200 protein-coding genes, 6 tRNA genes and 5 pseudogenes (2 of these 211 running past the window's edge) are annotated in these 230686 nt (G+C 66.2%); 76 read left to right on the top strand and 135 right to left on the bottom strand.

Annotated elements, in window-relative coordinates:
- The 4 genes from G6N33_RS20960 to G6N33_RS20945 all read left to right on the top strand — a co-directional run.
- Positions 1 to 1386: the 3' portion of an AMP-binding protein gene (locus G6N33_RS20960; protein ID WP_081662020.1), read on the top strand. 354 nt of this gene lie to the left of the window's left edge; only the last 1386 of its 1740 coding nucleotides appear in the window; its start codon lies beyond the left edge, outside the window; its stop codon occupies positions 1384 to 1386.
- 86 nt (positions 1387 to 1472) lie between these two features.
- Positions 1473 to 2531 carry an NAD(P)H-dependent amine dehydrogenase family protein gene (locus G6N33_RS20955; RefSeq protein ID WP_044507033.1) on the top strand — a complete coding sequence of 353 codons (1059 nt, stop codon included), beginning with the start codon at positions 1473 to 1475 and terminating at the stop codon, positions 2529 to 2531.
- Between the two features lie 200 nt (positions 2532 to 2731).
- Entirely contained in the window at positions 2732 to 3160 is a 429-nt protein-coding gene (locus tag G6N33_RS20950) for an MmpS family transport accessory protein (RefSeq protein WP_081662325.1), read from the top strand.
- The gene (locus G6N33_RS20945; protein ID WP_044507035.1) at positions 3157 to 6066 is read left to right on the top strand and encodes an MMPL/RND family transporter; all 2910 of its coding nucleotides are present in this window, start codon (positions 3157 to 3159) and stop codon (positions 6064 to 6066) included. The genes G6N33_RS20950 and G6N33_RS20945 overlap by 4 nt, the downstream gene beginning before the upstream one ends.
- Here the strand turns inward: G6N33_RS20945 and G6N33_RS20940 are convergent.
- The 10 genes and pseudogenes from G6N33_RS20940 to G6N33_RS20895 all read right to left on the bottom strand — a co-directional run bounded on the left by G6N33_RS20940 (position 6063) and on the right by G6N33_RS20895 (position 17021).
- Positions 6063 to 6896 carry a DegV family protein gene (locus tag G6N33_RS20940; RefSeq protein ID WP_044507037.1) on the bottom strand — a complete coding sequence of 278 codons (834 nt, stop codon included), beginning with the start codon at positions 6894 to 6896 and terminating at the stop codon, positions 6063 to 6065. The two genes, G6N33_RS20945 and G6N33_RS20940, sit on opposite strands and share 4 nt — an antisense overlap.
- 250 nt (positions 6897 to 7146) lie before the next feature.
- A pseudogene (gene octT, locus G6N33_RS20935) lies at positions 7147 to 7854 on the bottom strand (diglucosylglycerate octanoyltransferase); the annotation flags it as partial.
- A complete protein-coding gene (gene gpgP, locus G6N33_RS20930) occupies positions 7844 to 8518 on the bottom strand; it encodes a glucosyl-3-phosphoglycerate phosphatase (RefSeq protein WP_101528157.1) in 675 nt (224 codons plus the stop codon). The pseudogene octT and the gene gpgP, both read right to left, overlap by 11 nt.
- Positions 8515 to 8898, bottom strand: a complete 384-nt coding sequence (rsfS, locus tag G6N33_RS20925; RefSeq protein ID WP_044507043.1) for a ribosome silencing factor — start codon at positions 8896 to 8898, stop codon at positions 8515 to 8517. The genes gpgP and rsfS overlap by 4 nt, the downstream gene beginning before the upstream one ends.
- Positions 8895 to 9533 carry a nicotinate-nucleotide adenylyltransferase gene (nadD, locus tag G6N33_RS20920; protein WP_231382658.1) on the bottom strand — a complete coding sequence of 213 codons (639 nt, stop codon included), beginning with the start codon at positions 9531 to 9533 and terminating at the stop codon, positions 8895 to 8897. Before nadD ends, rsfS begins: the two co-directional genes overlap by 4 nt.
- A gap of 200 nt (positions 9534 to 9733) precedes the next feature.
- Positions 9734 to 11179, bottom strand: a complete 1446-nt coding sequence (locus G6N33_RS20915) for a vWA domain-containing protein (protein WP_044507047.1) — start codon at positions 11177 to 11179, stop codon at positions 9734 to 9736.
- The gene (locus tag G6N33_RS20910) at positions 11179 to 12054 is read right to left on the bottom strand and encodes an AAA family ATPase (protein WP_044507049.1); all 876 of its coding nucleotides are present in this window, start codon (positions 12052 to 12054) and stop codon (positions 11179 to 11181) included. The genes G6N33_RS20915 and G6N33_RS20910 overlap by 1 nt, the downstream gene beginning before the upstream one ends.
- 35 nt (positions 12055 to 12089) lie before the next feature.
- Entirely contained in the window at positions 12090 to 13349 is a 1260-nt protein-coding gene (locus G6N33_RS20905) for a glutamate-5-semialdehyde dehydrogenase (RefSeq protein ID WP_044507051.1), read from the bottom strand.
- A gap of 58 nt (positions 13350 to 13407) precedes the next feature.
- Positions 13408 to 14811 (bottom strand): mechanosensitive ion channel family protein, encoded by a 1404-nt coding sequence (locus tag G6N33_RS20900; protein WP_044507052.1) that lies wholly within the window; start codon positions 14809 to 14811, stop codon positions 13408 to 13410.
- Positions 14811 to 17021 (bottom strand): adenylate/guanylate cyclase domain-containing protein, encoded by a 2211-nt coding sequence (locus G6N33_RS20895; RefSeq protein WP_044507054.1) that lies wholly within the window; start codon positions 17019 to 17021, stop codon positions 14811 to 14813. The genes G6N33_RS20900 and G6N33_RS20895 overlap by 1 nt, the downstream gene beginning before the upstream one ends.
- A 124-nt stretch (positions 17022 to 17145) precedes the next feature.
- On the opposite strand from G6N33_RS20895, the gene G6N33_RS20890 reads away from it, so the two are divergent.
- On the top strand, positions 17146 to 18024 hold the full coding sequence (locus tag G6N33_RS20890) for a ribokinase (RefSeq protein ID WP_044507056.1): 879 nt from the start codon (positions 17146 to 17148) through the stop codon (positions 18022 to 18024).
- Positions 18025 to 18270: 246 nt separating this feature from the next.
- A complete protein-coding gene (locus G6N33_RS20885) occupies positions 18271 to 18678 on the top strand; it encodes a hypothetical protein (RefSeq protein ID WP_044507058.1) in 408 nt (135 codons plus the stop codon).
- On the opposite strand, the gene G6N33_RS20880 is transcribed toward G6N33_RS20885, so the two are convergent.
- Positions 18675 to 20717, bottom strand: coding sequence for an NAD(+) synthase (locus tag G6N33_RS20880; RefSeq protein WP_101528156.1), 2043 nt, complete (start codon positions 20715 to 20717; stop codon positions 18675 to 18677). The two genes, G6N33_RS20885 and G6N33_RS20880, sit on opposite strands and share 4 nt — an antisense overlap.
- A gap of 58 nt (positions 20718 to 20775) precedes the next feature.
- Between G6N33_RS20880 and G6N33_RS20875 the strand changes: the two genes are divergently transcribed.
- Positions 20776 to 21315, top strand: a complete 540-nt coding sequence (locus G6N33_RS20875; protein ID WP_044507061.1) for a cysteine hydrolase family protein — start codon at positions 20776 to 20778, stop codon at positions 21313 to 21315.
- Positions 21316 to 21675: 360 nt separating this feature from the next.
- Here the strand turns inward: G6N33_RS20875 and G6N33_RS20870 are convergent, their stop codons facing one another.
- Together G6N33_RS20870 and G6N33_RS20865 are read right to left on the bottom strand one after the other, a co-directional pair.
- Entirely contained in the window at positions 21676 to 22044 is a 369-nt protein-coding gene (locus G6N33_RS20870) for a hypothetical protein (RefSeq protein WP_044507062.1), read from the bottom strand.
- Positions 22045 to 22079: 35 nt separating this feature from the next.
- Positions 22080 to 22556 carry a DUF1772 domain-containing protein gene (locus tag G6N33_RS20865; RefSeq protein WP_044507065.1) on the bottom strand — a complete coding sequence of 159 codons (477 nt, stop codon included), beginning with the start codon at positions 22554 to 22556 and terminating at the stop codon, positions 22080 to 22082.
- 109 nt (positions 22557 to 22665) lie between these two features.
- On the opposite strand from G6N33_RS20865, the gene G6N33_RS20860 reads away from it, so the two are divergent.
- Both G6N33_RS20860 and G6N33_RS20855 read left to right on the top strand, forming a co-directional pair.
- On the top strand, positions 22666 to 23256 hold the full coding sequence (locus tag G6N33_RS20860; protein ID WP_044507067.1) for a TetR/AcrR family transcriptional regulator: 591 nt from the start codon (positions 22666 to 22668) through the stop codon (positions 23254 to 23256).
- A gap of 214 nt (positions 23257 to 23470) precedes the next feature.
- Entirely contained in the window at positions 23471 to 23968 is a 498-nt protein-coding gene (locus G6N33_RS20855) for a CHAP domain-containing protein (RefSeq protein WP_049918974.1), read from the top strand.
- 15 nt (positions 23969 to 23983) lie between these two features.
- Here G6N33_RS20855 and G6N33_RS20850 read toward each other — a convergent pair whose 3' ends face one another.
- A complete protein-coding gene (locus G6N33_RS20850; protein ID WP_049918975.1) occupies positions 23984 to 24238 on the bottom strand; it encodes a methyltransferase family protein in 255 nt (84 codons plus the stop codon).
- 17 nt (positions 24239 to 24255) lie between these two features.
- On the opposite strand from G6N33_RS20850, the gene G6N33_RS27995 reads away from it, so the two are divergent.
- Positions 24256 to 24414 (top strand): TetR/AcrR family transcriptional regulator, encoded by a 159-nt coding sequence (locus G6N33_RS27995; protein WP_163771601.1) that lies wholly within the window; start codon positions 24256 to 24258, stop codon positions 24412 to 24414.
- Between the two features lie 24 nt (positions 24415 to 24438).
- On the opposite strand, the gene G6N33_RS20840 is transcribed toward G6N33_RS27995, so the two are convergent.
- Positions 24439 to 25923, bottom strand: a complete 1485-nt coding sequence (locus G6N33_RS20840; protein ID WP_044507069.1) for an FAD-dependent oxidoreductase — start codon at positions 25921 to 25923, stop codon at positions 24439 to 24441.
- Positions 25924 to 26013: 90 nt separating this feature from the next.
- Between G6N33_RS20840 and G6N33_RS20835 the strand changes: the two genes are divergently transcribed.
- Complete coding sequence (locus G6N33_RS20835) at positions 26014 to 26892, top strand: NAD-dependent protein deacetylase (protein ID WP_044507071.1); 879 nt, start codon at positions 26014 to 26016, stop codon at positions 26890 to 26892.
- Here the strand turns inward: G6N33_RS20835 and G6N33_RS20830 are convergent.
- Positions 26889 to 28157: a cytochrome P450 gene (locus G6N33_RS20830; RefSeq protein ID WP_044507072.1), complete on the bottom strand. Its 1269-nt coding sequence runs from the start codon at positions 28155 to 28157 to the stop codon at positions 26889 to 26891. The two genes, G6N33_RS20835 and G6N33_RS20830, sit on opposite strands and share 4 nt — an antisense overlap.
- Before the next feature lie 94 nt (positions 28158 to 28251).
- Between G6N33_RS20830 and G6N33_RS20825 the strand changes: the two genes are divergently transcribed.
- The gene (locus tag G6N33_RS20825; RefSeq protein ID WP_044507074.1) at positions 28252 to 28896 is read left to right on the top strand and encodes a TetR/AcrR family transcriptional regulator; all 645 of its coding nucleotides are present in this window, start codon (positions 28252 to 28254) and stop codon (positions 28894 to 28896) included.
- A gap of 2 nt (positions 28897 to 28898) precedes the next feature.
- Here the strand turns inward: G6N33_RS20825 and proB are convergent, their stop codons facing one another.
- The 16 genes from proB to clpX form a co-directional block, all read right to left on the bottom strand.
- A complete protein-coding gene (gene proB, locus G6N33_RS20820; protein WP_044512108.1) occupies positions 28899 to 30002 on the bottom strand; it encodes a glutamate 5-kinase in 1104 nt (367 codons plus the stop codon).
- 47 nt (positions 30003 to 30049) lie between these two features.
- Complete coding sequence (gene obgE, locus G6N33_RS20815) at positions 30050 to 31492, bottom strand: GTPase ObgE (protein ID WP_044507076.1); 1443 nt, start codon at positions 31490 to 31492, stop codon at positions 30050 to 30052.
- A 42-nt stretch (positions 31493 to 31534) separates the two neighbouring features.
- The gene (gene rpmA, locus G6N33_RS20810) at positions 31535 to 31801 is read right to left on the bottom strand and encodes a 50S ribosomal protein L27 (protein ID WP_044507078.1); all 267 of its coding nucleotides are present in this window, start codon (positions 31799 to 31801) and stop codon (positions 31535 to 31537) included.
- 15 nt (positions 31802 to 31816) lie between these two features.
- Positions 31817 to 32128: a 50S ribosomal protein L21 gene (rplU, locus tag G6N33_RS20805; RefSeq protein WP_044507080.1), complete on the bottom strand. Its 312-nt coding sequence runs from the start codon at positions 32126 to 32128 to the stop codon at positions 31817 to 31819.
- A 266-nt stretch (positions 32129 to 32394) separates the two neighbouring features.
- Positions 32395 to 35199: an Rne/Rng family ribonuclease gene (locus tag G6N33_RS20800; protein WP_044507081.1), complete on the bottom strand. Its 2805-nt coding sequence runs from the start codon at positions 35197 to 35199 to the stop codon at positions 32395 to 32397.
- Positions 35200 to 35518: 319 nt separating this feature from the next.
- On the bottom strand, positions 35519 to 35929 hold the full coding sequence (ndk, locus tag G6N33_RS20795; protein WP_044507082.1) for a nucleoside-diphosphate kinase: 411 nt from the start codon (positions 35927 to 35929) through the stop codon (positions 35519 to 35521).
- A 44-nt stretch (positions 35930 to 35973) separates the two neighbouring features.
- The gene (locus G6N33_RS20790) at positions 35974 to 36282 is read right to left on the bottom strand and encodes a DUF4233 domain-containing protein (RefSeq protein ID WP_081662022.1); all 309 of its coding nucleotides are present in this window, start codon (positions 36280 to 36282) and stop codon (positions 35974 to 35976) included.
- 56 nt (positions 36283 to 36338) lie between these two features.
- Positions 36339 to 37805: a bifunctional tetrahydrofolate synthase/dihydrofolate synthase gene (gene folC / locus G6N33_RS20785; protein WP_044507084.1), complete on the bottom strand. Its 1467-nt coding sequence runs from the start codon at positions 37803 to 37805 to the stop codon at positions 36339 to 36341.
- A complete protein-coding gene (locus G6N33_RS20780) occupies positions 37802 to 40450 on the bottom strand; it encodes a valine--tRNA ligase (protein WP_044507086.1) in 2649 nt (882 codons plus the stop codon). The genes folC and G6N33_RS20780 overlap by 4 nt, the downstream gene beginning before the upstream one ends.
- 86 nt (positions 40451 to 40536) lie before the next feature.
- Positions 40537 to 41154 (bottom strand): LysM peptidoglycan-binding domain-containing protein, encoded by a 618-nt coding sequence (locus G6N33_RS20775; RefSeq protein ID WP_044507088.1) that lies wholly within the window; start codon positions 41152 to 41154, stop codon positions 40537 to 40539.
- 106 nt (positions 41155 to 41260) lie between these two features.
- Positions 41261 to 42517: a saccharopine dehydrogenase family protein gene (locus G6N33_RS20770; protein ID WP_101528155.1), complete on the bottom strand. Its 1257-nt coding sequence runs from the start codon at positions 42515 to 42517 to the stop codon at positions 41261 to 41263.
- Positions 42518 to 42660: 143 nt separating this feature from the next.
- On the bottom strand, positions 42661 to 43230 hold the full coding sequence (locus tag G6N33_RS27100) for a transglycosylase family protein (RefSeq protein ID WP_170310410.1): 570 nt from the start codon (positions 43228 to 43230) through the stop codon (positions 42661 to 42663).
- Between the two features lie 1082 nt (positions 43231 to 44312).
- On the bottom strand, positions 44313 to 44894 hold the full coding sequence (gene mobA / locus G6N33_RS20760) for a molybdenum cofactor guanylyltransferase (RefSeq protein ID WP_044512109.1): 582 nt from the start codon (positions 44892 to 44894) through the stop codon (positions 44313 to 44315).
- Between the two features lie 24 nt (positions 44895 to 44918).
- Positions 44919 to 46022, bottom strand: coding sequence for a 2-oxoacid:ferredoxin oxidoreductase subunit beta (locus tag G6N33_RS20755; protein ID WP_044507092.1), 1104 nt, complete (start codon positions 46020 to 46022; stop codon positions 44919 to 44921).
- Positions 46019 to 47971, bottom strand: a complete 1953-nt coding sequence (locus G6N33_RS20750) for a 2-oxoacid:acceptor oxidoreductase subunit alpha (protein ID WP_101528690.1) — start codon at positions 47969 to 47971, stop codon at positions 46019 to 46021. Before G6N33_RS20750 ends, G6N33_RS20755 begins: the two co-directional genes overlap by 4 nt.
- A gap of 448 nt (positions 47972 to 48419) precedes the next feature.
- Complete coding sequence (gene clpX / locus G6N33_RS20745; protein WP_044507095.1) at positions 48420 to 49700, bottom strand: ATP-dependent Clp protease ATP-binding subunit ClpX; 1281 nt, start codon at positions 49698 to 49700, stop codon at positions 48420 to 48422.
- A 275-nt stretch (positions 49701 to 49975) separates the two neighbouring features.
- Between clpX and mmuM the strand changes: the two genes are divergently transcribed.
- Positions 49976 to 50923 (top strand): homocysteine S-methyltransferase, encoded by a 948-nt coding sequence (gene mmuM, locus G6N33_RS20740; RefSeq protein WP_049918976.1) that lies wholly within the window; start codon positions 49976 to 49978, stop codon positions 50921 to 50923.
- A gap of 12 nt (positions 50924 to 50935) precedes the next feature.
- Here the strand turns inward: mmuM and clpP2 are convergent, their stop codons facing one another.
- The 4 genes from clpP2 to G6N33_RS20720 form a co-directional block, all read right to left on the bottom strand.
- Entirely contained in the window at positions 50936 to 51580 is a 645-nt protein-coding gene (gene clpP2, locus G6N33_RS20735; protein WP_044507096.1) for an ATP-dependent CLP protease proteolytic subunit ClpP2, read from the bottom strand.
- Positions 51577 to 52167, bottom strand: coding sequence for an ATP-dependent Clp protease proteolytic subunit (locus tag G6N33_RS20730; protein ID WP_044507097.1), 591 nt, complete (start codon positions 52165 to 52167; stop codon positions 51577 to 51579). The genes clpP2 and G6N33_RS20730 overlap by 4 nt, the downstream gene beginning before the upstream one ends.
- 116 nt (positions 52168 to 52283) lie before the next feature.
- Positions 52284 to 53675 (bottom strand): trigger factor, encoded by a 1392-nt coding sequence (gene tig / locus G6N33_RS20725; protein WP_044507098.1) that lies wholly within the window; start codon positions 53673 to 53675, stop codon positions 52284 to 52286.
- Positions 53676 to 53739: 64 nt separating this feature from the next.
- Positions 53740 to 53816: transfer RNA gene (locus G6N33_RS20720), tRNA-Pro, on the bottom strand.
- Positions 53817 to 53961: 145 nt separating this feature from the next.
- Here G6N33_RS20720 and G6N33_RS20715 point away from each other — a divergent pair.
- Together G6N33_RS20715 and G6N33_RS20710 are read left to right on the top strand one after the other, a co-directional pair.
- A tRNA-Gly gene (locus tag G6N33_RS20715) sits at positions 53962 to 54032 on the top strand.
- Between the two features lie 29 nt (positions 54033 to 54061).
- Positions 54062 to 55264 (top strand): serine hydrolase domain-containing protein, encoded by a 1203-nt coding sequence (locus G6N33_RS20710; protein ID WP_044507100.1) that lies wholly within the window; start codon positions 54062 to 54064, stop codon positions 55262 to 55264.
- A gap of 52 nt (positions 55265 to 55316) precedes the next feature.
- On the opposite strand, the gene G6N33_RS20705 is transcribed toward G6N33_RS20710, so the two are convergent.
- From G6N33_RS20705 to G6N33_RS20690, 4 genes are all read right to left on the bottom strand, one after another.
- Complete coding sequence (locus G6N33_RS20705; protein ID WP_081662327.1) at positions 55317 to 55613, bottom strand: hypothetical protein; 297 nt, start codon at positions 55611 to 55613, stop codon at positions 55317 to 55319.
- 101 nt (positions 55614 to 55714) lie between these two features.
- A complete protein-coding gene (locus G6N33_RS20700; protein WP_044507101.1) occupies positions 55715 to 56521 on the bottom strand; it encodes an Fpg/Nei family DNA glycosylase in 807 nt (268 codons plus the stop codon).
- Between the two features lie 8 nt (positions 56522 to 56529).
- Positions 56530 to 57009, bottom strand: a complete 480-nt coding sequence (locus G6N33_RS20695) for a ribose-5-phosphate isomerase (protein ID WP_044512112.1) — start codon at positions 57007 to 57009, stop codon at positions 56530 to 56532.
- Between the two features lie 79 nt (positions 57010 to 57088).
- Complete coding sequence (locus G6N33_RS20690; RefSeq protein ID WP_101528688.1) at positions 57089 to 57712, bottom strand: Rv2466c family mycothiol-dependent reductase; 624 nt, start codon at positions 57710 to 57712, stop codon at positions 57089 to 57091.
- 125 nt (positions 57713 to 57837) lie between these two features.
- Between G6N33_RS20690 and pepN the strand changes: the two genes are divergently transcribed.
- Positions 57838 to 60438: an aminopeptidase N gene (gene pepN, locus G6N33_RS20685; protein WP_044507104.1), complete on the top strand. Its 2601-nt coding sequence runs from the start codon at positions 57838 to 57840 to the stop codon at positions 60436 to 60438.
- Here pepN and G6N33_RS20680 read toward each other — a convergent pair.
- The 3 genes from G6N33_RS20680 to G6N33_RS20670 form a co-directional block, all read right to left on the bottom strand.
- Positions 60435 to 60902, bottom strand: coding sequence for a DUF5130 domain-containing protein (locus G6N33_RS20680; RefSeq protein ID WP_044507106.1), 468 nt, complete (start codon positions 60900 to 60902; stop codon positions 60435 to 60437). The two genes, pepN and G6N33_RS20680, sit on opposite strands and share 4 nt — an antisense overlap.
- Complete coding sequence (ctaJ, locus tag G6N33_RS20675; RefSeq protein WP_044507108.1) at positions 60889 to 61113, bottom strand: aa3-type cytochrome oxidase subunit CtaJ; 225 nt, start codon at positions 61111 to 61113, stop codon at positions 60889 to 60891. Before ctaJ ends, G6N33_RS20680 begins: the two co-directional genes overlap by 14 nt.
- 67 nt (positions 61114 to 61180) lie before the next feature.
- Positions 61181 to 61954 carry an HNH endonuclease gene (locus G6N33_RS20670; protein WP_081662026.1) on the bottom strand — a complete coding sequence of 258 codons (774 nt, stop codon included), beginning with the start codon at positions 61952 to 61954 and terminating at the stop codon, positions 61181 to 61183.
- A 144-nt stretch (positions 61955 to 62098) separates the two neighbouring features.
- Here G6N33_RS20670 and G6N33_RS20665 point away from each other — a divergent pair, with 144 nt between their 5' ends.
- From G6N33_RS20665 to G6N33_RS20655, 3 genes are all read left to right on the top strand, one after another.
- Positions 62099 to 62494: a globin gene (locus tag G6N33_RS20665; RefSeq protein WP_044507111.1), complete on the top strand. Its 396-nt coding sequence runs from the start codon at positions 62099 to 62101 to the stop codon at positions 62492 to 62494.
- Positions 62495 to 62520: 26 nt separating this feature from the next.
- Complete coding sequence (locus G6N33_RS20660; protein ID WP_101528565.1) at positions 62521 to 64089, top strand: glycoside hydrolase family 13 protein; 1569 nt, start codon at positions 62521 to 62523, stop codon at positions 64087 to 64089.
- A 73-nt stretch (positions 64090 to 64162) separates the two neighbouring features.
- Entirely contained in the window at positions 64163 to 65179 is a 1017-nt protein-coding gene (locus tag G6N33_RS20655) for a Rossmann-fold NAD(P)-binding domain-containing protein (RefSeq protein WP_049919334.1), read from the top strand.
- 8 nt (positions 65180 to 65187) lie between these two features.
- On the opposite strand, the gene G6N33_RS20650 is transcribed toward G6N33_RS20655, so the two are convergent.
- The 5 genes from G6N33_RS20650 to G6N33_RS20630 form a co-directional block, all read right to left on the bottom strand.
- Complete coding sequence (locus tag G6N33_RS20650; RefSeq protein WP_101528575.1) at positions 65188 to 65850, bottom strand: hypothetical protein; 663 nt, start codon at positions 65848 to 65850, stop codon at positions 65188 to 65190.
- Positions 65847 to 66260 carry an acyl-CoA thioesterase gene (locus tag G6N33_RS20645; RefSeq protein ID WP_044507116.1) on the bottom strand — a complete coding sequence of 138 codons (414 nt, stop codon included), beginning with the start codon at positions 66258 to 66260 and terminating at the stop codon, positions 65847 to 65849. The genes G6N33_RS20650 and G6N33_RS20645 overlap by 4 nt, the downstream gene beginning before the upstream one ends.
- Positions 66257 to 71101 carry an NAD-glutamate dehydrogenase gene (locus G6N33_RS20640; RefSeq protein WP_044507117.1) on the bottom strand — a complete coding sequence of 1615 codons (4845 nt, stop codon included), beginning with the start codon at positions 71099 to 71101 and terminating at the stop codon, positions 66257 to 66259. Before G6N33_RS20640 ends, G6N33_RS20645 begins: the two co-directional genes overlap by 4 nt.
- A gap of 103 nt (positions 71102 to 71204) precedes the next feature.
- Positions 71205 to 72881: an energy-dependent translational throttle protein EttA gene (ettA, locus tag G6N33_RS20635; protein ID WP_044507119.1), complete on the bottom strand. Its 1677-nt coding sequence runs from the start codon at positions 72879 to 72881 to the stop codon at positions 71205 to 71207.
- Positions 72882 to 72973: 92 nt separating this feature from the next.
- Complete coding sequence (locus G6N33_RS20630; protein ID WP_044512117.1) at positions 72974 to 73450, bottom strand: single-stranded DNA-binding protein; 477 nt, start codon at positions 73448 to 73450, stop codon at positions 72974 to 72976.
- 192 nt (positions 73451 to 73642) lie between these two features.
- On the opposite strand from G6N33_RS20630, the pseudogene G6N33_RS20625 reads away from it, so the two are divergent.
- A pseudogene (locus tag G6N33_RS20625) lies at positions 73643 to 74894 on the top strand (HNH endonuclease signature motif containing protein).
- 93 nt (positions 74895 to 74987) lie between these two features.
- Here the strand turns inward: G6N33_RS20625 and G6N33_RS20620 are convergent.
- The 6 genes from G6N33_RS20620 to lipQ all read right to left on the bottom strand — a co-directional run bounded on the left by G6N33_RS20620 (position 74988) and on the right by lipQ (position 84918).
- On the bottom strand, positions 74988 to 75782 hold the full coding sequence (locus G6N33_RS20620; protein WP_044507121.1) for a PhzF family phenazine biosynthesis protein: 795 nt from the start codon (positions 75780 to 75782) through the stop codon (positions 74988 to 74990).
- A gap of 77 nt (positions 75783 to 75859) precedes the next feature.
- Positions 75860 to 77896 (bottom strand): cytochrome c oxidase assembly protein, encoded by a 2037-nt coding sequence (locus tag G6N33_RS20615; RefSeq protein WP_044507122.1) that lies wholly within the window; start codon positions 77894 to 77896, stop codon positions 75860 to 75862.
- A gap of 37 nt (positions 77897 to 77933) precedes the next feature.
- On the bottom strand, positions 77934 to 80285 hold the full coding sequence (locus tag G6N33_RS20610) for a glycerol-3-phosphate 1-O-acyltransferase (RefSeq protein ID WP_044507123.1): 2352 nt from the start codon (positions 80283 to 80285) through the stop codon (positions 77934 to 77936).
- Positions 80282 to 82039 (bottom strand): HAD-IB family hydrolase/lysophospholipid acyltransferase family protein, encoded by a 1758-nt coding sequence (locus G6N33_RS20605; RefSeq protein WP_044507124.1) that lies wholly within the window; start codon positions 82037 to 82039, stop codon positions 80282 to 80284. The genes G6N33_RS20610 and G6N33_RS20605 overlap by 4 nt, the downstream gene beginning before the upstream one ends.
- Positions 82036 to 83508: a WS/DGAT/MGAT family O-acyltransferase gene (locus G6N33_RS20600; RefSeq protein WP_101528574.1), complete on the bottom strand. Its 1473-nt coding sequence runs from the start codon at positions 83506 to 83508 to the stop codon at positions 82036 to 82038. The genes G6N33_RS20605 and G6N33_RS20600 overlap by 4 nt, the downstream gene beginning before the upstream one ends.
- 162 nt (positions 83509 to 83670) lie before the next feature.
- A complete protein-coding gene (gene lipQ / locus G6N33_RS20595) occupies positions 83671 to 84918 on the bottom strand; it encodes an esterase LipQ (RefSeq protein WP_044507127.1) in 1248 nt (415 codons plus the stop codon).
- A 185-nt stretch (positions 84919 to 85103) separates the two neighbouring features.
- Here lipQ and G6N33_RS20590 point away from each other — a divergent pair.
- Positions 85104 to 85180 (top strand) — tRNA-Arg (locus G6N33_RS20590).
- 23 nt (positions 85181 to 85203) lie between these two features.
- Here G6N33_RS20590 and G6N33_RS20585 read toward each other — a convergent pair.
- The gene (locus tag G6N33_RS20585) at positions 85204 to 85686 is read right to left on the bottom strand and encodes a MarR family winged helix-turn-helix transcriptional regulator (protein WP_044507129.1); all 483 of its coding nucleotides are present in this window, start codon (positions 85684 to 85686) and stop codon (positions 85204 to 85206) included.
- Positions 85687 to 85773: 87 nt separating this feature from the next.
- Here G6N33_RS20585 and G6N33_RS20580 point away from each other — a divergent pair, with 87 nt between their 5' ends.
- On the top strand, positions 85774 to 86148 hold the full coding sequence (locus tag G6N33_RS20580; RefSeq protein WP_044507130.1) for a DoxX family protein: 375 nt from the start codon (positions 85774 to 85776) through the stop codon (positions 86146 to 86148).
- Between the two features lie 136 nt (positions 86149 to 86284).
- The gene (locus G6N33_RS20575) at positions 86285 to 86977 is read left to right on the top strand and encodes a cutinase family protein (RefSeq protein ID WP_044507132.1); all 693 of its coding nucleotides are present in this window, start codon (positions 86285 to 86287) and stop codon (positions 86975 to 86977) included.
- Between the two features lie 22 nt (positions 86978 to 86999).
- On the opposite strand, the gene G6N33_RS20570 is transcribed toward G6N33_RS20575, so the two are convergent.
- From G6N33_RS20570 to G6N33_RS20560, 3 genes are read right to left on the bottom strand one after another with little or no spacing between them, the layout of a single operon-like run.
- Positions 87000 to 87239: a hypothetical protein gene (locus G6N33_RS20570; protein WP_101528564.1), complete on the bottom strand. Its 240-nt coding sequence runs from the start codon at positions 87237 to 87239 to the stop codon at positions 87000 to 87002.
- A 46-nt stretch (positions 87240 to 87285) separates the two neighbouring features.
- Complete coding sequence (locus tag G6N33_RS20565) at positions 87286 to 87555, bottom strand: YdeI/OmpD-associated family protein (RefSeq protein WP_044507135.1); 270 nt, start codon at positions 87553 to 87555, stop codon at positions 87286 to 87288.
- Between the two features lie 9 nt (positions 87556 to 87564).
- Complete coding sequence (locus tag G6N33_RS20560) at positions 87565 to 87825, bottom strand: hypothetical protein (RefSeq protein WP_044507136.1); 261 nt, start codon at positions 87823 to 87825, stop codon at positions 87565 to 87567.
- A gap of 141 nt (positions 87826 to 87966) precedes the next feature.
- Between G6N33_RS20560 and G6N33_RS20555 the strand changes: the two genes are divergently transcribed.
- Entirely contained in the window at positions 87967 to 88737 is a 771-nt protein-coding gene (locus tag G6N33_RS20555; protein WP_101528563.1) for an enoyl-CoA hydratase, read from the top strand.
- Between the two features lie 3 nt (positions 88738 to 88740).
- On the opposite strand, the gene G6N33_RS20550 is transcribed toward G6N33_RS20555, so the two are convergent.
- The 7 genes from G6N33_RS20550 to G6N33_RS20520 form a co-directional block, all read right to left on the bottom strand.
- Positions 88741 to 89637: a bile acid:sodium symporter family protein gene (locus G6N33_RS20550; RefSeq protein ID WP_044507141.1), complete on the bottom strand. Its 897-nt coding sequence runs from the start codon at positions 89635 to 89637 to the stop codon at positions 88741 to 88743.
- A 258-nt stretch (positions 89638 to 89895) separates the two neighbouring features.
- Positions 89896 to 90321 carry a hypothetical protein gene (locus tag G6N33_RS20545; RefSeq protein WP_139813455.1) on the bottom strand — a complete coding sequence of 142 codons (426 nt, stop codon included), beginning with the start codon at positions 90319 to 90321 and terminating at the stop codon, positions 89896 to 89898.
- A gap of 286 nt (positions 90322 to 90607) precedes the next feature.
- Positions 90608 to 91429, bottom strand: a complete 822-nt coding sequence (locus tag G6N33_RS20540; protein ID WP_044507143.1) for an HpcH/HpaI aldolase/citrate lyase family protein — start codon at positions 91427 to 91429, stop codon at positions 90608 to 90610.
- Positions 91426 to 91920 (bottom strand): MaoC family dehydratase, encoded by a 495-nt coding sequence (locus G6N33_RS20535; RefSeq protein WP_044507144.1) that lies wholly within the window; start codon positions 91918 to 91920, stop codon positions 91426 to 91428. Before G6N33_RS20535 ends, G6N33_RS20540 begins: the two co-directional genes overlap by 4 nt.
- A complete protein-coding gene (locus G6N33_RS20530; protein ID WP_044507145.1) occupies positions 91917 to 93083 on the bottom strand; it encodes an acyl-CoA dehydrogenase family protein in 1167 nt (388 codons plus the stop codon). The genes G6N33_RS20535 and G6N33_RS20530 overlap by 4 nt, the downstream gene beginning before the upstream one ends.
- A 6-nt stretch (positions 93084 to 93089) precedes the next feature.
- Positions 93090 to 95099, bottom strand: coding sequence for an acetyl/propionyl/methylcrotonyl-CoA carboxylase subunit alpha (locus tag G6N33_RS20525; protein WP_101528573.1), 2010 nt, complete (start codon positions 95097 to 95099; stop codon positions 93090 to 93092).
- A gap of 5 nt (positions 95100 to 95104) precedes the next feature.
- On the bottom strand, positions 95105 to 96691 hold the full coding sequence (locus G6N33_RS20520; RefSeq protein WP_044507146.1) for a carboxyl transferase domain-containing protein: 1587 nt from the start codon (positions 96689 to 96691) through the stop codon (positions 95105 to 95107).
- Between the two features lie 271 nt (positions 96692 to 96962).
- Here G6N33_RS20520 and G6N33_RS20515 point away from each other — a divergent pair, with 271 nt between their 5' ends.
- The 4 genes from G6N33_RS20515 (at position 96963) to G6N33_RS20500 (ending at position 99985) form a co-directional block, all read left to right on the top strand.
- Positions 96963 to 97898, top strand: a complete 936-nt coding sequence (locus G6N33_RS20515; RefSeq protein WP_049918977.1) for an alpha/beta hydrolase fold domain-containing protein — start codon at positions 96963 to 96965, stop codon at positions 97896 to 97898.
- Positions 97899 to 97923: 25 nt separating this feature from the next.
- Positions 97924 to 98415, top strand: a complete 492-nt coding sequence (locus G6N33_RS20510; protein ID WP_049918978.1) for a nuclear transport factor 2 family protein — start codon at positions 97924 to 97926, stop codon at positions 98413 to 98415.
- 67 nt (positions 98416 to 98482) lie between these two features.
- Positions 98483 to 99127: an SACE_7040 family transcriptional regulator gene (locus tag G6N33_RS20505; RefSeq protein ID WP_044507147.1), complete on the top strand. Its 645-nt coding sequence runs from the start codon at positions 98483 to 98485 to the stop codon at positions 99125 to 99127.
- A 69-nt stretch (positions 99128 to 99196) separates the two neighbouring features.
- Positions 99197 to 99985 (top strand): MmpS family transport accessory protein, encoded by a 789-nt coding sequence (locus G6N33_RS20500; RefSeq protein WP_044507148.1) that lies wholly within the window; start codon positions 99197 to 99199, stop codon positions 99983 to 99985.
- Here the strand turns inward: G6N33_RS20500 and G6N33_RS20495 are convergent.
- Positions 99982 to 101316 (bottom strand): MFS transporter, encoded by a 1335-nt coding sequence (locus G6N33_RS20495; protein WP_044507150.1) that lies wholly within the window; start codon positions 101314 to 101316, stop codon positions 99982 to 99984. The genes G6N33_RS20500 and G6N33_RS20495 overlap by 4 nt on opposite strands.
- Positions 101317 to 101418: 102 nt before the next feature.
- Between G6N33_RS20495 and cmrA the strand changes: the two genes are divergently transcribed.
- The gene (gene cmrA / locus G6N33_RS20490) at positions 101419 to 102225 is read left to right on the top strand and encodes a mycolate reductase (RefSeq protein WP_044512122.1); all 807 of its coding nucleotides are present in this window, start codon (positions 101419 to 101421) and stop codon (positions 102223 to 102225) included.
- 58 nt (positions 102226 to 102283) lie between these two features.
- Here the strand turns inward: cmrA and G6N33_RS20485 are convergent, their stop codons facing one another.
- A complete protein-coding gene (locus tag G6N33_RS20485; protein ID WP_044507152.1) occupies positions 102284 to 103846 on the bottom strand; it encodes a helicase HerA-like domain-containing protein in 1563 nt (520 codons plus the stop codon).
- A 105-nt stretch (positions 103847 to 103951) separates the two neighbouring features.
- Between G6N33_RS20485 and orn the strand changes: the two genes are divergently transcribed.
- Positions 103952 to 104599, top strand: coding sequence for an oligoribonuclease (gene orn, locus G6N33_RS20480; protein WP_044507153.1), 648 nt, complete (start codon positions 103952 to 103954; stop codon positions 104597 to 104599).
- A gap of 45 nt (positions 104600 to 104644) precedes the next feature.
- A tRNA-His gene (locus tag G6N33_RS20475) sits at positions 104645 to 104720 on the top strand.
- A gap of 374 nt (positions 104721 to 105094) precedes the next feature.
- Here G6N33_RS20475 and G6N33_RS20470 read toward each other — a convergent pair.
- From G6N33_RS20470 to G6N33_RS20460, 3 genes are all read right to left on the bottom strand, one after another.
- Positions 105095 to 106300 (bottom strand): L,D-transpeptidase, encoded by a 1206-nt coding sequence (locus tag G6N33_RS20470; protein ID WP_081662030.1) that lies wholly within the window; start codon positions 106298 to 106300, stop codon positions 105095 to 105097.
- Between the two features lie 85 nt (positions 106301 to 106385).
- Complete coding sequence (locus G6N33_RS20465) at positions 106386 to 107333, bottom strand: DMT family transporter (protein ID WP_170310409.1); 948 nt, start codon at positions 107331 to 107333, stop codon at positions 106386 to 106388.
- 12 nt (positions 107334 to 107345) lie between these two features.
- Complete coding sequence (locus G6N33_RS20460) at positions 107346 to 109775, bottom strand: MMPL family transporter (protein WP_101528572.1); 2430 nt, start codon at positions 109773 to 109775, stop codon at positions 107346 to 107348.
- Between the two features lie 212 nt (positions 109776 to 109987).
- On the opposite strand from G6N33_RS20460, the gene G6N33_RS20455 reads away from it, so the two are divergent.
- The 3 genes from G6N33_RS20455 to G6N33_RS20445 all read left to right on the top strand — a co-directional run bounded on the left by G6N33_RS20455 (position 109988) and on the right by G6N33_RS20445 (position 111683).
- Positions 109988 to 111226, top strand: coding sequence for a GNAT family N-acetyltransferase (locus G6N33_RS20455; protein ID WP_044507157.1), 1239 nt, complete (start codon positions 109988 to 109990; stop codon positions 111224 to 111226).
- Between the two features lie 146 nt (positions 111227 to 111372).
- Positions 111373 to 111445: transfer RNA gene (locus G6N33_RS20450), tRNA-Lys, on the top strand.
- A 100-nt stretch (positions 111446 to 111545) separates the two neighbouring features.
- Entirely contained in the window at positions 111546 to 111683 is a 138-nt protein-coding gene (locus G6N33_RS20445; RefSeq protein WP_155945898.1) for a hypothetical protein, read from the top strand.
- A gap of 30 nt (positions 111684 to 111713) precedes the next feature.
- Here G6N33_RS20445 and G6N33_RS20440 read toward each other — a convergent pair whose 3' ends face one another.
- Together G6N33_RS20440 and G6N33_RS20435 are read right to left on the bottom strand one after the other, a co-directional pair.
- Positions 111714 to 112316 (bottom strand): DJ-1/PfpI family protein, encoded by a 603-nt coding sequence (locus tag G6N33_RS20440; RefSeq protein WP_231382435.1) that lies wholly within the window; start codon positions 112314 to 112316, stop codon positions 111714 to 111716.
- Positions 112317 to 112383: 67 nt separating this feature from the next.
- On the bottom strand, positions 112384 to 113541 hold the full coding sequence (locus G6N33_RS20435; RefSeq protein WP_044507158.1) for a low temperature requirement protein A: 1158 nt from the start codon (positions 113539 to 113541) through the stop codon (positions 112384 to 112386).
- Positions 113542 to 113827: 286 nt separating this feature from the next.
- On the opposite strand from G6N33_RS20435, the gene G6N33_RS20430 reads away from it, so the two are divergent.
- Positions 113828 to 114256 (top strand): DUF1931 family protein, encoded by a 429-nt coding sequence (locus G6N33_RS20430; RefSeq protein WP_044507159.1) that lies wholly within the window; start codon positions 113828 to 113830, stop codon positions 114254 to 114256.
- Here the strand turns inward: G6N33_RS20430 and G6N33_RS20425 are convergent.
- Both G6N33_RS20425 and G6N33_RS20420 read right to left on the bottom strand, forming a co-directional pair.
- Positions 114222 to 114518 carry a putative quinol monooxygenase gene (locus G6N33_RS20425; protein WP_044507160.1) on the bottom strand — a complete coding sequence of 99 codons (297 nt, stop codon included), beginning with the start codon at positions 114516 to 114518 and terminating at the stop codon, positions 114222 to 114224. The two genes, G6N33_RS20430 and G6N33_RS20425, sit on opposite strands and share 35 nt — an antisense overlap.
- A 303-nt stretch (positions 114519 to 114821) precedes the next feature.
- The gene (locus G6N33_RS20420) at positions 114822 to 115049 is read right to left on the bottom strand and encodes a helix-turn-helix domain-containing protein (protein ID WP_231382659.1); all 228 of its coding nucleotides are present in this window, start codon (positions 115047 to 115049) and stop codon (positions 114822 to 114824) included.
- A gap of 710 nt (positions 115050 to 115759) precedes the next feature.
- On the opposite strand from G6N33_RS20420, the gene G6N33_RS20415 reads away from it, so the two are divergent.
- Entirely contained in the window at positions 115760 to 117511 is a 1752-nt protein-coding gene (locus G6N33_RS20415) for a DUF3556 domain-containing protein (RefSeq protein WP_044507162.1), read from the top strand.
- On the opposite strand, the gene G6N33_RS20410 is transcribed toward G6N33_RS20415, so the two are convergent.
- The 5 genes from G6N33_RS20410 to G6N33_RS20390 form a co-directional block, all read right to left on the bottom strand.
- Positions 117508 to 118320: an ABC transporter permease gene (locus G6N33_RS20410; protein ID WP_044507163.1), complete on the bottom strand. Its 813-nt coding sequence runs from the start codon at positions 118318 to 118320 to the stop codon at positions 117508 to 117510. The two genes, G6N33_RS20415 and G6N33_RS20410, sit on opposite strands and share 4 nt — an antisense overlap.
- A complete protein-coding gene (locus G6N33_RS20405) occupies positions 118317 to 119489 on the bottom strand; it encodes an ABC transporter substrate-binding protein (RefSeq protein ID WP_101528561.1) in 1173 nt (390 codons plus the stop codon). The genes G6N33_RS20410 and G6N33_RS20405 overlap by 4 nt, the downstream gene beginning before the upstream one ends.
- On the bottom strand, positions 119486 to 120223 hold the full coding sequence (locus G6N33_RS20400; protein WP_049918979.1) for an ABC transporter ATP-binding protein: 738 nt from the start codon (positions 120221 to 120223) through the stop codon (positions 119486 to 119488). Before G6N33_RS20400 ends, G6N33_RS20405 begins: the two co-directional genes overlap by 4 nt.
- 375 nt (positions 120224 to 120598) lie before the next feature.
- The gene (locus G6N33_RS20395; protein WP_044507166.1) at positions 120599 to 121198 is read right to left on the bottom strand and encodes a TetR/AcrR family transcriptional regulator; all 600 of its coding nucleotides are present in this window, start codon (positions 121196 to 121198) and stop codon (positions 120599 to 120601) included.
- Positions 121199 to 121265: 67 nt separating this feature from the next.
- Positions 121266 to 121493, bottom strand: a complete 228-nt coding sequence (locus G6N33_RS20390; protein WP_044507168.1) for a DUF3618 domain-containing protein — start codon at positions 121491 to 121493, stop codon at positions 121266 to 121268.
- Positions 121494 to 121574: 81 nt separating this feature from the next.
- On the opposite strand from G6N33_RS20390, the gene bcp reads away from it, so the two are divergent.
- Positions 121575 to 122048: a thioredoxin-dependent thiol peroxidase gene (bcp, locus tag G6N33_RS20385; protein WP_044512129.1), complete on the top strand. Its 474-nt coding sequence runs from the start codon at positions 121575 to 121577 to the stop codon at positions 122046 to 122048.
- Here the strand turns inward: bcp and G6N33_RS20380 are convergent.
- The 4 genes from G6N33_RS20380 to G6N33_RS20365 form a co-directional block, all read right to left on the bottom strand.
- Positions 122045 to 123370, bottom strand: a complete 1326-nt coding sequence (locus tag G6N33_RS20380; protein WP_101528560.1) for a dipeptidase — start codon at positions 123368 to 123370, stop codon at positions 122045 to 122047. The two genes, bcp and G6N33_RS20380, sit on opposite strands and share 4 nt — an antisense overlap.
- An 18-nt stretch (positions 123371 to 123388) precedes the next feature.
- Entirely contained in the window at positions 123389 to 123781 is a 393-nt protein-coding gene (acpS, locus tag G6N33_RS20375; RefSeq protein WP_044507171.1) for a holo-ACP synthase AcpS, read from the bottom strand.
- Between the two features lie 85 nt (positions 123782 to 123866).
- Positions 123867 to 133130 carry a type I polyketide synthase gene (locus tag G6N33_RS20370; RefSeq protein ID WP_101528559.1) on the bottom strand — a complete coding sequence of 3088 codons (9264 nt, stop codon included), beginning with the start codon at positions 133128 to 133130 and terminating at the stop codon, positions 123867 to 123869.
- Positions 133131 to 133688: 558 nt separating this feature from the next.
- Complete coding sequence (locus G6N33_RS20365) at positions 133689 to 134408, bottom strand: DUF1906 domain-containing protein (RefSeq protein ID WP_101528558.1); 720 nt, start codon at positions 134406 to 134408, stop codon at positions 133689 to 133691.
- Between the two features lie 323 nt (positions 134409 to 134731).
- On the opposite strand from G6N33_RS20365, the gene G6N33_RS20360 reads away from it, so the two are divergent.
- Positions 134732 to 135883: an aromatic ring-hydroxylating oxygenase subunit alpha gene (locus G6N33_RS20360; protein WP_101528557.1), complete on the top strand. Its 1152-nt coding sequence runs from the start codon at positions 134732 to 134734 to the stop codon at positions 135881 to 135883.
- Here G6N33_RS20360 and G6N33_RS20355 read toward each other — a convergent pair.
- Complete coding sequence (locus tag G6N33_RS20355) at positions 135866 to 137227, bottom strand: secreted hydrolase (protein ID WP_044507179.1); 1362 nt, start codon at positions 137225 to 137227, stop codon at positions 135866 to 135868. The genes G6N33_RS20360 and G6N33_RS20355 overlap by 18 nt on opposite strands.
- Before the next feature lie 99 nt (positions 137228 to 137326).
- Between G6N33_RS20355 and G6N33_RS20350 the strand changes: the two genes are divergently transcribed.
- Positions 137327 to 138793, top strand: a complete 1467-nt coding sequence (locus G6N33_RS20350) for an aldehyde dehydrogenase (RefSeq protein WP_044507181.1) — start codon at positions 137327 to 137329, stop codon at positions 138791 to 138793.
- On the opposite strand, the gene G6N33_RS20345 is transcribed toward G6N33_RS20350, so the two are convergent.
- From G6N33_RS20345 to G6N33_RS20320, 6 genes are all read right to left on the bottom strand, one after another.
- Positions 138788 to 139318: a maleylpyruvate isomerase N-terminal domain-containing protein gene (locus G6N33_RS20345; RefSeq protein ID WP_044507183.1), complete on the bottom strand. Its 531-nt coding sequence runs from the start codon at positions 139316 to 139318 to the stop codon at positions 138788 to 138790. The genes G6N33_RS20350 and G6N33_RS20345 overlap by 6 nt on opposite strands.
- Positions 139311 to 139754: a MaoC/PaaZ C-terminal domain-containing protein gene (locus G6N33_RS20340; protein WP_044507184.1), complete on the bottom strand. Its 444-nt coding sequence runs from the start codon at positions 139752 to 139754 to the stop codon at positions 139311 to 139313. Before G6N33_RS20340 ends, G6N33_RS20345 begins: the two co-directional genes overlap by 8 nt.
- Positions 139751 to 140224, bottom strand: coding sequence for an FAS1-like dehydratase domain-containing protein (locus tag G6N33_RS20335; RefSeq protein ID WP_231382660.1), 474 nt, complete (start codon positions 140222 to 140224; stop codon positions 139751 to 139753). The genes G6N33_RS20340 and G6N33_RS20335 overlap by 4 nt, the downstream gene beginning before the upstream one ends.
- Positions 140225 to 140294: 70 nt before the next feature.
- Positions 140295 to 140720, bottom strand: a complete 426-nt coding sequence (locus G6N33_RS20330) for a nuclear transport factor 2 family protein (RefSeq protein WP_044507189.1) — start codon at positions 140718 to 140720, stop codon at positions 140295 to 140297.
- 61 nt (positions 140721 to 140781) lie between these two features.
- Positions 140782 to 142359 (bottom strand): AMP-binding protein, encoded by a 1578-nt coding sequence (locus tag G6N33_RS20325; RefSeq protein WP_044507191.1) that lies wholly within the window; start codon positions 142357 to 142359, stop codon positions 140782 to 140784.
- Positions 142359 to 143468, bottom strand: coding sequence for an aromatic ring-hydroxylating oxygenase subunit alpha (locus tag G6N33_RS20320; protein ID WP_044507193.1), 1110 nt, complete (start codon positions 143466 to 143468; stop codon positions 142359 to 142361). Before G6N33_RS20320 ends, G6N33_RS20325 begins: the two co-directional genes overlap by 1 nt.
- A gap of 102 nt (positions 143469 to 143570) precedes the next feature.
- Here G6N33_RS20320 and G6N33_RS20315 point away from each other — a divergent pair, with 102 nt between their 5' ends.
- A complete protein-coding gene (locus G6N33_RS20315) occupies positions 143571 to 144806 on the top strand; it encodes a cytochrome P450 (RefSeq protein ID WP_044507195.1) in 1236 nt (411 codons plus the stop codon).
- A gap of 1 nt (position 144807) precedes the next feature.
- Here the strand turns inward: G6N33_RS20315 and G6N33_RS20310 are convergent, their stop codons facing one another.
- Both G6N33_RS20310 and G6N33_RS20305 read right to left on the bottom strand, forming a co-directional pair.
- On the bottom strand, positions 144808 to 144999 hold the full coding sequence (locus G6N33_RS20310; RefSeq protein WP_044507197.1) for a ferredoxin: 192 nt from the start codon (positions 144997 to 144999) through the stop codon (positions 144808 to 144810).
- A 9-nt stretch (positions 145000 to 145008) separates the two neighbouring features.
- The gene (locus G6N33_RS20305) at positions 145009 to 147408 is read right to left on the bottom strand and encodes a CaiB/BaiF CoA-transferase family protein (RefSeq protein ID WP_044507198.1); all 2400 of its coding nucleotides are present in this window, start codon (positions 147406 to 147408) and stop codon (positions 145009 to 145011) included.
- A gap of 124 nt (positions 147409 to 147532) precedes the next feature.
- Between G6N33_RS20305 and G6N33_RS20300 the strand changes: the two genes are divergently transcribed.
- Together G6N33_RS20300 and G6N33_RS20295 are read left to right on the top strand one after the other, a co-directional pair.
- Complete coding sequence (locus G6N33_RS20300) at positions 147533 to 148366, top strand: FadR/GntR family transcriptional regulator (RefSeq protein ID WP_044507200.1); 834 nt, start codon at positions 147533 to 147535, stop codon at positions 148364 to 148366.
- A 16-nt stretch (positions 148367 to 148382) separates the two neighbouring features.
- The gene (locus tag G6N33_RS20295; RefSeq protein WP_101528555.1) at positions 148383 to 149102 is read left to right on the top strand and encodes an SDR family oxidoreductase; all 720 of its coding nucleotides are present in this window, start codon (positions 148383 to 148385) and stop codon (positions 149100 to 149102) included.
- Here G6N33_RS20295 and G6N33_RS20290 read toward each other — a convergent pair.
- Positions 149065 to 149937: an LLM class flavin-dependent oxidoreductase gene (locus G6N33_RS20290; RefSeq protein ID WP_044507203.1), complete on the bottom strand. Its 873-nt coding sequence runs from the start codon at positions 149935 to 149937 to the stop codon at positions 149065 to 149067. The two genes, G6N33_RS20295 and G6N33_RS20290, sit on opposite strands and share 38 nt — an antisense overlap.
- Before the next feature lie 71 nt (positions 149938 to 150008).
- On the opposite strand from G6N33_RS20290, the gene G6N33_RS20285 reads away from it, so the two are divergent.
- The 11 genes from G6N33_RS20285 (at position 150009) to G6N33_RS20235 (ending at position 163386) form a co-directional block, all read left to right on the top strand.
- A complete protein-coding gene (locus G6N33_RS20285; protein ID WP_044507205.1) occupies positions 150009 to 151073 on the top strand; it encodes an acyl-CoA dehydrogenase family protein in 1065 nt (354 codons plus the stop codon).
- Complete coding sequence (locus G6N33_RS20280) at positions 151070 to 152200, top strand: acyl-CoA dehydrogenase family protein (RefSeq protein ID WP_044507207.1); 1131 nt, start codon at positions 151070 to 151072, stop codon at positions 152198 to 152200. Before G6N33_RS20285 ends, G6N33_RS20280 begins: the two co-directional genes overlap by 4 nt.
- Before the next feature lie 2 nt (positions 152201 to 152202).
- Positions 152203 to 153351, top strand: coding sequence for an acyl-CoA dehydrogenase family protein (locus G6N33_RS20275; RefSeq protein ID WP_044507209.1), 1149 nt, complete (start codon positions 152203 to 152205; stop codon positions 153349 to 153351).
- Positions 153348 to 154283, top strand: a complete 936-nt coding sequence (locus tag G6N33_RS20270) for an acyl-CoA dehydrogenase family protein (protein ID WP_044507210.1) — start codon at positions 153348 to 153350, stop codon at positions 154281 to 154283. Before G6N33_RS20275 ends, G6N33_RS20270 begins: the two co-directional genes overlap by 4 nt.
- Positions 154284 to 154332: 49 nt before the next feature.
- Positions 154333 to 155841: a class I adenylate-forming enzyme family protein gene (locus tag G6N33_RS20265; protein WP_044507211.1), complete on the top strand. Its 1509-nt coding sequence runs from the start codon at positions 154333 to 154335 to the stop codon at positions 155839 to 155841.
- Positions 155842 to 156267: 426 nt separating this feature from the next.
- On the top strand, positions 156268 to 156678 hold the full coding sequence (lpqS, locus tag G6N33_RS20260; protein WP_044507213.1) for a putative copper homeostasis (lipo)protein LpqS: 411 nt from the start codon (positions 156268 to 156270) through the stop codon (positions 156676 to 156678).
- 178 nt (positions 156679 to 156856) lie between these two features.
- Positions 156857 to 157972 (top strand): FAD-dependent oxidoreductase, encoded by a 1116-nt coding sequence (locus G6N33_RS20255; protein WP_101528554.1) that lies wholly within the window; start codon positions 156857 to 156859, stop codon positions 157970 to 157972.
- Between the two features lie 51 nt (positions 157973 to 158023).
- Positions 158024 to 158764: a DUF4396 domain-containing protein gene (locus G6N33_RS20250; protein ID WP_232069439.1), complete on the top strand. Its 741-nt coding sequence runs from the start codon at positions 158024 to 158026 to the stop codon at positions 158762 to 158764.
- A gap of 83 nt (positions 158765 to 158847) precedes the next feature.
- A complete protein-coding gene (locus G6N33_RS20245) occupies positions 158848 to 159876 on the top strand; it encodes a hotdog fold thioesterase (protein ID WP_044507216.1) in 1029 nt (342 codons plus the stop codon).
- Between the two features lie 73 nt (positions 159877 to 159949).
- Entirely contained in the window at positions 159950 to 161155 is a 1206-nt protein-coding gene (locus G6N33_RS20240) for an amidohydrolase family protein (RefSeq protein WP_044507219.1), read from the top strand.
- A 266-nt stretch (positions 161156 to 161421) separates the two neighbouring features.
- Positions 161422 to 163386 (top strand): SpoIIE family protein phosphatase, encoded by a 1965-nt coding sequence (locus tag G6N33_RS20235; RefSeq protein ID WP_044507220.1) that lies wholly within the window; start codon positions 161422 to 161424, stop codon positions 163384 to 163386.
- 3 nt (positions 163387 to 163389) lie between these two features.
- Here the strand turns inward: G6N33_RS20235 and G6N33_RS20230 are convergent, their stop codons facing one another.
- The 6 genes from G6N33_RS20230 to G6N33_RS20205 all read right to left on the bottom strand — a co-directional run bounded on the left by G6N33_RS20230 (position 163390) and on the right by G6N33_RS20205 (position 169486).
- Entirely contained in the window at positions 163390 to 164634 is a 1245-nt protein-coding gene (locus G6N33_RS20230) for an acyl-CoA dehydrogenase family protein (RefSeq protein ID WP_044512132.1), read from the bottom strand.
- Positions 164631 to 165776, bottom strand: a complete 1146-nt coding sequence (locus G6N33_RS20225; protein ID WP_044507222.1) for an acyl-CoA dehydrogenase family protein — start codon at positions 165774 to 165776, stop codon at positions 164631 to 164633. The genes G6N33_RS20230 and G6N33_RS20225 overlap by 4 nt, the downstream gene beginning before the upstream one ends.
- Before the next feature lie 75 nt (positions 165777 to 165851).
- The gene (locus tag G6N33_RS20220) at positions 165852 to 166817 is read right to left on the bottom strand and encodes an alpha/beta hydrolase (RefSeq protein WP_044507223.1); all 966 of its coding nucleotides are present in this window, start codon (positions 166815 to 166817) and stop codon (positions 165852 to 165854) included.
- Positions 166818 to 166908: 91 nt separating this feature from the next.
- Positions 166909 to 168084 carry an amidohydrolase family protein gene (locus G6N33_RS20215; protein WP_044507224.1) on the bottom strand — a complete coding sequence of 392 codons (1176 nt, stop codon included), beginning with the start codon at positions 168082 to 168084 and terminating at the stop codon, positions 166909 to 166911.
- A complete protein-coding gene (locus G6N33_RS20210) occupies positions 168081 to 169130 on the bottom strand; it encodes an amidohydrolase family protein (protein ID WP_044507226.1) in 1050 nt (349 codons plus the stop codon). The genes G6N33_RS20215 and G6N33_RS20210 overlap by 4 nt, the downstream gene beginning before the upstream one ends.
- On the bottom strand, positions 169127 to 169486 hold the full coding sequence (locus tag G6N33_RS20205; protein ID WP_044507227.1) for a Rieske (2Fe-2S) protein: 360 nt from the start codon (positions 169484 to 169486) through the stop codon (positions 169127 to 169129). Before G6N33_RS20205 ends, G6N33_RS20210 begins: the two co-directional genes overlap by 4 nt.
- Positions 169487 to 169648: 162 nt before the next feature.
- Between G6N33_RS20205 and G6N33_RS20200 the strand changes: the two genes are divergently transcribed.
- On the top strand, positions 169649 to 170884 hold the full coding sequence (locus G6N33_RS20200) for a cytochrome P450 (protein WP_044507229.1): 1236 nt from the start codon (positions 169649 to 169651) through the stop codon (positions 170882 to 170884).
- Positions 170881 to 172038 carry a Zn-dependent alcohol dehydrogenase gene (locus G6N33_RS20195; RefSeq protein ID WP_044507230.1) on the top strand — a complete coding sequence of 386 codons (1158 nt, stop codon included), beginning with the start codon at positions 170881 to 170883 and terminating at the stop codon, positions 172036 to 172038. The genes G6N33_RS20200 and G6N33_RS20195 overlap by 4 nt, the downstream gene beginning before the upstream one ends.
- A gap of 53 nt (positions 172039 to 172091) precedes the next feature.
- On the opposite strand, the gene G6N33_RS20190 is transcribed toward G6N33_RS20195, so the two are convergent.
- The 7 genes from G6N33_RS20190 to G6N33_RS27775 form a co-directional block, all read right to left on the bottom strand.
- Positions 172092 to 173996, bottom strand: coding sequence for a YhgE/Pip domain-containing protein (locus tag G6N33_RS20190; RefSeq protein WP_044512133.1), 1905 nt, complete (start codon positions 173994 to 173996; stop codon positions 172092 to 172094).
- Positions 173997 to 173998: 2 nt separating this feature from the next.
- Positions 173999 to 174676 carry a hypothetical protein gene (locus G6N33_RS20185; RefSeq protein WP_044507232.1) on the bottom strand — a complete coding sequence of 226 codons (678 nt, stop codon included), beginning with the start codon at positions 174674 to 174676 and terminating at the stop codon, positions 173999 to 174001.
- An 11-nt stretch (positions 174677 to 174687) separates the two neighbouring features.
- The gene (locus G6N33_RS20180; protein WP_044507234.1) at positions 174688 to 175314 is read right to left on the bottom strand and encodes a TetR/AcrR family transcriptional regulator; all 627 of its coding nucleotides are present in this window, start codon (positions 175312 to 175314) and stop codon (positions 174688 to 174690) included.
- 44 nt (positions 175315 to 175358) lie between these two features.
- Complete coding sequence (locus G6N33_RS20175) at positions 175359 to 176183, bottom strand: SDR family NAD(P)-dependent oxidoreductase (RefSeq protein ID WP_044507236.1); 825 nt, start codon at positions 176181 to 176183, stop codon at positions 175359 to 175361.
- Positions 176184 to 176269: 86 nt separating this feature from the next.
- Positions 176270 to 177883 carry a benzoylformate decarboxylase gene (gene mdlC, locus G6N33_RS20170; protein WP_044512135.1) on the bottom strand — a complete coding sequence of 538 codons (1614 nt, stop codon included), beginning with the start codon at positions 177881 to 177883 and terminating at the stop codon, positions 176270 to 176272.
- A 127-nt stretch (positions 177884 to 178010) separates the two neighbouring features.
- Positions 178011 to 179231 (bottom strand): cytochrome P450, encoded by a 1221-nt coding sequence (locus G6N33_RS20165; protein WP_044512136.1) that lies wholly within the window; start codon positions 179229 to 179231, stop codon positions 178011 to 178013.
- An 11-nt stretch (positions 179232 to 179242) separates the two neighbouring features.
- Positions 179243 to 179374 carry a hypothetical protein gene (locus tag G6N33_RS27775; protein WP_269210862.1) on the bottom strand — a complete coding sequence of 44 codons (132 nt, stop codon included), beginning with the start codon at positions 179372 to 179374 and terminating at the stop codon, positions 179243 to 179245.
- A 107-nt stretch (positions 179375 to 179481) separates the two neighbouring features.
- On the opposite strand from G6N33_RS27775, the gene G6N33_RS20155 reads away from it, so the two are divergent.
- A complete protein-coding gene (locus tag G6N33_RS20155) occupies positions 179482 to 180978 on the top strand; it encodes an acyl-CoA carboxylase subunit beta (RefSeq protein WP_061556458.1) in 1497 nt (498 codons plus the stop codon).
- A 13-nt stretch (positions 180979 to 180991) separates the two neighbouring features.
- Here the strand turns inward: G6N33_RS20155 and G6N33_RS20150 are convergent, their stop codons facing one another.
- From G6N33_RS20150 to G6N33_RS20140, 3 genes are read right to left on the bottom strand one after another with little or no spacing between them, the layout of a single operon-like run.
- Complete coding sequence (locus tag G6N33_RS20150) at positions 180992 to 182035, bottom strand: TIGR03857 family LLM class F420-dependent oxidoreductase (RefSeq protein ID WP_044512138.1); 1044 nt, start codon at positions 182033 to 182035, stop codon at positions 180992 to 180994.
- On the bottom strand, positions 182032 to 182412 hold the full coding sequence (locus tag G6N33_RS20145; protein WP_044507240.1) for a nuclear transport factor 2 family protein: 381 nt from the start codon (positions 182410 to 182412) through the stop codon (positions 182032 to 182034). Before G6N33_RS20145 ends, G6N33_RS20150 begins: the two co-directional genes overlap by 4 nt.
- Entirely contained in the window at positions 182412 to 183548 is a 1137-nt protein-coding gene (locus G6N33_RS20140) for an alpha/beta hydrolase family protein (RefSeq protein WP_044512140.1), read from the bottom strand. The genes G6N33_RS20145 and G6N33_RS20140 overlap by 1 nt, the downstream gene beginning before the upstream one ends.
- Positions 183549 to 183802: 254 nt before the next feature.
- Here G6N33_RS20140 and G6N33_RS20135 point away from each other — a divergent pair, with 254 nt between their 5' ends.
- The 6 genes from G6N33_RS20135 (at position 183803) to G6N33_RS20110 (ending at position 191142) form a co-directional block, all read left to right on the top strand.
- Positions 183803 to 184423, top strand: coding sequence for a PaaI family thioesterase (locus tag G6N33_RS20135; RefSeq protein WP_044507242.1), 621 nt, complete (start codon positions 183803 to 183805; stop codon positions 184421 to 184423).
- A gap of 8 nt (positions 184424 to 184431) precedes the next feature.
- Positions 184432 to 186111 (top strand): acyl-CoA synthetase, encoded by a 1680-nt coding sequence (locus G6N33_RS20130; protein WP_044507244.1) that lies wholly within the window; start codon positions 184432 to 184434, stop codon positions 186109 to 186111.
- A gap of 230 nt (positions 186112 to 186341) precedes the next feature.
- Positions 186342 to 187343, top strand: a complete 1002-nt coding sequence (locus G6N33_RS20125) for an alpha/beta fold hydrolase (protein ID WP_196806382.1) — start codon at positions 186342 to 186344, stop codon at positions 187341 to 187343.
- A gap of 169 nt (positions 187344 to 187512) precedes the next feature.
- A complete protein-coding gene (locus G6N33_RS20120) occupies positions 187513 to 188739 on the top strand; it encodes a cytochrome P450 (RefSeq protein WP_044512143.1) in 1227 nt (408 codons plus the stop codon).
- Positions 188740 to 188765: 26 nt separating this feature from the next.
- Positions 188766 to 189983, top strand: a complete 1218-nt coding sequence (locus G6N33_RS20115; RefSeq protein WP_044512144.1) for a CaiB/BaiF CoA transferase family protein — start codon at positions 188766 to 188768, stop codon at positions 189981 to 189983.
- A gap of 13 nt (positions 189984 to 189996) precedes the next feature.
- On the top strand, positions 189997 to 191142 hold the full coding sequence (locus tag G6N33_RS20110) for a thiolase family protein (RefSeq protein WP_044507245.1): 1146 nt from the start codon (positions 189997 to 189999) through the stop codon (positions 191140 to 191142).
- Positions 191143 to 191240: 98 nt separating this feature from the next.
- Here G6N33_RS20110 and G6N33_RS20105 read toward each other — a convergent pair whose 3' ends face one another.
- From G6N33_RS20105 to G6N33_RS20080, 6 genes are read right to left on the bottom strand one after another with little or no spacing between them, the layout of a single operon-like run.
- Positions 191241 to 192434, bottom strand: a complete 1194-nt coding sequence (locus G6N33_RS20105) for an acyl-CoA dehydrogenase family protein (protein ID WP_044507247.1) — start codon at positions 192432 to 192434, stop codon at positions 191241 to 191243.
- 14 nt (positions 192435 to 192448) lie between these two features.
- A complete protein-coding gene (locus tag G6N33_RS20100; protein WP_044507249.1) occupies positions 192449 to 193507 on the bottom strand; it encodes an acyl-CoA dehydrogenase family protein in 1059 nt (352 codons plus the stop codon).
- A 21-nt stretch (positions 193508 to 193528) separates the two neighbouring features.
- Positions 193529 to 194359 (bottom strand): amidohydrolase family protein, encoded by an 831-nt coding sequence (locus G6N33_RS20095; RefSeq protein ID WP_044512146.1) that lies wholly within the window; start codon positions 194357 to 194359, stop codon positions 193529 to 193531.
- A complete protein-coding gene (locus G6N33_RS20090; RefSeq protein WP_101528553.1) occupies positions 194356 to 196011 on the bottom strand; it encodes an acyl-CoA synthetase in 1656 nt (551 codons plus the stop codon). The genes G6N33_RS20095 and G6N33_RS20090 overlap by 4 nt, the downstream gene beginning before the upstream one ends.
- 13 nt (positions 196012 to 196024) lie before the next feature.
- Positions 196025 to 197227, bottom strand: coding sequence for an amidohydrolase family protein (locus G6N33_RS20085; protein ID WP_044507251.1), 1203 nt, complete (start codon positions 197225 to 197227; stop codon positions 196025 to 196027).
- An 18-nt stretch (positions 197228 to 197245) separates the two neighbouring features.
- Entirely contained in the window at positions 197246 to 198103 is an 858-nt protein-coding gene (locus G6N33_RS20080) for an enoyl-CoA hydratase (protein WP_044512149.1), read from the bottom strand.
- Positions 198104 to 198336: 233 nt separating this feature from the next.
- Here G6N33_RS20080 and G6N33_RS20075 point away from each other — a divergent pair, with 233 nt between their 5' ends.
- Together G6N33_RS20075 and mbp1 are read left to right on the top strand one after the other, a co-directional pair.
- On the top strand, positions 198337 to 198561 hold the full coding sequence (locus G6N33_RS20075) for a hypothetical protein (protein ID WP_044507252.1): 225 nt from the start codon (positions 198337 to 198339) through the stop codon (positions 198559 to 198561).
- 107 nt (positions 198562 to 198668) lie between these two features.
- Positions 198669 to 198887, top strand: a complete 219-nt coding sequence (gene mbp1, locus G6N33_RS20070; protein ID WP_044507254.1) for a microaggregate-binding protein 1 — start codon at positions 198669 to 198671, stop codon at positions 198885 to 198887.
- A gap of 36 nt (positions 198888 to 198923) precedes the next feature.
- Here mbp1 and G6N33_RS20065 read toward each other — a convergent pair whose 3' ends face one another.
- The 3 genes and pseudogenes from G6N33_RS20065 to G6N33_RS20055 all read right to left on the bottom strand — a co-directional run bounded on the left by G6N33_RS20065 (position 198924) and on the right by G6N33_RS20055 (position 200208).
- Positions 198924 to 199928 carry a dihydrodipicolinate synthase family protein gene (locus tag G6N33_RS20065; protein ID WP_044507255.1) on the bottom strand — a complete coding sequence of 335 codons (1005 nt, stop codon included), beginning with the start codon at positions 199926 to 199928 and terminating at the stop codon, positions 198924 to 198926.
- A 3-nt stretch (positions 199929 to 199931) separates the two neighbouring features.
- Positions 199932 to 200081 (bottom strand): annotated as a pseudogene (locus G6N33_RS20060) (SDR family oxidoreductase); the annotation flags it as partial.
- Positions 200056 to 200208 carry a hypothetical protein gene (locus tag G6N33_RS20055; protein WP_163771421.1) on the bottom strand — a complete coding sequence of 51 codons (153 nt, stop codon included), beginning with the start codon at positions 200206 to 200208 and terminating at the stop codon, positions 200056 to 200058. The pseudogene G6N33_RS20060 and the gene G6N33_RS20055, both read right to left, overlap by 26 nt.
- A 252-nt stretch (positions 200209 to 200460) precedes the next feature.
- On the opposite strand from G6N33_RS20055, the gene G6N33_RS20050 reads away from it, so the two are divergent.
- Positions 200461 to 201252, top strand: coding sequence for a TetR/AcrR family transcriptional regulator (locus G6N33_RS20050; protein WP_061559764.1), 792 nt, complete (start codon positions 200461 to 200463; stop codon positions 201250 to 201252).
- Between the two features lie 18 nt (positions 201253 to 201270).
- Here G6N33_RS20050 and G6N33_RS20045 read toward each other — a convergent pair whose 3' ends face one another.
- Positions 201271 to 202158 (bottom strand): enoyl-CoA hydratase/isomerase family protein, encoded by an 888-nt coding sequence (locus G6N33_RS20045; protein ID WP_044507259.1) that lies wholly within the window; start codon positions 202156 to 202158, stop codon positions 201271 to 201273.
- Positions 202155 to 202832, bottom strand: coding sequence for a hotdog family protein (locus G6N33_RS20040; RefSeq protein ID WP_044507261.1), 678 nt, complete (start codon positions 202830 to 202832; stop codon positions 202155 to 202157). The genes G6N33_RS20045 and G6N33_RS20040 overlap by 4 nt, the downstream gene beginning before the upstream one ends.
- 128 nt (positions 202833 to 202960) lie before the next feature.
- Between G6N33_RS20040 and G6N33_RS20035 the strand changes: the two genes are divergently transcribed.
- The 6 genes from G6N33_RS20035 to G6N33_RS20010 are packed head-to-tail and all read left to right on the top strand — an operon-like array spanning position 202961 to position 210021.
- Entirely contained in the window at positions 202961 to 203782 is an 822-nt protein-coding gene (locus G6N33_RS20035) for an enoyl-CoA hydratase-related protein (protein ID WP_044507262.1), read from the top strand.
- 14 nt (positions 203783 to 203796) lie between these two features.
- On the top strand, positions 203797 to 204609 hold the full coding sequence (locus G6N33_RS20030) for an enoyl-CoA hydratase/isomerase family protein (RefSeq protein WP_044507264.1): 813 nt from the start codon (positions 203797 to 203799) through the stop codon (positions 204607 to 204609).
- On the top strand, positions 204600 to 205418 hold the full coding sequence (locus G6N33_RS20025) for an enoyl-CoA hydratase/isomerase family protein (RefSeq protein WP_044507266.1): 819 nt from the start codon (positions 204600 to 204602) through the stop codon (positions 205416 to 205418). Before G6N33_RS20030 ends, G6N33_RS20025 begins: the two co-directional genes overlap by 10 nt.
- The gene (locus G6N33_RS20020; RefSeq protein WP_044507267.1) at positions 205418 to 206893 is read left to right on the top strand and encodes a class I adenylate-forming enzyme family protein; all 1476 of its coding nucleotides are present in this window, start codon (positions 205418 to 205420) and stop codon (positions 206891 to 206893) included. Before G6N33_RS20025 ends, G6N33_RS20020 begins: the two co-directional genes overlap by 1 nt.
- Entirely contained in the window at positions 206883 to 208463 is a 1581-nt protein-coding gene (locus G6N33_RS20015) for a class I adenylate-forming enzyme family protein (RefSeq protein ID WP_101528552.1), read from the top strand. The genes G6N33_RS20020 and G6N33_RS20015 overlap by 11 nt, the downstream gene beginning before the upstream one ends.
- Entirely contained in the window at positions 208456 to 210021 is a 1566-nt protein-coding gene (locus tag G6N33_RS20010) for a class I adenylate-forming enzyme family protein (protein ID WP_044507269.1), read from the top strand. Before G6N33_RS20015 ends, G6N33_RS20010 begins: the two co-directional genes overlap by 8 nt.
- On the opposite strand, the gene G6N33_RS20005 is transcribed toward G6N33_RS20010, so the two are convergent.
- The 3 genes and pseudogenes from G6N33_RS20005 to G6N33_RS19995 all read right to left on the bottom strand — a co-directional run.
- On the bottom strand, positions 209986 to 210348 hold the full coding sequence (locus G6N33_RS20005; protein ID WP_044507271.1) for a hypothetical protein: 363 nt from the start codon (positions 210346 to 210348) through the stop codon (positions 209986 to 209988). The genes G6N33_RS20010 and G6N33_RS20005 overlap by 36 nt on opposite strands.
- A gap of 74 nt (positions 210349 to 210422) precedes the next feature.
- Positions 210423 to 210731, bottom strand: a complete 309-nt coding sequence (locus tag G6N33_RS20000; RefSeq protein WP_044507273.1) for a hypothetical protein — start codon at positions 210729 to 210731, stop codon at positions 210423 to 210425.
- 2 nt (positions 210732 to 210733) lie between these two features.
- Positions 210734 to 210943, bottom strand: a pseudogene (locus G6N33_RS19995) (DJ-1/PfpI family protein); the annotation flags it as partial.
- Here G6N33_RS19995 and G6N33_RS19990 point away from each other — a divergent pair.
- A pseudogene (locus G6N33_RS19990) lies at positions 210944 to 211525 on the top strand (GlxA family transcriptional regulator); the annotation flags it as partial. It abuts the pseudogene before it with no gap.
- Here G6N33_RS19990 and G6N33_RS19985 read toward each other — a convergent pair.
- The 5 genes from G6N33_RS19985 to fabG are packed head-to-tail and all read right to left on the bottom strand — an operon-like array spanning position 211518 to position 216611.
- Positions 211518 to 212207, bottom strand: coding sequence for a GntR family transcriptional regulator (locus tag G6N33_RS19985; protein WP_044507276.1), 690 nt, complete (start codon positions 212205 to 212207; stop codon positions 211518 to 211520). The pseudogene G6N33_RS19990 and the gene G6N33_RS19985 sit on opposite strands and share 8 nt — an antisense overlap.
- A gap of 4 nt (positions 212208 to 212211) precedes the next feature.
- Positions 212212 to 213405 carry an acyl-CoA dehydrogenase family protein gene (locus tag G6N33_RS19980; protein ID WP_044507278.1) on the bottom strand — a complete coding sequence of 398 codons (1194 nt, stop codon included), beginning with the start codon at positions 213403 to 213405 and terminating at the stop codon, positions 212212 to 212214.
- 25 nt (positions 213406 to 213430) lie between these two features.
- Positions 213431 to 214630: a CoA transferase gene (locus tag G6N33_RS19975; protein ID WP_044507279.1), complete on the bottom strand. Its 1200-nt coding sequence runs from the start codon at positions 214628 to 214630 to the stop codon at positions 213431 to 213433.
- A gap of 2 nt (positions 214631 to 214632) precedes the next feature.
- A complete protein-coding gene (locus tag G6N33_RS19970) occupies positions 214633 to 215853 on the bottom strand; it encodes an acetyl-CoA C-acetyltransferase (protein WP_044507280.1) in 1221 nt (406 codons plus the stop codon).
- Positions 215850 to 216611 carry a 3-oxoacyl-ACP reductase FabG gene (gene fabG / locus G6N33_RS19965; RefSeq protein ID WP_044507282.1) on the bottom strand — a complete coding sequence of 254 codons (762 nt, stop codon included), beginning with the start codon at positions 216609 to 216611 and terminating at the stop codon, positions 215850 to 215852. Before fabG ends, G6N33_RS19970 begins: the two co-directional genes overlap by 4 nt.
- Before the next feature lie 109 nt (positions 216612 to 216720).
- Here fabG and G6N33_RS19960 point away from each other — a divergent pair, with 109 nt between their 5' ends.
- The 3 genes from G6N33_RS19960 (at position 216721) to G6N33_RS19950 (ending at position 220855) form a co-directional block, all read left to right on the top strand.
- Positions 216721 to 217908, top strand: a complete 1188-nt coding sequence (locus G6N33_RS19960) for an acyl-CoA dehydrogenase family protein (protein ID WP_044507283.1) — start codon at positions 216721 to 216723, stop codon at positions 217906 to 217908.
- Entirely contained in the window at positions 217908 to 218729 is an 822-nt protein-coding gene (locus tag G6N33_RS19955) for a mycofactocin-coupled SDR family oxidoreductase (protein ID WP_044507284.1), read from the top strand. Before G6N33_RS19960 ends, G6N33_RS19955 begins: the two co-directional genes overlap by 1 nt.
- A 275-nt stretch (positions 218730 to 219004) precedes the next feature.
- Entirely contained in the window at positions 219005 to 220855 is a 1851-nt protein-coding gene (locus G6N33_RS19950) for a fatty acyl-AMP ligase (protein ID WP_044507286.1), read from the top strand.
- A 6-nt stretch (positions 220856 to 220861) separates the two neighbouring features.
- Here G6N33_RS19950 and G6N33_RS19945 read toward each other — a convergent pair whose 3' ends face one another.
- From G6N33_RS19945 to G6N33_RS19920, 6 genes are all read right to left on the bottom strand, one after another.
- Positions 220862 to 221935 (bottom strand): phosphotransferase family protein, encoded by a 1074-nt coding sequence (locus tag G6N33_RS19945; protein ID WP_044507288.1) that lies wholly within the window; start codon positions 221933 to 221935, stop codon positions 220862 to 220864.
- A gap of 80 nt (positions 221936 to 222015) precedes the next feature.
- Positions 222016 to 223755: an ABC transporter ATP-binding protein gene (locus G6N33_RS19940; RefSeq protein WP_101528551.1), complete on the bottom strand. Its 1740-nt coding sequence runs from the start codon at positions 223753 to 223755 to the stop codon at positions 222016 to 222018.
- Complete coding sequence (locus G6N33_RS19935; RefSeq protein ID WP_044507291.1) at positions 223752 to 226385, bottom strand: ABC transporter ATP-binding protein/permease; 2634 nt, start codon at positions 226383 to 226385, stop codon at positions 223752 to 223754. Before G6N33_RS19935 ends, G6N33_RS19940 begins: the two co-directional genes overlap by 4 nt.
- 126 nt (positions 226386 to 226511) lie before the next feature.
- Positions 226512 to 227744 carry a fatty acid desaturase family protein gene (locus tag G6N33_RS19930; RefSeq protein WP_044507292.1) on the bottom strand — a complete coding sequence of 411 codons (1233 nt, stop codon included), beginning with the start codon at positions 227742 to 227744 and terminating at the stop codon, positions 226512 to 226514.
- Positions 227745 to 227754: 10 nt separating this feature from the next.
- Positions 227755 to 228882 carry a ferredoxin reductase gene (locus G6N33_RS19925; protein ID WP_044507294.1) on the bottom strand — a complete coding sequence of 376 codons (1128 nt, stop codon included), beginning with the start codon at positions 228880 to 228882 and terminating at the stop codon, positions 227755 to 227757.
- A gap of 125 nt (positions 228883 to 229007) precedes the next feature.
- A tRNA-Leu gene (locus G6N33_RS19920) sits at positions 229008 to 229089 on the bottom strand.
- Between the two features lie 85 nt (positions 229090 to 229174).
- Here G6N33_RS19920 and G6N33_RS19915 point away from each other — a divergent pair.
- Positions 229175 to 229807, top strand: coding sequence for a GNAT family N-acetyltransferase (locus G6N33_RS19915; RefSeq protein WP_044507296.1), 633 nt, complete (start codon positions 229175 to 229177; stop codon positions 229805 to 229807).
- Here the strand turns inward: G6N33_RS19915 and mbtN are convergent.
- Positions 229774 to 230686, bottom strand: partial view of a mycobactin biosynthesis acyl-ACP dehydrogenase MbtN gene (gene mbtN / locus G6N33_RS19910; protein WP_101528570.1) — the 3' portion only. It continues 236 nt past the right edge of the window; 913 of the gene's 1149 nt are visible here — the last part of the coding sequence; its start codon lies beyond the right edge, outside the window; its stop codon occupies positions 229774 to 229776. The genes G6N33_RS19915 and mbtN overlap by 34 nt on opposite strands.

Raw genomic sequence — 230686 nt, 5'->3', positions numbered from 1 at the left:
ACCTCGGCGGTCGCGGACGACGTCGCCGAATACGTCGACCGGGCGCGCCTGGAGGATGTGCCCAAGATCGTCGAGATCGATTCGATGAATCTCGACGCCGACTGCGCCGCCGCCATGCCAACGGGCGACCTGCCCAGCCTGGCGTATTTGCAGTACAGCTCGGGCTCCACCCGAACGCCGACCGGCGTGATGGTCTCGCACCGAAACCTGGAAGTGAATTTCCAGCAGCTCATGCGGAGCTTCTTCGTCGACTCCCAAACCACCGTCCCGTCGGAAGCTGTGATCGTCTCGTGGCTGCCCTTCTACCACGACATGGGGCTGGTGCTGGGCGTGTGCGCCCCGATTCTCAGCGGCCATCGGGCCGAGCTGATGAGTCCAGTCGGCTTCCTGGAGCGGCCGGCCCGATGGGTGCGCGCACTGGCCGAGGCTCCGCACACCTGGTCCTCGGCACCCAACTTCGCCTTCGACTTGGCCGCCCGCAAGACCAGCGACAACGACCTGGCCGGACTCGACCTCGGCGAGGTACTCGGCATCATCAGCGGCGCCGAGCGAGTCGAGCCCGCCACCTTGCACCGCTTCGTCGACCGGTTCGCGCACTTTAACTTCCGTGACCATATGATGCGCCCCTCCTACGGTTTGGCCGAGGCGACCGTATTCGTGGCCACCGGGAAATGGAGCGAAACCTCGCCGGCCGAATACTTCGATGCCGCAGCGCTCGGGGCGGGCCGCGTCCAGGCCTGCGCTGCCGGGAAAGGCACGGCGCTGGTCAAATACCAGGTCCCGCAATCGCCGACAGTGCGGATCGTCGACAGCGAAACGTGCCGCGAATGCCCGCCGGGCGCGATCGGCGAAATCTGGGTGCACGGCGAGAACGTCGCCGATGGATATTGGCGCAAGCCCGCGGCCGAACAGCAATGCTTCGCCGCGACGCTGGTAGAACCGTCGCCGGGGACCCCGGCCGGCCCCTGGCTGAAGACCGGGGACCTGGGTTTCGTCTATCACGATGAGCTGTTCGTCGTCGGACGCATCAAGGATCTGCTGATCATCCGCGGACGCAATTTCTATCCCGAGGACATCGAGGCGACCGTCCAGACGATCACCGGCGGTCGCGTCGCCGCGATCTCGGTCCCGGTGCAGGGCACCGAGGCGCTCGTCACCGTGATCGAGCTCAAGAAGCGCGGCGAGTCCACCGACGAGGCGATGCGGCGGTACTCGTCGATCAAAACCGATGTCACGGCGGCGGTTTCCACTGTGCACGGGGTGACCGTGGGCGATGTGGTGCTGGTCGCGGCGGGATCGATCCCGACCACCACCAGCGGGAAAATACGGCGTGCCGCCTGCGTCGAGCAGTACCGCCGGCACGAGTTCGCTCGCCTCGACGGCTGAGCGCGGCCGATCGGGGGCGCGGGCTCCCGACGGCAAGCGGTCTTCGCATAATGGTTCCACCCCCCCTCGGCGGCAAAGGAGCCACGATGAGCAGAACCAGCACTGACCGTCCGTTACGCGTCATCCAGTGGACCACGGGAAACATCGGGCGGCGGTCGCTGCACGCCATCATCGGCCGGCCCGACATGGAGCTGGTGGGGGTGTACGCGCACGGCACGGACAAGGTCGGCGTCGACGCGGCGGACCTTGCCGGCTGGCCGGAGCCGACCGGGGTGACGGCCACCAACGACGTCGACGCGCTGCTCGCCCTCGGCGCCGACGCGTGTTGCTACAACCCGTTGTGGCCGAACATCGACGAACTGGTGCGGCTGCTGGCAGCGGGAGTCAACGTGTGCACCAGCGCGGCCTGGATCACCGGCGGCAAGCAGACACCGCAAGACCGCAAGCGTGTCGAAGACGCTTGCCAACGGGGCAATTCGACGATCTTCGGCAGCGGCGCGCATCCGGGCATGACCAACATGGTCGGAATGGTGCTGTCGGCCTGCTGCGAGCGTGTCGACGAAATCCGAATCACCGAGTCGGTGGACTGCTCGACCTATGAATCCGCGGAAACCCAGACGGCAATGGGCTTTTCGCAGGACCCGGAGACGCCGGGGCTGGCGGAGTCCGTGCGCCGGGAAAGTGAGGTATTCGCCGAATCGGCGGCGATGATGGCCGACGCGATCGGAGCCGAGCTGGACAGGATGACCTTCGACGTCACGTTCACCGCGGCCACCGGTGACTCGGATCTGGGCTTCATGAAGATCCCGGCCGGGACGGTCGGGGGTGTGTACGGCTTCCACCGCGGTTGGGTGGGCGACCGCAACGTCGTCAGCGTCGGATTCAACTGGACCATGGGCAACCATGTGGTCCCCCCCAAGCCGCTCGAGCACGGCCACGTCATCCAAGTCTTCGGCATGCCCAACATGCGGACCGTCCTGCATTGTCTGCCGCCGAAGGATTGGACCGAGCCCGGATTCATGGGGCTGGGAATGATTTACACCGCCATGCCGGTTACCAATGCCGTCCCGGCGGTGGTCGCCGCCGACCCCGGCATCGTGACGCTGGCCGATTTACCGCCCGTCACCGGGCGGCTGGCGGGCTAACGGTATGGCGTCGACCACATCCGCGGCCCCCCGGAGGAACGGTTCCGTGCTCTAAGGTTTAGAGTACTTAGCCGAGCAAAGGTTCCTCCGACAACGAGAGTTGTCGACGGCGGTGGTGAGCTTTCCCTGGCAGGACGGCAGGCCCCGGAAGCGGTCATCGGAAGGCGGTCAAGGTGCGGGCTTCCACGAACTCGGACGCTATAACCCGGGCGCTCAAACGGGCATGGATTCCCATCCTGTTGGTCGGGGTCCTGGCCATCTCGACACTGGTCGTATCGCGGCTGCACAAGCTCTTCGGGTCGCAAGACCTCAACGCGAATGCCGGCAAGGGCATCGAAATCGTGCAGTTCAACCCCAAGGTTGTGGTCTACGAGATCTCCGGGCCGCCAGGTGCGGTCGCGAACATCAACTACTGGGACGAGAACGCCAACACCCACCAGGTCGACAACGCTGCGTTGCCCTGGTCGGCCACCATCTCCACCACCCTGCCGTCGGTGAGCGCCAACATCATGGCGCAAAGTGACAGCACCCAAATCAGCTGCAAGATCACCGTGGACGGCGTTGTCCGCGAACAGCACACGTCCGATGGCCACAACGCCCAGACCTTCTGCTTGGTGAAGTCCGCATGAGTGATGCACACGGCAAGAGCCAATTGAGTGTCAACGACACCGCCGACACCGGACCGATCGAAACCCAGAGCGCGGGCAAGCCGCAGCGGGGTCACCGGCCCTACCTCCCGCACGCCATTCGGATCTTTGCGGTGCCCATCATTCTGGTATGGGTCTTCGTCACGATCGTGGTGAACGTCATCGTCCCCACTCTGGAAGTCGTCGGCGAGGCGCACTCCGCCCCGATGACACCGCTGGACGCGCCGTCGATGCAGGCGATGATGCGGATGGGCCACAACTTTCGCGAGTTCGATTCGAACAGCACCGTGATGATCGTGCTGGAGGGTCAGCAGCCCCTCGGCGCCGAGGCGCACCAGTACTACGACAAGCTCATTCGTCAGCTCCGCCAAGACCCGGCGCACATCCAGCACATCCAGGACTTCTGGGGCGACCGACTCACCGCGGCAGGTGCGCAAAGTGCCGACGCCAAAGGCGCTTACGTACAGATCAACCTCGCCGGTAATCAGGGCACCACGCTGGCCAATGACTCCGTGGACGCCGTTCGCAAGGTGATCGACGAGAACAAGGCGCCGCCGGGCGTCAAGGCCTACGTCACCGGTCCCGCGGCGCTCTCCGACGACATGCACCTGATCGGCAACGCCAGCCTGGCCAAGATCACGCTGTTCACGCTGGGCGCCATCGCGCTCATGCTGCTGCTGGTCTACCGGTCCATCGTCACCACCCTGGTGCAGCTGTTCATGACGTTTGTGGCGTTGGCCTGTTCCCGTGGCGTCGTCGCGGTTTTGGCGTATCACAACGCATTTGGTCTGACCACGTTCGCTGCCAACATCCTGACCATGTTGGCAATCGCGGCCGGAACGGACTACGGAATCTTCCTCGTGGGGCGCTATCAAGAGGCGCTGCGCGCGGGTGAAGATCGAGAGTCCGCGTACTACACCACCTTCAAAGGTGTGGCTCCGGTGGTCCTGGGCTCCGGCCTGACAATCGCCGGCGCGACCTACTGTCTGAGTTTCGCCCGGCTGCCCTGGTTCAACACCATGGGTGCACCGGTGGCGATCGGCATGCTGGTGGTGGTGCTGGCCGGGCTCACCCTGGGCCCCGCGGTCGTGTTCGTCGGCAGTCGCTTCCACCTGTTCGAGACCAAGCGGGTGGCCAGACAAGGCCGGCTGTGGCGGCGGGTGGGCACCGCGGTCGTGCGCTGGCCTGGACCGGTTTTGGCGGTCAGCGGCGCGGTGGTGTTGGTGGGCATGGTCGCCCTGCCCAGCTACACGACGAGCTACAACGACCGCTTCTATCTGCCGACCTCAGCACCGTCCAACCAGGGGCAGGAGGCTGCCAATCGGCACTTCTCCGAGGCGCGGATGAACCCCGATCTGTTGATGATCGAATCCGACCACGATATGCGCAACACCGCCGACATGCTGGTGTTGGACCGGGTGGCCAAAAACGAGATGCGCACCCTCGGCATCGCCATGGTGCAGGACATCACGCGGCCGCTGGGCATTCCGATTCAGCACAGCTCGATCCCGTTCCAGAACAGCATCCAAAGCCAGACAACGATGCAGAACATGGGCTTCCTCAAGGAGCGCATGAACGACATCCTCAAAATGGCCGACGACCTGCAGACCCAGATCGAGACGACGCAGCGCCAGTACGAGGTATCGCTGGACCTCGCGCACGCCGCCGACGACAGCGCAAACACCACGGCGGTGACGTCGCAGATCACCGATGGCCTGCGCGACCACATCGCCGACTTCGATGACACCTTCCGACCGGTGCGCACCTACTTCTATTGGGAGAAGCACTGTTACGACATCCCATTGTGCTTCGGGCTGCGATCGTTGTTCGACACATTGGACGGCTTCGACCAACTCGCCGAGCAATTCCACTACCTCACGGCCGACATCAAGCACACCGCCCAGGCCACCCATGACCTGAATGCGTTGTTCCCCACGCTGATCACCACCCTGAAGACCACCAGGGGTATCACCCTGACGCTCTATCAGACGTTCAAGGCGATGATCAACCAGATGGAGGCGATGAGCAACACCGCGATCGTCATGGGGCAAAGCTTCGATCAGTCCAAGAACGACGACTTCTTTTATCTGCCGCCCGAGGCGTTCGACAACCCCGACTTCCAGACCGGTCTGCGCATGTTCTTGTCTCCCGACGGTAAGTCGGCGCGGTTCTTCATCACCCACCAAGGCGATCCGATGACACCGGAAGGCATTTCGCGGGTCGAAGCCGAACGCACCGCGGCGCAAGAGGCACTGAAGCAGTCGTCGCTGTCCGACGCCAGGGTGTATCTCGGCGGAACCGCCGCAACCTTCAAGGACATGGCTGACGGCGAGAAGTACGACCTGATGATCGCGGTGGTATCGGCGCTGACGCTCATCTTCATGATCATGCTGCTGCTCACCCGCAGCGTGGTGGCCGCGCTGGTCATCGTTGGCACCGCGGCCAGTTCGATCGCCGCGTCATTCGGGCTGGCCGTGCTCATTTGGCAGGATCTGTTCGGCATCAAGATTCACTGGATCGTGGCCGCCCTGTCGGTGATCATCCTGCTGGCCGTGGGGTCTGACTACAACCTGCTGTTGGTTTCCCGGTTCCGGGAGGAGATCCATCACGGTCTCAAGACGGGCATCATCCGCTCGATGGCGGGCACCGGCGGGGTGGTGACAGCCGCGGGTCTGGTGTTCGCGTTCACGATGGCGGCGATGCTGGGCAGCGACCTGCGGGTGCTGGGCCAATTCGGGTCCACCGTGTGCATTGGTCTGCTGCTCGACACGCTGATCGTGCGCACGCTACTGATGCCGTCGATCGCCACGCTGCTCGGACGGTGGTTCTGGTGGCCGCAAGTTGTGCATCCGCGCGGCGACCACGCCCGAAAACCGGTGCCGGCCTAACGTTCTGCAGCTTCCAGGCAGACCGCGACGGCTCCGGACCCGACGTGGACACCGAGCACCGGTCCCAGCGCGGTGACGATTGCCGGCTCGCAGGCCGGTAAGCGTTGCGCCAGCGCGGCGGCGACCTCGTTGGCGCCGTCCGGGTTGGCAACATGGTGCACGGCCAACGCCGCCGGAGCGTCGCCGACGATCTCGCACACCTCGTCGATCAGCGCCGCAGTCGCCTTGCTGATCGTCCGCACTCGTTGGGCCAGAACAAGTTTGCCGTCATCGATGCGCAACAGCGGCTTTAGGGACAGCGCGGTGCCCAGCCATGCCGTGGCCCCACCGATCCGGCCGCTGCGCCGCAGGCTCTCCAGGCCGTGCACCACGATGAACCCGTGCCCGCGGCGGACCGACGAGTGGGCCGCGGCGACAACGGCATTCACGTCGCCCCCGTCCGCGGCAGCCCGGGCGGCGGCCAGCGCCACAAAACCGGTGCCCATGGCCGTCGATTTCGAGTCGATCACCCGTACCGCGGGTCCTAGTCCAGAGGCAGCACGTCCGGCCGCAGCGCAGGTTCCCGATAGCGCCGAGGAGATGTGCACCGCCACGACACCGTCCCCGTCGGAGTCTGCCAACGCCTGGCGGTACGCCGCGGCGAGTTCGGAAGGGGTGGCCGCCGCGGTCGTGGCATGGCGCTGATAGACGTCGTCGGGAATCTCGTCGACACCATCGCGCAGGTCATTGCCGTCAAGCAGAATATGCAGCGGGACAACGCGTATCCCCCACTTGTCGACCAGGTCGTCCGGCAGACGCGACGATGCATCGGTCACCACCACGACAGGCACGTGGGCCCTCCATCGCTTCGTCTTGCAGCGTCGACGGTGCGGATCACGTTCAACCGCACGGTTTCTCGCTGGCCGCGCCGGTTTGATTGCGCGGCTCCTCCCCATCACGCTGCGCGCTCTGCATCGTCGCCGCGCCGGCTTGATTGCGCGGCTCCTCCCCATCACGCTGCGCGCTCTGCATCGTCGCCGCGCCGGTTTGATTGCGCGGCTCCTCCCCATCACGCTGCGCGCTCTGCATCGTCGCCGCGCGGGCCTCAGCCAGCGCCTTGAGCATCAGTTCCGCCACCGCCTGGTGCGCCTCGAAATTCCAGTGAATCCCGTCCGGGTTACCGCGACCACTCATAACCTGCTCGGCCACAGCGGCTTTCAGATCCACCAGGGGAACATCGTGATTCTGCGCCCATTCGGTGATCGCCGCCACGGTTCCGGCGCGGCCGTGATGGGCCCTGCCGTACGTTTCGGCGATATGCACCGAGGGCAGCGACGCCACAATCGGGATGCCCGGGCGGTTGAAATCAATTGCGCCACGGGTCTGCTCGAGATACTCCGCACTCAGGTGCGGCGGCAGCGCGGGCCTGGCCACCGGCGACAGCCTGGGTTGCAGCCAGCCGTAGCCGTCACGAACCCAACGCCGCAGCCAGGGCGGCCGGACATAGCGGATCAGCTCGCGCAACGCGGTAGGCAGCACCGAGGGCAGGGAATCCATCCCGCCGGTCGCGAATATCACCGCGCCGGCTTTGGGCAGCGCGGCCCAGGCCCGCGGATCCTGCGTCGCCGCCCACCACACATCGCGACACGTCCAGCCAATCCGGCCGATCAGCTCGACATCCCAACCCAGTTGGGCGCCAACGATATTGGGCCAGATCCGTGGATCGTCGGCGGGCAGACCGCCGGTCGGGCCATAGTAGGCCAGCGAGTCGGCGAATACCAGCAGGGTCGGCCGAACGTCAGAGGACATCGTTGGAGACCTGCGCCGAAGCATTCCACACATCCAGGCGCCACCGGATGCTGTCGAACTCGGCAGCGGCGTCCTGTGAGTGGCCGGACAGCTGCACCCAGCTGGCATTGCCCATGCCGCCCAGGATCGGCCAGTTGGCGACCGGAAGCTTCAGCAGCGCAGCCGATAACGCGGCGATAAGACCGCCGTGGGCGACCAGCACCACCGGTCGATCCGGCTCGGCGGCGTCCCCCCAGTCCGGCTCGCCGGCCACCAGCTCGGCGACCAGCGGCACGCTGCGCGCGGCGACGTCGACCCTGCTCTCCCCGCCGTGCGGCGCCCAGGTGGCGTCCTCGCGCCAGGTGATCCGCGCTCCCGGGGCCCGCGCGTCGACGTCGGTGTGGGTCAGGCCCTGCCAGTCGCCCAGGTGTGTCTCGCGCAGCCGCTCGTCCACCCGCACCGGCACCCCGATCCGCTCCCCCAGCGTCACCGCGGTGTCGTAGGCACGATGCAGATCCGACGACATGATCAAAAGCGGTTGCAACTTGCCCAGCACTTCGGCGGCCGCGACCGCCTGGGCCCGGCCGAGTTCGGTGAGTGCGGAGTCCAGCTGACCCTGCATCCGGCTGCCGGCATTGAAGTCGGTTTGCCCATGGCGCAACATGATTAGCCGACGGATCCTCATTGCGCGCTTTCCTGATCACTGTCGTCGAACTCCACCGGGAGGACCGGGCAGTCACCCCACAAGCGATCCAAGGCATAGAAGTTGCGGTCGTCCTGGTGCTGGATGTGTACGACGATGTCGCGGTAATCCAGCAACGTCCACCGGCCCTCCCGCGCACCTTCGCGGCGCGCCGGCTTGTAGCCGGACTTCAGCATCTTCTCCTCGACCTCGTCGACGATCGCGTTGACCTGCCGCTCATTGGAGGCCGAAGCGATGACGAAGCAGTCGGTGATGACCAGTTGACCGGAGACGTCGATGACGACGACGTCGTTGGCAAGCTTGGCGGCCGCGGCGTTCGCCGCGATGGTGGCCATCTCGATGGCTTCCGGGGTGGCGCTCATGTGCTGTTGCCCGCCGCGAGACTCGACTCGGTGGCATCGAGGTCGTCGCCCACGGGTTCGCGGTAGAGCCGGCGCTTGGAGACGTATTGCACGACACCGTCGGGCATCAGGTACCACAGCGGCCGGCGCTGGGCGGCGCGCTTACGGCAATCGGTCGACGAGATCGCCAGCGCCGGGATTTCCACCAGAGTCAGCGCATCCTGGGCCAACTCCCCTAGCGCGTCGGTGATGTGCTCGCGGCGCAAGTCGTAGCCGGGCCGGCTGACGCCGATGAACCGCGCCAGGTCGAACAGCACTTCCCAGCCTTGCCAGGACAGGATGGACGACAGCGCGTCGGCACCGGTGATGAAGAACAGCTCGGCGTCCGGGTTGAGCGCGTGCAGATCCTGCAGGGTGTCCTTGGTGTAGGTGGGGCCGCCGCGGTCGATATCGACGCGGCTGACCGAGAACCGCGGATTGGACGCGGTCGCGATCACCGTCATCAGGTACCGGTCCTCGGCCGCGGAAACGTTCCGGGACTTCTGCCACGGCTGTCCGCTGGGCACGAACACCACTTCGTCGAGGTCGAACAGGTCGGCCACCTCGCTGGCGGCAACCAGGTGCCCGTAATGGATGGGATCGAATGTCCCACCCATCACTCCGAGCCGGCGACGGGGCTTTTGCACGATGTGCCAGCTTACCGGGCCGCCCGCGGCCGCCGCCCGGCCGGCAGTTGCCGCACTGTGGTCACATGCGCCACGTCAATCCCGCTCCGGACGCCGAGCGTGGGGCCTAGGGACGAGTTGAGGGCGAATTTTGTACGTAGCACCCACACTCGGCGACACTGCGGGCCGCCTCACACCGGCAGCAGTTGGTCGATCACCGTCGCGAGCTGCTTGGCGGATCGGCATTCGTGCATGGTGATCACTTCTTCGTAGCGCGGCACCGCCGAGTCGCCGCTGCCCCACAGGTGACGGGGCTCGGGATTGAGCCAGTGCGCGTGCCGGGCGGCGGTGACCATGTCGGAGAGCACGTCGATGGCCGGGTCGCGGTAGTTCGTCCGCCCGTCGCCAAGCACCAACAGCGAGCTGCGCGGCGACAGCACATTCGGATTGGCCTGCACGAAGGAGACGAACGCATTGCCGTAGTCGGAGTGCCCGTCGCGGCTGTACACCCCCGCTTCGCGGGTGATCCGCTGAATCGCCACGGCCAGATCGCATTCCGGGCCGAACATGTGCGTCACCTCGTCGGTGGTGTCGATGAACGCGAACACCCGCACCCGGGAGAACTGTTGGCGCAGCGCGTGCACCAGTAGCAGGGTGAAATGGCTGAAGCCAGCCACCGAGCCGGACACGTCGCACAGCACCACCAGTTCCGGGCGCGCCGGGCGGGGTTTGGCCAACACCACGTCGATCGGCACCCCTCCGGTGGACATGGACTTGCGCAACGTCTTGCGCAGATCGATGGTGCCGGCGCGGCTGCGACGCCGGCGCGCCGCCAACCGGGTGGCCAGGGTACGGGCCAACGGCGCCACCACCCGCTGCATCTGGCGCAGCTGGTCGCCGGAGGCCCGCAGAAACTCGACGTTCTCGGAAAGCTGTGGGATGCCGTACATCTGGACATGGTCGCGGCCGAGCTGCTCGGCGGTGCGTCGCTTGGTCTCGGCATCCACCAGCTTACGTAGTTGTGTAATCCGCTGCGCCGCAAGGGCTTTGGCGATCTGCTCCTGGGTCGGCGTCGGCTCGTCGTACGGGGCGAGCAGACCCGCGAGCAACTTGCCCTCCAGCTCATCGAGCGCCATCGCCTTGAGGGCCTGATACGACGAGAACGACGGGCCGCGGCTGGAGCTGTATTTGCCGTAGGCCTCGACGATCCGCGCGATCATCGCGACGAGTCGTTCGTCCATGTCGGCCAGATCTTCGTTCTGGGTGAGCAGGTCGAGCAGCATCTGACGCATCGCCTCGACGTCATCCGGCGGCAGGGTGTCGCTGTCGGGGCCGGCTTCGCCGGTGTCGTCGACGATCACGGCGCGCGCACCCATCGCCGCGGGAAACCACAAGTCGAACATCGCGTCGTAGGTCTCACGGTGGTCGGGCTGGCGCAACACCGCGCAGGCGATGCCTTCGCGCAACACGTTGCGGTCACTCAGGCCGAGCGTAGCCATCACCCGTCCGGCGTCCACCGTTTCCGATGGGCCTACCGAAATCCCCGCCCCGCGAAGCGCTTCCACAAAGCCGACCAGGTGGCCCGGCAACCCGTGCGGGGCCAGGGGCCGGGAAGGGCGGATGCGGCGCGGGGCCATCAGTTCAGCCTTAACTCTCCGGCCGCACGTTGCTGATCCGATTGGTGTTTGAGGACCACGCCGAGCGTCTGTGCGACGACGGCATCGTCGATGGTGTCCATGCCCAGCGCCAGCAGCGTCCGGCCCCAGTCGATGGTCTCGGCGATGGACGGCACCTTCTTGAGCTGCATGCCTCGCATGACACCGATGATGCGCACCAACTCCTCGGCGAGGTGGGCGGGCAGCTCGGGCACCCGGGACAGCAGGATGCGGCGTTCCAGGTCGGGTGTCGGGAAGTCGATGTGCAGGAACAGGCAACGACGCTTGAGCGCCTCGGACAGTTCGCGGGTGGCATTGGAGGTCAACACCACCAGCGGCGTCCGTTCGGCGGTGATCGTGCCCAGCTCGGGGACGGTCACCGCGAAATCGGACAACACCTCCAGCAGCAGGCCCTCGATTTCGATGTCGGCCTTATCGGTCTCGTCGATCAGCAGCACCGTCGGCTCGGTGCGCCGGATGGCGGTCAGCAGCGGGCGTTGCAGCAGGAATTCCTCACTGAACACGTCGTCCTTGGTCTGGTCCCAGTCGCCGGAGCCGGCCTGGATGCGCAAAATCTGTTTGGCGTGGTTCCACTCGTAGAGCGCGCGGGCTTCGTCGACGCCCTCATAGCACTGCAGCCGTACCAGACCCGAGCCGGTCGCTTGCGCAATGGCGCGCGCCAGCTCGGTCTTGCCCACACCCGCGGGCCCCTCCACGAGCAGCGGCTTGCCGAGCCGATCCGCCAGGAACACCGCGGTCGCGGTGGCGGTGTCGGGCAGGTAACCGGTCTCGGCCAACCGCCGCGAGACGTCGGCGATATCGGCGAAGAGCGGAGTCGACCTGGCAGGCACGCTCACAATCGGTTCTCCTAAAACACTTTTCGTGGACCGGGTCAGGCCGGGCGGACCTGGCCATCTCCCCACGCGATCCATTTGGTCGAGGTCAGTTCCGGCAAACCCATCGGACCGCGGGCGTGCAGTTTCTGGGTCGAGATGCCGATTTCGGCGCCGAAACCGAATTGCTCGCCGTCGGTGAAACCGGTCGACGCGTTGACCATCACCGCAGCCGCGTCGACGCCATCGGTAAACCGTTGTGCCGCAGCCATATTGTCGGTCACGATCGCCTCGGTGTGCCCGGTACCGTATTCGTTGATGTGGGCGATCGCGGCATCCACGCCGTCGACCACCGCCACCGCGATGTCCATCGACAGGTATTCGCGGCGCAGATCGTCCTCGCTCGGCGCTTCGAGCAGACCGCCGTGCACGGTCACCCCGGCGTCTTGCAGCGCCGCCACCAGCCGGGGCACCGCGTGTGCGGCGATCGTCCGGTCCACCAACAAGGTCTCGGCGGCGTTGCAGACGCTCGGCCGCCGGGTCTTGGAGTTCAGCAGGATCCGCTCGGCCACATCCAGGTCGGCGCCGCCGTCGACGTAGACGTGACAGTTGCCGACACCGGTCTCGATCGTGGGTACCTGCGCATCACGCACCACGGCCTCGATCAGGTTCGCGCCGCCGCGCGGGATAACCACATCGACCAACCCGCGCGCCTGGATCAGGTGCGTGACCGTCGAGCGGTCCTCGGCGGAGAGCAGCTGGACGGCGTCGGCGGGCAGGTCTTCGCCGGCCAGCGACGAACGCAGCACCTCGACCAGCGCCTGGTTGGAGCGCGCCGCGGACGAACTGCCGCGCAGCAGCACGGCATTGCCGGATTTCAGCGCCAGACCGAAGGCGTCGACGGTGACATTGGGCCGGCCCTCGTAGATCATTCCGACCACGCCGAGCGGAACCCGCTGCTGGCGTAGCTGCAGCCCGTTCGGCAAGGTGTAGCCACGCAGCACCTCCCCGACCGGGTCCGGCAGCCCCGCCACCTGACGCAGGCCCGCCGCGATGCCGTCCACCCGGTGGGCGTCCAGCGCCAACCGGTCCAGCATCGCGGCCGGCGTCCCGGCGGCCCGGGCGGCGTCGAGGTCTTCGGCGTTGGCGGCCAGGATCTCCCGGGTGTTTGCCGTGATCGCATTGGCGGCGGAGTGCAACGCCTGGTCCTTGGCCACCGTCGGCAACAGCGCCAGCGCACGGGACGCAATGCGGGCCCGGCGGGCGGCGGCGTGAACCTCCTGACGTAGGTCAGTGCGCGACGGTGCTTGCAGGCTCATTGATCCAGGGTATCGGGCTTGGGGCCGCCAGGTAACACGGCCCGGGTCGCGGTCGCCGTCAGCCGACCCGCTCGCCGCGCTCGGCGGCCCGGACTTTGCTCTGCCGCTCGTCGATGATGTGACCGAAATCCTGGAGCAGCACCGGCTCACGCATCACTAGCCGCTCGAGATGTTCGCGGTCGATTTCTAGCGCGGTGACCTCGTCCAGGGCGTACGCGCTGGCCATGTTCGGTTGCCGGGTCAGCGCGGTCAGTCCGAGAAACGAGCCCTCCTCCAGGGTGCTGATAGGCACCGTCGACCCGTCTGCCCCGGTGGCCATCAGCCGGACCCGCCCGGCCACCAAAAACGTCATCCCCGCAGGTACTTGCCCCACGTACTCGACGATTTCGCCGGCGCCGTACCGCACGATCCGCGCGCAGGATTGCAGCGCCTGCTGATCGGCGACGGTGAGCCGCAGCGCCGGCGCCACCACGGTGCGCAACGCATCCTCGACCCGTTCCCGCGTGGAGTAATCGTCATCGGCTCCGTCAAGGTGCAGCTCGGCCCGGCGGGCGGCATACCAGATCCAACGCAGGAACATCGACCGGGCGTCGCCGTCGTCGGCCGGCGAGTACAGCGCGATCGTGGTGGCATACTCGCCGGCGCCGACCGGAACCGAACGGGGGATGCCGCCGGTCTTCAGTTGCGGTAGTTGGGCGGCGACGCGGGTCAGCAGGTCGCATACCCGGTCGGGTGGGTCGGCCAGCGCAAACGTCGTCTTGACCGTCAGCCGGTGGGTTCCCGCCGGGCGACTGAGATTGGTGAACGAGGTGCTGGCCAGCATCGAGTTCGGCATCACCCGGATGCCGCCGCCCGTCTGGATGTGCACCGCCCGCCAGTTCACCTCGACGACACGGCCGCGTTCGCTGGCGGCGTCCAGCCAATCGTCGATGCGGAAGGGCTGCTCGAACAACATGAACAAGCCCGACACGATCTGACCCACGGAGTTCTGCAGCATCAGGCCGAGGACGACGGACGTCACGCCCAATGCGGTGAAGACACCGCCGACGCGGACTCCCCAGATCACCGACAAGATGATGGCCAGGCCGACGCCGATCAGCGCGAACCGGGCCACGTCGAGGAAGATCGTCGGCAGCCGTTTGCGCCAGCTCTCCTGCGGCGCGCCTTCGAACACCGTGGCATTGAGCCCGGACAGCAGGAGCACCAGCACCAGGAAGCCGAACACGGTGGACAGGATGCGCACCACGGCATCCCCGGCCGGGACCTGCGCGGCCTTGACCACCAGCAGCAGCAGCGCGACGAGCGGTAGCAAAGCATTGCGCAGCAAGCTGACCTGCCTGGCCAGCCGGTTGTGGCGGCGAAGGAGCGCGTGGTGCAGTTCGGTGAGCATTATCAGCGCGACGGGGAATCCGAGCGCGACACCGATTGCCCAGTAGAACCAGGGCGAATGGAACGCGTTCATCAGCGCTCCGATAGCCGGTAGATCGGCTGTTCTTTACCGCCGACCGTAATCGTGCCGGCCGAGGTGAATTGTCGGGTATCCCGCATCGCCTCGTACACGCTCGAGGTGACATAGATGCCGGGTTGCGGTGCACCACTGTGCATTTGGTAGGCCAAGCTCACCGCGCCGCCCCACATGTCATACACCAGGCTGGATCGGCCCACCAGGCCGCTCACCACGTTGCCAGTGTTGATGCCGACCCGCAGCCGTAGTTGGTGTGAGCTTTGGCTGTTGAACCGCTCGATGATCTGGCGCATCTCCACAGCGAATTCGATGCTTCGGTAGATGCTGTCCAACCGCGGGGTGAGGACACCGCAGCTGGCCAGGTACCCATTGTGGAAGGTTCGAATGCGTTCGACGCCAAGGGATTCGGCTGCCGCGTCGAACTGCCGGAACAGGTCGTCGACGATCCCGATCAGTTCGTCTCCGCTGAGCTCGTTCGAGATCTCGTCCAGGCCGACGATGTCGGCGAAGATGATGGCGACGTCCTGGTGCGTTTGCGAGATGGTCTCCTGGCCCTCGCGATAACGCTGCGCCACCGATTCGGGCATGAGCGCCAACAGCAGGCGGTCGTTTTCCTTCCGTTGCTCGTTGAGTAGTTCGTCTTTGATGGCCAGACTCCGGCTCATCTCATTGAAAGCCTGCGTGAGGTCTCCGATTTCGTCGCGGGACCGCACCGGGATGCTGAATGCGTAGTCGCCGGCACTGATCTTTTGGGTACCGGCCTGCAGCCTGCGGACCGGTCGCAACATCACCTGAGCGAGCAGCATCGACGCCACGCATACGACGAAGATCATCGTTGCGACGCTGACCACTAGCGTTTGACTGAATCTGCCCAGCCGTGCGAAGGCATCCGAGTCGTCGCGCGTCACCAGGATCGACCAGTGCAGATCAGAATCCGGCACGTTCAGGGGCGCAAAGGCCTCCATTTCGCTGTTGCCCGTGTAATCGGTCGCGGTGACGGTGCCGGCCTGACCGCGTTGCGCGGCCCGGAAACCCGCGGTCGTCGCGGGCTGCACCAGCGTCGTGGTACCCAGCCGGATCGCTCGCTGCACGACGTCGGGCGAGGTGCCGGCGGCCACCGCTTCGCGCTGGTATTCCTGCGGGTCTTGCAGAAAAAGCCGAGAATCCGAACGCATCAACCCGTCGGAGCCCACCAGATAGGACTCGGTCGACGGCCCCATCCCGGCGGCTTCCCACTGCTTGTTGGCGGTCATGATGCTGTTGATCTTCGAGATCGGTAGGGGCAGCGCCATAACGCCCTCGACCTTGCCGTTCATCCCGATCGGCGACACCACCCACGCCGTCGGTGCGGCCAGGGCGGGCTGATACTGCTGGAAGTCGGTGATCCAGACAAAGTCCACATCGTTGGAGCGCATCGCTTTTTGGTAAGCGTCCCGCAGATTGGTTTCCCGATAGGGACCCGTGAGGATATTGGTGCCGAGGTCGGGGCCTTTTTGCACCGAGTAGACAACGGTCCCCTGGGCATCCAGCAGCAGCGCATCCCGGTAATCGAACCGGGTGACGATGTCACGTAGGTAGAAATCGAAGCGGGCGTTGGCCGCCGACCAAGCGCTGCCATCGCCGGCGTCGGCAGGCGGCAACGGGTCGGAGGCGGTCCGCGGCGATGCGGTGTAGTGGGCCTGCAGGTACTTCTGCGCGTTGGAGGTGGGCAGGACGGCGTTGAGGTCGACGGTCTCTCCGGTGACCCGGCTGATCGGTTTGATCATGTCGTTGTTGTAGTAGTTGATCAGCCCCTGCTGCTGGGCCGGCGTGATTTGCGCGTCGGCCAGTTGGCCGAAGGCGGCCGAAAAGGCCCGTTCGGCGTCGACGACGCTGAACCCGCCGCTGTAAACGATCACCGAGTTGGTGACCTCTTTGAAAAGTGTCAGCAGCTGGCGCTTCTGCGACTCCCGCAATTCGGTCAACCGCTCGGCCTCCACTTGCCGCAACGCGGTGCGGCCGGACAGCGCCCCGATCAGACCGACGACCGCAACCGACAAGATGCTGCACACCAACAACGTCATCAACAGCTTCGATTGGATGCCCAGCCGGAAAACCCGGCGGCGGCGCGGCTTCGACGGGAAAGCGGCGGGCTCGGGTGCGACTGCCTCTTGCGCCGGGGCGGACTCGGTGGCCGATTCGGCGTCGGCGAGCTCACGCGATGTCAATCGCTTCCCCTTCCTTGAGAGGCGCCGTTCACGCAGCACCCTAGCGCGCGGAAGTCACAAAATCGGCGTTTGCGAGCTGCAATCGGCTTCAAAAGGCCAGCCGAGGGCGACTAACGTTGGCCGCATGGCACGGCTCTGCGTCGTAGGCAGCGTGAACATGGACATGACGTGCGCGGTCGACGCCCTGCCTCGCCCGGGTGAGACGGTGCTCGCGTCGTCGCTGAACTATGCGCCCGGCGGCAAGGGAGCCAATCAGGCCGTGGCCGCGGCGCGGGCGGGTGCGCAGGTGCAATTCATCGGTGCGGTCGGCGACGACGACAAGGCCGCACCCTTGTGGGCGCATTTGTCGGACAACGGCGTTGGTTTGGACGCGAGTGTTTCGGTACCCGGCCCGAGCGGCACGGCGATCATCGTCGTCGACGGCCATGCCGAGAACACCGTCGTGGTGGCACCCGGCGCCAACGGCCTGCTCAGCGTGAGCTCCGCGGCAGCCCGGGCGGTTGTCGAGCGTTGCGATGTGTTGTTGACGCAGTTGGAGATTCCGGTCGGCACCGCCGTCGACGCGGCGCGCCAAGCCAAGACCGCTGGGGCGGTCGTCATGGTCAACGCGTCGCCGGCAGGACACCACCCAGGCGCGCTGGCCGAGCTGGCCGAACTGGCCGATGTGGTGATCGCCAACGAGGACGAGGCCGAAGAATGGCCCTGGCGTCCAGGGTATTTCGTGACGACGCTGGGGGCCCGCGGCGCCCAATGCGTCAGTGCTCAAGACGAGTTTTGGGTCCCCGCACCCTCGGTGCAGGCGGTGGATACCACCGGCGCGGGTGATGTCTTCGCCGGAGTGTTGGCCGCGCACTGGCCACCCGGGCCGGGGTCACGGACCGAGCACCTGGCCGCCTTGCAGCGGGCGTGTGCCGCGGCCGCCCTGTCCACACTGATACCCGGTGCCGGTGACTGCGCGCCAGACGGCCGCGCCATCGAAACCGCGGTGTCCGGGTCGTCGTGATGCGCGCCGCGGCCGCCATCGCATTGGCTCTTTGGACCAACGAGAGACTGCTGCGCGACGCCGAGACGGCAGAGCAGTTCGTAGCGCGGCTCGCCGGTGCTGGGTCGGTGGTCGCGCGTTCTCCGTGTTCTCCGCACACCCGCTGACCTGCGGTTGGCAGTAGGTGGCAGCGTCTGTCGTCGATGCGGCAGTGGTTTACCAGCAGGGTCGGTGACGTCGGTTCACCCCATCAAAGAAAGGAAAGTCATGTCCGCCTTCACTGTTGACCGCACAGGCACTCGCGACGGCTTGCTGCGCTTCGCCATGCGCGCCGACGCCGCTATCAGCGGCCTCGCCGGTATCGCCGGCTTGCCGCTGGCCGGCTGGCTGGCCCGTACATCCGGCACCACGATCGAGTTCGAATACGCCATGGCAGCGTTTCTGATCAGCTACGGCGTGCTGGTGTTCGGGCTGGCGGCGCTGCCATCGGTGCTTCGGGCCGGCATGGCGGTCGTGCTCGGCAACCTGCTCTACACGGTGGCCGCCGTGGCGCTGGTGCTCGCCGACGTCTTCCCGCTGACCGTCGCCGGAGTGATCATCACCCTGGCATCCGGCATCTACACCCTGTTCTTCGCCGAACTGCAATACCAGGGCTGGCGCCGCGCGCGGCGCTAGTCCTCGGGAACTTCGCGGTCGATCTCGTCGAGCCAGATCCGCGCCGACATGTCCGACGGCGCACGCCAATCCCCCCGCGGGGATAGTGCGCCGCCGTGCGACACTTTGGGGCCGTTGGGCAGCGCCGAACGCTTGAACTGGCTAAACGAGTAGAAGCGTTGCACGAAGACCTGCAGCCAGTGCCTGATCTCCTTGAGTGAATAGGACGGCCGCTTGTCCGCCGGGAATCCGGCCGGCCAATTACCCCGTTCGGGATCGCTCCACGCATGCCAGGCCAGGAAGGCGATCTTGGACGGCCGGAATCCGAAACGCAGCACATGGAATAGCGAAAAGTCTTGCAGCGCAAAGGGCCCGACCTTGGCTTCGCTGCTCTGCAATTCTTCTTCTTCGCCGCTGGGAACGAGTTCAGGGGTGATCTCGGTGTCGAGCACCGACTGCAGCACCTCGGCGACGTCCGACGAGAACTCCCCCGACGAGACGACCCAGCGGATCAGGTGCTGGATCAGGGTCTTGGGCACGCCGGCGTTGACGTTGTAATGCGACATCTGGTCGCCCACACCGTATGTCGACCAGCCCAGGCCCAGCTCGGAGAGGTCGCCGGTGCCCAGCACGATGCCGCCGCGCTGATTGGCCAGGCGGAACAGATAGTCGGTGCGCAGCCCCGCTTGGACGTTCTCGAAGGTGACGTCGTAAACCTTCTCGCCGCGCGAGAAGGGGTGATCCATCTCCTTGAGCATCAACTGCGCGGTCTCGCGGATGTCGATCTCGGAGAAGGTCACACCCAGCGCGCGGCACAGCTCGATCGCGTTGCGCTTGGTCCGATCCCCGGTCGCGAACCCTGGCAACGTGAACGCCAGAATGTCGCTGCGCGGCCGACTTTCGCGATCCATCGCCCGAGCGGCGACGATCAGCGCGTGCGTCGAGTCCAGCCCACCGGAAATCCCGATCACGACCTTCGGAAAATCCAGCGCCCGCAACCGCTGCTCGAGGCCGGACACCTGGATGTTGTAGGCCTCGTAGCAATCGTGTTCCAGCCGTTCGGCGTTGGCGGGCACGAATGGGAAACGTTCGATCTCGCGGCGTAGCCCGATATCGCCAGCGGGCGGGTCGAGCCGGAACTCGATGCGGCGGAACGACTGCGTCAGCGGCCGGTGGTGGCGGCGGTTGTCGTCGAAGGTGCCCATTCGCAACCGCTCCGACCGCAGCAACTCGGTGTCGACGTCGGCGACCGAACGACGCTCCCCCTTGGGGAACCGCTCGGATTCGGCGAGCAGCACCCCGTTTTCGAAGATCATGGTCTGGCCGTCCCAGGCCAGGTCGGTCGTCGACTCGCCCTCACCCGCGGCGGCGTAGACATAAGCCGCCAGGCAGCGCGACGATGCCGAGCGAGCCAGCAGGCGGCGGTCATCGGCCCGCCCGACGGTGATCGGGCTGCCTGACAGGTTCGCCAGCACCGTCGCCCCGGCCAGAGCCGCCTCGGCGCTCGGCGGGATCGGCACGAACATGTCCTCGCAAATTTCGACGTGCAACACAAAGTCCGGCAGATCAGACGCGGCGAACAGCAGGTCGGGTCCGAAGGGGGCTTCGATGTCGCCGATGCGGATGACGCCGCGCTCGTCGTCGCCGGGTGCGATTTGGCGGCGCTCGTAGAACTCCCGATAGGTCGGCAGATACGACTTGGGTGCCACGCCGAGCACCGCGCCCCGATGGACGACGACCGCGGTGTTGTAGAGGCGCTGGCGATACCGCAGCGGGGCGCCCACCACCAGGACCGGCAGCAGATCCGACGACCGTGCAACGATGTCGGCCACGGCGGCCTCCACGTCGTCGAGCAACAGGTCCTGCAGCACGATGTCTTCGATGGAATACCCGGACAGCGTCAATTCAGGAAAGACCGCCAGGCCCACGCCGTCGTCGTGGCATTCACCGGCCAATCGCAACACCGACGCGGCGTTGGCCGCCGGGTCGCCGATCGTGGTGTGGTGCGTACACGCGGCCACGCGGACGAAACCCTGGCTGTAGCTGTTGTAGAAGTCCATCGCCCTTCCATTGTCGCGCGAACAGTGTCAACAGTATTTCGCCGGGTATCACCCCCGCATGAGTGATACCGCTGTCTTGGTGGTCGACATGATGAACAACTATCAGCATCCCGACGCCGAGGTACTGATACCCAATGTTGCCAAGATCATCGACCCGCTGGCCGATCTTGTCCGCCGGGCCCGCGATTCCGACGACGTGGACCTGATCTACGTCAACGACAACTATGGCGACTTCACCGCCGGGTTCGACGACCTCGTCGAATCGGCCTGCAACGGCGAACGGCCCGATCTGGTGGAGCCGATCGTGCCGAGGGACGGCACCCGGGTGATGACCAAGGTGCGCCACAGCGCCTTTTATGCCACGCCGCTGGCGTATCTACTCAATCGCCTCGAGACCGAGCGGTTGATCCTGACCGGTCAGGTCACCGAGCAGTGCATCCTCTACAGCGCGCTGGACGCGTACGTGCGTCACTTGCAGGTCGTCATCCCCACGGATGCCGTCGCACACATCGACGAAGAGCTGGGTGCGGCAGCGCTGAAAATGATGGAAAGCAACATGTCGGCCGAGCTGACGACGGCGGCAGACTGCCTCGCTTAGGGGTGGTTGCGCACGAGTCCGCTCGGGCGGCCTGATATAGCGCGTTTTTGCACTGCCCAGACGCCACAGCACCGGGTCGCCCTCATCGCGGCACTCATGGCGGATGCGCTGTCCTCGGTAGCCAACTCGTGGATGGTTCCGTCAAAGTCTAAGCGCGACGATCCCTCTTGCTGGGCGTGAGTAAGTGTGGATCGAAAGGTGTTCAGCTCGTCGATTCGAAGGGCAGCAACACCGCATCCTCGCCGAAGCAGAATCCCTCAGCGAGGCCTGCACGAACTAGTGCCATGCCCTCATGATTCCCCACCGTCAAACCGGATCTCAATTCATGTACAACGCACTGCCGGGTACGCCGCACCTCGGTCACCCGTCGGTCAACCGCACATGGACAGTGACCCCGCCCTTTTCGTTACGCTCGGCCACGGCGTGCCCGACGCGCTGGGTCCCGTCGAGTTCCAATGTCACCGGGCCGCCGTCGCCGAGGAAGTTGCGCCACCATGTCTTGGTCTCCGGCAGGTTGGCAGTGATGGTGATCTCGTCACCGGTACGGCGGTACGCCACGGGGATGCTGAAGCTACGTCCGGACCGTCGCCCGGTGTAGCCGACGATAACGATGTTGCGGTTCATCAGCCCGCCAAAGCGTCGCGATTTCGCCAACGCCGCCACGGGTGCGTTGAACACGGGTGCGGCGCGCATCAGTAGTCGTCCGAGCCTGTTGGGTGTTGTCGCCATGACAGCTGTCCTTTCGAATGGGTAGTGATGGTCGTTCACGCGATCAGCGCTACGCACAGCGCGGCCACCGCAAGTCCCTGCAGGGTGGCGCGGCCGTTGATGATTCGATCCCAATCTGCCTGCAGGGCACGGACATTCGGTAACACCTGATCAATGTCGGCCGCGGCGATGAGCTGTCGATTGATCGGCGCACTCACTCGGGTGTAGAGCAGCAACCAAACCAGAAGCAGCACAACGGCAATCCCGGCCGCGACGGCCTGGGTCCAGTGTCCCGCCAACGCGGCCAGGGCAGCACTTGAGCTGGCCGCCACGATTCCGAGAGCTCCCGGCACGGGCATTCGCCGGTCGCCATAACGGTGCACAAACCCGGTCACCGCCCCGAGCGTGCGATCGTCGACGCTGGCCAGTGCCGGTCGCAACACCGCCGCGCAGAACACATCGGTGCCGTAGACCGCGGCAGTGCCCAGCACGGCGACCAGTGCCGCGATCTGGGCGAAAAGAGAAATGAGCACGTCGAGCCCCTAGTCTTGTCGATGCTAGATACTCTAGCAATGCTAGACACAATCTGCCGGCGCGGTCAATAGCAGCGCTAGATCGTCTAGCACAGCTATGCTGCCACGTATGCCGATTGAAGACCGTCGCGCGCGGGAGCGAGCCGCACGCCACCGGTTGATCATCACGACGGCGCGCCGGCTGGCCGAAACGGAGGGCTGGGACGCCGTCACCACCCGCCGGCTGTCCGCCGAGATCGAATACAGCCAGCCCGTTCTCTATACGCACTTCGCCAACATGGAACAGCTCGCGCAGGCCGTCGCGCTGGACGGCTTTGCTGAACTCGCCGACACGCTGCGTACCGCGCACACCGGTGCGGCGACACCCGGCGAGGCGCTAAGACAGGTCGCGCAGGCCTACCTCGATTTCGGCCGCCACAACCCGGCGCTGTACGACGCAATGTTCACCCGCGCAACGACGTTGCACTTTGCCGCCGACGACACGCCGCCCGAATTGGTGTCGGCGTTCACCGAGCTGCGGGACGTGGTCACCGCGGTTGCCGGACACCGCGATCCGGATACGCTCGCCGAGGTACTGTGGTCGGCGCTGCACGGACTGGTCACCCTGTCCCGCACCAGCCGATTGCGCCCCGACTACGACTCCGACCGCGTCGATCTCCTGATCGCCCAACTGTCTGCTCAGGACGCGCCGGCCAGGTGACACGAATCCGGGTCTCCTGGCGACAACAGCTGCGGTTTCATGGTTCCTTACGGTCGAATGTCCCCCGATAGCCGCGCGGGCTCGTATGACGAAAACCTGAAAATTGAATGGCCGCGCTGAAGTAGCCCCTTATCAAACTCGGCCCGTGAAACGAATGCTGGTCTCCTCGCGATAACAGGAAGGTAACGGCCTGACCTCGAGCGGGAGGACGCGTATGAAACGCACCGGGGCGCTGGCCGCCGTCGCCATCAGCAGCGCACTTTCCCTCGGAGCATCGATGGCTCCGGCACCGGCCAGCGGCGACCCGGCAGCGAACATCGGCCGCACGATCGACCACAACCCCTTTAGCGGCGCCTACGAGGGCTACTGCACTTGGGGCGCCCAAGAACAGGTCCACGCCCATACCGGCTACTACATCAAAGCGCTGACCGGAAACGCGGAAGACTGGGCTGACCAAGCCCAAGCGGCGGGCTGGACGGTCATGAACCAACCGCAACCCCACTCGATTGCGGTGTTCAGCAGTGCACTGGTCGGCGGCGTCGGACACGTCGCCTGGGTCGACGCCGTCAATGGCAGCACCGTGACGATCACCGAAATGAACGTGGGTTACGGAGGCAGCGCCGCTAACGGATACCGCACCACAGGTTTCCACGAATTCGACACACGGACAGTCCGAGCCGTCCCGGGGATGAGTTACATCCTGATCCCCTGAACCGGCCCGGCGGCATCACCAGGGCCGCAGCCGCGGCAGCCAGGCCGGCACGTTGAGCTTGTACTCCGCGTACTCGTTGCCGTATTTCCTTGCCACGGTTGGCTGTTCGTACAGAAGGACGAAAGACGCGGTGGCGACCCACACGAGCACCGCATAGATCACCAGCCCCAGACTCTGAAAGACCAACGCCTGCCCCAGAATTGCCAGCACCAGTCCGATGTACATCGGGTCGCTTACGTAGCGATTGAAACCGGTGACCTGATCCGGCACTATTTCGGCTTCTCGCGATGGCACAGTTGTTGGGCATCGCGTATTTGCGATACATCGTTCAGATCGAACCGCTGGCTTCCACGCCAGTCTCCGACCTTACCGCCCGCGTGATACCAGTTCTCGACACGCATTTCGGGACCCCCGACGCACTCCCGAAGCGTAAGCGGAGCAACTAAACGCGTCCGGCAAAGGGGCAATGCTCAACCGGCGCTGGGGATGCGCTGCTCGCCCAGTGGTCCGCAACGGATGTCGAATCGCTCCCGCACTGTGTCGAGAACGTGGCGCTGGCGCTCGCGCTCGCGACGATGCGTGAGCAGGAACCGTGCCACACCCGGCAACCGGCGCGGGAGCGGGTACCACTTGTCGAAGTCGAGACCGTTCTCGTCGAACACGCGTCGGGGGACGTTGTCGTAGATCAGGCTGAGATTGTGCTGGACGAGTGCGAAAAGCACGTACGGAAATGCCAACGGCGACTTGTCTCTTAGCCCCAGCCAGTCGACTTCGTACAGTGGTATCTCGCCAAGCTTTTCCAAGAACAGCAGATGACCCAGGAAGTACCCCATGAACGCCGGTAGATGCAGCACGGCCGAATGGATATTGATGGAAACGATTGCGCCGCTGGGCGAAACGTACGGCTCGTATACATGTCCAGCGTTGGCTTTGACGTAGCCCGTGCAGTTGACCACCCAACTGCCCGGCTCAATCGCCTTCGTCGCACCGCTTCGGAGCAGCAACTCCGTCGAGCCGTTGCAATCCACCACATCTTCGAGATAGTCCATGACGACATCGTTGAGCCCCGCGGAGATCGTGTCGTTCTCGGCCTCAGATAACACGCCCAACACAAAGTTCTCGGATTGCGGCGTCAAGAACGTGCCGTAGGTTGCGCGATACCAGTCCTGGACCTCCGATTCGTTCGTGCCGTCGAATCGGCGACTCAGCTGCGCGGCGAGAGTGCTCGGCACTGTGCCCGTCCACCACCTCCGGGAGCCACTCGGTAAGAGTCGGTCGCGGTTGGAGAAAAACGTTCCTCGGCCGGCCACCAGATTGACCTGGCGACCGGGGTAGGCGGTGATCAGTGCGTGCGCAGTGTCCATCGCGGTTTTCCCGCCGCCGATGACCCACACCGGCGCACGGCTGTCCCTGATGTCGCCCGTCCGGATGTCGCAATAGTCCGGTGACACCGAGTGGACCCGCTTACTGGAGATATCGAGCGGATCGTTGGGAGCGACTGCCAGCCCGAAAGCTTTGATCAATCGCGGGGCCTCGACGACAATCATCCGGCCGTCAGCGGCCCGACAGGTGGCCCGCACGAGTCCGCCAACTTCCTCCTGAGACTCGAATTCCCAGCCGAAGTACTCGTCGACCTGCACGCGTTCGGCTATCACGTCGATGCAGTGCCGGAGATGGTCGAGCACCTCCCGCTTGGTCGCCAAGTGGGCGCGGTCTTGGCCGAGCGTCCACTCGATGTTGCCCGCCGTGAACATCGGGTGTGGTTGATGTAGGCGCACATAGGAGTACACGTCGACCCACATGCCGCCGACCCGTGCTCGACGATCGACGAGGATCACCTTGTGGTCGCGGGTCAGGTATCGGCTCGCGGCAAATAGTGCGTTCAGCCCGGCAATGCCGGCGCCAACGATGCACAGGTCGCAGGTTTCTACCCGCGCAGACTCCGATTCAGACATCGGCCCGCCTTTCGATGCAGAGACTGTAAGCATGTCTGCGCATCGCGTCGCGGGGATGAGTAGTCGACTACCCCACCAGTGGATCGGGCCATGGTCCGTACCCTCGAGTACGTGATCGCTCAAGCCGAATCGCCGGAACTGGTCGCGCTGCTGGCCGGCCGACGGATCGCAGTGCTGACGGGCGCGGGGATGTCCACCGACTCCGGCATCCCCGATTACCGCGGCCCGGATTCGCCGCCGAGCAACCCGATGACGATCCGCCAGTTCACCTCGGATGCCGCATTCCGGCAACGGTATTGGGCGCGCAATCACCTCGGCTGGCGGCACATGGACCAGACGCAGCCGAACGCGGGACATCGGGCATTGGCCGCGCTCGAGCATGCCGGAGTGGTGACGGGTGTGATCACCCAAAACGTCGACCTGCTGCACACCAAGGCCGGCAGCAAGAACGTGATCAATCTGCATGGCACCTACGCGCGGGTGATCTGCCTGAACTGTGGGCGCGCCATGAGCCGTGCCCGGCTGGCGACACGGCTCGAGGCACTCAACCCCGGATTCATCGAACGCGCCGAGGCCATCGGCGGGCTGGCGGTGGCACCCGACGCCGACGCCGTCGTCGCCGACACCGCGTCGTTTCGCTACCTGGACTGCCCGTGCTGCTCTGGGATGCTCAAACCCGATATCGTCTACTTTGGCGAGAGTGTGCCTAAGGATACTGTGGCACAGGCGCTTTCATTGGTCGATCGGGCCGACGCGCTGTTAGTCGCCGGTTCGTCGCTGACGGTGTTCTCCGGTTACCGTTTCGTGCGGCACGCTGCCGCCCTGGGCATCCCGGTCGCAATCATCAACCGCGGCCCCACCCGCGGCGACGCGTTGGCCACCGTCAAAGTCGACGGCGGGTGTTCTGAGCTACTGGTACTGCTCGCCTCCGAACTGGTAGGTGAGCTGGGGCCACTGGCGGTGCGCTAGAACGTGCAGGGCAGACTGCGGACGGCGTGCACGAAGTTGCCCGCCACGTAGCTGGCGTCGCCGGCTTGGATCTCGGGAAGCTGATGCAGCAGTTCGCCGAAGAATGCCCGCAACTGCGCGCGCGCCACGTGAGCGCCGAGGCAGAAGTGCAGTCCGCCACCGCCGAAGCCGACGTGTGGGTTAGGGCTGCGGCTCAGGTCGAAACGCTCCGGATGCGCAAAGGCCTCGGTGTCCCAGTTCCCGGACGGATAGAACATCACCACCTTCTCCCCGGCGGCGATGCTCTGGCCTCCCAGTTCGAAATCGGTTGCGGCCGTTCGACGGAACGTCATCACCGGCGACGCCCAACGCACGAATTCCTCGACGGCCACGCCGATACGGTTCTCGTAATCGGTGAGCAGCCAAGCCCGTTGGTCCGGGAAGTCGGTGAGGGCTTTCATGGTGTGGCTCATGGTTTGACGGGTGGTGTCGTTGCCGGCCACCGACAGCAACACGAAGAAAGCTGCCACCTCGGCATCGGTCAGCCGGTCACCGTCCACCTCGGCATGTACCAGGCCGCTGATCAGGTCGTCGCCCGGATGCTTGCGGCGCTCGGCGGCCAGCGTGCCGACGACCTGGTGCAGGTACATCTGCTGTTCGAAGATCACTTCCAACGCGGGACGGCCATTGAGGAAGTCGGGATCGGCCCACGACACCAACGCGTCGGTGGCATGCGCCATGCGCGCACGCTCGGAATCCGGGATACCCACCATGTCCGACAGCGTGCGGATGGGCAGCTCCTTGGCGCAGAGATCGACGAAATCCGCTCCGCTCCCGGCGTCGCGAAGCTCTTCCACGATCGACTTCGCGTTCGCCTGGATCGATTCCTCGATGCGGCGGACCTGCCGCGGCGTGAATGCGGCGTGAGCAAGCTTGCGCAGCTTGGTGTGCCGCGGCGGGTCCATCGCCAGGAAGGACTGCGATGCCTCGAGCAACTCCACCGGGATGCTCTCGAACATCACGCCCTTACCGGACAGGAACACGTCGCTATTGCGGCTGACGGTGACGATGTCGGCGCGCCGGGTGACCGCCCAGTAGCCGGGGTCGTCGGGATCGGGCATCAGGGAGTCTTCGACCGGCGGATGCCAGCTCACCGGCCGTTCGGCGCGCAACACGGCAAACGAGCGCTCGCGATCGGCGGCAGTCGTCGACCAGAACTCGCGCGAGGACAGATCGATCGGGTCGTAGGTGCGGGGACGGTCAGACCGCCCGGTCAGCACAGCCATCGTTGGCCCTCCGTCCACTCGGGAATTCGTGTCGAACACTATGCCTAGACAACATGTCTAGTCAATACGTTGACACGGCGGTTATGCTCGGCGAATGCCGTCGGTCACCCGTAAGCCGCCGCCCAGGCGCGAGAACACGCGCCAGCAGCGACGTGAAGGGATGGAGCGCCGGCTGCTCGACGCCACCGAGCGGCTGATGCGCGGCGGCGCCAGTTACACCGAGCTGAGCGTGGACCGGCTCGCAACCGAGGCCGGCATCTCGCGGGCCAGCTTCTATATCTATTTCGAGGACAAGGGTCATCTGCTGCGCCGGCTCGCCGGTCAGGTGTTCGCCGACCTCGCCGAAAGCGCGGATCGGTGGTGGCGAGTGGCGCGCCGCCGTGACCCCGATGACCTGCGCGCGGCGATGACGGCTCTGGTGGCCAGCTACCGCCGTCACCAGCCGGTGCTGGTCGCGCTGAACGAGATGGCCGCCTACGACCCGGTGGTCGGCGCGACGTACGGCAATCTCCTGACCGCGGTCGCCGGGCGGATGACCCGGGTGATCGAAGACGGCCAGGCCGACGGCTCGATCCGCCCTGAACTGCGCGCGGAGACCACCGCCAGCACGCTGACCTGGATGGTGGAGCGGGCCTGCCAACAAAACCTACCGGCCGCGGCCGATTCCTATGATGCTGAACTGGCCGCCACGCTAGCCGAAATCATCTGGGCTACTTTGTATCTCGAGACCCCGCACTGACTTCAGATAGCAACCAGATCGTCGGCGTGCACCGCGGGCCGGCGCAGCTCACCGGCCAGTTCCGTCGTCGACCGACCGATCATCGTCTCGAGTTCGGCGGCGTCGTAGGCGACGACGCCGCGAGCCACCGTCGCCGCGTCGGGGCCGCACAACTCGACCACATCGCCGGCGTAGAACCGGCCCGACACCGCGGTGATGCCCGCGGCCAGCAGAGACCGTCGCTGCTGCACCACCGCGCGCACCGCGCCCGCATCCAAGACGAGCGAGCCGGTGGCCTCGGCGGCATAGCGAACCCAGAACCGACGGGCCGACATCCGCGCCGGACGGGCGGCGAAGACGGTACCCGACGACGCATCGGTGAGTGCGGTCGCGGCGTCCGAGGCCGCGGCCAACAGCACCGGCACACCCGCGTCGGCGGCCAGCAGGGCCGAGGACATCTTCGAGGCCATGCCTCCGGTGCCCAGCGCGCTGCCCGGTCCGGCCACCACGCCCTCGAGATCCGACGCGGCCGCCACCTCCGGGATGAACCGCGCGGCCTTGGATTTTCGCGGGTCGGTGTCATAGAGGCCGTCGATGTCGGACAGCAGCACCAGCGCATCGGCACCGACCAAATGGGCCACCAGCGCCGACAAGCGGTCGTTGTCGCCGAACCGGATCTCGTTGGTGGCCACCGTGTCGTTCTCGTTGACGATCGCCACCGCGCGCAACGCCCGCAAGCGGTCCAGGGTGCGTTGGGCGTTGGTGTGCTGGGCCCGCATCGAGATGTCGTGGGCGGTGAGCAAGACCTGTCCGACCGTGCGCCCATACCGGGAAAAGGCGGCGCTCCAGGCATTCACCAGCGCCACCTGTCCCACGCTGGCTGCGGCTTGTTTGGTTGCCAAATCCCTTGGGCGGCGGGATAACCCGAGCGGCTCGATGCCGGCGGCAATGGCACCGGAGGAGACGATGACAACGTCGGTGCCGGCCTTCATCCGCGCCTCGATCGCGTCGGCCAATTCGGCCAGCCGGCCCGCGTCGAAGACTCCCGACGGTGTGGTCAGGGCGTTGGTCCCGATCTTGACAACGACGCGCCGAGCGGTGCGGATGGCCTCGCGGTGCGCGGTCATGCTGCGCCGCTCCTCCTCATCGCTACGCTCTGCATCGTCGCCGGCGCTCACGAGTCGTCACCGTGTTCGCGCCGCCGGCGTCGAGCCGCCTTGCGTTCGGCGGCGCCGGTGCGCTCGGTGCGTTCCAGCCGTGCGTCGGTGCCCCGGCCGGACAGTGCGACCTGCTGGCCGGCGGGGGTCTGCGGCTCCCAGTCAAAGGTCATGTCGCCGATAGTCACCGCGCAGCCGGGCCGGGCGCCCAGTCGCAGTAATTCCTCCTCGACGCCGAGTCGGGCCAGGCGGTCGGCGAGATAGCCCACCGCTTCGTCGTTGTCGAAATTGGTCTGGCCGATCCAGCGTTCGGGACGGGCCCCAGTGACGACGAAGCCGCCCTCGCCGTCCGGGGCCACGGTGAAACCGCTGTCGTCGACCGGCACCGGGCGGATCACCGGGCGACGGGCTATCGGGGCCGGCCGTGCGGCGTTGTAGTCCGAAATCATCTTCCACAGCCCAAACACCAACGGCTGCAAGCCTTCCCGGGTTGCGGTCGACACCAGGAACACCGGCCAACCCCGCGCGGCGATGTCGTCGCGAACGAACTCGGCAAGCTCGCGAGCTTCGGGCACGTCAATCTTGTTCAACACGACTGCGCGTGGACGCTCGGCCAGGTCGGTCAGCGCCGCATCACCTTGCAGCGTCGGGGTGTAGGCGCCAAGTTCGGCCTCCAGTGCGTCGATGTCAGAGATCGGGTCGCGACCCGGCTCGGCGGTGGCGCAGTCGACCACATGCACCAGCACCGCACACCGCTCGATGTGGCGCAGGAAATCCAGGCCGAGGCCGCGGCCTTCGGAGGCGCCCGGAATCAGTCCGGGCACGTCGGCCACGGTGAATGAATGCTCGCCCGCCGAAACGACGCCGAGGTTGGGCACCAGGGTGGTGAACGGATAGTCGGCGACCTTGGGTTTGGCCGCCGAGATCACCGAGACCAGCGACGACTTCCCAGCGGAGGGGAACCCGACCAGTCCGGCATCGGCGACCGTCTTCAGCTCGAGAGTGAGGTCGCGTTCCTGACCCGGCTCACCCAGCAGCGCGAAGCCGGGTGCCTTGCGGGCGCGCGACGCCAGCGCTGCGTTGCCCAGGCCGCCCCGACCGCCGGCGGCGGCCTGGAAGCGGGTACCGGCGCCCACCAAATCGGCAAGCAGCCGGCCGTTTTCATCCAGAACGACGGTGCCGTCGGGCACCTTGACTTCCAGGTCCGCCCCGGCCGCGCCGTCGCGATTGTTGCCCATCCCCTGCTTGCCGGCCGGCGCGGTGACGTGCGGACGGAAATGAAAGTCCAGCAGGGTGTGCACGGCGGGGTCGACGACGAAGACGATGCTGCCGCCGCGGCCGCCGTTGCCGCCGTCGGGCCCGCCGAGCGGCTTGAACTTCTCGCGATGGACCGAAGCGCAGCCGTTACCGCCGGAACCCGCCCGCGCGTGGATGACAACTCGATCGACGAACCGCGGCATCGGGGGTCCTCTCAGCTACCCGCATGCACGGGCGCAGCGACCTCAGTCGGTAGTCTGCCCGGCCGCGACGATGTTGACGGTCTTGCGGCCGCGCCGGATACCGAACTCGACCGCACCGGCGGCCGTCGCGAACAGGGTGTCGTCACCGCCACGGCCGACGTTGGTGCCGGGGTGGAACTTGGTGCCGCGCTGGCGAACGATGATCTCACCGGCCTTGACGACCTGGCCGCCGAACCGCTTGACGCCGAGCCGCTGGGCGGCGGAGTCGCGACCGTTACGCGAGCTGGAAGCGCCCTTCTTGTGTGCCATGTCTTCTCGCTCTCGCTACTTGATTCCGGTGACCTTCAGGACCGTCAGTTGCTGACGGTGGCCCTGGCGCTTGTGGTAGCCGGTCTTGTTCTTGAACTTGTGGATGCGGACCTTCGGGCCCTTGGTGTGCTCGAGCACCTCGCCGGTCACCGCGACCTTGGCCAGCGACTGCGCATCGGAGGTGACGGTCGCACCGTCGACAACCAGCGCGACCGGCAGCGACACCTTGGCGCCGGGCTCGGAGTCGAGCTTCTCGACCTTGACCACGTCGCCGACGGCAACCTTGTACTGTTTGCCGCCGGTCTTGACGATTGCGTAGGTCGCCATCGTTGCTCCTGCCTCTTCCTCACGTCTTCCGCGCGCGTGCTCACTGCGATGCGCGTGGTGGGTCTTGGGTGCGGGTCTGCGCCGATTGCCCGGCAGTCCCGCTGTCGACAGCCGAAGGGCTTGACGACAACTGTCCAAGGGTACGTGACCAGCACCTACAGGGTCAAACCGGCCCACCGGTCCCCCCATTATTGCCGCGAAACTGTATTCCGCGACGGGTCTACTCGCGAAATGCGTCGCTGATTACAGTCTCGCGGCCGTGCGGATCAATCGGCATGGATTGGCGGTCCGGCCGGTCGACCGGCGGCGCGCCGCCGGCGATGGCGTCCCAGTCCACCACCGGAACCGTTCGTCGAGCCGTTCTCGTCGTCGGAGTCCTCATCGTCGGAGTCCTCGTCGAGGTCGTCGAGGTCCTCATCGTCGTCGTCGAGATCCTCGTCGTCCAGGTCCTCGTCATCGTCATCGTCATCGTCATCGTCGAGGTCCTCGTCGTCGAGGTCCTCGGCGTCGTCGTCAGCCGAGTCCTCATCGTCGACGTCGTCGGTGTCCTGATCGGTGTCCTCGTACTCGTCCTGATCGATGTCGTCGAGGTCGGCGGGGCCTTGCGCCGTGGTCTTCTCGTCGACCTCGGTGGCGACCACCGCATCGGTCTCGTCGCCTTCACCGTCGCCGTTGTCGCGGGCGCCCGTGGCTCCGGCCGCCATCGCCTTGAACATCGGGTGCTCACCCGGAGCATGCACCGGCACCTTGGCCACCGGCTGGTCCTCAGAGCGGGTCTTCTTCGACCGCTTGCCTCGCCGGCCGCCGGAGTCGGACTTACGCCCGGCTGCTGGGGCCGAGTCGACCGGGTCGCCATGCAGCAAAATTCCGCGGCCGCCGCAGTTCGGGCAGGTCGTCGAAAACGCCTCGATCAGGCCGGTGCCCAACCGTTTGCGGGTCAACTGCACCAGGCCCAGCGAGGTCACCTCGGACACCTGGTGGCGGGTGCGGTCCCGGGCCAGCGCCTCGGTGAGCCGGCGCAGCACGAGGTCGCGGTTGGACTCGAGCACCATGTCGATGAAGTCGATGACGACGATGCCGCCGATGTCGCGCAGCCGCAGTTGGCGCACGATCTCCTCGGCCGCCTCGAGGTTGTTCTTGGTGACCGTCTGTTCGAGGTTGCCGCCGGAGCCGGTGAACTTGCCGGTGTTGACGTCGACCACCGTCATAGCCTCGGTGCGATCGATGACCAGCGTGCCGCCCGAAGGCAGCCACACCTTGCGTTCCATCGCCTTGGCCAATTGCTCGTCGATGCGGTGTACGGCGAACACGTCCGGCCCGGGCTGACCCTCGACACCGGTGGGCGGCTCGTATTTGGTCAACTTGGAAATCAAGTCGGGGGCAACGGAGTTCACGTACTCGTTGATCGTGTTCCACGCCTCGTCGCCGGACACGATCAGCCCCGCGAAGTCCTCGTTGAACAAGTCGCGGATGACCTTGACCAACACGTCGGGCTCTTCGTAGAGCGCCACGGCCGCGCCGGCGGCCTTCTCCTTGGTCTCGGTTGCCTTGGCTTCGATCTGTTCCCAACGCTGCTGCAGCCGGGTGACGTCGGAGCGGATGTCCTCTTCTTTGACACCCTCGGAGGCGGTCCGGATGATCACCCCGGCGTCCGCGGGGACCACCTCGCGCAGGATTTCCTTCAGGCGCTGGCGTTCGGTGTCGGGCAACTTGCGGCTGATCCCGGTGGACGACGCGCCCGGCACGTAGACCAGGTAGCGCCCGGCCAGCGACACCTGGGTGGTCAGCCGGGCACCCTTGTGCCCGACGGGGTCCTTGCTGACCTGGACGACGACGTAGTCGCCGGGCTTGAGCGCCTGTTCGATCTTGCGGTCCGCTCCGCCCAGACCGGCTGCTTCCCAGTTGACCTCACCGGCGTACAGCACGCCATTGCGGCCGCGGCCGATGTCGACGAAGGCCGCCTCCATCGACGGCAGCACGTTCTGCACGATGCCCAGGTAGATGTTGCCGACCAGCGACGCCGAAGCCGCCGAGGTGACGAAGTGCTCGACGACGATGCCGTCTTCGAGCACGGCGATCTGTGTGTAGCGGGCGCCGGGATGCGGCGGCTCGGTGCGGACCCGGTCGCGGACCACCATCACCCGTTCGACCGCCTCGCGGCGGGCCAAAAACTCGGCCTCGGTCAGCACCGGCGGGCGGCGCCGCCCGGCGTCACGCCCGTCGCGGCGCCGCTGCCGCTTGGCCTCCAGCCGAGTCGATCCGTCGATGCCCTTGATCTCGGCGTTGCTCGAACCGTTGCCGTTGTCGTTGGAACCCTTGCCGCGTGGTGTCCGCTCGTGCACGACGGTGTTCGGCGGATCGTCGGGCGAGGGTCCGTCTTCGTTGTCGTCGCTGGAACCCGACTTGCGGCGGCGGCGCCGGCGCCGGCGCCGGCTGCCACCGTCGGCCGAGCTTTCGTCGCCATCGTCGGAGTCGTCCGAATCCTGGTCGTCGTCGGAATCATCCGAGTCGTCCATGTCGCCGGGTTTCGCTCCGCGCTGCTCGGAGTCGATGTCGTCATCCGGCCCGTCGGAGCCGCCCTGTTCACCGCGACCGCGGCCCCGCCCTCGCCGGCCCCGCCGACGGCGTCGGTTGGCGGGCCGGTCGCCCTGGTCCTCGTCGTCGTCGTCGTCGGCGTCGTCGGTGTCGACACCGTCGTCGGCGGTATTGTCGTCGTCCGCGGCGACCGGCCGAGGCGCGACGAACAGCGGCATGTAGGCGGCGTGTTCGGTGGGGGTCTCCGATACCGGCCGAGACGGTGGTGCCCCGAACGTGGTCACCGCGGCGCTGCTGAACGCGACAAAATTCTCCGGCGGCCGGGGCGACAGCAGGTCACGCACCCGGATCGCGTCTTCGTAGTCGACGCCGGAATGCGCGCTGCGGATGCGTCCATCCAGCGCGGCCAGCGCATCTAGAACCCGCTTGCTGGTGGTTCCCAGCGCTCGTGCCAGCGAGTGGACTCTCAGGCGGTCCGGCAAGTCTTCCTGGGCCGGCTCAGTTGTTTGGTCCGAAGTCTGGTCACCGTCTATCACGTATTCTCCTCAAGCCCCCGGGCGCGTCGTATCGACGCGGCCACGCGAGGGCTTCGCTATGTGCTCGGGTCACTTTCTCCCGAGCTTGTGATCGTCTCGCCCCGAGTGACTCGGTAAGAACCAACTCGGCGCCGTGCTGAATGTCGGCCCGACATGCGGCGCATCATCGCGAGCTGGCAATGGTCGCGCTTGTCTAAGTCTTCATTCGAGTGTCTGACGCCAGTCCGGCGACGTTCACCCTCCGTCAGTATCCCACATCACCCGGGCGGTCCCTACGACCGTGACCCCGAACCCCGACTTTGCGCTCGCGGACGGGGCGCTAAGCGCCGGGAAACCATAGCGCGATTTCGCGCTTTGCTGAGTCGATCGAGTCTGATCCGTGCACCAGATTGAATTGTGTTTCCAGACCGAAATCGCCCCGAATAGTGCCGGGTACGGCCTTCTCCACCGGGTCGGTACCCCCCGCGAGCTGCCGAAACGCCGCGATCGCCCGCGGCCCCTCCACGATTGCCGCGACGACCGGTCCCGACGTGATGAAGTCGAGCAGCGACCCGAAAAATGGTTTGCCGTCGTGCTCGGCGTAGTGCTGGCTGGCCAGCTCCGTGCTGACATGGCGCAGCTCGAGCCCCGCGATCGTGAGTCCCTTGCGCTCGATTCGGCTGATGATCTCCCCGATCAGGCGGCGCTCGACGCCGTCGGGCTTGATCAGTACCAAGGTCCGTTCCGTCACGGCGGACAGCGTACAGAATGAATCGAAACTGAGCCTGACAGCGGTTACTCGTGCTGCTGGCGGCGCCGGACCTCGGCGCGGAAGTACACAATCAGCAGCCATAATCCGCCGAACAGCACGCCGATGAAGCCGACCCCGGGATAGACCGCGAATCCGGCCACGACGATGCCCTGAACGCCGAGGTTGACCCAAATCGCCCAGGGCCTGCCCTGCACCCCGCACAGCAGGATCAACAGCGCGGCCAGCCCGATCAGATAACCCAGTGAGGCGCCGTTGAGGCCGCCGCCGACCTCGCCGACCACCGGTATCGCCAGCAGCACCACGACGGCCTCCAGGATCAGCGTCGCGGCCATGACCCCGCGGAAACCTTTCCAGGGGTCGGCAGCGGGCGGGGGCTGGCCGCTATCGGTCACTGCGGATCACGACCAAACAACGTGCGCGCGGCCCCGGCGGTGACGACCGATCCGGTGATCACCATTCCGGTACCGGAGAACTCACCGCCATTACCATCCGAGCCGTCCAACCCTTCCGAGGCCGCGTCGTCGACTAGCGCGGTGGCCACGTCGATGGCGTCCCGCAGGTTTGCGGCGGTCAGCACGCGGTCAGGTCCGAACCGTTGCTCGGCGGCCAGCGCCAGCGACTCGACGTCCAACGCTCGTGGTGACCCGTTGTGGGTCACCACGACCGAATGAAAGGCCGGTTCCAGGGCCGCGAGGATGCCGTCGACGTCCTTGTCGGCCATCACGCTAAGGACCCCGACGAGGTAGCGGAAGTCGAATTCACTGTTCAGCGTCTCCGCCAGCGCGGTCGCACCGGCCGGGTTGTGTGCAGCGTCAATAAAAACCGTTGGGGCACTGCGCATCCGCTCAAGGCGTCCGGGGCTGGTGACGGCCGCGAAACCGGCGCGCACCGCCTCGACATCGAGCTGGCGCTGCGCTCCGGCACCGAAGAACGCCTCGACCGCCGCCAGCGCGACCGCGGCATTGTGCGCCTGATGCTCGCCGTGCAGCGGCAGGTAGATGTCGGAGTACACCCCACCGAGGCCCTGCAACTGCAGCACCTGCCCGCCGATCGCAACCTGACGGCCCATCACCGCGAACTCGGAGTCCTCCCGGGCCACCGCCGCATCGGACTGAACAGTCTGCGCTAGAAGTACTTCCATGGCTTCGGGCGCCTGCCGGGCGATCACCGCGACGGTGTCGGGGGCGCCGTCGGGGGCCGTGGTGATGATGCCGGCTTTCTCGCCGGCTATCCCGGCGATGTCCGTGCCGAGATAGTCGACATGGTCGACACCGATTGGGGTGATGACCGCGACCGGCGCGTTGATCACGTTAGTGGCATCCCAACGACCGCCCATGCCCACCTCGACCACGGCGACCTCGACCGGCGCGTCGGCGAACGCCGCGAACGCCATCGCGACCAGGACCTCGAACTTGCTCATCGCCGGACCACCGGCGGCTTGCGACTGCGCGTCGATCATCTGCACGAACGGTTCGATCTCGCGGTAGGTGGCCACGTATTGCGCTGGGCTGATCGGCTTTCCGTCGATTGCGATGCGTTCCACGGCCGACTGCAGATGTGGACTGGTGGTGCGTCCGGTACGCCGGTGCAGTGCGGTCAGCAGCGCATCGATCATCCGCACCACCGAGGTTTTGCCGTTAGTGCCCGCGACGTGTATCGACGGATAACCCAGCTGGGGTGAGCCGAGTAAGTCCATCAGGGCGCTGATGCGGGTCAGGCTCGGTTCGATTTTCGTTTCCGGCCAACGCTGATCGAGCACATGCTCGACCTGCAGCAGGGACGCGATCTCGTCCGGCGTCGGGGCCGCACTGGCGGCTCCCCCAGGATGGTCGAGCCAGTCCGGCGAGTCGGTCATTGCAGCCCGGCCAGCCTGGCGTTGATGCGCTCGGTTTCCTCCTGGGCCAACCGCTGTCGATCACGAATCTTGGTGACGACGTTCTGCGGTGCCTTGGCCAAGAACTCCTCGTTGCCCAACTTTGCTGCGGTAGAAGCCAATTCCTTTTGCGCCACGGCCAGGTCCTTCTCCAGCCGGCGCCGCTCGGCGGCGACGTCGATGGTGCCCGAGGTGTCGAGTTCGACGACGACGGTGCCGCCGCTGAGCCGAACCTCCAATGACACCGAGGCGCCGAACTCGGGTCCCGGCTCGGTGAGCCAAGCCAGCGAGGTCACCGCGGCGACCTGAGTGTTCAGGTCGCACTCTTCGACACCGGCCAGCCGGGCCGGCACCTTCTGCCGGTCGGCAAGGCCCTGGTCGCTACGGAATCTGCGGATTTCGGTCACCAACCGCTGCATATCGGTAATCCGTTGATTGGCAACGGGATCCAATTCTATTCCGGACGACTGCGGCCACTCGGTGATGACCAGCGACTCTTCGGAGGTCAACGCCTGCCACAGCGCCTCGGTGATGAACGGGATCACCGGATGCAGTAACCGAAGCAACGTGTCCAGCGTCGCGGCCAGTACCGCAGTGGTTCCGGTGAGTCCGTCGGCCAGCTGCGTCTTGGCCAGCTCCACGTACCAGTCGCAGAATTCGTCCCAGGCGAAGTGGTAGAGCGCCTCGCAGGCCCGGCTGAACTCGTAGCCGTCGAACGCCGAATCAACCTCGGCGCGAACCTCTTCCAACCGCCCCAAAATCCACCGGTCGGCATCGGTCAGCTCGGCCACTGTCGGCAACGGGACCACCGCCGCACCATTGAGCAACGCGAAGCGGGTCGCGTTGAACAACTTGGTGCAGAAGTTGCGCGAGGCCCGAACGTGATCCTCGCCGACGGACAGGTCGCCACCGGGGCTGGCGCCGCGGGCCAGAGTGAACCGCAATGCGTCGGCCCCGAACAGCTCCACCCAGTCCAGCGGGTCGATGACGTTGCCCTTGGACTTGCTCATCTTGCGGCCGAACTCGTCGCGAATCAATCCATGCAGGAAAACGTCGGTGAACGGAACCTGCGGCTTGCGAGCCCCGTCGAGGGTAATCGCGTCGTCACCGCCGACGAAGGTGCCGAACATCATCATGCGCGCCACCCAGAAGAACAGGATGTCGTATCCGGTCACCAAAACGCTTGTCGGGTAGAACTTTTCCAGTTCGGCAGTCCGCGACGGCCAACCAAGGGTGGAAAACGGCCACAGCGCCGAGGAGAACCAGGTGTCCAGCACGTCGGGGTCTTGCTCCCAGCCCTCCGGCGGTGTCTCGTCGGGGCCGAAGCACTTCTGTTCGCCGTTGGGCCCGTACCAGATCGGGATACGGTGGCCCCACCACAACTGCCGCGAAATGCACCAGTCGTGCATGTCGTCCACCCAGGCGAACCAGCGTGGCTCGAGGCTCGCCGGATGAATCACGGTGTCGCCGTTGCGAACCGCGTCACCAGCAGCCTTGGCGAGCGATTCCACCCGAACCCACCACTGCAGCGACAGCCGCGGCTCGATCGGTTCACCGCTGCGCTCGGAGTGCCCGACACTGTGCAGGTATGGCCGTTTCTCCTCGACAACCCGGCCCTGCGCCGCCAGCGCCTCACGCACCGCGACGCGGGCCTCGAAGCGATCCATGCCGTCGAATTGCGTTCCGGTGTCCACGATCCGGCCCTTGGTGTCGAGGATCGAGATCATCGGCAGCTCGTGGCGCAACCCGATCTCGAAGTCGTTCGGGTCGTGGGCGGGCGTGACTTTGACGGCGCCGGTGCCGAATTCGGGGTCGACGTGTTCGTCGGCGACGACGATGAGGTGCCGGTCGAGGAACGGGTGCGGCAGGGTGGTGCCCACCAGATGCCGGTAACGTTCATCATTGGGATGCACCGCAATCGCCGTGTCCCCCAACATCGTTTCGACCCGGGTGGTGGCGACGACGATGTGCGGTTGCGAGTCGTCCAGCGACCCGTACCGGAACGACACCAGTTCGCCTTCGACGTCGAGGTAATTGACCTCGAGGTCAGAGATTGCCGTTTCCAGCACCGGCGACCAGTTCACCAGGCGTTCGGCCCGATAGATCAGCCCGGCGTCGTAGAGCCGCTTGAAGATGGTTCGCACCGCGCGGGACAAGCCCTCATCCATGGTGAATCGGTCGCGGTCCCAGTCGACGCCGTCGCCCAGGCGCCGCATCTGGCCGCCGATCGCGCCGCCGGATTCCCGCTTCCAATCCCAGACCTTCTCGATGAACAGCTCGCGGCCGAAATCCTCTTTGGTCTTGCCGTCGACGGCGAGCTGCTTTTCCACCACGCTCTGGGTCGCGATGCCGGCGTGATCCGTGCCGGGCTGCCACAACACCTCATAACCCTGCATGCGCCTGCGGCGGGTCAGGGCGTCCATCATGGTGTGTTCCAGTGCGTGGCCCATGTGCAGGCTGCCGGTGACGTTCGGTGGTGGCAGCACGATCGAGTAGCCCGGTTTGGAGCTCGTCGGGTCCGCTTTGAAGTAGCCCGCGTCCACCCACCGTTGATAGATCGTCGTTTCCATCGCGCCGGGATCCCACGACTTGGGCAGCTCGGCGGCGGGGTTGGGGCTGGCGGTCACCGGTCAATTCTAGGAAGCCTCGCCTGGCCGTGTGTAAGCGCCCGATCCCGCGTGGGCTCGGTCACTCTGGGCTTGGCCGGCGCCGCTCAGGGAATGGTCAGCACCTGGCCAGGGTGAATCAGGTCGGGATCGGCGACCCCGCTGGCGTCGGCGATCACGCGATACTTGCTGCCATCACCGTAGAAACGCTCCGCGATCGCCCACATGGTGTCGCCGGACACGACGGTGTAGGTGCCCGGCGGACGCGCCCCGGGGGTCTCCCCAACCGGTTCCGGCGCGGCCTCGGGGACCGATTCGCCGACGGATGCTTCAGTGACGGGAGCCACGCCGCTGGCCCCCGGTTCCGGGGCGGGTGCCGGAGGCGGCGGGCCGTCGGTTTGGGTGTTCGTCGCCCACGCCGGGCCGTCGGCCGCGTAGAGCACCAGGTTGCCGTCGTCCTGAAGCACCAGCCGGGCGTCCGCCTTGCCCTGCGTGTCGGTGTGCCAGACCGGCTTGTCCGGCGTGTACAGCACGAAGTTGCCGTCCGACTGGAGTTCGGCACGCGCCACCTCCTGGCCATTGGTCGCGCTCGCCCACAACGCTTCACCCCGCGCGGCCAGCACCAGGTTCCCGTCGTCTTGCAGGGTAAGGGTGTAGGCGCCGTTGTTCGAGGCGAGCGACTGTCCACGCTCCAGCTTTTGCCCTGGAGTCAGCGTGTCTGACATGGCTTCCTCTCGTCATTCTCACCGATGTCGGTCCGAGACGGCATACCCCTTCGGCGCCGCCGGAATCATCGGGACCAGTTCGAGCGAAAGCTATTGCGGCAGTGACTTAATCCAGCCGTTCGGTCCGCAGCGACACACCGGCGGCCGGAAGCCTGGTCAGCAACACCTCACCCATTGCGGCCGCGGGCGTCAGCACACCGTGCAGGTCCGGGAGTTTGTCGCGATCGAGCGCGAGGGCCAAGCCGCACTCCCCGAGCAGCACCGAGGTCGCCTGATAGCCCGGGTCGCCCCGTTGTTCCATCCTGGCCACGTAACGCGCCCCGCTGGTCGTGGTGGTGTAGGTCTCCAACCGGTAGTAACCACGCTCTCGCACACGCGAACTCGGGCCGGTGCCGGATTTGGGCAGGATGCGCTCCACCAGCGGCAGGGGCAGCAGCCGGGAGTAACGGCTGCCCAGCTCGAACGACGCGTTACCGACACCCGCCATGAGGGCTGCTGCCACCGGAGCCAGCGGCGACGAGCCGACACTCATGTGTTCGCTGTATCGGAACCGCCGGCCATAGGACCAGTCGAGCAATCCGTTGCTGCGCCGCACAATTCGGGTGTTGATCGGGGCCATCAAGAAGCCGGCCGTCCAGACCCCTTCGAGCTCCGGCGCGATGTACCGACCACGCCGCCAGGGCAGGTCGGGCTGGCGCCCGAGCTCGGGTTCTGCACTGCGATCCGTGCTCAGCGTGTAGGGATCGGTGAGGCGGCGGCGTAGCTCCGGGTCGCCGGACGCCGCCCGCAGTACCCCCACCAGTGAGGCCACCGTCCCGCCCGACAACCCGCCGAACAACGAGCGCATCACGAAGTGGGTGTCGCCGAGTTCACCCGTGCCGTCGTCGCGGGCCGTGCGGTACAGGGCATAAACCGTCATGTCGGAGGGCACCGAGTCGAATCCGCAGCAGTGCACTATCCGGGCACCGGTGTCGGCGGCTTGTTTGTGGTAGAGGTCGATCGCCTCGCGGATAAAATTCGCCTCGCCAGTCAGGTCCGCGTAGTGAGTGCCTGCCGCAGCGCACGCGGCCACCAGCGGCATCCCGTACCGCGCATAGGGCCCGACCGTTGTGACGACGACGTGGGTGCGGGCGGCCATCTCGTGCAGCGTGGACGGCGACGACGCGTCGGCGGTCAGCACGGACCAGGACTGCGCGCCCGACCCGAGGCTGTCGCGCACCCCTTCCAACCGCTCCGCCGACCGGCCGGCCAAGGCAATTCGCGCGCCGGCGCCGGCGCGGGCGAGGTATTCAGCGGTGAGTTTTCCGACGAAACCGGTCGCCCCGTACAGCACGATGTCGAATTCACGCCCCGTTGCGGTCATCGTCGCGACGGTACCGGATCCTCAGCTGCGGCCCGACGGCCCGCGCACCGAGCGGTGCGCGTTGACGCAACGCGGTGAAAAGGAAATGCCGGGCACCCGCGCCCGGCATTTCCTACGGCAGAGCCGCCGTCGATCACTGTTGGTCAGCCGCGGCGGCCGCAGACCGGCCAGGCGCCGATGCCCTGCGAGTGCAACACGTTCTCGGCCACCCGAATCTGCTCCTCGCGGCTGGCGCCGGCGGGCGAACCCGAGCCGCCGTTCGCGTGCCAGGTGCTTGGGGTGAACTGCAGGCCGCCCGAGAACCCGTTACCGGTGCTGATCGACCAGTTGCCGCCCGACTCGCACTGCGCGATGGCGTCCCAGTTGACGCTGTACGCCCGGACCGGCGGCGGAGGCGGTACATCCGGCCCCGGGGGCGGGGGCGCCACGTTGGGGTCGAAACCCACCGGCGCGGGCGGCGGCGGGGCGTCGGGTGCCGGCGGCGGCGGCGGAACGTTCGGGTCGAAACCCACTGGCGCGGGCGGCGGCGGGGCGTCCGGTGCCGGCGGCGGAACGTTCGGGTCGAAGCCGACAGGCGCCGCGGGCGCGTCGGGGGCCGGAGCGTCGGGAGCCGGGGGCGGCGGGGGCACATCCGCGCTGGCGGTGGCGGACGGCACCGTCACCAGCGATCCGGTAAGGGCAGCGAGGACGAGCGTTCGGCGGACGTTGTTCAAGGTGTTCCTTTCGCGGTGCGCGCGCGCCAAAGCAAACCCACCGAGGGTGGGTTTAGGTATTGCGTGAACTGGAAATGGTGCTTTGGAACGTGCCGTCTCGGTTCGGCACGACAGCGGGGCGTGATCTGCCCGGCGGGCCACAAGCCGCCAGCTGCCGAGCGGCAATCGCCGCCCGCAGCCCCGCTCACACACGGGTCCGTGGATTAAATTTTCGGTTGGCCTTTTCGGGCTAAAACGCACCGTAGGTGACCCGCAGGCGTTCGTCATCTTCGACACGCGGCTATCTCGAGACGATAACGAGAAGATCACGGCGCGCAGTGCCAAATCTTTGTGCAGGTCACGCCTGGCTTTTCCGCGGATCATCGCAAGTCAAGATCCGCACGCAATGGTGACCCGAATCACGCATTTTTTGTGACGTGGGCCACCACTTTTGCGCGTTTAGAACCGCGTCTTGACGGCCCGCGCGACGCCACCGGAGCCTCCGTCACAGCAAGGGCCCAAACAGGGGATGCCATCCAGCTGGCCGCTGAAAGGATCTCTCTATCACTCCAAAACTGCCCTACCGCAGCCTGATTCACAACACTTGACGGTTCGCTTCCGAGATGCCTTGTGCCCAAATAGTTAACGCGTCGTACCCGGGTCTTGACAGATATTTCCACCGAGTTTCACAGCGTTTCAACGGCTTAACGCTTGCCGGTGCAGCGGGTCACACCTCGCGGCCGACACTACTGCTGCACTGCAGGGGCCCAGTCAGCACGCACCCAACCCCGGTTTGCGACCCGACAATTCCCTGACAACAGGTGCGGCGGGGTTTGTGGAAAATCTCGATCATCACTTCCCACGGTAAAGGCCCTGGTTCATTCGTCGGCGGCCCCGAATTTTCCTCCGCCCCAATGCCATACGTCGCGAGATTCGTATGCACAATTTCCGAGCCGGCCCACAGTGACCGATTAACGCGAATAATGAATGAAAAGAAACTGAATAGCCAATTACTTAGCCAGCTCCGCAATTACGTCACGGATCGCGAATAGCGCGCCGTGGGGAAAACTAATTCCCGCCGTGGTGGTCGAAGCGGCGGCCTCTCAGGCGCTGGAACGCACCAACGCGCGGAACTCGGCGTCGGTGTTGACGTTGGTCAACGGGCGCGAATCCGACAGCACGATCTGCTGCACGTCCGAAGCATCGATCAGGGCGCTCATCTTGCGCTCGCCCGCGGCCACCAGCGCATCGATCCGGTCGGCGAGATCGGTCCGGTACACCGCAGCCAGGTAGTGGCTGCGACCGTCCCACGGCAGCACCACTTCGGCGTCGGTCTTGCTCGCGAGCAGCATCAGCCGATCGATCAATTCGGCTGTGAGCAGCGGCATGTCGACGGCGCACACAAAGGCGTACGGTGCGCCGGCTTCCGCGGCCGCGCGCAATCCCCGCCCGGTGGCGGGTAGCGGTCCGAGCCCCTGGATCTCGTCACGGACCACGCGCGCGGTCAGCTGAGGTAACGGCTGACCGGGGGCGGCCACGACAAAGATCGGATTGCACCGCTGCGAGAGAACGCCGACGACGAACTCGACCATCGTCGCCGTTCCGTCCGGACCCGGCAGGGTGGCCTTGTCGCGACCCATGCGTCGCGATTCGCCCCCGGCGAGAACTACCCCGGCCAACGACATGGCATCGGTCACTACCTCTGCCCCCTAGTCGACGGTCCAGGTGTCGCGCCCGCGCAGCAGCGATTGGAGCGCGGCCGCGTCGAACGGGGTCGACGACCGGGCCGCGGCAACCTGGGAGCGGGCGGCGTCGTCGTAGGTGGGCCGGGTGATGTCCCGGAAGATGCCGAGCACGGTGTGGTCCAGGTTCTGCTCGGAGAGCCGCGACAGGGCGAACGCGTACGCCGAGTTATCCGCGTGCGCATCGTGCTTGACGATCTCTTCGACCGCCACGTCAGCGGTCTTGGCGACCTCGAGGCTGAAGCCGGACTTCACCACGCAGTATTCGCCGTTGGCGCCGAACACAATTGGCTCGCCGTGCCGGACGTTGATCACCCGATCCTCGGCGCCCTCTTTGCGTAACGCGTCGAACGAGCCGTCGTTGAAGATCGGGCAGTCCTGCAGGATCTCGACCACCGCGGCGCCACGGTGCTCGGCCGCGCCGCGCAACACCTCGGTCAGCCCGGCCCGGTCTGAGTCGAGTGCCCGGCCGACAAAGGTCGCCTCGGCGCCCAGCGCCAGCGACACCGGGTTGAACGGATGATCGAGCGATCCCATCGGCGTCGACTTGGTGATCTTGCCGACCTCGGAAGTCGGTGAGTACTGGCCCTTGGTCAACCCGTAGATCCGGTTGTTGAACAACAGGATGGTGATGTTGACGTTGCGGCGCAGCGCGTGGATCAGGTGGTTGCCGCCGATCGACAGGGCGTCGCCGTCGCCGGTGACCACCCAAACCGACAGGTCCTCGCGGGCCAGCGCCAAACCGGTGGCGATCGCAGGGGCACGGCCGTGGATCGAGTGAAAGCCGTAGGTCTCCAAGTAGTACGGGAACCGGCTGGAGCAGCCGATCCCGCTGACGAAGACGATGTTCTCGCGGCGCAGCCCCAGCTCCGGCAGGAAGTTGCGAATGGTGTTGAGGATGACGTAGTCACCACAGCCCGGGCACCAGCGCACCTCTTGGTCGCTGGTGAAGTCCTTGCTCTTCTGTGGCTGATCCTCAGGGGTCAAGGTGGGCACGCCGTCGTTCTTCTTCAACCTCGGCGTCAACCCGAGGTCCGTGCCCGCCAGGTCGCCAGCAATCCCACTCGTCATGCGTTAGCTCCCGCTCCAACAGTTGCTGCCGCCATTCTGGCGACCATCGTCTTGTCTTGCTCGATCTCGGCAAGCGTTCCCGCCAACGCCGCCCGGATTACCCGCCCGATTTCGTCGGCCAGGAACGCTATGCCCTGCACCTTGGAGACCGACTGCACGTCGACCAGGTACTTACTGCGCAGCAACATCGCGAGCTGTCCCAGGTTCATCTCCGGTGCCACCACCCTCGGGTACCGCCGCAGCACATCACCGAGGTTAGCCGGGAACGGGTTCAGGTAGCGCAGATGAGCGTGCGCGACCTTGATGCCCTTGCGCCGCGCGCGTCGGCAGGCCTCCCCGATCGGACCGTAAGAGCTGCCCCAGCCGATCAGCAGCAGCTCGGCGTCACCCGTCGGGTCGTCGACCTCCAGGTCCGGGACCTTGATTCCGTCGATCTTGGCCTGGCGCAACCGCACCATGAGGTCGTGGTTAACCGGCTCGTAGGAGATGTTGCCCGAGCCGTTGGCCGCTTCCAGGCCGCCGATGCGGTGTTCCAGACCCGGCGTGCCGGGCACCGCGAACTGGCGGGCCAGCGTCTCCGGGTCGCGCGCATAAGGCTGGAACGGTTCATCCGGCTTGGCGAATGCGTGCGTAATCGGCTGCAACGACGAGACATCCGGGATCTGCCACGGCTCCGAGCCGTTAGCGATCGCGCCATCGGATAGGACGATCACCGGGGTGTGGTAGGACACCGCGATGCGCGCCGCCTCGATGGCGGTCTGGAAGCAGTCGGACGGCGACTTGGGCGCCACCACCGCCACCGGCGACTCGCCGTTGCGGCCGAACAGCGCCTGTAGCAAGTCGGCCTGCTCGGTCTTGGTGGGCAGCCCGGTCGACGGGCCGCCGCGTTGCACGTCGATGACCAGCAGTGGCAGCTCGGTCATCACCGCCAGCCCCAGGGCCTCGGACTTCAGCGAGATTCCGGGCCCCGAGGTGCTGGTGACTCCCAGTGCACCGCCGTAGGAAGCGCCGATCGCGGCGCAGACGCCGCCGATCTCATCCTCGGCCTGGAAGGTGATGACGTTGAAGTTCTTGTGCCTGGACAGCTCGTGGAGGATGTCCGAGGCGGGCGTGATCGGGTAGCTGCCGAGGACGACGGGAATGTTGGCGAGTTGTCCGGCCGCGACGATCCCGTAGGCCAGCGCGGTGTTGCCGGAGATCTGGCGGTACTCACCCGGCGGCAAGGTCGCCCGCGATACCTCGTAGGTGGTGCCGAACGCCTCAGTGGTTTCGCCGTAGTTCCAGCCCGCCTTCAGGGCGAGCACATTGGCTTCGGCGACGTCAGGCTTGCGGACGAACTTCTCCCGGATGAAGTTCTCGCTGGTCTGGATCGGTCGCCCATACATCCACGACAGCAGACCGAGGGCGAACATATTCTTGGCCCGCTGGCCGTCTTTCTTGGACGCGCCGATCGCCTCGACGGCGCCCAACGTCAGAGTCGTCATCGCGACCGAGTGCACGACGTAGTCGGACAGCTCGCCGGTCTCGAGCGGGTTGGCTACATACCCGACCTTGGTGAGATTGCGCTTGGTGAATTCGTCGGAATTGGCGATCACCATTCCGCCGCGCGGCAGATCGCCAATGTTGGCTTTCAATGCGGCCGGATTCATGGCAACCAGTACGTCCGGCCGGTCACCGGCCGTGAGGATGTCGTAGTCGGCGATTTGAATCTGGAAGGACGAGACACCGGGCAAAGTCCCTGCAGGTGCCCGAATTTCGGCGGGGTAGTTAGGCTGGGTCGCCAAGTCGTTACCGAAGAGCGCTGCCTCCGAGGTGAACCGGTCGCCGGTTAGCTGCATACCGTCGCCGGAGTCGCCGGCGAACCGGATGACTACTTGTTCAAGGCGCTGACGGTCCGACGCGCTGTCGTTATGAGATTCAGATCCGGTTCCGCTACCGTTCGGATCCACGTCTCCGCCTCTCATTGGTTGACCGGATACCCACCCGTGCCAAAGCTTCAGGTTACGCGCCGTTTAGGTGCTCCCAGCCGCACGCGATTGCATGAGACTGGCAGTACCAATTATGGCACTGGTAGTCCGGCTGGAAGAACGTCCGAAGCTGCGCGTCCTTAGGGTTATCTTAGGCAAAATGCGTGTTCAGGACGTGCTACTGACGAGTACGACACAAAACTGTGGCGTTGCTCACGTGCGGTGGCAAATTCGCGAGCCTCCCGCAGCCGCTTGATCGTCGTCAGGCGCTACCCGATTGCCCGACTCCTCAACGCGACCACAGCCGCTTGATCGTCGTCAGGCGCTATCTGATTGCCCGACTCCTCAACGCGGCCACAGCCGCTTGATCGTCGTCAGGCGCTACCTGATTGCCCGACTCCTCAACGCGGCCACAGCCGCTTGATCGTCGTCAGGCGCTCTTGTCGCGCCGCTCGGAGCGGGAAGGCTTGCGCGGCACGATCGTCGGCAACACGTTGTCCTGCACCGTCTCCTTGGTGACGACCACCTTGGCGACGTCGTCGCGGCTGGGGATGTCGTACATCACCGGCAGCAGGACCTCTTCCATGATCGCGCGCAGACCCCGGGCACCGGTGCCGCGGTGGATCGCCTGGTCGGCGATCGCCTCCAGCGCGTCGTCGGTGAACTCCAGCTCCACGCCGTCCATCTCGAACAGCCGGGTGTACTGCTTGACCAGAGCGTTCTTCGGCTCGGACAAGATCTTGACCAACGACTCCATGTCCAGGTTGGTGACCGAGGCGACCACCGGCAACCGGCCGATGAACTCGGGGATCAGGCCGAACTTGATCAGGTCTTCGGGCATCACTTCGGCGAAGTGATCGGTGGTGTCGATCTCCGCCTTGGAGCGCACCTCGGCGCCGAAGCCCAGGCCCCGCTTGCCGACGCGCTCATAGATGATCTTCTCCAGCCCGGCGAACGCACCCGCGACGATGAACAATACGTTGGTGGTGTCGATCTGAATGAATTCCTGGTGGGGGTGCTTGCGGCCGCCTTGCGGAGGAACCGACGCCTGGGTGCCCTCCAGAATCTTCAGCAGGGCTTGCTGCACACCTTCGCCGGAGACGTCGCGAGTGATCGAGGGGTTCTCGCTCTTGCGGGCGATCTTGTCGACCTCGTCGATGTAGATGATGCCGGTCTCGGCGCGCTTGACGTCGTAGTCGGCGGCCTGGATCAGCTTGAGCAGAATGTTCTCGACGTCTTCACCGACGTAACCGGCCTCGGTCAGGGCGGTGGCGTCGGCGATGGCGAACGGGACGTTGAGCATCTTGGCCAGCGTCTGGGCCAAATACGTTTTGCCGCAGCCGGTCGGGCCGAGCATCAAAATGTTGGATTTGGTCAGCTCGACCGGTTCGCACCGAGAGTCCCGACCCTTTTCGCCGGCCTGAATTCGCTTGTAGTGGTTGTAGACGGCGACCGCCAGTGTCCGCTTGGCGGTGTCCTGCCCGATGACATAGCCCTCCAGGAACTCCCGGATTTCGGCCGGCTTGGGCAGTTCGTCGAGTTTGACGTCGTCGGCGTCGGCAAGCTCCTCTTCGATGATCTCGTTGCAGAGATCAATGCACTCATCGCAGATGTAAACACCCGGGCCCGCAATGAGTTTTTTTACCTGCTTTTGGCTCTTCCCGCAGAATGAGCACTTCAGCAGATCACCGCCGTCTCCGATGCGCGCCATGGTGCCTAAGTGCCTACTTCCTGTTCGCCGTACGCCTCAACGTGCCGCATGTATTCCCCCGACGCTACCCGCTAGATCGGGCCCGCCGCGACCATTAGCGCCGAATCGCGTCGGTGGTATTCATGCCTGTCCGAAAACATATAGCCCGACAACCGTCCGCACCGGCCGAGACGCGCTTTCCGTGTCTTTGGCGTGTCGCGGTCGTTACCCCACCGAGGCTGGTACGCCGTACGGACCGGTTGCCAGGCCACCACCCTACAGTGGCATGAGTGGGAATGGCTGCCGAATCTTTGTGGCCCACCGATTCCGTGCTGATCAGCGACGGCGGCTTGGCGACCGAGTTGGAGGCGCGCGGACACGACCTGTCCGACGCGCTGTGGTCGGCGAGGTTGCTGTCGGATGCCCCGCAAGAGATCGCCGCGGTGCACACCACCTACTTTCAGGCCGGCGCCAAGATCGCGACGACCGCCAGTTATCAAGCATCGTTCGACGGCTTTTCCGCGCGCGGCATCGGCCGCGATGAAGCGGTCAAATTACTGCGTCGCAGCGTCGACCTTGCGGCAACGGCCCGCGACGCAACCGGCGGCCTGCTGGTGGCCGCCTCGATCGGTCCGTACAGCGCGGCGTTGGCCGACGGCTCGGAATATCGCGGCCGCTACGGGGTTTCCGTCTCGCAACTGAGGCGCTGGCACCGACCGCGGCTCGAGGTATTGGCCGACGCGGGCGCGGATGTGCTGGCCCTGGAAACCATGCCCGACGTCGACGAAGCCGAGGCGCTGGTCGATCTGGTGCGTGCGTCAGGCAAGCCAGCCTGGTTGAGCTACACCATCGACGGGACCCGCACGCGCGCCGGACAACCACTGGCCGAGGCGTTCTCGGTGGCCGCCAGCGTGGACCAGATCGTCGCAGTCGGCGTCAACTGCTGCAGTCCCGACGACGTGCCGCCGGCAATCGAAATCGCCTGCGCCGTAGGCAAACCCGTGATCGTCTACCCGAACAGCGGCGAGCGCTGGAACGGACGCGCCTGGACCGGTGTGTCGCGGTTCTCCGCGGACCGTGCCCGTCAGTGGGTCGCGGCCGGGGCGGGCGTCGTCGGCGGATGCTGCCGGGTGACGCCCGCCGACATCGCGGCCGTGGCCGGTGCGCTGGACGTCGCAAAAAACACTGAGCGCGCACCCACTGCAACCACAGCTAGAAAATCGCAGTCAGTGCGCGCTCGGTGAAAGCGACCGTCCTTAATTGGTCTGCGCGGACAGCTTCCGGTACTCCAGCACCGTGTCGATGATCCCGTAGTCCTTGGCCTCTTCGGCGGTCAGGATCTTGTCCCGGTCGGTGTCCTTGCGGATCACCGACGGTTCCTTGTTGGTGTGCCGGGCCAGCGTCGTCTCCATCAGCGTGCGCATCCGCTCGATCTCGGCAGCCTGGATCTCCAGGTCGGAGAACTGGCCTTGGATCACGCCCTGCAGCGACGGCTGGTGGATCAGCACCCGGGCGTTGGGCAGCGCCATCCGCTTACCCGGTGTTCCGGCAGCCAGCAACACCGCCGCGGCCGAGGCCGCCTGTCCCAGGCACACCGTCTGGATGTCGGCGCGCACGTACTGCATGGTGTCGTAAATCGCCATCAGCGAGGTGAATCCGCCACCCGGCGAGTTGATGTACATGGTGATGTCGCGGTCGGGGTCCAGCGATTCCAGCACCAGCAACTGGGCCATGATGTCGTTCGCCGAGGCGTCGTCGACCTGCACGCCGAGGAAGATGATGCGTTCCTCGAACAGCTTGTTGTAGGGGTTCGACTCCTTGACACCGAAGCTGGAGTGCTCGATGAACGACGGCAGAATGTAGCGCGCCTGAGGCTGGATTTCAGGATGCTGGGGACTCATCGGGCTTCTCCATTGGTGATGTGGGCGGCGCGGGTGATGATGTGGTCGACGAAGCCGTATTCCAGGGCCTCCTGCGCGGTGAACCACCGGTCGCGGTCCGAGTCGGCCTCGATGCGTTCGATCGATTGGCCGGTGAACTCGGCGTTCAGCCGGAACATCTCCTTCTTGATGACGTGGAACTGCTCGGCCTGGATTGCGATGTCGGCCGCGCTACCGGTCACTCCACCGAGCGGCTGGTGCATCAGGATGCGGGCGTGCGGCAGCGCGAAGCGCTTGCCCTTGGTGCCGGCCGCCAACAGGAACTCCCCCATCGAGGCGGCCATGCCCATCGCATAGGTGGCGATGTCGCAGGGTGCCAGGACCATCGTGTCGTAAATGGCCATCCCGGCGCTGATCGAGCCACCCGGAGAGTTGATGTAGAGGTTGATGTCCTTGTCGCTGTCCTCGGCGGCGAGCAGCAGAATCTGCGCGCACAACCGGTTGGCGACCTCGTCGTTCACCTCCGAACCCAGGAAGATGATGCGCTCGGAGAGCAAGCGCTCATACACCGAGTCCGTGAGGTTGAGGCCCACCGAGTTCGAACGCATGTCAGTCACGACGGGATTACCTGCTTTCTTTCAGATCTGTACTCACCGACACTAACCAACCAAGTCCACCGTTTCGCGCCGCGGACCCCGCGTTCGCTCACAGCGTCAAGGCCGGCTCAGTTGTCGCTGGGCTCTTCGGTCGTGTCCTGGGCTTCGTCGGCCGTGTCGGCTTCGTCGGCCGCCTTCGTCCGGTCTGGGAAGAACTCGCTCGTGTCGACGACGTTGCCGTCCGTGTCGGTGACCGTCGCCGCCGAAACCACCGCGGCAATCGCCAAGCCGCGCCGCACGTCGGCGAACATGGCGGGCAGCTGGTTGTTCTCCTGAAGGTAGGCGAACAGCTGCTGCGGTTCGATGCCGTACTGCCGCGACGTCGCCACCAGCCGCTCGGTCAGGTCGTCCTGGCCGACCTGGATCTGCAGGTCGTCGGCCAGCGCGTCGAACAGCAGCTGCCGCCGGACGTCCTTCTCCACCGCGGTACGCGTCTCGGCCTCGAACTCCTCGCGTGTCTTGCCCTGCTGAGCGAGCACCTCGGTGAACTTGTCCTCGTCATGGCCGACGCTGTCGATCGCGCCGTGCAGCGCGCTGTCGAACTGGGCCTGCACGATCGCCTCCGGCAGCGGCACGTCGACCTGTTCGAGCAGCGCGTCCATCGTGGCTTGCTGAATCTTCTCCGCCTGCTGGGCGCGCTTGATCCGGGCCACCTGGTCGCGCAGATTGGTCCGCAGCTCGTCGATGGTGTCGAATTCGCTTGCTAGTTGCGCGAATTCGTCGTCGGGCTCCGGCAGCTCCCGTTGCTTAATCGTCTTGACGGTGACGGTGACCTGCGCATCCTGGCCCGCGTGTTCACCGGTCGCCAGCTTGGCGGTGAATTCCTTGGACTCGTCGACCGACATGCCGATGAGCGCGTCGTCGAGGCCGTCGATCAGACGGCCGGAGCCAACCTCGTGCGACAGTCCTTCCGCGGCGGCGCCCGGCACCTCTTCGCCGTTGACAGTCGCCGACAAGTCGATGGAGACGAAGTCACCGTCGGCGACCGGCCGGTCCACCCCGGTGAGCGTGCCGAACCGGGCGCGCAGCGACTGCAGTTCGGCTTCGACGTCCTCGTCGCTGACCTCGATCGGGTCCACCGAAACCTGCAACGAGCTCAGGTCCGGAAGGGTGAGCTCGGGGCGGACGTCGACCTCGGCCGTGAACGCAAGGTCCTCGCCGTACTCCTTTTTGGTCACCTCGATCTCGGGACGGCCGATCGGGTGCACTTCGGTCTCGCTGACAGCTTGCCCGTACCGGGCCGGCAGCGCCTCGTTGACGACCTGGTCCAGCATCTCCTCCCGGCCGAACCGGGCCTCGAGTAACTTCGTCGGCACCTTGCCGGGCCGGAATCCGGGCAGCCGGACCTGCTTGGCCAGCTCCTTGTAGGCGCGCTGGAAGTCGGGTTCGAGTTCGGTGAAAGGCACCTCCACGTTGATGCGCACCCGGGTGGGGCTCAACTGCTCGACGCTGCTCTTCACGGGTGTGCTCCTTGATGGTCGTTCTGTGGTGGCCTTGCGAGCCGGCTGGGTTGCGGCGCGGTGCTGGTCGGGGTGACAGGATTTGAACCTGCGGCCTTCCGCTCCCAAAGCGGATGCGCTACCAAGCTGCGCTACACCCCGCGCTGACCTCGCGATCCTACGGCCCCCCAGTAGCAGCAGGGCCACCGGCTTGGGAGCGAACTCAAGACCTCACAAAGCAGTCACGAATCTGCGTCGATTAGATTTGATGTTCGCAGCCAGATACAGTCTCGCTCGACTAATGCATGCGGGCGTAGCTCAATGGTAGAGCCCTAGTCTTCCAAACTAGCTACGCGGGTTCGATTCCCGTCGCCCGCTCGGGGTAGGTAGCTCCACAGAAAGGCGCCATGAGCGACCTTGCACCTGAAGCCGCCATCAAGGGCTCTTGCGCGCCGGACTTCATCGGAGTCCGCGACGCGTTCGAGCGCAACTTCGCACTGCAACTCGAACAGGGTGCCGCCGTTGCCGTGTGGGTCGACGGGGACCTGGTCGTCAACCTGTGGGGTGGCTGGGCAGACGGGGCCGCGACGCGGCCCTGGCAGCAAGACACTCTGACCACGGTGCTGTCCGGCACCAAGGGGCTCTCGGCCACCTGCATGCACCAGCTCGTCGACCGCGGCGAGGTGGACCTGCACGCACCGATCGCACGGTATTGGCCGGAATTCGGACAGGCGGGCAAGGAGCACATCACGCTGGCCATGGTGATGAGTCACCGGTCCGGCGTCATCGGGCCGCGCACCCCGATCACCTGGGTGCAGGTCTGCGACTGGGACTACGTCTGTGAACAGCTGGTCAGCGCCGAACCGTGGTGGCAGCCCGGCACCGCCCAGGGCTACCACATGACCACCTTCGGCTTCATCGTCGGCGAGGTGTTCCGCCGGGTGACCGGCCGCACGATCGGCCAGTACCTGCGCACCGAGATCGCCGAGCCGCTGGGCGCCGACGTCCACATCGGCCTGTTCCCCGCCGACCAGCTGCGCTGCGCCGAACGGGTGAACAAGCCGCACATGCGCGACCTGCTCACACACATCCCGGCCAGCCCGGCCAGCCTGGCCGATCACCCGAAGGCCGGCCTGGCGGTCGCGATGGGTTGGGCGCCGGACGACGAGGTCAGCTCCTATGACCTGGACCGCTGGCGCGCGCTGGAGTTCCCCGGCACCAACGGCCAGGTGTCGGCCTTGGGCCTGGCGACGTTCTACAACGCGCTCGCGCAGGAGAAACTGCTCAGCCGTCAACACATGGACGTGATCCGGGAGTGTCAGGGCGGCCTGGAGACCGACCTGGTGCTCGGACCTCGGGTCGCCGACCACGGTTGGGGGCTGGGCTACATGCTCAACCAGCGGTGCGTGAACGGGCCCAACCCGCGGATCTTCGGCCACGGCGGGCTCGGCGGCTCGTTTGGGTTCGTCGACCTCGAGCACCGCATCGGTTACGCCTACGTGGCCAACCGGTTCGACGCCACGAAGGCTAATGCCGACCCACGCAGCCTGGCATTGAGCAACGAGGTCTACGCCACCCTCGGGGTCGACGTCTCCCAGTTCTCGACATGAGGCGCGCCCTGCCGAACGAGGCCGGCAGGGCGCGATGGTTGTCAGGGACGTATCACGGGTGCCATCCGGGAGGCGGCGGCGGACCCCACGGGCGGTCCGGTGGGGGCGGCGGCCCGCCCCACCCAGGACCCCGGTCCCACGGGCGGTCCGGCGGCGGCGGTGGCCCGCCGCGCCAGTCATGGCAGTTGTTCCAGTCCCAGTTGTTGCCCCAGCCCGGGTCCCAGAACTCCCCCGGGCACCACTGCGGGAATGGCCCGGGCGCCGCGACCGCGTCGGCGGCGATGCCGACGCCAGCCAGACCCGCAACCGCGGCTCCGACGAAAATCGTTGCAGCTACACGCGAAATCATCTTCACACGCGCACTTCTACCCGCCCGCGGCCGACCGAAAACTATAGACGCCAGCGTTTCTTCCTGTCAGTTTCCTGCCAATCCGGCAGCCGGCGTGACGGTCACTTCTGGCAGGTCGAGCACCAGAACAGGTTGCGCCCCTCCAGCACCGCCGTGCGGATCGGCCCGCCGCAAACCCGGCATGGTTCGCCGGCACGCCGGTAGACGTAGGTGCGGGGCCGATCCGGCCGGTACGACGGCAAACCGTGATCGTGCTCGGGCCGCACCACGATGATCCGGCCGCGCCGCAGGCCGACCTTCATCAGCGCCACCAGATCGGTCCACGCCGCATCGAATTCCGCGGCACCGATCGACCGCCCGGGCCGGTACGGGTCGATGCGGTGCCGGAACAACAACTCACTGCGGTAGACGTTGCCTACCCCGGCGATGACGGTCTGATCCATCAATAGCGCGCCGATCGGTCTGCGCGACTTGGTGATTCGGGTCCACGCCCAGGACGGGTCGGCGTCGTTACGTAACGGGTCGGGGCCGAGCTTGGCCACGACGTCGCTGACCGCAGCCTCGTCGATCACCTCGCACACCGTCGGGCCGCGCAGGTCGGTGCCGTACTCGGCGCCGACCATTCGCATCCGTACCTGCCCGATCGCTTCCGGAAGGGTTGCGTCGTCGCCCCGCTCCCATTCGGTGAACGTGCCGTACAGACCCAGGTGGACGTGCACGATCGGGCCGTTGGCGTAGTGGTGAAACAGGTGTTTGCCCCACGCGCTGGACTTGCGCAGCACCTGCCCGTTCACCGCCGCGGCCGGCCCGGCGAACCGGCCCTGCGGGCTGGACACGGCGACCGCTGCGCCGCCGAATCGGCGTTGATGCAGCCGGGCCAGCCGGTGCAGGGTATGTCCCTCAGGCAACGCGGTGCTTAACCCTGCCCGCCTGGCACCGGAGGAGCCTGATGCGTGCGCTCGTACTCGTCGAGGATGTCGATACGCCGTTGATGGCGTTCGGCTTTCGACCACGGCGTGGCGAGGAAGGCGTCGACGAAGCTCAGCGCTTCGGCCACGGTGTGCATCCGGCCGCCTATTCCGATCAGTTGGGCATTGTTGTGCTCACGCGCCAGCGACGCCGTCTCGACGCTCCATGCCAGCGCGCAGCGCGCACCGGGCACCTTGTTGGCCGCGATTTGTTCGCCGTTGCCCGATCCGCCGAGAACGATGCCCAGGCTGCCGGGGTCGGCCACCGTCCGGGTGGCCGCCGCGATGCAAAACGCGGGGTAGTCGTCCTCGGCGTCGTAGGCAAAAGCGCCGCAATCGATCGGCTCGTGCCCGGATTTCCTCAGATGCTCGATGATCGCTTGCTTGAGCTCGAATCCGGCGTGGTCGGCACCCAGGTAGACACGCATGCCCGTCATTGTGCACGACATTGTGCACGACACTGTGCACGCCGGACACGACGCCGTGCACGCCGGGCAGCGGCAAGACCTAGTCGAACTCCGGCGCCTCGGTGCGGGTCCGCTTGAGCTCGAAGAAGTGCGGGTAAGAGGCGAAGATCACCGAGGCGTCCCACAACTTGCCGGCCTCTTCACCGCGCGGAATCTTCGACAGCACCGGCCCGAAGAATGCCACCCCGTTGACGTGAATGGTCGGGGTGCCGACATCGTCGCCGACCGCGTCCATCCCGGCGTGGTGGCTCTTACGCAACGCCTCGTCGTAGTCGGTGCTGGTGGCGGCCGTTGCCAGTTCGGCTGGCAGACCCGCGTCGGCCAACGACAGCTTGATCACCTCGTCGAGATCTTGGTTGCCCTCGTTGTGGATTCGGGTGCCCATCGCGGCGTACAAGGGAGCCAGCACTGAAGAGCCGTGGGCCTGCTCGGCGGCGATCGCCACCCGCACCGGGCCCCACGCACGCTTCATCATCTCCCGGTACTTGTCCGGCAGGTTCTCGCGATTCTCGTTGAGCACCGCCAGGCTCATGACGTGGAAATTGACCTCGATGTCGCGAACCTTCTCGACCTCGAGGATCCAGCGCGAGGTGATCCAACACCACGGGCACAGCGGATCGAACCAGAAATCGGCTTGGTCTTTCACAGGGGTCTTCTCGGACATCGGCCAGTCCTCTCCGCGGGGTCGGGTATTCGGAAACGGTCACAACACCGTTCAGCACAACCGTAGTCGCCGCGCGAGTGTTCCCGTTTCGCACCGCAAAACGGCAGCGCTACTAAGTTGGACGGGTGGCCCTTCCTAACCTGACTCGCGACCAAGCCATCGAGCGCGCGGCCCTCGTCACCGTTGACAGCTACCAGATCACCCTGGATCTGACCGACGGTAACGGCGGCCCCGGCGAACGCACCTTCCGCTCCACCACCACCGTGGTGTTCGACGCATTGGCCGGCGCCGACACGGTCATCGACTTGTCCGCCGAGACCGTTCGCAGCGCCACCCTCAACGGGCGGGAGGTGGATATCTCCGGATACGACGAATCGACCGGCATTTTGCTGCGTGGCCTGGCCGACCGCAACGTTGTCGTCGTCGACGCCGATTGCCGCTACTCCAACACCGGCGAAGGCCTGCACCGCTTCGTCGATCCGGTGGATAACGAGATCTACCTGTACTCCCAGTTCGAAACCGCCGACGCCAAAAGGATGTTCGCCTGCTTCGACCAACCCGATCTCAAAGCGACCTTCGAGGTGCGGGTGACCGCGCCGGCGCATTGGAAGGTGATCTCGAACGGCGCCACATCGTCGGTGGAGGAGTCGGGCGCCAATCGTGTGCACCTCTTCGCGGTCACCCCGCGGATGAGCACCTACCTGGTTGCGCTGATCGCGGGTCCGTATGCGGAGTGGAAGGACTCCTATCGCGACGAGCATGGCGAGATCCCGCTGGGCATCTATTGCCGAACCTCGCTCGCCGAGCACATGGACCCCGAGCGGTTGTTCACCGAGACGAAGCAAGGATTTACCTTCTACCACAACAACTTTGGTGTTCCGTACGCGTTTGGCAAATACGACCAGTTGTTCGTTCCCGAATTCAACGCCGGCGCAATGGAGAACGCCGGGGCGGTGACTTTCCTCGAGGACTACGTCTTCCGCAGCAAGGTCACCCGGGCCTCCTACGAGCGCCGCGCCGAAACGGTGCTGCACGAGATGGCGCACATGTGGTTCGGCGACCTGGTGACCATGACATGGTGGGATGACTTGTGGCTCAACGAATCCTTCGCCACCTTCGCCTCGGTGCTCTGCCAGGCTGAGGCGACCGAATACACCTCGGCCTGGACGACTTTCGCGACCGTCGAGAAGTCGTGGGCATACCGCCAGGACCAGTTGCCGTCGACGCACCCGATCGCCGCGGACATCCCCGACCTGCACGCGGTCGAGGTCAACTTCGACGGCATCACCTACGCCAAGGGCGCTTCGGTGCTCAAGCAGCTGGTCGCCTACGTCGGTCTGGAGCACTTCTTGGCCGGCCTGCGCGACTACTTCCGGGCCCACGCGTTCGGCAACGCCACATTCAGCGATCTGCTGACCGCGCTGGAGCGGGCGTCGGGTCGTGATTTGTCGAATTGGGGTCAGCAGTGGCTGAAGACCACGGGCCTGAACACGCTGCGTCCCGAATTCGAAGTGGATGCCGACGGCAAGTTCACTCGGTTTGCGGTGGCGCAGAGCGGCGCGGCGCCCGGGGCGGGTGAAACCCGGGTGCACCGGCTGGCGGTCGGCATCTACGACGACGACGCGGGCAAGTTAGTGCGGGTGCACCGCGAGGAGCTCGATGTTGACGGCGCCCAGACGGAAGTGCCTGCCCTGGTGGGTGTGTCGTCCGGGAAGCTGATCCTGGTCAACGACGACGACCTGACGTACTGCTCGCTGCGCCTGGACCCGCAATCGTTGCGCACGGCGCTGGAGCGCATCGCCGACATCGCCGATTCGCTGCCCCGCTCGTTGGTCTGGTCGGCGGCGTGGGAGATGACTCGCGAGGCCGAGCTGCGGGCCCGCGACTTCGTCGCGCTGGTCTCCAAGGGTGTGCAGGCCGAGACCGAAGTCGGGGTGGCCCAGCGGCTGTTGCTGCAGGCGCAGACGGCGCTGAGTTCCTACGCCGAGCCGGGCTGGGCCCGCGAACATGGCTGGCCGCGCTTCGCCGACCGGGTGTTGGAACTGGCCCGGGAGGCACCACCCGGATCCGATCACCAGCTCGCCTTCGTCAACACGCTGTGCTCGTCGGTGTTGTCCACCCGGCATATCGCCACGCTGGCGGACCTGCTGGACCGGGCCCCGGCCGAGTCGGGCCTGGCCGGCCTGGAGATCGACACCGACCTGCGGTGGCGCATCGTCACCGCCCTGGCCGCGGCCGGCGACGTCGACGCCGACGGACTCGAAACGCGATTCATCGATGCCGAGGTGCAGCGCGACCCGACGGCGACCGGCAAGCGGCATGGCGCCCAGGCCGCCGCGGCGCGCCCGCAACTCGAGGTCAAGGAGCAGGCGTTCACCACGGTGGTCGAGGACGACACGTTGGCTAACGCGACGACCCGTGCGATCGTTGCGGGCTTCGGGGCGCCCGGCCAGTCGGAGTTGCTCAAACCGTTCACCGCCCGCTATTTCCAGGCGATTCCGGGAGTGTGGGCGCGTCGCTCCAGCGAGGTCGCGCAGACGGTGGTGATCGGGCTCTACCCCTCGTGGGACATCAGTGAGGACGCGATCGCCGCCGCCGACGAGTTCCTGGCCGCGCCGGAATCGGAGGTGCCCCCGGCGCTGCGTCGCCTTGTGTTGGAGGGGCAGGCCGGGGTGAAGCGGGCGCTGCGGGCCCGCGCCTTCGATACGGGTCCGGCCGCCGGTTAGGCCGGGGAGATTCCCGCGCTGAGCACGCGGATCGCGCTGATCAGACCCTCGACCAAGTGGCCCTGCTCGAACGCCGACGACGCTGCGGCAACACCGAGCGGCGCGGCCGACTCGGCGCCCCGCCCGCGGACATCCGCGCCGTAGACCACCTCGATGACGGATTGGTTCGGGGACACCGCCAATAGCACCGCGTTGTTCGGCGTGGGCACCTGGGCCAGGATCTCGCGAGCCCGGGCCGCCGTGTCGCTGCCGAGGTCACCGAGGTAGATGGCGAACCGCGTCATCGACTGGCGGGAGCCGTATTTCAGGGCGTCGTCGATGGCGACGAGGTCCTTGATCGGGAACGGGTAGTGCGATGACAGCTCGCCGGGCTCGGTGACGCCGGACACTCGCCCGCTGGTCGTGATCACAAAACCCTTGGGCAGCCCGGCGGGCTCTCTAGTCGCTACCTCACCATGTGCCACTGGCGCCACCTCCGACTGAGAACTCCGATGCATGATGTCCGTGTGCCCCGCCGACGGCCTCGTCGGTGGCCGCCCACAGGATCGGCGGATGCGTCCACGGCTCGGACATCTTGTAGGTCGCCGGGTGCGGCCCCTTGCGCGACCAGATCAGCGCCACCAGCACGATCACCAGCAACGCCGGGATTCCGACCACTAACAGGTGAATCTCCATAGCGCTCACGACGGAAACCGTATCCCACCGAGTATCAGCAGGGCGCGCGTGGACACCCCTTTGGTGATCAGGCCGCGCCCTCGCCCAGATACCGGGCCCAGGCGGGGTCCATCTCCTTGACCGTCGACAACAGCCGCCAGTGCTGCCCGGTCGGCGGCAACGGCGCCCGGCGGAGCGCCCAGCCGAGCTCGGTCAGTAGCTTGTCGCCCTTGCGATGGTTGCACGTCGAACAGCAGGCGACGCAGTTCTCCCATGAGTGCTCGCCACCGCGGCTGCGGGGCACCACATGGTCGACAGTGTCCGCCTTGGCGCCGCAATACGCGCAACAGAAACGGTCGCGGTGCATCAACGCGGCACGGGTCATCGGAACCCGCGCCCGGTAGGGCACCCGGACGTAGGACCGTAGCTGGATCACCGACGGCACCACGATCGACTGGGTCGCCGAGTGGATGACGGGCCCGGCCGGATCGTGGTGGACCACATCGGCCTTGCCGCAGATGACCATCACGATCGCCCGCCGCATCGGCAGCGCGGTCAACGGCTCGTAGGTGGAATTCAGCAGCAGGACGCGGCGTCGACTCCAGATGGAGGCGCTGTCGTGGGGGCCGGGCGGATGGGTCTCGGCGCCCGGGGCAGGGCGGTAGGAAAGGCCCTGGGCGGGGTGGTGGGAAAGGCCTGTGGGGTGGTGGGAAAGGCCTGTGGGGTGGTGGGAAAGGCCTGCGGGGCGGTGGGAAAAGTCCTGGTGGGAAACTTTGTGCAACGACGACGCGGGTATGGGTCCGGTTAGCCCTGCCGTGCCAGCCGAACTGCGGTGGCTGCGGCGTTTCTTGCCCTGCGCCATGAATCCTCCGCCGATAGTCCACCATGATTCGTCGTCAATCGCACGCCTAATTGCAGGTGCACGCCGTGTCGAACCAGTGAACAGCAGGCGTGCCGCGGGCCGATTTGACGTTGCGCAGGCGCCAATGCACCACAATGGAGGGCGATGGATCAGGTACAACAGTCCTTTTACGACGCCGTCGGTGGCGCGGAAACCTTCAGGACAATCGTGGCGCGGTTCTACGCGCAGGTCCCCGAGGATGAGATCTTGCGGGAGGTGTATCCCCTCGATGACTTGGCCGGCGCCGAGGAGCGGTTGCGGATGTTCCTCGAGCAATACTGGGGCGGCCCGCGGACCTACTCCGACCAGCGCGGACATCCGCGGTTGCGGATGCGTCACGTGCCGTTTCGGATCACTCCCATCGAACGCGACGCATGGCTGCGCTGTATGCACACGGCTGTCGCATCGATCGACGCTCAGACTCTCGACGACGAGCACCGCCGCGAGTTGCTCAACTATCTGGACATGGCCGCACACTCCCTCGTCAATTCGTCCTTCTGACAGCCGAGCAAACCGAACGGAGCAGCATGAGCCCCGCAGCATGGTGGTCGAACGCGGTCTTCTACCAGATCTATCCGCGATCGTTCGCCGACAGCAACGGTGACGGTGTCGGCGACATCGACGGCATCGTCGCCCACCTGGATCACCTGGTGCGGCTGGGTATCGACGCGATCTGGCTCAGCCCCGTCACCGTGTCGCCGATGGCCGACCATGGCTACGACGTCGCCGATCCCCGCGACATCGACCCGCTGTTCGGCGGCATGCCCGCGATCGAACGGCTGATCGCGGCGGCGCACCAGCGGGGCATCAAGATCACGATGGACGTGGTGCCTAATCACACCAGCTCGGCCCACCCGTGGTTTCAGGCTGCGCTGGCTGCCGGGCCGGGCACCGACGCGCGGGGCCGGTACTTCTTTCGGGACGGCCGGGGCGCCGACGGCGAGTTGCCGCCCAACAACTGGACCTCGGTCTTCGGTGGGTCCGCCTGGACGCGGGTAGTGGAACCCGACGGCAATCCCGGCCAGTACTACCTGCACCTGTTCGACACCGAGCAGCCCGACCTGAACTGGGAGCATCCGGACGTCTTCGACGATTTCGAGAAGACGCTGCGGTTCTGGCTGGAGCGCGGCGTGGACGGCTTCCGCATCGACGTGGCCCACGGCATGGCCAAGCCCGCCGACCTGCCCGACGCGAAAGACGACGTCAAGGTGCTCAGTCACAGCGACGACGACCCGCGGTTCAACAACGCGAGCGTGCACGACATTCACCGCGGCATCCGCAAGATCGTCGATGACTACCCCGACGCGGTGACAATCGGCGAGGTCTGGGTGCTGGACAACCTGCTGTGGGCCGAGTATTTGCGACCCGACGAACTGCATCTGGGATTCAACTTCCGGCTGACCAAGATCGACTTCGACGCCGCCCAAATCCACGACGCGATCGAGAATTCGCTCGCGGCCACGGCGGTCTACAAATCAGTCCCGACGTGGACGTTGTCTAACCACGACGTGGGTCGCGAGGTCACCCGCTACGGGGGCGGCGAGCCCGGGTTGCGCCGGGCGCGTGCGATGGCGATGGTGATGCTCGCCCTGCCGGGTGCGGTGTTCATCTACAACGGCGAGGAGCTGGGGCTGCCCGACGTGCTCGACCTGCCCGACGAGGTGTTGCAGGACCCGACGTGGGAACGCTCGGGTCACGTCGAGCGGGGCCGCGACAAGTGCCGGGTGCCGCTGCCCTGGTCCGGTACAGCGCCCCCGTTCGGGTTCTCCCGCTCCCCCGATACGTGGCTGCCGATGCCTGCAGACTGGGCGTCGCTGACGGTAGAAAAGCAGGATGCCGATCCCGGTTCGACGTTGGCATTCTTCCGCGTTGCGCTTGGATTACGCAGGCAGCGAAGCGAATTCGACGGTGACGAACTGCAGTGGTTGAGTGCATCGGCTGACGGGCTGGCATTTCGGCGCACCGCGGGCGGGCTGATCTGCGCGCTGAACACCGGCGCTCGTCCGATGCCGCTGCCGTCCGGCGAGGTGATTCTATCCAGCGCGCCGCTGGTCGACGGTCGGTTGCCGACCGATACGGCGGCCTGGTTGGTCTAGCCGCATGCCATTGACGCAAGCGGCGAACCGTCCGTTCCTCTATATCTAGTACATGCCGACGTACGAGTGGACAGTGATTGGCGCCGGACCCGCGGGCATTGCCGCGGTCGGCAGATTGCTCGATCACGGCGTCGCTGCGCAGAAGATCGCCTGGATCGATCCCGCTTTCGCCGCCGGCGACCTCGGTCAGAAGTGGCGGCCGGTGTCCAGCAACACCATCGCCTCGACGTTCCTCGACTTTTTGGACGGCTCTGCGGCATTCCGGTTCTCGGCGGCGCCGCCCACCCCGCTGCGTGCCGTCGATCCGCAGGAAACATGTGCGTTGGCTCTGGTTGCGGATCCGTTGGTGTGGGTGACCGAACAGTTGCGAGAACAGGTGTGCGCTGTGCAAGCGACCGCGGCGGCGCTGTGGCTGCGGCAGCGGCAATGGTGGATCGAAACCGACGGCGAAGACGTCACATCGGCGAATGTCGTTCTCGCCGTTGGCGCTGTCCCCAAAACACTTTCCTATCCTCACTTGTTGGAGATTCCCGTCGAGGTCGCGCTGGATCCCGAGAAGCTGGCCGCCGAATCGCTCGAGGGCGCCACGGTCGCCGTCTTCGGTTCGTCGCACTCGTCGATGATCGCCTTGCCGCATCTGCTGCGTCATCCCGTCGAGAAAGTGATCAACTTCTACCGCAGCCCACTCAAATACGCGGTGTACCTGGATGATTGGATTTTGTTCGACGACACCGGCCTCAAGGGTCGGGCGGCGCAATGGGCCCGGGAGAATATCGACGGCGAGTATCCGGACCGGCTCGAGCGTTATTGGGTGTCCAGCCCGGAGTTTCAGGAGAAACTCGCAAGCTGCGACCGCGTCGTGTACACCGTCGGATTCGAGCGCAGGAAGTTACCGGAGACCCCGCAATGGGGCCCGCTGGAGTACAACCAACAGAACGGCATCATCGCGCCCGGCCTGTTCGGGCTGGGGATCGCGTTCCCCGAGTACGCGAAGGATCCCTATGGGTTCGGTCAGTACCGGGTGGGGCTGAAAAAGTTCATGGATTACCTGGACTCCGTTCTGCCGCTGTGGCTGCGCTACGGGACCTGACGCCCGTCTCAGCGCAGCACTAGCGCGGCGTCGCCACGCCGGCGGTACACGCTGCCGAATTTGGCGTCCAGACGCAACCAGGACGGCATTATTCTCACCCTGATCATTTCGCCGGTATCGACCGCTTTCGGCGACTGCGGCAGAAATCCCATGGCGGTCAAGGCAAACACACAGCGCATCGGCAGACCCACGCTCTTGTCGGCCGAGCTGACCCGGATGACCTCCTGATCGAGCAGCGACGCCGGCGGCCCGTGGGCGCTGCCGTGTTCCTTGGCCAGTCGCGCGCCGCGCTGCGCCAGATCCAGCATCACCTGGGCCGGTACGTCGTCGAGATGGGTGAAGCCCGATTCCGGGGGTAGCACACCGCGCCACGACGAGTCCATCGCGAAACCCGGGTCGACATAGCCGGTCTCGTCCATCGCGGCCAATCCGCGGCCCAGATCCGCTGCGGCGACCGTCATGTCGGCCGGCCGCACCGTGCCCACCACCGCCCGGCTGGCGAGCACGTCGAAACCTGTTGCCAGCCAAGCGCTGAGCAGTCCCGAAGCCCGGGCATGCAACCGAATTACCGCAGCATCATCGAGGCGCAGCGCATGATCGACGAAAGTCGACAGATCGGCCCGCTGGACCTCCGGCGATGCCGGGCCCAACCACAATCCGCGATCCGTCAGCGCAGCCACCGTTGCAGATACTCCCGATGCGCTGGCGTCAGCCGCACCAGCCGCTGCTCTTCGATGTGCACGGCGGCCAGCTGCGACTCGGCGACGACGGCGGGCTTGGAATCCGCGGCGACCAGCACCGAACGCACTTCGTAGCCCAGGGTGAAGTCCACCGCGCGCAGCCGTTTGGTCCACATCGTCACTTGCAGCGGCGAATCGGCCAGCCGCAGCTGGTCCTTGTAGGTGACGCGGACGTCGGCGATCAGCAGGCCGATGGTGGCGATGTCGGCGCCGAACGGTTCCCTGAGGAAGGGCACTCGGGCTTCTTCGAGAATCGTGACCATGGTGGCGTGGTTGATGTGCTGGTACATGTCGATGTCCGACCACCGCACCGGCACCGGCGCGACAAATCCGACGGTCATCCCGACGTCCCCCGTCCGCTGGTGCGGGTCATGCGGCGGATCTGGCGTGCGGCCACCGACAGCGTGGCAAGATCCGTGGCGCCGCTCTCATAGATCTCGGTGAGCGTGCGGCGCGCCCGCTCCACGCGGGAGGCGCTGATGTGTTCCCACTCGGCTATCTTCTCTTCCCCACTTTCGTCTGGCTCCCCCACCGCCAACACGTCCAGGCACAGCGACCGCAGCGAGGCGTAGATGTCGTCACGAATGGCCAAGCGCGCCAACGAATGCCAGCGGTCGTACCGAGGCAGCGCGGACACCGCGGTCAGCAGGCCGTCGGTGCCCAGCCGGTCCATCAGCGCGAAATAGGTGTCGGCGACCTCGGCGGCGTCGGTGTCGGTGATGTCCGCGATGTCGATGATGTCAAGCAGGCTGAACCGGTACAGGCCGGCCGCGATCAGGTACGCCAGGTCCTCGGGCGCGCCCTGCGCGGAGAATTCCGCAGCCTCCTGTTCGACGATGGCCTTGTCGTCACCGCGCAGCCACTCCGACATCCGCGGTGTCAGTGCCTTGACCTTGGCGGCAAAGCGGTTGATCTCGGCGCCGACGGCCAACGGTTGCGGCCGGTAGTTGAGCAGCCACCGGCCGGCGCGGTCGATCAACCGCCTGGTGTCTAGCGTCATCCGGTCCGACAATGCGACTGGAATGTCGGCCGACCGGATGCCGCGCCAGATGTGGTCGATTTCGAAGATGGCATCGGTGGCCACCCAGGTGCGCACTGCGTCGATCGGCCCGACGCCGACGTCCTGGCTGAGGCGGAAGGCGTAACTGATGCCGGCGGCGTCGACCAGCTCGTTGATCAACATTGTCGTGACGATTTCGCGGCGCAGCTGGTGGGTGCGGATTTCCGGGCCGAACCGATCGCGCAACGGTGTCGGGAAGTACCGGGGCAACCGCGACGCGAACACGTCCTGCTCCGGCAGTTCGGTGGTCAGCATCTCCTCTTTGAGCGCCAGCTTGACGTGCGCCATCAACGTGCACAGCTCGGGCGAGGTCAACCCGATACCTGCCTCGCTGCGCCGCGCGATCTCCTTCTCCGATGGCAGCGCCTCCAGCTCACGATCGACGCCGCGTTCCTCCAGGTGTTTGATCTGCGAGGCGTGCACCGGCAGCAGGCTGGCGGCGTTCGCCCGGCTGGTGCCGATCAGGTCGTTCTGGTCCTCGTTGTCGGTGAGTACCAGTGCGGCGACCTCGTCGGTCATCGACTCCAGCAGTTGGCTGCGCTCCTCGACCTTGACCTTGCCCGCGGTCACCAGCGAGTCGATCAGGATCTTGATGTTGACCTCGTGATCGGAGCAGTCCACGCCGGCCGAGTTGTCCATCGCGTCGGTGTTGATCCGGCCGCCGGACAGGTCGAACTCGACCCGACCCAGCGCCGTCACCCCGAGGTTGCCGCCCTCGCCAACGACCTTGGCGCGCAACTGGTTTCCGTTGACGCGCACCGGATCGTTGGCGCGGTCGCCCACATCGGCATCGGATTCGGTCTCGGCTTTGATGTAGGTGCCGATACCGCCGTTGAACAACAGGTCGACCGGGGCCAGCAGGATGGCCTTGATCAGGTTCGGTGGGGACATCTCGGTGACCCCGTCCGCACCCGCATCGTCGATGCCGAGGGCAGCACGCACTTGCGGGCTGACCGGGATGGCCTTTTGGTCGCGGCTGTAGACACCGCCACCGGCGCTGATCAGCGACTTGTCGTAGTCCTCCCAGCTGGATCGCGGCAGGTCGAACATCCGCCGCCGTTCGCTCCAGGACGACGCGGCGTCGGGGTCTGGGTCCAAGAAGATGTGCCGATGGTCGAACGCCGCGATCAGCCTGATGTGCTTGCTCAGCAGCATGCCGTTGCCGAACACGTCGCCGCTCATGTCGCCGATGCCCACGACCGTGAAATCCTCGGTCTGGGTGTCGACGCCCATTTCCCGGAAGTGCCGCTTGACTGCCTCCCAGGCGCCCCGCGCGGTGATGCCCATCGCCTTGTGGTCATAGCCGACTGAGCCGCCGGACGCGAACGCGTCACCCAGCCAGAATCCGTAGGACTTGGCGACGTCGTTGGCGATATCGGAGAAGGTGGCCGTGCCCTTGTCCGCGGCCACCACGAGGTAGGCGTCGTCACCGTCGCGGCGGACTACTTGCGCTGGCGGGCTGACCTTTCCGGTGGCGTGGTCGACGTTGTCGGTGACGTCGAGCAGACCCGAGATGAAGAGCTGGTAGCAGGCGACGCCTTCGGCCCGGGTGCCATCGCGGTCGGCCGCGGGGTCCCCGGTGGCCAGCGGTGGCCGCTTGAGGACGAAGCCGCCCTTGGCACCGACCGGAACGATGACAGCGTTCTTCACCGCCTGCGCCTTGACCAGGCCGAGGATTTCGGTGCGGAAATCGTCGCGGCGGTCCGACCAGCGCAGCCCGCCGCGGGCTACCGGGCCGAACCTCAGGTGCACGCCCTCGACGCGCGGCGAGTACACGAAGATTTCGTACTTGGGCCGCGGCAGGGGCAGCTCGTCGATCAGTTGGGCGTCCAGCTTGATCGCCAACACATTGCGGGCTCGGGCCGAACCTTCGCGTGTGACAAAGTAATTGGTCCGCAACGTGGCCTGTACGAGCGAGGCGAAAGCGCGCAGGATGCGGTCGGTATCCAGACTCACCAGCGCGTCGATGTCCGCGGCGACCGCCGCAGCAGCGGCTTGCGCGTCGCGACCGGTTGGCGAGTCCGAGGTGCTGGGATCGAAGAGCGCTTCGAACAACAGCACCAGCGATCGCGCGGTCGAGGGATGCTCGTTGAGCACCGATTCGATATAGGACTGGCTGTAGGGAAAGTTGGCCTGGCGCAAGTACTTTGCGTAGGCACGCAACAGCACGACCTGCTGCCAGGTCAGCCCGGCCCGCATCACCAGCTCGTTGAACCGGTCGATCTCGACCCGGCCGTGCCAGATCGCGGTGACCGCGTCGGCGAACCGTTCCGCCATCGCGGCACGCTCGGCCGCCGTCTCGGCCAGGCGGACGGACGGGTGAGGCGAGATGCGGAACTGATAGATCCATACCGGCAGCCCGTCCGGTCGGGCGACCGTGAACGGGCGCTCCTCGAGGACGACGACGCCCATGCTCTGCAGCATCGGCAGCAGTTGACTCAGCGAGGCGCTGTGCCCGCCCAGAAACCAGTTCAGTTGGGCCAAACCGTCGCCGTCATCGGAAAACACCAGCTTGACCGAATCATCGTTCAGCTCTTTGATGATGGCGATCTGGTCGATCGCATCCTCGGGGGCGATCGCCGATTTGTATGCCTCTGAGAACGCGGCCGCGTAGTGCTCGGCGTCGGCGTGGGTGACCGTGCCGGTTGGCGCCGCCGCGACGAGCCGGTCCGACCAAGTGCGCGCAGCCTCGGCGACCAGGGCCTGAATGCGGGTCCGGTTGGATTCCGAAACGTCGACCGGGCCCGCATCTTCGGGCAGCCGGACCATGAAATGCATGAGCGCCCAAGGGGATTCACTGACCCGCGCGGTGAATTCTAGCCGGGTGCCGCCGAATTCGCGGACCAGAATGTCCTCGATCTGCAGCCGCACGGCGGTGGTGTAGCGGTCGCGGGGCACGTACACCAGGCAGGAGACGAAGTAGCGCAGTCGGTCGGCACGCACGAACAGCAGTGCTCGCCGTTGTGATCCCATGTCCACCACGGCTTTGGCCATCGTGAAAAGCCGTTCACCGCTGAGGGTGAACAACTCCGAGCGCGGCACGGTCTGGATGACGTCGAGCAGCAGCTGGGCAGGGTGCGCGGGATCGTCGGCGGCCATCGCCAGCGCCTCGCGGACCCGGCGCGAGATCGCCGGGATCTCCAACACGTCGGCGTTCATCGCCGCGACGGTGAACAACCCGACGAACCGGTGCTCGACGACTTCACCGTCGACGTATTCGCGCACCCCGATCGCGTAGGGATATGCGCCGTAGCGCAGATAGCTGCCGACCGTGGCCTGCGCCAGTACCAGCAACTTGTCGTCATCGGTGAGCCGTGGGCGTTTCCCGGCGCGACCGCGCAGCACTCCCAGACCGCTTGTGCCGTCGCCCGATACCAGCCCGTCGTGCACCAGGCAGCGCTGGTACCCCAGTAGCAGGAAATTCCCGTTGCCCAACCAGCGCAGCAGCGCTGAGACGTCCTGGCGGTCGGGGGCGGTGAAACGTCCGCCGATGTTGGATTCCACGTCAGCGGCCAGGTTGCTCAGGCCGGCGATCATTGCCGCCGAGTCCGCGGCCACCTGCTGCACGTCGCTGAGGACCTTGGGCAGTAGCCGCTCGACCTCGGCGAGCGCCTTGGTGTCGACGGAGGGGACGAACTGGATGTGAATCCAGGCCTCGCCGACGTATTGCGGTGTGCCGGGGGCTTTCGGCTCGATGCTGATCAGGTCGCCCGCGGGGTCGCGCTGCACATCGAACACCGGGGTCATCAGCGCCAAGTACGGGACGCCCAACCGATGCAGCAACACCGTGATGGAGTCCATCAGCATGCCGCCGTGGTCGGTGACGACCTGTAAGGCGGGGCCGAAGCCCGCGGGGTCGTCGGCCGGGTAGACGGCGACGCCGCTGGCACCGGGCGGGCGGTGCTGACCGAGCTGGTAGTGCGCGCCCAGCAACGCCGGGGTCACCACTGCCTCGGCGACGGTCGGGTCGGCCGGTCCGCTCTCGGTGCCGCCGGTTTCGGAATCGTGCGGACCGCGATAGGTCTCGATGTAAGCCTTCGCGATCCATTCGGGGATCTCCGCCATCGTGGTGAAGGAGGTCCACGGCGTCGTCTGCTGCTTCGGTCCGGAACCGATCGTCATGCCGCTAGCTCCCAACTCAGGACGGATGGCACCTCGCTCAGTCGCTCCAGCCTCAGGCGGCCGAATGAGGCGCGTCGTCGCGGGGCAGCTGGCAAGGGTGAGACTAGTCCCGAGTCAGCTTGCGGTGGGTCACCCGGTGCGGCCTGGCGGCCTCGGCTCCGAGACGTTCGACCTTGTTTTCCTCGTAGGCACCGAAGTTGCCTTCGAACCAGAACCACTTGGCTTCGTTGTCGTCGTCGCCTTCCCACGCCAGGATGTGTGTGCAGGTGCGGTCGAGAAACCATCGGTCGTGCGAAATCACCACCGCGCAGCCGGGGAATTGCTCGAGGGCATTCTCCAGCGAACCGAGTGTTTCGACATCGAGGTCGTTGGTCGGCTCATCCAGCAGGATGAGGTTGCCACCCTGCTTGAGGGTGAGCGCCAGATTGAGCCGGTTGCGCTCCCCGCCGGAGAGCACGCCGGCCGGCTTCTGCTGGTCGGGACCCTTGAATCCGAACGCCGACACATAGGCCCGCGACGGCACCTCGCTCTGGCCGACGACGATGTGGTCCAGCCCGTCGGACACCACTTCCCACACCGTCTTCTTCGGGTCGATGCCGGCACGGGTCTGGTCGACGTAACTGAGTTTCACGGTCTCGCCGACCTTGACGGTGCCGCTGTCTGGCTCCTCGAGCCCGACGATGGTCTTGAATAGCGTGGTCTTACCGACACCGTTGGGACCGATGACGCCGACGATGCCGTTGCGGGGCAGGGTGAACGACAGATCCTTGATCAGGGTGCGTCCGTCGTAGCCTTTGTCGAGGTGCTCGACCTCGACGACCACGTTGCCCAGCCGCGGCCCGACCGGGATCTGTATTTCCTCGAAATCGAGCTTGCGGGTCTTTTCGGCCTCGGCGACCATCTCTTCATAGCGCTGCAGGCGGGCCTTGTTCTTGGCTTGGCGGGCTTTGGCCCCGGACCGCACCCAGGCCAGCTCCTCGGTCAGCCGCTTCTGCAGCTTGGCATCCTTGCGTCCCTGGACCGCGATGCGCTCGGCCTTCTTCTCCAGATATGTCGAATAGTTGCCCTCGTAGGGGTAGGCGCGCCCGCGGTCGAGCTCGAGGATCCACTCGGCGACGTTGTCCAGGAAGTAACGGTCGTGGGTGACGGCCAGGATGGCACCGGCGTAACTGGCGAGGTGCTGTTCGAGCCACTGGACGCTCTCGGCGTCGAGGTGGTTGGTCGGCTCGTCGAGCAACAGCAGGTCGGGCTTGGACAACAGCAGCTTGCACAGCGCCACTCGGCGCCGCTCGCCACCGGAGAGGTTGGTCACCGGTTCGTCGGCCGGCGGACAGCGCAGTGCGTCCATGGCCTGCTCGAGTTGCGAGTCCAGGTCCCACGCGTCCGCGTGGTCGAGTTCCTCCTGCAGCCGACCCATCTCCTCCATCAACTCGTCGGAGTAGTCGGTGGCCATCAGCTCGGCGACCTCGTTGAAGCGGTCCAGCTTGACCTTGATCTCGCCCAGGCCCTCTTCCACATTGCCGCGCACGGTTTTTTCCTCGTTGAGCGGCGGTTCCTGCAGCAGAATGCCGACCGTGGCGTCGTTGGCCAGGAACGCGTCGCCGTTGTTCGGCTTGTCGAGCCCGGCCATGATCCGCAAGACGCTCGACTTACCGGCACCGTTGGGGCCGACGACGCCGATCTTGGCGCCCGGAAAGAAGCTCAAGGTGACGTCGTCCAGGATCACCTTGTCGCCGTGCGCCTTGCGGACCTTCTTCATCGTGTAGATGAACTCAGCCATGCCGCGGTTTTGCCTTTCTAGTCTTCGAGAATGATCTCGCGAACCATCCTAGGCATCACCCAACAGCGATAACCCGACGCCCGACCCGTCAGCTAAGCCGACAGGGGTAACGATCCGCGGTCGTCGGCACCGTCGGCGGAGTCGGCCAACTCGCCGTCGGTCGCCGGTTCGGCCTCGGTGTCGGGGGTCGCGGATTCGGCGTCGGGACCGGTGTAGCCGGGCTTTTCGATACGCACGATCGCGCGCGAAACGTCCGGCCCCACGGAGGTGGCCCGCATCTCGAGCGACGATCGGCGATTGCCGTCGCGGTCCTCGTACTCGCTGGTGTACACGAAGCCCACCACGATCACCGGCGCGCCCTTGCCCAGCGCGGCGCCGACGCCGGTAACCAACTTGCCCCAGCAATTGACGTTGATGAACAGCGAGTTGCCCGGCTCCCAACCGCCGGCAGCTGTGCGGCGGCGTGAATTGCTGGCTACTCGAAACTTCATGACCTCCTGACTTCCGACCTGCCGACGCTCGGGATTGTTGACGATGTGGCCGACGACGGTGAGCGGTGTTTCGAACATGAGTTGGTTCCTTTCGTATAGCGCGTGACTGAGGACCATTGAGCGCTGGGTCACCGACGAGTCACCGGCAATTCGGTCCGATGCTCGGCTGTGTCTGTGGACAGATTCGTGACTGTGGATAGCGACGCGCGGCGCCGTGCGCGGCGGGGTTGTGGGCCGAGTTTTGTCGTACCTGGTTGTGAGGATGGGGTTATGTCGATCGCATCGTCTTGCGCCGCGGTGGGGGTGAGCCCTAAGGAGCGGCTGGAAGTGTTGTTCGGCGAGTTGGCGGAGTTGACCGGTCAGCGTAATGCCGCTGATGCCCGCATTGTGCAGATCACCGCCGAGATTGAGCGTGAGGAGTTGTGCGGGCTCACGGGTGCGCGGTCGGTGGCGGCGTTGGTGGCCTGGAAGACCGGTTCGTCATCGGCCAACGCCCACACCATCGCCACCGTCGCCCACCGCCTCGCGGAGTTTCCCCGCTGCGCGGCGGGCATGGCCGAGGGGCGGTTGTCGCTGGATCAGCTCGGGGTGATCGCCGCCGGGGCGGGGCCGGGATCCGACGAGCATTACGCGGCGCTGGCCTCGGTGGCCACGGTCAACCAGTTGCGTACCGCGGTCAAACTCGAACCGCGACCCGATCCCGCGCCTGGGCCGGCCCCGCAGCCGTCGATCACCAAGACCTCCGACGAAGAATTCACGTGTTGGCGGATCAAACTTCCCCACGAGGAGGCGGCGACCTTCGACGCGGCACTGGCGTCGCACCGCGACGCCCTGATCGCCGAATGGAAACAGGATCACGCCGATGGCAAGGACGTCTCGGAGAACGCGGCGCCGCTGCCGGGGACCGTGGAGGCGTTTCTGCGACTGGTCGAAACCGGGTGGGACGTCGAGGCGGCCCGCCGCCCGCACGGCCAACACACCACAGTGGTGGTGCACCTGGATGTGGCCGCCCGTGTCGCGGCGCTGCATCTGGGTCCGTTGCTATCCGACGCCGAACGCCAATACCTGACCTGCGATGCCACCTGTGAGGTGTGGTTCGAACGCGACGGCCAGCCCATCGGCGCCGGGCGCAGCACCCGGGTGATCAACCGGCGGCTGCGCCGCGCCCTGGAACATCGCGACCGCACCTGCGTGGTGCCCGGCTGCGGCGCCACCCGCGGTCTGCACGCACACCACGTCGTGCGTCTGGGAAGACGGCGGCCTCACCGAATTGGCCAACCTGGTCCTGGTCTGCCCCTACCATCACCGGGCACACCACCGCGGCCTGATCACGCTCACCGGACCCGCCGACCACCTCACCATCACCGACAGCACCGGCCAACCACTGCGTCCAGCATCGCTCGCACGGCCACCCCAACATCCCCCACCCGCCGTCCCACCCTGCCCCGGGCCCACCGGCGAACGCGCCCAGTGGTGGTGGTACCAACCCTTCCAACCCCAACCACCACCACCCACCAACTAAACCGCAACACCCAAACTTGTTTGGGAATCGATGATTTCGTCTGCGACATCCACAATCCGCACTGACGCGCAGGTGCATAAGGGCGCCGAAGCACTAGATGGCACATGGTATGGCCAGCGCGCCCCTGATCACGGTGACCGCTTTCCCGGTCAGACTCACTCGGTCATCGCGGAGGTGAACCTCGACTCGCCCGCCCCGTGCCGACAACTGGGAACCGATAAGCGTTTTCTTCCCGAGGATCGTTGACCGGTAAGCGCCCAGGCTGCAGTGAGCCGAAGCCGTCACGGGGTCTTCGTTTATCCCGGCGGCAGGCGCAAAAAATCGGGAGACAAAATCAGCATCGGCGTCACCGCGAGCGGTGACGATCACACCGCGGGCATCGAGCCTGGCCAGAGCGTCAAAGTCTGGGTTCAAGCCGGCGACAGATTGCGCACAGTCCAATTCCACAAGCATGTCCAGCCGTCCACGCCAAACCGCAATGGGCCTAACGCCAAGCATCGCAGTCAATCCCGGTGGTTCCGATACCCGACGAAGATTGTCGGACGGGAAGTCCAAGGAGATCCGTTCACCCTGCTCTCGTCGAGCGCCGAGCACACCGCCAGCGGTAGTGAACAGCAGGGTTTCCGAACAGTCACCGACTTCCCACAATATGTGCGCCGCGGCCAGCGTGCCACTGCCGCACAGTTCGAGTTCGCTGCCAGGACTGAACCAACGCAACTCCGTATTGACAGGAGTGCGGTGGATGAATGCGCTTGCAGGCAAATTAAATTCGCTCGCCAGTCGCTGGAGCCATTCAGTCGCCGGCCACCCCGAATCCAACAGGCACACCGCCGTCGGGTTACCGGCAAAGGGTTGCCCAGTGAAGGCGTCCACGGCAAAGACTTGCATCCCCGCAATTCTGCCCCGCAGATGCGCGAGCGTAAGGTCACTGTGAAAAGTCGCGAGCGCCGGAAATCGTGCCGCCGTTACGCTCGCGGATCGCTCGAAGACGGCTCCGGCCGCGGCCCGCCGCCTCGAGCCAGTTGGGCCAGCATCGCGTTATAGGCGGCGAGGTCGGCGTCGTCGTCGCGATCGGCGGCCCGGTCGAGGCGCCGTGCGGTCCGCTCGTCGCTGCGCGCCCACTGCACCAGCAGCGCGAGCATCACGATCACGAGCGGCACCTCCCCCGCCGCCCACGCGATGCCCCCGCCCAAGTGCTGGTCGCCCAGCAGATCGGTGTGCCAACTCAAACCGAGGGACCGGTAGTAGGCCTCGCCGAGCACGGTGGGGGTGCCCATCAGCTCCACACCAAAGAAAGCATGCAGGGGCAGCGAGGCGAACACCACACCCACCTTGGCCAGCGGCGGGATCGGCCGCGGTGTCGGGTCCACGCCGATCACCACCCAATAGAACAGGTAGCCGCTGAGCAGGAAGTGCACGTTCATCGCTAGGTGCCCGGAGTGACTGCCCACCGCGGCGTCGAAGATGCTGCTGAAGTACAGGCCGTAGAACCCGGCGACGAACAGCACGGTGGCCACGATCGGGTTGGTCAGCACCCGCGACGCCCGACTGTGCAAGGCGGCGAGCAGCCATTCCCGCATGCCGGGTGGGTCGTTGCGTCCGGCGGCGGGCAGCGCCCGCAGCGCGAGGCTGACCGGGGCGCCGAGCACCAACAGGATCGGCACCAGCATCGACAACCCCATGTGCGCGGCCATGTGCATGCTGAACATCGCCGGCATGTACCGGCCGACCCCCGATGAGGTGACAAACAGCAGGGCCAGACAACCCAACAGCCAGGCCAGGATGCGGCCGGCCGGCCAGTGATCGCCCCGACGGCGCAGCCGCAACACCGCCGCCACATACAACGCGGCAAAGACGATGGCAGTCGTGCCGAAGACCAGGTCGAAGCGCCAGTCGAACAGGATGCGGGCCAGGGTCGGCGGACCATCGAAGTCATAGCCGATCTCGGCTTCCGGGATCGATGGCAGCGGGTTCGGCGGTGGCGGCGGCGGGGTGCGGCCGAGCCCGACCGCGATGCCGAACGTCACTCCGAACAGGGCCGCCTCGACCAGCGCCAACCTGATCAGGAGCCTGCGTGCCATGGGATCGCGTTGCAGCGCAACGACTCCGGCCCGGCGCTGCCGCCAGCCCAGGACGCCCAGCGCGCACAGCGCGACGAACTTGGCCAGCACCAGCCGCCCGTATGTGGTGGTCAGCAGGTCCGACGGCAACAACCGGACCAGGGCATTCATCACGCCGCTGAGCGCCATGGCGACCCAGCACCACAGGGCGATCATCGAGAAGCGCCGGGCCGCCAGCGCGAGGTGGTCGCCCCCGCGCAGCGAATGGGCCAGCAGCGCCAGCAGGCCCCCGGCCCACACGCTGGCGGCGACGAGGTGAATCAGCAGGCTGTTGGTGGCCAGGTCATGCGAGCCGCCGGCCGACGAGTGACCGGTCAGGCCCAATGGAATCAGAGTGAGCACCGCGCCCGCGCACAACAGCGGGGTCCACGACCAGCGCAGCACCGCCGAGCTGGCCAGCGTCACGAGAGCGGCCAGGACCGCCGTCCAGCGCCACGCGGAGGCGGTGCTGATCAGGCTGGCCAGCGACCACAGCCGTAGCGGATCGAGTTGCTCGGACACCCGGTGGCCGGACACGTCGGAAATCGTCAGCGGAACCAGCAGGATGGCGCAGACGGTCCATACCGCGGACGCGACCGTTCCCAGCCGCAGCACCCGGTAACCACCGGCGTCCAGCACGCCGGACGGCTGCGGCGGCACCAGGAATGCCGCGAACAGGAACGATCCCACGGCCAGCACCGCAGCGATCTCCCCCACCGCCCGGACGAACGGCAGGCCGAGTGTCGTCGCCGGGCCGGGGTCGGGTAATCCGGTGGCGGTCAGCGCGTCGGCCAGTGACAGCGCTCCGATGCCGGCGGCCGTGCCGCCGGCCAGCACCGCGACGCCGGTGAGCAGCGGCCACACCATCTCCTGAGTCCTGGCTGTGGACTGCCGACCCGTCATGCGTCCAGGGTATGGGCGGTCGCCGGCAAAGCCCGCGCTACCCGGCCCGTCGAGCGGCGCGCTCCTCGCGCGCCCGGTACTCGCGGGCGATGAACTGGTTGCGGGCGATGTTCTCGACGTAGTCGAAGTCGCGCAGGATCCCCCGCAGTTCGCGCCGAAACGCCATTCGGCGTTCGGCAAGATCCGGCGCCGGGGCGATCAGATCCTGGTCGGCGACGACCTGTCGGGCGGTGGCGAACAGCAACGTGGACACCGACTCGCTGCTGCGCACCCGGGTTTGCGCCACGTATTGGCGGCCGACTCCGAGCGCCATCTCCGTGAGTTCCTGCTGCCCGACGTCGGCGGGCGCATCGCTGAGCACGTCGGCGACGATCTCGTAGGCCTCGAAGAACACCCGCAACATCGCGTCGGCCATCAGCGGGCGCTTGGCGAACAGCATGGCGTCGATCTCCTCGCCTCCGGTGGCGACGTGCGCTTCCCAGCCGTCATGCCACGCCATCTCCTCGGCGATGTTCGCGCGGAATGCCACCGAGTCGGCGAAATAGAAGTCGAATTTCAGTAGATCGCGCAGCCGCATCGCCTGCGCCCAGAAAGCCGCCATGCGGTCACCGTCGACGTTGCGGGCATGAGCCAGCGCGAGTTCGACAATCGAGGTCTCCAGGAAGGCGTGGATGACGGAGTTCCGGTAGAACGCGGCGGCGTGTTCCTTGTCCGGCGCGATGAGCCACACCGGTTCCCGCCCGCCGTCGACGCGGGTGATCGGGTGCCCGTTGGACAGGGCGTCGACGGCCGCGCGCACCCCGTCGCCGGTGCGCAGCCGCAGCGCACTAGTGGAGACCGGCGTGCGCTTGCGGTCGAGGTAGTCCAGTGAATCCTGCAGCGTGTGGTGCAGTTGGTCCAGCGTCAGCGCCGCGCCACGCGTGGTGAGCAACAACGCACACACCAGGCCTGTCGCCGTCACCGGGGTCGCGCGCAAAATCCGCCACGCCACTTCGAACGACATCTTCTGCAGCGCAAGACGTTTCGCGTCCTGGTCTTGGGCCAGCGGGCCGTGCGACGGGCCGAGGTATTGCCGCATCGACACAGCTTCGGGGAAGCGGACGTAGATCTTTCCGTAGTTGCGTTCGCCCTGCGCCTTGATGAAGTTGTACAGCCATAGCACGCCCTCGGGTGTCTTCTCCCCGCCGCGGGCGTAGGCCGCATACTCGGCCGTCTCGTGCAACTGGTCGAAGCCGATCGAAACCGGTTGCAGCAGAATGTCTTCGCTGCGACCATCGAGATACGCGTCGGCCACGTAGGACATTAAACCGAGCTTGGGGGGCAGCATTTTCCCGGTGCGCGAGCGGGTACCCTCGATCGACCAGCTCAGGTTGAACCGCTTCTCGACGATGTAGCCGACGTATTCGCGCAGGACGTACTTGTAGAGCGGGTTGTTGGCGATGTCGCGGCGGATGAAGATCACGCCGGAGCGGCGCAGCAGCGGCCCCATCAGGCCGAACGACAGGTTGATGCCGGCGAAGACATGCACCGGAGGCAGCCGGTTCTCCTGCATCGCCACCGGCACCACGGCACCGTCGATGTAGGAGCGGTGCGAGAACAACAGCACCGCGGGATGGATTTCCAACGCGTTGCGCATTGCGGCGACCTGGAACGTGTCGTAGTCGATGTCGGGGTCGAATCCCCGGCACACCGCCCTGGCCAGGACGGAAACCAGATCGACAGACACCCGGCTCCATCCGGTGGCCAGTTCGTCGAGCATCTTGCCCGCCTCGTCGACGGTGGCGCCCGGGATGGCTTTCAGTCCGGCGCGGAATCGGGTGGACGCCAGAATTTCGGGCTTCAACAGCCGCGGAGATTTGTACTGGGGACCCAGTATTCGATACTCGGCCCTTTCCAACGCCAAAAGTGCTCGGCGCGTCACGAATTCGGCGAAGTCGCGCTCGTCCTCGCCGACGGTCCTGTCCTGCCACTGCTCGCGGAGTTCGGACACCTTGGCGGCTTCACCGGCCACCACCCGAGCTCGGTACGGGTCGTTGCGCACGATGTGGCGCTGACGACGAGCATTGGGGTGGTAGGGATCCCAACCGGGGAGCAACCCGGCAAGCTTTGCGACTCTGCCCCGATCCGGGGCGGGCAGCCAGAACACCCGCACCGGCACGATGGAACGGTCTTCACCCGACGCCAGTTGATCGACAAGAAGATTCAGCGTCGCCGGCGACGCATCGGCGGGCAATTTGAGCACATCGAACTTCACATCCGGATTACGTGCTCGTTGCTGGCCCAGCCAATCCATCACCAACTGGGTTTCGACGCCGGACTGCATGGACGCCAGCACCAGCGAATCCTGTGCGGTCAGGACTGTGCTGCTAGCCGCGGCCAATTGCGTCACGTGCGCCCTTGGGGCGGGGAAATTATCGCCGTGTCGGATTGCTCGGTGGCCGGCTGCGGCGGCGTCTGACCGTCTTTGAGCGCAACCTCCGATTGATTCGGATGCTGCTGGGCAGGTTGGGATTTCGCAGCGGTCTTGGGCGCCGCCTTCTTGGGCTTCGCTTTCTTGGCCGGACCCTTACCCTTCGCTGGGGCCTTGGCCGGCTCCGACCTCTTTGCCACCTTCTTCGCGGCTTTCTTTGCCGCCTTCTTCTCGGCGTACACATCTGCCGCGGGCAGCTCGTCCACCGGCCAGTTCGCCAACGTATCCAGGTACAGCTGGCGTACCTCAGCGATGCGCTCGGGCAGTGTCTCAACCGTCCAGTCCTGCACCGAAATCGGCGGGAACACCGCGACGTCCACCGTGCCCGGGTTGATCGTGGTGGAGTTGCGGGCCGCGACAAGCTCCGCGTTACGGATCACGATGGGCACGATCGGTATCCCGACTGCCATCGCGATGCGGAAGGGTCCCTTCTTGAACGGCCCGACCTCGGTGGTGTCCATCCGGGTGCCTTCGGGTGCGATCAGAATCGACAGCCCCTTCTTGGCGCGCTCCTCGACCGTGCGCATCGTCTCCATCGCGGCGACCGGATCATCGCGGTCGATGAACACGCCGTCGGTCAACCGGCCCAGGGTGCCGATGATCGGGTCCTTTTGCAATTCCTTCTTGCCCACGGCGACCCAGTTGTCGCGCACCAGCGAGCCCGCGATGAGGGGGTCAAACTGGTTGCGGTGATTGAAGATAAAGACCGCCGGGCGCTGCGCGGTCAGGTTCTCCTTGCCGATGACGTTGAGGCTGACCCCGGCGGTCATCAGCAATGTCTGCGGGAACGTCGAGGTGAAGAAATTGACGCCACGCCGGCGGCTGGTGGTCAGCAGACCGACTCCCACCGCGCCGGCCGCGACCGGGAACATCGACCCGATGCCGGCCAGGGTCCGAATTTGGCGTCGCAACCCCACCGGGCCGCGGCTGTTGAATCGCAGGATCGGCCAGCCGCGCCGCTTGGCAACCGCCGCCATCTTGCCTTCGGGGTTGGTCGGCCGTGGATTACCGACCAGGTACATCAGCGCAACGTCCTCGTCGCCGTCGGCGTAGAAGTAGCTGTCTTTGAGATCGATGTCGTGTTCGGCCGCAAACCGTTGCACCGCAGCGGCTTTGCCCGGGCCCCACAGGATCGGCTTCACAACCTTGCCGGTGAGCAGTCCGTCTTCATTGATCTCGAACTTGTTGGTCAGGGTGTTGGTGATGCCCAAAAACCGGGCCACCGGGTTGACCTGAATGGTCAAGGCCGAGGAGCTGAGCACCACGGTGTGGCCGCGGGCGACGTGGGCGCGAACCAGTTCCCGCATCTCCGGGTAGATGCGCGACTCGATCCGCTGAGCGAAAAGCCGCTCGCCGATCTCGTCCAGGTCAGTCAGCAGCCGACCAGCCAACGCGGCGGAGGCCTTACCGATCAGATCCTCGAACTCGATGCGTCCGAGCGTGTGGTTCAGGCCCGCCTGCACCATGGAGAGCAGCTCGCCCACTCCCATGTCGCGTCGCCGCAGCCGCTCCTGGGTCAGGATGACGGCGGTGAAGCCGGCGACCAGCGTCCCATCCAGGTCGAAGAAGGCGCCGATCTTGGGCCCGGGCGGGCTGGCGAGGATCTCGGCGACTGATCCGGGTAGCCGCAAATCCTGTGCAGGAGTGTCCTTCTGGCCTTCGGCGCGGCTCATGAGCTCGACACCGATCGCGACGCCGCTTCGGTTTGGGCGGTGAACGAGGCTGGCACCGCGCGTGGCGGCGGATCATCGGCCAGCGCGAGGATCTCGTCGAAGCCCTCCAGCAGACACTGCGCGAATAACGCCTCTTCCCGCACGGCCGCCCGGTCATAGCGCACGGTGATGGTGCACCACCCCCCTCGTGAAATCAGGACCACCATCATCGCGACCCCGGGCAACGGCCCAATGCCGTACTGCCGCAATACTTTTGCACCGGCGATGTAGGTGTCTCCCGGGTATACCGGCACATTGCTAGCCTGCACATCCGAGCCGATGACCGAGCCGGTGAGGCCCTCCAGCACGGCCGACGGCAACACGCTGAGCACCGGCGCCAACGCGCCGATGATATTCATTGCCGGCTCGTCGCGGCGCTGGGTCATCTGGGCCCGGATCTTCTTCATCCGCGACACCGGATCGGCGGTACCCAACGGCGCTGCCAAGTTCACGCCGGTGAACCGGTTGCCGCCGGCCGTGTCGGCGTCGGCCCGCAACGAGACCGGCACGGCCATCGGCAATGTGCCGATCGGTACTCCGAGCGCCTGGTGGTAGCGGCGTAGGGCGCCGGATAGACCGGCCAGGTAGGCGTCGTTGATCGACCCGCCGCCGGCCTTTGCGGCCTTATGCAGATCGGAGAGCCGGATGTCGATGGCCTCGGTGCGCGAGGTGAGGCTGCGCCGGCGCAACAGCGGCGAGGGCTCCGCGGCGCGGTTGACCACCCGCACTCCCGACACGGCGTAGTCCACGATCCCCGACACCGTAGATACCGGTTCCAGGATCACCCGACCGGCCGCTGACACCGCCCCGGCCACCGCACCTGCGACGCCGCCGACGATGTTCAGCGGCAAACGGTTCAGGCCCTGGCGCATCAGGTCGTTGGGCGACAGGTCCTGCGGGACGGGCACCGGCGGTGTCGGTTTGGCCGGCGGGTCGCGCTCGAGATCGTAGATTTCGGCGAACATCTCGACGCCACCCACACCGTCGGTGACGGCGTGGCTGATGTGCAGCAGCGTCGCGGCCTTGCCGTCGGGCAGTCCTTCGACCAGGGTGGCCGTCCACAGCGGCCGCGAAATGTCCAGTGGCGACTGCAAAATCAGCTCGGCAAGGTCGAACACCTGACGCAGCGTTCCTGGTTCGGACACCCGGAGCCGGCGGACATGGAAGTCCAGGTTGAAGTCGGGGTCGACCACCCAGCGCGGCGACGCGGTCGGCAACGTCGGCACGACGACCTTCTGCCGGAGCCGCAACACCTTTCGAGACGCGCTTTCGAACCGGGTGCGGAATCGGTCCCAGTCCGGCGTGCTGTCAAGCAGTTCCAGGGCCATGATTCCTGATCGGGTACGCGGATTGGCTTCGCCGCGATGCAGGAGATAATCCACGGGCCCGAGTTCGTCGGGCAACCCGGGACGTCCCTCGGGCTCAGCCATGATCATCAACTCGACGCGTCAACCTCGTCACAGCCGATCAAGCCTCCTGATTCAGCTTCATCACCCGGATAGCTCCACCAACGCTAGTCGCGATGACGGGCTGGTGAAAGGCACGATTCGGTCGCTACGCGAGCTAGCTGTGGGCTGTTAACCTTGCGCAACTCAACTGGCAGAGGTTGCCGAGACTGCCCACGAGTCGATCAACGTGCTGTCCCGACGGCCGTAGACGATGCCCAAAAAGTCGGCGACGGCGTTGGCAGCCAGCCGCGACCGGGCCGTCGACAGGATGTCGAACGCGTGGTGGGCATTGGCAAGCTCGGCGTGCGCCACGACCGCGGCTCCGGCGGTACGCATCGCCTCGCAGAAGTCCCTGGCCTGCCCGCAGGGCACCAGTTCGTCTTTCTGCCCGTGCAGCACGAAGAAGGGCGGCGCTTGGTCGTGGACGTAGGAAATTGGCGAGGCCGCGCGGAAACGCTCGGGTGTCTCGGCGAATCGAGCGCGCATGACGAACTGCTCGAGGAACGGCATCATCAGCTCGTGCATGGTGTCGGCGTTGGTGAAGTCGTAGACGCCGTAGTAGGGCACCGCCGCCTGAACGGTGGTGTCGGCGTCTTCGAACCCCGGCTGGAATTGCGGGTCGTTGGGGGTCAGCGCGGCCAACGAGGCGAGGTGTCCACCGGCCGAGCCGCCGGTGATCGCGATGAAGCTGGGGTCGCCGCCGTAGTCGGCGATGTTCTCGCGAACCCATGCGATGGCCCGCTTCACGTCGATCAGGTGCGCCGGGAAGGTGGCCCGCGGGCTCTTGCTGTAGTCGATCGACACGCAGATCCAGCCGAGTTCCACCATCCGGCTCATCAGCGTGTAGGCCTGACCGCGTTTCCCGTTGACGGCCCACGCCCCGCCGGGAACCTGAATCAGCACCGGCGCGCGTCGGCCGGGCGCCATGTCGTGGCGGCGCCAGATGTCCAGCAGGTTGTCGCGACCGCGCGGTCCGTAGGAGATGTCCGACGTCTGTGCGGCGTACCGGCGGTGCGGGCCGGGCCGGTTCAACAGCCCGCCGCGCGGTGCGCACTCGGGCTCTGCACAAGTGGGATGGCACACCTCGTCGACATATCCCGGCCCGAAGGACTCTTCGAGCGCCGCGGTGAGCGTCTGCTCCGCGCGCTGGCCGGCCCAGTTGGCGCCGACCCGACCGATCGCGGGCGCCGAGACCCGCGACAGCGCGTGTCCGGTCACCACGTGCGGCGGAAACTCCGTGGTCAGCCAGCCGGCAAACCAGCCGAGGGCGAATGGCGAACCGCGCAGCAGCAGGGCGGCCGCCCGCGACGCGCCCTTGGCCTCGGCCAACAGGCGGAACGCTTGCGAACCGGCACTGGCGTACCGCCCAGTCTTGCTCATGGCCACGCCCATCGAACGGCTCTCCTCGACCTCATGCACACGCCTCGTTGCGGTTAACAGCTGTTTACCAGCTGATGTTGTCCGTGTGTCGAGGGTCTATACGATAACCGGTTTCGGTAGCGGTGCAATGCTTTTCGCGCGTGTCGCGTCGGCGAGTCGGGACGGCGGGCATTCTTGGATAGACTGACCTGCGCATTGCCTCCGTAGCTCAGGTGGATAGAGCAAGGGCCTTCTAATCCCTAGGTCGCACGTTCGAGTCGTGCCGGGGGCACCAAAGCGGCACCAAAGCGGTCCGTGTCACCTCGACTGCTCACCCGGACATGATGGCGGGGCATCCGGGACGATGCGGGTGAGCAGCTCGGTCAGCTGCGCAACCTGCTCGGCGGTGAGCCTGTCGAAAACGTAGGACCGCACGGCCGCCACGTGGCCGTGCGCCGCGGCACTCACCTTGTCAAAACCCTTGTCGGTCAAGATCGCATCGGTCAGACGCCCATCGCCGGGGTTGGTCCGGCGGCGCACATATCCGGCCGCCTCCAAGCGCTTGACGACATGCGACAGCCGGGACAGCGACCCGTTGGTCACTACTGCCAGCGACTTCATGCCCAACCTGCGCGTGGGTTGTTCGGCGAGCACCCCGAGCACCCGGTACTCGTATTGGTTCAGATTGGCATCCCGGCGAAGTTGCGCGTCGAGCGCCGCGGGCAGCGTGACCAAGACGCGCACCAGTTCCAACCACGCAGTGCTCTCCGCGTCGTTCAACCACCGAGTTTCCTCAGCCACCCCATCGACCCTAGCTGAGTTGACGCTTCAACTTAACAGGGCTAGCGTTGACTTGAAGCATCAAGTGAATGCGCGGGAGGCGAGGGCATGAACGTCGCGTTATGGATCCTGCAAGGGATATTGGCGGCTGCTTTCGCCGGGGCCGGACTGATGAAACTGACCGTCGACAAGAAGAGCCTCGCCGACAAGGGCATGAACTTCGTCGACGAGGTCTCCCCCGGATTCGTCAAGGCGCTCGGGGCCGCCGAGCTGCTGGGCGCCATCGGCGTGGTGCTGCCGGCGATCGTGCACATCGCCCCGCTCCTGGTGCCCGTCGCGGCGACCTGCCTGGCACTCGTGATGGTAGGCGCGATCGTTGTCCACATCCGTCGCGCCGAGTACGCCGCCCTGCTGGCGCCGGCGGTGCTTTTGGTGGCGGCGGTGGTCGTCGCCTGGGGCAGATTCGGTCCCAACGCCTTCTGATCACGGCGCCGCCGTTCACCCCGACGTCACCTGTCGTTTTCGCGCCGTTCCGTCCCGACCTCCCAGACCGGTGAAATCGGCCACCCCCGCCTAAGGGCACCCTTAGTTGCGACGCTGGATGTGTCAGCATGGGGACGTGATTGCATGCCAATTCGGTGGTCCCTGGGGTGTCGCGGCAGCGGCGGCCTGCGCGACCCTGTTGAACCTGTCCATCGCGACCGCACCCGCGTCCGCCGCAACATGCCCGGACATCGAGGTGACTTTCGCTCGCGCCACGAACGAGGCACCCGGGGTCGGTGCGGTCGGGCAGGAATTCATCGATTCGCTGCGCTCGCAGGTGGGCGGCCGCAGCCTCGGGGTGTACGCGGTCAACTACCCGGCCGACGACGATTTCGCCCCGTCGGCCTCCGCCGGGGGCAGCGATGTGCACGCCCACGTGCGGTCAATGGTCGCCGACTGCCCCGCCACCAAGCTGGTGCTCGGCGGAACTTCCTTGGGCGCGATGGCGATAGACCTGGCCACCATCGCCCGGGCCCCCATCGCCGGCTTGATCCCCGACATCCTCACCGCAGACGAGGCCGACCATGTCGCCGCGCTCGCGCTGTTCGGCAACCCGTCGGACCGATACCTGGGAGCGCCGGTGAGCGAGGTCAGTCCCTGGTACGGGGCCAAGGCCATTGATCTGTGCGCCCCCGGCGATCCGGTGTGCACGCCCGGTGGCCCGCTAGCGCTGCCGTCGCATGACGAGCTGTTCTCGCCGGTCGCGCTTTCTTACGCACACTCCGGAATGCCAAGTCAGGCAGCCACTTTCGTGGCAAGCCACCTCTGACGCACGGCTGATTGGCCGGCGCTCACGGCGGTGGCGGCGCGGCGGGGTCGGGTGGCGGTTCGGGATAGGGCGGCGGCCCGCCCGGCACCGGGTGCGCGCAGTCCGGCACCACGATGATGGTCTTGCCGACCATCGTCCACGTGATGCCGCATTCCAGCGGCACCACCGTGGGCGCTGCGGCGTGGGCGGTTGACACCACGACCACTGCGGTCGTCAGTGCCGGGCGGATGACGTGGGAAACGAGTCGCAGCGCGCCGGCCATCCCCAAGCCTGAAATAGCGGAGGGCCGGGCGCAACTCGAGCAGCAGCTACGGTCGACCGGTACGTTCCCGGTGCTTGCAGCCCGGCCAGCAACATGGCCGACGCTGCCCTTCCTCCAGCTCTTCCTGCGTCCGGCGAATGCGACGCTGCCGCGTCGCCTCTTGCTTCGCGTCCTCGACCCAGCAGATGAACTCGTTGCGCGCCAGGGGCGTGATGTCTTTCCACGCGGCAAAGGCGGTCGGGTTGCCGATCAATGCCTCGCGCAGGTCCGCGGGCAACTGGTGCACCACGCCGCCGGGTATCCGTTGACTGACCATTCGGCCAGATTAGCGGCCGGTCGGGACAGCAACCGAGCCCTGCGTGTACTGCCACACCAGGCCATGCTTACCGTTCATCATCCGCTCGCACGTCATCAGGTGTCCGTCCGCGTCGCGCATGGTCGCATGCCGCAGCGAACACGGCTGATCCTGCGCGGGCGGGTTGGCGTGCGCGACACGGAGACCGAGTGCGGTCAGACCGACCATCACCGAGCAAAAGATCACCCACCGGAAGGCCTGCGCCCTGGCGCTGATCGTTGTGGTCCGCATGAGCTGTCCCCCGTCGTGCTGTCGTTGGCTGGTGTGATCAGCATCGGCAGTCGAGCTCGCGGCATCCTTGGCGAATTCTTGGCGCGTAACAGCCAAGTAGCCTTTAGCTCGCCCACTGACGTCGCCGACCGGAGGTGCCCGATGGCCCAGTCCGATTTCGTCCTGTTCAGCGTGGCGAATCGCGTCGCGCTCATCACCGTCAACGACCCCGACCGGCGCAATGCGCTGACGAGCGAGAGCTCGGCGCGGCTGCGTGCCGCCGTCGAACGGGCCGAAGCCGATCCGGGTGTGCACGCCCTCGTCGTCACCGGGGCGGGCAAGGCGTTCTGCGCCGGTGCAGACCTGAGCGCGCTGGGCGCGGCGGGGGCCGGCGCCGCGGAATCGGGTCTGCAACAGCTCTACGACGGGTTCATGGCCGTGGGCAGTTGCACGCTGCCGACCATCGCTGCCGTCAATGGTGCCGCAGTGGGCGCGGGGCTGAACCTGGCACTGGCCGCCGACGTGCGCATCGCGGGGCCGGGCGCACTGTTCGACCCCCGGTTTCAGAAGCTGGGATTGCATCCCGGGGGCGGCGCGACGTGGATGCTGCAGCGGGCGGTCGGCCCGCAGGTCGCTCGCGCGGCCTTGCTGTTCGGCATGAGCTTCGACGCCGAGAGCGCCGTACGGTACGGGTTGGCGCTCAGCGTTGCCGACGACCCGGTCGCCGCGGCGCTGGAGCTGGCCGCCGGCCCCGCGTCCGCGCCGCGTGAGGTGGTGCTGGCCACCAAGGCCAGCATGCGCGCGACGGCCAGCCCCGGGGCACTTGACAGCGAGCAGCACGAATTCGCGATGCGCACCGAGCTGGGGCCGCAGGTGTCCTCGATCCAGTCGCCGGAGTTCGCCGACCGGCTGGCCGCGGCACGTCGCAAGTAGGCCCTACCCGCGGGGCCCGCTCGCCGCGTCGGCTGGCCCACTGACCCGAAACCCTGGGTCCACCCGACGCGCAGTCACGATGAACGCCACCGCGACGAACGGCGCCAGTCCTCCGTAAACCGCTGCAGGAGTTGCCATTTCGGCGCTATTGAGCAGCTGAGGGCTCAGTGCCACGCTCAGCGCCACCACGGTATTGTGCAGTCCGACCTCCAGGCTGACGGCGGTCGCCTGGGGGGAGGCCAGCCGCATCACGCGCGGCACCAGGTAGCCGACGGTCAGGCTGGCGGCGCAGAAGGACACGACCGCTGCGCTGAGCACACCGAAGTTGTGCCAGAGCGACGTTCGTCCCCTGGCGAGAGCGGCCACGACCGCCAAGACCAGCAGCGCGGCCGCGACGAACTTGGTGGGCCGTTGCAGTCGCCGCGCGAAGGCGGGAAGACGATGGCGGATCGCAACGCCGATCGCGGTCGGAACGAGCACAAGGGCGAAAACCGCAACGAACTTGTCCAACTGCAGCGGGATGAACCGCCCCTCACCCAGAAACCAGGTCATCGATGCCGCCAGGATCAAAGGCAGGGTGAACACCGACAAGGCGGCATTGATGGCCGCCAGGGTGAGATTGAGCGCCAGATCTCCGTTGAACAAATGGCTCAGGATGTTGGCCATTGTCCCGCCGGGAGTCGCGGCCATCAGCATCAGCCCGACCGCCAGATGCGGCTCGAGGTGGAAGACCTCGGCGATCAACACACACAGGACGGGTAGCACTAGGGCCTGGCAGACCAGCGCTACTGCCAGCGGCCGGCGCAACGTGGCGGCCCGCTTGAAGTCGTCGACGGTGAGTGTCAGCCCGAGGGCAAGCATGACCACGGCGGCAACCAAGGGAAAGTACTGATTGCCCATAACGCTCCACACTGTCGTCGCCCGGCCCGCCGACGGATTGATCGACGCGAATAGTCAGCTTGCCTTATACGGGAGCATGGCGCCCGGAGCACACCAGGCGGCAAACACGATGTCACGGGGTCCAGCGCGGCCGCCAAGCGTTTTCCAGCGATTGCCGTCGACGAATCCGAAACAGCCGGCTCAAATCACGGCGAGGTAATCGAGTAATAGCCGAACGCCCCTGAATCCGATTGATTCAGGGGCGTGCAGCAGAAATTATCAGGACGCAGACTTGATGGTGATCTGGTCGACCTGCGTGAAGCCCGGCGGGTTGCCGCAGGCTCCCGTGATGTAGGTGTGCGCGGACGTGCCGGTCAAGGTGTTGGGATCCCACACGGTGTGGGTGGTAGTGCCGTAGATGGTGTACGCGCCGTCCGGGCAGCTGACGTTGCTCATGGTGTCCATCACCCATTGACCGTCGACCAATCGTGCTTGGCTGGCGCCCAATCCGGCCTTGATCCAGAGGCACCCGTTGCCGCAAGAGTTGACCGACCAGCTGTTGTCGATGGAGTGACCGCTCGGTGTCGTGACGGTCTCGGTGTACGACCCGCTCATCGTCGGTGTGTCGGCCCACGCTGCGCCTGCTGAACCGACAGCCAAACCGGCGCAGATAGCGGTTAAGGCAAAGCCCCGCGCGATGGTCATGTTCTCGTTCCTTCCGTACAGCCAGTCAGTGCAGCGAGCAACTGTGATGTGGTCGAGCAAAGATTACGACAGTTTCGCGGTATCGGCATTCGCATACGTTTCTGCTCTTTTGCAATCTTGTTAACACCCGAAAAGGCCCGCTGCGCAATACCGCATCGGTGCCGGACGACGGCAACGCAGAAACATCACGGTAACTCGAGTGTCATAAGTCCGCAGAGTGGACCGGCGAATATTAACGGTTTTCCACCGCGGTCTGGCAGAGCCCGACGGGGCTGTGTAGCGAACCTCAGTCCGAAACGGATTCTCCGGACCGCCGCACCAGCGTTGCCGCATGCTTGAGCACCGGCGAGTCCACCATTTGGCCCTCGAACGCGAACACGCCGCGCTCGTGCCGGGCCGCCGCCAACACCCGCCGGGCCCAGTCCAGCTTCTCCTCGCTGGGGCGAAAAGCCTTGCGCACCACGGAAACCTGGCTGGGATGAATGCATACGGTCCCGGCGAAGCCCAGCGCCACCGCGTCTTCGGCTTCTGCTCGAAGACCGTCGAGGTCCGGGATGTCCAGGTGCACGGCGTCGAGCGCGACCCGACCGAAGGCGTTCGCGGTCAGCAGCGCCGTCGACCGCACGTGCTGAGCGACGTCGCGATAGGAGCCGTCAGCCTTGCGGCTGGAGCTGCCACCGAGGGTGGCGACCAGATCCTCGGCGCCCCACATCAGCGCCACCGTGTTGTCGGCCGCCGCGATTTCGGTCGCGAAGACCGCGCCGCGCGGCGTCTCCAACAGCGCGATGACCTCGCGCGGCGCCAGGGCCGTCACCTGCGCGGCGGATTCGGTTTTGGACAGCATCACCGTGGTGTACGCGGTGCCCGCCAACGCGTCCAGGTCGCGCGGATAGTCGGCGGTGTCGGCGGCGTTGATCCGGACCACGGTTCGCTCCGGGTCCAGCGGAGTCTCCTGCAACGCCTTGCGGGCGGCTTGCTTGTCCGCTTCGGCTACGCCGTCTTCGAGGTCGAGGATGACGACGTCCGCAGCGGCGGCCGCTTTGGCAAAGCGCTCGGGCCGATCGGCCGGGCAGAACAGCCAGGCCGGGCCCGCGGCTTGCAGATTCACTCGGCCTCCTGGTTGTTCGGCCGCTTCTGGACCAGCGTCGTGCGCACCGCACGCGCGACGACGTCGCCGTGCTGGTTGCGACCGGTGTGCTCGAGAGTGACGATGCCTTGCCCCGGGCGGCTGTTCGACTCGCGCTTACCGGTGCAGACGGTTTCCGCGTACAGGGTGTCGCCGTGGAACACCGGCTTGGGGAAGGAGACCTCGGAGAAACCGAGGTTGGCCACGATGGTGCCCAGCGTCAACTGCGACACCGACAACCCGACAAGCGTCGAGAGGGTGAACATCGAGTTGACCAGCCGCTCGCCGCGGAAGCCCGGCTGTTCGGCGGCCCAGGCCGCGTCGAGGTGCAGCGACTGGGTGTTCATGGTCAGCGTGGTGAACAGCACGTTGTCGGCTTCGGTGATGGTACGGCCCGGGCGGTGCAGGTAAGTCGTGCCGATCTCGAATTCCTCGAACCACAAACCGCGCTGAACAACGGACTTGGCCGTCATGACAAGCCCAGCGATCGCGCGATAAGCATCAGCTGCACTTCGGTCGTCCCTTCGCCGATTTCGAGAATCTTGCTGTCGCGGTAGTGCCGCGCCACCGGATACTCATTCATGAAGCCGTAGCCGCCGTGAATCTGGGTGGCGTCGCGGGCGTTGTCCATTGCGGCTTCCGAGGAGATCATCTTCGCGATGGCCGCGTCCTTCTTGAACGGCTTGCCCGCCAACATCTTTGCCGCGGCGTCGTAGTAGGCGGTGCGGGCGACGTGGGCCCGTGCCTCCATCCGCGCGATTTTGAAGCTGATCGCCTGGTAGGAACCGATCGGCTTGCCGAACGATTCACGCTCCCTGGCGTACTTGACGCTCTCGTCCACGCATCCCTGCGCCACACCGGTTGCCAGCGCGGCGATGGCGATGCGCCCCTCGTCGAGGATCGACAGGAAGTTCGCGTACCCCGTTCCCCGGGCCCCCAGCAGGTTCTGCTCGGGGACACGGGCGTCGGCGAAGGTCAGCGGGTGGGTGTCCGAGGCGTTCCAACCCACCTTGTTGTAGACCGGTTCGACGGTGAACCCCGGGGTGCCGTTGGGCACGACGATCGTCGAGATCTCCTTCTTGCCGTCAGCGACCGTGCCGGTCACGGCGGTGACGGTAACCAGCGAGGTGATGTCGGTGCCGGAGTTGGTGATGAATTGCTTGGCGCCGTTGATCACCCATTCGCCGTCGTCCAGCCGGGCCGTGGTGCGCGTACTACCGGCATCAGAACCCGCGCCCGGCTCGGTCAGCCCGAAGCCGGCCAGCGCCCGCCCGGCAACCAGATCGGGCAGCCACTTCTGCTTCTGCTCCTCGGTGCCGAACCGGTAGATCGGCATCGCACCCAGCCCCACGCCGGCTTCCAGCGTGATCGCCACCGATTGATCGACCTTGCCCAGTTCTTCGAGGGCGAGCGCCAGGGCGAAGTAGTCGCCGCCCATGCCGCCGTACTCCTCCGGAAAAGGCAGCCCGAACAAACCCATGTCACCCATCTTGGCGACAACTTCGTACGGAAAGCTGTGCTCCTCATCATGTTTGGCGGACACGGGAGCCACGACGGTTCGCGCGAAGTCGGCGACGGTGCTGCGCAGTTCTTCGTATTCCTTGGGCAACGTCCCGGCGGGAATGGTTGTCGTCATGATGCGTTATTCCTTGCGATTTTGGCGGCCGCTTTCCGGGCCTTCTTCAGAGTCTGGGACCAGCCGGGCCAACACCTGGTCGACCGTCACCTGATCGCCGACCGTGACCAGTAGCTCCACCCGGCCCGAAATCGGCGCGGTCAACGAGTGTTCCATCTTCATGGCTTCGACGACCACGATGACATCGCCCTCGGACACCTCGGCGTCCGAGTCCACCTGCACCGCGATCACGCTGCCGGGCATCGGACTGAGGACCTCGGCCTGCCTGTCATCGGTCGCGCGGTGGATCTTGACCTCGTCGGCCTCGTGTAGCTGCCACGTTCCCCGCTCGTCGGCGATCCATAGCTGCCGATCATCCCGCGCCCAACGGTATTCGCGGCGCCGGCCATCTAGTGTCATGTTGCAGGTGCGTCGCTCGAAATCACCAGTGGCAGAGTGGATTTCGCCCTCGCCGACCTGTACCTGGGCGGCCGTCGGCAGGCCCCATACCGAGACGGTCTCGGTGCGCAGCGGGGTCCGCATCGCGGTGCGCACCGGTGCCCGGCCCCCGCCGCCGCGCCACCCGGTGGGCTGAGCCCATGGGTTGCCCTGCGCGCGACGGGCCAGCGCCCACTGGCGATACAGACCGGCCGCGGCCAACACGTCATCGGGCGCCGGGAGCGGCGCGAAGTCGGGCAGCCGCTCCTCGAGCAGCGCGGTGTCCAGGTCACCCGCCCGCACCCGCGCGTCGGCCAGCAGGAACCGCAGGAATTCGATATTGGTCTGCACGCCAAGTATCGTCGTCTGCGCCAGCGCCCGATCGAGTTCGGCGAGCGCCTCGTCGCGATCGGCCCCGTGCGCGATCACCTTGCTCAGCATCGGGTCGTAGTCGCTGCCCACCACTGTGCCCGGCAGTAACGAGGAGTCCACTCGCACAACGGCGCTCGCGGGCTCGAACACGTCGAGCACCCGTCCGCCGGTAGGCAGAAAGCCGCGTCCCGGATCCTCGGCGTACACCCGGGCCTCGATGGCGTGGCCACGCAGCTCGATGTCGTCCTGGACGAACGAAAGCTTTTCGCCGGCGCCCACTCGCAACTGCCACTCAACGAGATCGAGCCCGGTGATCGCCTCGGTAACCGGGTGCTCGACCTGCAGCCGGGTGTTCATCTCCATGAAAAAGAACTCGTCGGGCCGCGCGGCGGAGACGATGAACTCCACCGTGCCGGCCCCGACGTAGTCAACGCTGCGGGCGGTATTGCAGGCGGCGGTGCCGATCCGCGCGCGGGTGCGGGGATCCAGCAGCGGTGACGGGGCTTCCTCGATGACCTTCTGGTGGCGCCGCTGCAGGCTGCATTCGCGCTCCCCGAGATGCACCACATTGCCATGGCCGTCGGCCAGCACCTGCACCTCGATATGCCTGGGCCGCAACACAAACCGCTCCAAAAATAGCGTGTCGTCACCGAACGACGACGCGGCCTCCCGTCGCGCGCCCACCAGCGCGTCGGGCAGCCGCGCGGGGTCTTCCACCAGCCGCATGCCCTTGCCGCCGCCGCCGGCCGACGGCTTGATCAACACCGGGTAGCCGACCTGTTCGGCCGCTGCGGCGAGCTCGTCGTCGGTCAGTCCGGGTTTGGCCACCCCGGGTACCACCGGCACATCGAAGGCGGCGACGGCATTCTTGGCGGCGATCTTGTCGCCCATCACCTCGATCGCGCGCGGGGGCGGGCCGAGGAACACGATGCCGGCACGCTCGCACGCGGCAGCGAAATGGGCGTTCTCCGAGAGGAATCCGTAGCCCGGGTGAATTGCCTGGGCGCCGGTGCGGACCGCGGCGGCAAGGACCTTCTCGATGTCGAGGTAGCTTTCACGGGCGGCAGCCGGACCCAGCCGCACCGCGGTGTCGGCTTCCTGGACGTGTCGCGCGGTGGCGTCGGGATCGCTGTAGACGGCGACCGACCGGATGCCCAGCCGGCGTAAGGTCCGGATCACCCGCACGGCGATTTCACCGCGGTTGGCCACTAAGACGGTTTCGAACACTGCATTCACATCCGGAAGACGCCGTAGGAAACGGGTTCCAGGGGCGCCTGGGCGCACACGGAAAGGGCAAGTCCGACATAGGTTCTGGTTTCGGCCGGATCGATGATGCCGTCGTCCCAGAGGCGGGCCGTCGAGTAGTACGGGTTGCCCTGAGCCTCGTACTGCGCGCGAATGGGTGCTTTGAACGCCTCCTCTTGGTCTGGCGACCAGGGTGTGCCCGACGCGCTGAGCTGCTCTTGGCGCACCGTCGCCAACACCGAGGCGGCCTGCTCCCCGCCCATCACCGAGATCCGGGCGTTGGGCCACATCCACAGGAAGCGCGGTGAGTACGCCCGCCCGCACATCGAGTAGTTGCCCGCGCCATACGATCCGCCGATCACCACGGTCAGCTTGGGCACCCGGGCGCAGGCCACGGCCGTCACCATCTTGGCGCCATGCTTGGCGATGCCGCCGGCTTCGTAGTCGCGGCCGACCATGAAGCCGGCGATGTTCTGCAGGAACAGCAGCGGGACCTTGCGCTTGTCACACAGCTCGATGAAATGGGCTCCCTTCAGCGCCGATTCGCTGAATAGGACGCCGTTGTTGGCGATGATCCCGACCGGGTGACCGTGGATGTGCGCGAACCCGGTGACCAGCGTCTTGCCGTACTTCGCCTTGAATTCGCTGAATTGACTCCCGTCGACCAACCGCTCGATTACTTCGTGCACGTCGTAGGGCACCCGTGGATCCGGGGGCACGACGTCGTAGAGCTCAAATTGAGCGTGCTTGGGCTCGACCGCGGGGCGCACCTCCCAGGGACTGGGCTCACGAGGACCGAACGTGGCCGCGATCGCGCGCACGATGCGCAGCGCATGTTCGTCGTCGTCGGCGAGATGGTCGGTGACCCCGGAGACGCGGGAGTGCAGGTCGCCGCCGCCGAGGTCTTCGGCCGACACGATCTCGCCGGTTGCCGCTTTGACCAATGGCGGACCACCGAGGAAGATCGTGCCCTGCTCACGGACGATGACGGCCTCGTCGCTCATGGCTGGCACGTAGGCACCACCGGCCGTGCACGACCCCAGGACGGCGGCGACCTGCGGAATCCCCTTGGCGCTCATGGTCGCCTGGTTGTAGAAGATGCGCCCGAAGTGCTCGCGGTCGGGGAACACCTCGTCTTGGCGCGGCAAGAACGCACCGCCGGAGTCGACCAGGTAGATGCAGGGCAGCCGATTCTGCAGCGCGACTTCCTGTGCGCGCAGGTGCTTTTTGACCGTCATCGGGTAGTAGGTGCCGCCCTTGACTGTCGCGTCGTTGGCCACCACCACACACTCCCGCTCGGACACCCGCCCGATACCGGTGATGATGCCCGCGCCCGGGCACTCGTCGTCGTACATTCCATCCGCGGCCAATGGGGTCAGTTCCAGAAATGGGCTGCCCGGATCCAGCAGGCGGTCCACCCGTTCGCGAGGCAACAACTTCCCGCGACTGACGTGACGTTGCCGGGCACGCGCGTTACCACCCAGCGCCGCGGCGGCCAGCTTGGCGTTCAGTTCGCCAACTAACCGGCGGTGTTCGTCGGCGAATGACGGCGCGGTCTTCGCGGGCGCGCTCATGACTGCTCCAGCAGCTCATCCATCGCCGCAGCAGCCTCCTCGCCGTCGGGATCTAATTCAGTTAATGTCCATTAACTGGACCAAAGAATACCACCGGCGGCATTGCGGCGTCCAGGGACGAGTTGATCCCCAGGTCCGCGGCCGATCGTCAAACGACAACACGAGTTTGCTTTCCCAAGGCGTCCAAATTTTTCTACATTTCAATCGTCTGGTCAGTAGTCCGGTCTCTCGTCCATCGCGTTCGAGAAAGAAAATCACCGCAAAGGGAGTCATGCCAGAAACGCCGCCGCACACGACCGCCGCACGACCCGGTTTCGCCGGGCGACCGTCGTTGCAGGCCCGGATCAGCGCTCCGGCGTTCGGCTTCTGGCGCACGATCACCGGTCTGGTCGGCCTCGATCTGGGTTCCGGCCTCAACGCGTTGATGGCCAGCCGTCGCCCACCGCGATTGGTGACCCGAGGATTGACCGTGCAGCACCACGATTTCCACGGCTGGGATCTGTGGACGTTGCGATGCAAATCCCCGTCGGGCAAAAACGTGCTGGCGGTACACGGCGGTGCGTTCGTGTGTGAAGCCACCGTCCTGCATTGGGGCGATTATGCGGCGATCGCCCGCGACACCAGGGCGACCGTATTGGTGCCCTGTTATCCGCTCGCGCCACGAGGCACCGCGGGCACCGTCGTCCCGCAGATGGCCGACCTGATCACCGAACTGGTCGCTGAATACGGACCCGACAACGTCAGCATCTACGGAGACTCCGCCGGCGGCGGCATCGCGCTCAGCGCCGTCCAGGAATTGGTACGGCGCGGCGAGACCGTCCCGGCAGGGATGGTGCTGCTGTCCCCCGTCGTCGACGCCTCGTTGAGCAACCCCGCCATCCGTTTCGTCAACGACCCGGTCCTGAACATCGATGTGCTGAAAGCGAATTTCGCACGCTGGGCGGCAGATCTCGACCTGACAGATCCCTTGGTCAGCCCGTTGTATGGCTCGTTGAGCGGGCTTCCGCCGACCGCCGTCTACGCCGGATCCCTTGAGATTCTCGCCCCCGATGCCATTGCGCTGCAACAGAAATCGTCCGTCACACCGGATGCGAACTTCACCTTCGACCTGCGCACCGGCGTGATCCACGATTGGGCCATGACCTCCTGGTTGCCCGAGGCCCGCGCCGTGCGCTCCCGGATACACCAACAGCTGCGGTGCGCCTAGGATCGCCGCACCCGGGGAGGCCACCGTGGACCGCGACGCGATGATCGAGCTCTGGGAACGCCACATGTCGTGCGAGTTCGAGTTGAAGGACGCCGACCTCGCGGTCGCCACCATGGTCGACGACGCGACCGTCATGCACTTGCCGACGATGAGCGGCGGTGCCGGCAAGGAAAACCTGCGGCGCTACTACGCCGACGTGTTCATCCCGGGTATTCCATCCGACACCAGCAGCGAGCCGGTCGCCCGGTCGTTGGGCGACGACCTCCTGGTCGACGAGTTCATCATGCGGATGACCCATGACCGAGACATGCCGTTCCTGCTGCCGGGTCTTGGGCCGACCGGCAAAACGGTGGAAGTGCCCGCCGTGGTCGTGGTGAAGTTTCGCGGCGGCCTGATGGCCAGCGAACGGCTCTACTGGGACCAGGCCGCGGTGCTGCGCCAGCTGGGCCTGATCGGCACGGATCTGCCGGTTGCCGACGTCACGGAGGTGTCCGCATTCCTGCGCAATTTGGGTTAATCGTGAATAACTCGTGCTATGTTAGTGATGATTAACCGAAACTTTCGGTCGTAGGCAAAGGACCATCATGACAGCGTCCAGCCCGGATCGCGCACTCGATCAGCCTGAAAGCCCAAATCGCCGCAGCCGGTTGAAATCCGACCGGAGATTACAACTACTCGCCGCGGCCGAACATCTCTTTGCCGAGCGCGGCTTCCTCGCGGTCCGACTCGAAGACATCGGCGCCGCGGCGGGCGTCAGTGGGCCGGCCATCTATCGACACTTCCCCAACAAGGAGTCGATGCTGGCCGAGTTGCTGGTTGGGATCAGCGCCCGGCTGCTCGCCGGGGCCCGAGGGGTGACGGCGCGCAACGAGGATGCGGTCGACGCGCTCAACGGCCTCATCGAGTTTCATCTCGACTTCGCCTTCGCCGAGCCCGACTTGATCCGCATCCAGGACCGCGACCTGGGGCACCTGCCAGCGCCCGCGGAACGGCAGGTCCGCCGGGCGCAACGGCAATATGTCGAGGTATGGGTCGCAGTACTACGGGAGCTGAATCCGAGCCTGGCCGAAGCCGACGCGCGGGTGGCGGCGCACGCCGTGTTCGGTCTGCTGAACTCCACACCGCACAGCGTCAAGGCCACGGAAAAACCCGCCCGCGCGGCGCGATCCCGCGCCGTGATGCGAGCCATGACGGTCGCGGCGCTGGGGACCGGAGGCCTGGGCGGCTGAGTCAGCCGGGATGCCATGAATCCACGCCCAGGCGCTCAGCTTCGGTACCCTGCAATTTGTGAGGTGGACATGAACGATCCACGTCGACCCGACCGGTATGGTCGCCCCGACGTGTGGTCCCAACCGACCGGGCCGATTGGTCCGCGGAATGCGCCACTCGCGGATCCGGCCTATGCCGACCAAGCGCCCTACCCACCCAGCTACGGCGGCTACCCGCCGCACTGGGCGTCCCGTCACGACGAGACCAACCCCACCCAAGAACTGCCGGCGTACTGGCAGCAAGATCAACCGCCGCCCGGGGGCATGCCACCCGAGGGCACACCTCCCCCAGCACCGGAAGGGCCGCGATCCCCACGCTGGTTGCTCATCGGCGCGGGCGCGGCCGTGTTGCTTGTCGTCGCGTTGTTGATCGCGCTGGTCCTCACCAACGGCGCGATCAGGACTCAAACGGCCGTACCGCCGCTGCCGGCCATGCCCGGATCGAGCGCACCGAGCCCGACACCCACGCCCTCGACGCGGACCTCACCGCGAACCGTGGTGCCGGCGCCGCCACCGAGCGGCTCGGCCGGTCCGTCGGCCACCCCCGGCGCGATGCAAAACGTCATCTACGACGTCAGCGGCGAAGGCCGGGCGATCAGCGTCACCTACTGGGACACCGGTGACGTGATCCAGACCGAATTCAATGTCGCGCTGCCCTGGAGCAAGCAGGTCAGCCTGTCTCAATCGGCAGCGCATCCGGCCAGCGTCACGATCATCAACATCGGCCACAACGTCACCTGCACGGTCACCGTCGACGGGGTTCAGGTGCGCCAGCGCGTCGGCGCGGGTATCACCGTCTGCGACGCCGCCGCTCGCTAGAGCTGGTCGACCACCACGTGGCGGGCGGGCACCCGGACCGCCAGCATCGCGAGCAATCCGGCGATCAGCACCAGCGAGATCCCGCCCAGCCCGGCGCGCACCGCGCCGAAGATGTCGACGAAAACCGAGAACAGCCACGGCGCCACGAAGGCGACCGCCCGGCCTGTCATCGTGTACAGGCCGAATGCCACCCCTTCCCGGCCGTTGTGCGCCATCTGTAACAGCAGGGCTCGCGCTGAGGACTGCGACGGCCCGATGAACAGGCAGAGTGCCAACCCGCACACCCAGAAGGCGATCGGGCCGGACAGCGCCATCATGGTGAGCGCCATCGCGATGATCGCGACCAGCGACCCGACGATGACCGGTTTTGATCCGAGCCGGTGATCGGCGAACCCGCCGGCGACCGCGCCGACCGCGGCCACCACGCTGGCCGCGACACCGAAGATCAGCACGTTGGCCTGCGAGATGCCGTACACATTGACGCCCAGCACCGCCCCGAATGCAAAGATCGCCGCCAGGCCGTCCCGGAACAGCGCGCTGGCACCCAGAAAGTAGACCAGGTTGCGGTCGCGCTTCCATTCCGCGGAGATCTCGCTCCAGAGCTTGCGGTAACCGCCCAGCATCGTCGTCGGTTGGTACACCTCGCCGGTGTCGGGCAGCCGATGCGCGACCAGGAGCAGGGGTAGGGCCAGCACTGCCAGCCATGCCGCCGCCGCCAGCATCGCCTCCCGGACGTAGAGGCCGTCGGCGACGGGCACGTGCAGCAGCCCGCGTACCGCGCCGGACCCCGATCCGGAGCCGGCGATGAAGCCCGTGTAGATCAGCAACAGCAGCAGCACACTGCCGAGGTAACCGGAGGCCCACCCCAAGCCGGAGATCCGGCCGGCCGTCTGCGGCGTCGAGAGCTGCCGCAGCATGGCGTTATACGGCACGCTGGCCAAATCACCACAGGCGGCGGTCGCGCCCAGCAACGCCAAACCGGCCCACAGGTAGCCGGGACGGTCCTGGATCAAAAACATCGCACCGGTCAACGTGACCGCCAGTCCGGTCAGCACACTGAGCACGACCCGGCGGCGATGCGGCGACTCCACCCACACGCCGACCAGCGGCGCCAGCACCGCGACCGTCAGTCCGGCCAGCGCCCCGGCTCGGCCCAGCCAACTTTCCGGCGTCGTCTTGCCCGGCAGACCCGCCCCGACGCTGCTGGTCAGGTAGACGGAGAAGACGAACGTCGCCACGATCGCATTCAGGCCGGTGGATCCGCAGTCCCACAGCGCCCATGCCACCACCCGGGATCGGTCGATCCTCGTGCCCGGCTGTGGCTGACCCATGCCCGGCACTCTATTTGTTGAACCCGCCGTCCGGCGCGTGCGGGCGTGCCGCTGCTGTGGTCGTTGTCGGGCAACCTTCGACGGCTGTCTACGATTGGCGGCATGCCGGTACCCGCTCCCAGCCCAGAAGCGCGCGCCGTTGTCACCGGCGCTTCGCAGAACATCGGCGAAGCGCTGGCAACCGAATTGGCCGCGCGCGGGCACAACTTGATCGTCACCGCCCGGCGCGAAGAACTGCTCGAGGCCCTCGCCGCGCGGCTGACCGAGAAGTTCGGCGTCACCGTGGAGGTCCGTGCGGCCGACCTCGCCGACCCCACGGAACGGGCCAAGCTGTGCGACGAGTTGTCGGGCCGCAACATCTCGATTCTGTGCGCCAACGCGGGCACCGGAACGTTCGGCCCGGTGGCCGGTCTGGACCCCGCGGGCGAAAAGGCTCAGGTGCAGCTGAATGCCGTAGCGGTGCACGACCTTACGTTGGCCGTGCTGCCAGGCATGGTCGAGCGTGGCGCGGGTGGCATCTTGATTTCCGGTTCGGCGGCCGGCAATTCGCCGATTCCCTATAACGCGACGTACGCCGCCTCGAAGGCGTTCGTCAACACGTTCAGTGAATCGTTGCGCGGTGAACTGCGCCGCTCGGGTGTGCACGTCACACTGCTGGCGCCCGGACCGGTCCGCACCGACCTGCCCGACGAGGCAGAACGCTCGCTGGTCGAGCGGCTGGTGCCGGATTTTCTGTGGATCTCGACCGAGCACACCGCGCGGGCATCGCTGAATGCATTGGAGCGCAACAAGATGCGCGTCGTTCCCGGGTTGACCTCCAAGGCGATGTCAGTGGGCAGTGGGTATGCTCCCCGCGCGATCGTGGCGCCGATCGTGGGCAGCTTCTACAAAAAGCTCGGCGGCGGCTGACGCCACAATATTTCGGCAGAGCCGTCAGGCCCGCGGCCCAGGCCCGGAAGGCAAACCGTCACCTGCGTCCGCGCCGCCCGGTGCCGAAGATGCTTTTCACCGCTTCGCGGATCGCAGTATTGATGCCGCTTTTCACGGTCGGGTTCGTCAGCACCTGCTCCCACATGGCCGGGCCTTTGGGTTCGTAGGGCTCCGGCATCGGCGGAATATCGACCTCGGTTGGCGGCGGGTTGGGCTCGGCACGTCGCTGCGGGGCGGGCGCCTCGAGCGCTTCGGGTGCTTTCGGGGGTTCGGCCTGCGGCACCGTCTGACCGTATTTCTCCTGCAGCGGACTGGCTTTTACCGCGTCAGCCATGGCTTCGGCCTCGATGGCGCCCATCAACGACCGCGGCACCCGCATGCGCGTCCACGCGACCGGCGTTGGTGCCCCCTGCTCGGATAGCACGGTGACCACCGCCTCACCGATGCCCAGCGATGTCAACGCCGACTCTAGGTCGTAGACATCGGTTTTCGGGTACGTGCGGACCGTCTTGGCGAGCGCTTTCTGATCGTCGGGGGTGAACGCGCGCAGGGCATGCTGGACTCGCGCGCCCAACTGGGAAAGCACATCGTTGGGTAGGTCGGTGGGCAACTGGGTGCAGAAGAACACCCCGACGCCCTTCGATCGGATCAGCTTGACGGTCTGCTCGACCTGTTCCAGGAACGCCTTGGACGCGTCGGTGAACAACAGATGCGCCTCGTCGAAGAAAAACACCAGCGTCGGCTTGTCGACGTCACCAACCTCGGGCAAAACGGTGAACAAGTCCGCCAGCACCCACATCAGGAAGGTGGAAAAGATGACCGGGCGCAGCGCCTGACCGCTGAACTCGAGCAGGGAAATGATCCCCCGGCCCTGGTCGTCGACGCGCAGCAGATCGTGCGGGTCGAACTTCGGTTCCCCGAAGAACGTGTCGCCGCCCTCGGATTCGAGATTCACCAAAGCCCGCAGAATGACCCCCGCGGTGGTCGACGACACTCCGCCAAGGGATTTCAGGTCCGCCTTGCCGTCCTCACTCGTCAGGTGGCTGATGGCCTCCCGTAGCTGGTCCAGGGTGATCAGCCGGCGATTGTTCTCCTTGGCCCAATGGAAGATCAGCCCCAGCGTGGACTCTTGAGTGGCGTTGAGGCCCAGCACCTTCGACAGCAGCACCGGACCGAAGCTGGCGATGGTGGCCCGGATCGGCACACCGGCCCCGCCGGTACCCAGCGACAGGAACTCGACGGGGAACGCCGTCGCCGCCCAATCATCGCCGGTGTCTTGGGCGCGCGCGGCGGTCTTGTCGTTGGCCGCTCCCGGCCGAGACAAACCCGACAGATCGCCCTTCACGTCGGCCATCAACACCGGCACCCCCGCGGCACTGAGCTGTTCGGCGATCAGCTGCAGGGTTTTCGTCTTGCCGGTTCCCGTCGCGCCGGCCACCAGGCCGTGCCTGTTGATCGTCGCCAACGGGATGCGAATCCGCGCCGTCGGGTCGGCGGCGCCGTCGATGACAACCGTGCCGAGTTCCAGCGCCTGACCTTCGACGGCGTAACCGCCGGCGATCCGTTGCGCCGCCCCGCCCGCCGCCGATTCGGTACCCATTGCGCCCCGCCCTCTCCCCCCGAGAGTTGCAACGTCCAGCAAGGCTCACACTACTTGCCAGGGTGCGGCAGGGGCAGCGCCCCACGTGGGCATACGCTGAGCGCTGTGCGCGACGAATTGGTGTGGATCGACTGCGAGATGACCGGGTTGGATCTGCAGTCGGACAAGTTGATCGAGATCGCGGCCCTGGTCACCGATGCGGACCTGAACATTCTCGGGGACGGCATCGACGTGGTGATCCACACCGACGACGCGGCGTTGTCTTCGATGATCGACGTCGTCACCGAGATGCACACCCGCTCCGGGCTGATCGACGAGGTGCGGGCGTCCACCGTCGACCTCGCTGCCGCCGAGGCGATGGTGCTCGATTACATCGGTCAGCACGTCAAAGCGCCCAAGACGGCGCCGCTGGCCGGCAATTCGATCGCCACCGACCGCTCATTCATCGCCCGCGACATGCCCGCCCTGGACGCCTTCTTGCACTACCGAATGATCGACGTCAGCTCGATCAAAGAGCTCTGCCGACGCTGGTATCCCCGCATCTACTACGGCCAGCCGGCCAAGGGGCTGGCGCACCGGGCCCTCGCCGACATCCGCGAGTCCATCCGTGAACTGCAGTTCTATCGACGGACCGCGTTCGTGCCGCTGCCGGGCCCGTCTACCAGCGAAATTGCGGCGGTCGCCACCGATCTGACGGATGGCCAGGACGCACCGGCGTCAATTGATTCGGCCGTCGAGCCACCTAACCGCTAGTATCGACAGTCGCTGCTTGTTAGGCTGCGGCCGGCAGTAGCCATGGTGGGTGTAGTTCAGTTGGTAGAGCGTCAGGTTGTGATCCTGAATGTCGCGGGTTCGAGTCCCGTCACTCACCCCACAGGTCAGAGGGCTGAGCGCCCTCTGACCTTTTTCATGGTCGGCGATTGCCTTGCAGCGCAAGGCCGTTGCCGGTCGGCGCCGATGCCCGAGCCGCCCGGGTGAAGGCATACCCGTAGGCCTGCCGGAAAATTTGCCAGCAGCAATCTATTGCGGTCGCTGCATGGCGTATTATCGCGAGATTACTTAGCTACGGAGTGGTTATGTCTGGTCTGAAGTGCAAAGTCGTCCTCGCCCTGGTGCTTGCGTTCACGGCCCCCGCCGCGTCGGGCTGCACGCTTACCGTCGTCTGCGAACCCCTCTTCGTCTGCGCCTAAGCGCCTACCGCGCGGTCCGGCGTAATCCGCTGCCCCAACAAGCTTCTGCACGACACGGTCACGTGTCCGCGTTGCCGGCTTTCCACTGCGGCCAGGGAATGTTCCAGTCGCCCAGACCCTCGTCGCCGGGCAGGGTCGGCCCGACGGTGTTGACGACCACGACGATGTCGCCGCTCTTGCTGTGGTCGTAGAACCACTGCGCGTTGCTCGGGCTCACGTTCAGGCAGCCATGGCTGGTGTTGGTGTGACCCTGCGCACCGACGGACCACGGCGCGGAGTGGACAAAGACGCCGCTGTAGGACATCTGGGTGGCCCAGTCGACCTCGGTGCGATATCCGTTGGGCGAGTTCACCGGAACGCCGTAGGTCGAAGAGTCCATGATGATGTGTCGGTAGCGGCCGCCGATGATGTAGACGCCATTGGCCGTCGGCGTGCTGTCCTTGCCCATCGACGTGGGCATCGTCTTCACCACCTCCCCGTTGACCCGCACGGTCACCATCTTGGTGGTGTCGTCTGCGGTCGAGATGACCTCGTCACCGATGGTGAAGTGGGTCTTGACGTTGTCCTCGCCAAACATCCCGTCACCCAGATCCACGCCGTAGGTGTTGACCGCCACATCGACGGACGTACCCGGCTTCCAGAAATGCTCTGGGCGCCAACGCACTTCGCGGTTGTTCAGCCAGTAGAACGCGCCCTCGACGGGCGGGTTGGTGGTGATTGTGATCGCCTTCTGCGCCGCCGCGCGGTTTGCGATGTTCTCGTCGAATCGGATGGCTACCGGCTCACCGACCCCGACGACCTCGCCGTCACCCGGCGCGACGTAGGGCATCGTCAGGTGTGCGGGCGAACTCGTCGAGAAGGTCATCTGGCGGCTCGCCGCGCCGCCCAGTCCGAGCGCCTTGACGGTCAGTGTGTAGCGGCGGTTGTAGCCGAGTTGTTCGGTGGTGGACCAGCGCAACCCGTCGGGGCTGAGTTGGCCGTCGATGGTCCGGCCGTTGTCGTTGACCATCGTGACCGACCCCAGCACGCCGTCGGCGACGCTGACCGTCACCGGCGCATCGACGGTGACGCCGACGGCTCCGTCGGACACCGAGGCGGTTAGCTTGGGGACCAGTAGGTCAGCAAACGGGGTGCCCTTGTCGAAAATGACCTTTGCCGGTGCGGCGGGCTGGCTGCTACTACACGCCACCCCAACCGAGGCCAAGACAGCAAACATGATCATAGCGATAATCAGCCACGATCGTCGTCTGCGCAAAGGACCCATCGAGTGACCTTTCACATCATTCTGTTACATCCGGTCACCGCTGACCCTGCTTAGTTGCCAGCATTGTAATGGCTTTTCGGCCCGCCTACTGCCGACTTCGGCGGGTTGCCCGGCAGGGTGTCGCGGCCGAAAACCACGCCGGTTCACCGAAGTGAGCTGCCCGCGTCACCGCCGCCACGTCGCGGGCCGCGGCGGCTTCGACCCGGGCAAGTTTGACCACCGCTGCGGCCATCACCACAATCGCCGCAGCCAAGCCAATCAGCCCGGCCCAACCGGTGCTGAGGGTTTCGCCGAGGACGACGACACCCAGCGTCGTGGCCACCACCGGTTGGGACACCTGTAAGGCGGGCATGGACGCCGTCAGCGGCCCGGCCCGGAACGCGAACTGACTGCCCACGACGCCGCCTACCGCGACCAGGAGCGCGGCATACAGCTCGGGCGATCGGATGACCGACCAGCCGCCCCCGAGTTGAGCGACGACCTCTTTGGCAAGCACCGCGAAAATGCCCCACAGCGAACCAGAAACCAGCGCGTACAGCAGCGCGGCGACCGCTCCGCCGCACCGTCGACCCGCGACAACCGCGACGGCCAACAACGGTCCGAGCACGATCGCCACGCCGACCCACGTCCGGAGCGGCGCGGACATACGACCGGTCTGCGGGTTGCCCAGCACGACGGTCGTGATCACGGCGACGGTCAACAACCCCGCCCAGATCCACTCGCCACGACCGACCGGGTGCTGCGTGAACCTCGCGTTCATCGGCAGCGCGAACAGCAGCGAGAGCATCAGCAGCGCCTGCACCAACAGCACCGAGCCGTGACGCAGTGCGGCCGCTTGCAGCCCTAGGCTGGCGACCAGCAACGCCGCGCCCCACCACCACCGTGGACTGCGAAGCAGGCTGACAAGCAGCTCGATGTGAGCGGCCGAGCGGTTCTCGATGCAATGCGCCGCGCGCTGCTGCAATACGTCGCCGAGCGCGATACACAGCGCGGAACCCAACGCGAGCAGTACGGCGATATCTACTTCGGGCACAGCAACATTCACCTAACCGCGGTCGGTCGTGGTCGTGGTCGTGGTCGTGGTGGTGGACGTGGTCGTGGTCGGCCACCCGCTGATCAGATGCTGCTCCGACTCGGAGGCATCGGTGGCCCAGCGCCGCCGCCCCACCGCGGCGGTAGCATCTTCACCGGTCGCGGATCGACTCCGCAACCGGACCAGCCAACCGGGCGCCCACCACGTCCACCGGCCGAGGAGGTGAATCGAGGCCGGTACCAACACCATTCGCACCAGGGTGGCGTCGGCCAGGACCGCAAGCGTGAGCCCGACGCCGAGCATCCGCATGAACGAAACGTGCGCCGGAATCAATGCAGCAAACGAGATCGACATCACCAGCGCCGCGGTCGTTACCACCCGGCCGATGCCGGCGATGCCCAACGCCGTGCTTTCGTCGGTGGCCGCGCGTGCTTCCGCGAGGACCGGGCGCCTCTCGTGTGCGGGCGCCGAGGCCAGCCAATACTCGTGGATCCGCGAGACCAAGAACACCTCGTAGTCCATCGCCAACCCAAAAGCTATGCAGAACAACAGCACTGGAATGTTGGCGTTCAACGTGCCGTTGGGCGTCGTGCCCAACGCGTGCAGATGACCGTCCTGGAAAATCCACACCATGGCGCCGAAGGCGGCGGTCAGCGACAACACGTTGCACACCAACGCCTGCAACGGCAACACGGCGCTGCCGGTGAGCAAGAACAGCAACGCGAACGTGATGACGGCAATCAACACGAACACGCTGGGCAACCGCGCCGTGATCGCGTCGACACTGTCCCGATTGATCTGCGCCAAGCCGGTCATCTGCGTCGACCGTCCCGCCGGGCCGGCGACCTCGTGCAGTCGGTCGAGTTGGGTGTTCGAGGCAGCCGAGTACAACGCTGCGGTGGTGTCGACCGTCAAAAACGCGCTGCCGCCGGCGAGCCCGCTCGGCGCTGCGGGCGGTCCGACGGGATTGCCGGCCACGAACGTCGCCGTCGGCGCGGTGACCGCGGACACGTCCGGAACCCGCGACAGCGCTGCGGCGTAGTGCTCGAGGTCGACAGGACTCACCCCGCGCGCGTCGGGCACCACCACGGTGACCTGGGTTCCTAACCCGTTGCCGAAGTCCTGGTCCAGCATGTCGGCGACCTGACGCGCCGACGCGCCTGCGGGCAGCACCCGCTCGTCGGGAAAGCCCCACTTGACGCCCAAGAACGGAACGCCGAGCAGCAGCAACAGCGCGACCACGCTCAGGCCGGACGGTACGGCGTGGCGCAATACGAACTTCGTCGATCGATACCAGAGCAGCGACTCGACGGGCGTATGCGCATGGTCGCGCCACGATTTGGTGGTGGCCCGCACGCCGAACAGCGCACGGCGCACGACGCGAGAAACGTCGAGCGCGTCCAGCCGCGGACCCAGCAGCGTGATGGCAGCCGGAGTGACCACGACGGTGGCCAGCGCGACGATCACCGCGGTCACCACGATCGTGTAGGCCGAGGACTTCAGGAAATACATCGGGAACAGTGCCATCACCGACATGGACAACCCGACCGTGGTAGCCGAAAACAGTACCGTTCGCCCAGCCGTTGCCATGGTCCGCATCAGCGCCTGGTCGCGAGCCATCATCCGCAACAGGTCCTGGTCGCGTTCCTGCGCCCGGGCCAGCTCCTCGCGATATCGACTGATGATCAGCAGGTTGTAGTCGATCGCCAGCGCCAGCCCCATTGCGACACTGAGATCCAACGCATACGTCGATACGTCGGTCGCGAACGTGATCAGCCGCAGCACCGACATGGTGCCCACAATCGCCAATGCGCCCATCGCAATCGGCAGCACCGCCGCCACCACCCCGCCGAGCACCCACACCAAGACCGCGAAGCTCAACGGAATCGCCAGGGACTCCATCAGCAAGAGGTCCCGCTCGTTTTGATGGTTGATCTGGGCATACGCCACGGCCATGCCACCGGCGCGCACGGTGACGCCGTCGCGGTCATAAACCAGCTGGTGGCTGAGCGCGCTGGCGTAATTCTGGGCGTCGTTCTCGCCACCTTTGAGACCGGCCACGATCATCGCGGACGTACCGTCCTTGCTGACCAGTTGCGCCGCGGCCGCCGGGGGTGACGTCCAGGCCGACGACACATTGAGCACCCACGGCGATCGCTGCAGCTGCTCGACGATGTCGGTGCCGACGAGGCGGGCTTGCTCGCTGCGGGCGCCGGCCGGCGCGGTCACCACGATAAGCATCTGCTGATCGGTCTGGCCGAACTTGTCCCGCAGCACCTCGGTCGCCCGCGCCGACTCCGACGTCGGGCTTTGGAAGCCGCCGCCGGACAGGTTGTTGATGACGGGGACGCCAAAAATCGCCGCCCCGACCAGGATCAGGGCGGCGACGGCAATGATGCGGCGCGGTGCGGCGATGGCCAGCCGCGTGATGGCATACAGCATCTCGCGTCCTTCCCGGTGCTTTCCCTCCGACATATCGCTGTACCCGTCTCGGCCGATCTGACTCCCCGCGCAAGGAAATCGCTGGTCGGCCGCGACGTTTGGCGATCCGATCCACGGGTATCGGGATTAGGCAGCATTTTTGCCCGCGGGCTTTGGCGGATTCGGTGCGGAAAGCGCTGATTTGCTTGGGCTACAACCGAATTGGATGAGCGATGAACACGACGGACAACGCCATCAATATCAGGCACCCATCCGAAGACGATTGGGCGGCCGTTTACGCGAATCAGGCTCGCATTTTTGGGGATCCGGTAGATCCACGCGGCATCGAGGCATGGCGACGCCGGGTCGAACTCGAGGACATCCTGGTCGCCGAAGACGTTTCCGATGCGCAACAGCCATTTTTGGTGGGGACGTCGATCATCTACCGCACCCGGCTCACGGTCCCGGGCGGCGCGAGCCTGCGGGCCGCGTGGCTGACAATGATCACCGTCGCGTCGACACATCAGGGCACGGGGATCTGGGGCCAGCTCAGCGCGCAGGGGCTCGGAATATTGATGGAGCGCGGCTATCCGATCGTCTGTGGTGTGCCCACCCAAACCGCGATGTACGACGGGTTCGGCGCCGGCGTGTCCAGCTACAGCCAGACTTATTGCGTCGACCGCCGCTTCGCCAAGCTGCGGGACAAGCCGGGCACCATTCGGGCCCGTGAGGTCGATGCCGCCCAGGCCGCCCGCCATCTGCCGGAGATCTATGAGCGGTGGCGTGCCGTAACGAGCGGGGCGGTCGAACGGAGCGCCGAGTGGTGGGACGACTTCCTCGAAGACAGGACGACCGAGCGGGGCAACGGATCGGCGCTGAATTACACCATTCATCCGGACGGCTTCCTGTCCTACCGCGTCATCGGCGAGAAGAACCACGGCTTCCGGCCGCCGCTGGGCAAGGTGGTTGTCGTGGATTTCTGCGCGATCACCGACGACGCCCACAGCGAGCTGCTGCAGACGCTGCTGGTGTTGGAGATGTTCCACGAGATCGACATAGACGTGCCGGTCGATGATCCGCTACCGCTGAAACTCCGCGACCAGCGCGCCTCGCACCCGGAGGGCAAACGGGATTTCCTGTGGGTGCGGATCAACGACGTGCCCGAGGTGCTCGGCGCACGCGAGTACTCCGCCGACATCGACATGATTCTCGAGGTCGCGGACCCCCTGGGCCTCGCGGGCGGCCGCTTCGAGCTGCAGGTACGCGACGGAGTCGGCAAGTGCACGCCGCACGACGGGCCTCCGGACGCAAAGATCGGCCTGGCCGATCTGGCGACGATCTACATGGGCGCCCACCGGCCGTCGCAGCTGACACGGGCCGGCCGCCTCACCGAGCTCCGCGCTGGCGCGTTGGCCGAGCTGGATGCCGCGTTCGGCACCCAGCGGGCGCCGTTTTGCGGCACTCTGTTCTGAAAGTGCTTGTGTCACAATCTATTTGAGACGCACATCGATCGCGTGGCCGATTCGCGGACGCCCGTGGCCCGCGCTGGGCCCAAGCGGCGATTTCGCCCTAGGTTAGAATGTTTGTTATTGTCGCGGACGCGGTTGCGACCGCCCAAGCGCCGTTAGCTCAGTTGGTAGAGCAGCTGACTCTTAATCAGCGGGTCCGGGGTTCGAAACCCTGACGGCGCACTTCGAAACGTATTTGCGGGATTCACCGCCCCGGCGGGCTCCGAAGCGGTTGCGATCGTCGACCGGGGGTATGGGCTAGGCATCAAAAAAGGAGATGCCGATGATCCGACCCAATGAGGACGACGACACCGACAACGATGCCGCCGCCGCCGAGGACGACGCACCGGTGCGGCCGGAGGCCAGCGAGGGCCCGTACCCGCCCGTGCTGGGCGAGCCCAAGCCGCCCATCGGGAACTGACGAGGCGCCGCCGTGGCTGGCGAGTCCCAGCTAGTTCTTAAGCGAGACCCGTCTCCGTAGGGGCGACGCCAGTGCCGCCGCGGCCGCGCTGGCCAGTGCCGCCGCCGAGGGCTTCGGTGACCAGCGCAAGGCGGCCACGGCCCAGCCGAGCGGCGTGTCAAGCTGCGGATCCGAGCCGTTGTGGTTCGTGACCGTCGGCGATTCATCCGTCGAGTCGGCGAAGATGTCGAGGATCGCCGGCAGGAACGCCCTCATGTCCTGCGGCCCGCGACTCGTCAGGAGGTTGCGGTCATGCACGAGCTCACGGTCAAGCCAGGTGGCGCCGGCGTTCACCAAGTCGTCGCGGATGCCCGGCCACGAGGTCAGGGTGCGCCCGGTGAGCATTCCCGCCGACGCAAGCAGCCACGGACCGTGACACAACGTGGCGATTGGCTTGGCAGCGTGGTCGAACGCGCGGACAAAATCGCGAGCCGGCGCCGACTGCCGTAGCAGATCGGGGTTGATGAAGCCACCCGGAAGCAGCAGTCCGTCGTACGCGTCAGGGTCCGCCTCGGTGACCACCTTGTCGACGCCGATCCGGCTGGCCGGCATGTGCAGATTCACTCCGCGGATGCGGCCGCGCCGCAGCGACACGATATCCACCTTCGCGCCGGCTAATTGCAGCGCGCGCAATGGAATTACCAGTTCGTGAGCGCATTCCTCAACGCGCCTGTCCTGCCAAGGCCGGCCCGATCCGCGGGCGCCGCCGCAATTCCCAGACCAACCGGCAAACCCCGATGCCGGCGAGCAGGCCGAGCGCTGCGAGGGCGGGCAGGTGCAGCAACGCAGGCAGGACCGCCGCCGCGGCCACTCCGGTAACCGCGCGGTCGACCGGGGCCTGCCGGTGGTCACGCCATCGGTAGGCGACATCAGCGAGGTAGAACAACGCCATCCCGCCGGCCAGTGCGATCGCGGACAGCAACGGCAGCCGGTGAGTGGCGTGCTCGATGGTGGCGTGCGCCCCCACGGCGAACAGCATGATGCCGGCGACCAGGGGTAGGTGCAGGTAGCTGTAGGCATCACGGGCAAGATGAGCCCGTTCGGTACCGGTGGCCCGCTCCATCCGTTGCCGCGCTCCGGACGTCACACCGAAGTACGTCCACCAGAACGTGGCCATCACGGCCACCCCCAACAGCAACGCAGCAATGGTCTCCCACCGGCCGAGATCCCTTGCCGCTCCGCCCAATTCCACGACCACCTCGCCGAGCGCGATGATGATGATCGAGCCGTGGCGCGAAACGAAGTAGGACGGTGAGACACGAAACCCGCCGAGGCCGAGCACAGCCGGTGCGCCGTAGTCGATGACCGCCGCAGCAACCCACAGCAGCTCGCGGCCGGGCGAGTCGACGAAGGCGGCGGCCACGATGCAGGCGGGCGCGGCGACGAACGCCGGCGCTATTCGACGGGTGCCCTTCCGCAAAGCGACGTCCTCGTGCGCAGAAAGGGCGACGAACTTCACCACCTGGATCGACCGAACCACCAGCAGCGCGATGCCGAAGACCAACGCGCCCGACGCAAATGCGGCGGGGAGCGCCGCGGCGGCGACCAGCATCGCGGCCATCGCGGCAATGACTACCACTTCATGCCACACGTTGGCCGTGTCGAACGTGTTGATGAGCCACGTGTAGCCCACCCAGGCCCACCACACCGCAAGCAGCGCCAGCGCGGCGCGGCCGAAACCCGTCGGCGAAAGATCGTGCAGCACAAGTTGCGTGACCTGCGACATGGCGAAGGTGAACACCAGATCAAAGAACAGCTCGAGGTTGCCCTCGGAGCGCGGGCCCGCGCGCTGTGCCGAGCTTTCGCCGTCGTCGCCCATGGCATCACTGTCCCTTCGTGCATCGAACGCGCCGCGAGCAAGCATGCGACTGGACGGCGGGCCGGCGCCGTGCACGGCTCAGCGCCATAGCCGGGGTAACCCAAAAAATCCGGGTCAACCGGAAAATCGGCCAGCTGTCACCGATTCCTGGGCGCCTCTTGACCTGTCAGGCCGAACCGACCCGACGAAATTGCGCCTGCGAGTCCGGTTCGCCGGCAACCACGACACTGCCAATGTTGAGCGTTGGTCTGCTTGGCGAGTCGTTGTTTCTGGACGGAGGTATCAAGTGACCCATCCGTCGGGTCTCCCGGTATTCGAACGGTTCTTTCGCTCGGTTGCAAACATCAAGATCGATCGGAACGACGTCCGTCGCTTCCGAGAGTTTGTCGATGAGCAGATCGATGACATTGCCATCTCGGGGCGCACCTCGGCAAAGTCGAACGGCCGCGACGTCATTGTGGCGCAGGACCTTCCGATCACCAAAGGCATGCAAGAGCGAATGCGCGAATTCGACAAGCTAGAGGAGGCCGACGAGATTCGTCAGCTACTTCTCAACACCGAAGTCCGCGAAGTCCACGGCGATGAAACGCTGGAAAGCGTTGTGGCCGAGAGCAATCAGACCGGTAAGCGGGACTCTATCAAGGCGCGCGCACTATTCGTGTTCATTGGGGTCGCGGGCCTCAGAGCTTGTCGGCGAGAACGTCCAACTTGCTGATGGCGGGTGGCGAGGCGAACAGCTCGTCGGCCTTCTCCGCGAGGGCCTTTGCAACTGGGCCGCCAAGATGTGCCTCTCGTGCCGCCTCGTCGGTGAAGGCGTCGATGATGCCGAATGCCGACGGACTGAACCGAACCGCAAGCCATGGCCTCGTGCCTGGTTCTTGCTCGACGAGGGGCAGCGCCGATAGAAGAAACTCCTCGACCGCGTCCTCCTTGCCCGGCTTGGCCTCGAGCCGCACCAGCAAAGCCTTTGTCGCCATGGTTGCTCCCTTTCCGTTGTCGTTTACCGAAAAGCGGAGAACGTTGCCGCAGCGGCGGAGCGTCCCGTCACTTCTCAGTTACCACTGTGCCCAACAGCCGCAGTCCCGGCCTCGTCCCGCCTTCAAACAGTCTCCGCAGAGCTGAATCGAGGGTCTACGACGTTATTCCCGATGGCGATTTCTGTCCCTGCCGTCGTGTCACTAATGCTTTGGGCCGCGTCTATAGTCACCGCCGAACTGACCTCAAACTACACCAAATCGGTGAACACAGCCACCAGACAATGCGCCCGACTCGCTGAATAGTCAAGCCAAGCATTGGCTTTCGACCGCCCCGCGATCACACACTCGCGCCGAGGAAGCGCCACGCCCCGGGTAGCGGCATGCAGGTTGAAGCGAGTATCGACATCCGCGAAGGTCTAAACCCGTCAGGGCCGTGATGCAGCCGAGCCTATAGCGCAACGTGCTGCGGTGGACATGCAAAGCGGCAGCCGATTCGTCGTAGTTACCACCGCACTCGACATAATGGCTCAAGGTTTGTACCAGATCGGAGTTCTTGGCGGCGTCGTAATCGATCAACGGCCCCAGCCATTGGCGGAGGCACTCATCGACGACGCCGGCGGTATGCGCCGCATCGACTAGGTGGTAGAAGCCGAGCTCGTAATAGTCAGACGCCCCTCAGAGACGGGCCGAGTTCAGGCGGACATTGAGCGTTGCGACGGGCTCTGAGGAAGGACTGTGCAGGTTCTCAACGGCGCGGCCCGCAGCGACGATGCCGGCGTCGCCGTCACCGCGCCCGCTTTGAATCACCACGACATAGTGCGGACGACGCAAGTCATGAGCCAGCCAGCCCCTTCAGCAGCTATCGCCAGAATGTCCTCAGGATTAAGTGAATCGAAGTCGATCCGGGTCAACGCCGTCAGCCCTCCCGGGTTACCGGCGGGCTCGTGAGCGTCGCCGAGCGTCGAATTGGCGTTCATGACCGATATGCGACTCCAGTTCCTCCCCTTGTACTGAGAGAGGTCCCGCTTCAGTCAACATGTGGCGGTGAGCGGAAACCGGACTCAGTCCGGCGAGAGCACAAGTGGCGCGGGTACTCGCGCCTGTGCTGCCCAAACTTCGCCCGCCGGGCCGGCCGGCGTCGCAAATTTTGTCCCAACCCGCGGTTGCCGGGAGTAGTTTTTTCTCGGTGCCTAGCTAACCATTGGCACCCGTTGTGAGGTAGCTGCGCCGAAGGAGCCGCAATGGGGTTCATCCAGCCCAACCTGCCCGTCGTCGACATGGCCGAGTGGAGCAAGCTGCCCCGCGCCGAGCGCATCGTGCCGATGGTGCGCCACATCGCTCAGTACGGCTTCGGCACGCCGCTGATCATGCATGTGATGTACGGCATCAAGATCGCGCTCTACATCCTGGGCGCCTGGACATTCGCGTGGACCACCGCGGGCGTCGACGTTAAAGGCGGCTTCACCGACGTCGCCTCCTGGTGGCTCGAGCCCATCGTGTTCGAAAAGGCCGTGCTCTACACCATGCTGTTCGAGGTCGTCGGGCTGGGCTGCTGCTTCGGGCCGCTGGCCGGACGCTACTTCCCGCCGATGGGGTCGATCCTGTATTGGCTGCGCCCCGGCACCATCCGGCTGCCGCCGTGGCCCGATCGGGTACCGCTGACCAAAGGCATCGACCGAACGCCGTTCGACGTGGTGCTGTACGCCGCGCTGCTGGTGTTGCTGGCCACCGCGCTGGTGTCGAACGGCACGGGCCCAATTCCCGTCCTACACACGGTCATCGGCGTGCTGCCGTGGTGGCAGCCGGTGGCCATCCTCGCCGTGCTGGCCGTGTTGGGCCTGCGCGACAAGGTGATCTTCCTGGCCGCCCGCGGTGAGGTGTATGCGCCGCTGGCGCTGGTGTTCCTGTTCGGCGGGACGAATATCATCGTCGGGGCCAAGGTGATCTTCATGGTGATCTGGCTGGGCGCGGCGACCTCGAAGCTCAACCGGCACTTCCCTTTCGTGATTTCCACGATGCTGGCCAACAACCCGTTCATACCGTCGGGGCCGCTCAAGCGAGCGATGTTCAAGCGCTACCCGGACGACCTGCGGCCCAGCGGATTGGCCGGCTTCATCGCCCACTTCTCCACCGCCGTGGAAGGATTGGTGCCGCTGGCATTGTTCTTCTCACACGGCGGCTGGCCCACGGCGATTGCCGCTTTCGTGATGATCGTGTTCCACCTGAACATTCTGTTGGCCTTCCCGATGGGAGTGCCGCTGGAGTGGAACGTCTTCATGATCTTCGGGGTGCTGTGGCTGTTCGTCGGCCACGCCAGCACGGGGCTCGCCGATCTGACCAACCCGCTGCCGGTCGCCGTTCTGTTCGCCGTCTGCGCGGGCACGGTCGTCGTCGGAAACCTGTACCCGCGCAAGGTGTCGTTTCTGCCCGGCATGCGCTACTACGCGGGCAACTGGGACACCACGGTGTGGTGCGTCAAGCCGTCCGTCGACGACAAGTTCCGCACCGGCTCGCGCGCGCTGGGCCCGCTGCAACACCTACAGCTCGAACGGCTCTACAAATCCAAAGAGGACACCGTCGTCCCCTTGCACCTCGCCCTCGCCTTCCGCGGGATGAACACCCACGGGCGCGCGCTACTCACGCTGGTGCATCGCGCGCTGGCCGGCTTCGACGAGGATGACTACAACCTGTGCGAAGGCGAGACGCTGTGCGCGACGGTGCTCGGCTGGAACTTCGGCGACGGGCACCTGCACAACGAATCCCTGATCGAGGCGCTGCAGCAGCGCTGCGGGTTCCAGCCCGGCGACGTGCGGGTGGTGATCCTCGACGCACAGCCCATCCACATCCAGCGCCAGCAGTACCGGCTGGTCGATGCCGCGACCGGCGAATTCGAGCGCGGCCACGTCGACGTCGAGGACATGGTCACTACCCAGCCCTGGGCCGACGACCTGCCCGTGCATGTGCAGCGCAGTACCGCCGCCGACACGGCCTAGCGCGCCGAGGACAGTAGGCGCCGGGCGCCAAGGTCCAACAGGTACCCGATCAGGCCGATCACCACGATTACGGCGACGACCTGGTCGTAGGCCAGCTGGTCGCGCGCGTTGAGGATCTGGTAGCCCAAACCCGAACGCACACCGAGCATTTCGGCGGGCACCAAGACCACCCACGCGATTCCGAGTGCGACCCGCAGGCCGGTCTGCAGGTGTCCGCGGATGGCGGGCAGCACCACGACCGTGAGCAACTCGGTGCGGGTGGCGCCGAACGACTTGGCGACCTGGAGGTAGCCCGGGTCGACGGCGTGGACGCCGGCCGCGGTGTTGATCAGGATCGGCCACACCGCCGCCGCGGCGATCAGGAAAATGACGGGCTGGTTGCCAATCCCGAATAGCGCCACCGAGATCGGCGCCCACGACAGCGGCGAGATCATCCGCAGAAACTGCACCACGGGACGGGCGGCGCGGTCGGCGACGTCGTTGAGCCCGATCAACAATCCGGCGGGGACCCCGATGACGGCGGCCACCAGCAGACCGACCAGCAGGCGCCACAGGCTGACCTCGGCGTCGGACACCAACACCCCGCGGTGGTATAACGCGGCCAGGGCCTTGGCCACCTGGACCGGCGCCGTCTGGCGCAACAGCGACTGCGGCGCGGCCAGCACGGCCGTGGCCAGCCACCAAACCCCCACCGCCGCGGCGACTGCCAGCACGGGCGGCGACCAGCGTCGCAAGAACTGGGGCCTGCGCTCGGCGGCCGCCGGTATCTCCCCCGGCGCAGCGACGGAGCGGATCTCTTCGGTGGTCATAGCGGCTGCACCTGTTCGACTCGGCTGAGATTTGTTGGGAGGCCGAAGCTTTCGGCCCCGCCGTGGGCGGCCAGCGCGGTTCGCACAAAGCTGTCGTCGACCAGCTGCGCATGTGCGGTCGCGGGGTCGAGCCGATTCAGGAACTGCCGGTCGCCGTCGACGACGGTGTCGTGCATGGCCTCGACCAGCCGGCGGGTAAAGCTCGGAAACGGGAACGGCTGGAAGCCCAGCCGTTGCGGCTGCCAATCCGGATGGGCGAAGCGGTAGTCCTGGGGGCGATAGGTCAGCGCCGTCTTGATAGCAGGTAACGGCTGCGGCAGATAAGACCCGGTCGACAACGTCGTGGCCGCCGCGGGCCGGTCGGTGTTGATGCGTTGCTGCGCAAGCACAATCGAGTTGACCAGGGACGCCGCCGCTTGGGGCCGGTGCTCGATGAGGTCTTCGTGGGCAAGCACGACGCAGCAGGCGTGGTCGCGCCACACGTCGCCGAGAAAGGTGTGAATGCGCCCGATTTTGCGCACCTGGGCCATCGCGTTGAACGGGTCGGCCACCACGTAGCCACTGATCGATCGATTGGCCAGCGCCGGCACCATGTCCGACGGGCTCATCACAATCAGCTCCACCGTCCGGGCGCTACGTGCGGCGCCGCGGCGCACCACCGGCACCAAGTCGTGGGCCCGCAGCAGCTCTTGCAGGATGATGTTGTGGATCGACCACCAAAACGGGATCGCGACCTGAGTTCCGGCCAACTGGCCGAGGTCGGTGACGTCCGGCGCGACGGTTAATGCGCTGCCGTTGGTGTGATTCCAGCTCAGGACCCGGACCGCGCTGCCGAGCAGGAAACGCAGCTGCAACGCCGTCGGCATCAGCATGTGCACGGCGTCGACCTGGCGGGTGACGAACGCCTCGGCCAACGACGCCCAACTGCGGAACAGCACCGGCTTCGCCGAGCTCACGACGCCCGGCTGGTAGAGCCCGGCCGCGTGCGCGATCAGCAGGGGCGCGGCGTCGGTGATCGGCAGGTAACCGATCCGCAGCTGTCCGCTGGTGTTGGTCCGGTCGACCGTCGCGGCGCGAGCGAGGTCCGCCAGGCCGGCCAGCCCCCCGGCGGCGGCCGCCGCGACGGCGCCCGTCAGCGCCGAGCGGCGAGAGAGCAGCCGGCCGCTCATTGTTCGGCCACCCGGTAGTGGTCCAGGATCTCCTGGCGAAGCTGCCCTTTCTTGGTGTCGCCGTTGGCGTCGGGGGCGCGGGGTCGCCATTCCCGGCGGATCCGGCCGTCGGCGCCGAGTAGGACGATGCGGCTGGCCAGCAGCAAGGCCTCGTCGACGTCGTGGGTGACCAGCACTACGGTGATCCCGAGTTCGGCGGCAAGGTCGGCCAGCCACGTCCGTAAATCGCCGCGGATGGCGGGGTCGAGGGCGCTGAACGGCTCGTCCAGCAGCAGCAAGCGCGGCCGGGTGGCAACCGCCCGGATGATCGAAACCCGCTGGGCCTGGCCGCCCGAAAGCTCGTCGGGGTACTGGTCGGCGACGCGCTCCAGGTCGAAACGGCGCAGCAGCTCGCGGGCATACTCGGGTTCGAAGAATTTGCGATTCGCGGCAAATCGCCCGGCGAACACCACATTTTCGCCGGCCGTCAACCACGGCATCAGCAGCGGCTGTTGGAACACCACCCCGGTATGCGGCCGCGCCACGCCGTCACCGCCGGACCATTCGACGGTCCCCGACGTCAGGCGTTCCAGGCCCGCGATCACCCGGAGCAAGGTGGACTTGCCGCTCCCACTTCGGCCGAGGACCGCCAGGAAGTTGCCGTCGTCGATGGTGAGGTCGATACCCGCCAACGCGGGACTGGACCCACCGAAGTGCTTGTGGCCATTGACTATTCGTACTGTGCCAGCTGCCACTACGGTTGTCCTTTCGCTACGATCTGGTACCCGCTACGCGTATCACCGGGCGCGGCACGAGCGTGACGCTGCCATAGACAGACCGCTCTGTCTATCGCGATGGCGCGGGTATCCGTCACCCTGCGGTCGGTGGGCGCAGGCGGGCGCCGCGGTGGCCGTCGACCACGCTGGCTTGCCGGTACTGCGCAGACTCCGCGTTGGGTACGAGATATGTTGCAGTACAACAGGTTAAGTCGGATGTCGGGGCGCTTCCGGCGCACCGGGCGGCGGCATGGAATCCGGCTGCCATCGCGGGCGTGCGCGACGCACCCTCGCGTTGCTTGTCGCGCGAAATCGGATCCCGCTGATCGGAACCGGCCGAACCCGCGCGACGGGTTAGCGCTGCTGGGCTCGGTTGATGAAGTCGGCGGCGAGGCGCCGGCCGACCTCGATCGGCGCCACGGATTGTTCGAGCTTGGAGCCCGCCAAGGCGCCGTCGTAGATCAATTGCAGCTGCCGGGCGGTCGCGGCGGGGCGCGCGGCACCGGCGGACCGCATCAGCTCCGTCAGGCGTGAGCGCACCCACTCGCGGTGCGCGTCGATCGGCGCGAAGCGGACGGCGGGAAATTCCGTGGCGACATTGGCGTAGAGACAACCGGGAAAGTCGCAGCGCGGGCCGTTGGCGATGGCCAGATCGAAGAAGACCAGCGCCTTTTCGGTCGGGTCGGTCCGCGTCGCAGCGGCTTCTTCCCACCGCGTGCGGTCGGCCCGGTCCAGGGCCGCCAGGTAGGCATTGATCAGGCCCGCTTTGGAGCCGTACAGATCATAGAGGCTGGCCTTCGCGCATCCGGACTCGCGCAGGATCCGGTCGATGCCGACCGCCCGAATGCCGTGAGCCGCGAAAAGCTTCGTGGCCGCGGTGAGCATCCGATCGGCCGGGGACGACCGTCGCGGCTCGACGTCCGCAGCAGCGGTATCCCGGTCGAGGATGTCCATCTCCAGGACGCTAACAGAGGCGCCGACCGCTAGACAGAACTGTCTGTCTAGCCCACGGCGCGGGGGGTCAGCGGTTCCTGACCCGGCGCACCACCACCACGACGACGAGGGCACCGACACCGGCCAGCGACGCCGCGACCGCGGGTTTCGTGACGAATCCGATCACCCGGACCTTGATGTCATCGGCCAGGCGACGCGGGTTGGCGCGCTCGGCGAGGGAGTCGACGGTGGCCGCGAGCTGGTCGCGGGCGGCATCGATCTCCTGCTTGATGGTGTCGGGATCGCGGTCCACCACGTGTCTGTCCTCCAAGTCGCCCGGTGCGCCTGACGAACTACCCTAGTGCCGACGCTCCGGCGAACCGAAAGGGGAAGCACCTTGACCGAGACCACACGCCTGGCGCCGGGAGACAAAGCACCCGCATTCAGCCTTCCCGACGCCGACGGCAAGACGGTGTCGCTGGCTGATTACCAGGGGCGGCGCGTCGTGGTGTACTTCTATCCCGCGGCCTCGACCCCGGGCTGCACCAAACAGGCGTGCGACTTCCGCGACAGCCTGGCCGAGCTCAACGAGGCCGGTCTTGACGTCGTCGGAATCTCGCCCGACAAGCCGCAGAAGCTGGCCAAATTCCGGGACGCCGAGGGGCTGACGTTTCCGCTGCTGTCCGATCCCGATCGCAAGGTGCTGACGGCCTACGGCGCGTACGGCGAAAAGCAGATGTACGGCAAGACGGTCACCGGCGTCATCCGCTCCACGTTCGTCGTCGACGAGAAGGGCAAGATCGCCGTCGCGCAGTACAACGTGAAGGCCACCGGTCACGTCGCCAAGCTGCGCCGCGACCTGTCGGTCTAGGCCAGGTTGCCCAGCAGCAGGGCTTCGGCGATCGCGGCGCGTTCCAGCACGCCCAAATGCAGGCTCTCGTTGATGCTGTGGGCTTGCGTCGCCGGATCCTCCACACCGGTGACGAGGATCTTCGCCTGGGGAAAAGCCGCGGCGAACTCGGCGATGAACGGGATCGACCCGCCCATGCCCATGTCGATCGGGTCGGTCCCCCACGCCTGGCGAAAAGCCTGACGGGCGGCGTCGTAAACGCTTCCGCTGGCGTTGATCGCGTACGGCTCGCCGAGGTCACCCCGGGTGACGCTGAGCTGGGCGCCCCACGGCACCCGCTCCTGTAGGTGAGCAGTCAGCGCGTCCAGGTGCGCGGCGGCGTCACCGCCCGGCGCAACGCGCATGCTGATCTTTGCCCGCGCCCGCGGGATCAGCGTGTTCGAAGCCTTGTCGATGGGTGTGGTGTCGATGCCGATCACGGTGATCGCGGGCTTGGCCCACAACCGCTGCGGCACCGAACCGGAACCGATTTCGGACACGCCGTCCAGCAGGCCCGCGTCCGCGCGCACCCGATCGGGTGGGTAATCCACTGCTGCAGCCGTGCTTTCGTGTAGCCCCGCGACGGCCACGTTCCCTTCGTCGTCGTGCAGGCTGGCCAGCAGCCGCACCAGCACGCTCAGCGCGTCCGGGACCACGCCACCCCACAGGCCGGAGTGCAGCCCGTGGTCGAGCGTGGCGACTTCCACCACACAGTCGACCAGACCGCGCAACGTCACGGTGAGCGCCGGAATTTCGGTGCTCCAGTTGTCCGAGTCGGCGATCACGATCACGTCGGCGGCCAACGCGTCGCGATGGGCGGCCAGCAGCCGACCCAGCGACGGCGACCCGGATTCCTCTTCGCCCTCGACGAACACCGTCACACCGACCGGCGGATTGCCGTCGTGGGCCCGAAACGCCGCCAAATGCGTTGCGATTCCGGCCTTGTCGTCGGCGCTGCCGCGCCCGTACAGCCGCCCAGCACGCTCGGTCGGTTCGAACGGCGGCGATGCCCACTGACTCCGGTCGCCCTCGGGTTGCACGTCGTGGTGGGCGTACAGCAGCACCGTGGGCGCCCCGGCGGGCGCCGGGTGGTGGGCGATGACGGCCGGGGCGCCGCCCTCGCTGACGATCCGCACATCGCCAAACCCGGCCTGCGACAAAAGATCCGCCACCGCCTGCGCGCATTTTTGCACTTCGCCGCGGCGGGCGGGGTCGGCCCACACCGACTCGATCCGCACCAGGTCCTCGAGGTCACGGCGCACCGACGGCAACAGCTCGCGGACCCGCTCGACTAGATCGCTCATACCGACGAGGTTAGGCGCTCACGGCGTTTCGAGGATGGCCACCGCGGCGGCGGTATCGCCCTCGTGCGTCAGCGAGACGTGAATGGTCACCTCGGCGAGATGTTTGGCGATATCCCCGGTCAGCCGCACCCGTGGTCGCCCCCACATGTCGGTGACGACCTCGATGTCGCGGTGGATGTCCTCCGGGAGCACGGGGCGCTGGGCGAACCGCGAGCCCGACCACGCCTTGATCACGGCTTCCTTGGCCGCCCAGCGCGCCGCCAAGTGGCGCGCTGCCGACGAACTCTTGTCCGAGGCGTCCCGACGCTCGCCGGGGGTAAACGTCTCGGCGAAGACGGTCCCCGGCTGGTCGACCTGCTCGGCGAAATCAGGGATGGATACGAGGTCTATCCCCACACCGACGATGCCCATGGCTGGCCAGGCTAACCGATCACTTCGCCCGGCGACGATGCGGTCCGTGCGGCGGACCGATGAGAAGCCGGGCAACACGGCCGGGTCACCCGGCAGGCACCTCGTAGGCGTCGTCATCGCCCAGGCGGGCGACCGGATTCAGCAGCATCGTCGCTTCCTGGCGCTTCTCCGGAGCGCTGTGGTCGAAGCGACGGTCCGCCGGGCGCTTGTACATCGGCTCACCGCCCGCGATGGCCGACACCAGCCGGCGCTGACCGGCCAGCAACCGGGCGTTGGCCCGCCGCTGGTAGTCCTCGCGCTGGCTCGGATCCAGTGCAGCGAGGAACGCCTGCGGGTGCACCAGCGCGACGAGCCCGGACACGTGGCCGAACCCGAGGCTGGTCACCAAGCCGGCCTTGAGCGGGAACTTCTCGCCCAGCCGCAGGGTGTCGCGCACCCAGACGAAGTGAGCCGACCCGGACAGTTCGTCGTCGACACAGTCCAGGCTGCGGTTGGGCGGGATGACGCCGTCGCGCAACATCTGGCACAGCCCCATCATCTGGAAGACCGCCGCACCACCCTTGGCGTGCCCGGTGAGACTCTTCTGGGACACGATGAACAGCGGCGCACCTTCGGAGCGCCCCAGCGAGTCGGCCAGCCGCTCGTGCAGCTCGGTCTCGTTGGGATCGTTGGCCAGCGTCGACGTGTCGTGCTTGGAGACCACCGCGACGTCGTCGGCGCTCACCCCGAGCTTGGCCAGCGCGCGGGCCAGCGGCGAGTCCTTGCCACCCCGGCCGGACGCCAGGGCGCCCAGACCAGGGGCCGGGATCGAGGTGTGCACACCGTCACCGTAGGACTGCGCGAACGCGACGACCGCGAGCACCGGCAGGCCCATCTTCAGCGCCAGGTCACCGCGGGCCAGCAGGATGGTGCCGCCACCCTGGGCCTCGACGAACCCGAGGCGCCGCCGGTCGTTGGGCCGGGAGAACTTCGAGTCGTGAATGCCCCGGGCCCGCATCATGCCGGTGTCGGCGGTGGCCGCCATGTCACCGAATCCGATGATGCCTTCCAGCGTCAGGTCGTCGATACCACCGGCCACGACCATCTCGGCCTTGCCCAACCGGATCTTGTCGATGCCCTCCTCCACCGACACCGCTGCGGTGGCGCAGGCGGCGACCGGGTGGATCATCGACCCGTAGCTGCCGATGTAGGACTGAACCACGTGCGCGGCAACGATATTCGGCAGAACTTCCTGGAAGATGTCGTTCGGCTTGTTCCGGCCCAACAGGTTTCCGTGGTACATCGTCTGCATCGAGGTGCCGCCCCCCATGCCGGTGCCCATGGTGTTGGCCACCAGGCTCGGGTGCACGTAGCGCATCACTTCGGCGGGGCTGAAGCCGGCGGACAGGAACGCGTCGACGGTCGCGACGATGTTCCAGACCGCAAGCCGGTCGATGGAGCTGGCCATGTCGGCGCTGATGCCCCACACCGTGGGGTCGAACCCGGTCGGGATCTGCCCACCGACAACACGCGACAGCTTGTTCTTGCGTGGCACCCGAATCTCGGTGCCCGCCTTGCGGATAACCTGCCAGTCGCTGGAGTCGGGCACCGGGCGGATCACCGTGTGCTCAGGATCGAACTCGGCGAACGCACGGGCGTCGGACTCCGAGGAGACGACGAACGCGAAGTCCTTGTCGAGGAACACCGACACCAGCAGCGGCGACGCGTGGTCGGGATCAATCGACCCGTCGTCGACGAACTCCCGGATGCCGCAGCGCTCGACGACCGCGTCGTGGTAACGCTCGACCAGGTCGGCCTCGTCGATCAGCTCGCCGGATTGCGCGTCGTACCAACCCGGTTGGGGGTCATCCTCCCAGCGGATCAACCCCGTGGTCCAGGCCAGCTCGAGTACGCCGGCGGCCGACAGCTCGTTGTCGACCTCCATCTCGAAGCGGGTGCGCGACGACCCGTATGGGCCCAGCTCCGCGCCACCTACGATGACGACCAGATCGGCGGGATCGACGTCGAGGTCGGCCCACTGCGGTGGCGGCGCAGGGGTGTAGCCGCGCGGCGGGGACGGCAGCGCGGCAACGGTTCCCGGGTCACCCCGGCCGCTCTCGTCGTCGGCCTGTGCGCTCGCGGCGGTGGCCTGCTCGCGTGCCTTGGCCGCCAGTTCGGCCATGTCGAGTTCGACGTCGGCGAGGCCGCCCGTGAAGTCGGCCTTGATCGGCCGACTGGCCGCCGCCACCTTCGACTCCACGTCGCACAGACCCAGCAGCATCGCAGCCATCTGGTCGGTGGAGTAGGTGGTGACACCGGCTTCTTCGACAGCGTCGACGATGGCGTCGTTGTGGCCCATCAGCCCGGTACCACGCGTCCAGCCAATCAGCGCGTGCGCCAAGCTGACTCGCGTCGCCCACGACGATTCCGCGTGCCAGCGACTCACCAGGGCGTCCAAGGCGGACTTCGCCTCACCGTAGGCGCCGTCACCGCCGAACATTCCGCGGTTGGGCGAGCCGGGCAGCACCACGTGCAGTCGCGAGGCGATGTCCCGCTCGGCGCCGATCTTCGACAGGCCGCCGATGAGCCGCTGCACGGCCCACAGCAGGACCTTCATCTCCATCTCGGAACGCGAACCCGCCTCCGACAGGTCGCCCGCCACGCGCGGGGCAGCGAACGGGAACAGCAGCGTCGGGGTTTGCGCGTCCTTGATGTGAATGGACTGCGGCCCCAGGCTTTCGCTCTGCTCGGTACCGACCCACTCGACCAGAGCGTCGATGTCGGAGTAGGACGCCATGTTGGCCGGCACCACCCACAGCGCCGCATCGAACCGGGCGTGGTCGCGATACAGCTTGCGGTAGAAGGCCAGCCGGTCGTCGTCGAGTTTGGACGTGGTCGCGATGACGGTGGCACCGCCGTCGAGCAGCCGCGCCACGACCGAGGCGGCAATCGAACCCTTCGATGCTCCGGTGACGACGGCGATTTCGCTGCTGTACGGACCCGGGTCGGGGTTTTCCGCACCGGCGGCGATCCGGCCGTACAGCGACGCGTGGATTTGACGACCGCCCGCCAGCGCCTTGCCCTGCCACCAGGTGGCCTGGGTGGCAACGATGTGGCCGGCGCCCTCGAAGCGCTCGGACAGGCGCTTCCAGTCGGCGTCGATATCACCCTCGTCGGACAGCCACAGCTTGACCAGATCCTCGCGGGCGCTGGCCCAGCGGTCGTCGAACACGACCGCCTTTTTGGCCTCGAACGCCGGCGCCACCAATCGCGGCCAGTCCGAACCCAATTCGGAGGTGACCAGGTCGATGAGCTCGGCGTCGGTCGAAGCTGCAGAGACGTTGACCGGGTCGTCCAGACCCAGCTGTCCCAGCACCAGGCGGGCCGCCGAAGCCAGCACGCCGTCGCGCCCGGTGATCTGGTCGGTGAACTCGCTCAGCGCGGCCGCGTCGATGGTGGCGCCACCGCCACCGCCCGCCGAGGGCAGCGCGACCGAGACACCGTGGCGTGCGGCCACCGAGGCGACGGCCGCGTCGATCACCTTGTCGACCGCGGCGGCGTCGGCCAGTGCGCCCTCGTGCAGGTGTCCCAAGGCGCCGCCGCGGACGCTGGTGCCCTCGCGGGTACCCAGCGCGACCTCGACGGTCACGTGCTTGGCCCAGCCCTCGCCCAGCTCCCAGGTCTTGGTGACCCGATCGGCGATCGCGGCCGGGCGCTTGCCGGACGGCCCGAGAACCGTCCGTAGCTGGTCGTTGATGGCGTCGGAAAGCACTGGCCCGTAAGGCTTGTAGGTGCGGGCGAGCTTGGTCACCTGCGCCCGCAGCCCGGCCAGGTCGGCTTCTGCGGCGCCGTCGATCGCGCCGAGGTTCAACTCCGAACCCAGGTCGACCAGCAGCTGGTTGCGCCGCGACGACGCACCGTCGGTGATGGACTCGATGGAGTCCAGCGACTCGATCTGGTCGATGCGCATTTTGGCCGACAGGGCGATCAGCGCCAACGTGGCGTCGGCCGCGTCGAATCCGAGGTCATCGGGCCTCGGAGCGCCCGACGAAGCTGCGACGGGAGCGGCTGCCGGTGCGGCGGCCTGCGGCGCCGACGCGGCGTCGGGCGCCGCAGCTTCGGCCGGCTCCGCGGACTCGTCGGCCTCCGGTTCCGGGTCGGTGTCGGTGGCGAACAGCACCGCCGCGTCCCGCTCGGCGTTGAGCACTTCGACTGTGCTGTGGGCATATTCGGGCAACTTGAGCGTGTTGGTGGCCAGTCCGGCGACGGTCGGCGCGGACTTCACACCGATTTCGACGAACCTTTCCACGCCCAGGCCACCGGCGGCCTCCTCGATGAACAGCAGGTCCTGGGTTTCGATCCAGCGCACCGGGCTGGCGAACTGCCAGGCCAGCAGCTCGATGAAGATGGTCCGGGCCATCTCCCGCGGCCGCTCGCGCAGCCACGTGTCGTAGTCGGCCAGGATCGGGTCGAGCGGCTCGGCCGGGACCAGATCACGGATCTCCTGGATGAAGTCGCGATCCAGCGTGAACGGCCGCGGCACCAGGTTGGGGATGTAGCGCCCGATGATCAGTTCCGGGTCCTGATCACGCGGCATGACTCGTTCCAGCGAGCGGCGGAAGTCGGCCACACCGACCCGCAGCACCCGCGAGTGGAACGGGACGTCGATGCCGGGCACCAGGATGAATGAGCGCTTGCCGCCGGTGATTTCGCGGCGCCGCTCCACCTCTTCCTCGAGCGCCTCGAGACCGCGCACCGTGCCGGCGATCGCATATTGCGAACCGCGCAGGTTGAAGTTCACGATTTCCAGGAATTCCCCGGTGCGCTCGGCGATTTCGGCGACGAAGTTCTTGACCTCGTCGTCGGGCAGGTCGATCTGCGACGGCCTGATCGCCGCCAGCCGGTAGTTGGAGCGGCCCATCTCGTCGCGCGGCACGATGTCGTGCATGTTCGACCCGCGGTGGAACACCGTCTCCAGCAACGCTTCCAGCTCGTAGACGCCGAGCACGCAGGCCAGGGCGGTGTATTCACCGACCGAGTGGCCGCAGGCGATGGCGCCTTCGACGAACGCGCCCTGCTCGCGCATCTCGGCGACCTGGGCGGCCGCGACGGTGGCCATCGCGACCTGAGTGAACTGCGTCAGGTACAGCACACCGTCGGGGTGGTGGTAATGCACACCGCTGGCGATGAGCGTGGTCGGGTTGTCGCGCACCACGTGCAGCACCGAGAAGCCCAGGGTTTCGCGGGTGAACTTGTCCGCGTCGTCCCAGATCTTGCGGGCGGCCTTGGACCGGGCGCGTACCTCCATGCCCATGCCCTTGTGCTGGATGCCCTGGCCGGGGAACGCGTAGACGGTCTTGGGTGCGGCCAGGCGCGCGGTCGCCGACATCACCAGATCGGATCCGACGCGTGCCGCGACCTCCAAAACCTCTGCGCCCTGGTCGATTCCGACCCGGTCGACGCGGAAGTCGACCTCGTCACCCGGACGCACCATGCCCAGGAAGCGCGCGGTCCAGCCGATCAGCCGGGCCGGCGGACGGGCCTGGCCGTCGGTGGCGGTCACGGTGTGCTGCGCGGCGGCGGAGAGCCACATGCCGTGCACGATGGGCGATTCCAGTCCGGCGAGCAGCGCGGCCGCGCGGTCGGTGTGGATCGGGTTGTGGTCACCGGACACCACCGCGAAGGGCCGCATGTCGACCGGCGCGGTGAGCTTCACGTCGCGGCGGCGCCGCCGCGGGGTGTCGGTCGCGTTCTTCGACACCGCGCCGCCGGCCCGGGGCGGGTCGGAGAGTTCCCCGGCACCGGTACGCCCGAGGATGGCGAACCGCTCTTCGAGGGTGGCGATCGCGGCACCGTCGGGACCGACGACCGTCACCGAGACCGGGACCACCCGTCCCATGTCGGTGTCGCTGGCCGGCGAAGCCGTTGCGGTAACGGTCAATTGGGCGGGCTCGGCCGGAAGCTTGCCGACCACGTGTGCGCCGTGGTCGAGATGCACCAGGCTCAGCAGGCCCTCGACAACCGGGACACCGGCGTCGGTGACCGCGGAGCCGATCGTCGCGAACACCGCGGGCCAGCAAAGACCGACCAACGCGTCGGGCACCGTGGTCAGACCGGGGGCCAGCCGCTCACCGAAGGTGGCGGTGACTCCCGTGTGGTCGGCGACGCGTTCGGGGTCCCAGTCCACCGTCACGGTGGCCGAACCGTCGGTGACCGGCGGGAGGAGATCCGGCCCGTCGACGCCGGCGGCGATGGCCAGGACCGCGCGCATCGCGGCGGTGGCGTCTTCGGTGGAGACGACGGGCGCCCCGCCGTCAATCGTGTTGGCGTGCAACGTGAATGGGATGTCGATCCACACCCCCGACACCGGGACGCTGAGCACGACCTGCTCGGATCCGGCGCCGTTGTCGGACTGCACCTGCAGACGGGCGCCGGTGGACGAGTGGGTGGCGCGCTGACCTTCGTGCACCAGCCAGTCGGCCGGGTCGGCGATGCGGTGTACCGGGTTGGTGGTGGTGCGTCCGGCCCACACCACGTCAGGGGCATCGAGCACGACGGCCGGCGGTCCTGTCACATCCGGACGGCCCCGCCGCCGCGAGCGCACCGGCGTCGGCTCCACACCGGCGCCCAGCACCTCGTCGATCGCGGCCTGCTCGAAACGGTCGAGCAGTTCACCCACAGGCTCGTCCATCCGGGTAATGCCGGCAACCGCGGCGATACCCGGGATGATGCAGACCTGGTCGGCGTCGTAGCGGGCGTCGTGCGCCTGCCACAGCGAGTCGCTGCGCCACCAGCGGCGCACGTCCTTGTCGATAACCGGCACGAAGTTGACGGGCTTGCCCAGCGTCTTGCACAGGGTGACGAAGAACGGCACATCAGCCGGGTGCAGCTGCACGGTTTCGGCGTCGGGGTAGTCCTGCAGCAGCGTCGCGATGGCCTGCTGCGGGTTCTCCAGCAGGGCCTCGTCGTTGAACCGGGTTTGGATCGGGCCGTGGTCCTGCGGGTGCAGTCGCGCCTCGGCGCGTTGCAGCATCTGCTGGAAGCGGTCGCGCCAGGTGTCGGCCAGCCACGGGCTGCCCGGCCCGGCGGTGTCCGCGGTCGAATTGCCCTCGCCGATGGTCAGCTCGACGTAGCGCTGCAGCCACTGCAGGTACGTCATTTCGCCGACGTCGCCGAAGTAGGGCTTGGCGGTGGCGGCCATCGCCGCGATGATCTCGTCGCGACGTTCGGCGACGGCGTCGGCGTCGCCGGCGACCTCGTCGAGCAGCCGGCCGCAGCGTGAGGCCGAGTTGTCGATCTCGTGAATGTCGGCGCCCAGCTGGCTGCGGCTAGAAGCCATGCCGCCCTGGGCTTTTCCGGCACCGATCCACTGGTCAGTGCCGGTGGTCTCGACCAGCATCCGCTTCACCGACGGCGACGTGGTCGACTCCAGCGTGGCCATCGCCGCGGTGCCAACCAAGATGCCGTCGATCGGCATCGACGGGAACCCGTACGGCTGCGACCACCGACCGGACAGATATTCGGCGGCCCGCTCGGGCGTGCCGATACCGCCGCCGACGCACACGGTGATGTTGGGCCGCGAGCGCAGCTCCGAGTACGTCGCCAGCAAGAGGTCGTCGAGGTCTTCCCAGGAGTGGTGACCGCCGGCACGGCCACCCTCGATGTGCGCGATCACGGCTTTGGTGGGTGCTTCGGTCGCGATGCGGATGACCGAGCGGATCTGCTCGACGGTGCCCGGCTTGAACACGACGTGGCTGATGCCGACGTCGTTCAGCTCGTTGATCAGCTCGACGGCTTCCTCGAGGTCCGGGATGCCGGCGCTGATCACCAGGCCGTCGATCGCGGCGCCGGACTGGCGGGCCTTCTGCACCAGCCGCTTGCCGCCGACCTGAAGCTTCCACAGGTAGGGGTCCAGGAACAGGGTGTTGAACTGGTAGGTGCGACCCGGCTCGAGCAGCTGGGACAGCTCGTCGATGCGGGCGGCGAAGATCTCCTCGGTCACCTGACCGCCGCCGGCCAGCTCGGCCCAGTGCCCGGCGTTGGCCGCGGCGGCAACGATTTTGGCGTCGACGGTGGTCGGGGTCATGCCGGCCAGCAGGATCGGCGACCGGCCGGTCAGCCGGGTGAACTTCGTCGACAGCTTGGTGCGCCCGTCGGGCAGGGTGACCACCGTCGGCGCGTAGCTCGACCAGGGCCGCGCCACCTCGGGGGTGGCGCCGACGGTGAACAGGTTGCGCTGCCCGCCGCGGGTGGCGGCGGGCACGATGCCGACGCCGAGGCCGCGGATCACCGGTGCGGTGAGCCGGGTCAGGATGTCGCCGGGGCCCAGGTCAAGAATCCAGCGCGCGCCGGCCTCGTGCACCCGGGTGATCTCCTCGACCCAGTCGACCTGGCTCACCAGGATGGCCTCGGTCAGTTGCCGCGCCAACGCGACGTCCACGCCGACCTTCTCGGCCCAGCCGCCCACGATGTCGATGCCGTCGGCCAGCCGGGGGGTGTGGAAGCCCACCTCGACGCGTACCGGGTCGAAGACCGGCGCGAACACGTCGCCGCCGCGCAGCTTGTTCTTGCGCTCGGCCTCTTCCCTCTCGGAGATCTGCTGGCAATACAGCTCGAAACGGGACAGTTGCTCCGGGGTGCCGGTGATGACGACGGAACGCCGGCCGTTGCGGATGGACAGCACCGGGGGCAGCACGGTCCGGACGTCTTGGGAGAATTCGTCGAGTAGCCGCAGGATGCGTTCTGGGTCGGCGTTGGTGATCGAGACCATCGGCGGGCGGTCACCGAGCACCGAGATGCCGCGACGGCGCGCCACTAGCGTCCCCGCCGCACCGATGAGCTGGGCCAGGACCAGCAGCTCGACGTCGCGCGCGCCCACCCCGTCCTTCAAGGCCTTGAAAGCCTCGACGGCGAGCACCCCTTGGGAGTGCCCGGCGACGGCGACCGGAGGCGTCGCGGCCCAGTCCATGCCTTGGCGGGCCAGCGCGCGTCCCGCCGCGATCTGCGTGAGCAGTACACCCGGCATCGACACGGCGGCCGACGTCAATTGCTTCTCCGCGGGCACCGGGTCCTCGGCGGCCAACGCGCGCACCCACTGCAACGGCTCGAAGCCGATCGGGCGCACCACGACCAGTTCTTTGGCCACCGGCTCGAGTCGCAGCTCGGCCTCGCCGACCAACGTCGCGATCTCGGTCTCGATCCCGGCCGAGGACACCAGCTCCTCGAGGGTTTCCAACCAGGCGCTACCTTGGCCGCCGAACGCGACTGCGTAGGGCTCACCGGCCGCGAGACGGTCAACCAGGGCGTGGGTGCTCAGCGGGCCGTTCTCGTCGCGTTCAGCGGACACCCGGTCGTGCTCGTGGATCGTCACCTGTATCTCCCTGTATGCGTCTTCACGTGTCGGTTCGTTCGGCCGGCTGAACGCCCGGCGGGCGGGGCCCCAACTGGCTCGGGGTCGATTCCGCTTTGAATCGCAGCCAAAAAACGGTTCACCGGTGTGTTCTCGGCGGGCCACTCTTGCGGACCGAGCGGCGCAGCGGACTGCATCGGCTGCACTAAGAGTGTCATAAGATTTCGGCTCATTTTTCGGGCCGGATCGGTTACTGGTGAGTTCTACGCACGGGTAACCGTGTTGTGGGTAACACCCGGATTAACCGGCCCCACGGGTATCCAGAACAAATGTCCTGCATGCAGGTGGTTACGGTCGAGTAGCTATAACTGCCCAGTTCAAGGCATCATTGTTATCAAATCGTTATGTTAAGAATTCGTATGGCGTTTCGCACACGGCGCCGCGCGCGTCCGGCCCGGGCTCGCCCGTCAGGCCCCGTCTCGCGCGGCGATCGGCGAACGAGTGTTTGCTGGAACCGACTTGCGCAACCCCGGGGTTATCGGTTAATGGTCCGGAAACTTTGCGGCGACCGAGTGGTTGCTAGGCCCACTGCCCGAACTGCGGCTTGAGAATCTCGTTGATGTCCACGCCGACCCCTCCGACGCTGCGCTTATCGATCTCGACCTGGTGCAGATTGGCCGCCGGATGGGTGAAGCCCTTGGGCGAGCCCCAATTGTGCTGCCAGAAGTAAGAGCCCAGTCCGTCGTGCAAGGCCCAGTCGATCGTCTTGGAATTGGCGTAAACGCCCGTCCGCTGATGTCCGATCACCGATTCCCAGGACCGTAGATACGGTGCGATCTGGGTTTTGTACTGCTCATAGGACGGATCGTCGTCGATCGACGCGTAGATCGGGGCGGCGGCGGGACCACCGGCCGCGGTGTGCAGCTCGAGGCCTCGCTTGGCGTGCTGCAGCCCGGCGGCGGCGCCGCCCAACCAGTCGGCGTTGTTGCCCTTGCCGTACTGGTAGCACGAGACGATCTTCAAGCCATTGCTGTGCAGGTCACGCGCCTCTGCTAGCTGGATTGGCTTACCCAGCATCCAGTTGCCGCCGGGTCGCCTGTCGGAGACGTACCGAATCGAACCCACGGCACCGGCGGCGCGGATCTGGCTGGCCGGGATCACGCCCGCGGCATAGTCCAACAACGTGCCCAGCGCTGCCGACGCCGGTGCGGCGCACAGTGATGACGCCGTGACACCCGCACCGATCAGAGCCGGCGTCGCAGCCGCGAATTTGAGCACGTCACGACGCGAAATTGACACAACGCACAGGGTACGACACATACCTCAACAGACACAGGAGTCACACAGGTCACAGGTCCGTCACATCTTTGACCGCAAGTTCGACCGCGGGTTCAACTGGCAGTTCAACTGCGAGCCGCCGGCCTTGCGTGTGCGCGCCGGCATTGGGTGTGCGCCGCGGGCCCTGCGTGTGCATGGTGGGCGACGACACGCCGCGAGCACGCCGCCCAGGTCGCACACCGAAAGCCAGGAGTACACACCGAAGGTCCCAACCGCCATTGTTGTTGTCACAATTAACTTTATAAAGTTAGCGTCGACAGAGCACAGCGACGAGGGAGCGTGTGATGGACCGTGACCAGCTCATCGACCTGACCCGGCGGGCATTGAAGTTGGCCCGCGACAAGACGACCGACCTCGCGCCCGGCCAACACACCGTCGACGCCCGCGATTACACCTCGGTGGAACGCCACCACCGCGACCGCGCGCTGATGCTCGCCAGCCCGCAGTTGGTCGGTTACGTCTCCGAGCTGCCCAGGCCGGGCTCGTACTGCACCAAGACGGTGATGGGGCGATCGATCTTGATGACCAGAGCGTCCGACGGTGCGGTCAGGGCCTTCGAGAATGTCTGCTTGCACCGACAGTCGCCGGTGGCAACGGGGTGCGGCACCGCGAAGCGGTTCACGTGTCCATATCACGCCTGGACGTACGACAACACCGGCAAGCTTGTCGGCCTGCCAGGCCGGGAAGGCTTCCCGGAGGCGACGCTGAAGTCCGACGGGCTAGCCGAACTGCCGGCCGACGAATTCGCCGGTTTCCTGTGGGTGGCGCTGGATTCGACCGCGACCCTCGATGTCGCCGCCCATTTGGGACCGCTCGCCGATGAACTCGACTCGTGGGGCATCGGCCGCTGGTCTCCGCTGGGCGAGAAAGTGCTCGACGCCCCGATCAACTGGAAGCTGGCCGTCGACACCTTCGCCGAGAACTACCACTTCGCCACGGTGCACCGCCAGACGTTCGCCACCATCGCCCGCAGCAACTGCACGGTGTTCGACTGCTACGGACCTCACCACCGGTTGGTCTTCCCGCTCAATGCAATCCTCGAGCTGGAGAACATCCCCGAGGAACAGTGGGACCCGTTCCACAACCTGGTGGTGATCTACGCGTTGTTTCCCAACATCGTGCTGTCGGTGACGATTGCCAACGGTGAACTGTTCCGCATCTACCCCGGCGACCAGCCCGGCAGATCGATCACCGTGCACCAGAATTCGACGCCGCTGGACCTCTCCGAGGAATCCGTGGCGGCCGGCGCGCAGGCCGTCTTCGACTACGCGCATGCCACGGTGCGCGACGAGGACTACCGGCTGGTCGAGGGATTGCAGGCTAATCTCACCTCGGGCGCCCGCGACCATCTGGTGTTCGGCCGCAACGAGCCCGGCCTGCAGCATCGCCACCTCGCCTGGGCCCAGGCACTGCAGGAGTCAGCCGTCGCTGGCTGACTCCGCTTCGGAAAGCACCGCGATCAAATCGCCCAAAAGCGTTGTGACTGGCTCGCTTTGGGTCTGTCGCACCATGGTCAGCATTTCGACCGCTTCTGATCGGCGCCCCCTGGCCACCAGCTGCACCAGGAGCCCGGCGGTCATCTGCAGCTCCCGGTCGGCCGGTTCCATGTTCGACACGGTGGTGGTGAGCACCTCGACAAGTTCCCAGTCCCGGTACAGCGCCAGCGAGCGCTCGTTGAACGCGAAGCCGCTGACTGGCTTGCCCCACAGCGTGCCGCGGTACCGATAGGGGCCCTCCATGTATTCGATCGGCAGGCCATGGGCCGGGGCGGCCACCAGCGGTTCCCCGACAAGGTCGAGTTGCAGTGTGGCGCAGGTGATCCTATGACGATCGGGCAGGTATCGCGCCGGTGCCGGCGGACGCAGGAGTGGCCGTACCCTCTCCGGCCAGCGCACGTAGCTGCTGACGGTGACTTCCACGTCTTCGGCGCACTCCGGCGCGATGGCCGGATCGGGATGACTCGTCGTGATGCCGGTAAACGGTTGCAGCGCATTGCCATTCGCGCGGTCGAACTGCCGCCAGATGCTCAGATCGACCCCGTTGTCGAAATTGATCGTGCGCCATTCATGCGAGCGGGCTCGCGGGTCTCCCCCGCTGCCGCCGCCACCGGCGTACTTAGGGAACCACTGCCGGTCGACATGCCCGGAACTGCCGGAGACCTGCTCGACCGTGTCCCCCCAGCGCAACGTCCCGGTCATCGACATGCCGGTCTGGAAGTACGAGTAGGTGTCGCTCTGGCCGAAGCAGACGATCTTGCCGTTGTAGGTCGATGCCCCCACCGGGGTTGGCGCACGCGTGGCGGTGACGACCAGATCCAACCGCATGGATCGACCCTGATGGTCCTGACCGACCAGGCTGACTCGATAGGTATAGGGCAACAATTCGCCATTACCGTCACGACAGGTCGTCCAGGACGCGGTGCCGGCGCTGCTGCGGTAGCTCAGATCGAGATAACCTGGGGCCATGGTCATTTTGCGCTGTGCCCCCGGCTCCATGTTCTTCGGCGGCATGTCGTAATCGGTGAACGTCCCGTAGTCGCCGGAATCCAGATCGAACAGGGCCATCGTGTAAAAGTCGGCGACAACGGTGCCCCCAGGCTGGTTCTTGTTGAAGATGGTCAGGAAGGCGAACGACCGGTCACTCTGGACGGCCTGCAGTTGGCCGGCGATGAACCACGTGTCCGACTCTTGGTCGGGATGTTCACCCTCGGCGGCGGGGAAATCCAGCTGATTGTCCCCGGGCACCAACTGAAACGGGTAACTGCGCCAATCGGTACTCATGACGGCTTCCTTACCACGGCGCCATCATCCTTTTTTCACTATGTTAGCGTCAATAGCGTTACGGTCACGGCCTCATCTCCTCCGTAAGGAAGTGCCCCGATGCCAGACAATTCCGACCACCGGACCTACAACGAACTTTTCATCGGGGGGCAGTGGCGCAAACCCGCGAACCCGCAACAGCTGGCCGTGATCTCGCCGCATTCCGAGGAACCGATCGGCCACGTCCAGGTGGCCGGACGCGAGGATGTCGACGCCGCCGTCGCCGCCGCACGGCAGGCCTTCGACGACGGGCCATGGCCCCGCCTGGCCCATGCCGATCGGATGGCCAAAGTCGAACAGCTGGCCGAGATCTACGGCCGCCACCTCGACGAGATGGCCGACCTCATCACCGACGAAATGGGCTCACCCCTCAGTTTCAGCCGATTGGGTCAAGCGGCGGCCGCAGCGACGCTGATTCAGCTCCACCTGGCGGACGCCCGCAAGTTCCCGTGGACCGAACGCCGCCACGGTGTGCTGGGCGAAGTGCACCTGCGCAGGGCGCCGGTCGGCGTCGTCGGGGCGATCGTGCCGTGGAACGTTCCACAGTTCTTGATCATGCCCAAGCTGATCCCGGCGTTGATCGCCGGCTGCACGGTCATCATCAAACCGGCGCCCGAAACACCTTTGGACGCTTTGTGGTTGGCGGAGATGATCGAACAACTCGACCTGCCCGAAGGCGTGGTGTCGGTGCTGCCGGGCGGACCCGAGATCGGCGAGGCGCTGGTGCGCCACCCCGGCGTGGACAAGATCGCCTTCACCGGTTCCAGTGCGGTAGGGCGCCGCATCGCGGCTTTGTGCGGAGAACAGCTCAAACGAGTGAGCCTGGAACTGGGCGGCAAGTCCGCGGCGATCATTCTCGACGACGCGGACATTGCCAAGACCGTCGCCGGGCTGAAGTCCGCCGGGCTGATGAACAACGGTCAGGCGTGCGTGGCCCAGACCCGGATCCTGGTCAGCGACAAGCGACATGACGACGTCGTCGACGCGCTAGCAGCCATGATGTCGTCGCTCAATGTCGGCGACCCGGCGAACGAAACCACCGATGTCGGACCGCTGGTCGCACAACGACAGCAACGACGGGTTCAGGACTACATCAGGTCCGGCCAACGCGAGGGCGCCCGCATCGTGCTGGGCGGCGAGGACAGCCCGGCCGAACGCGGTTGGTACGTCCGGCCAACACTTTTCACCGACGCTACCAACGACATGCGCATCGCTCGGGAGGAGATTTTCGGCCCGGTCCTGACGGTGCTGCGCTACCGCGACGAGGCCGATGCCATTCGGATCGCCAACGACACCGACTACGGTCTGGCCGGATCGGTGTGGACCTCCGACATCGCCCACGGCCTCGAGGTCGCGGCAGGGGTTCGTACCGGCACCTATGGCATCAACATGTACACCCTGGACATCGGCGCCCCGTTCGGCGGCTTCAAGCAATCGGGCCTCGGACGCGAATTCGGCCCGGAAGGTCTCGAGGAGTACGTCGAGCTCCAGACGCTGGTGTGCAAGGGGCAACTGCCGCCGTTATAGGGCATTCGGCCAAAGCGGGTTGCGGCCAAGGCGTGCGAGGAGTTTGGCCTGCACGTCCAGTTCGTCGCTCACCGCAATCGGGGGGCCGAACATGCCGGACGCGATCAAGGCGTCATGCCCGGTCGTTGAGCCGGTGTAGAACAGTTCACACCAATCGCGGTTCAACCGGTCGTCGGCCCCGATAGCTCGTGCCAGGTCCCAAGTGTGCACCAATACATCTCGTGTCAGGTTCGGCATTAACCGGTGTGCCGCCAGCCCGACGACTTCGCCGGCCCCAAGGGCTCCGGTGAGGCTGTCATAGGTCAACCGCCACCGCACTTGTGGCTCGTCTCGAGGCCGTTGCGGCTTTAATCCCAAGGGCCGCAGCAGGAGTGCATCGTGGAAGCCGATCACGTGCTCTAGTACCCCGCGGGCATCCCAGCCATCGCACGGGCTGCGACGATCCCATTTGCCGTGCGCCGCGGCAACCGCCTCGCCGAAGCGTCGACACACTGCCAGATGCAGCGCGGCTACGCCGTCATCCACCGGGCAGCTGCAACGTGAGTTCGACCGGACAGCAGAGCGCGCCATGCTGGTTGATCACATGAATCTCGATGTCGACCAGGCAGCGCGGTGGATCGACGGAGGTGTCACGGCGCTTGGCCACCGCTCGGCCCCGGCCGATCATTGTGTCGCCGGCATAGATGGAGCTCGCGAGCCGCAGCGAGCGGCGCACCACCCGGCTGCGCGGTCCGGCCCAGTCGGTAGCGACCCGGTCGGCGAACCCGGCAAGATGCATCGTGTTGACGTAAATTGTTGGGTTGCCCTGCTCTTCAGCGTATTTCGGATCGAAATGACCGGGAAAATAGTCCCATGTCGCCCCGGCGTTCTCCACCACCCGCTGATAACTGATCTCGTCGATCACTTCCGGCAGGTCGACCGGGATGGTGATGTCGTTCCAACACAGGTCCGCAGCCGTCATTGCGGCGCTCCGGGGGTGAATCGGAACAACGTATTACGCGATCGGGCGACGATGGCCCCGTCCTGGCGGCGGTAGGTCTGTAGTGTCTCAATGAAATGGCCGACACCCAGCCGCGTTTGCTTTTCCGGTGACACCGAGACCAATTCCTCGACGACGTTAAGCACGTCGCCTTCGATGATGGGTTCCAAGAACTCCACGTCGTTGGCGGCGTTGATGAATGTGGTGCCCGGCAATGGCACTCGCAGGATCAGCGACGGGGCAGGCGGCCGACCGCCGGGAGCCCACGGCGGCGGTATCAGCCATCCCATCAACAGCGCCGGCGGCGCCAGCAGGCCGCCCCACTGCCGGCGCGCGAACTCCGCGTCCCAGTAGGAGCGATTGCCGTCGTGAATCATCGAGGCGAACAGCTGGATCCGCGCACCGCTGACCGGCGTTGCCGCCGCGCGCGGTTCGCTGGCCACGCCGACCATCCGCAGCGCGTCTTCGTACGTGCCGAAGGCTAATTGATAGCTGACGTCGGGATCCACGTATCGGTGTCGCTCACATGACGAGTGGGTGCCGGCTGGGCACCGCATCCCAGGTGAGATTGCGGGAGGCGAAGTACCAGCCGCCCCGCTCATAGACCAGTTCGTCGCGGTAGGTACCAGTTGCTCGCAGCGACACATCGCCGTATGACGAGGCGAAAAGCACTGCGACACAGCGCTGTACCGCGTTGACGCCGTCGATGGCGATCTCGTGGTCGACGGTCACCAGGCGTTGCCCGTCGCCGCCGTCGAAACCCAACCGGAGATCGGTGAACTCTTCGCCGTCCCGGACGAAGTTGGCGCCGGAATGGCGGAAAGTGGCAATCCAGCGGTCCCGGTCACCGTCGGAGTAAGCGCGATTGTGCCGAGCGTTCAGATTCAGGATCGCGTCGCGGCCGGTCGCGGCGTTGAGGAACTGTTCTTGTTGGTAGGTCAGTGTCATCTCTTGCTCGCCAGCCTCTCCCGAGATGAAAACCAAATGAACGACGAAACTTCAAACTAACCTATCTCCTGACCGAGTAGCCATGAGTTTCCCGATCCCAGACTTCATCAGTTAACCCCTTGGCCCGCAACAAGTCTTTACGTACCCGTCCGAGAATATTCTTCGGAAGTTCGTTGACCCTCTCGACGTATCGGGGCACGCAGAAATACGGCATGCGGGCGGCGCAGAAATCCAGCAACTCGATGCAATCCAGGGCCGCGCCCGGGCGTGCCGCGACAACCAGCAGAATATCGTCTTCGCCGAGCTCGCTGGGCACTCCGATCGCGGCGGCCTCGGCAACGGCGGGGTGGCCCAGCACGGTGCGTTCTACCTCGACCGAGGAGACGTTCTCCCCGCGCCGGCGCAACGAATCCTTGATTCGGTCCAGATAGGTCAGGTTTTGGTCGGCGTCGAGACGGCCGAGATCACGGGTGCGAAACCATTCCGGGTGCGGCTGCACGCGCCCGTCCTCACCCACATACCCCTCGCTCATCACCTGAGGGTGCCTGGGTCGGCAGGCGATCTCGCCCACCCGGCCTGCGGGCAACGGATTGCCGTCGTCGTCGACGATGCGCACGTCGAAGTTGGGATTCGGTCGTCCCGATGCCCCGGGAACGCCGTTGTCGGAAACGCCCTGCACCGCAATCGGGAACGCCTCCGTCATGCCATACATCGTGACGATGCGACAGCCGTAGCGCTTTTCGATGACGGGATAGGAGCTCGCGTCGATCGGTGCGGCGGAGATGAATCGCAGCGGCAATTGCGCATCCCGCGGGTCGGGGGGCAGGTTCTGCAGCATCGACACCATCGCGCCGGCGCCAGCGAACCCGACGGCCCCGTGGGCGCGGACGTCGTCCCACACCGCGCCGGGACGAAAAGACTGCGCCAGCACCGTGGTTGTGCCGAGCAGCATCGGGACCAGCACGCTGGGGGCCGCGCTGAGGTGGAACAGCGGCATCGCCGTCCATAGCGCCTCGCCGGGCCGCAGCTGCCACGCCGCAGCGACCGTCGCGGCCACCGAGAACAGGTAATTCCAGGTTGTTGCAACGGCTTTCGAGGGACCGGTGGTGCCCGAGGTGTAGAACAGCGCGCCCACCTCGTCGGGGGCGGGGTCGTCGGCCTCGGGCCGGCCGGCGTCGCGCTCGAGGGCGTCGCGCTCGAGGGCCTCGCGCAACGAATCGTCGCGCACCACGATCTGGGTCGCGGAGTCGAGCCGCGCCGCGACCTCGACCACGCGGGTCAGCAGTCCGGTGTCGGTCACGATGACCTTGGGACGGGCGAGCCGCAACGTGTGCAGCAGGAAGTCTCCCTTGTTGGCGGCATTGACCGCCGCGCTGACGGCGCCAATGCGGGCCGCGCCCAGCCAGAAGTAAACCCATTCCGGACAGGTGGCGGTGAACAGTGCCACGCCGTCACCGCGCCCCACCCCCATCGACGCGAGCATGTACGCCGCCGCGCAGCTGCGCTGGCGCATCTGCTCGAAGGTCACGTCGATTCCGCCGATCGACATCATCACCCGGTCCGGATGTTGAGCCGCCCGCTGGTCCAGGACGGCCGGAACGGTGAATCGATCGACGCCGAAGGCGGCGGGCCCCGGCATCAGGCTTTCGCGGCGGCGGGGTCGGGCGCACCGTCGGAGGTGTATCCGAAGTCGTTCGCGGACGGCTCGGCGCCGGGGTAGAAGCGATGCGCCCACCGCCGCAGCGACGCGTAGTCGTGCGCCTCTTCGGGCGCCAGGTTCGGCTTCTCCAGGTACTTCATGTTTTCCCAAGTGAAGAAGTCCTGCTTGATGACCTCTTGCTGCAGCGCCAAAAATCGGGCGGCGCGGCCGGTCGGCACGTCGCCGGTATCCCCGGGCTCGCGAACGGAGGCCTGGGTATAGAAGTAGTCGGTGTAGTCCTCGTCGACCGGTGTCTGCCCGGTGACCTGCACGGTGGCCACCAGTTCGCTGGGAAAGCGAACCACCCCCAGGCCCAGCGAATAGTTGTCGTAGATGATCTTGGCGTCCACCGGCCCGTTCGGCGTCAACCACGTCTTGGCCCGGCCGCCGCCGAAATGCGCGTTGACGGTGGCGTGCAGGTGGTAACCGGACACCTCGAACGATGCCGTGGTGGCCGGATTGGCGGCCTTGTGTACGTATTGCACGTGGTATGGGTCCGCGGCGTTTTCGATGATCATCTGTGGGTGCACCTTGACCCGGTTGAGCATCTGGGTGTGCGGGTGCAGCGGGTAGTACTCATCGGTCTCCAGCTCGGGCAGCACCGGCGGCTGCCAGTACGGTGCGCGGCCGTGCCGCTCATGCCAGACCAATATGAAGCCATACCACTCGGTGGTCGGGTAGCTGCGGATGCGAACGTTGTTCTTGCAACCGATCTTGCTGTACGGAATCAACGCGTTGCTGCCGTCGCCGCGCCACCGCCAGCCGTGCCAGGGGCAGACGATGTTCTCCTCTTCGACCGTGCCGCCGACGCCCAGGTTGGCCCCGAGGTGCTGGCAGTATGCGTCCAACACGCTGGCCTTGCCCGACGCTGTGCGGAACAGCACCAGCTCTTCACCGAAGTAGTGCAGGCGCTTGACGTCGCCGGGCTGCACGTCGCCCGCGAAGGCGACGATGAACCACCCGGTCGGGAACCGATAGGTGGACAGCGCAATGCCGGACGGTCCGAACTCGCGTTCCGACGGGTCCGACTCCGAGAGCGTGTTCGCCACGAGAACTCCATTTCTCACGCGGCCGACTAGGGTCTATTTTTACTATTTTAAGCATTGAACGTCAATGAGGCGCCGCGTGGCGCCGGGACAGTGGGGTTATGCATGACCGCAGCTGCAGTGGATCTCTCCGATTTCGCCCTGTGGCGGAACGGTTTTCCCGACGACGTGTTCGCCGAATTGCGGTCGGCCAGGCCGCTTTTCCGGCATGAGCTGACCCCCGGGGTGGCCGAGACAGTGCACCGGGATTTCTGGGTGGCGACCAAACACCGGCACGCCGTACGGCTGCACCGCGACACCGAGTCGTTCACCGCGGCCGACGGCCCCCTCATCGGGCCGGTCGCCATGTTCTCGGCGTCCCCGACGATCATCACGTTGGACCCGCCGGAGCTCAACAAGCGCCGCAAGTTGATCTCGAACGCCTTCAATCCGCGGGCGATCGCCAAGCTGGAAGACGGCATCCGGGCGCGGGCGGCCCGAATGATCGACGACCTGCTGGCCCGGGGTGGCGGTGACTGGATCAACGACGTCGCCGACGCGTTGCCGATGACGGTCATCGGCGACATCATCGGCATCCCGGACCAGGACCGGCCGCGAATATTCGACATCTTCGACCGCATCCTGAAGGCGGCGCCCGAGTCGCGCCCGGGCGACCGAGTGGAGCTCGACTTGTTTGCCTCGGTTTTCGGCTACGCGATGGAGCTCACCGCCGAGAAGCGGCGCAATCCCACCGATGACATCTGGAGCACTCTGGCCACCGCGGAGATCACCGGCGACGACGGCCAGCAGTTCCGGCTGCCCGCCAATGAACTCGAGTTCTTTTTCTTCGTATTGGCCTTCGCCGGCAGCGACACCACCAAGAACGCGTTGGCGATCGGGCTGCAGGCATTTGTCGCCAATCCCGAACAGATGCAACGGTATCGCGAGCAGGAAGCGCTGCGGCCCAGCGCGGTCGAAGAGGTATTGCGGTGGGCATCGCCGGTCGCGTACTGGACGCGCACCGCCAAGGTTGACGTACAGATGGACGGCCAGCACATCAAACCCGGCGAGCGGGTGGTGTCGATGCTGCGTTCGGCCAACCGCGATGAGGAGGTCTTTGACTCGCCGTTCACCTTTGACATTGGGCGACAACCCAATCCGCACGTCGCCTTCGGCGGCGGCGGGCCACACCACTGCTTGGGCGCGATGCTGGCCCGCGCGGAATTGCGCGCAGTGCTGGACGAGTTGTTGTTGCGCTGCGACCGCATCGAGATCGGGCCCGCCAAGGTGTCACATCCGAACCTGACCACCAACATGTCGATTTACGACGAAATGGCGATCTCGGTGACGCAGCGCCGCTGACTCAGTCCTGCAACCGCAATGCGGCCTTCGGACACTGATCCACCGCGGCTCGAACGTCGATCTCCAGGCGTGGCGGTACCGGTCCGTCCGCGATCTGCACGACGTCCTCATCGCCCAGCTCGAACACCTCCGGGGCCAGCGATTCACAAAACCCGTTGGCCTCACACAGGGTTTCGTCGACGATGACACGCATGGCTGCCTCCTATAGGCCTTTGGGACGGGTTCCGATCACCCCGCTGGCGGCGAGGGCCGAAAGTTCTTCGTCGGTCACTGCACACCGCTCGCGCAGCACTTCTGCATTGTGCTGACCCAGCAGCGGCGGTGGCCGTAATAACCACCGATCTTGCCCGGACAACGGGGCGAACGGCGGGCACGGATACAGGGCCGACCCGACGCTCGAATGCTGCATCTCTTCGAAGAACCCCCGCGCGCGCAGCTGAGGATTTTCGGTCACCAGCGAGGGCGAGACGACGGGCGCGGCGGGAACACCGGCGGCGGCCAGCCGCTCCACCGTCGATGCCAGGGGCTGCGCGGCAAACCACTGCTGCAGTCGCGCGTCGATGTCGTCGGCGCGGGCGCGCCGGCCTTCGAAGGTGGCCAAGTCCTCGGCACACCACGCGGGCCGTTGCATCACCTCGACCAGGGCGCGCCACTGGTCGTCGTCACGCACCGTGACCGCGATCCAATCATCGGTCGCTGGTGCGCCGGCACACCGGTACAGGTTTTGCAGCACCCCACCGTGGCCTCGATTGCCGCGGCGGCTCAACGTCTTCCCGAACACCTCGGCCTCGATGGCCTGAATTGCAGTGGCATTCAACACCGTTTCCAGCATCGGCAGCTCGACCTGCTGACCCGTCCCGGTGCGTTCGGCAAAGCTCAGCGCGGCCAGCACGGCGAAAGCAGCGTGCACGCCGGCCAGCGGGTCGCAGGCACCGCGCGGCGTCACCGGCGGTGCGTCTGCAACTCCGGTCACCCAGGCCAGGCCGGCAAGCTGCTCCATGGTGGGAGCAAAACCGACTCGTTCGCGCCACGGGCCGTCCAATCCGAACGCGGGCATCCGCGCGACCACCAATTTGGGGTTGAGTTCGAGCAGCACGTCCGCCGTCAGGCCGAACTGCTCCATCACTCGCGGCGAGAAGTTCTCGATCACCACGTCGGCACCGGCCACCAATCGCGTGAACAACCGGCGGCCTTCGTCGGAGCCCAAATCCAAAGTGATCGACCGTTTGTTGGTGTTCATGGCGTGGAATACCCAGCCGTACTCCCACCAGTCGTCCACGTCCTTGCGCATCCCGCCCGAATAGCGGATGCCGTCGGGCCGCTGGATCGACTCCACCTTGATGACGTCGGCGCCGAATGCCGCCAGCAGGTGGGTCGCCGCCGGTCCGGCCCAAAAGGCGGTCAGGTCGACGATCCGCAGGCCGGCCAACGGACGCGCTCGGGGCGCCCGAGACTCTGTGGTTTCAGTTGCGCACCAGGCGGGTTCGTCATTGTCCACGCCGGGAGCGGCGGTGCCGCCGATCGGCGCGGGGGCGCATACCGACATCAGCCACGGCGCGCGGGGCTGATGAAAGCCGGCCGGGTTCGGTAGGAAGACTCCGCGTTGGACGGCGTACTCCGTCGCACGGATCGTGGCGCCGTTGCCCAGCGCGGCGATCGGCAGCCGGAATAGCTGGCCGAGCTCGACGATCTCCGCGACGGTCCGCTGCGCCAGCCACGGTCGGATGTGCTCGCGGATCAGATCGCGGTAGGCCCAACGCCCGATCTGAAAACGTAGTTGCTCAATCTCTTCCAGTTCCGGGCACTCGACCATCGCCAGGAAATCGAGCCATTGCTGCCCGGTGACCATGGTGATCCCCACGTAGCCGTCCTTGGCCGGCTCGATCGACGGGACCTCGGTGGTGCGGCTGACCGGGGGTACCCCCAACAACTGCGAATGTAGCCATTCGCTGCTCTGCATCAACGTCAGCGCCTCGAGCATCGACAGGTCGAGATGCTCGCCAGCACCGCCGTTCTCGACGCGTCGGCGAATGGCCAGCGCGGCGAATGCGGCGAATGCGCCGCCCATGTACTCCCCCAGGTCACCGCCGATCGCGATCGGGGGTCCGGCGGGATCACCGCGGAAGCCGGGCGAGCCCGCCCAGGCCTGCAGGGTGAATTCGCTCGCGGCACGGTCGGCATGGGGTCCGGTCCAGCCGAAATCGGAGATGGTGACGACGATCGTCCGCGGCGCGTCGGCCAGCAGCTGCACCGGATCGATGCCCAGCTCGGCGGCACCCGCCGGACCGGCGGTGACAATGATCACCTCGGCACCGGCCAGCTCGGCACGAAATCGCGCCGAACCGGGCGCGAAGGTCATGCTGCGCTTGCCGGCGTTGAGGTAGCTGTAAAACGGGGACGTCACTCCGTCAGCCACCGGGGAACAGGTCGCGGTGTACCGCCGCAACCAATCTCCTTGCGGTGGCTCGATTTTGCGGACCTGTGCTCCGGCATCAGTCAGCAACTTGCCGGCATAGCTGCCGGCGATCCGATTGCTGATCTCGACGACGCGCAATTCGCACAGCGGCGTGGCACGGTCATCGGATCCTTGGGTCAACTGCATCCGCCCCTTCCGACCGACGCGCGATCAGAGATGCTATTTATATCATCACTGCTAAAATAGCTAGGCCAGTTGAGTGCGCGGGCCCGGATCGCGTCGCTCTTCCCGCTGCTCCTGCGAGGATTGGATGACCGCCCTGGGAATTGGTCCCGACGCCCGCCGCCGTTTGTCGGCGCCGAGGATCGCCGAAATCGTAGCCGACGAACTACGCCGCCAGATCATCGACGGCGAACTCGCCGATGGCGACCTGCTGCCGCGCCAGGAAGTGCTGGTCGAACAGTTCAATGTCAGCCTGGTCTCGCTGCGTGAAGCGCTGCGCATCCTGGAGACCGAGGGGCTGGTTTCGGTGCGGCGGGGTAACCGCGGCGGCGCCGTCGTGCATGCGCCGGCGAAGACCAGCGCGGCCTACATGCTCGGCCTGCTACTGCAAAGCGAATCCGTCGAGGTCGCCGACCTGGGGATGGCGCTGCAGGAACTCGAGCCCGCCTGCGCGGCGCTGGCAGCGCAACGCCCTGACCGAGCGGATACCCTGGTGCCCGAACTCAAGCAGGTCAACGAGGCCATGGCCGAACATCTTGACGACGGCCGGTTGTTCACCGAGATCGGTCGCCAGTTCCACGATCTCATCGTCCAGGGTTGCGGCAACCACACCATCATCGCGGTGGTCGGCAGCCTGGAGACGTTGTGGACCAGCCATGAACGCCAATGGGCCGACGAGAGCGCGGCGCGGGGCACCTATCCTTCGCTCACCCAACGGCGGGCGGTACTCAACACTCATATCAAGCTCACTGAGATGATCGCCGAGGGGGACGTCGATCGCGCCCGCCGCATTGCGGGCCGTCATCTGGCCGACACCCAAACCTATGTCTTGTCCGGCCATCCCCAGCAACGGATCTATGCGCTGTCGCCCCAATCTCTTTCACGTGCGGGAACACGCCCCCCGGGCATCCGGCAGTCCTGAGGAACTTACGCACGCCATGCGAACCGCGTTGGTCACCGGGGGCAGCGGCGGCATTGGCAAAGGGTGCGGCCGCACGCTGGTCGAGCGGGGCTACAACGTCGTGCTGGCGGCACGGCGTGAGGCGCCGCTGCGCGCGGCGGCCGCGGAGATCGGGGCCGCTCATCTGGTGGCCGACGCGTCGGATCCGGATGGATTTGCCGCTGCGATAAGCCCTTTGGAGACCATCGACCTGGTCGTCCACGCCGCCGGTGCGCTGGGCGGAACCTATGCGCGCAAGCAGACTTTTGCCCAGTGGCAGACCATTATCTCGGCCAACCTGGATTCCTGCTTCGTGGTGACCGCAGCCGCGCTGCCCCGGATGCGCGCCGGCTCGCGCCTGGTGTTCATCTCGTCGTCGGCGGCGCACGAACCGATGCCTGCCCGCACGGCCTATTCGGCGTCGAAGGCCGGCATGAACGCCTTCGCGCGGGCCTTGGCGCTCGAGGTCGATCGGGATGGCATCGCCGTCCACATCGTCACGCCGGGTCCGGTGGAAACCGAGATGTTGCACGATGTCCCATTCGAGATGTACGCGATCCAGGTGTCCGACGGCGCCGAGACGGTCGCGTGGCTGGACACCGTCGATCCATCCGTCGACCTGCCGGAAGTCCGACTCTCCGCGGTGCAGCGGGGACCCTACGCCCGGCCGCCGGTGGTTCCTACCGAGGCGCGTCGACGGCGCCAGAGAACGCTTTGATCACCGTTTCGCCAAACTCGTGCAGGGAGTCCGCGGGCGCGAAGTCGGCGAACCAGACGTAGAACCGCTCGACCCGCTGATCCGCCAGCCGCGCGAAGTGTTTCCTCAGCTCGTCGGCATCGCCGCACACTAGCCCCGACCCCAAGGCGCCGAATCGGCGGGTGCTGACCTCGCGCACCGCGTCGGGGTCGGCGCCGGAACGCACGAAACCGATCATCTGTTGCACCGAGATTCGGGCGCCGCCCGCCGCCGGGGCCAGCCGGGGCAACCGGTCGAGCAGGTCGGCCTGTAGGTTCCACCAATCCGCATGCCGGCGAACAAGTTCCATCATCCGCGGTCCACTGCCGCCGAGAACCAGCGGTATCGGGTGGGTGCGCTTGGGCAATTGCACGACGCCGTCGGTGCGGGTTCGGTCGCCCCAGTATTGCTTGATCAACTCCAGGTGCCGGCCGAGCTGCTGGACGCGAGTCACGGCATCCTGGGGCCCAACCTCGAACCGGGTGAACTCGGCGGGCCAGGACCCCGAACCCAGCCCCAGATCGAACCGACCGCCCGAGGCGTCCGACAACGTGACGGCCTGTTTGGCGAGCACGGCGGGATGCCGAAAGGCGTCGCACAGCACGAGGTGGCCGATCCGCAGTCGCTCCGTGTTGGCCGCCACCCAGGTGGCGACGGACATTGCCTCCCAAATGCTTTCGCCAGGCAGCCCGGGAGCCTCGAGGTGGTCGATGAACGCGATCCCGTCGAAGCCACTGGCCTCGGCATGGCGGGCCCGATCCGTGATGTCGCCGACCGATAACCGCACCTGCGGCAGGAAGAGATACCACTCGACCATCCGCCCACCTAATGCTCGTCCCGATTGCCACAGCCCGGCTAGTTTACTATCTTTATTATGTTAGGAGTCTTATGGATGTCGGGTTGACTTCCGATCAGCTCTCGCTGCGCGACAGCGTGCGCGACATCCTGCGCACCGAAAGCCCCCCTGACGCGGCGCGGCAGGCACTGACGGATCCGCATTGCTGGCGCGCATTGTGGAAGACGGTAGTCGACCTCGGCTGGACCGAATTGGCCGCACCCGGCGCACGCGACTACGGACCCGTCGAGCTGGTCGTGGTGCTCGAGGAATGCGGTGCCGCACTGGCCCCCATACCGTTGCTCAGCAGCGTCGGACTGGCGGCGGGCACGTTGCGTACGGCCGGGCTGGATTCGGTACTCACCGACATCGCCGACGGCGCCGTCGCGACGCTGGCTGTGCAGGCCAAGGGATCTCGGCTCGCCGCGGCGCCGCTGACGTTGCGGCACGGGCGGGTGCGCGGCCGAGCGGTCGCGGTGCCCAACGTGTCCCGGGCAGAGCTGATCGTCGCGCTGGCCAAGTCCATCGACGGATACGTCGCGGTCGTCGTGCGTGCTGGTCACGGCGTGACCGTCATTCCCGGCGAGTCCACCGACCCGGCTCAACCGGTGGCCGATGTCGAGATCGACGCCGCACCCTTGGCTTCCGCCGCCGTCAACCTCGAATCGGCGCTGACGGCACCGTTGGTGGCGGCGGCCGCGGACCTGGTCGGCGTGGCCAGCGCCGCACTGCAGCGCTCGGTCGAACACGCGAAGACGCGCCGCCAGTTCGGCACGCCGATCGGGGCGTTTCAAGCAGTCAAGCACGCGCTCGCGGACAACTACGTGGCCGTCGAGCGCGCCCGCAGCCTCACCTACGCCGCAGCCGCCCGTCTCACCGATCCGGACACCCCGCCCGGCGACGGCTGGATCGCGGCGGCACTGGCCAAGGCGGCGGCCGGTGACGCGGCCGTCGGGTGTGCCCGCACCGCCGTCCAGGTGCACGGTGCGCTCGGGCAGACTTGGGAGCACGACGCTCACCTCTACACCCGTCACGCCTGGCAGGGGTCGGCGCTGTTGGGCGACAGTCGCGCGCTGTATCACGAGGTCGGCTGTCGGTTCGCCGGAGGCGCCGCATGACCAGCACCGCGCCGCGTTCGGGGCCGGTCGCCGAGTTCGCCGATTGGCTGACCGCGTTTCTGCCGCACGATTATTACGAGAATTACCGGCGCTACCGATGGGACATCCCATTGCGTCGCGACTATCAACGGGCGGCCTTCGAAGGCGGCTGGCTACAGCCGACCTGGCCGCGCGAACACGGCGGGCGATCGCTGGGCCTGCGCGATGCAATGGAGATACGCATCGAGGGGGCGGTGCGGTCGGCTCCCAAGCTGCCTAACATTCAGGGTCCCGGGGTCGCGGCACCCGGCATCCGCCAGTTCGGCACACCCGCTCAGGTGGAGCGGCTGCTGGTGCCCGTGCTGCGCGGCGACGAATGGTGGGCGCTGGGCATGTCCGAGCCCGAAGCCGGATCGGATTTCGCCGGCCTGCGCACCCGCGCCGAGCGACACGGCGACATTTACCGCGTCAACGGCCACAAGATCTGGACCACGCACGCCCACCAGTCACGCTGGTGCACGCTGTACGCACGCACCGATCCGGATGCGCCGAAACATCGCGGTATCTCGTGCCTGATTCTCGATCTGCACTCCCCGGGCGTGCGCATCGAACCTATTCGGATGTCGTCGATCTCGGACGAGACGTTCTGTGAGGTCTTCCTCGACGACGTCGAGATCCCGGTGCAGAACCTGCTCGGCCCGGAAAACGGCGGCTGGACCGTCGCACTGGCATCGCTGCAGCACGAACGTCAGATGATCTGGATCATGAACTGGGTCGAGATCAAGCGCGGACTCGATGCGGTACGTGAGGCCGATCGTGGGCCCGCCGCGGCGGGCCAGGACCTGTGCGTCGAGCTCGGATCGCTGCTCGCCGATGCAGAGGCCTTGCGTGCCACCGGGTATCGCGCGCTCGACAACGAACTGGCCGGCCGGCCCAGTCCCGAAGCCGACGTCATGAAGCTGCTCGGTTCGGTTACGCTGCAACGTGTTTGGGAGTTAGCGGCCGCCGCGCAAGGTCCCCAGTCGACCATCGACGCGGACTTGCTGTTCGAACGTCAGGACGCACTTGCCGCCACCATCTACGGCGGAACGTCGGAGGTGCAGCGCAACATCATCGCCGAGCGACTGCTCGGGCTGCCGAAGGGATGACGATGGACTATGACCTCGGCGAGGACGCCGTCGAGCTGCGACACCGCCTGCGGGAGTTGATCGCCACCCATGTGCCCCCCGACTTTCTCGGTGCCTGCACCGACGATCCGCAAGACTTGGCCACCACCGAAACGTTCTGCAAACTCCTGGCCGCCGAAGGACTGCTGGCGCTGGCCTGGCCCAAAGAGCATGGCGGAGGTGGTGGTTCGGTCTGGCAGCAGACGGTGCTGCGCGAGGAGATGTGGGCCCAGCACGAACCCCGCGGGCCGCAGTACATGGGGATAAACTGGGTCGGTCCGGCGTTGATGCGGTACGGCACCGCCGAACAGAAGGACAAACATCTGGCCGCCATCGCCTCCGGCGATGTGATTTGGTGCCAAGGCTTTTCCGAACCGGAAGCTGGGACGGACCTGGTGTCCCTGCGCACCCGGGCCGTGCGCGACGGGGACTGCTGGCGCATCACCGGGCAGAAGGTGTGGACGTCATATGCCCAGATGGCGTCCTGGTGCGTCCTCGCCGCATGTACCGATCCCGACGCGCCAAAGCACAAGCGGCTCACGCTCTTTCTCATCCCGATGGACCGGCCCGGTTTCACGGTGCGGCAAATCCCGTCCATGCTGGGGCCGCATCACCTCAACGAGATGTTCCTCGACGGTGTTCAGGCTTTCCCCGGTGACGTCCTCGGCGAGCCGGGTGACGGCTGGCGCGTCATGCGCGAAGCGCTTGCCTTCGAGCGCGTCGGCATTGCCCGGTACGCGCGCTGCGAGTCGCTGTTGCATCGCTTGCAGGACGAACTCGGCGATCATTGGGACCTGCTGCCCGAATCGCTTCGGGCGCGCTGGGTTCGGGCCCTGGTCGACCTGCGGGTGGCGAGGCTGCTGGCGTATCGCGCCGTGTCATTGCAGGACGATCCGTCGGCGGGGGCGGCGGCCAGCGCGGCGCGCATCGCCACCACCACCTGTGATCAGCAGGTCGCCGAGTTGCTCTTCGACGTGCTCGGGCCGACCGCGCTGGACGGTGGCACCTCGGCGGCCCTGCACGGCGCGATCGAAGACCATTGGCGCTACGCACAAGCCGCCACCGTGGCCTCGGGAACCATCGAGGTGCAACGCATGCTGGTGGCCCGAGACGCTTTGGGAGAACATCGGTGAAAACCACGCTGCCACAAGATATCAGCGACTTCGCGGCGGTGGCCGCCAAGCGTTTCGATCGGTTGGGCGGGCCGCAGGCCGCGCTACGCGCCGAGAGCGACGACAGCGTCCGCGACGCCGCCCGCGGTGCGCTGGGCGACCTGGGCGCGTTCGAACTCGACGTCCGATCACGAACCGACGATCTGCTGGCCGCGGCGGTCCTGTGTCAGGCCGCCGGCGCAAACGTGGTGCCCTATCCGCTCGTCGAGGAACTGCTGGCCGTCGATGGGGCCCGGCTGGCTCTGGTCAATCCGGACGCGCCGCGCGTCGATCACGGCGATCTGGCCGGCGACTGGATCGCCGCCGACCTGGACGGCAATCGGTATCGGCTGCAAGCGACGTCGCGGACAACCGCCAAACTGGGGCCGTTCCTGGTGCCGGCCAGGTTGAGCACACCCGACGGGACGGTTCCGGCCGCCGACGTTAACCTACATCTCGTGCTGGGATCATGGCGGATTCTGGGAGCGGTGCAGCGCTCGCTACGCATCGTCACCGATCATGTCCAGACCCGCATCCAGTTCGGTAAGCCATTGGCAGACTTCCAGGCCGTGCGCTTTGCCGTCGCGGACGCCTCGGTCGCCGTGCGTGGGCTGCACGAGCTGGCCAAGTACACCATCTGCCGCCCGGCATCGCTGCCGCTAACGGTGCACTCCGCGGACGCACTGGTCCTGCGGTTCAAGGCCGCCGACACCGCAAGGCAGGTGCTGCGCACGTCGCACCAGTTGCTCGGCGCGCTCGGCTTCTGCGACGAGTCCGACGTCAGCGTGCTGGATCGCCATACCCAGCCGTTGATCCGGTTGCCGCTGGGCGCAGAGGCGCTGGGATTGCGGCTGATCGCCGACGTGCGCGACGGCTCCCTGGAAACCCTGTTCAGCGAACCGGTATCCGCATGAGTCGCGCCGACGACGACGCAGAGCGCAGCGATGAGGAGCAGCGGCGCCGATGAGTCAGACCGAGCCCCTGCAGTCACAGGCGCCCAATCCACTGGAAGACGGCATTCCGTTCGGAACCAAACTGCAACAACTTGCCGAAGAGCAACCCGACAAAGCCGCCGTCACCGTCGTCGCGCTCGACGGGACCGCCCGGACGTTGACCTTCGGCGAGCTCGATGCCCGCGCCAATCAGTGGGGACGGGCGTTGGCTGCCCACGGAGCCGAGGTGGGTTCGTTTGTTGCCCTTGCTATTCCGAATTCACAGCACCTCGTGCTGGCGACGCTGGGGTGCTGGAAAATCGGCGCCGTGCCGATCCCCATGCATTGGGATCTGCCCGAGTGGGAGCGCGACCGGGTGCGCGGCGTGATCAATCCCGCCGTGGTCGTCGACGAAGCCAGCCGGTGGGCGCTGGACGCACGTGCGGCCGGCGAATGCGACGGCCCGCTACCGGTTGCGGTGTCTCCCACCGCGAATGGAATCTGCAGCAGCGGGTCGACCGGCGTGCCCAAAGTGATTGTCAATCTCGCTCCGTCGCTGTGGATACCGCAACACGGCGAACCGTTTCTGGCGAACTGGACACCGGTGGCCAAGCCGCAAACCATCCTGGTGCCTGCACCCATGTATCACACCAACGGCTTCGCCACCTTCCTGATGCTGCTCAGCGGTGATCATCTAGTGATACTCGAAAAGTTCGATGCGGCAGTGTTTATCGACATGGTGGAGCGCTACCGGATCACGAACTTTACCGCCACCCCGACGATGCTGGCCCGCATCGCCGCCCTGCCCGACATCCGGCGGCGCGATCTGTCCAGTGTCGTGTTCATTCTGCAGGGCGCCGCGGTGATGCCGCCCTCGCTGTTGCACACCTGGTTCGAATTGCTCAGCCCCGAACAGATCGTGACGGCGTACGGCATGACCGAGAACCTCGGCCTCACCGCGTTGCGCGGCGACGAATGGCTGGCCCATCCCGGCAGCGTCGGTCGCGGCTTCCGCGACACCCAGATCAAGATTCTCGACGCCGACCAGAACGAGTTGGGCCCCGGCGAGGACGGTGACGTCTATCTGCGTTCGATGATGAGCGCGGGCTATCGGTACCTGGGCGGGGCAGCGCCACTGCCGTCGACCGAAGACGGCTTCCGCTCCGCCGGCGACATCGGCCATCTTGACGAGGACGGGTTTCTCTACATCGTCGACCGCCGCGTTGACATGATCGTGACCGGCGGCGCGAATGTCTTTCCGGCGGAGGTGGAATCCGCGCTGGCCGGCCACCCGGGCATTGCCGACGTCGTGGTCATCGGCCTGGCGGATGAGCGGTGGGGACGACGGGTGCACGCCGTGGTGCAACCCGCGCGCCGCGACGGCGCAGAACCGCTGACCGAGCAACAGGTGATCGAGTACGCCAAGAATCGGCTGGCACCGTACAAGGCGCCCAAGACGGTCGAGTTCGTCGATGCAATCCCCCGCACCGCGGCAACCAAGGTCAATCGGTCGGCCATGATCGCCGCCCGCGGCGGGTAACCGTGCCGGACCACTATCGAACGTATGTTCGGCACTCAAGAACGTTCCGCGGCGGCCGTGGTCGACCCTGGCCGCACGCCGCCCGAAAGCCGGGTGTCCCGTCCCACGCATTGGCCGATTTCGTACGTTGCCGCGATTTGACGCCATAACCGCGACGTCCGCCGGGCTCAACGTGCCTGCTACGGCCCACCAGCACCGGACGTTGAGGCGCCCCGTTCTGACGTCTGGGCAGAATCGGTCCCCCTCGGTGCTATACCCCGTACCCGTACGATATGAGAGATAGTCTCACCCTGCCTGCTTCAAGCTGCGACTAGATCTACTGCTCCATACCATCTTTGACATTCCATCGTGGCGATCGGCGCGCCGCCTGTCACGCTTCTCGCGGATACCCCCGGGGGGTGCTAGCATCGAGTCGTTATGTGCCCGATGACCGCCCCCACGAACAAGTGGCTGCGCTACGCGACCGCGGTCATGGCCTTTTTCTGGGCTCTCGCCGCTGTCGCCGGGTGCCACCTTCCCCACCTGCCGATGTCGGCGCCGCAGCTGCCGACGATGTCGGCGACTGCCATGGGCCATGCCGTCGCCGCCGCGGTCGAGCACGCACCGCCCGGCGCCCACCCGTGCTCACCGATGGATCGGAACTGTCAGCAGGCGGCGCAGGCATGCACGACAACTGATTTGGTGGCACTTGCCGTCGCGGCCGCGCTAACGGTGGTGTTCGCGTCGCCGGCCTGGCCGGTGGTGTCGACACCCCGCGGCCCGCCACGGCCCGACGGCTTCGTTCCACATCGGCCGGGTCGAATCATCCTGATCCGCCACTGCATCGCTCGGATCTGACCGGCCAGCGCCAAGCTAACGCGTTGACCGCCACGGCTTGGTTTCGCTGTCCATGCCGGTTGCCGCGCACCCGCGCGGAGGTTCAGAAACGAGAATTCCAGATGAGCTTCGTCCTATCGAAATACCGTAATATGTTCCCTGCCAACACTTTCGGCAACCGATCGAGGCGGGTGCGGCCATGAGGGCGCGCAGGGATCGACCGCACGCGCTGGTGATTGGGGCCGGGGTGAGCGGTCTGACCACGGCGCTGATCCTCGCTCGGGACGGCTGGCGGGTGACCGTTGCCGCCGATCGGTTTGACCGCGACACGGTGTCGACGGTCGCAGGTGCGGTCTGGGAATGGCCGCCGTCCGTGTGCGGCCGCCACCACGGCCAAGCCGTGCTGGCCCGCTCGGCCGGCTGGGCCAGGGATTCCTACCCGCGCTTTGCCCGACTGGCCGCCGACCCGCGCACGGGTGTGAGCCTGCGGCCCGCGGTCTTCTACTTCCCGCGACCAATCACGGAGGATCCGGCCGAGTCGGCAAAAATGGCCGAGGTCGAACAGTTCGTGCCCGGCTTCGTCCACGACGCCGAACTCATCGACGCCCACGGCATCAATCCCCAGTCCGGGATGGTCGACGCCTACTCGTACCTGGCGCCGACCATCGACACCGATCAGTACCTGGTCTGGTTGTCGCGCCAGGCCGCGGCAACCGGCGTCAGGCTGACCAGACGCCGCATCCGTGGAGCACTTGCCGAGCAAGAGAATGAGTTACGCGCCGAGTACGGGGCCGAACTAATCGTCAACTGTTCCGGGCTGGGCGCCCGCGAGCTGGCCGACGACTCGACGATGGAACCGCACCGGGGCGCCCTGTTGCGCATGGTCAACGATGGCAGCGCGATGACGCGGGTGACGGCGGTGCACGCCGTGGCGAACGACATCAGCACGGACAACCAGGACATGGTGTTCATCGTGCCCCGCGGCGCCGATCGATTGCTGATAGGCGGACTGGTTGAGCCGGACCAATACGACACCCGGCTCGACCTGGACAACTATCCGCCGCTGCGCGGCATGCTCGAGCGCTGCGCCGAATTCCTGCCGGTCCTCCGCCAGGCCCAGCTCGACCCGAACGACCCGGTGCGGGTCGGACTGCGACCGTTCCGGGCAGGCGGGGTGCGGCTGCAAGTGCAGCCCGGCACCCGGATCGTGCACAACTATGGCCACGGCGGTGCCGGTGTCACGTTGTCCTGGGGCTGCGCCCTCGAGGTCGCCGCGTTGGCCGACATGGTGCTCGCCGATCAGGGCGTTGCCTGAAATTCCTTGACACACAGTACAAACCGATCTGAATTAGGAAGGACCCAAATCATGATGATGATGGCAATGCCCGCACCGCAGTGGGTGACAGTCGTGGCCTGGATAGTGACCATCCTTGGTGGGATGGTTGCCGGTGTCATGCTCGCCGATATGTATCTGGGCGGTTATCGGCAGCCGCTGCGGGCGATGGAGGCGGTCTGGCCGGTGACGGCGGTCTATGCCGGTCCGGCCGCCTGGTGGGCCTACCTCCGGTGGGGCCGGTCAGCCACCTCGCGATGGCAGAACCGACACGGTAGGGCACCCCAAATGGGCCGTGCCGCAATGGCTGCCGTGCAGACGCTGCCCGGCGGCGCGGCCTCGTTCGTCGGCCACATGATCGCCATGCCGCTGGTGATGTGGACGGGTTGGACGATCGGCGGTCAGGGCGTCTGGCCGATGATGCTGCTGATCGCGGTCTTTGCCCTGCCGCTGCTCATTGCCTTCGAGTATCACGCGCTGGCGTCGGCCGGGCGGATCACGTCGGCGGCTCACCGTTGGTGGCTGGCCTCGCGCATCTCGATTCTCGCGATTGCCGCATTCGACGTGGGCATGGGCGCTGCCATGCTGGTGGTGGCATTCGTGTTGCGGTACTCCCCCGATTCCATGGCGTTCTGGCTGGTGATGTGGGCCGGTATGTGGCTAGGTTTTGCGACCGCTTACCCGATGGTGCGGTGGCTGCTTCCGAAGGACACCACCGACACGGCGAGCCCGCAAGCTGCCGCCCCTCACCCGCAGGTCCAGACCGCCGGGTAAACCGAGGCAGCGGACGGCCCGGCTCGCGCGGTAACCTCATTCTCATAGCGCAGACGTGCGCGACGGAAGGGAACCAATCGGCCATGACCGCCCCGAATGATGGAGCCGAAGTCACGCGCGGCGACCGCTTCATCAAGACGGCCGTGGAGATTCTGCGCGAGACGGGCCGCACGGACTTCACCGTGCAGGAGGTCGTCGCCCGGTCCAAGACCTCACTGCGGGCCTTCTATCAACATTTCAGCAGCAAGGATGAGCTGTTGCTGGCTCTGTTCGACCGAACGATCGCCCAGTCGGTGGCGACCTGGCGAGCCGAGACCGAGGGGCTGGACAGCACCGCCGCACTCAAGCTGCTCATCGACCGCGTCGGTCAACAGCCCGAATCCAGTACCCAGGACAGCCTGAATCGGGCGCTGGGCCTCTACAACCACCACCTCGCGGAGACGCGTCCGCGCGAATACGCCCGGGTACTGTCTCCGCTGCACCGATTGATCCGCGACATCGTCGGCCAAGGCATCACCGAGGGAGTGTTCAATCCCGCGCTCGACGTCGAGTCCTCGGCGGCGATCGCCATGCAGACCATGGTGGGGGCACAGCGATTGCATTGGCTGGGCGCCGAATTGAACGGAACACCGGTGGACGCCGGTCAACTGTATGAATTCCTCACCCGCGCGCTGGGGATCCGGGACGCCGACGACGAGACTGGCCCGCCATCGCTGGCCGAGTTGTTCGGCACCATCGGCCTGCGAACCGGTTCTCGCAACGGCGAATTCGCGATGACGCTGCCGGTGAGCCCGCATGTGGTCAACACTTCCGGTGCACTGCAGGGCGGGCTGATCGCCACGCTGGTCGATGTCGCCGGCGGGCAGTTCGGACTGGATTATCTACAGCCGGGCACCACGATGACGACGGCCGACCTGTTCGTCCGGTACCTGCGACCGATTCGGCAGGGTTCCGCGGTGGCCGTCCCGCGGATGTTGCGGGCCGGCCGACGGTCGATGGTCATGCAGATCGACATCTACGCCGACGGCGACGACGAGGTCGCCGCAACTGCCACAGTCAATTTCACCATCGTCAACGGCGCGACGCCGAAGGGTCTGCAGGCCGGCGGTTAGCCCGGTACGGGTTATTACACAGCAGTGGTAACGTCATTACCACGCATACAATTCAGCCTGCAAGGAGATCGTCATGCCGTCTCGCGAGCTTCCGTTTCCCGTGTTCGACGCCGACAACCACATGTATGAACCGCAGGAGGCGTTGACCAAGTTCTTGCCGGAAAACCGTAAGCACGTCATCGATTACGTGCAGGTCCGCGGCCGCACCAAGATCGTGGTCCGCGGCCACATCAGCGACTACATCCCCAACCCGACGTTCGAGGTGGTGGCCCGACCCGGCGCCCAGGAGGACTACTTCCGCAACGGCTCGCAGGGTAAGAGCTACCGCGAGATCCTCGGCGAACCGATGAAGGCGATTCCGGCCTTCCGTGAACCGGGCGCGCGCCTCGAGGTGATGGACGAACTCGGCATCGATTACGCGCTGATGTTCCCCACGCTGGCCAGCCTGGTCGAGGAGCGCATGAAGGACGACCCGGAGATGATGCACGACGTCATCCACGCGCTCAACCAGTGGATGTACGAGCAGTGGTCGTTCAACTACAAAGAGCGCATCTTCGCCACCCCGGTGATCACCCTGCCGATCGTCGACCGCGCGCTCGAAGAGCTGGAATGGTGTCTGGAGCGCGGTGCCCGCACCGTGCTGGTTCGCCCCGCGCCGGTGCCCGGCTACCGCGGCAGTCGTTCGTTCGGACTGGAAGAGTTCGACCCGTTCTGGCAGGCCTGCGTTCGTGCCGAGATCCCGGTCTCCATGCACGCCTCGGACAGCGGGTACTCCGAGCTGCTCAACATCTGGGAGCCGGGTGACGAGTTCTTGCCGTTCAAACCGACCGCCTTCCGCAGCCTGGCCATGGGCCATCGGCCGGTCGAGGACGCCTTCGGCGCATTGATCTGCCACGGCGCGCTGACGCGCAATCCGGATTTGCGGATCCTGTCGATTGAGAACGGCGCCGACTGGGTGCCGCATTTGTTCAAGGGGCTTAAGGGTGTCTACAAGAAAATGCCACAGTCGTTCGCCGAGGATCCGATCGAGACATTCAAGCGGTGCGTCTACGTCAGCCCGTTCTGGGAAGATCGGTTCACCGAGATCGTCCACATGGTCGGCACCGACCGCGTGGTCTTCGGATCCGACTGGCCGCATCCGGAGGGCCTGAAGGACCCGATCAGCTTCGTCGACGAGCTGACCGACTTCAGCGACGAGGACAAGGCGAAGATCATGGGCGTCAACCTGATGAAGCTCATGAAGGTGTCGCGGCCGGCCAAAAAGCCCGTCTCCGCCTGATCTGGCACCGCCACGCCGCCCGCGGTAGGCCCTCGCAGCGGCGCGGCCCGTAGACGCGACGTTCGGCGGTGCACTTGAAAAGACGCTCCCTCCGAAAGGCCCGCCGACGTGCTCGGACCCGCCGCCGATGCGAAACTGGTGCACTAACCACCCGGCGGTGGTTGCTAATCTCATTACTTGCGCGTGTTCAATAGATCGCGCTTTGCTAGATTTTCAATTCGGTCCATGGAACAGCCCGCGGGAGGCTCCGTAGGAGGGACGGCCAGATGGTGGCCGAAAAGGACTGGGACAAGATTGCTGGTACGGCCGACGACGTTCGCCGCATCTTCGAGAACGTCCCCGCGATGTTGCTCGGCCTCGATGGTCCCGAGCATCGCTTCATCGCGGCCAACGCGGCGTATCGCTCGCTCAATCCCGGGTTCAGCCCGGTCGGGAAGCGGGTCCGCGAGGTGTATCCCGAGCTGGAGGGCCAGCAGATCTTCCCGATGCTCGACCGGGTTTATCGGACTGGCGAACCGCAAACCGGGACCGCATGGCGGCTGCAAGCCGACTTCGCCGGGGCGGGCATCGAAGAGAAGTACTTCGACTTTCTCGTCACGCCCCGCCGCGGCCCCGACGGTTCCATTGAGGGCGTACAGGTCCTTTTCGACGACGTCACCGAGCGGGTGCGGTCGCGCTCGGCCGCCGAGGCGCGCATCCAGGAGTTGTCCGAGCGCTACCGCAATGTGCGCGACTCGGCCATCGTCATGCAGCAGGCCCTGCTCGCCGCCACAGTGCCCGTCGTTCCCGACGCCGACATCGCCGCGGAATACCTGGTCGCCGCGCAGGACACCGCGGCCGGTGGCGACTGGTTTGATGCGATCGCGCTGGAGAATCGACTGGTGCTTGTCGTGGGCGACGTCGTCGGCCACGGCGTCGAAGCCGCGGCGGTGATGTCGCAGCTGCGCACCGCGCTGCGGATGCAAATCTTGCAGGGCCACACCATTACCGAGGCACTCACGGCATTGGACCGATTTCACCAGCATGTCCCGGGCTCGAGGTCGGCCACCTTGTGCGTCGGCTCGCTCGACTACACCACGGGCGAATTTCACTACTGCACCGCCGGTCATCCGCCGCCGCTGTTGGTGACCGCAGGCGCCGCCGCACGCTACCTCGAGCCCTCCGGCGCGGGGCCGCTCGGCAGCCGCGTCGGATTTTCGGTGCGCAGCGAACCGCTGGACACCGGCGACTCTATCTTGTTCTACTCCGACGGCTTGATCGAGCGACCGGGCCGCCCACTGGGCGCCAGCACCGCCGAATTCGCTGACCTGGCCGCCAATATCGCCGGCGGCGCCAGCGGTTTCGTGATGGACACGCCCGCCCGAACGATCGACCGCCTATGCTCGGAGACACTCGAATTGTTGCTCCGCTCAACCGGTTACAACGACGACGTCACACTGCTCGCGGTACAACGGCGCACGCCCCCGCAACCGCTGCACCTGACGCTGGACGCGACGGTCCACGCCGCACGGGTCGTGCGGGCGCGGCTTCGCGAGTGGCTCTCCGAGGTCGGTGCCCACGCCGACGACATCTCGGACATCGTGCACGCGATTTCGGAGTTCGTCGAGAACGCGGTCGAACACGGTTACGGCACCGAGGTTCCCGACGGGGTTGTGGTCAACGCGTCGCTGTCCGGCGATGGCAACCTACATGCGGCCGTGATCGACCGCGGGACATGGAAGGATCACCGTGCGGGTGAACAGGGCCGCGGGCGTGGACTTGCGATGGCCGATGCGCTGGTGTCCCAGGCACTCATCACCCGCAGTGACGCCGGAACCACAGCCAGCGTGACCCATCGTCTGTCGCGACCGGCGAACTTCGTGACCGATACCGTCGTCAACCGCGGCCGCTACCAGCGGCCCGGCGACCACGAGTTCAGCTCCGTGCTCCGGGGCCCCGGACACATCATGGTCAGCGGCGATGTCGACTCCATCACCGCGTCCACCCTGGACCGCCAGCTCGCGGTTGAAAGTCGTTCGGGCATCGCACCTTTGACGGTCGACCTGAGCGCGGTCACCCACTTGGGCTCGGCGGGCGTCAGCGCACTGGCCGCCGCGCGGGATCGAGCCGGCAGACAGGGCGGCAGCTGCGTGCTGATCGCACCGCCGGGCAGTCCCGCCCACCACATCCTGTCGATGGTGCAGATCCCCGTCGTCAGCGGTGATAGCGAAAACGTCTTCGTCGAAGACTAGCGTTCAGCGGGTCTGGCCATGCCGCACCTGACTGAACGGCACCCCACGGTCGGCGGCGTATTCGCGCGGGAAGCCCAGCACCCGTTCGCCGATCACATTGCGCGCCATTTCCGTCGTGCCGCCGCCAATGGCGACGGTCTGCCGGGCCAGGTAACGCAGCCCGGTCTCCAGCCCCTCGCCCACCTCGCCAACCACGCCGACGGCCCCCGCGATGGCCGTTGCGATGTCGATCTCGGTTGTCACGGTCTCGGAGTGGAACAACCGGATCAGCGTCCCGGCGGCCGGCGGCAGGACCCCGTCCCGGACATTTCGGTAGACGTGATCGATCAGCTGGTCGGCCACCGCCCGGTGCACCAACGCGCGGCCCGCCATTTCTCGTGCTCGTTCGCTGTCAGCCTGACCGGTCTTGGTCAACAACCCCACGTAATCAACGGGGATCGCGTTACCGCCCTCGCTGCCACTGCCGCTGGCGAACTCCGAACCCTGCCCCACGGCCCGGCGTTCGTGATACAGCTGGCGCGACGCGACCGCCCAGCCACCGTTGACCTCCCCGACGACGGCGTCGTCACCGACGTCCACACCGTCGAGGAACTCCTCGCAGAACTCGGTCGACCCGCTGAGCATGGTGATGTGGCGCAACGTGATTCCCGGATGATTGATCGGAACCAGAAACATCGTCAGGCCCTCGTGCTTGGGGACATCCCAATTCGTGCGCGCCAAGCACAGGCCGTAGTCGGCGGCGAACGCACTGGTACTCCAGGTCTTGGCGCCGTTGATCACCCAGCGGTCGCCGCGGCGTTCGGCACGGGTGATTACCCCGGCCAGATCGGATCCGCCACTGGGTTCGCTCAACAGCTGCACCAGTACCTCGTCGCCGCGCAGCGCCGCCCCGATGTGTTGCGTCTTCTGCTCTTCGCTGCCGGTGTCGAGCAACGTGGCGCAGCAGATGGTGAAGGTGGGAGTGTTCAGGATCAGCGGCATCTCATAACGCAGCGACTCCTGGTCGAATGCCTTCTGGTACGCGTAGTCCAGGCCCAGGCCGCCGTATGCACGGGGGAAACAGATTCCGGCGAATCCGCCTGCGTACAACCGCTTTTGCAGGTCGCGAGCCCGCTTCCACGCCTCCGCGTCGTCGCGCGGTGCGGGCGGCGGACAGTCGGGGTCGATGGGCGGCATGTTGTCCGCCAACCATGCGCGGGCGCGGGCGGCGAACTCGGCGACGGATTCCGTCGGCTGACCCGGAGTCATTTCGCGCACCGACCGGCTTTTTCGGCGTCGTACACCCGTAGGTTGTGCTCCTCCGGTGTGCCGAACAGGGAGCGGTACAAGGCAACTCGGCGTAGGTAGAGGTGCAGGTCGTGTTCCCAGGTGACACCGATACCGCCGTGCATCTGCACGCAGCCCTGCACAATTCGCCCGGCCATCTCACCGACGTAGGACTTGGCGACGCTAGCCGACAAGCTCGCCTCCGGCGCGCGGGCGGCCACGTCGGCAACCGCGGCGGTCGTGGTGGCACGGCAAGCCTCCAGCCACAGTTTCATATCGGCGAAGTTGTGTTTGAGCGCTTGGTACGACGCCAGGGGGCGGCCGAACGTGTGCCGGTCCAGGGCCCATTGGACGGTGAAGTCGAACACCGTCTGCAGGACACCGACCACCTCCGCGCACTGCAGCACCTGCGCGATCTGACTCTGCCGATCGATCAGCGCCTCCGTGTCGGCGGCACTGCCGACGGCGGCCGACGCGGCCACGAGGACCCCGTCGAAGTGCACGCGCGCGTATTGCTTGACCAGATCGACCGACTGCTGGGGTTCGACTCGAACACCCGCCGCGTCCGCCGGCACCAGGAACTGACGAACCTCGTCGCCGGATCGCGCCACCACCAGCAACAGGTCGCTCTGGGCACCCGCCTCGACACGGTCCTTGGTGCCGTCGACACGGTAGCCGCCAGCGTCGGTCGGGGTGGCGGTCACCGTCGGCTCCAGCGGTGCCCAGCCGCGGCCAGGTTCGGAGACCGCCCAGGTCGCCACCGCCGTTCCGGAGATCAGCGACTCGATGGCGTCTGCATGCGCTTGGGCGTCAGCGCCTTCGACCAACGCCGTGAGCACGACGCTGACCGGGTAAAGCGGCCCGGGCGCCACGGTCTTGCCGAGTTGTTCGGCCACCATGGCCAAATCCGTGACGCCGTTGCCTGAGACGTTGCCGCCGCCCAGTTCCTCCGGGACAAGCAACGCCGTCCAGCCAAGTTCGGCGGCGCGCCGCCACCAGGCCGGATCGAAGGAAAGGCCGGCCGCGTGCAACTCCCGGACGCGGGCCAGCGGGGCTTCCTTCTGCAGGAAGGCCGCGGTGGTCGAGGCGAACAGCGCCAGTTCTGCAGAATCAGCCGCGGTCACAGTCACCAGCCGATGCTAGCAACGACCGATACCGTAAGTGCTACCGGAGCTGGGTCGATACCGTGGTCGCGGCCGTTACATCGCGAACACGCGGCGCACCGACTGCGCGTGTAGAGCCCGATTTTCTTGAGACACAACCCAATCCGGTACCACCGCATCGAAGCCGTTGAATGTGGCTGCGATGACGTGCAATTCGGTATGGACGAAGGCGTGCAGCAGCCGGTTGGCGTAGTCGATGGCCTCGTCGCGGCACGGGTCGATCTCGGAGCAACTGATGAAGGTCGGCGGCAGCCCCTCCAGATTCGCCCGGTGTGCGGGCACGTGCTGGCCGCTGGCACTGTCGTTGCCCAGGTAGTGCCCCCACGCCCGGCTCACCGCGGGACCATTGAGCCCCGGGGTGCGCTGGAACTCGCGTCGGGACGGTGTGGTGTCGCTGTCGAGCATCGGCTGGTGCAGAATCTGCATCAAAATCGGCGGCCCCTCGTTGTCGAACATGCGCTGGGCCAGCCCCGCGACGAGGGCGGCACCGGCGTCTCGACCCATCACCGCGATTCGGCTCGGATCCAGTTCGAGCTCAGCGCACTTGCGGATGGCGTAGTAAAGCCCCGCCTCGACGTCGTCGAGCGCCGCCGGGCACCGGTGTTCGGGCGCCAGCCGGTAGTCCACCGACACCACCAGGCAGCCGCCGTCGCGGGCCAGTTCCACACACTGCGCATGATCGGTGTCCAGGTTGCCGGTGACGAAGCCGCCGCCGTGGGCATACAGCAGCAACGGCGCCCCGGCGCCGCCTTCGATGCAACCGCGGTAGAGACGGAGGTTCAGTTGATGGCCGCCCGGCCCGGAGATCGACCGTGATTCGATGACCACGCCCGCGGTGTCGACCGTGGCGGCACGCTCGGCGGCCAACCGGTCGGCGTGCTCACGCTCCGCGGGCAACGTCTCCGCACGGAATTCGACGACACCGAGCTCGCTCGCGGCGTCGCGCAGCACCGGATCGATGCGGTTGATCCCTTGCGGACGGGTCAGTTCCGTTTGTGTCATACCCTCTCAACTTCCGGCGCGATGGGTCGGGTTCGTCATCTGGTCCCGGCGAATCCCGCCGGAAACCTTCTCCAAGGTAGACCCGAGCGAATCAGCTCTCGCCGGTGCCGGCGGCCGACCGCTCACCGGGCAGCGCCTTGACGGTCGCCGGGAGGCCGTACAGGGCCGTCGCGTTGCCGCGCATGATGCGCTCCCGCTGCTCGGCGGGAAACCTGTTGATGGCGTACGTCGGCGAGTCATAGCTCCAGTGCGGATAGTCCGTCGAGAACATGAGATTGTCACCCAGGTCCATCATCTGCAGGTATTCGCGGAACTCTACGGTGTCGACGTCCTCGAGGGGCTGCGTGGTGAAACGGACGTGCTCGCGCACGTACTCCGACGGACGGCGCCGCACCTGCGGCAGGTCGCCGCGGCGGGCCTCCCAAATCCGATCCATCCGGGACATCACTGGCATGGCCCAGGTAAAGCCGCCCTCGACGAAGACCACCCGCAGATCGGGATGCCGATCGAAGGCGCCGTCGAACACCAGGCTCATCAGGTGCGAGACATATAGCAACGGCCAGGACGCAAAAAAGTCATGCCAGTGAGCCGGGTTGCCGACCGGATAGAGCGGCACCAACTCGAAGGGCGTCTGGCCCATCAGATGAGTGGCCACCGGGAGCCCATGGCGTGACGCGGCGGCGTAGAGCGGATCGAAATGTGGGTTGCCGAAAGGAATTCCGCGCGTTTGCGGCGTCATCAGGACCTGGGCCAGGTAGGGATGTCCCGCCCAGCGCTCCACCTCGCGCGCCGCCAGCTCCGGTGTCTGCGCACTGACGCTGATCGACCCGCGCCAGCGGCCGTGCTTGTTGTGCTTGTCCAGCCACACATCGGCCAGCCAGTCGTTGTAGATCGACTTCAGCACGTGTTCGGCCTCGGGCAACTGCGCGTCGCACATCGGCTCCAGCGTCGCGATGCTGACCCCAGCGTCGAGCAGCAGTTGCTTGGCGGCATAGTCCGGGTCGGTGCCGGCGAAGCCACCGCCGGGCGGGGCGGCATCCACACGCAGCGACATGGTCTTGTAGGAATCCGGCGTGTCATAGAAGTGCGGCACCGGCGTGACGGCGTTGCCGGTCGGCCAGATCTTGTCCACCCAGGCTGGCGGCGCGTAGGACTTGAGCACGTCGGCCGAGACGGGCATCGGATGGACGTCGGTGTCGACGATGCTGACCGCAATCTCGTCGTCCTGAGCGGCGGCGATGGTATCGATGTGGGCCACGGTGGTCATCCGACACGCTCCTCGAGTCCGTATAGCTCAGTGGCGTTTCGCCACAAAACCTGGGCACGTTGGTCCGCGTCGAGCCCGTCGGCCATCGCCCCGGGCGGCGACGTCGACCAGTGCGGGTAACTCGACCCGTACATCACCAGACCGGCCTTGCCGGTGAACTCCATCCAGCGCTGTGTCGAGGCGGAGTCGACCGGCCCGTCGAACGCCGACGAGCAGAACCGGACATGGCCGGGCAGGTATTCGCTGGGATACCGGTCGACCCAGGGTGTCTGGTCGCGCATGGACAACCAGAACGTGTCCAGCCGCCACATCAACGGCGTGAGGATGTCGTAGCCGCCGTCGGCGAATACGAACTTCAACCCCGGTAGCCGGCCGAACACGCCCTCGATGATCAGTGTGGCCAGATGCACGAAGTAATTGAGCGGCATGAACGCCGCGTAACCCGGGTAGGTGTGGGCATGTCCCGCGAAGGTGGGCGGATGGTCCACGCCGTTGCCGCCGTTGATGTGCACCGCCACCGGTAGCCCGTGGGTGGCGGCCGCCTCCCAGATGGGCTCGAACATCGGCTTGCCGTACGGTTCGCGTGACTGCATCGGCACGCCGACCTGCACCAGCTTGGGATGCCCGGCCAGCCGTTCGATCTCGGCGACGGCGCCCTTCGGGTCTTCGGGATTGACACGGATAGTGCCGAGAAACCGGTCGGTGGTGTCAGGCTCGAGCCATCGGTCCAGCAGCCAGTCGTTGACCGCGGCGCAGATGCGGCTGTTGAGCAGGTAGTCGGCGATGTTGCCGCGGGTCAGCGGGTTGAGGATGGCGAAGCTGATCCCCAGCTCGTCGAATAGGTGGCCAGCGACCGTCTCCGGGTCGGAGCCGGGGTAACCCTGGCCGTACAGGTCTTGGCGGTAATCGCCCCCGGGTGCCTGGTACCACTGTTGCTCCACGTCGGGGATCGCCCGCAGTTGGTGCGCGGCCGGTAGGTAGCGCCGGATCTCGGCGTTGTAGCGGAAATGCGGTTGCACATTGGCATCGATGACGGGCCCGTTCATGCGGTCAGGTACACCTCCCCGTCGGTCACGTCGACGCGGTAAGTGCGCACGCGACGCTGCGGGTCAGCCACGTTCTGACCGGTTGTGATGTCGAATTCCCAATTGTGCCAAGGACATCGGACGATCTGACCATCCCGTACCCGACGCACACCGCCGGGTTCGTCCGGCGATGGTTCGGTGGTGCCGCCGATCAGGCCCAGACACAACGGAGCGCCTTCGTGCGAGCAGTAATTCACGATCGCGTACAGCGCGCCGCGCACGTTGTACACACCGACGCCGAACTTGCCGACGTCGACCAACTTCATCGCGCCGGGCGGCAGCTCGTCGAGGGAACACACGAAACGCCGCTGAGGCACCAGGAATCACCGCCTCGTCGACATATCCAAGACCTGTTCGGTCAATACTGAGCCCTTTACGGTAACCACCACAAGCCATTGGGCTTCGTTGCTATTTATACTATGATAGCGAAATTCCGCAGGAGCCGGCCTGCGTCAACGGGTTGCCCAAGAGGAGCACTGATGCCGCTACGCACCGACCGTCCCGATGCGCATGCCCAGCCGGTCACCCTCGATTTCACGGGTGAAATCAGCCCGTATCCGTTCTTCGAATACATGCGGCGCACCGACCCGGTCTGGCACGGCGCGCTCGGTGATCACACGCAACTGCCAGAGGAACTGCGCCCGAGCGACGAGTGGGCGCTGTTCGGGTATGACGAGGTATTCCAGGCTTTCCGCGACGACCGGATCTTCACCTCGGCCGGCTACGACAAGACGATCGGGTTGGTCATGGGCCATACCATCTTGGCGATGGGAGGCAAGGAACATCACGACCACCGCAGCCTGGTGGCCAAGGCATTTCGGGCCACGGCGCTGCAACGCTGGGAACCTGCCGTCATCGGGCCGGTGTGCGATCAGCTGATCGACGAAATCAAGGACCAGGGTCAGGCCGACCTGGTCAAGGCGTTGACGTTCGAGTTCCCGACCCGGATCATCTCGGTTCTGCTCGGTTTGCCTCCCGAGGATCTCGACATGTTCCGGCGGCTGTCGCTCGACCTGATCTCAATTCCGACCGACATCGTCGCGGGACTCAATGCCGCCGCGGAGTTGCACGGGTATTTCCTCGAGCAAGTCGAGCAGCGGCGCCGGAAGCGCACCAACGACATCATCGGCGATCTGGTGGCTGCCGAGATCGACGGCGAGAAACTCACCGACGACGCCATCATCGCGTTCCTGCGCTTGCTGTTGCCCGCCGGCCTGGAGACGACCTACCGCTCGTCGGGAAACTTGTTGTACCTGTTGCTCACTCATCCCGACCAGCTGGAGATGGTCCGGCAGGACCGCGCGTTGATCCCCGCCACCATCGAAGAGGGCTTGCGGGTGGAGACGCCGTTGACCATGGTCATGCGCACTACCACCGAAGAAGTCGAAATCGGCGGCAAGGTAATACCCGCCGAGGCGCAGGTCGACATGTGTGTGGGGTCGGCCAATCGCGACGAAAGTCGTTGGCCCCATCCGGACCGTTTCGACATTCACCGACCGCGCAACGCCCACATCGCATTCGCCGGTGGCATCCACATGTGCCTCGGCATGCATCTGGCCCGGCTGGAAACCCGGGTCATGCTCAACAGCCTGCTCGACCGCGTCCGCAACCTGGCGCTGGTGCCCGACGACGGCACCGGCGAGGAGTCTCGCATCATCGGGCTCACCTTCCGATCACCGAACAAGCTTCCTGTCACGTTCACCCCGGCCGCATGAAAAGCCGGGCGGCCATCCTGCACGATGTCGGCGGGCCTTGGTCCGTCGAGGAATTCGAGCTGGACTCGCCGAAAGCCGGCGAGGTGCTGGTCGAGATGGCGGCCGCGGGAATGTGTCACTCCGACGACCACATCCTCTCCGGCGACATGTCGGCACCCAATGAGACGTTGCGCTCGCTCGGGCTGCCCACCATGTTCCCGATGATCGGCGGTCACGAGGGCTCGGGAGTGGTGCGCGAAGTAGGCGACGGCGTAATGGAATTCGCACCCGGAGACCACGTTGTGATGTCGTTCGTCGCGGTGTGTGGACAGTGCCGCTGGTGCGCGAGCGGCCTGGAATACCTCTGCGACATGGGTGCCGGCGTGCTGACGCCGGGCATGCCGACCGACGGTACCTACCGGCATCACACCGCAGACGGCAAGCCACTGGGACATCTGGCCAAAGTGGGCGCGTTCGCCAATCACACAGTGGCGTCCGTGAATTCACTGGTGAAGATCGAGCCGCACCTGCCGTTGGCGCCCAGTGCACTGCTGTCCTGCGCCATTCCCACGGGTTTCGGTTCGGTGGCCAACCGCTCCAACATGCGCCCGGGCGATACCGTCGTGGTGGTGGGTGTCGGCGGCATCGGCACGGGTGCGATCCAGGGCGCCCGCATCGGCGGCGCCGCCCATATCGTGGCGGTGGATCCGGTGGATTTCAAACAGAAGTCGGCCCTGCAATTCGGTGCCACTCATACCGCCGCGAGCGCAGTCGAAGCGCTGGACCTGGTGCGCGAGCTGACCCACGGGGTGATGGCCGACGCCGTGGTGCTGTCGCCCTCGCTCATCACCGCCGAGGATGTGCGTGACGCGGTCAGGCTCACCCGCAAGGGCGGGACCTGTGTGCTCACCGGGATGACCTCGCAGTTGACCAGCTCGGTCAAGATCGATCTGCAAGAGTTCATCTTGAGCAACAAGTCGCTCGCCGGCACCGTGTTCGGCTCCTGCAACCCGAAGGCCGATGTCTTCCGGCTGGCCCGGCTCTACCAGACCGGACAGCTGCTGCTCGACGAGATGATCACCCGCCGTTACCGTCTCGACGACATCAACGAGGCGTACGACGACCTGCGGAACGGCAAGATCGTCCGCGGCATCATCGATTTCGGGATCGAGTGACGTCACTCCCACGCCTTGACACCCGTTGCAGCGGGCCCAAGCATCGCGAGTCGCTACATCTTGATCGCGGGGATCAGTCTGCTGAGATTCCAGACGCGGTCTCGTCGCGCAGACAGCGATGAGATCGCCAGCGAGACCGCCGTTATCGCGACCAGCACGATAACCGCCTGCCAGAGCCGCGCATCGATGCCGCCGAGGACGAGCTGCCGGAGCCCGTTGACGCCATAGGTCATCGGGTCGAAACGATGCAAGACTTGGAAAGGCCGTGACGTGGTTTCCACGGGATACATCCCGCCCGCGCTGACGAGCTGCAGCATCAGCAGGGCCATGATCAACACCCGGCCCACCGCCGGACCGACAAGTGCGTTGATCGCCTGCGTCGCGGCCACGAATGCAGCGGAAATAAGGATCATGAACCCCAGCATCGCCACCGGGTGCACGGCGTGCACACCGAGGGCGAACCGGACGACGCAGTAAAGGATGGTGGCCTGGAATACCGCGATCGCCGCGGCAGGTAGGTAGCTGGCGAGCACCACGCGGATCTCGAACACCTCCGCCGCGATCGCACGACTCTGCAAGGGCCGCAGCACCATCCATAGCACCAAGGCACCGAAGAACAAGGCCAGCGTCAGGAAGAACGGAGCCATGCCGGTGCCGAAGTTGGGCGCGGCGTTCTCGTGTGAAGCCTTGAGTTGGACCGGACCGCCGATAGTGTCGGCGACGGCATCCTTTTGCTGAGTCGTCCAGTCGGGCAGCTGCTTGGCCCCGTCGGCGAGTTTGGTCGCCAGCTCGGCCGACCCCGCCTTGAGTTGGTGTGCGCCGTCGTCGAGTTTGGCGATGCCGCCGGCCAATTCAACGTTGCCGCTGGCAACCTGCTGGGCCCCGTCGCGCAGCTGGGTGAGCTTGTTCGTCAGGTCCTGGCCCTTGCTGCCCACCTGGTCGAGCGCCGACCCGAGCGGACTGCCCGGGTTACGCAATCCCGATGTCAAGGCGATCGCCGCGTTCTGCGCATTGGTGAGCTGCTGGCGGATCTGCGGCGTGAACTGGTGGCCCCGAAGCTGATCTTGGATGCCGCGCAGGTTGTTGGCCAACGGATCCTGGCGAGCGGAGAGCTGATCGATCACCGGCGACAGCGAGTCCGCGGCGCCATCCTGCGCCGCGGCAATGGCGCCGATCTGGTCGTTGGCCTGCTGCAGGGCGGCCGCGCCCTGCTGCAATTGCTGCGTGCTGCCGCCGATCTGTGACAGTGCTCGGGATATCGCGAGCAGCGGGTCGGTGGCCTGGTTGATCCCGTCCGACAGTTGCTGGGCGCCGGTCGCAAGCTTCGCCGCGCCGGACCGGGCGCTGTCCAGGCCGGTCACCAACTGACCAGCGCCGTCATCGAGTCGAGCGGCCCCGTCGGCAGCCTGCTTGATCCCCGCACCCGACGAAACCACCACCGACAGCACCTGATTGACCGCCTGTCCCGAGATCCGGCTGGACACGGCGTTGAGCACCTGGCCGATCGCGGTGCGGCCAATGCTCGTGGAGATGTAGTTGTTGGCGTCGTTGTAGACGGCAATCAGATTGGCTTTCTTCGGCTGCCCGGTCACCGGCGATGCGATCGCCGCGCTGAAGTCCGGCGGCAACTCGACCATGAAGTAGTACTTGCCGTGATCGACGCCGCTGCGCGCTTCCGCCAAGTCCACAACGTGCCAGTCCAAACCGCCGTCCGCGGTCAGGCTCTTGGCGATCTGGTCGCCGGCGTTGAACTGCTCGCCTGACACCACGGCGCCGCGGTCGGAATTGACCAGAGCCACCGGCATTTTGTTGGTGTGGCCGAAGGGGTCCCAAAACGCCCACAGGTACAGCGCCCCGTACACCAACGGCAGCAGCATCAGCACGACGATCGCCACGCGCGTCAATCGGCTGCGCCCGAATCGCTTGATCTCCGAACCGAATGCGAGTCCAGCCAGCATCATTAATCCCCTTCGGCCAGGTCCCGTTGATCGTGCAGTTCATGCTCGGGTGCGTCGGTGCCGAGCGGGTTGGTCACACCGACCACGACGGTGCGCTGGTTCGCGATCACGCCGAGCCGCTGCACCGCGATCGCACGCCGGGAATTGTCGCGAACCTGTTCCAGGTCGCCGACCACCAAGATCGGACGATTCGACAGCAGCGCCAGCGTGATGCGCAGCAAAAACAGCTCTAGGTCCGACAATTCGACGATGTACGTGCCAGGGGACGGCGGGGGTAGCTGGCCGAAGACTTCCATCAGCTCGGCCTGCCCGGCTTGCAGCGGCACCAGCGAATACCACGGCGCCAACCACCGGCGTTGTTCGGCGAGCACCGTGGCCACGGTCACCGACTCCTCCAGGTCGTCAATGTCGTCAAAGGCAGCGATCGCACAGTGCCGACGGATAGCGTGCAGCGTCGTTTCACCGAGCACGGTCAGCGAGCCGTGGCTGGGCTTGAAACGTCCCGCGAGTGTCAGCAGCAGTGTGGTCTGCCCGGGGCCGCCGGGCATCTGAATTGCGTGAAAGCCCGACGACAGCGCGAGGTCGACCCCCGAGAAGATCGGCCCGTGTTCGCCGTCGACGCCTAATCCCTTGGCGATGATCACCGGCGCAGTCGTGTCCGGCTCGTCTTCGGTATCCATGGTGAAGTCCCCTAGTCGCCGCAAACCGGAATCGATTGCAGCAGTGCAGTGATCAGTTCCGCGAGCAGGTCTGGGTTGATGCTGCCAGGGCGCAGGGCCTCTTCCATCGCGACGCCCAGGTTGATGGTGACGACGAGCTGGGCGACGTCGACCAGCCGCCGGTCCGACGGCACCGCGTCGGTCGATTCGACGATGTGCAGGGCCTGGTCTGCCGCGGCGCGACGGCGCCCGATCAGCCGCTCGCGCAGCTGCGGATCGCGCTGGGCACGCAGCCAGTACTCCACGAGTAGCACGTAATAGTCGGAGTTGTCGCGCACCGAATCGAGTACCGACCGGCTCACCTCGCGCGCCGCCGCGGCCCGGTCGCCACCGCTGCTGTCCAGCGCTACCGCGATCTGCTCGCCACGCAGCTCGAACTCGCGGTCGACCAAAGCCAGGAACAGCTCGTCCTTGGACTCGAAATTCGAATAGACCGCGCCCTTGGTGAATCCCGCGGCCTGCCCGATTGCGTCGATGGTGGCACCGGCAAACCCTTCGGCCGCGAACACTTTCGAGGCCGCATCCAGGATTCGGTCGCGGACCTCACCCCGGGTGGGACGGGTGCGATGCGGCTTCACCGGTGACATGTCCAGCAGCATACTCTTCAGTATCGACTGGATACTGAGAAGTATCGAATGTCACGTCAGCCGATCTTGGCCAGGGTGCGCTCCCACAGCTCGGCGGCCAACGCGCGGTCGTTCGCCAATCTGCTGGCCTTGGCGATCTTGCGCTGTGCGTAGTACTCGCCGGGCGTCCACTGCGAACCGGGCGTGCTGGAGGCAAGCCGGACCAACTGGTCGGCGCCCTCGTCCGGGGTCGAGATGAATAGCGCCGCCGGGGTGTATCGCTGCATGAACACCAGGAACCGCGATCCCGAAGCGACGCCGATGTTGGAGTTGACGTTGCCGGGATGCACGGTTGCGGCGGAAAGGCCACTGGTCTGGTAGCGCCGATGTAATTCCTTGGTAAACAACACGATTGCCAGCTTCGAGAGGGCGTAGGCGGCGGCGGGCCGGCGGCTGGCCGTGTGCTCCAGGTCGTCAACGGTGGCTCGACGAATCAGCTTGTGCGACGAGCTGGTTGTGTTGACGACGGTGGCGCGCGACTCCAGCAGCACATCCAGCAATTGGGTGGTCAGCAGGAACGGCGCCAGGTAGTTGACCTGATAGGTGCGTTCGTAGCCGTCGGGTGTCAGCTCGATCTTGCTGGCCATTCTGCCGGCGTTGTTGATCAACACATCGATGCGCGGGTACTGCGAGCGAATCTTGTCCGATAGCGCCCTAACCTGGGACAGGTCGCCGTAATCGACGACGAAATAGTCCGCACCCAATTCGGCGGCCACCGCTTGCGTCTTGGATTGCGAGCGGCCCACCACGACGACCTGGTCACCGTTGCGGTGCAGTCGGCGCGCCGCTGCCGCGCCGATCCCGTCGCTGGCTCCGGTGATCACAATCGTCTTCCGCGTCATTGCGAGACCTCCACGGGGAGTGTAGCGGGCAGGCGTTAAGCGGTCCGCTCAACGAACCGAGGGCTGCCAGCGCAGGGCCGCCCGGGTCAGCCCAGGTGCGCCAGCTGCGGCTTGGTGTGCACCACGATGACCGTGGGTCCGTCGACCGTCAGCGCCGCCGTGAATTCCGCGGCGAGTTTTTCGGTGGTATCGACGTCGACCGTTCGGCAGCCGTAACCCGTTGCCAGAGCGCCAATGTCGAGCCCTGGCAGCTCAAGGCCGGGCACGTTGGGGGTCTCCTCCAGCAAGGCGAACGCCTTGAGCCCCCCGTATTCCTCGTTGCGCATCACCACGAAGACGATGGGCAGCTTGTGCTGAGCGGCGGTGTAGATCGCCTGGATCGAGTACTGGAAGGAACCGTCGCCGATCGTCGCAATCACGGTGCGATGGACCCCGCGGGCGCGATCGCCGAGCGCGATGCCGACCGCGCCCGGCACACCCCAGCCGATGCCCCCGCTGGCCGTTGCGAAGAACGAACCGGGCCGCGTGGTGGGCAGCCAGTGCAGCTGCTGGGCCATCGTCGACGTCGACTCCATCACGACCGGAGAATCCGCGGGCTTGACGGTGGCCAGTGTGGACCATGCCGCGTCCGGCGTCAGCGGCGAAGAATCCGCGTCGACAATGTTGATCTCCGGGGCCGGCGCCGCCGCGGCCGCCGTGCGGCCGCGGCCGTCGATCAGCCCCACCAACTGCTCCAGCGCCAACCGGGTGTCACCGATCAGGCTGTCACCGACCGGGGCGGCCCCGGCCAGCGCGGGATCGGCGGTAATGTGCAGCAATTCGCTGCCCTCCGGCAGGTAATCGCCGGCGACGTACGGGTAGTACCGGAACACCTGCGCGCCGATCACCACGACCAGGTCGTGGCCACGAAGTGCCTCCGCCACACCGGCAATCGTCAGCGGCAGCATGCCCCGGTACTGCGGGTGATTCTCCGGAAACGACACCCGGTCCGGCAGCGGTCCGTTGTGCACCGGGGCGCCGAGCTTCTCGGCGAACGCCACGCCGGCGTCCCAGCCGCCGGCCCGGTCGACCTCGGGGCCGAACACCAGCAGCGGCCGCTGCGCGCGGTTGATCCGGTCGGCGAATTCCTTCAGCCGCTCGGCGTCGGGCGCCACCCGGTGGCTGACGGTGCGCACCACCGCCGGGCCCAGTGCCGGCTTGTCCCAGTCGTCCAGTGGGATCGACAAATACACCGGCCCCGCCGGCGGTTGCAGGGCCACGGTGTAGGCACGCATGAATGCCGCCGGCACATCCTCGGCGCGCTTGGGTTCGTACGCCCACTTGACCCAGGGCAACGGCAGCAACGTCTCGTTGGGGTTGGTCAGGTACGGATCGCACAGCACCATTTCCCGGGTCTGCTGGCCGGCCGTGACGATCAGTGGAGTGTTGCCGCGATACGCAGACATCAGGCTGCCCATCGCGTTGCCGGTGCCGGCGCTGGTGTGCAGGTTGACCAGCGTGGGTCTGCCGGTGGACTGCGCGAAACCGTCGGCCATCGCCAGCACCGAAGCCTCTTGCAGCCCAAGGACATACCTGAAATCACTGGGGAAGTTCTTCAGGAACGTCTGCTCGGTGGACCCGGGGTTGCCGAATACCGTCGTCAAGCCCAGCTCGCGAAGCAAATCGTAGGTGACCTGGTGGATCGTTGCGCCGTGTGCCATGAGCTGCTGCCCAACTTTCTGTACCCAAGCGGTCATCGGCGCCCGCACCGTGCGCCGCGATTCAGTCTCGCCCATGCGCGTGGCGCTGTCGATGGGAACGAGAAGAACGCCTGACTCCCTGACGGGCTCAGGTCAGCACGTAGCGCACCGGCAGGTGTTTGAGGCCGCCGACGAACGTGGTGGCGACCAACTCCGGAGCACCGGTCAGCTCAATGGATTTGAGCCTGGGCAGCAACTCGGAGAAGAAGCTGTTGACTTCCATGCGGGCCAGGGCCGCGCCCATGCAGAAGTGCACTCCGTACCCGAAGGCAAGGTGCTTGTTGGGGTCACGTCCGACGTCGAAACGGAACGGTTCGTCGAAGACATCCTCGTCGCGGTTGGCCGAAACGTAGGACAGCAGGACCGAATCCCCCGCGGCGATCGGCACTCCCCGCACGGTGGTGTCCTCGGCGGCGGTCCGCATGAATTCCTTGACGGGAGTCACCCAGCGGATCATCTCCTCGGTGGCCAACGGCATCAGGTCCAAATTGCGCCGCAGGCGGTCGAGCTGGTCGGGGTTCTCGATGAGCGCCTGCAGCCCACCGGAGATGGTCGCACTGGTGGTGTCATGCCCCGCGGTGGCCACGATGAGGTAGTACGACACGGTGTCGATGTCCGACAACGGTTCACCGTCAACGCGGGCGTTGGCAATCGCCGAGGCGAGATCCTCGGTCGGGTGCGCGCGGCGCGCCTCGGTGACGCCATTGAAGTAACTGAACATGTCCAGCAGCGCCGGAATCTGATCCTCATTCGAAGTGCCGCGCTTGAATTCGGAGTCGTCGCTGCCGAACAGCTCCTGGGTGAGCTTGAGCATGCGGGGGAAGTCCGCCTCCGGGATGCCCAGCAGCGACATGATGACGTACAGCGGGTAGTTCACCGCGACTTGCTGCACGAAGTCGCATTCGGGGCCGACCGCCAGCATCTTGTCGACGTAGATCTTGGCGAGTTCGTCCACACGCATTTTCAACGCGCGCATGGCCTTTGGCCGAAACCAGTCCGAGCCGATCGCGCGCACCACACGGTGTTGCGGGTCGTCCAGGTGGATCAGCGTGCGGACGCCGGCGGCGGCCTGCAGCTCGTCGCCCTCCGCCGTGGTGAGCACCGGCCGGGGCCAGTTGGTGAACTGCATGTTCTGCCGCTCGATGTCCATGACGTCGGCGTGTTTGGTGATCGCCCAGAAGGGCTTGTAGTCCGGCACCTCGACCCAGGACACCGGCGCGGCGGCTCGTAGGTGAGTCAGCGCGGCGTGCAGCCCGGTCTCGTCGGTGTACGCCAACGGATCTGCCAACACCCGACCGGCGTCATCCATCGTCGTCGTGCTCACTGGCCAAACTCCTTCATTGCGACGGTGCCGTCATAGCCCTGCTGTTCCAGCTTGCCGACCGCGTCGACCACGCGCTGCAGCCGATTGGGGATGCCGCCGTCGATCTTGAGGCGGAGCCCGTCAGACATGCGGGTAACTTTACAGTAAGTAATCCAGTATGTGACCCTGCATATCGCGCGGCGATCGCAGGCGCGAGGTGGCGCGCCCGAGGGCATCCGTGAGGTAGGACTGACGCATGACGAAAGCCCAGGATTGGGACGGGACACTCGACGACCTCGAACGTCGCCGTCAACACGCGTGGGGAATGGGCGGGCCCGAGCGGCTCGACAAGCACCGGGCCAAGGGCAAGCTCGACGCGCGTGCCCGGATCGAGCACCTGCTCGACCCAGGCACCTTCCGCGAGATCGGCACCCTGGTGGGCGGTGATGTCGCGGCCGACGCGCTGATCGTCGGGTCCGGGTCGATCAATGGCTCCCCGGTGATGCTGGGCGCCGAGGACTTCACCACCATGGCCGGCAGCATCGGTCCCGGCGGCAACTCCAAGCGATATCGCATCGCCGAGCTGGCGCTGCGCGACAAGATCCCGCTGGTGATGCTGCTCGAGGGCGCCGGCTTCCGGCCGACCGGCGGGCACTACGGACGCACTCCCACCGACCTGCTCGCCCAGGCGCAATGCTCGGGCCGCGTGCCGACAGTCGCCGCGGTGCTCGGCCCGTCGGCCGGCCACGGCGCGCTGGTGGCACCAGTCTGCGACTTCCGCATCATGAGCCGGCAGGGCGCGATCTTCACCGCTGGCCCACCCGTCGTCAAAGAGTCCACCGGAGAAGACATTTCGAAAGAGGATCTGGGCGGCCCCGATGTCGCGTTGCCCAGCGGGGTGATCCACAACCTGGCCGAGGACGACGAAGCCGTCCTCGCCGACATCCGTCGCTACCTGTCCTACTTTCCGCCCAGCGCCTGGTCCTACCCGTCGGCGCTGCCGCCCGACGAGGACAGCCAGCCACGGCCGACACCGGAACTGCTCGACATCGTCTCGCGCGACAACCGTCGCGTGTACGACATGCGAGCGGTGCTGGACGTGGTCTTCGATCGGCCCGACTGGTTCGAGGTGCAGCCACGGCTGGGGACCGCGATCATCTGCGCCCTGGCCCATCTCGGTGGCCACCCTGTCGCGGTAGTCGCCAATCAGCCTCAGGTGCTTGCCGGTTCGATCGACGCCGCGGCGGCGGACAAGGCCGCGCACTTCATCATGGTGGCGGACTCGTTCCACCTGCCGCTCGTCTTTCTCGCCGACAATCCCGGCATGCTGCCGGGGAGCCGGTCCGAACGCAGCGGCGTCCTGCGGGCCGGTGCGCGCATGTTCGCCGCCCAGACGGCGGCCACCACAGTGAAGCTGCACGTGACGCTACGCAAAGCGTACGGGTTCGGCTCAATGGTGATGTCGCTGTTGGGTTTCGACCACCAGGTCGCGACATTCGCCTATCCCGGCGCGACGATGGGGGCGATGAGCGCGGCCGCGTTGAGCCGGGCATCGCATGCCGGGGAGGATCTCGCCGAAAAACTGCGCAACGCCGAGTTGCAGGCGTCCTACCGATCGGCCGAAGGTATGGGTTTCGACGAACTCATCGATCCTCGCGAGACGCGGGATGCGTTGCTGGCGGCCCTGCTGCGGGGATTGTCCAGTCGCCAGGTTGCGGCCGAACCGGTAACGCGCACTGTGATCATGCCCTGACCCGGGCCGCCCGTCAGGCCCCGGCCCGGTAGGCGGTGACCACCGGCGCCAGCTCGTCGGGGGTCGCGCCGTGCATGATCACCGCGTCGGCGCCATAGTCGAACTCCTTGCGGATGCGCTCGGCGCACTGCTGGGCCGAGCCGGTGGCCGCCGGCGCCAGCCATTCGTCGGGGATCAGCGTCGCGATGTGTTCGATCTGCTCGGCGGTGGCCTTGTGATCGATGCCGCCCGCGATCGAGGTCACCACCGAGTCGGACCGGAATCGTTCCAGCACAGCGGGATCCCAGTCGTTGGTGCGCACTAGCAAGTCACCGTAACCCTGCAGATAGGTGGCCAGCCGGGCGACAGTCTTCTTCAGCTTCAGCTCTTCGGGCAGGTGGTCGCCGACCGTGGCGAAGCACGACCATACTCGCACGCTGTCCGGATCGCGTCCGGCCTTCTCCGCGGCGGACTTGACCGTCTTGACACAGCGCTGCAACGTCTCGGGCGTGAAGTAGGTGTGCAGAATGACGTCGTCGAAGACGCGACCACCCAGGGCGAGGGTGTTGGGGCCGAAGGCCACCAGCGCGAGCCGGATGTCTTCGTCGAACGCGGGATCCAGGAACAGGATCGGGTATTTGCCCATCGGCCCGTCGTGGTTGAAGATCATTTCGCCGTGCCAGAGTCGGCGCATGACCTGGGCCCAGTCCTCCATCTGTGCGGTGGTGACCGCAGATATACCGAACGCGCCGTAGATCGCCGCGATCCCGCGGCCGATGCCCAGCGTGAATCGACCGCCGGACAGCCGGTGCATGGTGGTCGCCCACGAGGCGGTGATGAGCGGATGGCGGGTGTTGTGATTGGTTGCGGCCGTGGCGATCTGCATCCTGTTGGTCACCGCGCAGGCCGCACCGACCAGCGACGACGCTTCCTTGACATTCCACCGCTCGGAGATGAACGCGGTGCCGAAGCCGAGCTGTTCGCCGCGGCGGGCTTCGTCCACCAGGGTCGCCGGGCCCTCGCCGCCGGCGCCGGCCAGCAGGTAGTAGCCCAATTCGTCGAGCACGCGATCGGTCAATTCCACACTCCTTGGTGGTAGCCGCAATTCCAGACTTCGGTGATCCGGCCGGTGACGACGCGGAATACTTCGATGCTGGCGATCCGGGTTTCGGTGCCGTCCTTGCCGGTGATGGTGGAGTCGTAGACGATGGCGACGTGTTCGCCGTCGTCATCGGCGATGACCAGGATGGGCGCGAAGCGCAGCGAAATGACCTGTTGCCACATGTCCGAGACGCGGGCGACAGCCTCGGCGTGGGTCAGCGTTCGGGCAGCGCCGACCTCATGACGAATTACGTTGTCGCCCAGCAACTCGTCGGCCAGCTCGAGGTTGCACTCGTTCCAGACCACCAGGTTGTACAGTTCGACCACCTCACGCGCGGTCCGGATGGCCGTCATCAGTGCGACTCCGCCACCTCGCGCAGGAATCGCTCCGATACCTTCTGCACGCGACGGGAGAAGATATGGCCGACGTGACTGCCGTCGTACCAGTAGAGCTGGCCGCCCCAGCGCTGCTGCAACGCTTCGACGGGTTCACGCATCGCCATGCGATCGTGCCAGGCCCCGACGATGAGCCGACGTGCCGGCGGCGGCGCCGGGTCGACGGCCAACGGATCGATCACCGACGTCAGCTGGGCGACCACCGGCGATCCCAGCAGCTCCCGGAACTCCTCGCGCGCCGAACCCCAGCGCGACAGGTGCCGCGCGATCATCGCATTCAGCCCCAGAATCGGGGTGTAGAGACCCACCGCGTCGATCTGCCGTTCCAGGTGCGAAACCAGTGCGGCCACCGGGGTGCCCATCGAAATCCCGGACACCACAACGGCACTGGCCTGCTGCTGCACCCAGCGCACCACGGCGCGCACTTCGGACACCACCCGCATCATGACCGCGACGTTGCGCAGCGGATCCATGTCCGGATACGCCGGCCAGTCACGGCGGCGGCAGCCGTGCCCGGGCTGCACCGGGAGCGCGACGTTGAATCCCAGGCCGTGGTGGATACGGCCGATACGCGACAGCAGTAGGTCCTCGGTACCGCCCTGACCGGCGCCATGCACCCAGATCAGCCACGGCCGCGCACCGCCGCGATGACGGCACAGGTGCACCACCGCCCGACACGGACCGCTGTGCCCTTCAGCGGCCAGTGTCGGCGGCAGCTGCGGATCGTGTTCGAAGGTCATCCGCTCATAGGACAGTCTGCCGATCCGGCGTCGCCGTATCGAAGTCTCTCGCAACGGCTTTGGCGCGGTGTGTGCACCGTCGATGCCCAGCCGCGAGAGCTCCTCGGCGGCCGGAGCGCAGGCGTGCACCGGCCGGAGATCGTCGGGCAGGTTCCCGCTCAGCAGCGAGAAGCCACTCAGGACCAATTCGTCCAACAAGACCTCACCAAACTGGCGCACCCCCCGCGGCGTCGCCGGCACCCAGCCCGTCGACTCGTTGAGGCCGGACACCGTCCGGGGCACTACCAGGCCGAGTTCGCGGGCCAGCTCTGCGGAGAGGCCCACGGACCGTTTCGCCAGCGCGAATCCCGCCATGCCGGTCACCCTAAACCGCTAGCTCAGCCAAAAGCCGATCACCTGCACGTCGAAGGATCCCTCCGGCTGGTCGGCCACTTCCGTCATGTCGCTCCTTGCCGTCCGAGGGCGGTACTGCTGAAATCTATACTGTAACGAACTTAGTATGGTCGAAAACTATTTTGGAGGACAGGCGTGCGGGTCCCTTTCACCTGGAAGCTCACCGGCTGGTTCATGATCGAGCCGCTCCACGCATGGCAGGCCAAAGGATCCGCATGACCGACACCGCTCCCGGAACCCGCGGCGGGTTTCCGCAAATCTCTGCGGTCGAAGACGCGCCGCCGGAACTGGGCCGATTCGCCGAGGCGCTGCGCCGGTTGCAGGACCTCGCGGTGTCCACCAACCCGGACAGTTCGATATGGGCACGTGCGGCACAATATGTCGAAAACGCCTGCGCCTTGCTCGACGGCCACCAGGCTGCAGAGCACGTGACACCCGCCGGCCGCGTTCTGGAACTGCCCGGGCTCGGCCATCCGCTGCTGCCGCCGTGGACGCTGACCGAGTCCGGACCCGACGGCGTCACGATGGAAGGGCACTTCAGCCGGTCGCACGTCGGCGGCAATAACGCCGTGCACGGGGGCATGATCCCGCTGTTGTACGACTGGATGTTCGGCATGGTCGTTTCCACCGCGGGCATTCGCCCGACCCGCACCGCGTACCTGCATGTCGACTACCGCAAGATCACCCCGATCGATGAACCATTGATCGCCAAGGGCCGCATCAGCAATACCGACGGTCGGAAAGTCTTCATCTCCTCGACGATGACATCGGTCGATGGGTCGCTGCTCAGCGAGGCCAACGGCCTGATGGTCCGTCTGTTACCACACCAACCGTGAGAGGTCTGATGTCCGACACCGCTACACAATTCACGGTCCCCGCCGTCGCCCAGGCCGTCGCCGCCGCGATCGGCGACCGCGAGTTGCTCATCCAGGGCGATCGGCGCTTGAGCTATGCGCAGACCATCGAGCGGTCCAACCGTCTCGCCGCCTACCTACACTCCCGGGGCCTTGGCTGCCACACCGAGCGCTCCGCGCTTGCCGGGCATGAGACCGGTCAGGACCTGCTCGGCCTCTACGCCTACAACGGAAACGAATTCGTCGAATCGCTGCTCGGCGCCTTCACTGCCCGGGTGGCCCCCTTCAACGTCAATTTCCGCTACGTCAAGAGCGAATTGCAATACCTGCTGGCGGATTCGGGTGCCACCGCCCTGGTCTATCACGCCGCGTTCGCGCCGCGGGTGGCCGAGGTGCTGCCCGATCTGCCCCGATTGCGGGTGCTGATTCAGATTGCCGACGACTCTGGCAACGACTTGATCCACGGCGCAGTGGATTACGAGACCATTATCGGGTCGAGTCCGTCCGATCCGCCGCCGGTGCAGCATTCGCCGGACGACCTGTACGTCCTGTACACCGGCGGTACCACGGGCATGCCGAAGGGCGTGTTGTGGCGTCAGCACGACATCTTTATGACCTCCTTCGGAGGACGCAACCTGATGACCGGCGAACCCGCCGGCTCGGTCGATGAGATCGTGGCGCGAGTGACGGCCGGGCCCGGTACCAAGTTGATGATCTTGCCGCCGCTGATCCACGGAGCGGCGCAGTGGAGTGTGATGACCGCGCTCACCACCGGGCAGTCCGTCGTCTTCCCCACGGTGGTCGATCGTTTGGACGCTGACGATGTGGTGCGCACGATCGAGCGGGAACGGGTATCGGTGGTGACAGTGGTCGGAGACGCGATGGCCCGACCGTTGCTCGCCGCGATTGAGCAGACCCGCGACGACGGCGCACCCGACGTCTCCTCGCTGGCCGTGATCGCCAACGGCGGCGCCCTGCTAACTCCCTTCGTCAAGGAACGGTTGATCGAGGCCCTGCCCAATGTGGTTGTCGTGGACGGCGTCGGATCGTCGGAGACGGGCGCGCAAATGCATCACCTGTCCGCCTCCGGGGCGGTGTCCACCGGTACCTTCAACGCCGGCCCGGACACGTTCGTAGCGGCCGAGGACTTGTCATCGATCCTGCCACCGGGCCACGACGGGATCGGCTGGTTGGCGCAGCGCGGCTACGTTCCGCTCGGATACAAGGGTGACGCGACCAAGACCGCCGCGACCTTCCCCGTGATCGACGGCGTGCGATACGCGATTCCGGGCGACCGGGCACGCCACCACAAGAACGGAAACATCGAATTGCTGGGCCGTGATTCGGTGACGATCAACTCCGGCGGCGAGAAGATCTTCGTCGAGGAGGTCGAAACCGCGATAGCCTCGCATCCCGCGGTGGCCGACGTGGTGGTTACCGGACGGCCAAGCGAACGCTGGGGCCAGGAGGTCGTCGCGGTGGTCGCTCTCGCCGAAGGTGCGCACGCCGAAGCCGACGAACTGGTCGGCCACGCCGCCAAGTCGTTGGCCCGCTATAAGCTGCCCAAGGCAGTAGTGTTTCGTCGCGCGATCGAACGCAGCCCGTCGGGCAAGGCCGACTACCGCTGGGCACGCGAGCAGGCCGTCAGCGAGGCGGGCGGCGAAGAGTGACCCGCAAGGCCGCCGAACGTCTGGCAACGCCTGGTTCGTCAGAAAAGTTCGTCAGAAAAGTAGGTAGACAGCGAGCGATTTCAGCCAGCGAGTGAGCGGACATCGGTGGCGGCTCTTACGATGACGCGTGGGAATCGGGCCGGTCCCCGGTAAACCTTTTTCGTGTGGCACCGTTGCGGGGCGCGCGGTGATCGGGAAGGCGCTGGTGCGCCGAATGGAGGAACTGTTCGGTGCCCTACTCGACCGAGCACGATGGGTTCACGGACTCCGCAGCTGGATCCACGGAAGGATCTGACGACCGCGGCACGTCGAAACAGGATGCCGCACACACGGATTCGCGGTGGTTCCCAGGGTTCGACGCCGGAATCTTCGATAGCGACGGAACCTCCATCTACGCACGCTGGGGCGGCAACCCCGACGGCGACGCACTACTACTCGTGCACGGTTACCCGGAGACGCACCTGATGTGGCGCCATATCGCGCAGCGGCTCCAAGAGCGCTACTTTATTGTCCTGCCCGACCTGCGTGGCTACGGCGCCTCCGCCAAACCAGTCGGACTCCCCGATCACAGCAACTACAGCAAGCGGACCATGGCCAACGACCTCGTGGCGGTCATCGACCAGCTCGGGCGGGACTCGTTCTACCTCTGCGGGCACGACCGCGGCGCACGCGTCGCAGCCCGCCTGGCGCTCGACCACCCACACCGTGTCAGGAAGCTGTCCCTGTTGGACGTCGCCCCCACCCTCGACATGTACAGGGCCACCAGCAGAGAATTCGCGACCGCCTACTTTCACTGGTTCCTGCTCATCCAGCCCAGCCCGCTGCCTGAGGCTCTCATCGGAGGTAACCCGGCCGCCTACTTGGCCGTCGTGCTGCGACAATTCTCCGGCGGGAACGGCGACTACCTGGAACGCGACGTGGTCGCCGAGTACGAACGCGTTTTTTGCACACCAGAAACGCTGCACAGCACCGCAGAGGACTACCGGGCCAGCGCGGGCATCGACCTCGAGCACGACCAGCAGAGTCGCGATGACGGGCATCGAATCGGCTGCGACACGCAGGTTCTCATCGCCGAAAACGGAGTGGTACATCGACTCTTCGATGCGTACGCCCTCTGGCAAGCCCAATGCGCCGCAACTGTCACCGCGACGACGATGCCATCGGGACACTTCTTCCCTGAAGCGCTGCCCGACGAGACCACCGCCGCGCTCGTGAACTTCTTTTCCGCCTGACCCGGCGCGCCTGCCGATCCGAATCGTTGCACCACGGCGGAAGCGACGGTGGTGGCGAGTTGCACCCCGAGCTTCCGCCTCGAGCGGCACCGCAGGGACGGCTGCGCTCATATTGTCTACTGTAAGAACTACAGTATGATCTTACGCAATGCTGCCCGTTCCGTCGACGATGCTGGAGATCTCGGTGACGACCGACGTTGAAACCCCCGGCGACCGCACCGTCGATCTGCGTGACCCCTACCCATACTTCGCCTACCGTCGTCGCCGGTCCGGTGTCTTCCACGGAACGGTGATGGACTACACCAAGACACCCGAGTCTTTGCGACCCAAGAACGAGTACTCCGCGGTGTCATTCCACGCCGTCAACACCGCCTTTCGCGACGGCCGGGTGTTCAGCTCCAAGCCGTACGACAAGACGATCGGCCTGTTCATCGGCCCGACCATCCTGGCGATGCAGGGCAAGACCCACCGCGAACACCGAAACCTGGTGTCGGCGGCTTTCAAGTCCAAGGCACTGGCGCAGTGGGAGCCGACCATCGTCCGCCCGATCTGCAACGCGTTGATCGAGGAATTCGTCGAGACCGGCCGCGCGGACCTGATCCGCAACTTCACCTTCGAATTTCCCACCCGCGTCATCGCCCGGCTGTTGGGGTTGCCCGACGAGGATCTGCCGGTGTTCCGCAAGCGGGCCGTGCAATTGATCAGCTACCACGTCGACTACGAGAAGGCCTTCGAAGCGTCGGCGGCGCTGAAGGATTACTTCATCGAGCAGATCGAGCAGCGCAAGTCCAGACCCACCTGCAGACCGACCCAAGACATCATCGGCGATTTGGTCGGCGCCGAGATCGACGGCGAAAAGCTCAGCGACGAGGCTATCTATTCGTTCTTGCGGCTGCTGCTGCCCGCCGGGCTGGAAACCACCTACCGGTCCTCAGGCAATCTGCTGTACCTGTTGCTCAGCCATCCCGATCAATTCGCCGCGGTACAAGCCGATCACGGGCTGATCGGCCAGGCGATCGAGGAAGGCCTGCGCTTCGAGACGCCGCTGACCACCGTGCAACGGTTCACCACCGAGGACGTCGAGCTAGAAGGCGTGAGCATCCCGGCACGCTCGGTGGTCGGTGTGTGCATCGGGTCGGCCAACCGCGACGAAAAGCGTTGGGAGCGAGCGGAACAATTCGACATCTTCCGCAAGGCGGTCCCGCACATCTCATTCGCGGCCGGCGAGCACACCTGCCTCGGTCTGCATCTGGCGCGGTTGGAGACCCGCGTCGCGCTCGAATGCCTGCTGAGTCGGCTGACCAACTTCACCCTGCTCACCGACGAGGACCCGCACATCCACGGGCAACCTTTTCGTTCGCCGACGGCGCTGCCCGTAACTTTCGACGTCAAGTAGGAGTTGATGCCCAGATGGTCAAGGTAATGCAGGGTTTTCGCGTCCTCGAGGTTGCGCAGTTCACGTTCGTCCCCGCCGCGGGCGCAATCCTGGCTGATTGGGGCGCCGACGTCATCAAGGTCGAGCACCCGGCACGCGGTGACACGCAGCGAGGTTTTCTGAACATGGGCGGCATTCAGGTCAACCCGGACCGGCACCCGCTGATGGAGCACCCCAACCGCGGCAAGCGCAGCGTCGGGATCGACGTGTCCACGCCAGGCGGGCAGGAAGTCATCTATGAACTGGCCAAGACCTCGGACGTGTTTTTAACCAATTACATGCCCGCCCAGCGGCAGAAGAACAAATTCGACCTCGAGCACATTCGCGCGGTGAATCCGAACATCGTGTACGCGCGCGGTTCGGCGTACGGCGACAAGGGCGCCGAACGCAACGTCGGGGGCTACGACGGGACGGCGTTCTGGACCCGCAGCGGTATCGGCTACGCGCTGACGCCCGAGGGGCTGGGCGGCGCACTGGGACAAGGCATCCCCGCGTTCGGCGATTCGATCGGCGGCATGTTCATCGCGGGCGGCATCTCGGCGGCGTTGCTGCACCGTGAACGCACCGGGGAGGCGATCGAACTCGACGTATCGCTGTTGAGCACCGCCTGGTGGGCGGCCGGGGCCAGCATGACGCAAGGCATGGAGACCGGGGAGGTCATGCGCACGCCGATGCCGGGCACGGCCACCGCGATGTCGGTGAATCCGTTCATGGGCAACTACGAGACATCCGACGGCGGCACCATCAACCTGTGCATCATCAGCCCGACCGGCCTCATCCGGGACACCTTCGAACATCTCGGCATCCCCGAGGCCGCCGACGATCCACGCTTCTCCGAGGTGCTGCCGTTGATCCAGAACGCCAGCGCGGCCGCCGAACTCATCTCGAAAGCCTTTGCCGCCAAGCCTTTCGATTATTGGCGACAGCACCTCAAAACGATGAAGGGCCAGTGGGCTCCGTTCCAGAGCTTGCTGGACCTGGCCAACGACGACCAGGCCCTGGCCAACGACATGATCGCCGAGGTCGAGCTGGCCAGCGGTGGCGAACCGTTCAAGGTCGTGCGCGGCCCGGTGCAGTTCAACCATGAACCGCTGCAGACCTCCAGGGCACCACAGGCCTCCGAACATACCGAGCTCGTACTGATGGAGCTCGGTATGGACTGGGACCGAATCGAAGCGCTCAAGGAATCGGGGGCCATCGCGTGAGCAGCGGTCACCGATGAACGGCGTCGCGATCATCGGGGTGGGTCTGCATCCGTTCGGCCGCTTCGAGGGGAAGTCGGCGATGCAGATGGGTGTCGACGCCATCCTGGCGGCCGTCGCCGACGCCGGCGTCGCGTGGCGAGATATCCAGCTCGCCACCGGTGGGAGTTGGACGGTCGCCAACCCGGACGCCATCGTCGGCATGGTCGGCCTGACCGGGATTCCCTTCACCAACGTGTTCAACGCGTGCGCGACCGCGGCCAGTGCGGTGAAGGCCTGCGCCGACGCAATTCGGTTGGGCGACTACGACATCGGCATCGCGATCGGCCTCGACAAGCACCCGCGCGGGGCATTCACCGAGGATCCGGCGTTGGTGGGCACGCCGCGCTGGTATGCGGAGAACGGGCAATACCTGACCACTCAGTTTTTTGGCATGAAAGCCAACCGCTACCTGCACGAGAACAACGTCTCCCAACGGACGCTCGCCAGGGTGGCCGCCAAGAATTTCCGCAACGGTGCGTTGAACCCGAATGCGTTTCGCCGCAAGCCGATCCCCGAGAAAGACATCCTCAACTCGGCGATGCTCAATTACCCACTGACGCAATACATGTTCTGCGCACCCGACGAGGGAGCGGCCGCGGCGGTGATGTGCCGGGCCGACATCGCGCACCGCTACACCACCAAGCCCGTCTATCTGCGGGCGGTGGAGGTGCGCACCCGCCGGTACGGCGCCTACGAGGTCAACACCACCTTCGCGCCGGTCGAAGAGGACTTGGCGCCAACCGTTTACGCGGCCCGCAGCGCTTTCGAGAAGGCTGGTGTGGCTCCCGGTGATGTCGATGTGATTCAGCTACAGGACACCGACGCCGGTGCCGAAATCATCCACATGGCCGAGTGCGGGTTCTGCGAGCACGGCGAGCAGGAGAAGCTGCTGGTTGACGGCGCTACCGAGATCAGCGGCTCGATGCCGGTCAACACCGACGGAGGCCTGATCGCGAACGGCGAGCCGATCGGGGCTTCCGGGCTGCGGCAGATCCACGAAATCGTGCGGCAGCTCCGCGGACAGGCCGGCGAACGTCAGGTGCTGGGGCATCCGAAGGTCGGATTCACTCAGCTGTACGGCGCCCCCGGCACGGCCGCGGCGACCATCTTGACGACCTGACGCATTCGAACGTGCACTGCGGGCGGCAACACGCCGGAAAACGTTGCCGTGACGTGACACTGGACGCCGACGAGTCACACGCCAGGCACTGGCGACGATCAGGAAACTTTCTGCACCGGCGCCGAGTAGTTGGGCTTACCCAGGCCGAGCGTGTACTGGCCGATCATGTTGCGGAACACCTCCAGGGTTCCGCCGTAGATTCCGACCAGGGGCGCGAATCGGTAGACGTATTCGGCGCTGCCGTCATCGGCCGCGCCGTCGGTGCCCAACGGCAGCGCCGCTGCCGCCCCGTGGATGTCCATCAGGTCCGGGGAGATGTCGCGCATCGTCTGGGCAATGGCGACGCGGCCGTAGATGTTCGGCGACGACAACGCCGCCTCCAGCCGAGCGACGCAACGACCCAGCCGATACGCCACCGATCCGTCGTCGATGAGTTTGCGCCCGTGGGGGTCCGGCCGCGTCACGGCCGCCACGGCGTTGTCGACCGCGGTGGCCATCGAACCCGCCTGGTGCATCATGATCGAGGTGTCCTGCAACCCGTCGGGTGCGGCCGCGACGGCGCCGTGCTCGGTGTTGAGCGGCTCACGCAGCACAGTCCAGCCCGCGTTCACCTCGCCGAGCCGATACTTGTCGTCGACGCGTACATCGCTGTAGTAGACGATGTTGGTCCGGTCACCGTCCACGGTGCGGATGCCCTGGATTTCGATGCCCGGCGAGTCGAGCGGAACCAGGAACATGGTCAGGCTCTTGTGCTTCGGCGCGTCCGGGGCGGTGTTGGTAATCAGGAAGACGTACTGGCAGTTGTGGGCACCGGTGGTGAACATCTTCGAGCCGTTGATCACCCAGCCGTCGCCGTCACGCACGGCGCGCGTCTTGCAGGTGGCGATGTCGGAGCCGCCCTCCGGCTCGGTGTAGCCCAGACACAGGCGGACCTCGCCGGTGAAGACCTTCGGCATGACCTGGGCTTGCAGCTCGGCCGAACCGAACTTGGCTACTGACCGCGCCACCATGGCCGTCGTCCCCCAGGTCACCCACGGCACGTGGGCGCGGCGCTTCTCCAATTCCCAGATTCGCCGGCGCACCCGGGTGAATCCGCCGTCGGATTCCGGCTTCCACTCCAGGGCCAGGTAGCCGGCGGCACCAAGCGCCAAGTGCACCCGCTCGTCAAAATTGTCACCGGTTTCGCGGTCGCGACGCCGCACCTCTTCGGTCACATGTGTTTTCAGGAACGCACGGGCCTCGTCGCGAAACGCGCTGTCTTCGTCGGCAAGCTCCACCCGGGAGAAGTCCATTGCTCGCTCCTGTCCTATGCGCGCGCGGCCGCACTGTCGCGGGCGGTCACGATCTCGGCGATACGCTTGGCGGTGGCACCGGGGTCACCGGCAGCCAGCGGCCATCCCCGGGCCCGCACCAGGTAGGCGGTTGCCGCGGCTTCAGCCGAAACGCCAAGTCCGCCTTGAATGTGGACGGCCATGGTGGCCGCTTTGGCGGCCTCTTCGGCCATGAAGACGAATGCCGACGGTGCCAGCTCGGCGCGCTCGTCGGGTTCGTTGTCCAGGAACCACGCCGCGCGCCGGGCGAGGTTGCGTCCGCCCTGCACCGTGATCGCCATGTTGGCCAACGGATGGGAGATGGCCTGCAGCGTCGAGATCGGGACCCCCAAGGTGTACCGCGTCTTGGCGAATTCGGCCGCGATCGTCATTGCCTCCTCCACCAGGCCGACCAACGCCGCCGCGGTCAGCAAGCGCCATTCATCAAGCGCGCGTTCATAGTTGGCCACCGCTTCGGGTCCGTCCGCGACGATGATGCGGGTGTCGGCGGCGGCCGGATCGACCCAGGCCATCGGCAACCGGCCCAGGTTGTCGACCTTGGCCGGGCGGGTCCCGAAAGTCAGGCGGACCACTTCGTCGCCGTCGCGGACGATGACGTGGTCCGCGATCGATCCGGTCGGGATCAAGCGCACTCCCGGCGCCGCGTCGAGTCGCGCATCGAGACCCGCAAGCTGCTCGCCGTCGGCCACGCCGGCGGTGCCCGCATCGAGTGCGCCCAGGCGCCCGAGCAGCCGCGCCGCGCAGACGTGGTCGATCCAGGGGACGGGGGCCAGTGATCGACCGATCTCCTCGGCGACCAGAGTGAGGTCGACCAGCGTCGCACCGTCGCCGCCGCAGGACTCCGGCAGCGCCATCGTGGTAGCGCCCGTGGCGCACAGTCGCTCCCAGAGGTTCTTGTCGAACCCGGAAGGCTCTGCGGCACGGACTGTTTCGATGGAGCAGTGGGTCTTGAAGAACTGTTTGTACGCGTTCTGCAGATCCACGTGGTCTTCGGACAGACTGTAGTCCAGCCTGCGCAATTCGTAACGGTCCATCGTCACTGCTCCTGTCGTCGCTCAGGCACGGTCGCCGAAGAAGAACGCGAGTGCGTTGTTGTAGAGGTAGTTGTCCAACACCTCGGGCGGTAGGTCGAGGGCACGGGCTTCGGGCAGCACGCGACGCATCCGCAACACCGGCCAGTCCGACGCATAGATGATTTTGTTCGGACCGCGGGTCCGCATGTAGTGCAGCAGGCTCTCCGGTAGCCGCTTGGGCGACCACGCCGACGTCATCAGGCGCAGATTCGCATATTTCAGCATCAGCCGGATCGCCACGTCCCACCACGGATCGGCGCCGTGGATCATGCACAGCTTCAGTTCCGGGAATCGCACGCATACGCGGTCGAGGTGGATGGGGTTTTGCACGTCGCCCGGTATTGGCGGTCCCGGAATTCCGGTGTTGACGCACAACGGCAGGTCCAGCTCTGCACATTTGGCGTAGAGCGGATAGTACACGGCGTCGCTCGGCGGGTACTGGCCATCGCCCCAAAAGCTCGGCCCCACCACGGCATACGCGACGGGCAGGTCGGCGACGACGGCGCTCAATTCGCGCAGCGGCCCCACCGGCCGCAGCAGGTTGAGTCCGCCCATCGCCAGGGCGAAGCGGTCCGGTTTGGCTTCGACGAACTTGCGCGCGGTGGTCGACGGGCTGGCCAGGTTATCCATCAGGATCGCCTTGCGCACGCCTTGGGCGTCCATCTCGTCGATCAGCTCGGACAGGTCGACCGGTGCGAACATCGATTGTGGGCCCTTGAAGTAGTCGTCGCGGACCCGCAGCATCCAGCTGGGCTGCGAGTCGGCCTCGCCGAAATGCACGTTGACCAGGCAGTCGATAGCCTTGTCACTCATCGGGATCCCTCCGCCTCGGCGCCGGCCAATACGGCTGCCGCAACCTGCTCTGTCGCAGCCTGTTTGGCCCATCGGTAGTCGGGCTTGCCGTTGCCGAGTCGCTGCACCCGGTCGACGAACAGGATCGCCTTGGGCGCTTTGAAGTGCGCCAGCCGCGACTTGCACAGCGCCGCAAGGTCAGCCTCCGCGACGGTGGCGGCGCCGGGGGCCAGTGCGACCAGCGCCACGACTTCCTGGCCCCACCGGTCGCTGGGCCGTCCGACCACCAACGCATCGGCGACGCTAGGGTGGCTGCGCAGCACCTCTTCGACCTCTTCGACGAAAACCTTTTCACCGCCGGTGTTCACCACCAGGGAGTCGCGGCCGTAGAGACGCAGGGTGCCGTCCTCCTCGATGCTGGCCCGATCGCCGGGGATCACCACCCGGGTGCCGGCTATTTCGGGGAAGGTGCGCTCGGTGGCGTCGCGGTCGTCGAAGTAGCCGAGCGGGATCCGGCCGCTCCTGGCCACCCACCCGATCTCGGCGTCGCCCGGCCGCAGGAACCTGCTGCGATCTGCCGACACCACCGCTCCGCCCTCGCGGAGCGCGAAGGTCTCGCTCTGCCTGCCGCGCTGGCTGTGCCCGAAACCCATGTTGCCGGATTCCGACGAGCCGTAGCCATCGATGATGGTGAGCTGCGGGATTTTGTCCATCAGCGCGGCCTTGAACTTCGGATTGGTTGCGGCCCCGCCGGTCCCGATCGCTTTCAGCGACGACAAATCGTAACTGCCCCGGTGCAACTCGGCCACCAGCGGCCCGGCGTAGGCGTCGCCCACCATCGTCATCATGCCCACTGCCTCGCGCTGCGCGGTCTCCCACACCGCGCGCGCATCCAGGGTGCCGCGGCCCTCGTACAGCACCGCGGTCAACCCGTTCATGATCGCCGAGAACGTGGTCCACAGGCCGGCGGCATGCATCAGCGGCGATACCGCGAACCATGGCGGTCCGCCGCCGCGGACCTTCGCGTGGATTTCGTCGACGCTGGCGTGGTCGGCGCCCACCATCGACGCGACGTACATGTCACTTTGGCGCCACAGCACTCCCTTGGGCCGCCCGGTAGTGCCGCCCGTGCACATCATGATCAGATCATCCGGCGAACCGGGCACTGGGTCACCGGAATCCCCCTGTGCCATTGCATCATTCAGCGATATCGCACCCGGCAGTTCGGCGGCGTCGCTGCCGTCGTCGACCGAGATGAGCAGCTCGATGCCCGCGCGCTGTAGCACGTCGGTGCACCGAGCACCCAGCGAGCGGTGATAGATGACTCCGCGCGGGCGGACATAGGAAAATAGTTCGCCGATCTCCCGCGGCGAATAGCTGTAGTTCACGTTGACCGGGACGACTCGGGCCTTCAGGCACGCGATCATGGCATCCGGATACAAGTCGTTGAACATCAGCAGCGCAACGCGGTCTTGGCCGCACTCCCAGCGGTTGAGGGCGTGTCGCTCGTGGTGCACCCCGAAACCGCTGGCGCTGAGAAAGTTTGCCAATCGGCTGGTTCTGCCCACCACCTCGGCGAAGGTGCTGCGGCGGGGTCCGCACACGGTCATCACGCGGTCACCAATGACGTCGGCGATGGCGTCGAAAACCGCGCCAATCGTCCATTCGCTCACGGATCGCGCCGCCTTAGGCCAGCACTGGTGTTTTGACGCCCAGCAGATCTAACGCATTGTTGCGCATAATTTTTCGGACATCCGATTCGCTGAAGCCGGTGAGTTCGTCGGTGAATGACACCGGCGACTCGAGACCTTCGCCGTGCGGCCAGTCGGAGCCGAACAGGATCTTGTCGACGCCGATGACCTCGGCAAGCTCCGACAGGTTGTCCTCGTAGTAAGGGGCGATCCAGACGTTGTTGCGCAACTGTTGCACCGGATCCTCGGGGAAGTCGCGCGGTTGGGTATTGGCCGCCTTCTTCAGGCGCTTGATCAGCCGATGGACGAAGTACGAACCGTTTTCGATGCTGACCGCCTTGAGTTTCGGGTGGCGGGTGAACACCCCGTGCACGATCATCGAGGCCATCGTGTCGTGAATGGCGCGGTCATCGAGCAGCACGTTGTCCAGCGGGTCCTTGGCGCCAAACCCCTCGAATGTCGACTTGCCACCCCACGCCGCCGCGATGTGCAGATAACCACTGTCGCTGAGGTGGAATCCGACCGGGACACCGGCCTCCGCCAGCCGCGCCCAGACCGGGTCGTGGCTGGGATGCCCGAGAGAGCGCGGCTTGACCAAGCCGGGCACCGGCGCCGGGCGCACCAGCACCAGCTTGGCGCCGCGGCCCATCACGAACTCGACCTCTTCGAGCGCCTTTTCGGGGTCGGCGAGTGAGATGATGGGCGCGCTGATGATCCGGTGATCCGGGCGATCGAAGCCCCAGTCCTCGTCAAGCCATAAGTTGAACGCGTGCACCGACGCCATCGTCGCCTCGATGTCGTGCTTGAGCGCCTCCTCTACCCCACACGCGAACGTCGGCAGCATGAAGACCGTCTCGATGTCCTGGGTGTCCATTACCGCGATGCGCGCATCGCGGTTCTGATACTCCGGGTGCTCGCTGAGCCGTTCGACCTTCATCAGCGACGCCGGATCAACGCCTTCGGGGATCTCCCCCCGGAACAACAGGTCCAGGCAGCCCGGCACGATGATCGGATCGAAGGTCGGGTTCGGAACGAAGTGGTTGACCCGGCCCCCGATGACGGCCAAGGTGCGCTTGCCTTGAGTGACCATCTGCACACCACGGGTCCTGAACGCCTTGTCCAGATGGCGGGTGAACGCATCCAGCGGTTCGTAGTAGTGGTTGTCGACGTCAATCGCCTTGTAGCCCAAGCCATTCATGGTCGTCCTTCCCCGGTATCACGCGTGTTGGGAATTGAGCGCAGCAAACTGCGGGCGCCGTTTCTGAAGGAAACTGGTGATCCCCTCGATGACGTCCGGACGTGACATCGCCTCCCGCACCAGGATTTCGGATTGGCCGTTGGCCTCCGCAACGTCGCGAGTGGTGTCGGCGTACACCTGACGCTTGATCACCGCCATCGACGCGGGCGAACAATTGGCCGCCATGTTTTCGGCGTATTCCAGCACCCGCTTCATCAGATCGTCCGCCGCGACGACCTCCTTGACCAGGCCAAGCTCGGCGGCTTCCTCGGCGAGAAAGGTGCGCGCGCTCAGCAGCAGGTCGAGCGCAATCCCCATACTGGTCAGCCGGGGAAGAATCCACGAAATGCCGAATTCGGCGATCAGCCCGCGGCGGGCGAACACCGCACCCAACTTGGCACCGGCAGCGGCGAAGCGGACGTCGCACATTAGTGCCTGGGTCAATCCGATGCCCACGCACGAACCGTTGATCGCCGCGATGACGGGCTTGCGCAGCATGGTCAGGAAGTGGGGTGGCCGGTCGCCGACGAGTTCGGCGAGATCCGTCTGCCCGGCCTGCCCCATGGAGTCGCCGACCTTGTCCGCGTCGCCCGGCCCACCCAGGTAGGCGCCTGCGCAAAACCCCCGGCCCCGGCCGGTCAGCACGATCACCCGTATTGCGGGATCGTTTTCCGCGCGATCGATGGCGGCGTAGAACCCGGCGGCGATGTCGGGGCCCCAAGCGTTGAGACGCTCCGGGCGATTGAGAGTCACCACGGCGACACCGGTGTCGGTGGCCTCGTAGAGCACCGCGTCGCCGGCTTGAAAGGCCGGGGAGGCACCACCGCTGCCGGACATCTTCCGCAGCACCTCCTCATGCTTTGACGACGGGTTTCGGTGCGCTTTGTACCCATACTGTATACCTATCGGTACTGCATTCCACAACTGTGCCCGCGCCCGCCTGAACCAATGCCAAACAGGCAGTTTCGGGCCCGCCAGGGGTGCTGCGCGCCACTGCGCGGTTTGGGCCGGCCTGGTGGCGGGTTATCGGAGCATTGACGTGCATACCCCGGCAGCGAAAGGGACCAGCAGTGAAGTCGACAGCCAAAGCCGTCGTGCAGCGGATGCGGCAGGCCCGTACGGCGCTCGTGCGAGTCGAGCTCACTTGGACGGCAATCCAATTTCTGGCCACGGCGGGATCGATAGGCGCCGTGGCGGGTCTCGCGCTGTGGGCCCGACGCCGGCAACGCCACACCGGGCAGCCCCAGCCGGACGCCGCCGCAGCGGAAGCGACGGCGAACCAGCCGGCGCACTGAGCACGCCACATAGTGTGGCGAGCGCCACGTTCCGGTGGCGTTTTCCTTCCGTGACCGATCGGGAAGAGGTAACGAAGGCACCCAACAGGCAGGAGGAGGGAGCGCCGATGGTTGACGTCATCAGGGGCGTCGTGGACGACGTGATCGGTAAGGCAAAAGAAGTCGTGGGCACGGTCGCAGGCCGCAATGATTGGATCAGCGAAGGTCAAGCTCGCCAGGACAAGGCAGCGGCGCTGCGCAAAGCCGGAAAGAAGGAAGCTCAGGCGCGGCGAGCGCGGGCCGAGGCGAAGGTGCACGAGGCACGTGAACGCGCTGAGCAGGATTAGCCCAACCAACCCCCGCCAGGCCTTATCCGGCGACCCTCAGGCGATCAGGCCTAGTCGGCGGTAGGCCGCTTGCATCTGGGCTTTGGCCTCGCCCGGTAGCTCCGCCTGCGGAGGCCGCGAGTGCGGGTAGTCGCCGATCGGCAGGCCGAGTAGCGAGGCGGCGTATTTGAAGGCGCCACCCCAGTGGGTGAAGTAGTCCGATCGCGCCGGGTAACACGTCCACCACGGGCCGAGGTCGAGATGGAATTGATCCAAGCCACTGTCTCGGGCGTAATCCATTGCCTCGACCAGCTTGTCGGACGACACCAGTTCCCAATAGTCGGTGAATAGCCGCCGCTGCGGCGTTTCGAAGAGATAGCATGCGGTGCCCAGCTGCGCCGGGCACACGATCCCGTCGCGCAGCCAGCCCGCCCGGTACACCGTCTGGTCGCACTCCCACACCAGCAGGCCGGGCGCCAGTTCATGGAGCATCCGACTATTCGCCGGCCGGAACGCGCCTTCTTTGGTGGCGCATACCGCGGGCACCTCGTGATATATCCGGGCGGCCTCAGCCGGGGTCAGCACATAGCCCGAAGATGGCGAGTTGAACATACCCAAGGCGATATCCGTATGCCCGGCCACATATTTGAAGAACCGCAAGACACCTTCGCCGCCGTGCGCCTCCATCATCGGTGTTTGGATGTAGGCGATGTCGGCGCCCACCTGCTGGGCGTGGCGCGTCAAGTCGACGCAGTCCTTCGCCGACATCGCCGCCGTGCAGGCCTGCACCACGACGTCGGGATTGATGGCATGCGATTCCTCGATCGCCACCTCGAGCAGACGTTTGCGCTCGTCGATGGTCAACGACCAGAATTCGGCAATGCCGCTGGTGCACCACAACATCGGGTGCCCAAGGTCACCGACGCAGTAACGCACCAACGTCCGGTATGCGTCCCAGTCGATGTCGTCGCCGTCGGTCCCGCGAAACGGCGTGTACAAGGAGTCCCCGATGCCACGCAAAGCTCCGGGCGCCCAGGTGCGCGCCTGCGCCGCAGTCGCCACAATTCACTCCTTCTGTCGGCCAACCGATTTGACGTCAGATGAAGTCGATCCACCGTCAACGTTGATATTGTCGCCGGTCAGGTAGGAATTACGGCGGGAGGCCAGGAGCGCGACCACAGGGCCGATCTCATTCGGCAGACCGGCGCGCGGCAGCTGGCGACACCACGTTGACCAACGCCAGCCGGGCACCGTCCTCGGCCAAACACCGGGCCGTCGCCACACCCATGTCGCGGCTACCGCCGGCGACAGTCGCCGTAGCATTGACCAGACCCAGATTCACGGCGAGATCCGCGGCCGTCTCGATGAGCCACCCGATGGTATGCGTCCGGTCACCTTTACCCGTCCAGCCTCATATACCAAAAAGCCTACGATAGGTATTACAGTAGCAGAGGCAAAAGCATACGAAAGCCCGGTTGACGGTCATACGTCGAATGACGACACGCCTATATACGTGCAGGTGGGAGCACACACGCCGATAGATTTGGCGCAGTCGGCGGCCCGGCTGCAGACCGTTCGTACAGGATACAGTTTGATGGAGGTGCCCGTAGTGGCAAAGCAGGCAACCGCTGATAAGCGTCAACGACGCGAACGCGGGTCCATCAACCCCGACGACATCATCAGCGGCGCATTCGAACTCGCGGAACAGGTGTCGATCGACAACCTGAGCATGCCGCTGCTCGGCAAACACCTCGGCGTCGGAGTGACGAGCATCTACTGGTACTTCCGGAAGAAGGACGACTTGCTCAACGCGATGACCGACCGCGCGCTGAGCAAGTACGTGTTCGCCACGCCGTACGTAGAAGCCAGCGATTGGCGAGAAACCCTGCGCAATCACGCACGCTTGATGCGTAAGACCTTCATGGGCAATCCCATTCTGTGCGACCTGATTTTGATCCGCGCGGCGCTGAGTCCCAAGGCCGCCCGGCTGGGTGCGCAGGAGATGGAGAAGGCGATCGCCAATCTGGTCGAGGCCGGCCTGTCGCCGGAAGACGCCTTCGACACCTACTCCGCGGTGTCCGTACACGTCCGTGGCTCGGTGGTCCTGCAGCGGCTATACGAGAAGAACCAGTCCTCGGATGTCGGCTCACGCGCCATCGAAGACGCCGTCTCGATCGACCCGGAGAAGACGCCACTGCTGGCCCAGGTGAGCCGGATAGGGCACCGGATCGGGGCACCCGATGAGACGAACTTCGAGTACGGCCTCACCTGCATCCTCGACCACGCCGGCCGGCTGATCGAAGAGGGAGCGAAGGCCAAATCGAATTCCCGGCCGCGCAAGTCGGCGAGGTCGTCCCCCCGCCTTAAAACGACCGCCGAACGCTAGTCCCCTCGAAACGGATTGTCAGCCTTCGGGTTCAGGCACGTGGAAGTGTTCGTCACGCAGCCGGAACGCCTCCTTGGTCCCGTGCTGGGCGCGCGTCTTGACGAAGTTGAACTCATCCGGCTCGAATTGCAGGTTGGTGCCGTAGGCGTGGAATAGATAGCTCGCCACTTCCTCACCGTTGTAGGCCTGGGTCTGCTCGACGAGCCGGAACGCCTCCTTGGCGATCACGACACCGTCGGCAGGCATCTTTGCCGCCTTCTCGGCCCAATACCGGGCGCGCGCGGTCACGGCGCCGGGATCGCAGGTGTCGGTGAAGATTCCAAGATGCTCGATCTCGCCGGCCGCGATGACGTCACCGGTCAGCAGCAGCCGCCGCGCCAAGACCGGCCCCAGTCGGTGGAAGAACATGTGCAAGCTGCCGAGCGCCGGACCCAGAAAGCGCGTCGCCGGCATCCCGATCTTGGTATCGCGGGCGATCACCGAAATATCGGTCATCAGCGCCATCTCGAAACCGCCACCGAGGGCGTAGCCGGAGATCTCCCCCACCGTGACCTTGGGGAAACCCATGAAGTTGTGGTAGAAGCCAAATGACTTGCGGTCCACGGCGAGTCGTCGACGCTGACTCGGCCGGCGTTTGGCGAATTCGCCGGGCCCCTTGCTCTTGTCCCCATACCAGCCGTAGGCGTTGTTCATGTCGGCGCCGGTGGAGAAAACACCCTCCGCGCCGCGCAGCAGTACCACCGTGATGTCGTCGTCCTCGGCCGCCTGGTCCAGGCAGCGGCCGATGGCCTCCCGCATCGCGGCGTCATAAGAGTTGCGCTGCCTGGGATTGTTCAGTGTGATCGTCGCGATGCGCCGCGCGGAATCCACCTCGAACAGCACCCGATCCTGGCTCGAGGCGGTCATCTCGCGGACTCCTTTCGCCGCCTGCCGAATTCGTATCCGGTCAGCTTCTCCGGTTGCGACGCCAGGGTATTGACCTCGCCGATGCACAGCACTTCGTCGGCGAGCAGTAGGCGCGCCGTCGAATCGATGCCACGCTCGACATGCGACCGGACGATGTCGAACCGCAGCTCGGTCAGCAGTGGCGTGGGCCGGCGAAACGACACATTGAGCGAGCGGGTCTTGCCCGACAGTCCCATCACGCAGCTGTGATGCTGGATCACGCAATCGAAAAACACAGCGAGGAAGCCGCCATGCACCAGCCCCGGTGGGCCCTCGTAGACCAGCGGGAAGACCACCCGGCCCGCGGCCCGGTCGGGGTCGAGGTGATCGAACTCGTACTCCGGGAAGGCCGGGTTGTAGGCGCCGATGTCGGTGGCGTGATTGAGATAAACGCGGCGCGGATCGTCATCGACCGCACCGATGCGAGGCGTCTTGTCCGGCGGCGCCGCGGCCGTCAGCTCGTCTTCCCATTCCCCGAACTTGTCCAGCATGGCGTCCACCGTCGGGTGGGAATGTTCCAGCGACAGCAGTAACGAGCTCAGCCGGCGCATCGCGGCGGCGGCCGCCACGGTCTGAGCCAAGGGCAGCTCGCCGAATTTCGGGTCATCCCTGCGCGTCGGCGTACCTTCGCCCATGCGACCCTCTTCCGCCGGGTGTGACCCGGTTGTTCCGTCGGCAGCGTTTACTTGATAACTTGTACAGCGTACCAATCGTATTGCCTACTGTATGGGTAACCGTATCATTGAGAAAGGCCGGTTCGACGGTGAGTCACGACGCCGGTGCGGCCGACACCGAGGGTTCGGTCACCGCACATCGCGACGGCGCGATTCTACGGCTTACCCTCGAACGCCCACAGCGGCGTAATTCGCTGACGCAGTTCATGATTCACGCGCTGGTCGGCGAGCTGACACAGGCCGCCGCCGACGATTCGTTGCGCGCGATACACCTGCGCGGGGCGGGCGGGGATTTCTGCGCGGGCGCCGACTGGGTGAGCTCCAACAGCGGCGCCGCAGAACGTCCGCGCACCGGCAGCCTGGTGCGCAGGATCCCGCATGCCGCTCACCGGGTGATCGAGCTCGTGCACAGCATCCAGCTTCCGGTCGTGTGCAGCGTGCGCGGCTGGGCAGTGGGGATGGGCTGCAACCTCGCGCTGGCTGCCGATTTCGCTGTCGCCGCCACCGACGCGGTGTTCTGGGAACCGTTCGTGCAGCGCGGTTTCAGCCCGGACTCGGGCGCCACCTGGCTGCTCCCCCGCCTGGCCGGCGTGGCCCGGGCCCGCCGGATGCTGCTGCTCGGCGAAAAGGTGCGCGGTGTGGACGCGGCCGACTGGGGATTGATTCACCAGGCCGTCGAGCCCGCGGACCTGGACGACGTCGCCGAGCAGCTGCTGGGCCGACTGGCCACCGGACCGACGGTGGCGATCGGGATGGCCAAGCAAGCGCTGAACTACGGGCAGCACACCTCGCTGGGTGAGTCCCTGACACAGGAACTGTTCAATCTCGAGTTATCCAGTCGGACACTCGATTTCAAGGAGGGCCTGGAAGCCTTCCGGCAGCGGCGCGATCCGGATTTCCGTGGTCGCTGACGAAGGGGGCACGGATGCCGGTTGACTCGTTCGACACCATCAGCTACGAGGTCGACGGACACACCGCCACCGTCACCCTGAACCGGCCTGAGGCGCTCAACGCGCTGAGCCCGCACATGATCACCGAATTGCGGGCGGCCTACCACGAGGCAGAGAACGACGATCGGGTTTGGCTGACGATCGTCACGGGTACCGGCCGCGCGTTCTGCACCGGCGCCGACGTCAAGGAGATTCCCGAGGACGGCAAGGTGATCTACGAACGGCCGTACCTGTCGACGTACGACCAATGGGAGGCCCCGCAGGAGGGCACCCCACCATTTCGCAGCTCCGCCAAGCCGGTGCTGACCGCGGTGAACGGCATCTGTTGTGGCGCCGGGATGGATTGGGTGACGACGACCGACATCGTGATCGCATCCGAGCAGGCGACGTTTTTCGACCCGCACGTCAGCATCGGACTGGTGGCGGGCCGCGAACTGGTACGCATATCGCGGGTGCTGCCCCGCTCGATCGCACTGCGCATGGCGTTGATGGGCAAGCATGAGCGGATGAGTGCCGCCCGCGCCTACGAGCTCGGATTGATCAGCGAGGTGGTCGAGCATGATCGGCTGATGGACCGGGCTCGGGAGATCGCCGATATCGTCAATTCCAATGCACCGCTTGCCGTCCGGGGAACCCGGCTGGCGATTCTCAAGGGCCTGAACGTCCCGTTGCATGAGGCGGAGATGCTCGCGGAAACCTTCCGCGAGCGGGTACTACGCACCGAAGACGCGGCCGAAGGCCCGAAAGCCTTTGTGGAAAAACGCAAACCGAATTGGCAATGCCGATGAGTACCCCGCAGTTCGACACCATCCTGCTCGACGTGGACACGACCGACCACGTCGCGACCATTACGCTGAATCGGCCCGAGCGGCTGAACGCGTTCGATCGCACGATGTGCACCGAGATGCGCGAGGCCTGGCGCATTGTCAAACTCGACGATTCGGTGCACGCGGTGGTGCTGCGGGCGGCGGGCGACCGCGCCTTCAGCTCGGGGCTGGACATCAAGGCGGCCTACGGCCAGCCCGACAACGTCTGGAACCACGAGGATCCCGGGGAGTTGCTCAGCCCCAAGTGGCAAAAGGTGTGGAAACCGGTGGTGTGCGCCGTCCAAGGGATGTGCACCGCGGGCGCCTTCTACTTCGTCAACGAATCCGATGTGGCTATTTGCTCCACGGACGCAACATTTTTCGACTCGCATGTGTCGGCCGGCCTGGTCTGCGCGCTGGAACCGATCGGCCTGATGCGGCGGGTCGGCCTGGGTGAGACCTTGCGGATTGCCCTGATGGGCAACGACGAGCGGGTCAGCGCCGACACCGCGTTGCGGATCGGGCTGGTCACCGAGGTGGTGGCGCCCGACCGGCTGTGGGATCGTGCCCGTGAGATCGCCGCGACGATCGCTGCCAAGCCGCCGTCGGCGACTCAGGGCACGGTGAAGGCGATCTGGGAATCGCTGGACAAGCCGTACCGTGCCGCGATGGAACAGAACCTGATCTATACCCGGCTGGGCAACCCGGTGGGCACCGCAGAGCTGGCGGCGCGCCAGGACCCGTACGGCAACGGTTTTAGCGGGCCACGAAGCGAACCAAAGATCCGCTGATGACCGCGCATCCGCTGAGCCGACGCATCGCCGACGTAGTGAATCTGCAGCCCGACGCGCCAGCGATCGAATACGACGGCCGATGGCTCCCCTGGGCCCGGATCGGCGACGCCGCACGGCGGATGGCATCCTTGACCGCCGAGCATCGCGGCGATCCGCGCATTGGAATGCTGCTGCGCAATCGCCCCGGGCAGGTGGCGGCCTTCTTGGGTGTGCTGCTCGGCGGCGGGACCGTCGTCACCATCAATCCATCCCGGGGAGACGAACGCACCCGTGCCGATATCGACGCGCTGCGACTGCCGCTGGTCGTGGGCGAGCCCGACGACCTGGCTGCGCTGGTGGGTGCGGATACGCCGACCGCGCCGATCTCGACAGGTCTGGATGATCCCGGCGGGCCGGTGCGATACGGCGACGCCCCGGCGGTGTCCAGCGCGGTCGCGGTGCGAATGCTGACCAGCGGAACGACCGGCCCACCCAAGCGAATTGACCTCAGCTACGACATGCTCGCGCGCAGCGTCCTGGGACTGGATGCTGATCAGGCACCACCGCCCACCCAGCTGCGACGCACGGTCGCGATCGTGAATTCACCGCTGGTGCACATCGGCGGCGTGTTTCGGGTGTTGCAATGCATCGCCGAAGCGAGACCCTTTGTTCTGCTGGAACGCTTCGAGCTCGGCCCCTGGGCCGAGGCGGTACGTAAGCATCGACCGCGCGCGGTCTCGCTGGTGCCGGCCGCACTACGGACGGTGCTGCACTCCGACCTGTCGCGGGCGGACCTCGATGGCATCCGCGCCGTCACCTGCGGCACCGCCCCGCTCTCGGCCGACGATGCCGACGCCTTCACCGAAAAATTCGGCATTCCCGTCCTCACCTCCTACGCCGCAACCGAATTCGGCGGCGGCGTGGCGGGCTGGACGCTGGCTGACTACCAACGGCATTGGACCGCCAAACGCGGAAGCGTCGGGCGGGCGAACCCCGGCGCGCAATTGCGGGTGGTGGACGACACCGGCGCGCCGCTCGGGCCGGACCTGGTCGGGCTGCTGGAGGTCAAGCCGGCGCAGCTGGGGCGCAACGCGCCATGGATGCGCACCACGGACCTGGCGCGCATCGACGCCGACGGCTACCTGTGGGTACTCGGGCGAGCCGATCAGGCGATCATCCGCGGCGGGTTCAAGGTCATGCCCGACGACGTTCGGGTCGCGTTAGAAGACCATCCCGCGGTGGCCGCCGCGGCGGTGATCGGGCGACCCGACGCACGCCTCGGTGAGACACCAGTCGCCATCGTGGAGCTGCGAACGCCCACCGATACCGACGACTTGGTTAAGCATCTACGAAAACGACTGGCCCGCTACGAGATTCCGGATCATATCGCGATCGTCGACGCGATACCACGAACCCCCTCCGGCAAGGCCGACCTCGGGGAGATCCGGCGCTTTTTCGAAGAATCCACAGCGCAGCACGATCATGCCCGGTGAGTCAACCGCGGGCGAGATCCTGCGCCGTCAGGCAGGCTCGCGCGGCAAGCATCGACTGCTGGTGTGCGACGCCGACCGCATCTGCTATGCCGAGGCGGACTCGCGGTCGGCCGAACTCGCCCGCGGACTGATCGATCTGGGTGCGGGCAAGGGCACCCACGTCGGACTGCTCTACCCCAATGGCTCCGATTTCGTCGTGGCGATGCTGGCCGCCGCGCGCATCGGAGCCGTGGTGATCCCGTTTTCCACCTTCGCCACCGCTCGCGAACTGGGCGAGCAGTTGGTCGACAGCGATGTCGAGATCCTGTTGACGGCACCGTCTTTTCGCTCGCACGACTACGTGCGGCGACTATCCGAGATCCTCCAGCAGGTCGATGTCGATTCCGGACAACGACTGTTCTGTGCCACCGTGCCAAACCTGCGGCGCGTCGTGTTCTCACTCGAGGCGCTGCGGCGGTCCGCGCCGGCCGTGGCGCCCGAGCGGTTGCAGGCGATGGAAGCGGACGTCCACGACGCCGATGTGCTGGCGATCATCTACACCTCGGGGTCGACGAGCACCCCGAAGGGTGTGGTACACACGCATGCCGCGCTGATCGAACATCAGCGCAATCTGAACGGGCTGCGCGGTCTGACCGCTGCCGACAAGCTGTTCTGCAATTCGCCCTTCTTCTGGATCGGCGGCTTCGCGTTCGGGTTGCTCGCCACGCTGGTCGCCGGATCGACGTTGGTGTGTTCCAACGCCGGTGCCGACACCGACGGTGCCGGAGCAACGCTGGACCTGATCGAAGCCGAAAAGCCGACAATCACAAATGGATTCGCGGCCGGGATCGCGCACCTGACCGAACACCCCAGCTACGCCACGCGTGACTTTTCCTCACTGCGGCGCGGCAATCTCTACCCGATCATGGCCCCGGAGCACCGGCCCGCCGATCCCGAGCTGCGACACAGCATGCTCGGGATGACCGAGGCCGGCAGTGTGCTGCTGATCGACTCGGACGAATCCGACCAACCCGAAACGCGGCGAGGCTCATTCGGCAAGCCGGCACCCGGATTCGAGACGATGCTGATCGACCCCGATGTGGGCCAACCCGTGGGCGTCGGTGCGGTCGGCGAGCTGTGCATCCGCGGGCCCTACCTGATGCAGGGCTACTACAAACGTTCCCGCGAGGAGTGCTTCGATGCCGACGGCTGGTTTCACACCGGAGATTTGGTCCGCGTCGACGGCGACGGATTCGTCTACTTCGTCGGGCGGCGCAGCGCGACGATCAAGACGGCGGGCGCCAACGTGTCGGCGCCGGAGGTCGAGCAGGTGATCAACAGGATCACCGGCGAACCCGCGTATGTGATCGGCCTTCCCGACGCACGTCGCGGCCAACTTGTCGCGGCGGTGCTGGTGCGGCGCGACGGAGCTGCGGCGTGGGACGAGGCGGTCCTGCGCGAGCGACTCAAATCCGAGCTATCGGCCTACAAAGTCCCCCGGCGGTTCGTCACCATATCCCGTGCCGACGTACCGCTGCGGTCCAGCGGCAAGGTCGACACTCGGCGGCTGAGGGAACTCTTCGATGCCTAGCACCATCGACCAGTGGCTGAGATTTCGCGCCGACCACGACCCGGACACACCGATGGTGATCGATCCGGCGTCGCGAATCGGTTATGGCGAGCTCGAGCACACCACCCGCGAATTGGCCGCCGCCTTCCTCGAAGCCGGCGTGGGCAAGGGCACTCGGGTGGGATTGATCATGCCGAACAGTGTGCGCTGGGTGCGGGTCGCGCTGGCGCTGACGCGCGTCGGCGCCGTCCTGGTGCCGTTGAGCACGCTGCTGCAAGCGGGCGAACTCGCCGCGCAACTGCGGGTAGCGGCCGTGCAGTTCTTGGTGGCCGTCGAGGAGTTCCGCGGCCATCACTACCTGGACGACGTGGCGCGGGCTCGGTCCGAACTTCCAGCACTGCAGCAAGTTTGGTCGGTCAGGCAGCTGGACCGAGCCGCCGCCGGCGGCCGGGCCCGACGGATTGCCGATGCCATGACCGGCACGGTTACCGCCGCCGACCCGCTCGTCATCATGTTCACCTCGGGCAGCAGCGCAGCGCCCAAGGGCGTCGTGCATTCACACGGCAGCGCGTTGGGCGCCGTCCAGTCCGGCCTGGCCGCGCGGTGTATCACCTCCGACACCCGCCTGTACCTGCCAATGCCGTTCTTCTGGGTGGGCGGCTTCGGCAGCGGAATACTGTCGGCGCTGGTCGCCGGTGCCACCCTTGTCACCGAGGAAATTCCCGCTCCGCAGACCACGCTGCGACTGCTGGAGCGCGAGCGGGTCACCCTGTTTCGGGGTTGGCCCGATCAGGCCGAGGCGCTGGCCCGGCACGCCGGTTCTTTCGGCGCCGACCTTTCGGCACTGCGGCCGGGCAGCCTGGAGGCGCTACTGCCGCGGCAGCAGCGAGCCCGGCCCGGGGCGCGGGCCACGCTATTCGGCATGACCGAGGCGTTCGGACCGTACTGCGGCTACCCCGCCGATACCGACCTGCCACCGACGGCGTGGGGCAGCTGCGGAAAACCGTTCCCCGGCATGAAGATCCGCATCGTCGACCCCGACAGCGGCCAACCCGTCGCGGCGGGAACGACCGGCGAAATACAGATCCGCGGGCCACACACGTTGCGCGGCATCTGCGGCCGCCGGCGCGAGGAGCTGTTCACTGCCGACGGGTTCTATCCGACCGGGGACCTCGGTCACCTCGACGACGACGGGTTCCTGTTCTACCACGGACGAACCGACGACATGTTCAAGGTCAGCGGGGCGACCGTTTATCCCAGCGAGGTGGAGCGCGCACTGCGCACGATCGACGGCGTCGAGTTCGCCTTCGTCACCAATGTGCCTGATAGCGGTGGCAATCGGGTGGGGGCGGCGGTGGTGTGCCGGGAGTTGACCGCTGCGCGGCTGCGCGACCGCGCGAAGACGCTGGTGAGTGCCTTCAAGGTTCCGGCGGTATGGCTGGTGCTGCATTCCGACGAGGACGTGCCGCGCGGCGCTACCGGTAAGGTCGACGTCCGCCGACTGCGCGAGATGTTGGCCGACTCGCGGGAGGGCCGGCCGACCTCAGGGGACCCGAGTCCAGGGCTGACAGTTCAGTGACTCGAATGCCTTTACCGAAGTGTTGATGTTCGCGAACATCGGGCCGATGGAGGTGTTCGTCTGCAGGACGTGGTCCTTGTTCGCATCGGACGTGCTGTAGGTGAACCACGAGCACATGGAGTCTTGAGTAGGCACGTTGTTGATCCATACTCCGAAGGCCGAGCCCGACCCGCCCGTGTGGTACAGGCCCGGTGCGATATCGGGTCCGACGACGAAGACCCCGTTGCCGGGTATCGGGTCGAGTGGGTCGGCATGCGTCGGCGCCGCGAACGCGATCGCCGTCAGGCATGCAACGAATCCGGCCACCGCGCGAGTCGTCGCAGGCATCTTTTCTCCATTCGTTGCCCGATCTGATCGCAGCGTAGGCCTGGGGAGGGCTTTGCTACAAGGGACAAAGATGCCTACCGACGAGCGCCGGATACCGCCGACCGTGGTAGCCGACCGGCACGCGAATGTCCGCTCATGACGTCATCGTTGACCAGCACATCGAATGCCAGATTCAGCCGCATTGGCTCGGTCACCGCCTGGCGCCAGCGCAGCCGGGTGCCGCCCTGCGCCGGCTCGCTCGTAAAGTCCTGCAGCGCAACCGTTTCGTCCTTGTAGGTCGCGGCGCCCGCAAGCCCGGCGTCCGACTCGGTGAAGGTGTAGCGCACGGCCAGCGTGCCGATCGGGGTCTTGATCGTCACATCCCAATCGCCTTGGATGCTCACGGTCAAACCTCCGCGGGTTCTCGGCCCACCGGCCGCCACACCGTGCCGCGCCGCTCGTATTCGAAGAGTTGTTCCACGGCGTGGGCGATGCGTGGACCATAGAAACGGTCGAGCAGATGCAGGGCCAGGTCCAGACCCGACGTCACCCCGCCGGCCGTCACCAGGTCTCCGTCGTCGACGACACGGGCCGCGACCGGGTGCACACCCGCGGCCTATTGGCGGCGACCTACCCAGCCGTCCAGGTCGACGCCGACGCGCTCTACGTCGACGAAGGCCAGCTCCTCACCTCGGCCGGCGCGTCCGCCGGGCTTGACCTGTGCCTGCATTTGGTCGCCCGCGACTACGGTTCGGCCGCCGCCGCGGACGCCGCCCGCCTGGCCGTCACGCCGCTGCACCGCCGCGGTGGCCAAGCACAATTCATCATTCGCAACCGCCGCATCTCGCACACCGAACTCGACGGCTTGCTGGTATGGATCGAGCACAACGCGCACCTGCCGTTGACGTTGCGCGACATCGCGCACCAGGCGTCCAGCAGCGAGCGGACGCTCAATCGGAGGTTCAAGCACGAGACCGGCCAAACGCCCACGCAATGGGTCAACAGCGTCCGGATCAGGCATGCGCAGCAGCTTTTGGAGACAACCTCGGACAGCATCGAACGTATCTCGCGCCGAGCGGGTTTCGCGTCGACGGCGAATTTCGGTGAGCAGTTTCGCCGGCTGGCCGGGGTGTCGCCGCAGAGTTACCGGCACACGTTTCGCGACCAGGGCAGCCAGCCAAGGCCCGACCCTAGCTAGGCCGGTGGTCCTCGCCGACCAACACGCCGCGGGCGAGGAGGTGATCGATCAACGGCACCGCCCCGGCGGCAAGGTGTTCCGACATCGCGGCGCGGGCGAGTTTGTCGTCGTGTATCTCGAGCGCGTCGAGAATCCGTCGATGGTCTTGCACCGATTGGCGCGGCCATCCCTGGATCGTCGGGAATACCGATTCCGGTGCGTAGCGGGTGATCTGCGACATCAGCTGGGCGAGCTTGGGTGAATCCGCCGCGACGTTGATGGCTCGGTGGAACTCATGATTGAGCCGCACCGTGCGCTCGTGGTCATCCCCGGCATAGGCCCGCTCCAGTTGGGCCTGAATGTCTTTGAGCTGGTGCAGCTGCTCGGGGGTGATGTTGACCGCGGCCCGCGCCGCCAGCTCGCCACCGACATGCGCCTGGACGTTGGCGACGTCGGTGACGTCTCGTCCGGTGACCGGCAGTACCACGAACCCGCGCCGGGGCTGCTGGGCGATCAGGCCTTCGGCCCGCAACGCGAACAGAGCCTCGCGAACCGGAGTGACGCTGATGCCCAACTCCGCCGCCAACTGGTCGAGCCGGATATAGGACCCCGCGCCGTAGGCCCCGTCGAAGATCCGGCCGCGGATGATCCGCGCGACGTCCTCGGAAAGTTGGGGTCGTGCAGCGAAATCCGGAACGCTCATCGCATCACACCTGATATTCGGCGAGCAGCCGCTTGCTGATGATGTTCTTCTGGATTTCGCTGGTTCCTTCGCCGATCAGCAGGAACGGGGCGTCCCGCATCAGCCGCTCGATCTCGTATTCCTTGGAATAGCCGTAGCCGCCGTGGATGCGGAAGCTCTGCTGGGTGACCTCGGTGCAGTATTCGCTGCACAGATATTTCGCCATGCCAGCGGCGACGTCGTTGCGCTCCCCCGAGTCCTTCAGCCGCGCCGCGTTGACCATCATCAGGTGTGCCGCTTCGACTTTGGTCGCCATCTCGGCCAGCTGGAACGCGATGGCCTGATGCTCGGCGATCGGCTTACCGAAGGTCTGGCGCTGTTGCGCGTAGCGCACCGCGAGCTCGAAGGCACGAAGGCCGACTCCGCAGGCGCGCGCCGACACGTTCACCCGGCCGACCTCGATGCCGTCCATCATCTGGAAGAAGCCCTGGCCCGTGGTGCCGCCGAGCACGTCTTGGGCGGCCGCCCGGTAGCCGTCGAAGATGAGCTCAGTGGTCTCGATTCCCTTGTAGCCCAGTTTGTCGATTTTTCCCGGAATGTGCAGGCCCGCAACGACTTCGCCGAAACCGACCGGCTTCTCGATGAGAAATGCGGTGAGGTTGCGGTGCGGCTTGTCCGACCCCTCGTCGGTACGCACCAACACCGCGACCAGTGTCGAGGTGGCACCATTGGTCAGCCACATCTTCTGACCATCGATGGTGTAGGTGCCGTCGTCGTTGCGCCGGGCGCGGGTACGGATGGCGGCGACGTCGGAACCCAACTCGGGCTCCGACATCGAGAAGGCCCCGCGGGTCTCGCCGGCCGCCATGCGGGGCAGGAAACGCTGCTTCTGCTCGTCGGTGCCGTGCTGACGCAGCATGTAGGCGACGATGAAGTGCGTGTTGAGCACGCCGGACACGCTCATCCAGCCCCGCGCCAGCTCCTCGACGCACAGCGCGTAGGTCAGCAGCGACTCCCCCAGCCCCCCGTACTCCTGCGGGATCATCAACCCGAACAGGCCGATCTCGCGCATCTGGTCGACGATCTGCTGCGGATAGGTGTCCGCACGCTCGAGTTCGGCGGCGTACGGTATGACCTCCTTGTCGACGAATCGCCGCACCGTGGCGATGATCTCGGTCTGGAATTCGCTCAAGCCGAGGGTTTGCGCAAGCTTTGTCATCGGTCGTCTTTCTGTGGTGGCGGGCTCAACAGGCGATGGTCTTGGCGGCCGCCAGGCGTTCGATGTCCTCGCGTGTCAAGCCCAGCTGCCGCATCAGGACGTCTGCGGTGTCCTGTCCTAGGACGGGGGCGGCAGTGCTGGCGCCGTGGACGCCGTCGAATGCCACCGGCAGCCCGGGGGCCAGGTATTGGCCGACGCCCGGTTGGTTCAGCACGGAAAAGACCGGATTCGCCGTCACTTTGGGATCGGTCGCGGCCTCGGCGAAGGTGCGGTACCGCTCGAACAGCACGGTGGTGCGGGACAATGTCGCGACGACCTCGTCGCCGGTGTGGTCGGCGAACCACGCGGCGAACAGGCCGGAAAGCACGTCGCGGTACCGGTACCGGTCCCCCTCGGTGGCAAAGTCCACGCCGAGCGTATCCGCCAGCGTCGACACCGCGGCACCGGTACCCGTCACCTCGACCAGGTCGCGAAAGTGTCTGTTGGTCAACGCGACCACCATGAACCGCACCCCGTCGCGGGTGGTGAAATCCTGGCCGTACTGGCCGTAGATAGCGTTACCCAAACGTTGCCGCTCGGTGCCGGCCACCTGAGGCTCGGTCAGTAGACCCAGATTTCCGGCGGTGGCCAGCGCGACGTCCTCCAGAGCCAGCCTGATGCGTGCGCCCACCCCGGCGCACGCGCGGCGGTGCACCGCGGCGACCACGGACAGTGCGGCGTACAGCCCGCAGCACACGTCCCAGGCCGGCAACACATGGTTGATCGGGCCGGCATGGTCGGACGGCCCCGTGACGAGCGGGAACCCCACGCCGGCGTTGACGGTGTAGTCCACCCCGGTGGAGCCGTCGCCGCGGCCGACCAGGTGCACGGTGATGACGTCGGGCCGCTTTTCCGCGAGTTGTTCATGACCCAGCCACGACAACCCTGCGGCGTTGGTGACGACGATGCCATCACCTTCAACGATCAGCCGCTGGATCAGGTTTTGGCCCTGCGTCGAGCGCAGATCGATTGTGGCCGAACGCTTGCCCTTGTTCAGCCCCGTCCAGTAGATCGACGTCCCGTCCGGCGCCAGTGGCCAGCGCTGCACGTCGGCGGCGCCGCCGATGGGATCGATCCGAATGACCTGGGCGCCAAGCTGATTCAACGTCAAACCGCACAGTGGGGCGGCGACGAAACTGGACACTTCGACTACGGTGAGACCGGCCAGCGGCAATCCCGGGCCCATGACTAGGCGACCCGCTCGAAAACCGCGGCGAGCCCCTGGCCCCCGCCGATGCACATGGTCTCCAGCCCGTAGCGCGCCTGGCGCCGGTGCAGTTCGCGCGCCAGGGTGGCGAGCATGCGCCCGCCGGTCGCGCCGACCGGATGGCCCAGGGAGATTCCCGAGCCGTGCACGTTGGTCCGGTCGAAATCGGACGATCCGAAGTTCCACTCGCGGGTCACCGCGAGTGCTTGGGCCGCGAAGGCTTCGTTGAGCTCGATGACGTCGATGTCCGACAGCTGCAGACCGGCCTTGGCCAGGGCGACCTCAGTTGCCGGCACCGGGCCTATGCCCATGATGTTGGGTGCGGTGCCCGCCAGCCCCCACGACAGCATCCGGACCAGCGGGGTCAGGCCGGCATCGGCGGCCTTGTCAGGGGTGGTCACCACACACATGGAGGCAGCGTCGTTTTGCCCGCTGGCATTGCCGGCCGTTACCGTGGCTTCCGGATCATCTTTGCGCAGAACGGGTTTGAGCTTTCCCAACGACTCCATCGAGGTTTCGGCGCGCGGATGCTCATCGGTGTCGATGATTTCCTCCCCACTGCGAGTGGGCACCGCGACCGGAATGATTTCCTCGGCCAGTACACCGTCCTTTTGGGCGGCCACGGCGCGTTGATGCGAGCGCACCGCCAACTCGTCCTGTTCATGGCGGGTGATGCCGTACTGGCGGCGCAGGTTTTCGGCCGTCTCGAGCATCCCACCCGGAACCGGGTAGTTGCGGCCGCCGGCGGTGGTGCGTCCGCGTGCCAGGCCGTCATGCACCCGAACGCCCGTGCGGGCGCCGCCCCAACGCATGTCGGTGGAGTAGAAGGCGACGTTGCTCATGCTTTCGCAGCCCCCCGCGACCACGAGGTCGTGGGCGCCGCTACCCACCTGCAGACCGGCCTGGATGACGGCCTGTAAGCCGGACCCACACCGCCGGTCGACCTGCATGCCGGGCACGGTCACCGGCAATCCGGCATCCAACGCCACCACGCGTCCGATCGCCGGGGCGTCGCTGTTGGGATAGCAGTGACCCAAAATCACGTCCTGCACGGCGTCGGGCGCCAGCCCGGTCCGCTGCAGCAGTCCGTTGAGCGCGGTGACGCCGAGGTCGACGGCGCTCAGCGCGGCGAACATACCGCCGTAGCGGCCGATTGGCGTGCGGACGGGTTCGCAGATCACGACTTCGCGCATTGCGGTCACAGGTGGCGGCCGCCCGTGATTTCCAGGACCGTGCCGGTCATGTACGACGACAGGTCCGACGCCAAGAACAGCGCCACGCTGGCGACCTCGCTGGGCTCACCGGCGCGACCCATCGGCACCTCGGCGACCTTCGAGTCCCAAATGCGTTGTGGCATGGCCTCGGTCATCGCGGAGCGGATCAGCCCGGGGGCAATCGCGTTCACCCGGATGCCCAGATACGCCAGTTCCTTGGCGGCAGCCTTGGTCATGCCCACAATGCCGGCCTTGGCCGCCGAATAGTTCGTCTGGCCGATCATGCCGACCTTGCCCGACACCGAGGACATGTTGATGATCGCGCCCCGCTTGTTCTCCCGCATGATCGCGGCGGCCAGCCGGGTGCCATTCCACGTCCCCTTCAAATGCACATTGATGACCTGATCGAACTGCTCCTCGGTCATCTTGCGCATGGTCGCATCGCGGGTGATTCCGGCGTTATTGACCATGATGTCGAGGCCGCCGAATTCGTCGACCGCGGTCTGGATCAGGGATTCGACCTCGGGTGACTGCGTGACATCACAGCGGACCGCGACGGCCACCCCGTCACCCTTCACGTCGCCGCCCAGTTGCTTGGCCGCGGCCTGGGTCGCCTCCAGGTTGACGTCGCCGAGCACCACTCGCGCGCCCTCGGCGACAAAGCGTTCCGCGATGGCCAGCCCCAGTCCCTGCCCACCGCCGGTGATCACCGCGGTCTGACCTTCCAACAACGCCACCTCGACCACCCATCCTTCACTGTTCTCGTCGCCACCGGCCCAGAAACAAATATCGTATTTGATATAGGATCCTGCTCTGGACCGGGGTGCCCCCAATCCGGAGAGGAGCGTGCAGTCGATGGCCACCGCCGACGTCGCCGCAGTGTCGGACGAAGATTTCCGCGAAATCCTCGCCCAGACACGGCGATTCGTCCGTACTGCGGTCGTCCCGCGCGAGCAGGAAATCCTCGAGCAGGATCGGGTCCCCGACGACCTGCGCGACGAAGCCAAGAAAATGGGACTGTTCGGCTACGCAATTCCCCAGGAATGGGGCGGCCTCGGGCTCAATCTAAGCCAAGACGTCGAGCTGGCGATGGAGTTGGGCTACACGTCGCTGGCGGTCCGTTCGATGTTCGGCACCAACAACGGCATCGCCGGACAGGTGCTGGTCGGGTTCGGCACCGACGAGCAGAAATCCCGGTGGCTGCAGCCCATCGCGTCGGGCGACGTCGTCGCCTCCTTCGCGCTGACCGAACCCGGCGCCGGGTCAAGCCCGGCCGGTCTGCGCACCAAAGCCGTTCGTGAGAACGATGGTTGGGTGATCAACGGACAAAAGCGCTTCATCACCAACGCGCCCGTCGCCGATCTGTTCGTGGTCTTCGCGCGCAGCCGTCCCGCCGACGATCAAGGTCCAGGCATCGCGGTCTTCCTGGTTCCCGCCGACGCCGCCGGGGTGCAAGTAGGCGCCAAGGACGCCAAGATGGGGCAGGAAGGCGCCTGGACAGCCGACGTCAATTTCACCGATGTTCGCGTCGGATCCGCGGCGCTGGTCGGCGGCAGCGAAGACGTCGGCTACCGGGCCGCGATGACGTCGCTGGCACGCGGGCGGGTACACATCGCCGCGCTCGCGGTCGGCCTAGCCGCCCGCGCACTCGACGAATCCGTCGCGTACGCCGCGACCGCCACCCAGGGCGGCGCCGCCATCGGGAGCTTCCAGCTGGTCCAGGCGATGCTCGCCGACCAGCAGACCGGGGTGATGGCCGGACGTGCGCTGGTGCGCGACGCCGCCCACCAATGGGTCACGGGCGAGGATCGCCGCATCGCGCCGTCGGCCGCCAAACTCTTCTGCACCGAAATGGCCGGCAACGTCGCCGATCTCGCGGTCCAGATCCACGGCGGTAGCGGTTATATGCGGGGTGTCGCCGTGGAGCGCATTTACCGCGACGTGCGGCTGCTGCGGTTGTACGAGGGCACCAGCGAGATTCAGCGTCTGATCATCGGGGCGAACCTCGTCAAGGGCCGAGCCACCACCACGAAGGAGCGTTGATGCCAGGAAAGCTCGAGGGAAAAGTCGCCTTCATCACCGGGGCGGCGCGCGGCCAGGGGCGCGCGCATGCGGTCCGCCTGGCGCAGGAGGGCGCCGACATCATCGCGGTCGACATCGCCGCAAAGCTACCGTCCTGCGTTCCCTACAGCCCGGCCACCGAGGAAGACCTCGCCGAAACCGTCCGCCTAGTCGAGAGCACGAATCGCCGCATCCGCGCCTCAGTTGCCGACACCCGCGACCTCACGGCACTGCGCAACGCCGTCGACGGCGCGGTGGCCGCCCTGGGCCGACTGGACATCATCGTGGCCAACGCCGGCATCGCGGCGCCGCAGCCCTGGAACGAGATCACGCCGGAGGACTTCGCCGATGTCCTCGACATCAACGTGACGGGCACCTGGAACACGGTCATGGCCGGAGCGGACAAGATCATCGAGGGCGGCCGCGGCGGCTCGATCATTCTGATCAGCTCGGCGGCCGGGGTAAAACAGCAGCCATTCATGGTGCACTACACCGCCAGCAAGCATGCGGTCACCGGCCTGGCCCGGGCGTTCGCCGCGGAATTGGGGAAGCACTCGATCCGGGTCAACAGCGTGCACCCCGGCCCAGTGAACACCCCGATGGGCTCGGGCGAGATGGGCGCCGCGGTGGCGCGGGCGATGGAAACGAACCCGCAGCTGGCGCACGTTCTCACGCCGTTTCTGCCGGACTGGGTCGCTGAGCCCGAAGAGATCGCCGACACCGTGTGCTGGCTGGCCAGCGATGAGTCACGCAAGGTCACCGCGGCGCAGATCCGCATCGACCAGGGATCCAGCCAGTACTGATACAGCGGTACTACCCTCGAGCGGGCTCGCCGCCGGCAGGTAGCGCTAAAGCAAACCCGCGTTGGCGTGCGAGCAGCCCACCGACGTGCCGAGCGGCCTGCTGCGGCAACGAATTTCGCGCTGACAACGGGCGACGCATTGCCCTCGTCAACGCCCAAATTCGCTGGTCATCACGGCGGCGGTGATGTGATCTACATCACTTCGTAATCAAACGTGCTCGGCGACACACCTACCCGGTGGAGCAAAACACTAAGTAACTCTCTTATTCTCTCAACATGGGACGGCCCCAATTGTCGATAGATGCTGTTAAGCCACTAGCGGCTGACATCAACGATTATGTATCCCCGAACGGCAATATCGTCTTGCCGGACGGGTTGACGCTGACCTCGTTCTTCGATCAGAACCGCGCGGCGTTCGGTGATCGCCCGTCCTACCGGTTCATCGACTACGCGAAAGACCAGGATGGTCGCGTCCTCGAGCTGAGCTGGAACGACCTGTGGACCCAGGTGCGCTCGATCGGTGCCCGGCTGCAACAAGTCGCCAAGCCCGGCGACCGGGTCGCGATCCTGGCCCCGCAGGGCTTGGAGTACGTGGCGTCGTTCTTCGCCGCCGTCCACGCCGGCAACATCGCGGTGCCATTGTTCGCCCCTACCCTGGCCGGGCACACCGAGCGGCTCACGGCGGTGCTGGCCGACGCCCGCCCCGCGGTGGTGTTGACGACCACTGCGGCGGCCGAGTCCGTGCGGGAATCGCTGCGCGCCCATCCGGTGGTCGGACGGCCCCGATTGATCGCGGTCGACGCGATACCGGCCTCGCTGGCCTCGATGTTCACCGAGCCCACCATCGGCACCGACGACATCGCCTACCTGCAGTACACGTCGGGGTCGACGCGCAGTCCGGCTGGCGTGGAGGTCACCCATCGCGCTGTCTGCACCAATGTCCTGCAGATGATCCTGGCGGGTGATCTGCATCGCAATACCCACAGCGTGAGTTGGTTGCCGCTCTACCACGACATGGGACTGATCATGATCATGTTCCCGGCGTTGTGCGGCGGCGAATACCTGACGCTGCTGGACCCCATGGCGTTCGTTCGCCGGCCGTTCCGCTGGATCAAAGAACTCAGCGCGGAGGCCGCCAACGGCCCGACGTTTGCCGCCGCACCCAACTTCGCATTCGAGTTGACCGCCGAGCGGGGCCTCCCCCCGGCGGGCGTCACGATAGACCTGCACAATGTCGTCGGCCTCCTCAACGGCTCCGAACCGGTGACGATCGCAGCCATCGAGAAGTTCACCAAGGCATTCGAGCCCCACGGCCTACCCGCGACCGCGGTGAAGCCCTCCTACGGGATGGCCGAGGCGACGTTGGGGGTGGCCAGCACACCGCCTCATGAGGGTGCGCGGTGGGTGTACCTCGACCGTGTTCAACTCGCCGCCGGCCATGCGGTGACCGTCGAGCCGGACGCCGAGAACGCGGTCGCGTACGTCTCCTGCGGCCACCCGTTCCGTGACCTCTGGGCGGTGATCGCCAGCCCGGAAGGGAGTGAGGTGCCCGACGGCACCGTCGGCGAGATCTGGTTGCACGGCAATAACATCGCTCGCGGTTATTTCGGACGCGAGGAAGAGTCCCAACGCACATTCGCCAACAAGCTGCAGTCCCGGCTCGATGTGGGCAGCCACGCCGAGGACGCCCCGGACAACTGTTGCTGGCTGGCCACCGGCGATCTCGGCGTGTACATCGACGGCGAGCTATACCTGACGGGACGGATCAAAGACCTCATCATCATCGATGGGCGCAACCACTACCCGCACGACATCGAGACCACCGTCAGTAACTCGTCGAACGCCATCCGGTCCGGCTACGTCGCCGCATTCTCCGTTCCGTCGGACGGGCAAAGCGGCGGCCCGGTCGAGCAGCTGGTCGTCGTTGCCGAACGCGCGGCGGGGGTCGGGCGCGCCGATCCCGAGGCGATCGCGGCAACCGTGCGGGCCGCCGTCTCCCGCGAGCATCAGGTTCGGCTGGCCGACATCCGGCTCGTTGCCGCGGGAACGATCCCCCGCACCACTAGCGGCAAGCTGGCCCGCAACGCGTGCCGGGCGGAATACCTGGCCGGACGGTTCAACCGGTAATCCGGCTCAGCCGAACAGTTCCAGCGTGCCCAGCTCGCGGACGGCCCGGCAGCCGCGACTGAGCATGGCCAGCACCATGTCATCGCCGCGTTCGGTGCTGGCCGCGAAGGCGAACCCGAGGGCGGAGATCAGCAGCGCCTGCGGCATGCCCAGACGGTAATCGCGCCAACACGTTTCACTGTCGTAGCCGCTGACGCCATATCCCAGCAACGCGCGGTGGTAGTCGTCGACAAGGTCTTTCTCGATCGTCAGCCGCAGTTCCGAATTCAGGCTCGTCGCCGTGAAATACGCCAGATCCCGTGCGGCAAGGCCGACGCCGAGGGTCTGCCAGTCGACCACGCTCACCCGGGTGTGCGCGTGGTCGAACAGCAGGTTGTCCAGTCGGTAGTCACCGTGCAGCAATGCAAACCGGTCCCGTTCGGTGAGCAGCCAGGGCGTCACCAAATCCATTGTCGTGGTGAATGTTTCGCGATCATCAGCATTCATTCGATCGCCCAACTTGGCCAGGGTGATCTCGGCGCTCATCTTTGCCACATCGCCGAGCCCCTTGGCGGCAGCTTCATCCGGGCGGGGAAACGCTAGGCCGGGTAGGTCCAGCCAGACCGGATCGCACCAACTGGGCCCGTGCAGCCCGGCCAGGGCCACCACCGAAAGCCGCGCCTCCTGTTCGCCGCACCCAGCGATCTGATCGCCCTGCACCGCCGGCGCCTGGTCGGCCAGCAGCAACGAGTACTCCATCGCGTCGTCGCTGATCTGGCAGAAGTAACACGTCGGCGTCGGAACCCGGACCCGGTCGGCCACCGTGGTGTAGAACGCGCATTCGCTGCGGTAGCCGATGACGACGCGATCCCGCACGGTGTCGTCCTGAGCGGGCAACTTGATCACGAAAGTCTCTGGTAGCGCACCGGGGTTGGTGGCGTACCGCGCCGTCACCCGGTAGGTCGCGCCGGTTTGGCCGGTACCGATGGCCATCACGTCGACGTCGGACACTTCGACCAGGCCGCGCTCGCTCAGCGCCGCGGACAACCATTCGGGTGTCACATCGCCGGGATATCGCGGAATCGAGACCACAGCACTCATAGGCAACCACGCCTCCAGGACTCCACCGGCCGACTGACGGATCAACTGTAAGGCATACGGCAACGACTGTGCGGCGTGGCCTATTCGACGGCGAGGTGCCAGTCCGCGGCCTCGCGTTGCTGCCGCCAGAACTCGCTGAAACGGCCACCGGCGGCCAGTAATTCATCGATCGACCCGTCCTCGACGACCCGTCCGTCGTCGAGGAACAGGACGCGGTCGGCGTGCCTGATGCTGGCCAATCGATGGGCCACGATGACGCGGGTGCGGGCCCGTGGGTCGGCCGTCAGCGCGTCTACCACAGCAACCTCGTTCTCGGTGTCCAGGGCACTGGTGGCCTCGTCGACCAGCAGCACGGGAGCCGGTTTGAGCAGCGCCCGCGCGATGCTGACCCGTTGCCGCTCACCGCCGGATAGGGCCGAGCCCGCCTCGCCGACGACCGTGTCGGCGCCACCGGGCAACCGAGCGATCAGCTCGTCCACCCGGGCCAGGGCGACCGCCCGACCGAACTGATCCTCGCCGGCCGTGGGGTTCCCGGCGAAGATGTTGTCGCGGATCGTGCCGTGGAAGAGATAGGGGTGCTGGAAGACGACGCTGCTGGTTGCCAAGCGTGCATCGGCGCTCAGCGTGGTGGTATCGACGCCGTCGATGACGACGCGGCCGCGAGTCGGTTGGTGCAGGCCGGCGATGAGCGCCAAGATGGTGCTCTTTCCGGAGCCGGACGGCCCGACGATCGCGGTCGTGGTACCGGGCTGCAGTGCGAAGCTGACGCCGTTGAGCACCGGTGTGCCGGCGCCGTCGTAACCGAAGGCGACGTCCTCGAACTCGATGCGGGCGGGGCCCGGGGTGCCGGGCAGAGCCGCGGATCCGGACACCACCGCGGGTGCGGTGAGCACGCCGCGGATCCGGTCGAGCGTGGCGCGGGTGCTCTCCAGCGCCGGCGCCAGCTCGCTGACGGTGGTGAACGGCTCGAGGTAGCGCACGATCACCACGATCAGGGCGACCGCCTCGGCCACCGTGAACGTGCCGTGCACGGTCAGCACGGCGGTGGTTCCCGCGAGCGCGATCAGGGCGAGTTGGCTGGCGATGCTGAACAACAGCTGGCCGGGAATCTGCATGGCGAGCAGCCGCATGGTCGCGGTGTGCTGCGCGGCCAGGGCAGCGCCGACCATGCTGCGGGCCGGCTCGACGCGGCGCGCGGCGCGCAGCGCTTGCTGGGTCCGCGCGAACTCGATAATCCGCTCGGTCATCGCGGTGTTGGCCGCACCGGCAGCCGCATCCGCACGCCGCGTCAAACGCAGTGCGGCCCACAAGGCGCCGAGCAGCAGCGGCACGCCGGCCAACGCCGCGACGCCCAGCTGCCAGGAAATGGGCAGCAGCGCCAGGGCGATGACCGCGGGCAACAGCACCGCGGTCATCAGCGGCGTCAGCAGGTTGACCACCAGGCCGACCAGCTCGGGACCGGTCGCGGCGATGGCCTGGCGTGACATCGCGGTGTTGTCGGAGGTGAACCAGTCCAGCCGGACGGCCGGAAGACGTTCTGCCACATCGTGCTGCGAGTGATCCAGCACCGCGAAACCGAGCTCAAAGCCCATCCGCGCGGTCAATGCGTCGACGCCCCATCCGGCCACAGTCGCGACCGTGAGCCAGCCCAGCCAAACCAGTGCGCGGTGCGGTGTCGCACTGAACAGCGCTCCCACCAGCGGGACGAGCAAGACCGCGCCCACGGCGCGGATGACGACCGATACGACCGCGAGCACTGCGTAGCCGTTGACCTTGGCGCGCCGGTCCGGCGGAACGAGGCTCATCCAGGTGCGGATCATCGCGGGCCCTCCGGCGCCGCTCCGGTGACCGCGACGGGCTTGGCCTGTCCGGTGTCCCACAACCGGCGATATCGTCCGTCGGCGGCAAGCAATTCCTCGTGGGTGCCCCGTTCGACGATGCGGCCGGAATCGAGCACCACGATTTGGTCGGCCCGGGTGATGGTGTGCAGCCGGTGTGCGATCACCAGCACGGTCCGGTCCCGAGTCAGTCGATTAAGCGCTTGTTGCACAAGGTATTCCGATTCAGGATCGGCGAATGCCGTGGCCTCGTCCAGGATCAGGATCGCGGTGTCGGCAAGGATGGCGCGGGCGATGGTAAGACGCTGCCGCTCTCCCCCCGACAGCGCGGCTGCGGCGCCCAGCATCGTGTCGTAGCCGTTCGGCAGCCTCAGCACCCGGTCATGAATCTGCGCCTGGCGCGCGGCGGCCTGAATCTGTTCGAGGGTGGCGTCCGGGACCGCCAGCGCGATGTTCTCCGCGACCGTGCCATGCACGAGCTGGGTCTCTTGCAGCACGAACCCGACCCGGGAGTAGAGCTCATCGGCGGTCAGCGACCGGATATCTTGTCCCCCAACATAAATAGCGCCATGCTCCACATCGTGGAACCGGGCCAGCAGCGCCGCCAGCGTCGACTTGCCGGATCCGGACGGGCCGACGAGCGCGGTCACCGTGCCGGGGTGCAACTCCAATGAGACGTCCTCAATCACCGGTACGCCCGCGCGATAGCTAAATCCCACGCGGTCGAACACGACCGCGGCCGCGGCACCGGGGTCGGATGGCCGCTCGTGCACCGCGAGTTCTCGTTCGTCGAGCGCGATTTGCAGACGCCGGGCGGCCAACAGGCCGCTGCGGATGCCGCCGACTCCGTAGGCGATCCCGAGCAGCCGAACCCCGAATGTCGTGCCCAGCAACAAGAATGGCAGCAGGTTGACCGGGTCCATCCGGTGCGAGACGACCAGCAGGGTGCCGGCGAGTGTGATCAGCCACAGGAAGGTGGCTGGGCGGGTGGCCAGATCCATCGCGGCCTTCTTGCCGGCCAGCGGTCGCTGCCAGGCCACCAGAAAACCGATGTACTCGTCCAACCGCCGACGGAAGTTGGACGCCGCGGCACCCCCGAAGACCCGGATCACGGGTTGACCCTCAAGGTAGGCACCGGCTTCGCCGTTCATGCGTTCGGCCCAGCGCTGCGCCTGCACGATGCGGGGGCCGGATTGAATCGTCAAGGCCGAGGTCATCACGAGATAGACCAACACCGGACCGAAGAGGACTAACGCCACGCGCCAGTCGACGGTAAACAAGTAGACCAGCACCGCAACCGGGGCGACGACCGCGTTGACCGCGTCGGGGATCGCGTGGGTGACCAGATAGTGCAACGAGAGGGTGTCATCGGTCAGCAGCTGCTTGATCGAGCCCGATCCGCGGGCAGTGAACCACCCCAGAGGCAGGCGAGACATCTTGCTCAGCAGCCGCGAACGCAGATCACGCGCGAAGCGTGCGTCGGTGACGTGCAGCCACAGCGTCAGGGCGGCGCCGAGCACCGTGCCCACCCCCAGCAGCGAGACCGCGGCGATACCGACCTGCCATAGCCGGGCCGCGTCGGCACCGGACACCAGCAACCGGGCCAATTCCACCAACAGCACGAACGGCGCCAGCTGCACCAGCGTGATCACGGCCTGCAGCACACCGGAAACGATCAGCGCCGACCGCAGCGGCGCGAGCAGCCGGCCGGCGGCCCGAGCGCTCCAGCTACCGCGGTTAGCGGACACTTCGGCAGCCCCTGCAGGTGCCGTGACGAGCACATCGGGCTGGGCCGCAATGGTTTCCGCGGTTTCCGCGACGACCAACGCGGCCGGCACCTGCGCCTCGGTGGGATCCGCATCACCGCCGCGGGTGGTGCCCATCTCGCGGCCGGCGCTCCAATACGCTTGTGCGTGGACCTCGGACTTGGGGAACCCGAACGCATCGCGCAAGCGCTTGCGGACGTTCTTCAGGGTGGACGCCTCGGGGGTCGCCCAGGCATACCAGTCCGACCAGTCCCGCGCCTCGATCGCCTCGGCCAGGGACTTGTCGTCGCGGCGGCGGACCCAGTGCACGCGCAGCCGGCGATGCTGAGCGATCGGGATCGACGTGTCGTTGTCGTCGTGCTGTTCGAGGTACATCTCGATCGGGACGTCGTCGGGAACCGTGCCGATGATTCCGTTCATCCCCGGTATCGAGGCCGAGTCGCCGATCAGCAGGTAGCCGGCCGGTTGCTCGTCGGGCCGATCGAATCGCGAGGCGCCCATCAGCGACATCACCGCGATCGTGGCGCCGGGTTCGACGGTGCGTGCCCAGCTCGACGCCGGACCGGCGGGTTCATGCAGCACGACGTCGATCGCGAAACGGCCGGTGGGCACATCGGCCTCGGAGATCGTGTAGGCCCGCTGGAACTCAGTGTCCGACCCCCGCGGATCGGGAAACCAGAACCGCAGCCAGGCGGCGGGCTCGGCCTCGGCATCTTCGAACAGCGTCGCCGATGTCATCCGGATCCGCACGAAATGCGGCGCGATCCGCTCGGTTTCGAGCACCGTTGCGACGTGGTCGCGCGCCCCGAACCCGCGCAATATCGCGCCCTGGAACCCGCGTGGCATCAGCGGTCCTCTCCCGCGGCGGGGAGCTCCCGCCACGACCTCGACCCGAACTAAGGGTTGCCTTACCATAGCTGACTGGCAACACCGGTCGAAGTCGCGGGTGCGCAACCGCGCGGTGTGGATTCGTCAGGCCGCGCGGCGACCCGCGTGCAATTCGCGTAACGCGGTCCGTAGGCCCCGTCGTTTGCCGGTCACCGGATCGACGAGTCTGTCGCGCAGGCCTTCGCGCACCCGGAACTTCAGCTCCGAACGCGTCTCCGGGGCATCGTCGGGTGTCGCGGTGAGTAGCTGATCCGGCAGGGCGAGTTTCAGGATCGTCCAAAACGACTGGAAATATTGGCGACCGAGAGAGCCCGTCGTGTAGGGCAGGTCATACTTTTCGCACAGCGCGCGTACCCGCACGGCAATCTCGGCGTAACGATTGCTGGGCAGGTCGGGAAAAAGATGGTGTTCGATCTGATAGCACAGGTTGCCGCTAATGAAGGCCATCACCGGCCCGGCGTTGAAATTGGCCGATCCGAGCATCTGGCGTAGGTACCACTCCCCCGGCGTTTCGTTCTCGAATTCCTCGACGGTGAACTTTTCGGCGCCGTCCGGGAAATGACCACAGAAGATCACCATGTACGCCCAGTAATTGCGGATCAGATTGGCCGTCAGGTTGGCCTTCAACGTGTGCTTCCAGTTACGGCCCGTCAACGCGGGAAACACCAGGTAATCCTTGCCGGCCTGCTTGGCGACCTTGGTGCCGATGACGCGCAGATCTTTGCGCGCTTCGGCCCAGGTCTTCTCTTTCTTCCGAAGCTTTTTCGATTCGATGTGGTGCAGCGCAACGCCCCACTCGAACAGCGTGCCGAGCAACAAGTTGTAGATGGGGTTGCCCAAATAGTATGGCTCCCAGGGCTCGTCACGAGTGACACGCATGATTCCATACCCGACGTCGGCGTCGAGGTTGACCACGTTGGTGTACTTGTGGTGCACAAAGTTGTGGGAATGCTTCCACTGAGCGGTCGGGCAGGTGGTGTCCCATTCCCACTCGGTGGAGTGGATCTCCGGATCGTTCATCCAGTCCCATTGACCGTGCGTGATGTTGTGCCCCAGCTCCATGTTCTCGATGATCTTGGCCATCGCGAGCATCGAAGTTCCGGCGATCCACGCCAGCCGATTTCGGCTGCCAAACAGGGCAATTCGACCGCCGGCGGCCAGCGCCCGCTGCAACGTGATGGCGCGGCGGATATACCGGGCGTCACGCTCTCCGCGCGATTCCTCGATGTCGGCTCGGATCGCGTCGAGTTCGTGGGCGAGCTGCTCGATGTCTTCGGTGCTCAGATGGGCGTATGCCTTGATGTCGGTGATGGCCACCGGTTCCCCCTCAGATCTTGATGGTGCAGTCTCCAGCTGCCGTGGAGATGCAGGTTTGAATACGGTCGCCCTCGCGATGTTCGGTCCCGGAACGAAAATCGCGGACGTACCCAGACTCCAACGGCAGTACGCAGGTCTGGCAGATGCCCATGCGGCATCCGAACGGCATCTGGATGCCGACCTTCTCCCCGGCCTCCAAAAGGGATGTGGCACCGTCGATCTCGATGGTCTTATCCGATATCGCGAAGCGAACAGTGCCGCCCTCGCCGCCCTTGTCCGTCGCCGCGATGGTGAAACGTTCCATGTGCAGCTGGTGAGCGCGACCCGCGTCCTTCCACACCCGCTCGACGGCGTCGAGCAGGGCGGGAGGTCCGCATGCCCAGGTGGGGCGGTCCTGCCAGTCGACGACGATGTCGGCGAGGCCGTCGAAATCGAGGTGGCCCGCGGTTTCGGTGAGGTGCAGATGAAGGCGATAGCCGGGCTGACTTGTTTCCAGCTCGCGCAGCTCATCATGGAAAATCACGTCGTCGGTAGTGGGCGCGGAGTGAATGTGCACGACGTCGGCAGCGTGTCCCCGGGAATTCAGGGTGCGCAGCATGGCCATCACCGGTGTGATTCCGCTGCCTGCGGTGAGGAACAGGATCTTCGCCGGCGGCGGGTCGGGCAGCGCGAATTCGCCCTTTGGCGTGGCCAATCGGACGATCGTGCCCGGCTGCACCCCGTTGACGAGGTGGGTGGACAGAAAGCCCTCCGGGGTGGCCTTGACGGTAATCGTGATGTTTTTGTTGTCACGCCGCGGAACGGAGGTCAGCGAGTAAGACCTCCAGTGCCAGCGGCCGTCGATCCGCAGTCCAATGCCGACGTATTGGCCCGCCCGGTACTGCCGGGAGAAACCCCAACCGGGTTTGATCGTCACGGTCGCCGAATCAGCGGTCTCGGGGCGCACGTCGACGATCAGACCGCGCAGCTCCCGGGCCGACCACAACGGATTGAGCATCTTGAGGTAGTCGTCGGGCAACAGTGGAGTCGTCGCCCGCGCAGCCAGCCCACGGGGCACGTTGACCCAGGATTTGGCGGCGGTGACACCTTTGGTCGGCGCCTTCGTCCATCGGGTCAAGGTGTGTAGCGCAGAACTCATCGTTCGTCCCAGCAATCTGGTCGGAGTTGCCACGGCCGGCCGACGCGCGGCTCCTCGTCGGCTACCCCGGCGCTACCGTTCGCTAAACACTCGTTCGCTGAGCGGGCCCGTAGCCCGCTGCTGAGTGCGCAAGGGGGGACTCGAACCCCCACGTCCGAAGACACTGGAACCTAAATCCAGCGCGTCTACCAATTCCGCCACTCGCGCCTGGGCCCTGCGATCTTAACGCCACGGCGGCTGGACCGGCTCTCGGCGCGGGAGAGCTCCGATGACCGGGTAAGGTCAGCAAACGATGAACGGAGCAGCGAGCAGTCGCGCCGACGGCACATCGACTCACGTCCTGAAGCGCGAACGAAACGATCTACCCGACAATATTCGCCTCGTCGGCCGCCTTCCGGTCCCCGTGCTGGACCCGCCCTACGCCATGCGAGCGGCGGTGAGCGACGACGCAGAAATGGTGTCGGAGTGGATGAATCGCCCCCACCTGGCCGAGGCGTGGGAGTACGCCTGGCCCGTCGCACGCTGGCGTCAACACATCGATGCGCAGCTCGAAGGGACCTATTCGTTGCCGTTGATCGCCACCGTGCGCGGCACGCAGTGCGCCTACCTAGAGATCTACTGGGCAGCAAAGGACATGATCTCGCGGCACTATCATGCCGAACCGTACGACATTGGGCTGCACGCGGCGATAGCGGACCTGACGCTGGTCAACCGCGGGCTGGGCCCGCGGCTCTTGCCGCTGATCGTGGCGAGCGTGTTCGCCCAGGAGCCGCGCTGCAGGCGGATCATGTTCGACCCTGATCACCGCAACACCACTGTCCGCCGGTTATGCGACTACGTCGGGTGCCGCTGCCTGGGTGAGCACGAGGCGCCGAACCGCCGCATGGTGCTCTACGCGTTGGAGCGCGCCACCCAGTCCTCGTAGCCGGCGTGGTCGGCCTTCATCCCGGCCGCCACCAACTCCCACAGCACCTCGTCAGTGCCGCCGCCCACCCGGGCCAGCTTCATGTCCCGCCACACGCTACCGAGCGGTGTCTCGTCCACGAGATAGCCCGAGCCGCCGAAGATATGCATGCACTCGCCGACCACTTCTTCGCCCAGCCGAGCCGCCGAGACCTTGATCCCCGCGGCCGCACGCAGATCCAATCGGCCTTGGGCGGCGATGCCGTGCAGGGCATAGCGCAACTGGTCGACGCGGGCTTGCAGGTCGGCCATCCGCAGTCGTAACGCCTGGTGCTCAAACAGCGTCTGACCGAATTGACGCCGAATCATCATGCGGGCCAGGGTGATACCGATCACCCGCTGACACGACGACGCCACCTGGCCGGCGATGGACATCCGCTCGTGGGCCAGTCCCCAACTGATGGCGGCCAAGCCGGTACCCGCCCGCGCGACCAACGCACCGGCCGGCACCCAGGAGTCGATATGGACCGCGGCGGTGTCCAGCGGTCCCGCACCCACCTTGTTGTAGGGCTGCTGCACGTCGACATCAGTGGTGGGGACCGCCACCACCACGACGTTGCCGTGCCGGCTGGAGGCGTCATGATCGACGCTGCGGGCCACCACCAGGATGTGATCGGCGATAGGTGAAAGCGATACGAACTTCTTGATACCGCGGACGTGGTAACCGTCGCCACGCGAGCGGACCTCGGTTTCGACGATTTGTAAGTCCGAGCCGCCGGATTCTTCAGAGGCGCCGACGCACAGCACCGCCTCACCGCGAATCGCTTCCTCGCAAAGGTCCTTCAGGTAATCCGACTTGCCGAATCGGCGCAGCACGGCGATGGCCGAATCGTGCAGGCTT

Source organism: Mycobacterium simiae (assembly GCF_010727605.1).
GTDB lineage: Bacteria > Actinomycetota > Actinomycetes > Mycobacteriales > Mycobacteriaceae > Mycobacterium > Mycobacterium simiae.
The sequence above is the reverse complement of the archived record's forward strand: the minus strand, read 5'-3'. Positions and strand labels throughout refer to the sequence as shown.

Excerpts from the sequence above, each read along its gene's own strand:
- G6N33_RS20955 (WP_044507033.1), top strand. The coding sequence starts at position 1,473 with ATGAGCAGAACCAGCACTGACCGTCCGTTACGCGTCATCCAGTGGACC.
- G6N33_RS20945 (WP_044507035.1), top strand. The coding sequence starts at position 3,157 with ATGAGTGATGCACACGGCAAGAGCCAATTGAGTGTCAACGACACCGCC.
- gpgP (WP_101528157.1), bottom strand. The coding sequence starts at position 8,518 with ATGAGGATCCGTCGGCTAATCATGTTGCGCCATGGGCAAACCGACTTC.
- rsfS (WP_044507043.1), bottom strand. The coding sequence starts at position 8,898 with ATGAGCGCCACCCCGGAAGCCATCGAGATGGCCACCATCGCGGCGAAC.
- nadD (WP_231382658.1), bottom strand. The coding sequence starts at position 9,533 with ATGGGTGGGACATTCGATCCCATCCATTACGGGCACCTGGTTGCCGCC.
- G6N33_RS20915 (WP_044507047.1), bottom strand. The coding sequence starts at position 11,179 with ATGGCCCCGCGCCGCATCCGCCCTTCCCGGCCCCTGGCCCCGCACGGG.
- G6N33_RS20905 (WP_044507051.1), bottom strand. The coding sequence starts at position 13,349 with ATGAGCCTGCAAGCACCGTCGCGCACTGACCTACGTCAGGAGGTTCAC.
- G6N33_RS20900 (WP_044507052.1), bottom strand. The coding sequence starts at position 14,811 with ATGAACGCGTTCCATTCGCCCTGGTTCTACTGGGCAATCGGTGTCGCG.
- G6N33_RS20890 (WP_044507056.1), top strand. The coding sequence starts at position 17,146 with ATGGCACGGCTCTGCGTCGTAGGCAGCGTGAACATGGACATGACGTGC.
- G6N33_RS20885 (WP_044507058.1), top strand. The coding sequence starts at position 18,271 with ATGTCCGCCTTCACTGTTGACCGCACAGGCACTCGCGACGGCTTGCTG.
- G6N33_RS20880 (WP_101528156.1), bottom strand. The coding sequence starts at position 20,717 with ATGGACTTCTACAACAGCTACAGCCAGGGTTTCGTCCGCGTGGCCGCG.
- G6N33_RS20875 (WP_044507061.1), top strand. The coding sequence starts at position 20,776 with ATGAGTGATACCGCTGTCTTGGTGGTCGACATGATGAACAACTATCAG.
- G6N33_RS20870 (WP_044507062.1), bottom strand. The coding sequence starts at position 22,044 with ATGGCGACAACACCCAACAGGCTCGGACGACTACTGATGCGCGCCGCA.
- G6N33_RS20860 (WP_044507067.1), top strand. The coding sequence starts at position 22,666 with ATGCCGATTGAAGACCGTCGCGCGCGGGAGCGAGCCGCACGCCACCGG.
- G6N33_RS20855 (WP_049918974.1), top strand. The coding sequence starts at position 23,471 with ATGAAACGCACCGGGGCGCTGGCCGCCGTCGCCATCAGCAGCGCACTT.
- G6N33_RS27995 (WP_163771601.1), top strand. The coding sequence starts at position 24,256 with ATGGCACAGTTGTTGGGCATCGCGTATTTGCGATACATCGTTCAGATC.
- G6N33_RS20840 (WP_044507069.1), bottom strand. The coding sequence starts at position 25,923 with ATGTCTGAATCGGAGTCTGCGCGGGTAGAAACCTGCGACCTGTGCATC.
- G6N33_RS20835 (WP_044507071.1), top strand. The coding sequence starts at position 26,014 with ATGGTCCGTACCCTCGAGTACGTGATCGCTCAAGCCGAATCGCCGGAA.
- G6N33_RS20830 (WP_044507072.1), bottom strand. The coding sequence starts at position 28,157 with ATGGCTGTGCTGACCGGGCGGTCTGACCGTCCCCGCACCTACGACCCG.
- G6N33_RS20825 (WP_044507074.1), top strand. The coding sequence starts at position 28,252 with ATGCCGTCGGTCACCCGTAAGCCGCCGCCCAGGCGCGAGAACACGCGC.
- proB (WP_044512108.1), bottom strand. The coding sequence starts at position 30,002 with ATGACCGCGCACCGCGAGGCCATCCGCACCGCTCGGCGCGTCGTTGTC.
- obgE (WP_044507076.1), bottom strand. The coding sequence starts at position 31,492 with ATGCCGCGGTTCGTCGATCGAGTTGTCATCCACGCGCGGGCGGGTTCC.
- rpmA (WP_044507078.1), bottom strand. The coding sequence starts at position 31,801 with ATGGCACACAAGAAGGGCGCTTCCAGCTCGCGTAACGGTCGCGACTCC.
- rplU (WP_044507080.1), bottom strand. The coding sequence starts at position 32,128 with ATGGCGACCTACGCAATCGTCAAGACCGGCGGCAAACAGTACAAGGTT.
- G6N33_RS20790 (WP_081662022.1), bottom strand. The coding sequence starts at position 36,282 with ATGGCCGCGACGCTGATCCTGGAGGCCGTCGTGGTGCTGCTGGCGATA.
- folC (WP_044507084.1), bottom strand. The coding sequence starts at position 37,805 with ATGACCGACTCGCCGGACTGGCTCGACCATCCTGGGGGAGCCGCCAGT.
- G6N33_RS20775 (WP_044507088.1), bottom strand. The coding sequence starts at position 41,154 with ATGTCAGACACGCTGACTCCAGGGCAAAAGCTGGAGCGTGGACAGTCG.
- G6N33_RS20770 (WP_101528155.1), bottom strand. The coding sequence starts at position 42,517 with ATGACCGCAACGGGGCGTGAATTCGACATCGTGCTGTACGGGGCGACC.
- mobA (WP_044512109.1), bottom strand. The coding sequence starts at position 44,894 with ATGTCGTTGGCCGGGGTAGTTCTCGCCGGGGGCGAATCGCGACGCATG.
- G6N33_RS20755 (WP_044507092.1), bottom strand. The coding sequence starts at position 46,022 with ATGACGAGTGGGATTGCTGGCGACCTGGCGGGCACGGACCTCGGGTTG.
- clpX (WP_044507095.1), bottom strand. The coding sequence starts at position 49,700 with ATGGCGCGCATCGGAGACGGCGGTGATCTGCTGAAGTGCTCATTCTGC.
- mmuM (WP_049918976.1), top strand. The coding sequence starts at position 49,976 with ATGGCTGCCGAATCTTTGTGGCCCACCGATTCCGTGCTGATCAGCGAC.
- clpP2 (WP_044507096.1), bottom strand. The coding sequence starts at position 51,580 with ATGAGTCCCCAGCATCCTGAAATCCAGCCTCAGGCGCGCTACATTCTG.
- G6N33_RS20730 (WP_044507097.1), bottom strand. The coding sequence starts at position 52,167 with ATGCGTTCGAACTCGGTGGGCCTCAACCTCACGGACTCGGTGTATGAG.
- G6N33_RS20710 (WP_044507100.1), top strand. The coding sequence starts at position 54,062 with ATGAGCGACCTTGCACCTGAAGCCGCCATCAAGGGCTCTTGCGCGCCG.
- G6N33_RS20705 (WP_081662327.1), bottom strand. The coding sequence starts at position 55,613 with ATGATTTCGCGTGTAGCTGCAACGATTTTCGTCGGAGCCGCGGTTGCG.
- G6N33_RS20695 (WP_044512112.1), bottom strand. The coding sequence starts at position 57,009 with ATGCGTGTCTACCTGGGTGCCGACCACGCCGGATTCGAGCTCAAGCAA.
- G6N33_RS20690 (WP_101528688.1), bottom strand. The coding sequence starts at position 57,712 with ATGTCCGAGAAGACCCCTGTGAAAGACCAAGCCGATTTCTGGTTCGAT.
- ctaJ (WP_044507108.1), bottom strand. The coding sequence starts at position 61,113 with ATGGAGATTCACCTGTTAGTGGTCGGAATCCCGGCGTTGCTGGTGATC.
- G6N33_RS20670 (WP_081662026.1), bottom strand. The coding sequence starts at position 61,954 with ATGGCGCAGGGCAAGAAACGCCGCAGCCACCGCAGTTCGGCTGGCACG.
- G6N33_RS20665 (WP_044507111.1), top strand. The coding sequence starts at position 62,099 with ATGGATCAGGTACAACAGTCCTTTTACGACGCCGTCGGTGGCGCGGAA.
- G6N33_RS20660 (WP_101528565.1), top strand. The coding sequence starts at position 62,521 with ATGAGCCCCGCAGCATGGTGGTCGAACGCGGTCTTCTACCAGATCTAT.
- G6N33_RS20645 (WP_044507116.1), bottom strand. The coding sequence starts at position 66,260 with ATGACCGTCGGATTTGTCGCGCCGGTGCCGGTGCGGTGGTCGGACATC.
- G6N33_RS20640 (WP_044507117.1), bottom strand. The coding sequence starts at position 71,101 with ATGACGATCGGTTCCGGACCGAAGCAGCAGACGACGCCGTGGACCTCC.
- ettA (WP_044507119.1), bottom strand. The coding sequence starts at position 72,881 with ATGGCTGAGTTCATCTACACGATGAAGAAGGTCCGCAAGGCGCACGGC.
- G6N33_RS20630 (WP_044512117.1), bottom strand. The coding sequence starts at position 73,450 with ATGTTCGAAACACCGCTCACCGTCGTCGGCCACATCGTCAACAATCCC.
- G6N33_RS20620 (WP_044507121.1), bottom strand. The coding sequence starts at position 75,782 with ATGCAAGTCTTTGCCGTGGACGCCTTCACTGGGCAACCCTTTGCCGGT.
- G6N33_RS20615 (WP_044507122.1), bottom strand. The coding sequence starts at position 77,896 with ATGACGGGTCGGCAGTCCACAGCCAGGACTCAGGAGATGGTGTGGCCG.
- G6N33_RS20605 (WP_044507124.1), bottom strand. The coding sequence starts at position 82,039 with ATGAGCCGCGCCGAAGGCCAGAAGGACACTCCTGCACAGGATTTGCGG.
- G6N33_RS20600 (WP_101528574.1), bottom strand. The coding sequence starts at position 83,508 with ATGGCTGAGCCCGAGGGACGTCCCGGGTTGCCCGACGAACTCGGGCCC.
- lipQ (WP_044507127.1), bottom strand. The coding sequence starts at position 84,918 with ATGGGCGTGGCCATGAGCAAGACTGGGCGGTACGCCAGTGCCGGTTCG.
- G6N33_RS20580 (WP_044507130.1), top strand. The coding sequence starts at position 85,774 with ATGAACGTCGCGTTATGGATCCTGCAAGGGATATTGGCGGCTGCTTTC.
- G6N33_RS20570 (WP_101528564.1), bottom strand. The coding sequence starts at position 87,239 with ATGGCCGGCGCGCTGCGACTCGTTTCCCACGTCATCCGCCCGGCACTG.
- G6N33_RS20565 (WP_044507135.1), bottom strand. The coding sequence starts at position 87,555 with ATGGTCAGTCAACGGATACCCGGCGGCGTGGTGCACCAGTTGCCCGCG.
- G6N33_RS20560 (WP_044507136.1), bottom strand. The coding sequence starts at position 87,825 with ATGCGGACCACAACGATCAGCGCCAGGGCGCAGGCCTTCCGGTGGGTG.
- G6N33_RS20555 (WP_101528563.1), top strand. The coding sequence starts at position 87,967 with ATGGCCCAGTCCGATTTCGTCCTGTTCAGCGTGGCGAATCGCGTCGCG.
- G6N33_RS20550 (WP_044507141.1), bottom strand. The coding sequence starts at position 89,637 with ATGGGCAATCAGTACTTTCCCTTGGTTGCCGCCGTGGTCATGCTTGCC.
- G6N33_RS20545 (WP_139813455.1), bottom strand. The coding sequence starts at position 90,321 with ATGACCATCGCGCGGGGCTTTGCCTTAACCGCTATCTGCGCCGGTTTG.
- G6N33_RS20535 (WP_044507144.1), bottom strand. The coding sequence starts at position 91,920 with ATGACGGCCAAGTCCGTTGTTCAGCGCGGTTTGTGGTTCGAGGAATTC.
- G6N33_RS20530 (WP_044507145.1), bottom strand. The coding sequence starts at position 93,083 with ATGACGACAACCATTCCCGCCGGGACGTTGCCCAAGGAATACGAAGAA.
- G6N33_RS20520 (WP_044507146.1), bottom strand. The coding sequence starts at position 96,691 with ATGAGCGCGCCCGCGAAGACCGCGCCGTCATTCGCCGACGAACACCGC.
- G6N33_RS20515 (WP_049918977.1), top strand. The coding sequence starts at position 96,963 with ATGCCAGAAACGCCGCCGCACACGACCGCCGCACGACCCGGTTTCGCC.
- G6N33_RS20505 (WP_044507147.1), top strand. The coding sequence starts at position 98,483 with ATGACAGCGTCCAGCCCGGATCGCGCACTCGATCAGCCTGAAAGCCCA.
- G6N33_RS20500 (WP_044507148.1), top strand. The coding sequence starts at position 99,197 with ATGAACGATCCACGTCGACCCGACCGGTATGGTCGCCCCGACGTGTGG.
- G6N33_RS20495 (WP_044507150.1), bottom strand. The coding sequence starts at position 101,316 with ATGGGTCAGCCACAGCCGGGCACGAGGATCGACCGATCCCGGGTGGTG.
- cmrA (WP_044512122.1), top strand. The coding sequence starts at position 101,419 with ATGCCGGTACCCGCTCCCAGCCCAGAAGCGCGCGCCGTTGTCACCGGC.
- G6N33_RS20485 (WP_044507152.1), bottom strand. The coding sequence starts at position 103,846 with ATGGGTACCGAATCGGCGGCGGGCGGGGCGGCGCAACGGATCGCCGGC.
- G6N33_RS20470 (WP_081662030.1), bottom strand. The coding sequence starts at position 106,300 with ATGGGTCCTTTGCGCAGACGACGATCGTGGCTGATTATCGCTATGATC.
- G6N33_RS20460 (WP_101528572.1), bottom strand. The coding sequence starts at position 109,775 with ATGCTGTATGCCATCACGCGGCTGGCCATCGCCGCACCGCGCCGCATC.
- G6N33_RS20455 (WP_044507157.1), top strand. The coding sequence starts at position 109,988 with ATGAACACGACGGACAACGCCATCAATATCAGGCACCCATCCGAAGAC.
- G6N33_RS20445 (WP_155945898.1), top strand. The coding sequence starts at position 111,546 with ATGATCCGACCCAATGAGGACGACGACACCGACAACGATGCCGCCGCC.
- G6N33_RS20435 (WP_044507158.1), bottom strand. The coding sequence starts at position 113,541 with ATGGGCGACGACGGCGAAAGCTCGGCACAGCGCGCGGGCCCGCGCTCC.
- G6N33_RS20425 (WP_044507160.1), bottom strand. The coding sequence starts at position 114,518 with ATGGCGACAAAGGCTTTGCTGGTGCGGCTCGAGGCCAAGCCGGGCAAG.
- G6N33_RS20415 (WP_044507162.1), top strand. The coding sequence starts at position 115,760 with ATGGGGTTCATCCAGCCCAACCTGCCCGTCGTCGACATGGCCGAGTGG.
- G6N33_RS20410 (WP_044507163.1), bottom strand. The coding sequence starts at position 118,320 with ATGACCACCGAAGAGATCCGCTCCGTCGCTGCGCCGGGGGAGATACCG.
- G6N33_RS20405 (WP_101528561.1), bottom strand. The coding sequence starts at position 119,489 with ATGAGCGGCCGGCTGCTCTCTCGCCGCTCGGCGCTGACGGGCGCCGTC.
- G6N33_RS20395 (WP_044507166.1), bottom strand. The coding sequence starts at position 121,198 with ATGGACATCCTCGACCGGGATACCGCTGCTGCGGACGTCGAGCCGCGA.
- G6N33_RS20380 (WP_101528560.1), bottom strand. The coding sequence starts at position 123,370 with ATGAGCGATCTAGTCGAGCGGGTCCGCGAGCTGTTGCCGTCGGTGCGC.
- acpS (WP_044507171.1), bottom strand. The coding sequence starts at position 123,781 with ATGGGCATCGTCGGTGTGGGGATAGACCTCGTATCCATCCCTGATTTC.
- G6N33_RS20360 (WP_101528557.1), top strand. The coding sequence starts at position 134,732 with ATGGACCGTGACCAGCTCATCGACCTGACCCGGCGGGCATTGAAGTTG.
- G6N33_RS20355 (WP_044507179.1), bottom strand. The coding sequence starts at position 137,227 with ATGAGTACCGATTGGCGCAGTTACCCGTTTCAGTTGGTGCCCGGGGAC.
- G6N33_RS20350 (WP_044507181.1), top strand. The coding sequence starts at position 137,327 with ATGCCAGACAATTCCGACCACCGGACCTACAACGAACTTTTCATCGGG.
- G6N33_RS20340 (WP_044507184.1), bottom strand. The coding sequence starts at position 139,754 with ATGACGGCTGCGGACCTGTGTTGGAACGACATCACCATCCCGGTCGAC.
- G6N33_RS20335 (WP_231382660.1), bottom strand. The coding sequence starts at position 140,224 with ATGGTCGGCGTGGCCAGCGAACCGCGCGCGGCGGCAACGCCGGTCAGC.
- G6N33_RS20330 (WP_044507189.1), bottom strand. The coding sequence starts at position 140,720 with ATGACACTGACCTACCAACAAGAACAGTTCCTCAACGCCGCGACCGGC.
- G6N33_RS20325 (WP_044507191.1), bottom strand. The coding sequence starts at position 142,359 with ATGCCGGGGCCCGCCGCCTTCGGCGTCGATCGATTCACCGTTCCGGCC.
- G6N33_RS20315 (WP_044507195.1), top strand. The coding sequence starts at position 143,571 with ATGACCGCAGCTGCAGTGGATCTCTCCGATTTCGCCCTGTGGCGGAAC.
- G6N33_RS20310 (WP_044507197.1), bottom strand. The coding sequence starts at position 144,999 with ATGCGTGTCATCGTCGACGAAACCCTGTGTGAGGCCAACGGGTTTTGT.
- G6N33_RS20305 (WP_044507198.1), bottom strand. The coding sequence starts at position 147,408 with ATGCAGTTGACCCAAGGATCCGATGACCGTGCCACGCCGCTGTGCGAA.
- G6N33_RS20300 (WP_044507200.1), top strand. The coding sequence starts at position 147,533 with ATGACCGCCCTGGGAATTGGTCCCGACGCCCGCCGCCGTTTGTCGGCG.
- G6N33_RS20295 (WP_101528555.1), top strand. The coding sequence starts at position 148,383 with ATGCGAACCGCGTTGGTCACCGGGGGCAGCGGCGGCATTGGCAAAGGG.
- G6N33_RS20290 (WP_044507203.1), bottom strand. The coding sequence starts at position 149,937 with ATGGTCGAGTGGTATCTCTTCCTGCCGCAGGTGCGGTTATCGGTCGGC.
- G6N33_RS20285 (WP_044507205.1), top strand. The coding sequence starts at position 150,009 with ATGGATGTCGGGTTGACTTCCGATCAGCTCTCGCTGCGCGACAGCGTG.
- G6N33_RS20280 (WP_044507207.1), top strand. The coding sequence starts at position 151,070 with ATGACCAGCACCGCGCCGCGTTCGGGGCCGGTCGCCGAGTTCGCCGAT.
- G6N33_RS20275 (WP_044507209.1), top strand. The coding sequence starts at position 152,203 with ATGGACTATGACCTCGGCGAGGACGCCGTCGAGCTGCGACACCGCCTG.
- G6N33_RS20265 (WP_044507211.1), top strand. The coding sequence starts at position 154,333 with ATGAGTCAGACCGAGCCCCTGCAGTCACAGGCGCCCAATCCACTGGAA.
- lpqS (WP_044507213.1), top strand. The coding sequence starts at position 156,268 with ATGACCGCCCCCACGAACAAGTGGCTGCGCTACGCGACCGCGGTCATG.
- G6N33_RS20255 (WP_101528554.1), top strand. The coding sequence starts at position 156,857 with ATGAGGGCGCGCAGGGATCGACCGCACGCGCTGGTGATTGGGGCCGGG.
- G6N33_RS20250 (WP_232069439.1), top strand. The coding sequence starts at position 158,024 with ATGATGATGATGGCAATGCCCGCACCGCAGTGGGTGACAGTCGTGGCC.
- G6N33_RS20245 (WP_044507216.1), top strand. The coding sequence starts at position 158,848 with ATGACCGCCCCGAATGATGGAGCCGAAGTCACGCGCGGCGACCGCTTC.
- G6N33_RS20240 (WP_044507219.1), top strand. The coding sequence starts at position 159,950 with ATGCCGTCTCGCGAGCTTCCGTTTCCCGTGTTCGACGCCGACAACCAC.
- G6N33_RS20235 (WP_044507220.1), top strand. The coding sequence starts at position 161,422 with ATGGTGGCCGAAAAGGACTGGGACAAGATTGCTGGTACGGCCGACGAC.
- G6N33_RS20230 (WP_044512132.1), bottom strand. The coding sequence starts at position 164,634 with ATGACTCCGGGTCAGCCGACGGAATCCGTCGCCGAGTTCGCCGCCCGC.
- G6N33_RS20220 (WP_044507223.1), bottom strand. The coding sequence starts at position 166,817 with ATGACACAAACGGAACTGACCCGTCCGCAAGGGATCAACCGCATCGAT.
- G6N33_RS20215 (WP_044507224.1), bottom strand. The coding sequence starts at position 168,084 with ATGACCACCGTGGCCCACATCGATACCATCGCCGCCGCTCAGGACGAC.
- G6N33_RS20210 (WP_044507226.1), bottom strand. The coding sequence starts at position 169,130 with ATGAACGGGCCCGTCATCGATGCCAATGTGCAACCGCATTTCCGCTAC.
- G6N33_RS20200 (WP_044507229.1), top strand. The coding sequence starts at position 169,649 with ATGCCGCTACGCACCGACCGTCCCGATGCGCATGCCCAGCCGGTCACC.
- G6N33_RS20195 (WP_044507230.1), top strand. The coding sequence starts at position 170,881 with ATGAAAAGCCGGGCGGCCATCCTGCACGATGTCGGCGGGCCTTGGTCC.
- G6N33_RS20190 (WP_044512133.1), bottom strand. The coding sequence starts at position 173,996 with ATGCTGGCTGGACTCGCATTCGGTTCGGAGATCAAGCGATTCGGGCGC.
- G6N33_RS20185 (WP_044507232.1), bottom strand. The coding sequence starts at position 174,676 with ATGGATACCGAAGACGAGCCGGACACGACTGCGCCGGTGATCATCGCC.
- G6N33_RS20180 (WP_044507234.1), bottom strand. The coding sequence starts at position 175,314 with ATGCTGCTGGACATGTCACCGGTGAAGCCGCATCGCACCCGTCCCACC.
- G6N33_RS20175 (WP_044507236.1), bottom strand. The coding sequence starts at position 176,183 with ATGACGCGGAAGACGATTGTGATCACCGGAGCCAGCGACGGGATCGGC.
- mdlC (WP_044512135.1), bottom strand. The coding sequence starts at position 177,883 with ATGGCACACGGCGCAACGATCCACCAGGTCACCTACGATTTGCTTCGC.
- G6N33_RS20165 (WP_044512136.1), bottom strand. The coding sequence starts at position 179,231 with ATGGATGACGCCGGTCGGGTGTTGGCAGATCCGTTGGCGTACACCGAC.
- G6N33_RS27775 (WP_269210862.1), bottom strand. The coding sequence starts at position 179,374 with ATGTCTGACGGGCTCCGCCTCAAGATCGACGGCGGCATCCCCAATCGG.
- G6N33_RS20155 (WP_061556458.1), top strand. The coding sequence starts at position 179,482 with ATGACGAAAGCCCAGGATTGGGACGGGACACTCGACGACCTCGAACGT.
- G6N33_RS20145 (WP_044507240.1), bottom strand. The coding sequence starts at position 182,412 with ATGACGGCCATCCGGACCGCGCGTGAGGTGGTCGAACTGTACAACCTG.
- G6N33_RS20140 (WP_044512140.1), bottom strand. The coding sequence starts at position 183,548 with ATGGCGGGATTCGCGCTGGCGAAACGGTCCGTGGGCCTCTCCGCAGAG.
- G6N33_RS20135 (WP_044507242.1), top strand. The coding sequence starts at position 183,803 with ATGACCGACACCGCTCCCGGAACCCGCGGCGGGTTTCCGCAAATCTCT.
- G6N33_RS20130 (WP_044507244.1), top strand. The coding sequence starts at position 184,432 with ATGTCCGACACCGCTACACAATTCACGGTCCCCGCCGTCGCCCAGGCC.
- G6N33_RS20120 (WP_044512143.1), top strand. The coding sequence starts at position 187,513 with ATGCTGGAGATCTCGGTGACGACCGACGTTGAAACCCCCGGCGACCGC.
- G6N33_RS20115 (WP_044512144.1), top strand. The coding sequence starts at position 188,766 with ATGCAGGGTTTTCGCGTCCTCGAGGTTGCGCAGTTCACGTTCGTCCCC.
- G6N33_RS20110 (WP_044507245.1), top strand. The coding sequence starts at position 189,997 with ATGAACGGCGTCGCGATCATCGGGGTGGGTCTGCATCCGTTCGGCCGC.
- G6N33_RS20105 (WP_044507247.1), bottom strand. The coding sequence starts at position 192,434 with ATGGACTTCTCCCGGGTGGAGCTTGCCGACGAAGACAGCGCGTTTCGC.
- G6N33_RS20100 (WP_044507249.1), bottom strand. The coding sequence starts at position 193,507 with ATGGACCGTTACGAATTGCGCAGGCTGGACTACAGTCTGTCCGAAGAC.
- G6N33_RS20095 (WP_044512146.1), bottom strand. The coding sequence starts at position 194,359 with ATGAGTGACAAGGCTATCGACTGCCTGGTCAACGTGCATTTCGGCGAG.
- G6N33_RS20085 (WP_044507251.1), bottom strand. The coding sequence starts at position 197,227 with ATGAATGGCTTGGGCTACAAGGCGATTGACGTCGACAACCACTACTAC.
- G6N33_RS20080 (WP_044512149.1), bottom strand. The coding sequence starts at position 198,103 with ATGTCCGGCAGCGGTGGTGCCTCCCCGGCCTTTCAAGCCGGCGACGCG.
- mbp1 (WP_044507254.1), top strand. The coding sequence starts at position 198,669 with ATGGTTGACGTCATCAGGGGCGTCGTGGACGACGTGATCGGTAAGGCA.
- G6N33_RS20050 (WP_061559764.1), top strand. The coding sequence starts at position 200,461 with ATGGAGGTGCCCGTAGTGGCAAAGCAGGCAACCGCTGATAAGCGTCAA.
- G6N33_RS20045 (WP_044507259.1), bottom strand. The coding sequence starts at position 202,158 with ATGACCGCCTCGAGCCAGGATCGGGTGCTGTTCGAGGTGGATTCCGCG.
- G6N33_RS20040 (WP_044507261.1), bottom strand. The coding sequence starts at position 202,832 with ATGGGCGAAGGTACGCCGACGCGCAGGGATGACCCGAAATTCGGCGAG.
- G6N33_RS20030 (WP_044507264.1), top strand. The coding sequence starts at position 203,797 with ATGCCGGTTGACTCGTTCGACACCATCAGCTACGAGGTCGACGGACAC.
- G6N33_RS20025 (WP_044507266.1), top strand. The coding sequence starts at position 204,600 with ATGCCGATGAGTACCCCGCAGTTCGACACCATCCTGCTCGACGTGGAC.
- G6N33_RS20020 (WP_044507267.1), top strand. The coding sequence starts at position 205,418 with ATGACCGCGCATCCGCTGAGCCGACGCATCGCCGACGTAGTGAATCTG.
- G6N33_RS20015 (WP_101528552.1), top strand. The coding sequence starts at position 206,883 with ATGCCCGGTGAGTCAACCGCGGGCGAGATCCTGCGCCGTCAGGCAGGC.
- G6N33_RS20010 (WP_044507269.1), top strand. The coding sequence starts at position 208,456 with ATGCCTAGCACCATCGACCAGTGGCTGAGATTTCGCGCCGACCACGAC.
- G6N33_RS20005 (WP_044507271.1), bottom strand. The coding sequence starts at position 210,348 with ATGCCTGCGACGACTCGCGCGGTGGCCGGATTCGTTGCATGCCTGACG.
- G6N33_RS19985 (WP_044507276.1), bottom strand. The coding sequence starts at position 212,207 with ATGAGCGTTCCGGATTTCGCTGCACGACCCCAACTTTCCGAGGACGTC.
- G6N33_RS19980 (WP_044507278.1), bottom strand. The coding sequence starts at position 213,405 with ATGACAAAGCTTGCGCAAACCCTCGGCTTGAGCGAATTCCAGACCGAG.
- G6N33_RS19975 (WP_044507279.1), bottom strand. The coding sequence starts at position 214,630 with ATGGGCCCGGGATTGCCGCTGGCCGGTCTCACCGTAGTCGAAGTGTCC.
- G6N33_RS19960 (WP_044507283.1), top strand. The coding sequence starts at position 216,721 with ATGGCCACCGCCGACGTCGCCGCAGTGTCGGACGAAGATTTCCGCGAA.
- G6N33_RS19955 (WP_044507284.1), top strand. The coding sequence starts at position 217,908 with ATGCCAGGAAAGCTCGAGGGAAAAGTCGCCTTCATCACCGGGGCGGCG.
- G6N33_RS19950 (WP_044507286.1), top strand. The coding sequence starts at position 219,005 with ATGGGACGGCCCCAATTGTCGATAGATGCTGTTAAGCCACTAGCGGCT.
- G6N33_RS19945 (WP_044507288.1), bottom strand. The coding sequence starts at position 221,935 with ATGAGTGCTGTGGTCTCGATTCCGCGATATCCCGGCGATGTGACACCC.
- G6N33_RS19940 (WP_101528551.1), bottom strand. The coding sequence starts at position 223,755 with ATGATCCGCACCTGGATGAGCCTCGTTCCGCCGGACCGGCGCGCCAAG.
- G6N33_RS19935 (WP_044507291.1), bottom strand. The coding sequence starts at position 226,385 with ATGCCACGCGGGTTCCAGGGCGCGATATTGCGCGGGTTCGGGGCGCGC.
- G6N33_RS19925 (WP_044507294.1), bottom strand. The coding sequence starts at position 228,882 with ATGAGTTCTGCGCTACACACCTTGACCCGATGGACGAAGGCGCCGACC.
- G6N33_RS19915 (WP_044507296.1), top strand. The coding sequence starts at position 229,175 with ATGAACGGAGCAGCGAGCAGTCGCGCCGACGGCACATCGACTCACGTC.